General features: G+C 37.9%; 169 protein-coding genes (2 of these 169 only partly in view). 74 read left to right on the top strand and 95 right to left on the bottom strand.

The genetic code is table 11. The features are described 5' to 3' along the window. Positions 1–585, top strand: the 3' portion of a protein-coding gene (locus AN34_RS15260) for a prolyl oligopeptidase family serine peptidase (protein WP_029286825.1). The gene continues 195 nt to the left of window position 1, outside the view; the window shows 585 of its 780 coding nt (coding positions 196–780); its start codon lies beyond the left edge, outside the window; its stop codon occupies positions 583–585. A 52-nt stretch (positions 586–637) separates the two neighbouring features. Here the strand turns inward: AN34_RS15260 and AN34_RS15255 are convergent, their stop codons facing one another. Beyond that, positions 638–1,366, bottom strand: coding sequence for a YebC/PmpR family DNA-binding transcriptional regulator (locus tag AN34_RS15255; protein ID WP_029286824.1), 729 nt, complete (start codon positions 1,364–1,366; stop codon positions 638–640). Positions 1,367–1,525: 159 nt separating this feature from the next. Beyond that, entirely contained in the window at positions 1,526–2,473 is a 948-nt protein-coding gene (locus AN34_RS15250; RefSeq protein WP_029286823.1) for an NAD-dependent epimerase/dehydratase family protein, read from the bottom strand. Positions 2,474–2,968: 495 nt separating this feature from the next. Between AN34_RS15250 and AN34_RS15245 the strand changes: the two genes are divergently transcribed. The 10 genes from AN34_RS15245 to AN34_RS15200 all read left to right on the top strand — a co-directional run bounded on the left by AN34_RS15245 (position 2,969) and on the right by AN34_RS15200 (position 13,506). Then, complete coding sequence (locus AN34_RS15245; protein ID WP_029286822.1) at positions 2,969–3,553, top strand: gluconate 2-dehydrogenase subunit 3 family protein; 585 nt, start codon at positions 2,969–2,971, stop codon at positions 3,551–3,553. A 26-nt stretch (positions 3,554–3,579) separates the two neighbouring features. Continuing rightward, positions 3,580–5,280, top strand: a complete 1,701-nt coding sequence (locus tag AN34_RS15240) for a GMC oxidoreductase (protein ID WP_029286821.1) — start codon at positions 3,580–3,582, stop codon at positions 5,278–5,280. Between the two features lie 83 nt (positions 5,281–5,363). Beyond that, complete coding sequence (locus AN34_RS15235) at positions 5,364–6,521, top strand: Gfo/Idh/MocA family protein (protein ID WP_029286820.1); 1,158 nt, start codon at positions 5,364–5,366, stop codon at positions 6,519–6,521. A gap of 8 nt (positions 6,522–6,529) precedes the next feature. Next, entirely contained in the window at positions 6,530–7,588 is a 1,059-nt protein-coding gene (locus AN34_RS15230) for a sugar phosphate isomerase/epimerase (RefSeq protein ID WP_029286819.1), read from the top strand. Between the two features lie 85 nt (positions 7,589–7,673). Further along, a complete protein-coding gene (locus AN34_RS15225; protein ID WP_029286818.1) occupies positions 7,674–8,057 on the top strand; it encodes a c-type cytochrome in 384 nt (127 codons plus the stop codon). A 32-nt stretch (positions 8,058–8,089) separates the two neighbouring features. Next, the gene (locus AN34_RS15220) at positions 8,090–9,547 is read left to right on the top strand and encodes a Gfo/Idh/MocA family protein (RefSeq protein ID WP_029286817.1); all 1,458 of its coding nucleotides are present in this window, start codon (positions 8,090–8,092) and stop codon (positions 9,545–9,547) included. Positions 9,548–9,630: 83 nt separating this feature from the next. Further along, positions 9,631–10,311 carry a DUF1080 domain-containing protein gene (locus AN34_RS15215; RefSeq protein ID WP_029286816.1) on the top strand — a complete coding sequence of 227 codons (681 nt, stop codon included), beginning with the start codon at positions 9,631–9,633 and terminating at the stop codon, positions 10,309–10,311. Between the two features lie 182 nt (positions 10,312–10,493). Beyond that, complete coding sequence (locus AN34_RS15210) at positions 10,494–11,735, top strand: nucleoside permease (RefSeq protein ID WP_029286815.1); 1,242 nt, start codon at positions 10,494–10,496, stop codon at positions 11,733–11,735. A 4-nt stretch (positions 11,736–11,739) separates the two neighbouring features. After that, positions 11,740–12,624, top strand: coding sequence for a hydroxypyruvate isomerase family protein (locus AN34_RS15205; RefSeq protein ID WP_029286814.1), 885 nt, complete (start codon positions 11,740–11,742; stop codon positions 12,622–12,624). A 9-nt stretch (positions 12,625–12,633) separates the two neighbouring features. Beyond that, a complete protein-coding gene (locus AN34_RS15200; RefSeq protein WP_029286813.1) occupies positions 12,634–13,506 on the top strand; it encodes a sugar phosphate isomerase/epimerase in 873 nt (290 codons plus the stop codon). A gap of 103 nt (positions 13,507–13,609) precedes the next feature. On the opposite strand, the gene AN34_RS15195 is transcribed toward AN34_RS15200, so the two are convergent. After that, complete coding sequence (locus AN34_RS15195) at positions 13,610–14,629, bottom strand: lamin tail domain-containing protein (RefSeq protein WP_051666629.1); 1,020 nt, start codon at positions 14,627–14,629, stop codon at positions 13,610–13,612. Positions 14,630–14,679: 50 nt separating this feature from the next. Between AN34_RS15195 and AN34_RS15190 the strand changes: the two genes are divergently transcribed. The 7 genes from AN34_RS15190 (at position 14,680) to AN34_RS15160 (ending at position 21,842) form a co-directional block, all read left to right on the top strand. Then, the gene (locus AN34_RS15190) at positions 14,680–15,669 is read left to right on the top strand and encodes an aspartate-semialdehyde dehydrogenase (RefSeq protein WP_029286811.1); all 990 of its coding nucleotides are present in this window, start codon (positions 14,680–14,682) and stop codon (positions 15,667–15,669) included. Between the two features lie 291 nt (positions 15,670–15,960). Beyond that, complete coding sequence (locus AN34_RS15185) at positions 15,961–17,085, top strand: ATP-binding protein (protein WP_029286810.1); 1,125 nt, start codon at positions 15,961–15,963, stop codon at positions 17,083–17,085. A 20-nt stretch (positions 17,086–17,105) separates the two neighbouring features. Continuing rightward, on the top strand, positions 17,106–18,512 hold the full coding sequence (gene dacB, locus AN34_RS15180; RefSeq protein ID WP_029286809.1) for a D-alanyl-D-alanine carboxypeptidase/D-alanyl-D-alanine-endopeptidase: 1,407 nt from the start codon (positions 17,106–17,108) through the stop codon (positions 18,510–18,512). A gap of 22 nt (positions 18,513–18,534) precedes the next feature. Then, a complete protein-coding gene (locus AN34_RS15175) occupies positions 18,535–18,894 on the top strand; it encodes a hypothetical protein (protein ID WP_157263324.1) in 360 nt (119 codons plus the stop codon). A 138-nt stretch (positions 18,895–19,032) separates the two neighbouring features. After that, positions 19,033–19,839 carry an alpha/beta hydrolase gene (locus tag AN34_RS15170; RefSeq protein ID WP_051666627.1) on the top strand — a complete coding sequence of 269 codons (807 nt, stop codon included), beginning with the start codon at positions 19,033–19,035 and terminating at the stop codon, positions 19,837–19,839. Between the two features lie 202 nt (positions 19,840–20,041). Beyond that, positions 20,042–21,337, top strand: a complete 1,296-nt coding sequence (gene eno, locus AN34_RS15165) for a phosphopyruvate hydratase (RefSeq protein WP_029286806.1) — start codon at positions 20,042–20,044, stop codon at positions 21,335–21,337. A gap of 205 nt (positions 21,338–21,542) precedes the next feature. Next, the gene (locus tag AN34_RS15160; protein ID WP_029286805.1) at positions 21,543–21,842 is read left to right on the top strand and encodes a septum formation initiator family protein; all 300 of its coding nucleotides are present in this window, start codon (positions 21,543–21,545) and stop codon (positions 21,840–21,842) included. A 98-nt stretch (positions 21,843–21,940) separates the two neighbouring features. Here AN34_RS15160 and AN34_RS15155 read toward each other — a convergent pair whose 3' ends face one another. Both AN34_RS15155 and AN34_RS15150 read right to left on the bottom strand, forming a co-directional pair. Beyond that, complete coding sequence (locus AN34_RS15155; protein WP_029286803.1) at positions 21,941–22,561, bottom strand: trimeric intracellular cation channel family protein; 621 nt, start codon at positions 22,559–22,561, stop codon at positions 21,941–21,943. After that, positions 22,548–24,632 carry a hypothetical protein gene (locus tag AN34_RS15150; protein ID WP_029286802.1) on the bottom strand — a complete coding sequence of 695 codons (2,085 nt, stop codon included), beginning with the start codon at positions 24,630–24,632 and terminating at the stop codon, positions 22,548–22,550. The genes AN34_RS15155 and AN34_RS15150 overlap by 14 nt, the downstream gene beginning before the upstream one ends. Before the next feature lie 250 nt (positions 24,633–24,882). On the opposite strand from AN34_RS15150, the gene AN34_RS15145 reads away from it, so the two are divergent. Then, on the top strand, positions 24,883–25,575 hold the full coding sequence (locus tag AN34_RS15145; protein ID WP_231625562.1) for a murein L,D-transpeptidase family protein: 693 nt from the start codon (positions 24,883–24,885) through the stop codon (positions 25,573–25,575). Positions 25,576–25,638: 63 nt separating this feature from the next. Here the strand turns inward: AN34_RS15145 and fabG are convergent, their stop codons facing one another. From fabG to sucD, 9 genes are all read right to left on the bottom strand, one after another. Next, a complete protein-coding gene (fabG, locus tag AN34_RS15140) occupies positions 25,639–26,382 on the bottom strand; it encodes a 3-oxoacyl-[acyl-carrier-protein] reductase (RefSeq protein ID WP_029286799.1) in 744 nt (247 codons plus the stop codon). Positions 26,383–26,495: 113 nt separating this feature from the next. Beyond that, positions 26,496–27,572 (bottom strand): agmatine/peptidylarginine deiminase, encoded by a 1,077-nt coding sequence (locus tag AN34_RS15135; protein WP_051666657.1) that lies wholly within the window; start codon positions 27,570–27,572, stop codon positions 26,496–26,498. Between the two features lie 184 nt (positions 27,573–27,756). Continuing rightward, positions 27,757–28,632, bottom strand: coding sequence for a carbon-nitrogen hydrolase (locus AN34_RS15130; protein ID WP_029286796.1), 876 nt, complete (start codon positions 28,630–28,632; stop codon positions 27,757–27,759). 247 nt (positions 28,633–28,879) lie between these two features. Next, the gene (locus AN34_RS21450; protein ID WP_082468431.1) at positions 28,880–29,098 is read right to left on the bottom strand and encodes a cysteine-rich CWC family protein; all 219 of its coding nucleotides are present in this window, start codon (positions 29,096–29,098) and stop codon (positions 28,880–28,882) included. 308 nt (positions 29,099–29,406) lie between these two features. Continuing rightward, complete coding sequence (locus AN34_RS15125) at positions 29,407–31,791, bottom strand: ribonucleoside-diphosphate reductase subunit alpha (RefSeq protein ID WP_029286795.1); 2,385 nt, start codon at positions 31,789–31,791, stop codon at positions 29,407–29,409. A 192-nt stretch (positions 31,792–31,983) separates the two neighbouring features. Continuing rightward, on the bottom strand, positions 31,984–32,955 hold the full coding sequence (locus tag AN34_RS15120; protein WP_029286793.1) for a ribonucleoside-diphosphate reductase small subunit: 972 nt from the start codon (positions 32,953–32,955) through the stop codon (positions 31,984–31,986). 454 nt (positions 32,956–33,409) lie between these two features. Further along, positions 33,410–33,790 (bottom strand): septal ring lytic transglycosylase RlpA family protein, encoded by a 381-nt coding sequence (locus tag AN34_RS15115; RefSeq protein ID WP_029286792.1) that lies wholly within the window; start codon positions 33,788–33,790, stop codon positions 33,410–33,412. A gap of 144 nt (positions 33,791–33,934) precedes the next feature. After that, positions 33,935–34,438, bottom strand: coding sequence for a methionine-R-sulfoxide reductase (locus AN34_RS15110; protein WP_029286791.1), 504 nt, complete (start codon positions 34,436–34,438; stop codon positions 33,935–33,937). A gap of 613 nt (positions 34,439–35,051) precedes the next feature. Next, positions 35,052–35,924 carry a succinate--CoA ligase subunit alpha gene (gene sucD / locus AN34_RS15100; RefSeq protein WP_029286789.1) on the bottom strand — a complete coding sequence of 291 codons (873 nt, stop codon included), beginning with the start codon at positions 35,922–35,924 and terminating at the stop codon, positions 35,052–35,054. Between the two features lie 219 nt (positions 35,925–36,143). On the opposite strand from sucD, the gene AN34_RS15095 reads away from it, so the two are divergent. Next, positions 36,144–36,566, top strand: coding sequence for a cupin domain-containing protein (locus AN34_RS15095; RefSeq protein ID WP_029286787.1), 423 nt, complete (start codon positions 36,144–36,146; stop codon positions 36,564–36,566). A gap of 88 nt (positions 36,567–36,654) precedes the next feature. Here AN34_RS15095 and rlmF read toward each other — a convergent pair whose 3' ends face one another. From rlmF to truA, 6 genes are all read right to left on the bottom strand, one after another. Then, on the bottom strand, positions 36,655–37,620 hold the full coding sequence (gene rlmF / locus AN34_RS15090) for a 23S rRNA (adenine(1618)-N(6))-methyltransferase RlmF (protein WP_029286786.1): 966 nt from the start codon (positions 37,618–37,620) through the stop codon (positions 36,655–36,657). 109 nt (positions 37,621–37,729) lie between these two features. Beyond that, on the bottom strand, positions 37,730–38,146 hold the full coding sequence (locus tag AN34_RS21930) for a cyanophycinase (protein WP_231625566.1): 417 nt from the start codon (positions 38,144–38,146) through the stop codon (positions 37,730–37,732). A gap of 50 nt (positions 38,147–38,196) precedes the next feature. After that, the gene (locus AN34_RS21925) at positions 38,197–38,562 is read right to left on the bottom strand and encodes a hypothetical protein (protein WP_231625561.1); all 366 of its coding nucleotides are present in this window, start codon (positions 38,560–38,562) and stop codon (positions 38,197–38,199) included. Beyond that, a complete protein-coding gene (locus tag AN34_RS15080; protein WP_029286785.1) occupies positions 38,562–39,587 on the bottom strand; it encodes an isoaspartyl peptidase/L-asparaginase family protein in 1,026 nt (341 codons plus the stop codon). Before AN34_RS15080 ends, AN34_RS21925 begins: the two co-directional genes overlap by 1 nt. A gap of 52 nt (positions 39,588–39,639) precedes the next feature. Further along, positions 39,640–41,409 (bottom strand): ABC transporter ATP-binding protein, encoded by a 1,770-nt coding sequence (locus AN34_RS15075; protein WP_029286783.1) that lies wholly within the window; start codon positions 41,407–41,409, stop codon positions 39,640–39,642. A gap of 134 nt (positions 41,410–41,543) precedes the next feature. Further along, on the bottom strand, positions 41,544–42,302 hold the full coding sequence (truA, locus tag AN34_RS15070) for a tRNA pseudouridine(38-40) synthase TruA (RefSeq protein WP_029286782.1): 759 nt from the start codon (positions 42,300–42,302) through the stop codon (positions 41,544–41,546). Positions 42,303–42,465: 163 nt separating this feature from the next. Between truA and AN34_RS15065 the strand changes: the two genes are divergently transcribed. From AN34_RS15065 to AN34_RS15055, 3 genes are all read left to right on the top strand, one after another. Continuing rightward, positions 42,466–42,921: a DUF4293 domain-containing protein gene (locus AN34_RS15065; protein WP_029286780.1), complete on the top strand. Its 456-nt coding sequence runs from the start codon at positions 42,466–42,468 to the stop codon at positions 42,919–42,921. A 62-nt stretch (positions 42,922–42,983) separates the two neighbouring features. Beyond that, positions 42,984–43,835, top strand: coding sequence for an alpha/beta hydrolase-fold protein (locus AN34_RS15060; protein WP_082468425.1), 852 nt, complete (start codon positions 42,984–42,986; stop codon positions 43,833–43,835). Between the two features lie 221 nt (positions 43,836–44,056). Next, on the top strand, positions 44,057–45,982 hold the full coding sequence (locus tag AN34_RS15055) for a DEAD/DEAH box helicase (RefSeq protein ID WP_029286777.1): 1,926 nt from the start codon (positions 44,057–44,059) through the stop codon (positions 45,980–45,982). Between the two features lie 186 nt (positions 45,983–46,168). On the opposite strand, the gene AN34_RS15050 is transcribed toward AN34_RS15055, so the two are convergent. Beyond that, entirely contained in the window at positions 46,169–48,940 is a 2,772-nt protein-coding gene (locus tag AN34_RS15050) for a TonB-dependent receptor (protein WP_029286776.1), read from the bottom strand. 175 nt (positions 48,941–49,115) lie between these two features. On the opposite strand from AN34_RS15050, the gene bshC reads away from it, so the two are divergent. Beyond that, complete coding sequence (gene bshC, locus AN34_RS15045; RefSeq protein ID WP_369818095.1) at positions 49,116–50,738, top strand: bacillithiol biosynthesis cysteine-adding enzyme BshC; 1,623 nt, start codon at positions 49,116–49,118, stop codon at positions 50,736–50,738. A 115-nt stretch (positions 50,739–50,853) separates the two neighbouring features. Beyond that, a complete protein-coding gene (locus tag AN34_RS15040; protein ID WP_029286773.1) occupies positions 50,854–51,939 on the top strand; it encodes an Ldh family oxidoreductase in 1,086 nt (361 codons plus the stop codon). A gap of 165 nt (positions 51,940–52,104) precedes the next feature. On the opposite strand, the gene AN34_RS15035 is transcribed toward AN34_RS15040, so the two are convergent. From AN34_RS15035 to AN34_RS14985, 11 genes are all read right to left on the bottom strand, one after another. Next, entirely contained in the window at positions 52,105–54,795 is a 2,691-nt protein-coding gene (locus AN34_RS15035; RefSeq protein WP_029286771.1) for a glycoside hydrolase family 3 N-terminal domain-containing protein, read from the bottom strand. Positions 54,796–54,809: 14 nt separating this feature from the next. Beyond that, positions 54,810–56,234 (bottom strand): alpha-L-fucosidase, encoded by a 1,425-nt coding sequence (locus AN34_RS15030; protein ID WP_029286770.1) that lies wholly within the window; start codon positions 56,232–56,234, stop codon positions 54,810–54,812. A gap of 55 nt (positions 56,235–56,289) precedes the next feature. Then, positions 56,290–57,885, bottom strand: a complete 1,596-nt coding sequence (locus AN34_RS15025) for a SusD/RagB family nutrient-binding outer membrane lipoprotein (RefSeq protein WP_029286768.1) — start codon at positions 57,883–57,885, stop codon at positions 56,290–56,292. 18 nt (positions 57,886–57,903) lie between these two features. After that, positions 57,904–61,170: a SusC/RagA family TonB-linked outer membrane protein gene (locus tag AN34_RS15020; RefSeq protein WP_029286767.1), complete on the bottom strand. Its 3,267-nt coding sequence runs from the start codon at positions 61,168–61,170 to the stop codon at positions 57,904–57,906. A gap of 85 nt (positions 61,171–61,255) precedes the next feature. Next, entirely contained in the window at positions 61,256–62,446 is a 1,191-nt protein-coding gene (locus AN34_RS15015) for an ROK family protein (RefSeq protein WP_029286766.1), read from the bottom strand. 138 nt (positions 62,447–62,584) lie between these two features. Further along, positions 62,585–63,772 (bottom strand): signal peptidase I, encoded by a 1,188-nt coding sequence (lepB, locus tag AN34_RS15010; protein WP_029286765.1) that lies wholly within the window; start codon positions 63,770–63,772, stop codon positions 62,585–62,587. Between the two features lie 463 nt (positions 63,773–64,235). Continuing rightward, positions 64,236–65,429 carry a signal peptidase I gene (lepB, locus tag AN34_RS15005; protein ID WP_029286763.1) on the bottom strand — a complete coding sequence of 398 codons (1,194 nt, stop codon included), beginning with the start codon at positions 65,427–65,429 and terminating at the stop codon, positions 64,236–64,238. Between the two features lie 155 nt (positions 65,430–65,584). Beyond that, positions 65,585–66,319 carry a 4-hydroxy-tetrahydrodipicolinate reductase gene (gene dapB, locus AN34_RS15000; protein ID WP_029286762.1) on the bottom strand — a complete coding sequence of 245 codons (735 nt, stop codon included), beginning with the start codon at positions 66,317–66,319 and terminating at the stop codon, positions 65,585–65,587. 92 nt (positions 66,320–66,411) lie between these two features. Beyond that, positions 66,412–67,125, bottom strand: a complete 714-nt coding sequence (locus AN34_RS14995) for a DUF5683 domain-containing protein (protein ID WP_051666620.1) — start codon at positions 67,123–67,125, stop codon at positions 66,412–66,414. Further along, positions 67,125–68,033: a ParB/RepB/Spo0J family partition protein gene (locus AN34_RS14990; protein WP_029286759.1), complete on the bottom strand. Its 909-nt coding sequence runs from the start codon at positions 68,031–68,033 to the stop codon at positions 67,125–67,127. Before AN34_RS14990 ends, AN34_RS14995 begins: the two co-directional genes overlap by 1 nt. Before the next feature lie 7 nt (positions 68,034–68,040). Continuing rightward, positions 68,041–68,844, bottom strand: a complete 804-nt coding sequence (locus AN34_RS14985) for a ParA family protein (RefSeq protein WP_029286757.1) — start codon at positions 68,842–68,844, stop codon at positions 68,041–68,043. A gap of 182 nt (positions 68,845–69,026) precedes the next feature. Between AN34_RS14985 and AN34_RS14980 the strand changes: the two genes are divergently transcribed. Beyond that, a complete protein-coding gene (locus AN34_RS14980; RefSeq protein ID WP_029286756.1) occupies positions 69,027–69,548 on the top strand; it encodes an NADPH-dependent FMN reductase in 522 nt (173 codons plus the stop codon). 389 nt (positions 69,549–69,937) lie between these two features. On the opposite strand, the gene AN34_RS14970 is transcribed toward AN34_RS14980, so the two are convergent. Next, a complete protein-coding gene (locus AN34_RS14970; protein ID WP_029286753.1) occupies positions 69,938–71,011 on the bottom strand; it encodes a DUF2891 domain-containing protein in 1,074 nt (357 codons plus the stop codon). A gap of 83 nt (positions 71,012–71,094) precedes the next feature. Further along, positions 71,095–71,547: a hypothetical protein gene (locus AN34_RS14965; protein ID WP_029286752.1), complete on the bottom strand. Its 453-nt coding sequence runs from the start codon at positions 71,545–71,547 to the stop codon at positions 71,095–71,097. A 46-nt stretch (positions 71,548–71,593) separates the two neighbouring features. On the opposite strand from AN34_RS14965, the gene AN34_RS14960 reads away from it, so the two are divergent. Then, on the top strand, positions 71,594–73,228 hold the full coding sequence (locus AN34_RS14960; RefSeq protein WP_029286751.1) for an ABC transporter substrate-binding protein: 1,635 nt from the start codon (positions 71,594–71,596) through the stop codon (positions 73,226–73,228). 220 nt (positions 73,229–73,448) lie between these two features. Here AN34_RS14960 and AN34_RS14955 read toward each other — a convergent pair whose 3' ends face one another. The 26 genes from AN34_RS14955 to AN34_RS22145 all read right to left on the bottom strand — a co-directional run bounded on the left by AN34_RS14955 (position 73,449) and on the right by AN34_RS22145 (position 120,426). Further along, the gene (locus AN34_RS14955) at positions 73,449–74,882 is read right to left on the bottom strand and encodes a SusD/RagB family nutrient-binding outer membrane lipoprotein (RefSeq protein ID WP_029286749.1); all 1,434 of its coding nucleotides are present in this window, start codon (positions 74,880–74,882) and stop codon (positions 73,449–73,451) included. 11 nt (positions 74,883–74,893) lie between these two features. Continuing rightward, complete coding sequence (locus tag AN34_RS14950) at positions 74,894–78,028, bottom strand: SusC/RagA family TonB-linked outer membrane protein (protein WP_029286748.1); 3,135 nt, start codon at positions 78,026–78,028, stop codon at positions 74,894–74,896. Positions 78,029–78,294: 266 nt separating this feature from the next. Next, positions 78,295–80,751, bottom strand: coding sequence for an outer membrane beta-barrel family protein (locus AN34_RS14945; protein WP_029286746.1), 2,457 nt, complete (start codon positions 80,749–80,751; stop codon positions 78,295–78,297). A gap of 247 nt (positions 80,752–80,998) precedes the next feature. Continuing rightward, a complete protein-coding gene (locus tag AN34_RS14940; RefSeq protein ID WP_029286745.1) occupies positions 80,999–81,727 on the bottom strand; it encodes an acyl-CoA desaturase in 729 nt (242 codons plus the stop codon). A gap of 157 nt (positions 81,728–81,884) precedes the next feature. Continuing rightward, positions 81,885–82,382: a phosphoheptose isomerase gene (locus tag AN34_RS14935; RefSeq protein ID WP_029286743.1), complete on the bottom strand. Its 498-nt coding sequence runs from the start codon at positions 82,380–82,382 to the stop codon at positions 81,885–81,887. Positions 82,383–82,527: 145 nt separating this feature from the next. Further along, on the bottom strand, positions 82,528–84,873 hold the full coding sequence (locus AN34_RS14930) for a glycoside hydrolase family 127 protein (RefSeq protein ID WP_029286742.1): 2,346 nt from the start codon (positions 84,871–84,873) through the stop codon (positions 82,528–82,530). A gap of 148 nt (positions 84,874–85,021) precedes the next feature. Beyond that, positions 85,022–85,882, bottom strand: a complete 861-nt coding sequence (locus AN34_RS14925) for a family 16 glycosylhydrolase (protein ID WP_029286741.1) — start codon at positions 85,880–85,882, stop codon at positions 85,022–85,024. Beyond that, positions 85,872–89,018, bottom strand: coding sequence for a glycoside hydrolase family 2 TIM barrel-domain containing protein (locus AN34_RS14920; RefSeq protein WP_029286740.1), 3,147 nt, complete (start codon positions 89,016–89,018; stop codon positions 85,872–85,874). Before AN34_RS14920 ends, AN34_RS14925 begins: the two co-directional genes overlap by 11 nt. A 70-nt stretch (positions 89,019–89,088) precedes the next feature. Further along, entirely contained in the window at positions 89,089–91,080 is a 1,992-nt protein-coding gene (locus AN34_RS14915; RefSeq protein WP_051666616.1) for a RagB/SusD family nutrient uptake outer membrane protein, read from the bottom strand. Between the two features lie 10 nt (positions 91,081–91,090). Next, positions 91,091–94,294 (bottom strand): TonB-dependent receptor, encoded by a 3,204-nt coding sequence (locus AN34_RS14910; RefSeq protein WP_157263323.1) that lies wholly within the window; start codon positions 94,292–94,294, stop codon positions 91,091–91,093. 563 nt (positions 94,295–94,857) lie between these two features. After that, entirely contained in the window at positions 94,858–95,826 is a 969-nt protein-coding gene (locus AN34_RS14905) for a fibronectin type III domain-containing protein (protein ID WP_051666613.1), read from the bottom strand. 83 nt (positions 95,827–95,909) lie between these two features. Next, positions 95,910–97,133: a DUF4998 domain-containing protein gene (locus AN34_RS14900; RefSeq protein ID WP_029286734.1), complete on the bottom strand. Its 1,224-nt coding sequence runs from the start codon at positions 97,131–97,133 to the stop codon at positions 95,910–95,912. A gap of 73 nt (positions 97,134–97,206) precedes the next feature. Next, a complete protein-coding gene (locus AN34_RS14895) occupies positions 97,207–98,406 on the bottom strand; it encodes a DUF5000 domain-containing lipoprotein (RefSeq protein WP_029286733.1) in 1,200 nt (399 codons plus the stop codon). A gap of 27 nt (positions 98,407–98,433) precedes the next feature. After that, positions 98,434–100,413: a RagB/SusD family nutrient uptake outer membrane protein gene (locus AN34_RS14890; RefSeq protein ID WP_051666611.1), complete on the bottom strand. Its 1,980-nt coding sequence runs from the start codon at positions 100,411–100,413 to the stop codon at positions 98,434–98,436. Between the two features lie 25 nt (positions 100,414–100,438). Beyond that, positions 100,439–103,690: a TonB-dependent receptor gene (locus AN34_RS14885; protein ID WP_197285535.1), complete on the bottom strand. Its 3,252-nt coding sequence runs from the start codon at positions 103,688–103,690 to the stop codon at positions 100,439–100,441. 1,285 nt (positions 103,691–104,975) lie between these two features. After that, positions 104,976–106,094: a glycoside hydrolase family 43 protein gene (locus AN34_RS14880; RefSeq protein WP_029286729.1), complete on the bottom strand. Its 1,119-nt coding sequence runs from the start codon at positions 106,092–106,094 to the stop codon at positions 104,976–104,978. 60 nt (positions 106,095–106,154) lie between these two features. Beyond that, the gene (locus AN34_RS14875; protein ID WP_029286728.1) at positions 106,155–107,399 is read right to left on the bottom strand and encodes a DUF2264 domain-containing protein; all 1,245 of its coding nucleotides are present in this window, start codon (positions 107,397–107,399) and stop codon (positions 106,155–106,157) included. An 11-nt stretch (positions 107,400–107,410) separates the two neighbouring features. Continuing rightward, entirely contained in the window at positions 107,411–108,541 is a 1,131-nt protein-coding gene (locus tag AN34_RS14870; RefSeq protein ID WP_029286726.1) for a glycoside hydrolase family 88 protein, read from the bottom strand. Further along, positions 108,538–110,697, bottom strand: coding sequence for a family 43 glycosylhydrolase (locus AN34_RS14865; RefSeq protein ID WP_029286725.1), 2,160 nt, complete (start codon positions 110,695–110,697; stop codon positions 108,538–108,540). The genes AN34_RS14870 and AN34_RS14865 overlap by 4 nt, the downstream gene beginning before the upstream one ends. An 11-nt stretch (positions 110,698–110,708) precedes the next feature. After that, the gene (locus AN34_RS14860) at positions 110,709–112,061 is read right to left on the bottom strand and encodes a BNR repeat-containing protein (RefSeq protein ID WP_082468424.1); all 1,353 of its coding nucleotides are present in this window, start codon (positions 112,059–112,061) and stop codon (positions 110,709–110,711) included. A gap of 88 nt (positions 112,062–112,149) precedes the next feature. Further along, entirely contained in the window at positions 112,150–116,193 is a 4,044-nt protein-coding gene (locus tag AN34_RS14855; RefSeq protein ID WP_029286722.1) for a hybrid sensor histidine kinase/response regulator transcription factor, read from the bottom strand. A gap of 629 nt (positions 116,194–116,822) precedes the next feature. Next, a complete protein-coding gene (locus tag AN34_RS14850) occupies positions 116,823–117,938 on the bottom strand; it encodes an FAD-dependent monooxygenase (protein WP_029286720.1) in 1,116 nt (371 codons plus the stop codon). An 81-nt stretch (positions 117,939–118,019) separates the two neighbouring features. Continuing rightward, positions 118,020–118,895, bottom strand: coding sequence for a helix-turn-helix domain-containing protein (locus tag AN34_RS14845; RefSeq protein ID WP_029286719.1), 876 nt, complete (start codon positions 118,893–118,895; stop codon positions 118,020–118,022). 646 nt (positions 118,896–119,541) lie between these two features. Then, positions 119,542–119,808 carry a type II toxin-antitoxin system RelE/ParE family toxin gene (locus AN34_RS14840; RefSeq protein ID WP_029286718.1) on the bottom strand — a complete coding sequence of 89 codons (267 nt, stop codon included), beginning with the start codon at positions 119,806–119,808 and terminating at the stop codon, positions 119,542–119,544. Next, entirely contained in the window at positions 119,808–120,056 is a 249-nt protein-coding gene (locus tag AN34_RS14835) for a hypothetical protein (protein ID WP_029286717.1), read from the bottom strand. Before AN34_RS14835 ends, AN34_RS14840 begins: the two co-directional genes overlap by 1 nt. 160 nt (positions 120,057–120,216) lie before the next feature. Beyond that, a complete protein-coding gene (locus AN34_RS22145) occupies positions 120,217–120,426 on the bottom strand; it encodes a recombinase family protein (protein ID WP_051666609.1) in 210 nt (69 codons plus the stop codon). Positions 120,427–120,771: 345 nt separating this feature from the next. Between AN34_RS22145 and AN34_RS14825 the strand changes: the two genes are divergently transcribed. Both AN34_RS14825 and AN34_RS14820 read left to right on the top strand, forming a co-directional pair. Beyond that, a complete protein-coding gene (locus tag AN34_RS14825; RefSeq protein ID WP_029286716.1) occupies positions 120,772–121,761 on the top strand; it encodes a hypothetical protein in 990 nt (329 codons plus the stop codon). A 10-nt stretch (positions 121,762–121,771) separates the two neighbouring features. Further along, positions 121,772–122,002, top strand: a complete 231-nt coding sequence (locus AN34_RS14820; RefSeq protein WP_029286714.1) for a hypothetical protein — start codon at positions 121,772–121,774, stop codon at positions 122,000–122,002. 277 nt (positions 122,003–122,279) lie between these two features. On the opposite strand, the gene AN34_RS14815 is transcribed toward AN34_RS14820, so the two are convergent. Further along, positions 122,280–122,936: a hypothetical protein gene (locus AN34_RS14815; protein WP_029286713.1), complete on the bottom strand. Its 657-nt coding sequence runs from the start codon at positions 122,934–122,936 to the stop codon at positions 122,280–122,282. An 830-nt stretch (positions 122,937–123,766) separates the two neighbouring features. Here AN34_RS14815 and AN34_RS14810 point away from each other — a divergent pair. Together AN34_RS14810 and blaOXA are read left to right on the top strand one after the other, a co-directional pair. Then, positions 123,767–124,483 carry a DUF3667 domain-containing protein gene (locus AN34_RS14810; protein WP_029286711.1) on the top strand — a complete coding sequence of 239 codons (717 nt, stop codon included), beginning with the start codon at positions 123,767–123,769 and terminating at the stop codon, positions 124,481–124,483. 428 nt (positions 124,484–124,911) lie between these two features. Then, on the top strand, positions 124,912–125,721 hold the full coding sequence (gene blaOXA, locus AN34_RS14805) for a class D beta-lactamase (protein WP_029286710.1): 810 nt from the start codon (positions 124,912–124,914) through the stop codon (positions 125,719–125,721). Positions 125,722–126,411: 690 nt separating this feature from the next. Here blaOXA and AN34_RS14800 read toward each other — a convergent pair. The 3 genes from AN34_RS14800 to AN34_RS14790 form a co-directional block, all read right to left on the bottom strand. Continuing rightward, entirely contained in the window at positions 126,412–126,885 is a 474-nt protein-coding gene (locus AN34_RS14800) for a hypothetical protein (RefSeq protein WP_029286708.1), read from the bottom strand. A gap of 408 nt (positions 126,886–127,293) precedes the next feature. Further along, complete coding sequence (locus tag AN34_RS14795) at positions 127,294–127,608, bottom strand: hypothetical protein (protein ID WP_029286707.1); 315 nt, start codon at positions 127,606–127,608, stop codon at positions 127,294–127,296. 57 nt (positions 127,609–127,665) lie between these two features. Further along, positions 127,666–128,115 (bottom strand): GNAT family N-acetyltransferase, encoded by a 450-nt coding sequence (locus tag AN34_RS14790; RefSeq protein ID WP_029286706.1) that lies wholly within the window; start codon positions 128,113–128,115, stop codon positions 127,666–127,668. Between the two features lie 738 nt (positions 128,116–128,853). On the opposite strand from AN34_RS14790, the gene AN34_RS14785 reads away from it, so the two are divergent. Together AN34_RS14785 and AN34_RS14780 are read left to right on the top strand one after the other, a co-directional pair. Then, entirely contained in the window at positions 128,854–130,344 is a 1,491-nt protein-coding gene (locus tag AN34_RS14785) for a hypothetical protein (protein WP_029286705.1), read from the top strand. 19 nt (positions 130,345–130,363) lie between these two features. Beyond that, positions 130,364–130,741 carry a carboxypeptidase regulatory-like domain-containing protein gene (locus AN34_RS14780; protein ID WP_029286704.1) on the top strand — a complete coding sequence of 126 codons (378 nt, stop codon included), beginning with the start codon at positions 130,364–130,366 and terminating at the stop codon, positions 130,739–130,741. A gap of 681 nt (positions 130,742–131,422) precedes the next feature. Here AN34_RS14780 and AN34_RS22140 read toward each other — a convergent pair. From AN34_RS22140 to AN34_RS14765, 4 genes are all read right to left on the bottom strand, one after another. After that, the gene (locus tag AN34_RS22140; RefSeq protein ID WP_369818094.1) at positions 131,423–131,608 is read right to left on the bottom strand and encodes a DUF5675 family protein; all 186 of its coding nucleotides are present in this window, start codon (positions 131,606–131,608) and stop codon (positions 131,423–131,425) included. After that, the gene (locus AN34_RS14775; protein ID WP_029286703.1) at positions 131,608–132,360 is read right to left on the bottom strand and encodes a hypothetical protein; all 753 of its coding nucleotides are present in this window, start codon (positions 132,358–132,360) and stop codon (positions 131,608–131,610) included. The genes AN34_RS22140 and AN34_RS14775 overlap by 1 nt, the downstream gene beginning before the upstream one ends. Positions 132,361–133,086: 726 nt before the next feature. Continuing rightward, positions 133,087–133,686 (bottom strand): FMN-dependent NADH-azoreductase, encoded by a 600-nt coding sequence (locus AN34_RS14770; protein ID WP_029286702.1) that lies wholly within the window; start codon positions 133,684–133,686, stop codon positions 133,087–133,089. 148 nt (positions 133,687–133,834) lie between these two features. Beyond that, on the bottom strand, positions 133,835–134,365 hold the full coding sequence (locus AN34_RS14765) for an NAD(P)H-dependent oxidoreductase (protein WP_029286700.1): 531 nt from the start codon (positions 134,363–134,365) through the stop codon (positions 133,835–133,837). Between the two features lie 98 nt (positions 134,366–134,463). On the opposite strand from AN34_RS14765, the gene AN34_RS14760 reads away from it, so the two are divergent. The 5 genes from AN34_RS14760 (at position 134,464) to AN34_RS14740 (ending at position 139,105) form a co-directional block, all read left to right on the top strand. Continuing rightward, positions 134,464–134,820: a helix-turn-helix domain-containing protein gene (locus tag AN34_RS14760; protein WP_029286699.1), complete on the top strand. Its 357-nt coding sequence runs from the start codon at positions 134,464–134,466 to the stop codon at positions 134,818–134,820. 342 nt (positions 134,821–135,162) lie between these two features. Continuing rightward, entirely contained in the window at positions 135,163–136,296 is a 1,134-nt protein-coding gene (gene glf, locus AN34_RS14755) for a UDP-galactopyranose mutase (protein ID WP_197285534.1), read from the top strand. 90 nt (positions 136,297–136,386) lie between these two features. Continuing rightward, a complete protein-coding gene (locus AN34_RS14750; RefSeq protein WP_197285533.1) occupies positions 136,387–137,442 on the top strand; it encodes a glycosyltransferase in 1,056 nt (351 codons plus the stop codon). Further along, entirely contained in the window at positions 137,442–138,590 is a 1,149-nt protein-coding gene (locus AN34_RS14745; protein ID WP_029286696.1) for an amine oxidase, read from the top strand. The genes AN34_RS14750 and AN34_RS14745 overlap by 1 nt, the downstream gene beginning before the upstream one ends. 62 nt (positions 138,591–138,652) lie before the next feature. Beyond that, a complete protein-coding gene (locus AN34_RS14740) occupies positions 138,653–139,105 on the top strand; it encodes a GNAT family N-acetyltransferase (protein WP_082468421.1) in 453 nt (150 codons plus the stop codon). Between the two features lie 51 nt (positions 139,106–139,156). On the opposite strand, the gene AN34_RS14735 is transcribed toward AN34_RS14740, so the two are convergent. The 19 genes from AN34_RS14735 to AN34_RS14645 all read right to left on the bottom strand — a co-directional run bounded on the left by AN34_RS14735 (position 139,157) and on the right by AN34_RS14645 (position 180,363). Then, positions 139,157–140,278 (bottom strand): ATP-binding protein, encoded by a 1,122-nt coding sequence (locus AN34_RS14735; RefSeq protein WP_051666605.1) that lies wholly within the window; start codon positions 140,276–140,278, stop codon positions 139,157–139,159. Between the two features lie 360 nt (positions 140,279–140,638). Next, the gene (locus tag AN34_RS14730) at positions 140,639–142,675 is read right to left on the bottom strand and encodes an NPCBM/NEW2 domain-containing protein (protein WP_029286692.1); all 2,037 of its coding nucleotides are present in this window, start codon (positions 142,673–142,675) and stop codon (positions 140,639–140,641) included. A gap of 80 nt (positions 142,676–142,755) precedes the next feature. Then, positions 142,756–144,117 (bottom strand): glycoside hydrolase family 43 protein, encoded by a 1,362-nt coding sequence (locus tag AN34_RS14725; RefSeq protein ID WP_029286690.1) that lies wholly within the window; start codon positions 144,115–144,117, stop codon positions 142,756–142,758. A 148-nt stretch (positions 144,118–144,265) separates the two neighbouring features. Further along, entirely contained in the window at positions 144,266–146,200 is a 1,935-nt protein-coding gene (locus AN34_RS14720) for a RagB/SusD family nutrient uptake outer membrane protein (RefSeq protein WP_029286689.1), read from the bottom strand. 9 nt (positions 146,201–146,209) lie between these two features. Further along, a complete protein-coding gene (locus AN34_RS14715) occupies positions 146,210–149,305 on the bottom strand; it encodes a TonB-dependent receptor (RefSeq protein WP_029286687.1) in 3,096 nt (1,031 codons plus the stop codon). 502 nt (positions 149,306–149,807) lie between these two features. Then, positions 149,808–151,490 carry an endo-1,4-beta-xylanase gene (locus AN34_RS14710; RefSeq protein WP_029286686.1) on the bottom strand — a complete coding sequence of 561 codons (1,683 nt, stop codon included), beginning with the start codon at positions 151,488–151,490 and terminating at the stop codon, positions 149,808–149,810. Between the two features lie 21 nt (positions 151,491–151,511). Further along, entirely contained in the window at positions 151,512–152,480 is a 969-nt protein-coding gene (locus tag AN34_RS14705) for a DUF5627 domain-containing protein (RefSeq protein WP_029286685.1), read from the bottom strand. A gap of 39 nt (positions 152,481–152,519) precedes the next feature. Continuing rightward, positions 152,520–154,280 (bottom strand): RagB/SusD family nutrient uptake outer membrane protein, encoded by a 1,761-nt coding sequence (locus AN34_RS14700; RefSeq protein ID WP_029286683.1) that lies wholly within the window; start codon positions 154,278–154,280, stop codon positions 152,520–152,522. 20 nt (positions 154,281–154,300) lie between these two features. Continuing rightward, the gene (locus AN34_RS14695) at positions 154,301–157,177 is read right to left on the bottom strand and encodes a SusC/RagA family TonB-linked outer membrane protein (RefSeq protein WP_029286682.1); all 2,877 of its coding nucleotides are present in this window, start codon (positions 157,175–157,177) and stop codon (positions 154,301–154,303) included. 27 nt (positions 157,178–157,204) lie between these two features. Next, entirely contained in the window at positions 157,205–159,088 is a 1,884-nt protein-coding gene (locus AN34_RS14690) for a RagB/SusD family nutrient uptake outer membrane protein (RefSeq protein WP_029286681.1), read from the bottom strand. A 10-nt stretch (positions 159,089–159,098) separates the two neighbouring features. After that, a complete protein-coding gene (locus AN34_RS14685) occupies positions 159,099–162,269 on the bottom strand; it encodes a TonB-dependent receptor (protein ID WP_051666601.1) in 3,171 nt (1,056 codons plus the stop codon). A 1,179-nt stretch (positions 162,270–163,448) separates the two neighbouring features. Next, on the bottom strand, positions 163,449–165,230 hold the full coding sequence (locus AN34_RS14680) for a glycoside hydrolase family 43 protein (RefSeq protein WP_029286678.1): 1,782 nt from the start codon (positions 165,228–165,230) through the stop codon (positions 163,449–163,451). A 170-nt stretch (positions 165,231–165,400) separates the two neighbouring features. Continuing rightward, complete coding sequence (locus tag AN34_RS14675; protein ID WP_029286676.1) at positions 165,401–166,966, bottom strand: glycoside hydrolase 43 family protein; 1,566 nt, start codon at positions 166,964–166,966, stop codon at positions 165,401–165,403. A gap of 27 nt (positions 166,967–166,993) precedes the next feature. After that, positions 166,994–169,489: a glycoside hydrolase N-terminal domain-containing protein gene (locus tag AN34_RS14670; RefSeq protein ID WP_051666647.1), complete on the bottom strand. Its 2,496-nt coding sequence runs from the start codon at positions 169,487–169,489 to the stop codon at positions 166,994–166,996. Positions 169,490–169,509: 20 nt separating this feature from the next. Continuing rightward, on the bottom strand, positions 169,510–171,453 hold the full coding sequence (locus AN34_RS14665; RefSeq protein WP_051666599.1) for an alpha/beta hydrolase-fold protein: 1,944 nt from the start codon (positions 171,451–171,453) through the stop codon (positions 169,510–169,512). Between the two features lie 44 nt (positions 171,454–171,497). Then, the gene (locus tag AN34_RS14660; protein WP_029286672.1) at positions 171,498–172,466 is read right to left on the bottom strand and encodes a glycoside hydrolase family 43 protein; all 969 of its coding nucleotides are present in this window, start codon (positions 172,464–172,466) and stop codon (positions 171,498–171,500) included. Between the two features lie 31 nt (positions 172,467–172,497). Beyond that, a complete protein-coding gene (locus tag AN34_RS14655; RefSeq protein WP_082468420.1) occupies positions 172,498–173,388 on the bottom strand; it encodes a sialate O-acetylesterase in 891 nt (296 codons plus the stop codon). Between the two features lie 228 nt (positions 173,389–173,616). Beyond that, positions 173,617–175,557, bottom strand: coding sequence for a sialate O-acetylesterase (locus AN34_RS14650; protein ID WP_029286670.1), 1,941 nt, complete (start codon positions 175,555–175,557; stop codon positions 173,617–173,619). A gap of 633 nt (positions 175,558–176,190) precedes the next feature. Next, positions 176,191–180,363 (bottom strand): hybrid sensor histidine kinase/response regulator transcription factor, encoded by a 4,173-nt coding sequence (locus AN34_RS14645; protein ID WP_051666597.1) that lies wholly within the window; start codon positions 180,361–180,363, stop codon positions 176,191–176,193. A gap of 606 nt (positions 180,364–180,969) precedes the next feature. Here AN34_RS14645 and AN34_RS14640 point away from each other — a divergent pair. The 30 genes from AN34_RS14640 (at position 180,970) to AN34_RS14495 (ending at position 216,903) form a co-directional block, all read left to right on the top strand. Beyond that, positions 180,970–182,058: an endo-1,4-beta-xylanase gene (locus tag AN34_RS14640; protein ID WP_029286667.1), complete on the top strand. Its 1,089-nt coding sequence runs from the start codon at positions 180,970–180,972 to the stop codon at positions 182,056–182,058. Positions 182,059–182,139: 81 nt separating this feature from the next. Then, a complete protein-coding gene (locus AN34_RS14635; RefSeq protein WP_029286666.1) occupies positions 182,140–184,764 on the top strand; it encodes a glycoside hydrolase family 3 C-terminal domain-containing protein in 2,625 nt (874 codons plus the stop codon). Position 184,765: 1 nt separating this feature from the next. Further along, positions 184,766–186,808: an alpha-glucuronidase gene (locus tag AN34_RS14630; protein ID WP_029286665.1), complete on the top strand. Its 2,043-nt coding sequence runs from the start codon at positions 184,766–184,768 to the stop codon at positions 186,806–186,808. A 464-nt stretch (positions 186,809–187,272) separates the two neighbouring features. Further along, positions 187,273–189,675, top strand: a complete 2,403-nt coding sequence (locus AN34_RS14625; protein WP_029286663.1) for a polysaccharide biosynthesis tyrosine autokinase — start codon at positions 187,273–187,275, stop codon at positions 189,673–189,675. A gap of 524 nt (positions 189,676–190,199) precedes the next feature. Continuing rightward, positions 190,200–190,703, top strand: a complete 504-nt coding sequence (locus AN34_RS14620) for a UpxY family transcription antiterminator (RefSeq protein WP_029286661.1) — start codon at positions 190,200–190,202, stop codon at positions 190,701–190,703. A gap of 396 nt (positions 190,704–191,099) precedes the next feature. Continuing rightward, positions 191,100–192,890 carry an asparagine synthase (glutamine-hydrolyzing) gene (gene asnB, locus AN34_RS14615; protein WP_029286660.1) on the top strand — a complete coding sequence of 597 codons (1,791 nt, stop codon included), beginning with the start codon at positions 191,100–191,102 and terminating at the stop codon, positions 192,888–192,890. A gap of 143 nt (positions 192,891–193,033) precedes the next feature. Then, positions 193,034–194,041 carry a glycosyltransferase family 4 protein gene (locus tag AN34_RS14610; RefSeq protein WP_157263322.1) on the top strand — a complete coding sequence of 336 codons (1,008 nt, stop codon included), beginning with the start codon at positions 193,034–193,036 and terminating at the stop codon, positions 194,039–194,041. 79 nt (positions 194,042–194,120) lie between these two features. After that, positions 194,121–194,978 carry an ABC transporter permease gene (locus tag AN34_RS14605; protein ID WP_029286657.1) on the top strand — a complete coding sequence of 286 codons (858 nt, stop codon included), beginning with the start codon at positions 194,121–194,123 and terminating at the stop codon, positions 194,976–194,978. Between the two features lie 141 nt (positions 194,979–195,119). Beyond that, positions 195,120–195,488: a four helix bundle protein gene (locus AN34_RS14600; RefSeq protein WP_029286656.1), complete on the top strand. Its 369-nt coding sequence runs from the start codon at positions 195,120–195,122 to the stop codon at positions 195,486–195,488. Positions 195,489–195,587: 99 nt separating this feature from the next. Continuing rightward, positions 195,588–196,889, top strand: a complete 1,302-nt coding sequence (locus AN34_RS21920; RefSeq protein WP_029286655.1) for a polysaccharide ABC transporter ATP-binding protein — start codon at positions 195,588–195,590, stop codon at positions 196,887–196,889. Beyond that, positions 196,879–197,706: a bifunctional 2-polyprenyl-6-hydroxyphenol methylase/3-demethylubiquinol 3-O-methyltransferase UbiG gene (locus tag AN34_RS14590; RefSeq protein ID WP_051666593.1), complete on the top strand. Its 828-nt coding sequence runs from the start codon at positions 196,879–196,881 to the stop codon at positions 197,704–197,706. Before AN34_RS21920 ends, AN34_RS14590 begins: the two co-directional genes overlap by 11 nt. Next, a complete protein-coding gene (locus tag AN34_RS14585; RefSeq protein WP_051666591.1) occupies positions 197,703–198,518 on the top strand; it encodes a glycosyltransferase in 816 nt (271 codons plus the stop codon). Before AN34_RS14590 ends, AN34_RS14585 begins: the two co-directional genes overlap by 4 nt. 16 nt (positions 198,519–198,534) lie before the next feature. After that, positions 198,535–199,608 carry a glycoside hydrolase family 99-like domain-containing protein gene (locus tag AN34_RS14580; RefSeq protein WP_029286650.1) on the top strand — a complete coding sequence of 358 codons (1,074 nt, stop codon included), beginning with the start codon at positions 198,535–198,537 and terminating at the stop codon, positions 199,606–199,608. Continuing rightward, positions 199,605–200,567, top strand: a complete 963-nt coding sequence (locus tag AN34_RS14575) for a hypothetical protein (protein ID WP_051666589.1) — start codon at positions 199,605–199,607, stop codon at positions 200,565–200,567. Before AN34_RS14580 ends, AN34_RS14575 begins: the two co-directional genes overlap by 4 nt. Then, positions 200,564–201,694 carry a glycosyltransferase gene (locus AN34_RS14570; RefSeq protein WP_029286648.1) on the top strand — a complete coding sequence of 377 codons (1,131 nt, stop codon included), beginning with the start codon at positions 200,564–200,566 and terminating at the stop codon, positions 201,692–201,694. The genes AN34_RS14575 and AN34_RS14570 overlap by 4 nt, the downstream gene beginning before the upstream one ends. Before the next feature lie 67 nt (positions 201,695–201,761). Beyond that, entirely contained in the window at positions 201,762–202,640 is an 879-nt protein-coding gene (locus tag AN34_RS14565) for a glycosyl transferase (protein WP_157263321.1), read from the top strand. 97 nt (positions 202,641–202,737) lie between these two features. Continuing rightward, on the top strand, positions 202,738–203,679 hold the full coding sequence (locus AN34_RS14560) for a glycosyltransferase family A protein (RefSeq protein ID WP_029286645.1): 942 nt from the start codon (positions 202,738–202,740) through the stop codon (positions 203,677–203,679). A 47-nt stretch (positions 203,680–203,726) separates the two neighbouring features. After that, on the top strand, positions 203,727–204,458 hold the full coding sequence (locus AN34_RS14555; protein WP_197285532.1) for a hypothetical protein: 732 nt from the start codon (positions 203,727–203,729) through the stop codon (positions 204,456–204,458). A gap of 17 nt (positions 204,459–204,475) precedes the next feature. Next, the gene (locus AN34_RS14550) at positions 204,476–205,471 is read left to right on the top strand and encodes an acyltransferase (RefSeq protein WP_029286642.1); all 996 of its coding nucleotides are present in this window, start codon (positions 204,476–204,478) and stop codon (positions 205,469–205,471) included. Next, positions 205,449–206,501: a glycosyltransferase family 4 protein gene (locus AN34_RS14545; RefSeq protein WP_029286641.1), complete on the top strand. Its 1,053-nt coding sequence runs from the start codon at positions 205,449–205,451 to the stop codon at positions 206,499–206,501. The genes AN34_RS14550 and AN34_RS14545 overlap by 23 nt, the downstream gene beginning before the upstream one ends. Beyond that, on the top strand, positions 206,482–207,735 hold the full coding sequence (locus tag AN34_RS14540; RefSeq protein WP_029286640.1) for a glycosyltransferase family 4 protein: 1,254 nt from the start codon (positions 206,482–206,484) through the stop codon (positions 207,733–207,735). The genes AN34_RS14545 and AN34_RS14540 overlap by 20 nt, the downstream gene beginning before the upstream one ends. Further along, positions 207,735–208,940 (top strand): hypothetical protein, encoded by a 1,206-nt coding sequence (locus AN34_RS14535; RefSeq protein WP_029286639.1) that lies wholly within the window; start codon positions 207,735–207,737, stop codon positions 208,938–208,940. The genes AN34_RS14540 and AN34_RS14535 overlap by 1 nt, the downstream gene beginning before the upstream one ends. Before the next feature lie 54 nt (positions 208,941–208,994). Then, the gene (locus AN34_RS14530; RefSeq protein WP_029286637.1) at positions 208,995–209,720 is read left to right on the top strand and encodes a hypothetical protein; all 726 of its coding nucleotides are present in this window, start codon (positions 208,995–208,997) and stop codon (positions 209,718–209,720) included. Next, positions 209,721–211,013 (top strand): glycosyltransferase, encoded by a 1,293-nt coding sequence (locus tag AN34_RS14525; RefSeq protein WP_029286636.1) that lies wholly within the window; start codon positions 209,721–209,723, stop codon positions 211,011–211,013. 6 nt (positions 211,014–211,019) lie between these two features. Next, positions 211,020–212,186: a glycosyltransferase family 4 protein gene (locus tag AN34_RS14520; RefSeq protein WP_029286634.1), complete on the top strand. Its 1,167-nt coding sequence runs from the start codon at positions 211,020–211,022 to the stop codon at positions 212,184–212,186. Next, positions 212,179–213,585, top strand: a complete 1,407-nt coding sequence (locus AN34_RS14515) for an exosortase Y-associated Wzy-like protein (RefSeq protein WP_051666585.1) — start codon at positions 212,179–212,181, stop codon at positions 213,583–213,585. The genes AN34_RS14520 and AN34_RS14515 overlap by 8 nt, the downstream gene beginning before the upstream one ends. A gap of 4 nt (positions 213,586–213,589) precedes the next feature. Then, complete coding sequence (locus tag AN34_RS14510; protein WP_029286632.1) at positions 213,590–214,780, top strand: XrtY-associated glycosyltransferase XYAG1; 1,191 nt, start codon at positions 213,590–213,592, stop codon at positions 214,778–214,780. Then, on the top strand, positions 214,777–215,631 hold the full coding sequence (locus tag AN34_RS14505; protein WP_029286630.1) for a glycosyltransferase family 2 protein: 855 nt from the start codon (positions 214,777–214,779) through the stop codon (positions 215,629–215,631). The genes AN34_RS14510 and AN34_RS14505 overlap by 4 nt, the downstream gene beginning before the upstream one ends. Continuing rightward, on the top strand, positions 215,594–216,220 hold the full coding sequence (gene xrtY, locus AN34_RS14500; protein WP_036677302.1) for an exosortase Y: 627 nt from the start codon (positions 215,594–215,596) through the stop codon (positions 216,218–216,220). The genes AN34_RS14505 and xrtY overlap by 38 nt, the downstream gene beginning before the upstream one ends. Positions 216,221–216,351: 131 nt before the next feature. Continuing rightward, entirely contained in the window at positions 216,352–216,903 is a 552-nt protein-coding gene (locus tag AN34_RS14495) for a WcaF family extracellular polysaccharide biosynthesis acetyltransferase (RefSeq protein WP_029286628.1), read from the top strand. Positions 216,904–217,115: 212 nt separating this feature from the next. On the opposite strand, the gene AN34_RS21785 is transcribed toward AN34_RS14495, so the two are convergent. Then, positions 217,116–217,292, bottom strand: coding sequence for a hypothetical protein (locus tag AN34_RS21785; RefSeq protein ID WP_197285530.1), 177 nt, complete (start codon positions 217,290–217,292; stop codon positions 217,116–217,118). 44 nt (positions 217,293–217,336) lie between these two features. Here AN34_RS21785 and AN34_RS14490 point away from each other — a divergent pair, with 44 nt between their 5' ends. The 3 genes from AN34_RS14490 to AN34_RS14480 all read left to right on the top strand — a co-directional run bounded on the left by AN34_RS14490 (position 217,337) and on the right by AN34_RS14480 (position 219,882). Then, positions 217,337–218,302, top strand: coding sequence for an AraC family transcriptional regulator (locus tag AN34_RS14490; RefSeq protein WP_197285529.1), 966 nt, complete (start codon positions 217,337–217,339; stop codon positions 218,300–218,302). Positions 218,303–218,443: 141 nt separating this feature from the next. Beyond that, positions 218,444–219,064 (top strand): Crp/Fnr family transcriptional regulator, encoded by a 621-nt coding sequence (locus tag AN34_RS14485; RefSeq protein ID WP_051666583.1) that lies wholly within the window; start codon positions 218,444–218,446, stop codon positions 219,062–219,064. A gap of 308 nt (positions 219,065–219,372) precedes the next feature. Further along, on the top strand, positions 219,373–219,882 hold the full coding sequence (locus AN34_RS14480) for an RNA polymerase sigma factor (protein ID WP_029286624.1): 510 nt from the start codon (positions 219,373–219,375) through the stop codon (positions 219,880–219,882). A gap of 70 nt (positions 219,883–219,952) precedes the next feature. Here AN34_RS14480 and AN34_RS14475 read toward each other — a convergent pair whose 3' ends face one another. Then, positions 219,953–220,201 (bottom strand): hypothetical protein, encoded by a 249-nt coding sequence (locus AN34_RS14475; protein WP_029286622.1) that lies wholly within the window; start codon positions 220,199–220,201, stop codon positions 219,953–219,955. Positions 220,202–220,438: 237 nt separating this feature from the next. On the opposite strand from AN34_RS14475, the gene AN34_RS14470 reads away from it, so the two are divergent. Next, positions 220,439–221,233 carry a murein L,D-transpeptidase catalytic domain family protein gene (locus tag AN34_RS14470; RefSeq protein WP_029286621.1) on the top strand — a complete coding sequence of 265 codons (795 nt, stop codon included), beginning with the start codon at positions 220,439–220,441 and terminating at the stop codon, positions 221,231–221,233. Here the strand turns inward: AN34_RS14470 and AN34_RS14465 are convergent. Continuing rightward, positions 221,230–222,648, bottom strand: coding sequence for a L,D-transpeptidase family protein (locus AN34_RS14465; protein WP_231625560.1), 1,419 nt, complete (start codon positions 222,646–222,648; stop codon positions 221,230–221,232). The two genes, AN34_RS14470 and AN34_RS14465, sit on opposite strands and share 4 nt — an antisense overlap. Positions 222,649–223,299: 651 nt before the next feature. On the opposite strand from AN34_RS14465, the gene AN34_RS14460 reads away from it, so the two are divergent. After that, positions 223,300–223,485, top strand: coding sequence for a hypothetical protein (locus tag AN34_RS14460; RefSeq protein ID WP_029286619.1), 186 nt, complete (start codon positions 223,300–223,302; stop codon positions 223,483–223,485). Between the two features lie 119 nt (positions 223,486–223,604). Here AN34_RS14460 and AN34_RS14455 read toward each other — a convergent pair whose 3' ends face one another. From AN34_RS14455 to AN34_RS14445, 3 genes are all read right to left on the bottom strand, one after another. Continuing rightward, positions 223,605–223,895, bottom strand: coding sequence for a hypothetical protein (locus AN34_RS14455; RefSeq protein WP_029286618.1), 291 nt, complete (start codon positions 223,893–223,895; stop codon positions 223,605–223,607). A 120-nt stretch (positions 223,896–224,015) separates the two neighbouring features. After that, on the bottom strand, positions 224,016–226,208 hold the full coding sequence (locus AN34_RS14450) for a catalase (protein WP_029286617.1): 2,193 nt from the start codon (positions 226,206–226,208) through the stop codon (positions 224,016–224,018). 11 nt (positions 226,209–226,219) lie between these two features. Beyond that, complete coding sequence (locus tag AN34_RS14445) at positions 226,220–226,774, bottom strand: ferritin-like domain-containing protein (RefSeq protein ID WP_029286615.1); 555 nt, start codon at positions 226,772–226,774, stop codon at positions 226,220–226,222. Between the two features lie 323 nt (positions 226,775–227,097). Between AN34_RS14445 and AN34_RS14440 the strand changes: the two genes are divergently transcribed. Further along, positions 227,098–227,574 (top strand): ankyrin repeat domain-containing protein, encoded by a 477-nt coding sequence (locus tag AN34_RS14440; RefSeq protein WP_029286614.1) that lies wholly within the window; start codon positions 227,098–227,100, stop codon positions 227,572–227,574. Positions 227,575–228,441: 867 nt separating this feature from the next. Here AN34_RS14440 and AN34_RS14430 read toward each other — a convergent pair. Further along, positions 228,442–230,295, bottom strand: a complete 1,854-nt coding sequence (locus AN34_RS14430) for an alkaline phosphatase (protein WP_029286611.1) — start codon at positions 230,293–230,295, stop codon at positions 228,442–228,444. Continuing rightward, a protein-coding gene (locus AN34_RS14425; RefSeq protein ID WP_029286610.1) for a RagB/SusD family nutrient uptake outer membrane protein crosses the window boundary here: on the bottom strand, positions 230,289–230,686 show its 3' end. The gene runs 1,123 nt beyond the window's last position; only the last 398 of its 1,521 coding nucleotides appear in the window; its start codon lies off the right edge, out of view; its stop codon occupies positions 230,289–230,291. Before AN34_RS14425 ends, AN34_RS14430 begins: the two co-directional genes overlap by 7 nt.

The raw sequence follows: 230,686 nt of genomic DNA, 5'->3' as shown, positions 1-230,686 counted from the left end.
GGAAAGGATAATGAAAAACAGTTAACCCATGGTGCCACATTATTTCTTAAAGATGAGGTGAGACAAAATTTCCCAGCCATAGTCGTTTTTCCCCAATGTGCTGTAGAAAGTTATTGGGCAAATGTAAATATTACTACCAATACCAAAGGGAAGAGAAATTTTAGTTTTGTAGAAGGTGGTAAACCGACTAAAGCAATGCATGCCCTACAGGGAATGGTTAAAGACTTCCTTAAAAAACCATTCGTAGATAAGCAGCAGGTTTATGTAGGGGGCCTTTCAATGGGTGGAATGGGTACTTATGAATTGCTCAGGAGACAGCGTAAAACTTTTGCGGCCGCATTTGCGATCTGTGGTGGAGACAATACCAATAACATTAAAAAATACCAAACTGTTCCCCTATGGATTTTTCATGGCGGAAAGGATGATATTGTAGATCCGGCATTTTCTATGGCCATAGCCGAAAGGCTTAAAACCGTTGGAGATGAAGTTAAATTTACACTTTATCCTAATGATAACCATAACAGTTGGGATAGTGCATTCGCAGAGCCAGGTTTATTGCCCTGGTTATTTGGGCATAAGAGATAAATAAATAGACCTTACAGGTTTTAAAAACCTATAAGGCCTTAATAATTAATTATTAATCAGCCATATTATGGTAAACCGCCTGAACGTCATCATCCTCTTCTAACTTATCAATCAGTTTTAAGACATCAGCAGCTTGTTCTTCAGTAACTTCGTGATGCGATAAAGCAATTCGCTCCAATTTTGAACTTTTCAGCTCAATGCCTTTTTCTTCCAAAGCTTTTTGTAAAGGACCAAAGTTTTCAAAAGCACCCTGTGCAACTGCAACGTCATTTCCTTCCTCATCAGCTTCTACATAAAGTTCCTCTAAACCTGCATCAATCAATTCAAATTCTAGCTCTTCCAAATCTAAACCTTCAGCTGGTGTAAAACGAAAAACAGATTTTCGGTTAAACACAAAATCCAAAGATCCGGTTTTACCTAAAGATCCATCAGTTTTATTAAAATAACTGCGAACATTGGCTACGGTTCTGTTAGTATTGTCGGTAGCAGTTTCAATTAAAACCGCAACACCGTGAGGCGCATAACCTTCATATACAATTTCCTCATAGTTAGCCATAGACTTATCAGATGCACGCTTAATTGCTGCTTCCACCCTATCTTTTGGCATATTTACTGCCTTGGCATTTTGCATCGCTGTACGTAAGCGAGAGTTGGTTTCCGGATGAGGTCCAGATTCCTTAACGGCCATTACAATATCTTTTCCAATACGCGTAAACTGAACCGCCATTTTGGCCCAACGCTTAAATTTTCTTTCTTTTCTAAATTCGAATGCTCTTCCCATTTTATAGTATCAAGTATTTAGTCTCAAGTATCAAGACGATAAGATAAATCCTACTCCTTCAACCCTCAACCTAATTATTTATTTTTCGACTTATTCCTTACTTTAGTCTTTCAGCTTTGCTCTTTGGTCTTTCAGCTTTAGCCTTTCAGCTCTGCTTTCTTAGCTTTTCTTTAAATTATTTAACATATCTGTCGTCAATTTTGCTAGATCAAATTCTGGTTTCCATCCCCAATCGTTCGCTGCGAAATGATCATCAATTGAACGTGGCCAGCTGTTTGCAATTTGCTGGCGGGGATCATTATCTGCGTAAGTTAGGGTAAAATTAGGAATATGTTTTCTGATTTCAGTAGCTAAAACCTCTGGAGTAAAACTTACACCACTAAAATTATAGCTACTGCGTACCGAAATCTGATCAGCAGGAGCATCCATCAGTTCAATAGTGCCGCGGATGGCATCATCCATATACATCATCGGGAGTTCCGTTTCAGCACTTAAAAAGCTTTGATAACTGCCCTTTTTTAAAGCCTCATGAAAAATATGAATGGCATAATCTGTTGTACCACCACCTGGGGCGGCCTTCCAGCTAATTAATCCAGGATAGCGAATACTGCGTACATCTAAACCATATTTTTGATTGTAATACTCACACCAACGCTCACCCGCAAGCTTACTAATACCATAAACCGTGTTTGGATCCATCACGCAATATTGTGAAGTACTGTCTTTGGGAGAATTTGGTCCGAAAACGGCAATTGAGCTTGGCCAGTAAACTTTAGCTACATGATATTCCAGTGCCAAATCCAATACGTTCAAAAGACCATTCATGTTTAAATCCCAGGCTAATTTAGGATTCTGCTCTCCTGTTGCGGAAAGTAATGCAGCTAAAAGATAAACTTGCGTAGGCTTATACTTTTTAAAAATACCATTAATCATCTCCTTATCCAGCACATTTACGAACTCAAATGGAGCAGAGTTTTTAATATCATAATCAGGTCTGCGAATATCGCAGGCTACTACATGATCATCGCCATATATTTTACGTAACATGGTTACCAGCTCCGTACCAATTTGCCCGTTAGAGCCTAAAACAATAATTTTTTCCTGCATATTTTTTTTGAGAATGTGCAAAGGTAAAAAAATGAGACAAATGGGCTATAAATTATTTACAATCAAGACCATCATTGAAATAATTTTTATTTTTTTTAACATTAGAGATAAGATAAAAATAGCAGGAGCTATTTAACATGTAAAGATAATGGGAATAAAACTATAAGTTTAAACCGATGTCTCTTTGATGAAGTAACGAATGAAAATGCTATTGATGTATTAAAAATAGCCTCACACTAGCATAGGGGGCACTCACGAGTAAAAAACAGATTTACACCGAGTTAATGTAGTTTGTACACGAAGTAATCGACAATTAAAAACCAATAATAAACGTGCTTAAGACGGTAATTTAAATCTTATTTAGAACAATTCTACTTAGTAACAATCGCATTGATTATGCCTAATTTAAAGATTTGGCATTTGATTATTATGCCTTTTTTTTCTAATATTACTTATTCAACGCAAACATAACCAATATATAAATATAACAAAACAATGCATAGAAGAGAAGCACTCAAAAACGTTGCATTTTTACTGGGAGGAGCCATCTCAGCAAGCACAATGGGCGTTTTATTTGAAAGTTTTACGCTTCCTGAAAATGAAAAGAATTTTGTTTCTTTTTCTGTACAGGATCAAAAAATTTTCGCCGAATTTGCCGACATTATTGTTCCTACAACAAAATCATCCGCAGGCGCTAAAGCGGCTGGGTTAGGCAAATTCATTCCTATGATGATGCAAGACTGTTATCCAAAAGAAATGCAAACCTCATTTGCAAGAGGGTTTAAACAACTTCAGGATAAGTCAATGCAAGATTATAAGAAAAACTACGTCTCCTTAACCGTTCCGGAGCGAACCAAATTAATGGTGGATTTAAGGCTGATGTCTATTGCGCAAAAAGACACCAAATCAGAAGAAAATAAAGATCTGGTTTACTTTTTTGTTACTGCAAGAGACCTTACCTTATTGGGCTACTATTCTTCAGAAATTGGATGCACCAAAGCACGGGAATATGTTCTTGTTCCCGGCAGATTTGATGGCAACACCAAGCTAAAACCTGGACAAAAATCCTGGGCAACCTAATTTCTAAATCACAACTACAAAACATCATGAATTTAAATACAAATTTAAAAGCAGAAAATACTTACGATGCTATTGTTATAGGATCGGGGATTAGTGGCGGCTGGGCTGCAAAAGAACTTACTGAGAAGGGCTTACGCGTACTTATGCTCGAAAGAGGAATGAACATTGAGCACATTACAGGTTATGAAACTGCCATGAAAAACCCATGGGATTTTGAACATGCCGGTAAACTAACAGAAGAACAAAAACGTACACACCCTGTACAAAAAAGAGATTATCCGTATAGCGAAGCCAATGAAAAATGGTGGGTAAACGATTTGGAATGTCCATATACCGAAGATAAACGTTTCGACTGGTATCGTGGTTTTCATGTTGGAGGTAAGTCTTTAATGTGGGGCCGTCAAAGTTACCGCTTAAGTGATCATAACTTTGAAGACAATGCAAAAGACGGACACGGTAGTGATTGGCCGATTCGTTACAAAGAACTTTCTCCATGGTATGATTATGCAGAGCGTTTTGCAGGAATTAGTGGTTCGAAAGAAAACTGGTCGACCTGCCCAGATGGGGAATTTTTACCTCCAATGGATTTGAACATTGTTGAAAAATCTGTAAAAGCCCGGATTGAAGAGCACTACAAAAGAGAGCGAATCATGATGATTGGCCGTGTGGCTAATTTAACAGTTCCTCACAAAGGTCGTGGTAACTGTCAATACCGTAACTTATGTAGCCGTGGTTGTCCGTTCGGAGCATACTTCAGTACACAATCTTCTACCCTACCTGCGGCAATGGCAACTAAACGTTTAACGTTAAGGCCATATTCTATTGTAAACCATATTATTTACGATAAGGATACTAAAAAAGCAAAAGGTGTAATGGTAATTGATGCTGAAACCAATAAAACAATGGAGTTTTATGCCAAAATTATTTTTGTAAACGGCTCCACTTTAGGTTCTACATTTATTCTATTAAACTCTACATCTGATGCGCATCCAAATGGATTAGGTAATGGCAGTGGACAATTGGGTCATAACTTAATGGATCACCATTTCCGTTGCGGAGCATCCGGAGATGCTGAAGGTTTTGATGACCGATACACCTACGGACGTCGTGCAAACGGCATTTACGTACCTCGATACCAAAACGTTGGAAATGACAAACGTGATTACCTTCGTGGTTTTGGTTATCAGGGTGGTGCAAGCAGATCAAACTGGCAAAGCGATGTAGCCGAATTATCATTTGGTTCTGGCTTGAAAGAAAAAATGACCAAGCCAGGAAACTGGACCATGGGTCTTGGTGGTTTTGGAGAAATGTTACCTTACTACGAAAACAAGGTTTACATTGATAAAACCAAAAAAGATAAATGGGGCCAGCCAGTATTGGCAATTGATTGCGAGTACAAAGAAAATGAGAAAAAAATGCGGGTAGATATGATGAATGATGCTGCAGAAATGCTCGAAAAAGCAGGCATGAAAAACATCAGAACCTATGATGCTGGTTGTTATCCAGGTATGGCAATCCATGAAATGGGAACGGCAAGAATGGGTAATGATCCAAAAACTTCAGTTCTCAATAAATGGAATCAAATGCATGAAGTTAACAACGTGTTTGTAACAGACGGTGCCTGTATGCCTTCAATCGCGTGCCAAAATCCATCATTGACATTTATGGCTTTAACTGCTCGTGCAGCAGATTATGCCGTAAAAGAATTAAAGAAAAACAACATTTAATAAATAGGTAAAAGGGATGAGGTTTAAGGTATAGGGTTAGGAGTCCAAAGCCTTATACCTTATACCTTAAACCCTAAACCTGTATGAAAAGAAAATTAAAAATGGGTATGATAGGCGGTGGAAAAGACGCCTTCATTGGAGCAGTACATCGCCTTGCAGCTAACATGGATGGTTTAATAGAACTAACCGCAGGTGCACTAAGTGTGAATCCTGAAGTTGGTTATGAATCTGGAAAACTACTCTTCCTCCCTGACAACCGAATATATAAAAGTTACGAAGAAATGATTCAAAAGGAAAGTGAATTGCCTGCTGATGAAAAAATAGATTTCGTAACCATTGTTACCCCTAATTTTGCTCACTTTGCTCCCGCTATGCTGGCTTTGGAACATGGCTTTAATGTCGTGATCGAAAAACCAATGACACTTACCTTAGAAGAAGCTAAATTGTTAAAAGCAAAAGTAGAAGAAACAGGATTAACCCTTTGTTTAACGCACACCTATTCTGGTTATCCAATGGTTAAACAAGCCAGGCAAATGGTTAGTGAAGGCCTGCTGGGTGCCATCAGAAAAATTATTGTTGAATACCCACAAGGCTGGTTAAGTACCCTGTCTGAACGTGAGGGAAACGCACAGGCCGCCTGGCGTACGGATCCATCAAAAACCGGCAAAAGTGGTAGCATGGGAGATATTGGAACGCATGCAGCACACCTGGCAGAATATATTTCTGGTTTAAAAATATCTAAAATTTGTGCAGATCTGAATATAGTGGTTCCCGGAAGAGCTATTGATGATGATGGAAACGTACTTCTAAAATTTGATAATGGATCAAATGGTGTACTCATTGCATCTCAAATTGCTGCAGGAGAAGAAAATGCCTTAAAAATTAAGGTGTATGGTGAAAAGGGTGGATTAGAATGGCACCAGATGGAGCCAAATTCGCTTATTGCCAAATGGCCTGATGCACCAGCTCAAATCTACAGAACAGGTAATGGATATATGGGAAGCTTCGCTAAACACAATACCCGCACACCGGGAGGCCATCCAGAAGGATACCTGGAAGCATTTGCCAATATTTATAAAAACTTTGCATTAACGGTTAATGCAAAACTTAATCAGGAACAACCTTCACCAGAAATGTTAGATTTCCCTACAGCTGATGATGGTATTCGCGGAATGGCATTCATTGAAAACGTAGTGAATTCCAACCAATCAGACCAAAAATGGTGGGATTATAAAATTTAAATACTAGCATGACAACAATTAAAGGACCAGCCGTATTTTTAGCACAGTTTATTAGTGACGAAGCACCATTTAATTCGCTGGATAATATATGTAAATGGGCAGCAGGCTTAGGTTTTAAAGGAATCCAAATGCCTACTTTGGATAAGCGGTTTATCGATTTACAAAAGGCTGCAGAGAGCAAAACCTATGCAGACGAGTTAAAAGGCACTATTGCTTCTTATGGTTTAGAAATCACAGAATTATCTACCCACCTACAAGGGCAACTGGTTGCTGTTCACCCTGCTTACGATGATTTATTTGATGCCTTTGCACCAAAAGAACTTCATAAAAATCCAAAAGCCAGAACAGAGTGGGCTGTGCAACAAATGAAATATGCTGCAAAAGCATCTCAAAATTTAGGGTTAAACGCACATGCAACTTTTAGCGGTTCATTGCTTTGGCAATATTTTCATCCATGGCCGCAACGTCCGGCAGGTTTAGTAGAAGAAGGCTTTGCAGAACTTGGAAAGCGCTGGATGCCAATTCTAAATGAATTTGATCATTGCGGTGTGGATGTTTGCTATGAGATTCACCCAGGAGAAGATTTATTTGATGGACAAACTTATGAAATGTTCCTGGATGCTGTTAATCAACATAACAGGGCATGCTTATTGTATGATCCATCACACTTTGTGCTACAACAATTAGATTATATTCAATACATTGATATTTACCACGAAAGAATTAAAGCTTTCCACGTAAAAGATGCAGAGTTTAATCCAACTGGTAAACAAGGTACATTTGGTGGTTATCAAAGCTGGGCAAACAGAGCCGGCAGGTATCGCTCTCCCGGAGATGGCCAGGTAGATTTTAAAACTATATTTAGTAAGCTTGCACAATATGACTTTAAAGGTTGGGCAGTTATGGAATGGGAATGTTGTATTAAAAATCAGGAAGATGGTGCACGTGAAGGTGCAGAATTTATTAAAAATCATATTATTAAAGTAACTGATAAAGCATTTGATGATTTTGCTGCATCAGGTAGTGATAGCGCTTTCAACAAAAAAATATTAGGTTTACAAGACTAACAACACCGACATTAAAACCTGCATGGTTTTCAATATCAGATCATCAAAACCTGCAGGCTTGATATGTTATTAAACACACACACACATGAAAAAAACATTATTAGGTTTAGGCGCTATAGTAATATTTATGGCCTCTTTTACCAAAGCAGATTTAGCGAAAGAGAAAACAGTAGTTGCAACCGCTACGTTATCAAACCACGCGATGCAAATGAGCGCTGGCGAAAAGCTGATTAACAAATCAGACTGTATCGGTTGCCATAATAAAGTGAATAAAATTATCGGCCCTGCATATGTGGATATCGCTAAAAAATATCCTGCTACAGAAAAAAACATCAATTATTTAGCTGATAAGATTATTAAAGGTGGTACAGGTGTTTGGGGAACTATGCCAATGACAGCTCACTCTACCTTAAAACCTGCAGATGCTAAATTGATGGTTAAGTATATTTTATCATTGAAGAAGAAATAAAGAGTACTTCATTTAAACCTTAAACTATTCTAATGAAAACAGAGCAAGAAAATAAAAATACGAGTAACCGCCGTGATTTTATTAAAACGAGCGCCATCGCTGCCGCTGCATTTATGATCGTTCCCCGTCATGTTTTAGGTGGGCCAGGTTTTTTAGCACCTAGCGATCGTTTACTCATTGCGGGTATTGGCGCAGGCGGTAAAGGACAAAGTGATATTGCCATGTTTGCCAAAAGTGGTAAGGCTGATATTGCTTTTTTATGCGATGTGGATGATCGCCGTGCTGCAGCAAGTGTAAAAGCATTTCCAAAAGCGAAATATTACAAAGATTATCGCGAAATGCTTGATAAAGAGCATAAAAATTTTGATGCGGTATCCATTTCTACTCCCGATCACAATCATGCCATCCAAGCACTTGCAGCCATGCAATTGGGTAAGCATGTTTATGTACAGAAACCGCTTACACACGATATTCATGAAGCCCGTATCTTAACCGCTGCGGCAAAAAAATATAAGGTGGTTACGCAAATGGGTAATCAGGGTGCATCAAATGATGGTCCACGCCAAATGAAAGAATGGTATGAAGCAGGCTTAATTGGTGATGTACATACGGTTTATGCCTGGACTAACCGCCCGGTTTGGCCACAGGGAATTCCATGGCCAGATAAAAAAGCTGAGATTCCAAAAGAGCTCGACTGGAACTTATGGTTAGGTACTGCACCTGAAAAAGACTATGTAGATAAATTGGTGCCATTTAACTGGCGTGGCTGGTGGGATTATGGCACAGGTGCACTTGGTGATATGGGCTGCCACCTAATTGAAGCTCCTTTCAGTGTGCTAAATTTAAAATATGCTAAAGAAGTTGAAGCCAGTGTAGGATCAGTTTACGTGGATGAATTTAAGCGTGGATATTTCCCTGAGAGTTGTCCTCCATCAAGTCATGTTACCCTAAAATTCCCTAAAACAGAGAAAACAAAAGGCGATGTAACGCTACATTGGATGGATGGTGGTATTCAGCCCGAGCGTCCTGAGGAATTAGAAGCCAATGAAACCTTTGGTGATGGTGGTAATGGCACCTTATTTATTGGAACTAAAGGTAAGATGATGTCTGAAACCTATAGTGCAAATCCAAAATTATTACCGCTTAGCAGAAACAAAGATATTAAAGTAAAAGAAAAATATGCCCGTGTGAAAGGTGGTGCTGATGGCCATTATGCGCAGTGGGTTGAAGCAGCAATTGCCGGTTACGGTAAACAGGAAGTAAGTTCTCCTTTCGAAATTGCAGGTCCTTTAACTGAGGCTTTATTAATGGCTAATTTAGCCATCAGAAGTTTTGATATTCAAAAAACGGTAAATGGTAAAGTGACTTACCCAGGCAGGTACATGAAAATGCTTTGGGATAATGACAACATGAAAATCACCAATTTTGATGAGGCAAACCAGTTTGTAAAACGCGAATACCGCAAAGGCTGGAACGATTTAACTTTATAATAAAACACTTGTTATGGCCAGGAACAAAGCAATTAATTCACAAAAATTGCTTTGTTCTTTGCTATAACTGAAACCAAAATAAAATGAAAAAAATTATCCTTTCTGCCTGCATTATGTTGGCAGTTACACAAATATCCCAAGCACAAAAAGGTTTCAAACCCTTGTTTGATGGTAAAACAACTACCGGCTGGCATACTTACAATAAAACAGCCGTTGGCAGCGCCTGGCAAGTTCAGGAAGGTGCACTGCATCTTGATCCAAAAACTAAAGGTAAAGATGGTGGCGGTGACCTGGTTACCAATAAAGAATATAAAGACTTTCATTTAAAGTATGAGTGGAAAGTAGCACCAAAAGCAAATAGTGGTTTAATTTTCTACGTTCATGAAGAACCAAAATACCATGCAACCTACTCTACTGGCTTAGAAATGCAGGTATTGGATAATGATGGTCATCCTGATGGAAAAATCACCAAACACCGTGCTGGAGATTTATACGACTTAATTAAAAGTTCATCAGAACCTGTTAAACCAGTAGGTGATTGGAACAAAGCAGAAATTATTAGCAAAAAAGGAAATTTAACCTTAATTTTAAATGGTGTTGAGGTAGTGAAAACGACTTTATGGAATGAGAACTGGAAGAAGTTGGTTGCAGGAAGTAAATTTGCTACATGGGAAAACTGGGGGACTTACACTTCAGGGAAAATTGCCTTACAAGATCATGGAGACGAAGTTTGGTACAAAAACATCACTATTAAAGAATTATAACTGAGGTTTAAGGCGTAAGGTAAAGGCTTGAGGATTTCCTTTCTCGCTCTAACATTACACCTTAAACATATTAACCTTACTAAAATTAGGCTAAAGGCATAAGGTAAAAAATTGAGGGGTTTATATTCCTTTCTTGAACCTTACGCCTTAAACCTTATACCTAATAACCTTATATAAACCAAATGAACAGTACTACCCGCTTTAAACTCTCTGCCATGATGTTCCTCGAATTTTTTATTTGGGGATCCTGGTTTGTAACACTAGGCACATTTTTAGGGAATAACTTAAAAGCAACTGGTGGAGAAACAGGAGCAGTTTTCTCCACTCAATCATGGGGTGCAATTATTGCCCCTTTTATTGTTGGTTTAATTGCCGACAGATATTTTAACGCAGAAAAAATTCTTGGTGTTTTACATATCATTGGTGCTATATTGATGTATCAGATGTACAATGCTACTGATGTAAGTGTATTTTATCCTTATGTTTTAGGGTATATGATTTTATTCATGCCAACGTTAGCATTGGTAAATTCAGTTTCATTTAATCAAATGAAAGATCCTGAAAAGGAATTTGCAAACATTCGCGTTTTTGGAACCATCGGATGGATTTTAGCTGGTTTAGCCATTAGCTTTGTTTTCCATTGGGATTCACCTGAAGGTGTTACGCAAGGCTTGTTAAAAAATACTTTTCTTTTAGCTGGAATTGCTTCGGCAGTATTAGGCTTATTTAGCTTCACTTTGCCTAAAACACCTCCAAAAGTTTCTTCATCTGAAAAAATTAAAATTGGTGATTTAATTGGTCTTGACGCACTTAAATTATTGAAAGATAAGAATTTTGCCATTTTCTTTATTTCATCCATATTGATTTGTATTCCTTTAGCTTTTTATTATCAAAATGCACATCCGTTTTTAACAAACGTTGGCGTTGAAAATCCGACTGGAAAAATGGCCATCGGACAAATATCTGAAGCACTATTCTTACTTTTTATTCCGGTATTCTTTGCACGTTTTGGCTTTAAGAAAACCATACTGGTTGGTATGCTCGCCTGGGCAGTTCGCTATGCTTTATTTGCCTACGGAAATGGAGCAGAATTAAGCTGGATGTTAATTATCGGTATTGCTTTACACGGTGTTTGTTATGATTTCTTTTTTGTATCAGGACAAATTTATACCAACTCTAAAGCAGGAGAAAAATACAAAAGCTCTGCTCAAGGCTTAATTACGCTTGCCACTTATGGTGTAGGAATGTTAATTGGCTTTGAAGTTGCCGGAAAAATCACCGACACTTATAAAGCGGCCGATGGAGCAATCGATTGGAAAATGGTTTGGATCATTCCTGCAGGTATTGCTGCAGTTGTTTTTCTTCTTTTTGCAGTTCTCTTTAATGATAAAACAAAATCTGAAATAGAAGCTAAAGCCCATTAAGAAAATGTCATCAAATTTAAATAGAAGAAATGCGTTAAAAAACATCATTGCAGGTACTGCCGCAATTGGTGTTTCATCAAGTATTTCATCCTTTGCTATGGATCAGCCAAAACCATCTCAAAAACTTAAAGGTAATATTAACCACTCCGTTTGCCGTTGGTGTTTTAGTACACTAGATGTAGATACACTATGCGTAGAAGCAAAAAAAATTGGCATAAGAGGTATTGATTTGGTTGGCCCTAAGGATTGGCCAATTCTTAAAAAGCACGGTTTAGAATCAACCATGTGCAATGGTGCAGAAATTAACCTGGTTGATGGATTTAATGATAAAAAGTTTCATGAAACGTTAATTAAAAATTATTCTGCGATGATTCCATTAGTTGCTGCCGCAGGTTACAAAAATTTAATCTGCTTTAGTGGGAACCGTAGAGGCAAGGATGATGAAACAGGGTGGAATAACTGTGTGGAAGGATTAAAACAGTTGATGCCATTAGCAGAAAAACATGGTGTGGTACTGGTAATGGAATTATTGAACAGTAAAATCAACCATGCCGATTATCAGTGTGATAAAACTGCCTGGGGTGTTGAACTTTGTAAACGTTTAGGTTCAGAAAATTTTAAACTGCTTTATGATATTTATCATATGCAGATAGACGAAGGTGATGTGATTCATACCATTCGTGATCATCATAAATATATTGCTCATTATCACACCGCTGGTGTTCCAGGGCGAAATGAAATTGATGATACACAGGAACTTTATTACCCTGCAATTATGAAAGCCATTATAGAAACCGGCTTTAAAGGTTTCGTTGCACAAGAATTTATACCAAAAAACGCAGATAAAATAGCTTCACTAAAGAAAGCCGTTGAAATCTGCGACATTTAATTAATGATTATGTTATCAAGAAAAAGCTTTATCATCAACAGTTGCTTAGCTATAGCAACATTACTTTTGGCTCCGTCAGTTGCATGTGTAGCCCAGAAAAAAGCAGTTGGCATACAACTCTATTCATTAAGAGAAGACCTGCCAAAAGATTTAAAAGGAACAATTGAAAAGGTTGCAAAGGCTGGCTTTACAGAAGTTGAAACTTATGGTTTTTCTATTAAAGGTCAGTTTTGGGGCTTAACTCCAGTTGAATTTAAAAAATTACTTAGCTCAAATGGACTTAAGGCAGTGAGCGGCCATTATGGTTTGGGCACTTATTTAGCAGATGGTAACACTGATGAACTTAAAGCTGCTATTGCCGCTGCAAAAGTTTTAGGCAGTGAGTATGTTACTATTCCTTATTTAGATGCGAGCATCAGAAAAAATGCTGAAGATTATAAAAAACTTGCAGCAAAAATAAATATTGCTGGTAAAATGTGTAAAGATGCAGGTTTACGCCTGGCTTATCACAACCATGATTTTGAATTTCAAAAACAAGGAGAAACCACAGGCTATCAAATTCTTTTAAATGAAACGGATAAGAAATTAGTTGACTTTGAACTGGATTTATACTGGGCTGTACGTTCTGGAAATGATCCAATAAAACTTTTTAAGGCTAACCCTGGTCGTTTTACCATGTGGCATGTAAAAGATATGGATAAGACCAACCCTGCGTTAAATGCAGAAGTTGGTACAGGAAGTATTGATTGGAAAACAATCTTTGCTGATGCTAAATTATCAGGCATGAAGCATTTCTTTGTGGAACATGAAACCAATTATAAGCCTAATCCGATTGAATCTGTAGCAGCAAGTTGCGCTTACATCAAGAAAAATATTCTGTAATCAGAATACCATAAAAATCACGAAGTTTTGCCAGTTTTGGCCATTAAACTTCGTGATTTTTATTTAAATCTACTCAACACTAAATTAAAAGTGTGTTAACGGTTTAATTCAACTTCCCAGCCAAAACACAAGTATTTTTAAACCGTTTTGTATTTCCCTGTAGATCAAAAACATCAAATAAAATAATATAAATACCAACGTTTGCCATATTGCCACGGTCATCCAAACCATCCCAGGTTAAAATGCCTGATGTTCCAATGGTTTGATTCTTGACTAATTTCCTGATCAGCCTTCCTTTATCAGAATAAACACTAACAGTTGCTAAACTAGCGTTTTGAGTAATCTGGTAAGTCAATTTTAAAATGTCTTCAAAGTTATCACCATCTGGTGAAAAGGTTTTAGATAGCAGATGTACTTCGTTATTACCATCTATCAAACTTTGAGAGTTTCGATCAGTAGGGGTAGCAAATCCAGCAGTCGCAGCAGCAGATTTAAAATTACCAGGATCATTTGATGGTATATTAAAGGATACCCTCTCTAGCGAAATTCCATCCTCATCCTGAATTAATGGATGATGAATTTTTGCATTATAATCTAACCGATCCAATAGCTGGTTATTACTTAATAATATTACAGTTCCCTTATCATTATTATAAGCAGGCAAAGTTCGGATTTGAGCAAATTGATTTGGAAATCTGACTGTATAATTCAATTTGATATTGTTTTGGTTTGTCGTAATTACCCAATATGTACTAGCAGCCATTATCAGCTTTTTTGTTGATACACTTTTAATATTAGCGATTTTACCAGTCTTGCTTATATTGGCAATTTTTAATTCTTTTAAATCAATATCATGCCCTGAGTTATTGTAGATCTCAACAAAATCAACACCACCAGACCGGGGATTAAATAAAACCTCAGAAATTAAAACATCACCCTGTGATACAATAAAACTCGCAGCCGCAGGCCTTCCCCTATTTCGCAAAGCATTAGCTATGATATTTGTTTTGGGGATGTGTTCGGTTATATTTTTAGTCCCTTCATTTCTGACCGGATCAGGATTAAAAATAATCGCCGCAATTTTAATGGGTAACAATAGGGATATAAGCTTAATTTTTAGCATATTTGGACTTATATCAAATGTTTAATAAATATAATAATTAAAAATTTAAAATGAAAGTAGCAGTTGTAGGTGCAACCGGATTGGTTGGAACCGTAATGTTAAAAGTATTGGAGGAAAGAAATTTCCCTTTAACAGAGTTAATTCCCGTAGCATCAGAAAAGAGCGTTGGTAAGGAAATTACTTTTAAGGGTAAGAAGTTCCCAATCGTTAGCATGGATACTGCAATTGGCATGAGACCAGATATTGCCTTGTTTTCTGCTGGTGGAAATACATCCTTAGAGCATGCACCACGTTTCAAAGAAGCTGGAACAACTGTGATTGATAATTCATCAGCCTGGAGAATGGATCCGGCGATTAAATTAATTGTACCGGAAGTAAATGCACATGAACTTTCTATTGATAATAAAATTATTGCTAACCCAAACTGCTCTACCATTCAAATGGTTGTGGTTTTAAAACCTTTACACGATAAATATAAAATTAAACGTGTAGTGGTTTCTACTTACCAATCCGTTACCGGAACAGGTGTTAAAGCGGTTGAGCAATTAATGAATGAGCGTAAAGGTATTGATGGACCAAAAGCCTATCCATATGAAATTGACTTAAATGTTCTTCCACATATTGATGTTTTCATGGAAAATGGATATACCAAAGAAGAAATGAAAATGGTTAAAGAAACCAATAAGATCATGAGTGATGACAGTATTAAAGTTACTGCGACTACAGTTCGTATTCCGGTAATGGGTGGCCACTCTGAATCTGTAAATATCGAATTTGAAAATGACTTTGATTTAGCTGAAGTACGCAGTATTTTAGAAAAATCGCCAGGTATCATTGTTGTTGATGATGTTGCGAATTTAAAATATCCAATGCCTAAGGATGCTCATGAAAAAGATGAAGTTTTTGTTGGTCGTATTCGCAGAGATGAATCAGCACCTAAAGCTTTAAACCTTTGGATTGTTGCCGATAACTTACGTAAAGGTGCAGCAACTAATGCTGTTCAGATAGCAGAATACTTGATTCGGAAAGAATTAGTTTAATTTTTTATAAAGATAAAACTTAAGCCCGTGCCACAAACACGGGCTTTTTTATGCTTGCTCCATAATAAAATATTACTATCATCATAATCTATTCCATGTTATTTATGTGGTTGTATTTGATGAAATTTTAACAAGAGGTTTAGATATTTCTACGGAAGAATTAAAAATACTAATCACTAAATTATATATAATTTGGTGATTACAATATTCAAATTATAAATAATTTAGTGATTACGATATTCAAATTATATATAAATTAGTTATATTTGTTAGAGATGGAGTTATAAAGATATGATTGAAAGAGCATTAGAAAGTTACATTGAATCTAAATTTTTTAAGGGAAAGGCAATCATCATTACCGGCGCCAGGCAGGTAGGTAAAACAACTATGCTAAAAAAACTGGCTAAGAAAAAAGAACAATCTTTCGTTTTTCTTAATTGTGATGAATCTAATGTGCGTATAACACTGGAAGATATCAGTATTGAACGTTTAAAATCTATAATTGGAACGCATAAAATCCTGTTAATTGATGAAGCACAAAGGGTTACAAATATTGGTTTAACATTAAAGCTTATTGTAGATAACTTTCCTGAAGTACAACTTTTAGTTACGGGTTCTTCATCCTTAGATTTAGCAGCTGGTACAAAGGAAAGTTTAACAGGTAGAAAATTCGAGTACCATCTTTTTCCTTTTTCTGTTGCAGAACTTGTAAAACATACCAATATCCTTACTGAAGAACAATCATTAGAGAAAAGATTAATTTTTGGTAGCTACCCAGATGCAATAAACTATCCGGGTGAAGAAAAGGAACTTTTATTAAATCTAACAAACAGCTACCTATTTAAAGATATACTAGCGCTATCAGGCATCAGAAAACCAGTTCAATTGGAAAAGTTAGTACAGGCGCTGGCGCTGCAGATTGGAAACGAGATCTCATATAATGAACTTGGACAAATGATAGAAGCCGATAAGCTCACCGTTGAACGATATATAGATTTACTTGAACAATGTTTTGTGGTATTCAGACTGGGTGCCTATAGCAAAAACCTCAGAAATGAGGTAAAAAAGGGAAAAAAGATCTATTTCTACGACAATGGCATACGCAATGCCGTAATCCAGAATTTTAGTCCGCTGAGTTTACGTCAAGATACCGGGCAACTTTTCGAAAATTATATGGTATCTGAATTTATAAAAGCCAATAGTAATCAAATTAAACATGCCAAACATTTCTTCTGGAGAAGTTTCCAGCAGCAAGAAATAGATTTGATAAAGGAATTCGAAGGAAATTTAAAGGCATACGAAATTAAATGGAACGAAAACAAGAAAGTTAAATTCCCGACAACATTTACCAATGTTTATCAAAACGTACAAACCAAGGTTATTAATAAAAAAAATTATACCGATTTATTGGTTTAGCAGCTTTAAGCTATATTCATATGAAAAAGTCTTTAATCATCCTTTTTTACACCCTATTTTACATCAACTGCTTTGCTCAGAATAGAATCCAAAATCTGGAAAAAGCATTTAATGTTTTACTGGGCGACGAGCAGACCAAACATGCCATAACATCCGTTTGTGTTTTAGATGCACGTACCGGAAAAATACTGTTCGCCAGAAATGAACAGATAGGCCTGGCGACAGCATCAACTTTAAAAACCATTACTGCTGCAACTGCTTTCAGTATCTTAGGTAAAGATTTTCAGTTTCAAACTACATTAGCCTATTCTGGTGAAATTAGACCAGCAGGAACTTTAAAAGGCCATATCATCATTACGGGTAGTGGCGATCCTACACTTGGTTCATCACGATATCAAAATAGTGAGCATAGCGTTTTAACTAAATGGGTGGAGGCAATAAAATCTGCGGGAATTAAGAAAATTGAAGGCTCAATTATAGGTGATGATCAAATATTTGGCACACAAACTACACCCGAAGGTTGGGTATGGCAAGATATTGGCAATTATTATGGTGCCGGAACATCCGGATTAGCATGGAGAGAGAACCAGTTCGATATACAATTGCGTCCTGGATCAAGTACAGCGACAGCAGTGCAAATAACAAAAACAGTTCCGCCTACACCATATATTCAAATTGAAAATGAATTAAAAACTGGCTCAGCGGGTAGTGGAGATAGAAGTTATGCCTTCCTTCCACCCTATTCAAACATTGCTTATTTACGTGGTACCTGGGGTATGGGAATTGGAAAACCAGGTATTTCGGTAGCCCTGCCCGATCCGGCTTTTGATTGTGCTTACCGCTTACAGGACACTTTAAAAAGATTAGGCATTCAAATTACACAGGAAGCCACTACAGCCAGATTACTGAAACTGAATAAACAATCCGTTCCAACAGTTACGCAAAAGATCAGTACAGTTACTTCACCCACCTTGAGCGAAATGACCTATTGGTTTTTAAAGAAAAGTATTAATCTCTATGGGGAAACTTTACTAAAAACTATTGCTTTAAAATCTGGCAAACCTGCAACCACTAATAAAGGGGCAGAAACAGAAATTAATTTTTGGACCGCTAAAGGCATTGATCAATCGGCGTTGAATATTATTGATGGCAGCGGACTTTCTCCGGGAAATAGAATCACAACCGCTACTATGGCCAATATATTGTTCAAGATTCAAAATGAAAACTGGTTTCCAGATTTTTATAAAGCTTTGCCCGAATATAATGGAATGAGAATAAAAAGTGGCACTATAAATGATATTTCGGCATTTGCCGGATACCACACTGACGCTGCTGGAAATAAATATGTGATCGTAATCAATATTAATAATTACAGCGGAAGTGGAATCAATAAAAAATTATTCAAAGTACTGGATGAACTAAAATAAATTAACCTTAAAACTAAACGTTATGCTACACTTTGTCAAAAACATTCAAACCGTTGATGGACTAATTTCTAATTTATACAAAGACATTACTATACCTGAGATGACTAAAAAAATTACAGATATCTTTGAGATGCAAGGATACAAAGTCATTGATCAACAATTTGGAAATTTGATTTTAGAAAAGGGTAACCGCACTGCAAGACTTTTATTAGGTGCCTTCGTAAAGTATTATAAATTTAGTTTAACAATGACTCCAAATACTGAAAATGAACTTACCGTAAATGTATTTCAGCAATCAAGTGGTATTTCCGGAGGTTTAATTGGGATGAACCAAATCAAAACTGAGCTGAACAGACTGAATTTTGTATTCGCCAATATTTAATATCTATATTTCATTTTAATTTCAACCGTTCGATCAATAAACATTAATGTTTTGATACAACTGGTCAAAAACAATATAAAGTTTTTACAAAATAAATTCATCGTAAAACCTAATTCTGGTTAAAAATGTTGATCTGACATGGATGTAAGAATTGAAAACTGGATCGATCACCTTAAAGAAGAGAAACCGGATTACCAGTTTGGAGACCATGTGCATATGGTAGATTCTGCATTTTACATGCCTCAACTGAATAAGCATCGAAAGATTTGGATTTATCTGCCAAAAAGCTATAAAAACTCCACTAAGAAATATCCTGTTCTTTACATGCAAGATGGGCAACACTTATTTCATGCTACACCCGCACGAAATGACGAATGGGCAGTTGATACGATTGTAGATAATTTAATCCGGGAAGGTGCTCACGAAATGATTATTGTGGGCATCGATCATGGTGAAGCCGACCGATTGAAAGAATATAATCCTTATGATAGTAAATATGGTAAAGGTGAGGGAAAAGCATATATCCAGTTTCTGGTGGAAACACTTATGCCATTTATAAATCAGCAATACCAAACACTAACCGATGCTGGTAACACAGCAATCGCCGGAAGTTCATTAGGTGGGTTGATTTCTATGTATGCAATTGCAGAATACCCTGATATTTTTGGTTCAGCAGGGATATTTAGTCCCGCATTTTGGCTGGCACCAGAAATTTATAAAGATATTACTGATCGTTTAGCAGGTTTAAAAAGCAATAAGATCTTTTTAGTTGCCGGAGATAAAGAAGGAACAGAAATGGTAAACAATGTAGAAAAGATATACTCAATCTTAAATCCTGATGGATGCAATAAAAAAATTGTTTTTTATGAGTGTGAGGACGGAAAACATACAGAATGGTTTTGGCACCGGGAATTTCCATCATTCTATAATTTTATTACACCATAATTAGACTATTAATGAATGGTAGCTCATTACAAACCTTCTATATTAAATTAAAATTAACAGATCATTAGGCTTTATAATGATAGTAACATTACGCCCGAAAACGCTTTATTTATTTAAAAAATTATACTAACTTTGATGTTAGGCTTAGTAATTGTACTTTATACACTAAGCAGATTAAAAAGTAACAAAAAATCAAATAAAAATGAGCATAATCGTTAATGTCCATGCCAGACAAATCCTCGATTCAAGAGGCAATCCAACAGTAGAAGTAGAAGTAGTTACAGAAGCAGGCGCTTTTGGCCGTGCAGCTGTACCAAGCGGTGCATCTACCGGGCAATATGAGGCTGTTGAATTACGTGACGGAGATAAATCTACATACTTAGGTAAAGGTGTTTTGAAAGCTGTAGAAAATGTAAATACTAAAATTGCTGATGCATTAAGAGGTATTGATGTTTTCGAGCAAAACGCAATTGATAAATTAATGCTATCTCTTGATGGCACAGAAAACAAAGGTAACTTAGGTGCTAATGCTATTTTAGGTGTTTCTTTAGCAGTTGCTAAAGCTGCTGCAGATGAAATTGGCCAGCCTTTATACCGCTACATTGGTGGTGTTAATGCCAATACTTTACCTATCCCAATGATGAATATCATTAACGGTGGTTCTCACTCTGATGCGCCTATCGCTTTTCAAGAGTTTATGATCATGCCAGTTGGTGCGCCTTCTTTCTCTGAGGCTTTACGTTGGGGAACTGAAGTTTTCCATAGCTTGAAAAAAATTCTTCATGATAGAGGATTATCTACAGCTGTAGGTGATGAAGGTGGTTTTGCCCCTACTTTTGATGGTACTGAAGATGCAATTGAAACTGTTTTAAAAGCAATTGAAACTGCTGGTTACCAACCTGGTTCCCAGATCTGTTTAGCTTTAGATTGTGCTTCATCTGAGTTCTATAAAGATGGTAAATACGATTATACAAAATTTGAAGGTGCTACTGGTGTAATTCGTTCAAGCGAAGAACAAGCGCAATATTTAGCAGACCTTTCTGCAAAATATCCAATTATCTCTATCGAAGATGGTATGGACGAAAACGATTGGACTGGCTGGAAAAGCTTAACTGATAAAATTGGCGACCATGTTCAATTGGTTGGTGATGATTTATTTGTAACGAATGTTACGCGTTTACAACGTGGTATTGATGAAGATACCGCTAATTCTATTTTAGTAAAAGTTAACCAGATTGGTTCTTTAACTGAAACCATCAATGCTGTAACACTTGCTCAAAACAGTGGTTATACTTCGGTAATGAGTCACCGTTCAGGTGAAACCGAAGATGTAACGATTGCTGATTTAGCTGTTGCATTAAACTGTGGCCAGATTAAAACTGGTTCAGCATCACGTTCTGACAGAATTGCAAAATACAATCAATTGTTACGTATTGAAGAAGAATTAGGTGAAAACGCTCGTTTCATTGGTTCAAAATTCAAATACGCTAAGAAATAACCCTAAGGGGGAACTTCTTTTATCTCCTTTAGGAGAGATGCCTTAAGGCAGAGAGGAGTGTTAAGAAGTTGAAAAACTAATTTGCAAAACATCCGGAGATTTTAAATCTTCGGATGTTTTTTTATACATTTACGTGATTGCGAGACATGAAGCATTCTTACTAAGCAGACTGCTTCGTGCCTCGCAATGACGATTTTGAGAACCTATGAAACGTTTAATAGACCTTTTCCGCAATAAATATTTCCTTGCAACGGTTGCGTTTGCCATGTGGATGCTGTTTTTCGATAAAAATGATATGATGTCGCAATACGAATACCGCAGTCAAGCAAATAAATTGCAGGAGGAAAAAGAGTATTTCGAGAAGGAAACTGCGCAGGTTAAAAAAGATTTAAATGAGCTGAATACCAATTTGAATACCGCTGAAAAGTTTGCCCGTGAAAAGTATTTCATGAAAAAAGATAATGAGGATGTGTTTGTAATCATCCGCGAAGAGAAGAAGGATTAATATTCAGCTACAATAGATCTAATTTATTGTAAAAATGTAAACCGCCATAAGATATATAAGTAGTCAAGACATTGCCTAAACCCTAGTTATTTTATAACCTAATATTCAAATTTAGGTAAGGAAAGTTTAAACTTTACAGCAATAATGCGCATGACAAAAATAAAGGCTATCGCTAAAAATTTTGCTATCACAGTTCCAACATTTATTTCTAATAATAAGAAGTAAAACATCCCTCCCATTATACACGCTGTAGCATAAATTTCCCGTCTGAACACTAGTGGGATGGTATTAAGTAAGGTATCTCTGATAATCCCTCCAAAGCAGCCTGTAATTGTACCTAACGCAATACAAATCCCAGGGTTTAAACCAAAGGCGATCCCTTTAGCTAATCCCAAAATTGTAAATAATCCTAAACCTAAACTATCAAATAAAAACAGCGTGATTTTCATTTTTTGCACATGTGTTTTAAAAAACATGGTTGCCAATGCTGTAAATAAAATAATTAAACAGGTTTGCATGTCCCGCATCCAAGCCACAGGAGTATCTCCAATTAATAAGTCTCTTACTGTACCGCCTCCAATTGCTGTAACAAATGCAATAATTAGCACACCAAATGGATCAAGTTTGCGTTGCATTGCTGTAAAAGTACCCGATATCGCAAAAGCAATGGCACCCAATGCTTCAATAATCTCGTAGGTAGAAATGTTATAGCGCTCCATTTCTTTTTCTTAAGAACCACTCCATACTCAACATTGCCAAAATCAGGGCAAACAACCATTTCATATTAATCAGTTCATCATATTTACGATCTTCATAGCTAATAGTTTTGATGTTTTCATTTTTAAGAATTTCATCTGCTATCTTCAATAAATCTGCAGGCATAAAAAGTTTGCCGTTGCTTTGTTTAGAGATTGTATTAAGCAATTGGTGATTTGCTGTAGTTTGTTGATATTCTGCAATTACGGCGTTGATATAAAAACTTCCTGAGGCCACAAACCGTTTTCCGCCCATAGATGTACTGGATAAATAGGAATAGTTACCTGCTGGCATTGTTCCGGCATCCAGTTGATAGGCATTTTCTGTTTTTGAAAAAGTATAATTGAAGATTTTCCCAGCTTCATTTTTGACTTGCAAAGTTACTTCCGGATCGTTAACGGCCTGATAACTATCATTATAAAGGGTAGCATTAAATTGAATGGTTTCATTTTCATCATAAGCAGACTTGGATGTAAAGACTTTAAATCTTCGCTTATCATCTTTTACGGAGAGGTACTGAATAGTCTTAGAAATAAGGTCACTTAAGCCAGATGTATTGACCTCATTCTTAGCTTCCGAAAGTTTCCATCGCCATAAGCCCTCCCCCATCAAATAACCTGCCTTTAATCCATTATCATTAGTAAAGAACCATAATGGCTGCTGTGTATTGATTTGCCCTATACGCTGGTTCAAAACTGATGCAACATTAGCATTTACAGTCAATCGCCCAAAAAGCGAAAGCAACGGATCAAATGCTGCAAATATCTGCCTATCTGCCTCATTTAAATTAAAACTGGTAAAATCTTTTACTAAAGTAGGATAGATTTCCTGAACCTGGCCATTAGAAGAGCTCAAATTTACCTGATTCTGAATTTTGTTAAAAGAACTAATACCACTATTTGCCCCTAGAATATACCATATGGGTTTTTTAACCGATTTTAACTTTTCTAAGAAGTTTACCGAAATGTTTTGTGCATCTGGTAATTGATATAAAACGATCAAATCAAATTTTGATGGGTCGACGGTATTTAGATCATCGGCCAAACCCAGTTTAGCATCATAATGCTTATTTTGTGCTATTGCTTCTTTGATAACCCCCAAATCCGGATGTGGTGCAACAGCGGCGAGCAATACTTTTTGGCGGCCATCAATCACTTCTACATAAAAGGTTTGTGTATTATTTTTAGTCGTGATTTCATTTGATAAAACCCCTAATTGAATAGTATATTTTTGTACACCAATTTTGCCAGCATGAATTTTAACCGGAATCGTTTTCACAAAAGAATTTCCATTGATAGCAACATTTAGCTGTTGAATCTTTGACCCATTTTGGCTAACACTTAATATCGTATTTTCTCCTTCACTCTGAAATGCCTGTACCTGAACTTCAATGGTAAAATCGTCATCTAAATAAACAATATTGTTATAGTTTATATTTGAGATCAATACATCGCGTTTGGGAATGCTATCGCCTAGAGCAATAGTGTAAACGGGTGCATTAATTTGATTAATACGATATAAGGGATTTTCGCCGTGATTAAAAATTCCATCTGTAGCCAATACAATAGCGCCAACATTTCTGTTGGCATATTCATTCTTGATTTTCTGAAAGAAACTTGCTGCATCAGTGAGTTTGCCCTGATTTTTGAAATCCAGCCCCTCTTTTACGCTATCAGAAAAGTGGTAGGTTTTTACTTCATATTGATCAGAAAGTTTATCCTGCAAATTTTTCAAATGCTTTTCGTAGCTTTTTTGATCAAAACCAGCTGCTTTTATCTGACCAATTGAAAGGGAATTATCTTGCCCAATGATGATTATAGGTTTATCTAAAGTATAATTAAGGGTTTTAATGAGTGGTGCAAATAAAAGCCAGGCAATAGCGGTTACTCCTATAATCCTAAGTACAGCAAGGCAATAACGCATTTTTTTACTAAGGTTTTTATCTCCTTGATAAAGCAACCAGGCATATAGAACAGCCAGCGCCACACAACCTAGAAAATATAGAATAGAAGTACCGGCAAAAAAGCTGTTCATATTTTATAAAGATGCTAATTTTGTTATTAAACGCAAAGGAAGCGAAGAATTTACGAGAATAACGTAAAGATTATGATTTCAAATACAGCATTAACAAAGAATTGCAAAGCGTTCTCAGCACAATCTTCAGATATATAGATCAACAAATTTTGAGTCCTGCTTAGCGATCTTTACAGTTAAAGTATTAGCTTTAACCAAACTAAAGATCATGAAATTAATCTGTTTAACGCTTCTAATAACAGTCAGTATAATGACCAAAGCACAAAATAATTTCAAGGCAGCACAAATTAAATTCGAAAGGGTAGAAAAAGCCTATCAAGAAAAGTGGGGAAGTTTAAATCAGTCGCTAAATTTAGCTGGTTATAAGGATCATTTTTCTATGATCATCAATGCTTACAAGGCTGAAGGTAAACTGGAGATTTGGCTAAAGGGCAATACCGATCAGAAATATTCATTATTTAGAACTTATGATTTTTGTGCCCATTCTGGCATTCTAGGACCTAAAGTAATGGAAGGTGACAAACAAACACCAGAAGGATTTTATTATATCAATGTTTTTAATCCGATGAGTACTTATCATTTATCTCTTGGCATTAATTATCCAAATGCTGTCGACTTATTTAGAACAGGAAATAGTAGAAAGCCAGGTAATGACATTTACATTCATGGCAATTGCGTTACTGTTGGTTGCATCCCATTAACCGATGAGAAGATTAAAGAAGTTTATATTTTAGCCGTAGAAGCGAGCAATGCCGGACAGGAGAAAATTCCGGTTAACATTTATCCCTTCAAAATGACAAATGAAAATATGAAGAAATATTTCACGCAGTTTCCCGTACAAGTCAGTTTTTGGAAAACAATGCAACCTGGTTATTTAGCTTTTGAGAAGAATAAAAAACAAATAGAGGTTGAGGAATTTAATGGGCAATATCTTGTAAAATAAAAAACCTGCTCGTATTTTATATCTAGCAGGTTTTAAACTTTTGTCTTTAGCTTTCAGCTTATATTACAGCATTCCACCACAAACCGATAATGTTTGGCCCGTTACATAAGCGCTCATATCTGATGCCAGGAACACGCAAACATTAGCTATATCTTCCGTTTCACCAGCACGTTTTAATGGAATATCTTTTTCCCAACCTGCAACAACTGCTGGATCTAAAACCTCGGTCATTTCCGTACGAATGAAACCCGGAGCCACAACGTTAGCACGAATATTTCTCGAACCCAACTCTTTAGCAACAGATTTTGTGAAACCAATAATACCTGCTTTAGACGCCGCGTAATTGGCTTGACCTGCATTACCTGTAACACCAACAACTGAACTCATATTGATAAAAACACCTTTACGTGCTTTCATCATAACTTTAGATGCTGCTTTAGTTACATTGAAAATAGATTTTAAGTTGATGTTAATCACATCATCCCAATTTTCTTCACTCATCCGCATTAACAAACCATCTTTAGTAATCCCCGCATTGTTTACCACGATATCAATCGTTTCAAATTCTGCCACAACATCACTAATTAATTGTTCTGCCTGATCAAATTTTGATGCATCAGAGCGATAACCTTTAACCTTTGTTCCAAAACTTTGCAATTCTTGCTCTAATGCTTCGCCTTTTTCTACTGATGATAAGTATGTAAAAGCTACATTAGCACCTTGCTCTGCAAATTTTTCAGCTATTTTACGACCAATACCTTTAGATGCGCCTGTAATTAATGCCGTTTTTCCTTCTAGTAATTTCATAACCCCTAAATCCCCTAAAGTGGACTTTTATATAATGTATAAAAATTTAATTGTGGTAAAGTTAATATTAATTGTGAATTGTTTAACACAATAGGTGTTTCCCCTTCAGGGGGCTAGGGCGTTGGTTCTTGCTGACTTAAACAATGGAAACTTCCCAATCCCCAAATAATATCTATTGAGTTAATACCGATCACTTTTCGATCTGGAAAACATCCCTGAATAATATCTAAAGCTTTCTGATCATTTACATCATTAAAAACTGGTACAATCACAGCTGCATTAGCAATATAAAAGTTAGCATATGAAGCAGGTAAACGGGTATCATCATAGATAATCGGTGATGGCATCGGTAACTCCACAATATTAAGCGACCGACCGTCATGCAGTTTCATTATTTTTAATGCTTCCAAATTCTCCTGCAGCAAGACATAGTTTTCATCCAGCGGATTGCTTTCTACAACGGTCAAAACTGTATCTTCATTTACAAAGCGGGTGATATCATCAATGTGTCCATCAGTATCATCCCCTACAATTCCATCACCAAGCCATAAAACTTGCTCTTGTCCGTAATACTCCAGAAGGTATTTTTCTATTTCTTCTTTAGTTAGGTATGGATTTCTATTTTCGTTTAACAAACAAGCTGTTGTAGTTAAAATTGTTCCTGCACCGTTAAATTCTACCGAACCACCTTCCATTACGATATCAGGTGTAAACAATGGCAAATTAAAATGTTTGGCAATTTTAGTCGGAACTACATCATCCAAATCAAATGGCGGATATTTTCCACCCCATGCATTGTATCCCCAATCTACTACTGCCTTTTCATTTTCTTTAAGCAAAAATGCTGGCCCATGATCGCGGCACCATGCATCATTGGTTTCATTAAAATAAAATTCAATCTGACTTAAATCTGCATCAACTTTTATTAATTCAGCCGTTGCAAATGCTTTCATCTCTTCATCCCGAACATTAATACGCACTGTCTCCCCTTCAGCAACGGCTTTTATAAATTGACAATATGGTTTATAAATCGTTTCAATTTTGCCTGGCCAGCTTGCCTCTTTGTGCGGCCAGCTTAACCAGGTTGCTTCATGCTTTGCCCACTCAGCAGGGAATGAATAACCCTGTTGTTTTGGTGAATAATCAAATTGATTGATATTTAATTCTTTTCTTGGAGGAAAATTTGACATTTCGTTTGGTGTTATTCTCGCGTTGTTATTCTTCTTCATTGCGAGGCCACGAAACAATCTATTCTATTTATCGAATGAGATTGCTTTGTACCTCGCAAGGACGAGTGCCTTATTAATTTAGGGAATTAATTATCTCTGGGCATGAGACCTTTTTTTTTATAGGTTTCGTTTTTAACCTTTCAGATTAATCTCCATCAATATACCTTTTAGTAATCGGTTGATAAGAATCAATCCTCCTATCTCTTAGAAATGGCCAGTGTTTACGCATGAAATCACTTTGATCCAGGTCTAATTCTACCACTTCTGTTTCTTCCTGATCGTGAGATGCCAGATAAAGTAATTTTCCCTGAGCATTTGTAGCGAAACTGCCACCCCAGAACTTCATGGCACCATCTTGTTCAAAACCTACCCGATTAACACTCACTACTGGTACGCCATTGGCTACTGAGTGTGAACGCTGAATGGTTTGCCATGCATTATACTGGTCTTGATTGGTTTCTTCATCCTGATCAGTTGCCCAGCCAATGGCAGTAGGATAAAACATAATATCTGCACCCATTAAGGCCGTTATACGTGATGCTTCAGGATACCATTGATCCCAGCAAATCAGAATACCAATCTTTGCGAATTTTGTTTCAAAAACTTTGTAACCTAAATCACCCGGTGTAAAATAGAATTTTTCATAAAACGCCGGATCATCAGGAATATGCATTTTACGATATTTACCTAAATACGATCCATCAGCGTCTAAAACTGCAGTAGTGTTATGGTATAAACCTTCAGCACGTTTTTCAAATAAAGATGCGATAATAACCACGCCCAACTCTTTCGCTACCACTTGTAAAGCATCTGTTGATGGCCCAGGAATAGCTTCAGCTAAATCAAAATTATCATAATCTTCTACATCGCAGAAATACAATGAGGTAAAGAGTTCTTGCAAACATACAATCTGTGCACCTTTTGCGGCAGCCTCTCTTACTTTAGCAATTGCTTTATTTAAATTTTCTTGCTTATCCTGAGTACAACTCATCTGTACCAGGCCAACGTTTACTTTCTTCATCTTATGTAAATGAGTTAGTGAATGATAGAATAATAGAATGTCTAGCTTATGCCTCATTCACTCATTCAAAATTCATTCATTCAAATTTCCGTCAAAGTTAATATTTTGTTTAAAAGTAGAACGGCATATTTGCTTAAATGTTTTCTGGAAAAGAATAGGATAAGCCCGGAAGATTTTTAAATAATTTAGCACATTTAAACTGGCGAAGTTTCCCATCGCACAAGCCAGCTAAACTTGGTAAGTTAAATTATACGCCAATTTCTTCCCTATACTCTTGTTGTAATTCGAAAAGGCATTTAGCACACAAACAACCATCGTACAATTCTGAGATATATTGAACTTCGTTGATGCTCAATTGAACCACACTGCATTGGCATTTTGTGTACGAATTTGCCTTGCATTCAATAGCCGTTCCGCATCTTTCGCAGGGAATAATCTCGTGTTTGCTATGTTTAGTAGTGTTCATTGGTTTATTGGTCATTAGTTCATTGGTACTTGGCGCATTAAAAACTAATGTACCAATGGCTAATGAACTATTGAACTAAAAAGCAAAAGTAAGGACAAAAAAATAAGGTTTTGAGCATTTGCCCAAAACCTTACGATATGATTAGATTCTTCACCCGGAACTTGTTTCAGGGTCTCTTTAATGAGATGCTAAAATAAATTCAGCACGACGACCGCTTTAAGATTGCTTCAGCCCGCTCAAATCCAGCCTAGCAATGACGGCAAGACGGTAAGTTTTTCGCTTTAATCTTTCAGCTTTCGTCTCTTAGCTTAACCTGAACAGCTGATACAACCTTCTTCCATTGAACAAACTGGTCCGTCTACAATTTCTTCTGCAACCTGATCTGCTGACATTTGAGCAGGAATAACCGCTTCAATTGCTTTACCACCTTGATTTTCTACTGTAAACTGAACCGCCTGGTTAGCAGCTTGTGTACGTAGGTAATACATACCAGTTTTCAATCCTTTCTCCCATGCATAGAAGTGCATTGAAGTTAATTTTGAAGTATTTGGCGCATTTACAAACAAGTTTAGTGATTGTGATTGACAGATATATGCACCACGATCGGCAGCCATATCAATGATGTTACGCATCTTAATTTCCCAAACCGTTTTATACAATTCTTTAATGTAATCAGGGATAGATGCAATGCCTTGAATTGAACCGTTAGCCAATATGATTTGATTTTTCATATCGTTGTTCCATAAACCTAAAGCAACTAAGTCTTTCAATAAGTGTTTATTCACCACTACAAATTCTCCACTTAATACACGACGGGTATAGATATTTGAAGTATAGGGTTCGAAACATTCGTTGTTACCTAGAATTTGAGAGGTAGACGCAGTTGGCATTGGTGCAACCAATAAAGAGTTGTAAACACCATCTTTCACTACTTTACTACGTAAGGTTTCCCAATTCCAACGACCACTATCTGGTGTTACGTTCCATAAATCAAACTGAAACTGACCTTTTGATAAAGGAGATCCTGCAAAGGTTTGATATGGACCATTTTCTACAGCCAAATCATGAGAGGCTGTCATTGATGCGAAATAAATCGTTTCGAAAATATCTTTATTTAAACGTTTTGCTTCATCACTTTCGAAAGGTAAACGCAATAAGATAAATGCATCAGCTAAACCTTGTACACCCAAACCAACCGGACGGTGACGCATGTTAGAGTTTTCAGCTTCCTGAACAGGATAATAATTATGATCAATAATTTTATTCAGGTTTAAAGTAGCCTGATAAGTTACTTCATATAATTTATCATGGTCAAACTGGCCATTGATTACAAAACGGGGCAATGCTAAAGAAGCTAAGTTACAAACGGCAACTTCATCTTTTGATGTGTATTCGATAATCTCTGTACACAGATTAGAACTTTTAATGGTTCCTAAATTCTGCTGGTTAGATTTGCTGTTTGCAGCGTCTTTAAACAACATATATGGCGTACCGGTTTCAATTTGCGAATCTAAAATAGCAAACCAAAGTTCCTGTGCTTTAATGGTTCTTCTACCGCGGCCTTCAGCTTCGTACTTTGCATACAAAGTTTCGAATTCTTTACCAAAGCAATCAGCTAAACCTGGTGCTTCATGCGGGCAGAATAATGTCCAGTCTCCATTATCTTTAACACGTTGCATAAACAAATCGTTTATCCAAAGGGCATAAAATAAATCACGGGCACGCATTTCTTCTTTACCGTGGTTTTTACGCAGATCTAAAAATTCGAAAACATCAGCATGCCAAGGCTCCAGGTAAATAGCGAAGGCACCTTTACGTTTACCTCCACCCTGATCTACGTAACGGGCAGTATCATTAAATACACGTAGCATTGGAATAATACCATTACTTGTACCATTTGTACCACCGATATAAGATCCTGTTGCACGGATGTTATGAATACTTAGCCCAATACCACCGGCGCTTTGAGAAATTTTAGCAGTTTGTTTTAAAGTATCGTAAATTCCTTCAATGCTATCATCCTGCATAGTAAGCAAGAAACATGATGACATTTGAGGTTTTGGAGTAGCGGCATTAAATAATGTTGGCGTAGCATGTGTAAACCAACGCTCACTCATTAGGTTATACGTTTTAATGGCACTCTCAATATCCTCTTTGTGAATACCCACCGAAACACGCATAAATAAATGTTGCGGGCGTTCTACAATCTGACCGTTTACTTTTAAAAGGTATGATTTTTCTAAAGTTTTGAAACCAAAATAGTCAAAACCAAAATCACGATCGTAAATGATAGAACTATCTAAGATATCCTTGTTTTTTTCGATAATTTCAAAAACATCATCTGCAATTAATGGTGCTGCTTTCTGTGCTTTAGGGTCGAAATATTCGTACAACATTTTCATTGTACCCGAAAACGATTTGGTAGTGTTTTTATGCAAGTTAGAAACCGCAATACGCGATGCTAATAAGGCATAATCAGGGTGTTTCGTGGTTAAGGATGCAGCTGTTTCTGCAGCAAGGTTATCCAACTCTGATGTGGTAACACCATCATATAAACCTTCGATTACCTTTTTAGCAACATCAATTGGATCTACAAGATCTGAATTTAAACTGTAGCACAACTTTTGAATACGAGCTGTGATTTTGTCGAATTGCACGGGCTCTTTGCGGCCATCTCTTTTTAGTACGAACATAGGTGATGAGATTTTTTAAGCCCCTCCCAACCCTCACCAGAGGGAGGGTTTTTAAAGGCATGTTTTTAATTCTTTATCAAGTGGCGAGTATCAAGTATCAAGACTTAACCCTTCGCATTTATAGTTTGTGTATATTTTATATAGCATTAAGAGGACAAGCTTTCAGCTTTAATCTTTTTGCTTTAAGCTTTATTAAAAGTCTTCATCTAAAGAAAACGCTTGTTTATTATTATCGGCAGAAGTTAATACACCACTTTTTTGATAATCTCCAACACGTTTTTCGAAGAAGTTAGTTTTTCCCTGTAGTGAAATCATTTCCATGAAATCGAATGGGTTAGTTGCATTGTAAATCTTCTTGTAACCAAGTTCCTGCAACCATCTGTCGGCCACAAACTCAATGTACTGACTCATTAATTTAGCATTCATACCAATTAAAGCTACTGGTAATGCATCTGTAATGAATTCTTTTTCTATTTCTACAGCATCTTTAATAATGCCATGAACGGCTTCTTCACTCAACTTATTGCTTAGCATACTGTATAGTAAGCAGGCAAATTCACAGTGAGAACCTTCATCTCTTGAAATTAACTCATTACTGAAGGTTAAACCAGGCATTAAGCCACGTTTCTTTAACCAGAAAATAGAGCAGAAACTTCCGCTGAAGAAAATACCCTCAACCGCAGCAAATGCCACCAAACGTTCTGCAAAAGTTCCGTTTTCAATCCAGCGAAGTGCCCATTCAGCTTTTCTTTTTACCGCAGGCACGGTATCAATAGCATGAAACAAACGGTCTTTTTCTTCCGGATCTTTAATATAAGTGTCAATTAACAAAGCATAGGTTTCAGCATGAATGTTTTCCATCATGATCTGAAAGCCATAAAAACAACGGGCTTCAGGCAGTTGAACCTCGCTCATGAAGTTTACAGCTAAATTTTCATTTACAATACCATCACTAGCAGAAAAGAAGGCAAGGATATGGGAGATAAAATGTCGTTCTCCATCATTTAAATTATCCCAGTGTTTCTGGTCATCAGAAAGATCAATCTCTTCTGCTGTCCAAAAACTGGCTTCGGTTTTTTTATACATTTCCCAAATCGCCGGATATTTTATCGGCAAAAGCACAAACCTATCTTTGTTTTCTTGTAGTAATAATTCCTGTTCCATAACTGATACTTTATTTTACTTATTTCTAATCAGAGCCGACAAAGACATGCATCCACCAATTTTATATGATGATTGTGCTATCTTGATCAAAACGCTGTCGTGAAAGTGCTAACCCTCGCCTCTTGGCAAACAACCGCATTTTTAGCACTGTAAATTTAAATTGGCAATCAGAGAGAATGCTTATAAATCACTAAAAATTAAGCTTTTATATTTGTTTTCAAGTGCAAGAAGTTGAAGAACTTTGTTGAAACAAATATAGATACAGAGGGCTTGTTTTTTGAATCAAAGTTGTTAACACCATTGGCATTTAGGTGAATAAACGCATCAGCTAAATATCATTTTCAGGCGAAAAAAAAGCTAATTGTTTAGTTTCAAGGGGCTAGCAAACAAAAATAAGTGTTAATAACTTAAATTTAAGGCATATAACCTTTACAAAATAGAGCTAAAAGGAATATTATTCTAAGGTATAACTGAGGTTAACTTTGGCTATTCCCTGGCGGAATATGCCGATCTGCTTTGCAGCACTTTCAGATAAATCTATAGCTAGTTTTTTAGAAAACGGACCCCGGTCATTAACCTTCACCACAACTGATTTTCCGTTGTCAGGATTGGTCACTGTAATTAAGGTTCCCATTGGTAAAGTGCGGTGTGCGGCAGTTAATTTTTTTGCCCTGTATTTTACCCCGCTGGTGGTTCGGCGGCCTTCAAATTTTCTGTGGTAGTAAGTTGCCAGAACTGTTTTTTTGATACTATCAGGCTCATTTGATGAACCAGAATTTTGTGCTTTACCTTTTAAAAACAGGAAACAAAAACTTAATAACAGCAGATACTTCATAGGCTAAATTTTCTTTGTCGAGCGTGCAAATATAAGCATTTAGTTTATAATCAACAATTTGTGGAAAAACAGCCAAATTTTGAGCATCAAAAAAGGCGTATAACTTATCGCTATACGCCTAAACCTAACCCAACTATACCCACCTTATTTTTTATCCGGCACGAAGTTCATAGAGATTGAATTTACACAATGACGTGTGTCTTTATTGGTAAATCCTTCACCTAAAAATACGTGACCTAAATGCGCTCCGCAGTTGGCGCAAACTATTTCTGTACGTGATCCGTCAGCATCAGGAATACGCTTAACGGCACCTTTTATTTCATCATCAAATGCAGGCCATCCACAATGCGCATCAAATTTACTTTCTGATCTATATAACGCTGCATTACAACGTTTGCAAGTATAAGTACCCTTTTCGGTAGTATGTTCATATTTACCTGTACCAGGATATTCCGTTCCTTTATTAACAATTACTCTTTCTTCTTCGGGGGTTAATGGATTCCAGTTCATTTTCTTTTTCGGTATGATATTTTCTGATTGCTGTGTTCGCTTTTCTTCTTTCTTTTCCTGCTTTTGTGCACAGGCAGAAAGACTCGTTGTTAAAACAACAGCAGAGATCAAAAATAGTTTATTTAACATCGTGTTCATGTATCAATATACGCTATTGATTTTGATTTGGTTTGCTGGTTTAAAAGAATCATTTTCTATTTACAGAATAATGATAAATGTATTTTGGTTTGGAGTTAGTTGGCTGGGAGTTTTGAGTTTTGGATACATACACCTCTCCCTGACAAAGTTTAGGCAGTATGTTCTTTTTCTGCACATCCCTCTACTGGAGAGGGAAATAGAAGGTAGTGGTTTGAACCTAATGCAAATAAAAACATTATGTTATTATAAAGCGGTCTTTAAGGATAAAATCACCCCCATACTAAGGTTTATCAATAAGTAATCAGTTGGGTTATACTCAAAGCTGGCCCAATCACAAACTTTAATAGGGTGAGGCCTATATACATCATGCTTCCACCCACCACCCCCCCCCTCTCTATTTCATAATAGGGAAAGCACAAAGCAAGCCGGATCATAACCTTCGACAGGGTGGGGCCTATATACATCATGCTTCCACCCACCGAACCCCAAATCCCTCTCTTTCAGGAGAGGGACAGCACAAAGCTGGCCCCATCACAAACTTTAATAGGGTGAGGCAAAAAAAAAGCGCCTCGAACCTAATCGAAACGCTTTCCTATAATGAGATTCTTAAATCTTATTTTGCTAATTCTTCTGCCATTGCAGCACCGATTTCAGCAGGACTTTCTACCACACGGATACCACATTCAGCCATAATTTTCATTTTAGCTGCTGCAGTATCATCAGCACCACCAACAATTGCACCTGCGTGACCCATTCTACGTCCAGGAGGCGCAGTTTGACCAGCGATGAAACCTACAACTGGTTTAGTACCATGTTCTTTAATCCAACGGGCAGCTTCAGCTTCCATTCCACCACCAATCTCACCAATCATGATGATACCATGTGTTTCAGGATCGTTCATTAATAATTTAACTGCTTCTACTGTTGGTGTTCCGATAATTGGGTCACCACCAATACCAATCGCTGTAGTAATACCTAAACCAGCTTTAACCACTTGATCTACTGCTTCATAAGTTAAAGTTCCTGATTTAGAAACCACACCTACATTACCTTTCTTGAAGATAAAACCTGGCATAATACCAATTTTAGCTTCATCAGCAGTGATAATACCTGGGCAGTTAGGGCCAATCAAAGTTACATCACGGTCTGAAATATATTCTTTAACCTGAATCATATCCTTAGTTGGGATACCTTCAGTAATACAAACAATAACTTTAATACCACCTTCTGCAGCTTCCATAATGGCATCAGCGGCAAAAGCAGGTGGCACGAAAATGATAGATACATTTGCTCCTGTTTGATCAACAGCATCTTTAACCGTATTAAAAACAGGCTTTTCTAAATGTAATTGCCCACCTTTGCCAGGCGTTACACCACCAACTACGTTTGTACCATACGCCAGCATCTGCTCTGCATGGTAAGTTCCTTCGTTTCCGGTAAAACCCTGAACGATAACCTTAGAATCTTTATTTACTAAAACGCTCATGTATCTATTTTTTTTGTGCAAAGCTAATATTATTGACTGGAAAGTCAAGCCTAAAAATAGATTATTTAGCCCATTTTTTTCTGGAAAAGGTAAGTAATTCATTTATCGCAGGCACAGTTCTTCTTTACATCTTAATCTTTTTCAAAACTATGGGGTTTTAAAAACCTTATGGTTTTAATAAAATTTTAATTAACAAGTTTTAAAACAGATATTCATATAATGAAAAACGGAACATATCTCATGCTCATTTTATGGATCATACTGGCTTATGGTGCTAAGGCACAAACTAATGACACTGCCAGGTATATATTACAAAATGATACAAATGTTGCTAAAAAAGAACCTGGAACACATCAGGGAGGTGGTGAAACCATAGGCTTTAATTTTTTCAACGATGCTGGAAATCTTAAAACAACTTTTAAAAAAAGAATATTAAAGCCCGGTTCCTCCATAGGATACCATTTGCAAAAAGAAGATGAGATTTATTATGTCATCAGCGGAAATGGCAATATGCAGATGAATGGAAAAAGTTTCCCTGTAAAACCTGGTGATGCCATTTTAACCCGCCCCGGAAGTTCACATGGTATTGCTCCAAATAAAGATAATGATTTGGTGATTTTGATCATTTATGAAAGGAAATAAAAAGCCAGACTAAAAAAATTAATCCGGCTTTGTTTTATTTTGAAAAAATCGCTAATCCACTAAAGACTTACGACTCCGGACTTAAGACTTATTTCCATCCTTTTGCCCATTCAGCCTGCGCTTCACCATCTTGGAAAGTCCAGGCCACAAAACGACTTATTTTTTGTCCCTGGCTCATCTGAACGGTACGTACCTCAAAAGCATCTGCTTTTACCAAAGCACTATAAATACTTTTTAAGTTTGCACTTTTAGACACTAAAGAAGTAAACCACAATACCTGGTTTTTAATTTGTGCACTCTGAACAATCATTTGCTCTACAAATGCACGTTCACCACCTGGGCACCAAAGCTCAGCTTTGTTACCTCCAAAATTTAAAACATGTTTTACTTCTTTTTCTGTTCCACCCAAATTACGCCATTTCTGTCGTGTACCCTGTTCTGCTTCTTTTAAGGAAGAATGAAATGGTGGATTACAAACCACAGCATCGAAACGTTCTTTAGCACCCACAATGCCTCTGAAAATACCCATTTTTGATGATTGCTGACGGATTTCAATTTTACCCTGCAATTCCTTATTGGCCTCCACAATACGCTTGGCCGAATCTACAGACAGCGGATCAATCTCTGAACCAACAAAGTTCCAGCCATACTCCTGATGACCAACAATTGGATAAATACAATTGGCACCTACACCAATATCGAGCACGTTTAGCTTATTTCCTTTCGGAATTTTTCCTTTAGCGCTAGAACCTAAAAGATCTGCAACGTAATGGATATAATCTGCCCTGCCTGGAATAGGCGGACAAAGAAAATCCTGAGGAATATCCCATTGAGAGATATTGTAAAAATATTTCAGTAATGCCCTGTTTAATGCTTTTACCGCATTTTGGTCAGCAAAATCAATCGAATCATCGTTATGTTCATTTTTGAAAACGAAACGCTTTAATTCTTTTGAAGTAGAGATAAGTTGTTTGAAATTGTAACGCGAACGGTGTTTGTTGCGTGGATGTAACTCGCTTTTTTCTTTGCGGTTATTTTGTTCTTCTTGAGCCAATGTGATCTGGTTTAATTAAACAAGCTGTGTGCATGTTTCTGCTGCAAAGATAGCTTAATTACTTGGAGTTTTCTTTTACATAAAAGCCAACGCATTATTAAATCCTATGTTATGGCTTAATATCGATTAAGTCTCCCGCAGTGAAAATACCAAACGCTGCCTGATCAAATTTCAACAAACCTTTATCTGTATGATGAAGTGCTTTTAGATTTGCCAAACGAATCACCTGACTTTCTCCAGCTACAGTTGCCTGATGGCCATGAACAATAATTGCTGTACCTTCATCAATGCCAACACAAACCAAATCAGGATGTGCAGCCAGGGCAGAAATTAATCGGTTATATCGATTCCGTTTTAAGAAATGCTGATCAATAATGGTATTCTGTAACAAGCCCAGTCCTTCTGGAAATTCGATATTGTGATCCCAAAGTTTATTGAAAGTTTCTTTGTAAACTGTATCTAAAAGCTGTTTGCCAGTAATCATATATTTACTCATTACAGCCGCTCCGGCGCTTGTACCAGCAATAGTGGAACCATTTTTATAGGCTTTGTGTATGGCGGTATAAATGGGCGTATTTAAAACGACTTCATAAACCGGCTTTGATCGCCACCTAAAATATAGATCAGCTTCGCTCCTGCAAGTGAATCAATCCAACTTTTATCATTTACATCGTGCTTGTTAAAATTAAAGTTCCTGATCGGGTGCTGATCCAGCTTTTTCAGTTGCAGAGAAAGTGTTTTATAGCCAGAATCCGGGATTTCACTCGCCATAGGCAAAACGATAATATAATCCTTTGCTTTTAAATCAGAAGTATTCAACATTTGTTTCATCAAATCATCAGAACGATTTCCACCACCGATAATGAACAAATTACCTTTGTTTTGGGCATGTACAACTATGGAAAAACCAGCCATTGCCAGCAATAAAAACAGCTTTTTCATTATTTATAAATGCTCACTTCAATTTTACCATCAGCAGTAATGGCGCCTCTGTACATTCCTTCTGTATTAAACGGCATGGTAATATTCCCTTTTCTATCCATGGCAATCAAACCACCATCGCCGCCCATTTTCCCTACTTTATCTAAAGCAATTTTTGATGCTTCAACAACTGATAAACCTTTGTATTCCATTAAATCCGAAATGGTTTTTGCCACCACATTACGGATATAAAACTCACCCCAGCCTGTACAAGAGATACCTGCAGTTTCATTATTGCAATAGGTACCTGCACCAATAATAGGCGCATCGCCCACGCGACCATATTTCTTATTCGTCATCCCTCCTGTTGAAGTTCCGGCAGCCAGATTACCGGCCTGATCTAAAGCAACACAACCTACGGTACCAAATTTATAATCGTGGTTTTTAGTCCCCAATAGATCAGACTTTTTACTACCATGATCCAACACAGCCTTGGTAGAATCTTCTTTAATAGCTTGCTGCAAACCATCCCATCGTTCTTTCGTCCAAAAGTATTTTGGATCTACAATTTCAAGCCCTGCTTCTTTCGCAAACTGATCTGCACCAGCACCAACCATCATTACATGCTCCGATTTTTCCATTACTGCTCTTGCTGCTGAAATTGGGTTTTTGACAGTAGTAACGCCTGCAACGGCGCCTGCCATTAAAGTTTTTCCATCCATAATGGCAGCATCCAGTTCATTTTTACCATCATGCGTAAAAACAGCCCCTTTCCCGGCATTAAAATGTGGATCATCCTCCAGCACATGAATCGTTGCTTCCACAGCATCAAGACTTGTTTTACCGTTTTTTATTTGCGCATAACCAGCCTGCAAAGCTTTAGTTAAAACAGCAATATAATCGGCCTCTTTCTCAGGCGTCATGTTCTTTTTTAGAATAGTTCCGGCGCCGCCATGAATCACCATTACATATTTTTTCTGCTGTGCGGCAACATTTAAAGTAAATAATGAGATCAGGATAATGGCAAATAATTTAGATATTTTCATTTTTCAGATTTAAAAAGGTTAAATTAAGAAATTCTATCCAAACAAGGTCATATTAAACCTTGGCGATCCCTTTTGAAGAAAACTGCAGGTCATAAAGTTTTTTGTAGTAACCATCCAATTTCAATAGTTCCTGATGAGTACCTTTTTCTTTGATTTCGCCCTTGTCTAATACAATAATCTGATTGGCCTTTTGAATGGTAGATAAACGGTGAGCAATCACAATTGAAGTTCTGCCTTCCATTAAATTATCGATGGCTTTTTGAATCAACAATTCTGTTTCAGTATCCACTGATGAGGTGGCTTCATCCAGAACCAGAATGGCAGGATTATGCACCAAAGCACGAATAAATGAGATTAACTGTGCCTGTCCGGCAGAAAGTGTTGCTCCCCTTTCCATCACATTATATTGATAGCCACCTGGTAACCGCTCAATAAATTCATTTGCACCAATCTTTTTTGCAGCATCAACAACCTCTTCAATAGTGATATTAGAATTGTTAAGTGTAATGTTATTTAAAATCGTATCAGAAAATAAGAAAACATCTTGCAGCACCGTAGCAATGTGACTTCTCAGGTAATCTATATCAAAATCGTTTATATCTATCCCATCTACAGTAATCTTTCCCTTTGCTATTTCATAAAAGCGGTTTAGAATATTTATTGTTGATGATTTCCCTGCTCCTGTAGCCCCTACAAGCGCTACCGTTTCGCCGGCTTTCACTTCAAAAGTTAAATCTTTCAAAACATATTGATCTTCGTTGTAAGCGAGCCAAACGTTTTTAAATTCGATATTACCTGCTAATGCTTTAGGTTTCTGATGTCCGTCGTTTGGCGTAGTGTCTTTGGTATCCAACACCTTAAATACACGTTCTGCACCCACCATCCCCATTTGAAGGGTATTAAATTTATCGGCCAGTTGACGAATTGGGGTAAAAACCATCCCCAGATACATAATAAATTGGGTAATTGTTCCTGGGGTTACATCCAATGGCTTAGCCAAAATACTCTTTGCACCATACCAGATTAACAATCCTAAAGACATCGCCGAAATTAATTCCACTACTGGAAAAAAAATAGAATAATACCAGTTGGAGCGAATATTCGCGTCGCGATAGCGTTTATTAATGGCGTAAAACTTTTTATACTCCTGCCTTTCTCTGGCAAAATACTGTACGATGGAAACGCCAGTAATATGTTCCTGTAAGAAGGTATTTAGATTGGAAACTTCATTTCTAATTTCCTGAAATGCAATCTTGATGGCTTTTTGAAATTTCCTGGTCGCCATGATCAGAAGTGGTATAGGAAGAAGCACTACAATGCTTAATTCCCAATCTGTATATAGCATCACGCCCACAATCACAACCACCTGCAGTGAATCGCCAATCATAGAAATCAATCCTTCGGAGAATATATCGGCAATAGTTTCTAAATCGGATACTGTTCTGGTAATTAATTGTCCGATGGGTGTTTGATCGAAGAATTTAAGCCGAAGTTTGGTAATGTGATTAAAGACATTAATCCTTAAATCACGTATTACGGACTGACCAAGGGTATTCGTTAAAAGTGTATGATTATATTGAATTAGCGTTTGTAGAATCAGCATAAAAACCATCAACATGGTCATGTTTACCAGGCCAGCATATTTGCCCGCTAAAATGTAATGATCAAGTGTATATTTAATTAAAAAAGGCCGGACTGGTGAAATTACCGCTAATAAAATGGTTAATATTACCGACCAAATAAAAACAGCACGATAAGGCTTTACATATTGAAAAATACGTTTAAGCAATCCTGTGTTATATACTTCGCCTGTTACTGCCATCTTTTTAAATTTTGAATGAATGAGTGACCATTCGATAATTCAATCATTCTATACTTAAATAATTTTGAATGAGTGAGTTTTGCCATTCTATAATTCAATCACTCTATAATTCTTTAATTCAACCATTCTATACTTCAAACATTTTTTATATACGGATATTCTATTTTCACTAAATACAAACCGCAGGCAGGTACGGATTGCCCGGCGTTGCTACGATTTTTACTTTCAATAATTGCTTTAAAATCGGCTAGTTTAATTTCATTTTTCCCAATTCTTACCAGTGTGCCCATAATTGCCCTTACCATGTTCCGCAAAAAACGATCGGCTTGAATGGTAAACACCAAACCACCATCTATCTTAGCAAAAAACGCTTGAACAATTTTACAATTATTGGTGAATGTTTGGGTATTAGATTTACTAAAACAAGAAAAATCAGTATAATCAAACAATAACGCTGCAGCATCATTCATTGCCAATATATCCAATTGATCTTTAATTAACCATGACCTGTTTAGTTTAAAGGGGTCTTTTTCAAAATGAATAAAATATTGATAAGCACGGTAAGTGGCATCAAAACGGGCGTGTGCATCATGATGAACAGGAATAATCTGTTTTGCCGCGATTTGATAGGGTAAAAGTGCATTGATACCTGAAATTGAGTTTAACACTTTGTTTTCTTCCAGATTTTCAAGATCAAAATGTGCATAAAAATCTTTTGCGTGTACACCTGTATCCGTTCTTCCACAGCCTAAGGTTTCAACAGCTTGTCTAAAAACAGTTGAAAGTGCCTTATCCAATAGTTCCTGAACAGTGATTGCATTGGGTTGAATTTGCCAGCCATGGTATAAGCTGCCATCATATGCAATTTGTATAAAATACCTTTTCTTATTCAAAGTGCTGCAAAAATACGTTTTAGGTAGCAAAGGGCAAAGGGATTAGTGAAGAGCTTAGGGTGGTTAGGTGGTTGGTGAAACAATAAACAGATGTTTCATGTTTGAGATCTTTTTTATCCTACCAATAAAAAAGTTAAATTTGCCCAAAATAGTTTAAATTAACATGATACAAAGAATACAATCAATCTGGCTGTTTTTAGCAGCATTGGCTCTCATATTAATGCTCTTATTTCCTTTTGCAACCTCAAAATTAGGAAATACAGGTTTAGAACAATCAATTTATACCTTCGGTACAAAAGTGACTGCATTTGGCAAAACTAATATGAACTTGCCTTTATTAATCGCAAATATTGCGTTAGCCATAATCTGTTTCATTAACATTTTTAATTTTAGAAACCGTAGTTTTCAAAAACGTTTTACGATTGTTTCGATCTTATTAATTATTGGTTTTGCCTTTTGGTGTAGTGTTTATGCGAAACAATTACCTGGCGGCATAGAAGGTGCACATTTTGGAGCGGGAGCATATTTACCTGCCGTAGCCATTTTGTTTCTTGTTTTGGCCATTTTTGGTATTAATAAGGATGAACGTTTGATTCGCTCAGCTGAAAGGTTAAGATAATCCTAACCTCATCAGTAGCTACATTAAACATTCTGCTTGAAACCACTAAAATAATTTCCTGCATGCCGAATACAAGACCTATAACTTATATCCTGTCATTAGTTTTGTTTTGTGGAATGTTATCATGTAGCAAACGTGTTCATACTTTCGGAAAGACCATTGTATCCAAAAGCACTGATTCCGCTTATCTTAAGAAAAGAATAGCTGAAATAAAAGGGTTTAATGCCAGCTATTTTTCAAAGGGCACTTTTAAAGGTAATACCGACACATCAATTGTTTATCGCTTATTTAAACCTGAAGGCTCCAACATTAAGAAGAACCTTCCGCTAGTGGTTTATTTTCATGGCTCAAATGCCATTGGAAATGATAACAACAGTCAGCTGGGAATTTTGGCTAAATTATTCGCCATGAATGAAATACAGGCTAAGTACCCTGCTTTTATTTTAGCACCACAATTTCCTGCCAGATCATCAAATTATACGCTTGATCAAAATAGAAATGTCTTAACTTCAGTACCACAACCCTGTTTGCAAACCGCAATACAATTGATCGATAGTTTAAAAAACACGTTAAATATTGATCAAAAAAGAATCTATGTCATCGGGTTTTCAATGGGTGCTTCTTCTGTGATCAACGCTTTATCTTTAAAACCTGATTTATTTGCTGCAGGCATCAGCATTTCTGGCATACCACAATTTGATCGTATTAATGAACTGGCAAACATACCCATTTGGCTGATTCATGGAAATATGGATATGGAAAATCCTTTCGACAGTGATGCGCAATTTTTTAAAGAATTAAATGGCAACAAAACCAGATTTTGGGAGTTCGATAAGCTATCACATAATGATATATTTGCTCCAGCCATTTTAAATATGGAGCTCCCGATGTGGTTATTTAGTCATCACCGTTAATAGTTGAGTTAATTACCAATTATTAAATTCGCGAGAATAAACCTACAAGGTTTTTGAAACATTATAGGTTTGAAAAAATCAATCACTTGCCGTTTCGACTTTTACATCTTTCGTTTCTTCCTAATTTTCAAATATTTAGCTTAAAAAACTATTTACTTGATTATCTGTGAAATACGAAATATTAACCTTACCTTTGCGGCTCAATTAAAAATAAAAGACGAATGACAAACCCATTTCAATTATTGGGGATAAGTGATGACGTCGTTAATGCCGTAAAGGACCTTGGATTTGAAACTCCAACGCCTATTCAGGAGCAAAGTATTCCTGTACTGTTAGAAGGCACTAATGATTTTGTTGGTTTGGCCCAAACAGGAACAGGAAAAACAGCCGCATTTGGTTTGCCGCTGTTAGAACTAATCGATTTTAAAGTTAATAAACCACAGGCATTAATTTTATGCCCTACCCGTGAATTATGCTTGCAGATCGCTAACGACCTTAAAAACTTTTCTAAAAACGTTGCTAATGCCCACGTTGTTGCCGTTTACGGTGGCGCGAACATTATGCAACAACTACGCGAAATACGCCAAGGCGTTCAAATCGTAGTGGCCACGCCCGGCCGTATGTTGGATATTATTGGCCGTAAAGCCATTGATTTTTCTTCAGTTAAATATGTTGTGCTTGATGAAGCTGACGAAATGTTAAACATGGGTTTCCAAGATGACATTAACGACATTTTATCAACTACACCTGATGACAAAAAAACCTGGTTATTCTCGGCTACCATGCCGGCAGAAGTTCGCCGTATTGCTAAAAAATACATGAACGAGCCTGTTGAATTAACCATGGGCACCAAAAACACAGGTAACGTAAACATCGAACACGAATATTATATTGTTCGTGCCAGAGATAAATACGCAGCCTTAAAACGTATTGTAGATTTCAACCCTGAAATTTTTGCAGTAGTATTTTGTAAAACCAAACTGGATACACAAGACGTTGCAGAGCACTTAATTAAAGATGGCTACAATGCTGATGCTTTACACGGCGATTTATCGCAACAACAACGTGATAAAGTAATGCAACGTTTCCGTGAGCGTAACATGCAATTATTAATTGCTACAGATGTTGCTGCCCGTGGTATCGATGTAAATAATGTAACTCACGTAATTAACTATTCTTTACCTGATGAAATTGAAAGTTATACCCACCGTTCTGGCCGTACTGGTCGTGCTGGTAAAACTGGTATTTCAATCTGTATCATCAACTCTAAAGAAATTGGAAAAATCCGTCAGCTGGAACGCATTATTGGTAAACAATTTACTAAAGCTGAACTTCCTACAGGATTTGATGTTTGTGAAAAACAATTATTCTCTTTAGTACATAAAGTACATAACGTAGAGGTTAACGTAGAACAGATTGATCAGTACATTCCTCGTATCATGGATGAATTTGCTGAACTTTCTAAAGAAGAAGTGATCAAACGTTTTGCTTCATTAGAGTTTAATCGTTTCTTGGATTATTATGCTAAAGCACCAGATTTGAATGCTGCAGCTGGTGATGATCGTGGAGAAAGAGGTGAACGTGGCGGACGCGGACGTGGTAGCGAAGGCTATACCCGTTTATTCATTAACTTAGGTTCTGTAGATGAATTTACCCGTGGCGACATGTTATCATTTATCTGTAACAACGGAAAAATTGGTGGCAAAAGCGTTGGTAAAATTGATTTAAAAGGTGTTTTCTCTTTCTTTGAAGTAGAAGATGCTGTAGCTGATACCGTATTCGAAGGTTTTAAATCTGTTGAATTTAATGGTCGCCAGGTTCGTATTGAAAAAAGCGGAGATGGTGGTCGTGAAGGCGGTGGCGAAAGACGCGGTGGCGGTGAAAGACGTAGCGGTGGTTTCGGTGGCGAACGCAGAAGCGGCGGTGGCGGTGGTTACCGTGGTGGAAATGGCGGCGGTGAGCGCAGAAGTTCTGGCGGTAGTGGCAGACGCGAAGGCGGAAGTCGTGAAGGTGGAACAAGCGGTGGCGGTTTCAGAGATTTCTCTGGTCGTAGCCGTGATGAAAAAGGTGGAAACACTGGTGGTAGCGGACGCAGAGAAGGTGGAAATCGTGAAGGTGGAAGCGGCGAACGCAGAAAAAAATGGTAGATCACTAAACCAAATATTTTACAAGCCGTTCCGATTAAATCGGAACGGCTTTTTTATTGTGAGTTTTTGAAATGAATTCAGCAAGATGCATAGTAAAAAATCCTTCTTGATTTAGAATCTATTTAATTATCAGAATAGATGCTGAAATGAATTCAGCAGGACGCAGAATAAAAAAAATCAATTGACCTAGAAATTCAGGTTCAATCTGGTAAATACATATCTCCCTAAGAAACCAAATTGCGGTGCCTGATTGGGATACAAAATCCCTGATGTACCTTGGCTCCCTGGTAAAAGCTCTGCTGGGTAAACGTCGAAAATGTTGTTGGCGCCCACAGTTAATTTTAAAGTTTTGGTTAAGTTGTAACCTAAACCTAAATCCGTAATTACACGTCCGGGTAATTCTTGTCGGTTAGCAATCACGTTAGTAGGTTGCGATACTTTGCCAAAATAAACATTACGTAAAAACACGTTAAACTTATCCAGGGTATAATCAAAAGTTAAGTTACCTTTTAACCTGGGTACCACTTTAGTTAATAAAATTACACTTGCCTCATCCAGATATATACTTTCTTTACCTGCCAAAAGTGGAGATGTATTGATGCCACCTACCAATGAAGTTTTAGAAATTGTTCCCGCTAAATCAGTTCTTAAAGTTCCTTTACCTAAGCCAGTAGAATATGAAATTACAGCATCAATGCCTTTAGTTTCAGTATTTACGGCATTAGCAAAGAACCGGGCAGTACTGGCATTCGCCTGGCGTAAGAGGGTATAAATTTCTCTATCCTGAGCAGATGCATTAGCTGCATTACTTCCACTAAACTGGCCAGTGTAAATCACACGGTCATCAATTCTCACTAAATAACCATCAACCGTAATTTTAACTTTACCCAAATTAGAAGTAAAACCAGCACTGAAACTCTTAGAAGTTTCTTCTTTCAATTTCGGAATACCCAATAACTGTGCTACCCTGCTATCATTAGAGAAAGTACCTGATTCTACAAAATTACCGTCAATAAATACGGTTGATGTAGCATTGAAATAACGTTGTTGCAAAGAGGGTGCTCTAAAACCTGTACTTGCAGCACCACGCAAAACAAATTTGTCAGAAAACTTATAGCGGCCTGCCAACTTAAAGTTAAGTGTCGATCCGAAGTCTGAATAATTTTCAAACCGTAATGCTCCATCCAATAAAAGTTTATCTGTAAAATTAACCTCTACATCGCCGTATGCTGCAACTGATGACCGGCCTACATTAATGGCATTATCCGGACTAAAACCACCAAAGCCTTGCGCACCACCTACATAAGCGGCTCCGTTCGGTGCAAATCTGGTAGAAATATTACCTTTTAAATTAGGAATTAAAATAGGGTTTGCGGTTGTACCTACATTAATGGCATTACCATAATTTGCATAAGATGCCTCTTCACCCGCAATAATTTTATAATTTTCATAGCGGTGCTCTGCCCCAAAAGCCACGTTAATACCACTCAAGGTATTTTCAAAAAAACGGGAAAAATCCAGATTCGTGGTATTTTGAATAAAATCATAACCGCCATCATCAAAAGAAGTTGGTGATGAGGTAAGCATAGATGCATTTAAGGTATTGGCGGTGGTAAAGTTAATCTGGTTGCGCCCATAGGTATTACTAAAGTCAGTTTTCCATTCGCCTAATTTACCACGAATCCCTACAGATAATGACTGATCATTATTATCAGTAACAATTTGCGGCAAAAATCCATTTGGATAGATAGTTGCATTGGTTTGTGTTAACTGGCGAGGTGTTCTATAAAAAGCTGTTGATGTACCATTACGAAAGTTTAACCCTCCAAAAGCATAAATTTCAGCATGATCGGCCAACGGAATTACAGAATTTAAAAACAGTGCTCCCCCACGATTTTTGCTCTGACCAATATTCGGAACGAAATCACCTCTTGTAAGGCCTCTCCTGGCCAGTTCGGCATCAGTAATATCTACACCGGTTGGAGTTGGATATAAAGACGAATTATTATAATCTGTAAAAATTACGCCGCGATATGGTGTTGTTCTGGATGCATAATCACGATAATCAAAAGAACCCGATAAATTTAAAAAACCACCCTTATCATTCAACTTCACACCATAATTTACGTTGGCCTGCGCTGTTTCTCCATCTAATCCATCAGAATGTTTTCCGGCAAAGCCTCCGGCAGTAATGCTTGCAGAAAGTTTATTTACATCTTCTTTCAAAATAATATTAATCACCCCGGCAATCGCATCAGATCCATATTGAGCAGCAGCGCCGTCTCGCAACACTTCTATTCTGCTAATGGCAGCGGTTGGAATGGCGTTTAAATCTGTACCTACAGATCCTTTACCTAAACTTCCATTAATATTGATTAATGAGGTGGTGTGCCTTCTTTTACCATTAATTAACACCAATACCTGATCCGGACCCAAACCACGTAATGATGCCGGATCTATGTGATCTGTTCCATCGGTTAAACTCACAACATTAGAAGTAAACGAAGGCGCAACATAGTTTAAAATCTGTGCTAACGAAACCTGTGGTGAATTTTGTGCCACTTTTTGCACATCCACTAAATCTACCGGAACAGCGGTTTCCAGTTGAGAACGCGGCGCACTTCTTGAACCAATGACCACAATTCCATCAAGCTCATTCTTATTTTCAACCAATGTAAAGTTAAGCTGTTTCGTTTCGCCTGCAGCTACGGTAACCTGCTTTTGCTGTGTTTGATAACCGAGATAACTAGCTGATAAGGTAAATGTACCGCCGGCAGGTAATTGTATCTGATAAATTCCCTGGGCGTTGGTTCCTGCTTTTAAACCTTTTCCACTTACGGTTATGGTTGCTCCTATAATGGTTTGAAGAGAATCTCGCACGGTTCCGGTAATGATCTGCGCTTGTGAACTGAATGATAAACCGATAAAGATAATAATGAAGTAGAGTTTCTTATGCATACTTATAATTTTTAGTTGAGACAAAGGTATGAATTTACATACATAGTCTATTAATCTGATAGAGATTAACTTTTTAGTTACGAAATCAATAATCTCTCTTTGCTAGTGTAGAATGCAAGTATTAGTGTAATTGAGTTTAAATTATTTAACAATTGTAAAATAGTGGTTTGTCTTTATGAATATCCCTAAATTGCAGTACTTTCGCTTAATTATGCAGGCAAAATATATCTCCTATCAGGAAACCGGTTCATTTTCGAAACTGGTTTTGGATTATATCAATAACAAAGAAGCACTCAAAGCCTTTTATAGTTACCGCCCTGATATGGATGGTTTAGCCGAAGCCATTAAGAAGCGCAATTTTTTAGGTGATCGAAATATCCTGGTTGATGTTTTAAAATCGCAATATCAAAACTTAAAGACAAATCAATCGGTATCCAAAAATATTGAACTGCTGGCCAATGAAAATACTTTTACGGTAACCACTGGTCACCAGTTAAACTTGTTTACCGGCCCGCTTTATTTCATCTACAAAATTGTAACAGCCATCAACCTGGCCATCGAGCTAAAGATGGCACATCCTGAAAAAAACTTCGTTCCGGTTTATTGGATGGCGACAGAAGATCATGACTTTGAAGAAATTAACCATGTTAGCGTTGATGAAAAAAACATTAGCTGGATCCAGAATACCAATGGCGCTACAGGCAGATTGAGTACCAAAACTGTTGCTGCTGCTGTTACCGCTTACAAAGGATATCTTGGTATTTCGAAAAATGGCAAACACATTGCCAGATTAGTTGAAAAGGCTTATCTGGAACATGATAATCTGGCCGATGCTACACGTTATCTGGTAAACAAACTGTTTGAAAAATATGGGTTGGTCATTATTAATGCAGATGATGCTGCTCTGAAAAACCTATTTAAACCTATCATCACCGCTGATATTACAGCACAAAACAGCGCAAAAAATATTGACAGTAGTTCAAAAGCATTGGAAGATCTTGGCTATAAAACGCAGGTGAATGGTCGTGATATTAATTTTTTCTACCTAAAGGATGACTTACGTGAGCGTTTAATTTTTGAAAAAGGTACATATCTAGTTAAAAATACTAAAATCAGTTTTACTGAAGAAGCACTTAAAGCTGAAATTGATGCCCATCCGGAACGTTTTAGTCCGAATGTGGTGATGCGCCCGATGTATGAAGAAGTTATCCTGCCGAACATAGCCTACATTGGCGGGGGTGCTGAAGTGGCTTACTGGATGCAGTTAAAGGCTAATTTTGATTATTATAAAGTTGATTTCCCGGTACTATTACTGCGTAACTCAGCCTTATTAATTGATAAAAGAAGTGCAGAAAACTTATATAAATTAGGTTTTTCACTGGAAGATATCTTTCTGCCAGTTGAAGAATTAAAAAATGAGTGGGTTAAGAAAAATACCACCGCTCAATTAAGTTTAGCAGATGAAACCCGGGCCATTAACAGCATTTTTGATCAGATCAAACTGAATGCTTATAAAATTGATAAAACACTCTCCGTTTCTGCAGATACAGCAAAGCAGAAAAGCAACCATTTACTGGCCAACCTGGAAAAGAAATTATTCAGGGCTGAAAAGCGCAAGCATGAAATGGCTTTAATTCAAATTGAAAACGTTAAGAAAAGACTTTTTCCAAATGGAACCATGCAGGAAAGAACTTTAAACATTGCGTCCATGTATGTAAACTATGGCGAAGATTTTCTTTCAACCTGCATTGAGAATTTTGAACCATTGGGCGGAGATTTTACTTTGCTATTGCCTTAAAAAATTAAAGCGTAAAGCTAAAAGACGAAAGCCAAAGTACTCAATAAAACTATCTTGATACTTGCTACTTGATACTTAATACTTGCTACTTGCTACATAATACTTGCTACTAAAAATGAACTTCATCACCTTTACCGAAACCAAACTCCGAACTTTTACCTATAGCGTTTTTAAAAGAATGGGCTGTTCTGATGAACATGCTACTTTAGCTACAGATGTATTAATCCGTTCAGATTTACGTGGAATAGATTCGCATGGCGTGGCCAGATTAAGTGGCTATGTACGTTTATGGGAGAAAAATAGAATCAATGCTACACCTGATATCAAAATTGTTCATGAAACACCAACAACGGCTACCATTGATGGCGATGCAGGTTTAGGTTTGGTGGTGGCACCCTTTGCTATGCAAGTAGCGATAGAAAAGGCTGAAAAATATGGTAGTGGTTGGGTATCTGTAAAAAACTCCAATCACTTTGGTATTGCAGGTTATCATGCTTTAATGGCGGTTGAAAAAGATATGATCGGCATCAGCATGACAAATGCAAGTCCCTTGGTGGCGCCCACTTATTCAAACGAAAGGTTATTGGGCACTAACCCCATGTGTTATGCTTTCCCGGCAGGCCAATATCCTCCCGTTATTGTAGATATGGCCACCGCAGCAGCAGCGAATGGGAAACTCGAAATTGCCCAAAGAGCAAACAAAACTATTCCTGATGGCTGGGTGCAAGATAAAAACGGAGAAAATTCTACCAATCCAAATGAATTAAAAAGTGGTGGTTCGCTTTTACCTCTGGGTAGTGATAAAGATCATGGAAGCCATAAAGGTTACGGACTGAGTGCTACTGTTGATATTTTATCTGCTGTGCTTTCGGGTGCTAATTACGGTCCATGGGTACCCCCTTTTGTAGCTTTCTTAGAACCATCGGCAAATCCGGTTGGTGAGGGCCTCGGACATTTTCTAGGGGCAATGCGGGTAGATGGCTTTCGTCCGGCTGCTGATTTTAAAAATCATTTGGATAACTGGATCGAACGCTTCAAGAGTGCTGAAACCATTGATCCTGATAAAAAAGTAATTATTCCAGGTGAACCTGAGCATGAATTCGAATTAGAAAGAAAAGTTAGTGGTATTCCTTTAATTGACGTAGTGGTTAAAGATTTAAACGAGCTGGCAATTAAATTAGGAATTGAAGGGTTAGATTAATCCTCATTGAACTGCAAAGGACGCAAAGATAAAATGCAAAGAACACTAAATTGGGCGCATACTTAGGATAATCTACTTTGCGAAATCTATAAAGGATTGCTTCAGCAGAAGAAAATCTGCTGAAGCAATATCGATTCTCCTCTAGCTTAGCATACGTATTCATCATTAAGGCTTTACAGCAATATTCTCCTTCAAATAAAGCGCTTTGCTGGATGAACCAATCATGATCCGGTATTCGCCTGAAGCCACACGCCAAACATTTTCAGTGTTTAAAGTTTGAAGCACTTCTTGATCTACCTTAAAAGAAACTACTTTGCTTTCACCCACTTTTAAGTGCACTCTTTCAAAAGCCCTCAATGCCAAAACAGGCTGAGCTAAATCACTTAGCAATGGTCGCATATATAATTGCACCACTTCATCTCCATCATAATTACCAGTGTTTTTTAGTTCGAAACTTACCCGGGCAGTTTCATTTTTCGAAATATTTTTGCGATCAATTTTAAGGTTACTGTAACTGAATTGTGTATAACTTAGGCCGTATCCAAAGGGAAATATAGGCTCACCACTTAAATTATTGTAATCATCGCCACGGCCGGTAGGTTTATGGTTATACACCAAAGGCAGTTGTGCTTCATGAACCGGATACGTAATGGGTAGTTTTCCTGATGGATTGGACTTTCCGAAAAGTGTTTCGGCAACAGCAGTTCCACCAGCTTCTCCTGGATACCAGACATTCAGAATGGCAGATACATTGTGGTACCAGTTTTGCATATTAATGGCGCTGCCACCCGTTAGAACCACCACCATTGGCTTACCTATTTGAGCCAGTTCATGAATCAATTCTTCCTGGTTGCCGGGCAGATTAAGCATGGCCCGATCCAAAAATTCACCTTCTTTTATTCCTGCCACGATCACGATTACATCACTTGATTTAGCTGCTTTTACAGCTTTTTCAAGCTCATCAGATTTTTGAATACCATAATCCCAAACCAATTTCACCTTTCCATTCCCCTTGGCTTCAAAAAATTCGACTTTAATATCATAGGCCCTATTTTTCTCAAAGTGAAATGGAACCGTTTGCAGATGATATGATCGCTTATCCCATTGATCAATAACCAGCTTACCATCTAAAAACAATTTGAAACCGTCATTTCCTTCCAGGCCAATGTTAAGATCAGCATTTGTTGGTGAGGTAATTTTACCTTCCCAACGCACGGAATAATCATCTAATGGAAGTGCTGCATCCGGAGGGTATAAAGTCCAGCTGAAATCAATCACCTGATCTCTTTTAATTTTAGCAGGAGTTCCTGTAAGATTAATCCCCTTGAAATAAGAACCCGCCAGCTCCTTACCATCCATTGAAGAAAGGAACATGCTATCAACTACAACATGATCATTTAATGCTCTGCTACTCCCTTTCAGGTAACTGATTTGATCATTTGCACCTGCTATATCTTTTATACCTTGAAGAATGCTTACTTTCTTATTTCCAGAACCACTGTAACCACCTAGCCTGGCTTCAGTCGCATCTTCACCAAGCACCAGAATTTTCTTCCCATGAGTTAAAGGCAAAACCTGATGATCATTTTTTAACAATACAAATGATTTTAAAGCAGCCTCTTTAGCCAGTTGGCGGTGCGTATCATCTAATAATGACTGTTCAGCCTTCTTTTCATCTACATATGGATGTTCAAATAAACCCAATTCAAATTTCGCCTTTAATACCCGTGCAAGAGCATCATCAATTCTGGATTGGGGGATACTTCCGTTCAGAAATGCTGGCAAAAACAATTTATAGTGCTGATAATCCACCTGGAAGATCACATCCAACCCTGCATTGATGGCCTGGGCAGTGGCATCATGATAATTTTTTGCGGTGAAATGCAATACATTGGCACCACCTACAGCTCCGGCATCAGAAATCACAAAGCCTTTAAAGCCCCATTGGTTTTTCAGCTTTTGTGTCAATAACCATGGATTTGCAGTTGCTGGTACCCCATAAACACTGTTATAGGAAGTCATTAAGGAACGTATGCCTATATTCTTTACTGCATCTTTAAATGGCGGAAAATGGATTTCTTCAAGATAGTGTTTATCCCATTCTATTGGATAACTGTCCCTGCCGCCATCACCCACATTGGCAATAAAATGTTTGGGTGTAACAATGATATTGTTTGCCTCAATGGCATGCATAAATGCGTGCCCCATTACTGTAGTGAGATACGGATCTTCACCATAAGTTTCTTCCACCCTGCCCCATCTCACATCTGTAGCGATATTTATTACTGGCGCCAGCAAATCACGTAAGCCCCTAACCCTTGCTTCTACTGCAATGGCATTCCCTATACGTGCCATCAATGTAGTATCGAAAGTTGCAGCTAAACCAATGGATTGCGGAAAAGCTGTTGCACCTTGCCTAACCAAGCCATGTAAAGCTTCATCAAATGGGATAATCGGAATCCCCAAACGGGTTTCTTCTATGAAATATTTTTGAGTTTTGTTTATTTTACGGGCCAAAGAAAGGGCATCTTCAGTGGTATTATAGGTCAACATTTGCTGTGCATTTCCAGTACCCTGAGCAGCTGCGCTTACTTGCAAACCAAAAATACCGTGCTTAAATAATTCCTTGTTTTCTGCAGTTACATCTCCCGGAATCATAAACAATTGCCAAAATTTCTCTTCGGGGGTCATTCTGGCCATCAGATCTTTTACCCGATCGTCAATTTTAGCACGGGGATTTTTATAAATCATCTGCTTTGCACTTTTTAAAGCAGGTTTATGTTGTGCAAATGTGGTTTGGATGGTAAATGCCTGAACGCTTATCACCGCGCCACAAATGATTGTTTTTAATCTCATGGGATGATAATTGTTTACTGCGGAATAAATTCAAAAGCCAGTGCTGCACTTTTTTCAAGCTTCGGTAATGATAAAATGATTTCGCCACCTACATTTTGCCATTTCACTTTTTTACCTGTCGATAAAAGAAGAATATCAGAACCTTTTTTGGGTGTATTATTATGCCATTTTATTACACTTGGATCAGCCTCATCTGCTTTAACACAATAAATGGCAAAACGCTTTTTCGCATCCTTGCTTTGAGTAAACCAGGTTTGTCCGTCATGATAGTTTTTGGTGATTCGGGTATTGTAAATGGCCTGACCATTTTTGGAAGTCCATTTCCCGATTTCACTTAATTTTTGAGTGACTTCATTTGGTAATGTTCCATCGGGTTTCGGACCTATCCCCAGAAGCAGACTACCTCCTTTAGCTACAATTTCCACCAATTTATGTACCACTTCGGCAGCTGGTTTATATTGATCGCCCGGTACAAAACCCCAGGCACCACCCAAGGTCATACAACTTTCCCAAGGATGATCCAATTGTGTATCCGGAATTTTTTGTTCAGGTGTCTGATAGTTTTCATAAGGTCCATGAACCGTTCGGTCTACCATTAGCAAGCCTGGCTGTGCTTTTCTCGCCATAGTGGCTATTTTCGGCATATCAATATCCTGGCTCCATTTAGGAATTGGTGCACCCCAGGAAAGCACTTCCTCATTTACCGTTTCCAGCGGGCGAACCCAGCCACCATCCAGCCAAAGAATATCAATACCTCCATAGTTATTCATTAATTCACCGATCTGGTTATAAGTGAATTTTTTGAACATATTCCAGCGCCATGGGTATTTCTTGATATCGTAATTATTATTTCGATCTGACGTAGCATATTTTTGCCACCAGTAATATTGCGAGTGCCAGTCTGGTTTAGAAAAGTAGGCACCGATCATAAAGCCATCTTTTCTAAAGGCATCAAAAACATATTTCGCTACATCGGCTTTGGGGTTATTGGCAAAAGGACCTTTGGCAATACTAAAGTCACTTTGTTTGGTATCAAACATGGCGAAACCATCATGGTGCTTGGTGGTAAAAACCAGGTATTTCATCCCTGCCGCCTTGCCAGCCGCCGACCATTGTTCTGGATTAAATTTGGTAGGATTAAATTGCTTGCTGTAATCCCAGTAAGCCTTTTTGTAATCTTCATAAGAAATGGTGGTGTCTCTTTCAATCCAGTCTTCAGAGCAAATGGACCAGGATTCGATAATTCCCGGAATGGCGTACAAACCCCAGTGTATAATCATACCGAACTTTTTATCTTGCCAGTGATCCAGCTTTTCTTTTACCAATGGATCTTTAGGCCATTCATAAGTGGTAGATTCTTTTACAATATCATTGCGTTGGGCATAAAGAAGATTGGCACAAAACCCGAAAGCAAGAACTAAAAGTAATTTTTTATTCATGTGTAAATATAAAAATCCCAGCCATTTTAGTGACTGGGATTAGTGAATCATTTAACTAAGGCATCCAGAATATTTTGGTTTTCCGGGTATCTTTTGAAGCTACTGCCTGATAATTTTCACTATTAAGTGTTTTTTCCTTCGCAGGATAAATTAATCTTGTTGGAGGTGTATCAAATCCGGATAACTTTCCTGTTGTTGGAAATGTTAATACAGGGAAACCCGTCCGTCTATATTCAGACCATGCTTCCGTTGATTGTAATACACCATAGTGTAACCATTTTTGGGTGTAAATCTGAGTAAGTTTTGCAGCTGACGAACCTGTATAAGTAGCCGTTGATGAATTAACCCAGGTATCTATAACTGAAGTTGCAGGAGCAGCTACATTTTTGAAGCCACCACCTTGGTTTAAATTGTTTAAGTAATGATAGAAAGTTACCGATTGCCTTAATGCATTATCATACGCCGTTTTTGCATCTGTAGAACTTCCCCACCTTTCAAAAGCTTCAGCTTTGATAAAATTCACCTCAGACGCAGTAATGATGATTCCAGGTAATTTTTGGTTATACAAAAACGTTGCAGAATCCAATACAGAGTAATCCGCAAAGCTAGCTTCTTGTTGTGCAGCAGTAAAGGTGATAGGCATAGCTTTATATTCAGCATTTTGCACAAATGATGTTCCAGAACCACGTCCGAATTTATCGTAGATAACAGGGATGCGAGGATCATTGGCAGGTAACATCACGGTATTTAAAGCGTAATCTGTAGCATACCAGCTTCCCTCAAAAAATGCATCATGTAAATCACTCGTGCTATTGGTTAAAGGTTGTAACAAAATATCAGAAGTGCCTGGATTATAAGTTCCGATATTACCACCATCTACTAAAGGATAATTGCTTTGATTAGCTAACATGGCTAAAATTGCAGTTTTTGCAGTAGTTTCATCTGTTCTGGATATGCGCATTAATAACCTTAAGCGTAGAGAATTAGCATAACGGGCCCACATATTCATATTTCCTTTCAATAAAATATCAGATTTTGAAAATGCAGCAGTAGTAGTATTAGTATTAAAATAGGTTCCTAATGCATCTAAATCAGCAATAAAGGATGTATACAATGCTTTTTGTTCATCATATTTAGGATTGCCAATTACATCGGTTGATGTTAAGCTACCCGCAGTGGAATAAGGAATATCACCCCATAGATCAACCATTTTTGCTGCTTGTTCAATCAATACGACCTTAGCTGCTTGAAAAATAACTTTTTGATTGGCCTGATCGGTAGCAGACAGACTGTTGAACTTTCTTTCCATTGCCCTAAAAAGTGCTAAGGGACCACTACCATTACCGCCAGTGCTATAGAAATCATCCCAATATTGTTGAGAGTAACCCTCATTTTGCTGGTATATTGTATTTCCATTACCAATATAGCTAGTTTGTGCATATACTCCTGGCATTTGTGTTAAAAAGGTGCGTACATTCCAGTATTTTGCAGCAACTCTATCATTATTTAACATACCTGTAAACAAGCCTGCTACATTGGCATCAAGAACTTTCTCTTGATTATTAAATTTTTCATCAAGCTCCTTTTTGCAACCAACTACTGTGGTTATTGCAATTAAAAGACAGCTTGCTTTTATGATTAACTTTTTCATAATTCTTTTATTAGCTGATTAAAAGTTTGCATTTAATGAGAAACCAAAGTTTCTTGATGCAGCGGTAGAACCTACATCTACACCCTGCGACCACCATTTGTTACCTAGTGGTGCCTCAGGATCCAAATCTTTTAGTGTACGGTGGATGTAGAATAAATTACGGCCGATTAAAGCGAATCTCATATTACTAATTCCAATTTTTTTTGTTAAAGTTGATGGTATTTTGTAACCCAAAGTAATTTCTCTCATCTTGATGAAGTTATTTTTGAAGATTTCTGCTTCAGTTAATGAACCTTCACCCCAATTGTAAGTGGTAATATAATAATCAGCTGCAGAAAGAATCTTTGTATTAGGCTGCCCGGTAGTTTCGTTTACGCCTTGAAGTAAAACACCATCATTGTAGGTTTTGCCATTGGCAGTGTATGTTAAGCCGCCACTTGCCGCATCTCTAAATTCCATCGAATTTTCTAACATCCCTGCTCCACGCATGAATTTTAAGTTTGGTGCAATCATTTTGCCACCGAAACGGTAATCAATAGTGAAATCTAAGGAGAAGTTACCATAACTGAATGTGTTTGAAAAACCACCTACAGCTTTTGGCATAATATTTCCAACTTTGACGTAAACAGAATTATCCATTACGTAAAAGCCATCATCATTAATCACATAGTTACCATTTGCATCAGTCTTACGTGGGCGAATATAAATGTTTCCAAGATCTTCACCTGCTCTTGCTACAATTTTAGCTGTTGCCTGATCTGAATTATAGAAATTAATTTCTGAGTTAGCATCTATTAAAGAATTCACTCTGGATTTGTTCGTAGAGAAATTTAAGCGCGTATCCCATCTAAATTTACCAGTTAAAGGTGTTGCATTTAAAGCAATTTCCCAACCTTTATTTCCAATCTCTCCAACGTTCACAATTTGACTTTGCGCACCATTTGTAGATGACACATCTAGTGGTAAAATCTGGTTTTTGATTTTATTATCATAATAACTTACATCTAATCCTAATCTTCCTTTTAGAAAACGAGTTTCTAAACCGAATTCAGCTTCATGTTTCTTTTCGGGCATCAATCCTTTATTACCATATGCACGGGCAGAAACTATTGATGGAACAGAACCATTGATGGTTTGTAAAGAGTTTTGAGTATATGCAATATTGGCTTCATACATTGGAGGCGCATTACCTACCACACCATATGACGCTCTTAATTTACCATAATCCCAAAAAGAGGGTAACTTCACAACATCACTAAATACAAAACCACTATTTACGGAATAGTAAGAATATTGATTATTACCTGGAGGCAAAGTAGAAACATACTCTCTCCTGCCGGTTGCTTCTACAAAAAGGAAATCTTTATAGCTAAAATTTGCTATCCCTAAATAAGCATATTTTAATTGCTCTTTTCTTGTTTCTATAGTCTCTGCAACATTAAATGAATTTGATAAAGCGAAGAAATTTTCTGTTACCAATCCATCTCTTGTATTTGATTTTAAATCTTTATAGCTTTCTTTTCTACCTTGGTAACCACCGCTTAATGAAAGTCCGAAGTCCTCGCCAATTTTATTGGAGTAAGTTACTAATGCATCGCCATACAATATAGCATACTGACCTTGGTTTGTGGTATAAGCACCGGTACTGGTGTTGCCATTTAGCGCACTAGGAATTTCTGTGAACTGTCTGTTTTCCGCTTTTAAGCTGGTATAATCATTACCAATACGCCCCCTAAATTTTAAATTTTTGGCAAAATCATAATTTAAGGTAAAACTTGATAATAACCTGTTTTCATTTTCAGTATACTGATTTTTTAACTGTTGCCAGTAGAAATCCAATAAGTTTGTAGCTCTGATATTATAAACAAATGGTTCCGGACGTGCTACTTGATCAAAAGTAGAATATTTGTAGCCATTACTGGTTTGATATTTTTGTTTCATTAAATCCATATCCTCTGCTCGGCTAAAGAAACCACCGAATGAGCCCAAAACCTGCCCTAATTGATAAGGTCTGTTAATGGTCTTGGTATTTACATAACTCACAATTACATCAGCAGATAATTTTGGTGCTAATTTGATTGTTGAATTTAAGTTAAATGAATTTTTTGACCCTGTATTGCCTGGTTGCGTTCCTTTATAATCTAATCGTGATGCAGAAAAACGATAATTCAATGCATCAGTCTGGTTAGAAATGGCAACATTTGCATTAGATGTATATCCATCCTGATAAACATCTCTGTAATTATTTGGCTGAGGTGAATAAGAACGGATTGAACCATCCCACCATCTTACCTGCTGGCCTTCCATTTTTGGACCAAAATTAGCATAAGCCCTGAAATATGGCCTGTAACCACTTGGAGAAGTTGCATCCGCAATCCAACCTTCTTCTGTAGCACCATTAGCAACGTTTGTTTCTCTGTCATAACCTGGACCATAGGTATTTTGGAAATTAGGTAAAAAAGCAACCTGGTCTACCGATCCCTGGTAATTGAAATCAATTCCTAGTCCGCGGTTTTTAGATCCTTTTTTAGTCGTAATAACCACCACACCACTAGCCGCATCAGAACCATATAATGCTGATGCACTTGCGCCCTTTAAAACAGTTAAACTTTCAATATCTGCCGGATTGATATCTAAAATACCGTTACCCCGTACACGTTGATCATCCCAATAGTTGTTATTGTTTGCACCTGTAGCACCATTCTGTCCATCATTTCTAATCATTACACCATCCACTACATATAAAGGTTGCTGGTTATAATTAATGGAGTTGATACCACGAATCTGAACATTTACCGCACTGCTGGCACCACCAGGTGCAGTGGTAATTTTAACACCTGCGGCTTTACCATATAATGCTGATGCAAAATTGGTGTTACCGGCTTCTGTTAATTGTTTGGCAGTTACTGTACTTACGGCATATCCGAGAGATTTTTCTTGTCTCTTGATACCCAGCGCAGTCGTTACCACATTCACTTCATCCAATTGATTGGAACTTTCCTTAAGTGTTACGCTCAATGTGGTTTGACTGCCATAAACAATTTCTTGTTTAGCATATCCAATAGCAGTGAAAACCAGTGTTTCTTTAGCATTTACTGCAATAGAGAACTTTCCGTTCCCATCTGTCTGGGTAACTTTGGATGTGCCTTTGATGGAAATACTGACCCCAGGAAGAGGACCAGATGCATCTTTCACCGTTCCGGTGATGTTTGTTTGTGCGTAAGATGTTATTGTTAACAGGGATAACAACAATATACTTAGGCACATTAAGTACATTTTTTTCATAATTCTTTGTTGTTTAGGTTGTAGTTGATTTGATAAGTTATTTATTTACTCTATTTTTCTATTACTTCATGTGGCTAGTTTTATTTTATTCGAATTGACTATTTTCTACCATTAAACTTGCCGCAGCTAAAAGCTCAGCCTCATCAGTCAGGGTAGATAATTTTATGGTTGTAAGTTCTGCAATACGTGGCATGCAAAACTGATTAATGGCCTGCTGGATAGATGGCAGAAACATTTTGCCTACTTTCGCTCCTCTTCCGCTCAACACAATACACTCTGGGTTTAAAATATGCATTAAGGTGGATAAACCTTTTCCAATTTGAAATGCCGCTTTGGAAAGAATAGATATAGCCAATGGATCCTGAGCTTCAACAGCATCCAAAAAATGATCTCTGGCATGCTTGGTTTTATCCTTAAATAAAACTTTCATGCTCGATTCTGCGCCTTCTTCCAATGCCCGTTCAGCCTTTTCAGCCATAATGAGCAATGAAGTGTCTACCTCTAAACAACCTCTCTTACCGCAAGCACATAAATTATTGCTATCAGATAAAGGGATGTGACTGAATTCTCCTGCATAACCACGACTGCCGCGGTAAAGTTGTCCGTTCACAATCATGCCCAATCCTGTACCCCAGCCGATATTTACGACCATCACATCTTTTAAGTCTATCGCCTCACCGAAGTTAAGTTCTGCAAGGGCTATTAAACTGGAATCATTGTCTAATGAGATGGGTAAATTTATTTTATCAGAAAGATAATCTCTTAATGTTTCGCCACTTTGTATAAACAGAAATGATGAATTAATACCCTTTTCAGTATTAACAAAACCAGGCATGCCAATCCCGACACCTATAATATCATTGCGGTCAATTTTAGACTTTTTAATGCTTTCATTAATAAAATCAGCCAGTATATCTACATCTGTAAAAGAATCAGACATATTCAGATCGAGATGTTCTATGGGTAAAACAACCTGCCTGGATAAGTCGTAAATGGTTAGCCTGGTAATGAGCTGATCCATTGCAACTGCAACAATATATTTACGGTGATTAGGATTTAATAGGTAGATTGATGCTCGTCTGCCTCCTGTTGAAGGCGCAAGCCCCTGCTCAAGAATATAGCCTTCTGTAATTAAACCATTTACAATAGCAGTAACCAAAGGCAAACTTTTTTTAGTGAGTTTACTTAAGTCTGTTAAGGATAAAGCCCCTTTATAATAAAGATGTTTGATAATATCAGCACGAAGTCGCTGACCTTTCTCAATAATTACCGACATTTTTATTTGGTTTATCAACAAACTTAATAAATATTTTTAAAACATTAACCGACTTATTAATTTTTTTCAAAAGTATTTTTCCAAACAAAAAAAGGCCTGATGGAATTCAGGCCTTTTTTTGTTTGGTTTGACTTCGAGTTAATTTATTCCTTTAAGTAATCTGCTCCATCTAATTTTATGGAAGAATGAAGCATCACGATCGAAACTCATCCAGATAAACAATGCCTTTCCAACCACATGATCTTCCGGAACAAAGCCCCAATACCTTGAATCTGTAGAATTATGGCGATTATCTCCCATCATCCAGTAGTAGTTCATTTTAAAAGTATAAGTAGTAGCCGGCTGATCGTTGATGTACCATTTACCTTCTTTTTGTTCAACTTTATTTCCCTCGTAAGTTCTGATGGCCCTATAATAAAGTGGCATGGTATTACTATCAATTTTTACCGTCCAGCCTTTTGCAGGGATTTTGACTGGTCCAAAATTATCTACATTCCATTTTCTATTGGGGTCCAATGGAAAAAGATTGCCATCGTTAGTAGAGGGTGGTGATACAGATAATTCAACAGATTTTACAAAATCAAATTGTTTTAATTTCTGAATCATTTCTGATGTTGCATTAGCGATGTACGTTTCTCCATCAAGCTGTTGCATTTCATTCACCTTAAATCCTAAATTGCTAAATACTTCAAGATTAACATTAGCGGTGGTTAAATGAATTTTATAAGGCATTTGACCTGTGTTTTTTAAGGGCTCAGATTTACCATTGATGCTGACTATTCCATTTTGCATACGAACAACATCTCCGGGGATGCCAATACACCTTTTAATGATATTCTCTCTTTTATCTACCGGCCTGCTGGTAACGGTATATTGGCTGTTTACAGTTTTCCAATCAGACTGACGGATCAAATTATAATAACTGGGTTCCTGATTTTCAAGAGCAACCGTATCGCCTACAGGTAAGTTAAAAACCACCACATCATTCCGCTTGATTTCAGATAAACCCGGTAAACGATAATATTTCCATTGAATGCCATCCCAATATGCCTTGGTACCAGTTAAGGGCATGGTATGATGCGCAAAAGGAAATGCCACGGGTGTCATTGGGATTCGGGCACCATAATTCACCTTACTTACAAAAAGGTAGTCGCCAATCAAAAGCGATCTTTCCATCGATCCTGAAGGAATGGTATAAGCTTCAATAAAGAAAACACGAATAATGGTTGCTGCCACTACTGCAAAAACAATCGCATCTACCCATTCCCTGGTTTTGCTCTTCTTCTTTTTATGATCATTTTTCTTCTTCCAGATTTTCCAGTTCATCTTAATGATTGATATTGTGGGTTTTAGATGAAGAGAAAGGTTTTTTGTTACAGGAGGTATAGTGATGTAGCTATTTCCCCCTGCGTTGGCTTGCCTCGGCTACCGATGAAAAATCGGTGCAGGTCAGCCGCCGAATGGCTTTTACTTTTGGCTTGGACCAAAAGTAACAAAAGTCCAGGGCTTTGATCTGATGTCGGATAGCAGGGTAGTAATAACCTGATTTATCTTTTAATTCGACCATATTGTCATTCAGAGCGTAGCGAAGAATCCCTGCGATTTTTAACCACCAACTTCATTATTACCGAACCAAATCTAACACAAGTCACGTATAATACGTATTCCACGCCCTTTCCCTTCCGGAGAAAGGTGCCATTAGGCGAATAGTGTGGCCTTTTACCATTAGAACCAATAAAAAAAGCGCTTTGATTTACATCAAAACGCTTCTAAAATTTTATTCTATTTATTAGTGAATCCCGCTGAATAATCTGCTCCAGCGTATTTTATGCAGGAATGAACCTTCACCATCAAAGCTCATCCAGATAAATAAAGCCTTTCCTACTACGTGATCTTCTGGCACAAACCCCCAATAACGTGAATCTGCAGAATTATGGCGATTATCACCCATCATCCAGTAATAATTCATTTTAAAGGTATAAGTAGTGGCTACTTTATCATTAATGTACCAAACCCCACCTTTCTGTTCTACCTTATTGCCTTCATATGTTCTAATGGCACGGTAATAAAGTGGCATGGTATTGCTGTCAATCTTAACCGTCCATCCCTTTGCCGGTATTTTAATCGGACCAAAATTATCTCTGTTCCATTGTCTGTTTGGATCATGAGGAAATATACCGCCAGCTTCTTCACCAACAGGATCAGGATTCATCACAACTGATTTTACAAAATCTAAAGTTTTAAGTTTCTCTACAATCTCTGGTGATGCATTGACTACATAGGTATTTGCGGCTATCGCCGGACTACTTCCCAAATCAAGTTTGTACTCATCTAAGGCTGAGTAGTTAAAATCCATGGTTTTAAACTCAATACGGTATGGCATCATCCCTGTACTTTTGATAGGCTCAGGCTTACCATTTACACTCACTACACCGGCAGACATAGACACCACATCGCCTGCTATACCAATACATCTCTTAATGTAATTCTCACGCTTATCAACAGGTCTGTCTATAATGGTATAGGTATTTCTAACCTGCTCACGTCCACTCATCCTAACCAGATCATAATAACTGGCATCTTGTTTCTCCACAGCGACGGTATCGCCTTCTGGAAAGTTAAAAACCACTACATCATTTCTTTTAATATCTGATAAACCTGGCAAACGACGGTATTTCCATTGAACGCCATCCCAATAGGCCTTGGTAGATGTGGTTAGTGGCATGGTATGATGTGCAAATGGAAAAGCCACTGGCGTCATCGGGATACGAGCACCATAATTTACCTTACTTACAAAAAGAAAATCGCCGATTAATAAAGAGCGCTCCATTGATCCGGATGGAATGGTATAAGCCTCGATAAAGAAAACACGAATAATGGTGGCAGCCACTACTGCAAAAACAATGGCATCTACCCACTCGCGGGTTTTGGTTTTTTTCTTCTTTGTGGCATCATTTTTTTTCTGCCAGAATTTGTAGTTCATATTTTTATCTGTTGGTTAACGGTAAATCCGGTAACTATTATCTGCATTATTTATAATTATACTGTTTTTTATTGATCTGTTTATCACCTCGTCGGTTAATACTCAGATTGAAGATTACTCAGATCAATAACAATTCAGTATTTAAACATTTAGCTCTATTCAAATATATCGGTAATACTGAAAAATCCTTTCTTATCTTTTAACCATTCTGCAGCAACCACCGCACCCAAAGCAAAACCCGCTCTGCTATGTGCGGTATGTTTAATTTCAATCTCATCCACCTCACTGCTATAAATCACCGTATGTGTTCCTGGTATATTTTCAATCCGGTGAGATTCGATCAGTAATTGGTCTGCCTTTGGAAACAATTCAACATCAGTTCCTACCACTTCATTTAACCATTCCGATTTACGTTCTAAATGATCAACAATTCCTTCAGCGATGGTGATGGCTGTACCACTTGGCGCATCTAATTTTTGGGTATGGTGAATCTCTTCTACCTGCACTTCATAAGCCGGATAATTGTTCATCAGCTTTGCTAAGGCCTGATTAAGCTTAAAGAATAAATTTACACCTATACTAAAGTTAGAACCATACAACAGGGTATTGTTACTGCTATCGCAATCATTTTTTACATCCTGCAATTTTCCGTACCAACCAGTTGTACCCACCACTACCGGAACATTGGCATCAAAACATGCATCTATGTTACCTAACACCGAATCAGGCGTACTGAAATCGATGGCTACATCGGCACTTTTTAAATTTTGCCTCGTTAAATCTTCAAGATTATCAACTGATATTTTTAACACGATTTCATGACCACGTTCCTGCGCAAATTTTTCAATAATCTGCCCCATTTTGCCATAACCTAAAAGCGCTATTTTCATCTGTATTATTTTATTGTTAAAAGTGATGAAGCGATCATGATCTTAATTATTTTGTGGTATAATTCTGAAAGATCCTGATGGTTTCATATTCATTAAAATGTTAATGATAGTTTTAATGCTGGTGTCGCATTTAAACCATACATGGTATTTGTATTGATCACTGTTGGATGAACCTGAAAAGTCAGGTTATCATCAATATTAAAAAAGTGTAACCGGGCTGCTACGTAAGCATCCACTATATTGGCGGCATACAGTAAACCATAAGAGAAAATCACAATCTGGGAATTTCTTTTATAAAGACTTTTTCCATCTAATACACCTTGGTCGGAGTATTGGGTTAAGTCTAGCTTTTTGTTAGGATTAAGTTCACGGTATTGAGCCTCATCCAAAAAACGGTTGTAATTTTTTCTGCTTTCGATATATGATAAAGTAAGCGCAGTGAAACCACCATAAATGGCTACTATTTTACCCGAAGTATAGATTTTCTGAAGCGTCTGGCTTTTTCCTGCTCTGGTTCCATACCCATCATTAAGCAATTGCATATTGTATAACTGCCCCCATCCCGGAATAATCATCGATCTGAAAACAGCCTTGCGACCAGCAACCTTACCTGGATTAACATACTTTGCTTTTGCAGAATCCCGTCGGGACATCACTTTTGGCGAATCTACTTTTACAGGTTTACCTTTACGGCTTTTTAGCGTATCTGTTTGCTTTAACAAGCTATCTCTTACCTGGGCAGAAGCCAGGCTTATAAGAAAAAATGTAAAGAAAGAAACCAGAATTAAAAGCTTGTGAATGCGCATTACCAGTCTAATAATTCTAATATTCGATTTAAATCATCATCACTCATGAAAGGAATTTCAATTGCTCCTTTACCATTCTGACTTACTTTCAATTTTACCCGGGTGGCAAATTTAGAGGCTAAATCATCCTGCAATTTCTGATACTGCAAGGAAGCCCCTTTTGCTTTGGGTTTCTCTTCTACTTTTAAAGGCGCATGATGCAGGTTTCTAACCAATTCTTCTACCTTACGAACGGATAAACCTTTTTCTAAAATTTTCTGATGGATAAATAACTGTTTATCAACACCATCAACATTAATTAGTGCCCTTGCATGGCCCATTGAAATTTTTTGATCGCGGATAGAAGCTTGAATGGCTGGTGGAAGTTTCAGTAAGCGGAGGTAATTGGTTACCGTTGTTCGGTTTTTCCCTACACGCTCGCCCAGTTGTTCTTGTTTTAAACCTACCTCATCAATCATTCTTTGGAAACTCAAAGCCACCTCAATGGAGTTTAAATTCTCCCTTTGGATATTTTCGATCAATGCCATTTCCAGCATCTGCTGATCGTTAGCACTGCGGATATAAGCCGGGATTTGTGTTAAACCTGCTAGTTTAGAAGCCCTGAACCTACGCTCGCCAGATATTAACTGATACTTGTTTGCACCGAGTTTCCTTACGGTGATGGGTTGAATTAAGCCCTGAACCTTGATGGAATCTGCCAGTTCGTTTAAAGCAACCTGATCAAATTCTGTACGTGGCTGGTATGGGTTGGTTTCAACTTCAGTTAAACTAACATGACTGATGTTGCCGATTTGTTCAGTTTCGCTTACCGCATTTACCTGCTGCTTTGGTGGATGAGCAGATTCGCTATCATCTAAAAGCGCACTTAACCCTCTTCCTAAACCTGTTTTTCGCTGAAAAGATGTCATCTATAATTTATAAAGTTGCGGTATCTATATTTTCTTCTTCCTTTAACAGGCCATTTTTCTTCACTATCTCTCTGGCCAGGTTGAGGTAATTAATGGCTCCTTTGCAGTTTGCATCATGCATAATTACAGAAACACCATAACTTGGCGCCTCACTCAATCGTGTATTACGCTGAATAATAGTATCAAAAACCAATTCATGGAAGTGTGTTCTTACTTCTTCCACCACCTGATTTGATAAGCGTAAGCGCACATCATACATAGTAAGCAAAATACCTTCTATTTCCAGATCAGGATTTAAACGGTTTTGCACAATTTTTATAGTATTTAGTAATTTCCCTAAACCTTCAAGTGCAAAATACTCACATTGAACCGGAATAATTACTGAATCGGCCGCTGTTAAAGCATTAATGGTAATTAAGCCCAATGATGGAGAACAGTCAATAATAATAAAATCATACTGATCTTTAATCTTCTCTAAAACCGCCTTCATTTTGTATTCACGATTATTGAGGTTAATCATCTCAATTTCGGCACCTACCAGATCAATATGCGCTGGTAATAAATCCAGATTTGGCGTATCGGTTTTCTGAATTGCCTGAGCAGGATCAATGTCATTGATGATACATTCGTAGATACTGTCTTTAATATTCCGGGGATCGAAACCGATACCTGATGTTGAATTTGCCTGAGGATCAGCATCTACCAATAAAGTTTTGTATTCTAATACGGCTAAACTGGCAGCCAGGTTTATAGATGAAGTTGTTTTACCAACACCACCTTTTTGATTTGCTAATGCAATAATTTTGCTCATCTATCTATCCGAAATTTACTTAACGTTTATTTGGGCGCTGTTTATTTATGCCGATTAATTGGCAAAAAGTTCTATTTTTGCGTTAATTACGCCCTTTTTATCAATCAGCTAAGATACAAACTATATAGCAATTTTAGCAATCGGGACTTTCGGGTTTTGAACATCTTATTAACAATTCATCCATGATTACCATAATAGCAGCCACCAACAGACCCAATAGCAATACGTTAAAAATTGCCAATTATTATCAATCACAATTGAATTTAAGGGGGCAGGAAGCAAATATGCTTAACCTGGAGCATTTACCTGTAGACGTATTAAATACAGACATGTTTGGCAAACGCTCGATAGCTTTTCAAAAAATACAGGATTTGATTACACAAACAACTAAGTTTCTTTTTATCATTCCTGAATACAATGGCAGCTTCCCTGGCGTATTAAAAGTACTCATTGATGCTTGTGATTTCCCTGGTAGTTTTTATGACAAGAAGGCTTGCCTGGTTGGAATTTCTTCAGGCAAATATGGAAATATCAGGGGTGTGGATCACTTTACTGGTGTTTGCCATTACATCCACCTTAATGTGTTGCCACTTCGCATTCATATTCCAAATATTAAACAGGAATTAGATTCATCAGGAAACTTAATTCAGGAAGATACGATTAAGTTTACAAATGAACAGATTGATAAATTTCTTCGTTTTTAGGCCAGGATTAAAGAGATTTCCAGGATTTAAGGATCATGATAGATAGATAGATAGATAGATAGATAGATAGATAGATAGATAGATAGAAAATTCAATCATACGCGCCTGCGCTCGTTTCCAAACGAGCGCATAACAGTCTAACGATTCAATCGTTGATATCTATTAAAAAGAAAGATGTTAATATGCAACAACTATTTTTCGCGCCTGCGCTCATTTCCAAACGAGTACATAACAGTTTAACGATTCAATCGTTAATATCTACTAAAAAGAAAGATGTTAATATGCAACAACTATTTTTCGCGCCTGCGCTCGTTTCCAAACGAGCGCATAACAGTCTAACGATTCAATCGTTAATATCTACTAAAAAGAAAGATGTTAATATGCAACAACTATTTTTCTAATGCATAAACAGCAAAAGACGCCAACCAATGATCTCCACCATAATTACCAGCAAAAACAAGTGGTAGGGCATTGGCTAAAAACCGATCGGCTGTTGCTTCAAAATGCTTTTTTAGTTTATGGTTTTGTGGTAATTCTTTAGCGATTCCCTTCATACACCATGCCCTGGTAAATGATAAACCAACCAGATGAACACCCTGGTAATCATTTATATCGCTAATTATCGGCAAATCACTGATGCGTTTAATACTTTTCTCTTCATAGAATTTATTTAACCACTTTACAAATTCTTTATTTGGCAATACCCGCCTCATTAAGTCGGCTATTTCCAGGCTTGGTGAAAAGAAATCTGATCCATCCGGTTCGAGATATGCAGGTGTTGCGGTATTATCCAGATAAAAAGCTTTGGCCTTCTCATCAATTTGCTTTTCAAAATCAACATCTTTAAAAGTCTTGGCCCAATCTAAGGCGAAAACTAAACCAAATGCCGTATTGGGATGAACACCCGTCCGGTTTGGATAGGTTTGTTTAGGCAGATAAGACTTCCAGAGTTTCAATATTTGTTGCGTTAGCGGTTGCAAAGCTGCGTACCATTTCTTTGCATCAGGATTATCCCACGTATATAATTCCTGATCAAGCTTTAATAACCACGCCCATCCGTAAGTCCGTTCATAGGTATTGGCTACCTGGTATTTCGTAAAATATTCCGCCTCAGCCTTCATTTTTTCAGGAGTAAAGGTTTTGTTGAGCTGGGCAACAATTTCTGGTTTATTTTTTAAATCTGGAATGGTTTTCAGCAACCGAATCAGCATCCAGTGACCGTGAACAGAGCTATGCCAATCTAAACAACCATAAAATGCAGGGTGCAATTCACTAGGCAACAATCGGCCATCCACCGCGGTGTTGGCCACATGAGATGTTTTATTTGGAAATTCCTGACCAATGCATCCCAAAGGCATCTTTGAAAGTTGATCAGCCACATCTGCTGTTAATGTTGGAACAACTTGTGCACGAACTAACAAGGATGAAAAGAAAAGAATAACGATTAAGATAAGTTTTTTCATAACGAAATTGAATTTAATGCATTTAGATGATGTAGGCTTATTGGTTGTTTTTGGCCACAACCAGTCCGCTACTTCGGCCTTTGTTACGCGCCAAAACGAATCCACTTATCACCTTCATGACCAAAAATAAAAGAGCCAGGGTGTAACATTTCAGCCATATCTTCAATTAAAGACACTACGTTTTCAGCAGATTTTTCCCGATTAACATCATCATTAAGCAAGATAATCCGATTGTTTTTCACTGCCTGCCAATCTGAACTTAAAAGGGATGGCACTTCCCGCATTAAATCCGTCAGAGTCTTTTCAGGCTGATAGTAAATAATAAATACTGCACTCATGATATCGGCTTCTATCATTCCACCAGCGAAGGCAATTTCTTCTGTAAAATAATAGCCAGGGGTATTGCTTACATCAAGCACGGCCACCGGCACCTTTTCCATAAATTTAATTTTGTGCTCCACAATATCCAATCGTTCTTGTAAATCTTCCCGAATTGTGGCATCAAGGCCGATAAATAAATCGTTTAAAAAAGACATCTGCATTAAATTTATTAATTTGTGCAAAAATAACAATCCTTATTTCATGCGAGCCTCATTTAATTATATATTTTGGATTTTCATTAGCATTATTTTCACTTCATGTCATCAGGATGCCGAAAATGGCGACAAAAAAACATTTAATATTAATCTTGACCAAGGTTTAACATCAATTGATCCGGCTTTTGCCCGCAACCAGAATGCCATCTGGATGACCAATCAAATTTTTAATGGCCTGGTACAAATCGATTCTAATCTTCAAAGTGCACCATGCATCGCTAAAAGCTGGAAAATATCTGATGATGCCTTAACTTACACCTTTAATCTGCGTAACGATGTTTACTTTCATGATGATCCGACTTTTAAAAATGGCAAAGGCAGAAAAGTAATCGCCAGAGATTTCGCTTACAGTTTTTACCGGTTAATCGATCCTAAAGTAGCTTCTTCTGGTGGATGGATTTTTAGCGATAAGGTAAAAGATCAGCATAATTTTGTCGCCTTAAATGATTCTACCTTTCAAATTAAACTCGTAAAGCCCTTTCCTCCACTCATGAATTTGCTCACCACTCAATACTGTTCCGTGGTGCCAAAGGAAGTTGTTGAACATTATGGAAAAGATTTCAGAAGCCACCCGATTGGCACTGGCCCCTTTAAATTTAAGTACTGGAAAGAAGGTGAGATCCTGGTTTTATTAAAAAATGAGCATTATTTTGAGCATGATCAAAAAGGAACCAAGCTGCCCTACCTGGATGCGGTAAAGGCGACATTTATTACTGATAAGCAAAGTGGCTTTATGAGTTTCCTGAAAAAGGATTTAGACTTTTATTACAATGTGGATGGCAGCTACCGCGATGACATTCTAACCAAGAGTGGCAAAATGGTTTCTAAATATAAAGGCAAATTCACCTTAACCAAAAGCCCCTATCTATGCACGGAGTATGTAGGTATTTTAGTCGATACCAATTTGGCCATTGTAAAGAAATCGCCATTAAGAATAAAAAAGATCAGGCAGGCCATTAATTACGCTATCGACCGTGATAAATTAATCCGGTATTTAAGAAATGGAATTGGCATAGCGGCCACATCCGGATTTATCCCAAAAGGAATGCCTGGTTTTGATAGTTTAGCTGTTAGGGGTTATACTTACAACCCTGTTTTATCCGCCAGATTATTAAGAGAAGCTGGTTTTCCTGAAGGAAAGGGGTTGCCTGAAATTACATTAAACACCACAACCACCTACAAAGATTTAATTGAATTTATACAGGGCGAATTGACCAATATTGGAATGAAGGTTAAAATTGATGTGAGTCCGAGTGCAAGTTTAAGAGACCTGATGTCCAAAAACAATGTAAACTTTTTTCGAGGCTCCTGGCTGGCTGATTATGCTGATGGCGAGAATTTCCTCTCGATGTTTTATTCCAAAAACAAAGTACCCAACGGACCAAATTATTTTGCCTTTTACAATAAAGAATTTGACCAGCTGTTTGAACAAAGCTATTATGAAACCAATGCCGACAAACGTTTCGAACTTTACCGAAAAATGGATCAGCTGGTTATGGATTATTCGCCGGTAGTTCCCTTGTTTTATGATCAATCTGTAGTAATGCTTCAAAACAACATCAGCGGATATGCTTTTAATGCTTTAAGCTTAATGATTTTAAAAAACATAAAGAAGAATTAATTTTTCATAAGTTAGTAGATAGATCAAGAAACTTATTTATACCTATACACCTTCACCTACTGGTTGGTGGGAGACCATAAATATTCAGAAAATTTCATTTAGGATTTCTGCCAATGAGATACCAACCGAAAGATTTTACGCAAAGCCCTTAATGGTTGGTGTCTCACCAACCAGCTAAGATTTTATCTGCCGATGAGATCCAACCGATAAAATTAAAACCTTATTGATCCCACCACAATCTGGTTGTTCTCGGAACATCAACCGGCACATTCGCACTGTTTTTACTTCTTTCGCCCTGAGGATAATCCAGTCGACGTATGAAAGTTGGCAATGCAGCATTTACCGGCATGGTGAAATCCTTGTACTTATAATCAAAACGGCGGGCATCATTCCAGGCTTCCGGATTTAAATAAGTGGCTATGTATTTTTCTTTAAAAATTAAGTCTTTCGTTAATGCAGCTGCACCAACTGCCACCGTTGGTTGTGCCATATACGCTTCTTTATCTGTTGTTGAAACCTGGAATTTATCCATATTTGCCCGGATGGCTGCTAAATAGGCGGCATATGATCTGGCCCGATCAGTATTAAATGCAGCTTCAGCTTCAATAAATTTTAATTCTGCATAAGTCACGATAAAAATTGGCGACGTATTTCCACTCCATGGAGAATTGCGTGAGATGTAGTTTTCATCTTTTCGGGTATTGGCACCCGGAGCCCGGTTTCCTGCACCATTAATTGTCCCAATATATTTCCCATCTACCGTTAAATCTGTAATTTTTGGCAAACGCGGATCAAATACACCATAGGTTGTTCCATTTAAAGCGTCGATCAACTGCTCTGAAAGCCAGCCACCAAGTGATTGTTGTTCGTTATTCAAGGCTACTGTTGCCCACGGACTGCGTTCTCTAAAGGTCTGCATTCTGGCATCATCGTCATTACTGGCAAATGATTTACTTACAGCATCTAACACTGCTGAAGGATTATAAGTGCTGGACTTGCTCACCTTATTCAGCAAACGGGCCTTTAGTGCATAAGCCATTTTTAACCAGTTTGCCCTTTCAGTAGAAGCTGTTGTGCCATAAATTAAATCGCTGGCTGCAGCGAGTTTGATCGCAGAATTAGTTTTAGACAGTTCTGTAATGGCCTCATCTACCAGTGCTAAAGTTGACGTATAAACATCTTGCTGCTTATCATATTTTGGCACCAGGTTGTTAATGTTGAACGCTTCGGAGAAAGGTGCATCGCCCCAAAGATCATTGACCATTATCAGGTTATAAGCAATTAATACATCGGCTACACCTTTATATTCACTTGAATTTTGTGTTACGGCCAGTTTCTTCATTTCATTGGCATCAGCCATAGCATAATAAAGCAAATCCCAGGTTGCACTGAAATCAATAGCCTGATAGGTATCTCCGGCACCATTGGCCGCAGGGTTAGCCGTGTATTGCACGTATGGAAGAATAATACTGGCCACACTATAATTATTAAAACCGGCTTTATAGGTTGAAGTAGCCAGCAAAGCATTTAAACTTGGTGTGGCCACCTGGTTTGGATTATCAGATAGTTTATCAAAGTAGCTATCTTTACAGCCCTGCAAACTTAATGTTGCAACAATAGCTGATAACAAAGTATATTTTATAATCTTTTGCATCTTAATTCTTTTTAAAAACCAACATTAAGGGTAAACATGATTGTGCGTGCTGATGGATAGGTAAAACCTGCAGAGCCATCATTGTTACTGCCCGAGTCATAAGAACTCGATTCTGGATCTACGCCATAATATTTAGTCCACAACCATAAATTATTTCCTGTTACAGATAAGGATGCGTTTTTAATGGCTTTCGCTGGCAGCCATTGTTGAGGGAATCTGTAACTTAAACTAGCCGAACGTAAACGAACCCATGAAGCATCAGAAACAAAAGGTTCTGAAACGTTTCTATACAGAATACGATAGTAACCTTCACCGTAGTTTACATTATCTGGGCCCAAACCCTGCCCCATATAAACAGGCTTGGTATTGGGTTGTCCATTAGCCAGCACCCCATCAAAAACTTTGGTGGTTCTTCTATCTGCCGTATAATCCGGAAGGCCAAAAGCAGAATAGAAATCTTCCAGCCAGTTGTATTTTTCGAAACCTAAGCGGGCATCAAATAATACATTTAAGCTAAAATTCTTATAACTGAAGTTATTACCGAAACCAATAATATAATCTGGCTGTGAGTTACCTAAAAGTTTTTGCTTCCCTCCTGAAATACTTGGAAACCCATTGGCACCAATAAGCAAGGGCAGATTTTTATCTAAAATCGTCGGATCTTCTGCCTGCGTTCCATAGTACCTGTTAAAATAACTTCCATAAATATTACCATATGACTGGCCTTCAATCAATTTCATGGTTACGCCTGCATTGCCATAACCCCTTGCTGCACCATAAACAATTTCAGTAACGCCATTTGGCATAGAAAGCACCTTGTTGCGGTTTGCAGAAAGATTAAGGTTTACGCCCCAGTTAAAATCTTTTCCAACAATGGGCTTACCATTAATGACCATTTCTACCCCCCGATTTCTGATATCACCTGCATTGATTGATTTGGTGACGTAACCCACAGCAGAAGACACCTGTGTTTGGATAATCTGATCTGTACTCAATGAGTAATAATAGGTTAAATCAAAACCTAATCGATTTTTAAAGAAAGACATCTCTAAACCTGCTTCATAAGTATTGGTAAACTCTGGCAGTAAATCAGGATTCCCTAAATTAGAACCGATCGTTAAACCACCAGTTCCTGATGGTAAATTAAGGTATGGGGTATAACCAGTAAAGGTAGAATACTCCGCTGCATCCTTCCCAATGCGGGCATATGATAACCTTAGTTTGGCCTGACTAATGACTGTTGGCAATTTAAACTGATCAGAAAATACATAACTTAAACTGGCCGATGGATAAAAGAAAGATCTGTTCTCTTTTGGTAAGGTAGAGCTGATATCATTTCTCCCTGTAACGCTTAAGAAAAGGAAATTTTTATAATCAAAAGTGGCCTCTCCAAAATAGCCAACTAAACGTTTCTCTCTTGTGGCCTGGCTTGGCGTCAGCACGCTCGCATTCTCCAGGCTGAAGAAGTTGTAAATCCCTAAAATACTCCCTAATGTTCCGGTTTCTTTAATTCTTCTATCAAATAGTTCCTGCCCCAATCTTAAAGTTCCGGTAATATCTTCACCTAATTTTGTAGAGAGTGTAGCCACAAATGTGCTGTTCAATGTTCTAAACTTCGAATTATATTCTCCATAGTAACCCTGATCATTATCATACATGGCCTCTCCGGTATACATCGGCCCACGGGCGGTTCTTACCCGGTTTTCATTATAGGTATCCACTCCAAAACGATAAGAAAAGTTTAACCATTTGGTTGGATCATATGTTAAACTTGCTCCCGCAATGTAACGATTCACATCCCCTTTCAGTTTATTATTGGCCGTACCCCATATTGGGTTATTAGTGCCGAGGTATTTTTGTGAGCCATCTGCATTCTGGTAATCTGCCACATCATATCTTGGCGAAAAATAAGCCAAACCCTCGCCAAATCGATCGGCACTGTAGGTATAACCTCCAGAATTGGTAAAGTTCATATTCACAGAAGCCTTTAATTTCGGACTAATAATGAAGTCGGTATTCAGTCGCCCGGAGAGGTTTCTGTTATCAGTATTCGGCATCATACCTTTTTGGTATAATTGAGAAACAGAAGAGAAAAACTTGACTACATCACTTCCTCCGGTTAAAGAAATGGAGTTTTTAATTTGCTGACCAGTACCAAAAGCCTGATCGTAATTATTATAAAGCTTATCCGGGTGAGTTGGGTCAATCAGTTTAGCTTCTGCAATGGTTGGCCCCCAGGCAGGCCCGATGCCACCAGGTGGATTAGTGTACACGCCAAGCACACCCTGCGTATATTCCGTTTGCACTTTCGGACTAATTAACACTTCATCAAAACCATAACTGCTGTTAAGGTTAATTTGGATTCCATTTTGCTTACCTCTTTTTGTGGTGATAACTACCACTCCATTTGCGCCTCGCAAACCATAAAGTGCCGTTGCAGCCCCACCTTTTAAAATATTAATGGTCTCAATATCTTCCGGATTAATATCTGATGCCCTGTTGGTTACCCCTCTTGAACCATAAGCATTTCCACTGGGGTTTGCACCCTGGGTTGAAGTAGTGTTATCAATCTGAACACCATCAATCACATAAAGCGGATCGCCAGATCTGTTCGGATCTATGGAATTTACCCCTCTAATCCTAATGCTGGCGCCTTGCCCCGGGCCACCACCTGTGCTTGATATGGTGGCTCCAGCAACTTTACCCTGTAAAGCATTAATTAAGTTGGGCTGATGGTTAAAATTAAGATCCTTCTCACCTACAGTTTGTGCCGCATAACCTAATGATTTCGCCTGCCTGGTAATCCCTAATGCCGTTGAAACGGTCACTTCCTGAAGCTGTTGAGAATCAGAAGAAAGGGCTACAGTAATGGTAGTTCTCTCGCCTACAGTAATTTCCTGCATTTTATAACCCACTAAACTAATTTGTAGAATAGCAGCAGTAGAAGGAACCTGAATAGTGAAAGCACCGTTTCCATCAGTAGATGTTCCGGTGGTGGTACCTTTAAGTTTTATACTTGCTCCAGGCAATGGCCCACCGTCATCTGTAGCAGTAATTTTCCCTGTAATGGTTTTTACCTGGGCAAAGGAAGATAGCCCGGCAAGTAAAATACATAGAAAAAAAAGCGAGGTAAAGACTTTTTTCATATATCAAGAATTTAGGTTGTTGATTGTTAGCATATGCAAGATAGGCTTTTAGCATAAAAAAGATGCAGAAAATTTCAATGAATACGCAAAAAACCGCATCGCATAACAAATACAACATAAAAGGTAGCAAAAACAGGCAAGAAAAACTAAATCAGCACTAAAAAAAACTTCTTCTTGGTGTATTTTATACACTATAATCTTAACCGCAAAAAAAAGAGCTTTCAGATTTAACTGAAAGCTCTTAAAAAACCTATTTAAATGGGGTTTTACTGTTGCAACCCTCCACCCATTCCGCCACCTTGCTGCTGATCTTGTTTTATATCGTCGTTTTTAATTTTTTTCTTTTCGGTAAACTTCAACTTACCAAATGAATAGCTAAAGTTTACACCAAACGAGCGTAATGGATAATAAACGTTAGTACTTTGGAAAAGTGTACTTACTTTATTTCCTACAGTAGTAACCGAGTTATTTACTGTTTTAATGTGTAAATCACGGGTAAAAGGGTTTAAGGTATTAATACCGATAGAACCTTTTTTATTCCAGATCTCTTTTTTTAATGATGCACCATAAATTAACATGGCATCTGTTTTTCCTTGATAAGTTCTACGTGGTGAGTTAACCACACCAAACAATTCGAAGTTATAGCCTTTACCAAAACCATAAGCTGAGCGGCCAAAAATATTATAATTTAAGAACGTTCCTGTGCTTACTCCTGTTTGTGAATTGCTCACTTCATAAGTATTCACTCCAAGGTTAGTCATTAATGTCCATTTGGGTTTTGGGTTATAAGAAGCAAATAAGTTGGCTCCATAAGTTTGCGCTGTACCTACGTTAATATAGGTAGTTAAGGTTTTTTCAAATCCTCCCTCGCTAATTGGCATAATTGAGCTTTCAATCACACCTCCGGTACGGCGGTAAAATACGGAAGCATTAATTACTGATCCTTTAATAAAAGTAGAGTAGCCCAGTTCAAGGTTATCACTTAATTCAGGGTTTAATGTTGGCTCTCCCTGGCGGATATTAAACTGATCACTTTCATTACGGAATGGGTTTAAATAAGTTAAACTTGGTCTTTGTACCCTTCTGTTATAACTTAGTTTTAGCGTCGCATTTCCTTTTAAAGTACGGGAAAGAATAGCACTTGGAAATAAATTGAAGTAATCATTTTTTTGCGTACCACCTTGTATGGTATTAAAATCTATGCTGGTATATTCTGACCTTAACCCACCTTTGAAATTATATTTTTTACTTAGCTTAAAACTAATAACCCCATAGGCTGATGCCACATCCTGATTATATTCAAAATCTTGTGCTGAATTGTTAGAAAACTCACTGTTAATGTTCCTGAAAATACCTTTAGCACCCACTTCTAATATTGTCGATTTGCTGAATGGGTAAGTATAATCTGTTTGTGCAGTGTATTCTTTATTTTTACCAGTATTGCTATTATTTACCTGAGGAAATGAGCTGCCAATAATTTCGTTTTGGAAATCTGTAGTGTTTCTTCCTGATGACACCTGACCCGAAACCGTAAATTCTTCACCTTCCTTTTTAGTGGTATGTTTATAATCTACATTCCAGTCAAAGTTATTGAAACCCATATCCATGTCACTAATGTTTTTAAGTGGAACACCATTTAAAATATAATCAGCACTTCCTGGTCCGCCATTAGAGAAGTTATTGTATTTAATAGTGGAGCTCACATTATTGTAAGCATTAAAATCGTAATCCGCACCGAAGCTTCCGTTGTAACCTTGGCGGCTCCATTTAGAAACGCCATCCTGAAGGATAGTGGTTACACGAGATAAACCGGCAGAATCTGTGCGGGTATTATTCTCAAATAATATACGTGAGTCTTGAGCATAAGCTAAATTGGTCCCTAAACTTGTATTTACACTTAACCTACCTGTTTTTGCAGTTAAGTTAAAGGCACCATTATTTTGTCTGGTTCCTGCAGATGCATTTACACTTCCACTTACCCCTTGAGCATTTGATTTTTTGGTAATGATGTTAATAATCCCTCCTGAACCTTCTGCATCATACTTAGCAGACGGACTGGTAATTACTTCCACACTTTTAATCTGCTCTGCCGGAATCATTTTTAAAGCATCGGCCACACTACTGGCCATTGTTCCCGATGGTTTGCCGTTGATTAAAACCCTAACCGCACCACCGCGTAGCTGAACGTTACCATCCACATCTACTGAAAGCATCGGCACTTTACGCATCACATCCGTGGCATCACCGCCTGCATTGGTTCCGTCAGCCTCGGCATTGTAAACCATTCTATCAATTTTATTTTCGATTACGGCTTTGGTACCCTGCACCTGCACATCAGCCAAAGAATTTTCTGTAGATGAGATATAAATGGTTCCTAAATTCTGATCTGGCTTAGCCGGTGTAGTGGTTACGCTGATGGATTTGGTTTTGTAACCCATAAATCCAATCATTAGTTTATAAGTATCCGGAGCCACATTTTGCAGCGATAACTTTCCTTTCGGATCAGTTACACCACCATTTACCGATTTATTATCTTTAACATTAATTAAGGATACCGTTGCGTAATCTATAGGCTGCTTGGTTACAGAATCTAAAATAGTTGCCGTTACACGACCGAAAACTGTAGGCTTTTTTGCACCTCCACCGAAACCTCCAGCAGGAAATTGGGCTTTAACCGTTACAAATGTTCCCAGGATCAGGAGTGAGAGTAAAATTTTTTTCATTATAATTTGTTAGTCTTTGGTTTATTAGTCTGCGCAAATTGCATTTTGTTACAATGCTTTTGAATAGTTTTTACGCCACTACGTTAATTTAGTCGGCAAAGGTGCAACTTTTATCGGTAAAATACAGATAGACAAGAGAAAAGGTTAAACTTTCCTTATCCAAAACTTAAAATAACGAACAAAAAAATAAGGGCTGATGAATTTTATTTCATCAGCCCTTATCAAATATTATCTACTATTAAAAATATTAAACCTTCCTAATTTTAATAATCTTCATCCAATGCAATACCTTCATCACCGGATAAGTTGGATCAAACTCCCACCATTTAGAAGCAAAGTTTGGACTATTTGGTTTTTTATGGTGGTTATTCTGAAACAACTCGCCCATTAACAAGAAATCCCAAGGCAATGAATTTTTACTGTGATCTTCATTATCATGATTTGAATAACCGTATTTATGTCCACACCAGTTTACAATGGCACCGTGTAATGGTCCCATTAAAAAGTGTACGGGCAACAAAATAAACAACCACCAATGGTTGGCAAAAGCAATGTAGAATCCTATATAAAACAAGCCACATCCAATTCTCCATAACCATGAATTACCAATCCGATCTACCAAAGGCCATTCTGGATAATTCCCTTGAAAGGCTGGTTCTGGCTGAATCTTAAAATGAAGATAATTCATATACATATTTTTAGTCGCAATCATCATCCCAAATACATCTTTGAAGAAATGCGGAGAATGCGGATCTTTTTCTGTATCGCTATAAGCATGATGCATGCGGTGCAAAATGGCGTAAGCCCTCGGATTTAAAAATGATGAACCTTGAGAAATCAACAAAATAAGATAAAAAAATCGTTCCCAGAAGGGTTCCATTTTAAACATTTTATGTGATGAGTAACGGTGGAGGAAAAAAGTTTGGCTGAAAAGTGATAGAAACCAATGGCAAAGAAAAAAAATGAGGATAATCATGTATAATGTGTATGCTTAATAAACGGAATTTCTCGACTTTTAGTTTTCGATATCTTTCCGTACGCAAATATTCGTGGGTTTAATGAATATTTGAAATGTTTAAAAAAGGCAATAGGATCAATCCTTCATGCCTTTTTAATAATCTTTTTTTAAATTTTTATCTACCGAAATCGTCTTGAACTCTTACGATATCACTTTCATCTGATGGGTTTGAAGCATCTGTATGTTGCCATATTTCGGCTACTACGCCCCAATCATCTAACCCAATTAAGCGGTGACGCTCACCTTGTTGTAATTTGATCTGATCTTTAGGTGCATATTTTTTCACTTCACCCTCTTCATCTGTTGCACTGGTTTTGATGCCAACAGTACCGGTTACCACTTGCCATATTTCAGCTCTGCGGTGATGATATTGCCAGGACAGGCGTGTGTTTGGTGCTACGATTAAAATCTTCGGACTTAATTTACCGCCAATTTTTAAACTCTCCACATCTAATCCATCAAAATAAGTATCTGCAAATTGTTGAGCTTGTGCCTCATCAATTACAAAAAAACCACCCCATGGACGTGTTTCATCGCGGTTTACTACATTAAAACCTTCAATTTTTAATCTTTGCGCAACGCTATCGAATATTTCTTTTTTGTCGTTTTCCATAATTGGCGTAAAAATAATGCTTTGGAATTAAAAAAGTACTTTTGAGCTTTTATTTTTTTCCATTGGCAATTTTACTGTCGCCACCAATAAGCTTTTTACAAAATCGACCATTAAGACTTAGATAACTCAATCGCCAGGCAAATCCCTATTTCACCAGCCTCACTTCAAATATATTTGCAATTTCAGAACCAACATCGGCCTGCAATTTTAATTCAAGCTGCGGTTTTAACAAGGTTTCCGGAATCTCGAAATCTTGTGTGTAAAAAACATTTCCTTTACTTCCATCAAGCTTAACCTGCGCAATAATGACTTGGTTAACGAGAATTGAAAATGCTTTATTCTTTTCATTTCCATAAAGGGTAAGCCTGATTCTTCTGCCGTTCAAAGCTTTATTGTTTAGATTATAACTAAACCAACCCTTTCCATTTCTGAAATGGCGATCCTGAAAAATTCCATTATCTGTATTTTCACCTTTAAAACCATGATCTGATTCTGGCTGCTGCTCTCCCGTACGCACAACATCAACCGTTTCTTGTTCTAACTTAATTTTTTCAGTTTCAGCCAATTTAATGGCTTTAGCTTTTGCTTCCAGGTTTTCCGGATGGGTATAAGGGAAATAGACCACATAGCGCTTTTCTGCCAACTCGTAAAAAGGAACGAGTTTAAGGTTTTTATATCTGGGCTGATAAATTGCCTTTTCAGCACTGAAGGTAAGAGACTGATTTTTCACGGGTATGAGCTGCGCTGCCAGATCTTGTTTCTGACCAAATACCAATGGAGCCTCACTCACCGGGAATAATGCTCCTGAAGCAATATGCCCCATCCTGCTGCCATCTGCAGTTAAATTGGGTTGCGCTAAGGTATCCAGTTCCGCAGCCAAAACGATTGGCCCATGAAGAAAAGCTACCCAATCTGATCCATCAGGCATGAATTCGGTAGTGTTGTGCATGGGTAATAAAACCTTAATCACATCACCTGATGACCAAACCCGATCAATACTGACATAGCCATTACCCAATGCCTTTGCCATCGTCTTTTTACCATTCACCAGGATAGTCATTTGCCCTGCCGCAACCCATGATGGTTGACGTAAACGCATGGAAAAACGTTTTGTGCCTGATAATTTCAATTTTAACTGCGTAAATTCTTGCTTTGGAAAATTATTTTCCTGAGTGAGGGTTATGCCTTTTTCTGTCCAGTTTACAACGGATGGAATAAAGAGATTTACATAAAGATTCTGATCATCATGTGCATAAATCAATTCGCCGTACTTCCCATGATTTTCTAATCCCGACCCTACACAGCACCAAAAACTTTCCTGGGGATTTGAATATGTTCGGTAATGCCCCGGGCGCATGGGAGTAAAATAAACAAAACCGCCACTGGCTCTTTGCGAAGTTAAAATGTGATTGTATAGGGTCCTTTCATAATAATCTAAATATTTTATAGAAGGGGCATCAAGAAATAACTGTTTGGTGAGCTTAAGCATGTTATAAGAATTGCAGGTCTCAGGCCCTTCTCTGGACTCCAGCATAGAAGAAAAATCATTTGCGGGATGAAAGTGCTCTCTTACACTATTTCCTCCAATGGCAACCGTTCTATGATTCACCACCGTTTGCCAAAAGAAATCTGCTGCCTTACCCCAGCTCGTATCCTGATCTACCAATGCAATTTGTTCAAACCCGATGACCTTTGGAATTTGCGTATTGGCATGCATACCATTTAAAGCATCTTTTTGTAATAACAGGGGTTTCAAAACCGATTGATCAGAAAATTGCCGGGCCAGTTTTAAATATTTTTTATCACCTGTAATTTCATATACATCAGCAAATACTTCATTTAATCCTCCATGTTCACTTTTAAGCAATTCCTGAATTTGTTGATCAGATAAGCCAGCAACCAAATCAATACACCAATCGGTTAACTTAATCAGCATTTGTTTGGCTTTTTCATTACCTGCAATGGCATAAGCATCATGCAAACCGGCAAAAGTTTTGTGAATATTGTACAAAGGCACCCATCTGCCATTCAAGGAAAAACTGGCAGACTTGATGTTGCCGGATTTAATTTGCGCCCATATTTCTTTGCCTCCCGGAACACCTGATAAATAACCATTTCCATTTTTGAGTTGACATCTTTCCAGTTCATCAAGCATATAATCCAGCCTTTCTTTAACTTTTGCATCACCAGTTGAAGCATACATCAGTGAAAGTGCTGACACATAATGACCACCTATATGTCCATCCAATCCCGTATTTTCCCAATTGCCGTAAGATTCTGCTTTTGGAGTTAAACCTGCTTCCTTTAAATATGGCGCCAATAATCGATCGGGATTAAGCGAAAGCATATAGGTTTGATCTGTTTCTTCAGCCTTAAGAAACGGACTTGATAGCAGACGGACATCTTTTAATTTAAAGGCTTGCAATTTGGTTTGTGCAGTTGCACGTAAAGAAAAGATGGAGATCAATAGCAAAAATAGGATTCGACTCATAATGGTAATTTATGTTTCCTGATGGAAACCGTAAAAGCGTTAAGGTTAAAGACAAAATATTTGGTTCGATTTTGAAGATCGTTCAGAGCAAATATACAGATTACCAAAGAAATAGAATGATGATCACGGAAGGTAAAATTGATTGGTGTTATTTTTGATAAACCCGCACATAATCAACTTCAAACTGGTTTGGAAATTTAGTGTTTAGCGGGTCTCCCCCATTCATCCCACCGATTGCTAAATCCAGTAAAATATAATGTTTTTGCTTAAATGGATGTGTACCTTTCTGATGATCGTTATCCAAATCTGCTAACGGCGTTTTATTCAGCAATAGATCATCAACATATAAACTAATGGAGTGGCTATCCCAATCCATCCTCCAGATATGAAATTTTTCTGCCCATGCCTTTCCACCCAGTCCTGTAATGGATTTCGTTTGGCTAAACCACTTTGGTTTTCCATTCTTTCCAGAACTGGCAATGTTAGCCAGTAACTTTTGCTGATAATATTCCATAATATCAATCTCACCATTGGCTGGCCAATCACCCTCAATGCCTAAAGTCCAAAAGGCTGGCCATAAGCCTGCGCTGATGTCTATCTTACCCCGCATTTCAAAACGACCATATTGCCAACTTTGCAAGCCTTTAGTAATTAAACAGGCCGAAGTGTAGTTAATATCTGTTCTATTCTTGCGCCAATCTTTGCTATCCAAAATAAAATCTGGATTTGGTTTTTGTTCCTGCTTTGCCTTAATGATCAGCAATCCATTTTTACAGTAAGCATTTTCTGGTTGGTACCACTGAAGTTCATTATTGCGAACAAAGCCTTTTTCATAAGTCCAGTTTTTAGGATCTGGCAGACTATTCTCATTAAATTCATCCGCCCAAACCAAATGATAACCTTCATTCAAATACTTTGAACGTGAAAAATCCTGTGCCTTGTTAAGGGCACAGGATGAACTTGCTAAAGTCAATAACAAATAAAAGCTGTATTGAAGTCTATTTCGCATTTGATGTGTCGTTATTCAAAAGTTTAATGGTATAACTGTATGAATATTTTTGATCAGTTAAGCGATATGGTGCATGTGGATAAGCGCCCCAGCTATCATCTCCGCCAACACCTCGTTGCTTAAGATCAATATTCAGGAAAACGTTATGGCGAACCGGAAGATCAGTAGGATGCTGCTGTTTTTTAGTTAAACCAGGATCTAAATCTTCCGTTGAATGATTAATCGCTGTGAAGGAAAGTGGTTGAATGCCTTCAATCATGATTCCGCTTCCATCATCTGCTGTCAAACTCAACCAGCGTACATCTGTTTTATTTCCGCTTTCTTGCGGGCGGATATAACCTTTATAGTACTGATTTTCTACTTTATCCTCATAAAGCCCTATAAAAGATGCAAAATTACGGTCGCTATAATTTTCATATGGCCCTCTTCCATAATATGTTAAATTTTGATAAGCTTCCGGTAATTCCGTACGCATACCAAATCTTGGTAGTTCTGGCAAGTCTCTTCCAGTCCTATCCATCGTAGCAGTAACCTTTATTGATCCATCATTTTGAATTAAATAACCAACAGTATAAGGAACAGCAACACTATTTAGGATGTAATTAACTTGAATGAATAAGCCACTGTCTGTTTGTTTCGATACGTTTACCGTAAGCAATTTTTTATTTTCATGTGCAGAACGCCAGATGCCTAAACGCTGTGGCATATCATTTCCGAAATCATTATCGGTAGGTGCTCTCCAGAAATAGGGTTCAGGGAAACGGTTTAAGCCCCTGCTGTTGCCTTTGTTGTAGCTGATGAATCTACCAGTCTTCGTATTAAATTCTCCGTTTACATCACCTGCGGTAAAAGAAAGTTTATTGTCTTCCGTTTTTATAGTTAACCTGGTATTCGATTGGTTTGCTTTTTCAAAGTAATTTCCTCCATAATAAAATTGCTCATTGGCCACTTCAAAACCTGCAGGCAACATGGCACTGGCTTTTTTACGATAAGCGTAAACATTTAAAAAATATTCGGTACCGGCAACAGATTTAAATGTTGGAAGGTTTAATTTGAGATCCTTTTTGGTATGCGGATCAAGGCTAACTTCAAAAGTGCCTTCTTTAATGGCTTTACCATTGCTCAACAACACCCACTTAAAGTTATATTGATCCAGATTGGTAAAGTCAAAAAGGTTTTCAACTGTCAGGTTGCCTTTGGAAATAGCTGTGGAAGTAAATAAGATATTCTGATAAATTTTTCTGATTTCATAAGCGCCCGGATCTGGTGTCCGGTCTGCACTGATGATTCCATCGGCTACGCCATTTTCATCATTCTGCCAGTAAAAGCCACCTAAATCACCGCCGTAAGCCCAAAAAGTTTTTCCATTGGCATCCTTTGTTTTGATGCCTTGATCTACCCAATCCCAAATGAAGCCACCCTGCATATGTTTGCTGCCGCGAATAATATCAAAGTACTCTTTAAAGTTGCCGTTGCTGTTGCCCATCGCATGTGCATATTCACACATAATATAAGGTCTGGTTTTGGTAGCGTCGCTGGCGTACTTTTTCATTGCGCCAATGCTTGGATACATTGGGCAAACGATATCGGTATTCCAATCTTCGCCAGCCTGCTCAAACTGAACCGGGCGACTATTATCCCGTTGCTTAATCCATTTATAATTATCATGAAAAACCGGACCATTGCCGCATTCGTTGCCTAGTGACCAGATGATGATTGAAGCATGATTTTTATCACGTTCTACCATCCGAACGGTGCGGTCTACGTGTGCCGCAGCCCATTCCGGCAAGTATGCAGGGTGCTTCGATTTATCGAATGAACCCTGCAACTCTGCCCCCATGCCATGTGTTTCTATATTGGCCTCATCAACCAGGTATAACCCATACTGATCACATAATTTATACCAGAGCGGATCATTTGGATAGTGTGATAAACGAACAGCGTTGATGTTAAATTCCTTCATTAAGCGAATATCCTTCAGCATCAATTCTTTGGTAGTGGTATGTCCGGTTACATCATCATGCTCATGGCGGTTTACCCCATGAACGTAAGTGGCAACCCCATTAATTAACAGTTGTGCGTTTTTAATTTCCACTTTTCTGAAACCAACTTTGGTTCCTGTAACCGCAACTTGTTTACCTTTTGCATCTACCAACGTAATGATACAATCATATAAATTTGGTTGCTCAGCATTCCATTTTAAAGGATTTTTTATGGTACCGTTAAATTTAACAGTCTGGATAGCCTCTGCAGAACCGTTAAAAGTTTGCGTTTTATTGAAAACGATTTTACCATTTTGATCCTGAAGTGAAACATGTACAGAACCACCACCAATATTTTGCCCGGCAAACTTGCGGATATCCACATCAGCACTGAAAAATCCATCGGTATAATTTGGTGTTAAATCACCCTTTAAAAAGAAATCCCAAACGGTTTGTTTTGGCATGGAGTACAAATACACATTACGTTCAATGCCACTTAACCGCCAGAAATCTTGATCTTCTAAATAACTTCCATCAGACCAGCGAAAAACCTGAACGGCCAATACATTTGTTCCTGTTTTTAAGTAAGGCGTAAGATCAAATTCTGCCGGTGTTTTTGATGCTTTAGTCATCCCCACTTTTTTACCATTCAAGTAAATAAAGGCACAACCAGAAATAGAACCAAAATGAATTAAGGTTTCTCTTTCTGCCCAGCTCTCTGGTACGGTGAAGGTTTTCCTATAAGTTCCTACCGGATTGTTCTCACCAATAAAAGGCGGATTTTTAGGATGAGGATAAGTGATATTGGTATAAATTGGAATGCCGAAACCATTTAATTCCCAATTGGATGGAACAGTTAAATTGGCCCAACCACCATCATTGAAACTGGTTTGATAAAAATCTTGCGGACGATCGGCATGTTTATCTACATAGTTAAATTTCCATTGCCCATTTAAGGATTTATAATAGGGAGATTTTGTATAATCATCGTCGATTACATCATTCTTTTCATCAAATAACATAAAGGTAACATGGGCTTTTTCCTTCCCCTGATCTACCAGTTTTGGATTTTCCCAATCGTTGTTTTGAGCATCAACCTGGTGGGAAAACAGGATCGCAAGAAAAGTTACGGAAAGGATCGTTTTGAATTTCATAAGCTAAAAATAATGTTTTTTGGTTGCAGGTACACCTTCATCTGAGCATACCTGCAACCGAAAAGAAAGACTATAATGTTGGTGCTGAGCCTCCTGTTGTTAGCCAGCCTGGATTTTGGTAAATGGGTGAGCTACTAAAATCACCATTTGCAGATGTAATATTAAAGTGTTGTGTAGCAATTGGGCTTAAATAATGTGCCATTGTCCATTTAGCTCCCTTGTAAGAATCAGCATTTGAACGGATTTCCTGCGGGCGTAAATAAACACTTAATGCAGGATCTGAAACAACTGATGCTGAATTGCCAGCGCCAAAAACAATTTGAGATGCAGTAAACCAGCTTTTCATAGGTCCCCAAAGTTTAAAACCTTCAAAATGGTATGGCGTTGAGATCATCTGATCCATTGCTCTCCATCTTTTTAAATCCATATACCTTAAGCCTTCTGCCATTAACTCATTCCTTCTTTCGCGGCGAATGTTGTAAAGCGTTGGAGAAACCAGTGTGTTAGCAGAATATGCCCCCCAATCCTGGGTTTCTTTTGACATTTCAGTCGCTGCTATGGTTTGTTGAAAATCTGTATTTACTTTGGCCCTTGTTCTGAGTTGCTGCCAGTATTTAGTTGCATCAGCATCTATTGATCCATTCTTTTCATAACTGGCTTCAATATAATTCAGGTAAGCTTCGCTCGCTCTGAAAGTAATACTTCCGGTATAACCTTGTCCATTATTGGCTTGTGCGCCATCATAACTTAATCCCTTTCTAATGGTGTAGCCTGTAGTATATTTTTGATCGTAGCTTGATTCCCAAATTTTTGGTGTTGGCTCAACAAGTGTAGCATGTGTTCCCTGAGTAGCATTAATCAAAACATTTTTTTGCCCAGGCTCTTTTAAAAATAAATTTAACCTTCCATCTCTATTTTTTCGAACATCAGCAATATAATCATCGCCCACATAATTACTTCCATTAGCATAAATTGGTAATCCATTTGCCATTAAGAAACTTTCTACCATACTTCTGGATAAACCAACAGCATAGTTTCCAGATTGCGCATACACCGGAACATTATGGGTAACCAAGCCAGCACCATATTGTCTCCATAACAAAACCTCACTATAACCAGACATATTAACGGCACTAAACATACTGAAATAAGGATTCTCATTATTCGGAGATTCTATAATTCCGGTGTTCGCAACCAATGGCACGGCATCCGCCACACTCTTTGCGGCAGACATGGCTTCGCCTAAAAAGTACTGTATTTCGGCATCGATATTTCCTGTTGAAAATTGATAATTGGCATTGTAATCTTTTGATTTACCTGGCCAATTTGGTCCATTTGGAACAAATGCAGTACCTTTAAAATACTTAAGCCATGTTCCTTCATACAAGGCAACACGCGATTTTATCAATTGGGCACAAGCTTTAGAAATTCTGTTTTTTGTTCCGTCTGGTGATGTTTTTAATAACAATGCGGCAGAATCTAAATCAGAAATGATAAATCTGGCTACTTCATTACGTGGCTGTCTTTTACTCACTTGAGTTAAAATTTCCTTTTCATCAGGGTAAACTGTTTTGATGATCGGAAAATCACCCAGTGCCTGCAATTTTTTAAAATATTCAAAAGCCCTTAAAAAGTACATTTCGCCAATGTATTGTTTAATATTATCGGCATTACCAACAATTCCCCCCGCTTTCCACCTTGGGATGACATTACTTAAAAAATAATTTACCTGGTAGATATTACCAAAATTCCAATCTCCACCTGTAGCATCTACGCGCCACAAACCAGGAATGAATTTATTATCGAGTACGGGCACAATCATATTGTCGGTGTTACCATCGGTACCAAAAGTACCAAAAGACCAGTTGCCGTGAGAAGGTAAAATGTCAGGATACCTGGCAATAGCATAAGCAGCAAGCTGACCTTCCTCCTGTAAATACTTTTCGGGTGTGATATTTGACATTGGTTCTTTATCCAATGCTTTTTTACAAGCACCAGTTACCAAAGTGATGATGATTAATGTTGCCAGGCAACTATTTGTGATAAACTTCGAGAAATTCATGTCTATTTAATTAAAAAGTTAAACTTAAACCAACTGATAGCACTTTAGAAAGTGGATACACACTTCCATTTGCACCCCCATCAATGGTTTCCGGATCAAACATTTTGGCCAGTTTGGTCCAGGTAACGAGGTTTTCACCTGATGCAAAAATTCTAAATTTCTGCGCACCAAACTTTTTAGTAAGCTGCTGAGGGAAAGTATAACCTAACTGAACATTTTTCAATCTGATATAAGATGCATCCTGTAAATAACCTGTTTGTGTTTGTTGGTTTTTACTGGTTCCAAAAGTTGGTCTTGGATAATAGGAATCTAAGTTTAAACCCAGCGGACTGTTTGGATCATTTCTAAAATAATCAGCATGTTGAACTAAACCTGCTGACCACCATTTATCAGCTGTAGCTCCCCAGAAAAAATAACTGTTTTGAAAGTAATCTCTTTTTAATACCCCCTGGAAGAAGGCTCTGAAGTCAAATCCTTTATAATCTAAATTAATGTCTAAACCCACTCTGTAACGAGGGGTACTGTTACCAATCAGGTGTGCATCACCAGAATTACCTTGTGTCCAGCTTCCCCAATCCAGTTTACCGTCTTTGTTGTAATCCGCATACATAATATCACCTGCAGACCACTGCGATCCAAATGCAGACTGACCATTACTTAAGGTGGCTAAATGCGCATCCATCTCCGCCTGGGTTTTAGCGATTCCAATGGTAGTATAGCCCCAAATTTCACCTAATGTTTGCCCCTCTCTATAAGTATTTAAAGACATGGTGGCATTTGGGTAGCGGGTAACAGTGGTTTTATAATCAGACAGTAAGAATTTAACACCATAACCGAGATTATTTTTCAAACGATCATTCCAACCAATTTCGAACTCAAAACCCATCGATTTTAAATCCGTATTGTTAGTGCTTGGTACGGCTGTACCTAGGGTAACAGGCAATTCAGGAGCTGGCCCAACCATGTTTAACGTTTTGCGGTTATACCAATCAAAAGATCCGGTTAGGCGATTTTTCAAGAAACTAAAATCTAAACCTGCATTATAACTTTTTATCGTTTCCCAAGTTAAAGTAGAACTTACTATGCCTGGAGCACTTGCCGTATTTGGTCGGCCACCATTAATTAACCATGATCCGTTTGCTGTTCCTATAGGCATGGTAAGATAAGTTGGGTACCAGTCGTTCGTATTCTGATTTCCCAGGTTACCATATGATCCTCTTAACTTAAAGGTATTCACAAATGCAAACCTGTCTTTAAAGAATTCTTCTCTGGCAATATTCCATCCGGCAGAAACTGATGGAAACCAGCCCCAACGTTTATCAGATCGGAAACGTGATGATCCATCATAACGAAGGTTTGCTTCAAACAAGTAAATTCCATCGTAATCATAATTTAACCGACTAAAGAAACCTTGTGTAGCCCAGTTCTGATACTGACCAGAAACAACCGGAGCAAGTACTTTACCATCCGCATCTAAGCCTGAAGTGGTATTTAGGGTGGCAATATCTGAAACAATGATACCATTTCGCTGGGCACTCATACTCCGGTATCTGGTATCTTCATATTGAAAACCAGCCATAATTTTAAAGTTATGCTTTGCGAAATTTTTTGAATATTCAGAATAGATATTCGTATTAAAATAATTTTCTTTAAAACCATATTCATAAACGTTTGAGCTCCGTTTATATAAATATGGTACTCCATTCACATCGTGGTTATAGGTTTGTTGAGAATCCCAGTGACGAAATTGTGTTTGGGTACGATAATTCGCTTCTCCAAAGGTTTTCCATCCTTTAATTGGCTCCAAAACCAATTGAAATTGCTGATACATCCAGTCTTTTACCTGATTATCTTCTCCACCCTGAGCCATTTCCAATGCTGGTGATGGAGAGCTAAATAAATATCCGTTAGGATCATACAAAGGTAAAGTCGGCCAACCCTGGCGGCCTATGGCTTCATAAAAACCGTCAGTTAAGGCAGACGGACGGTGATAGGTTTCTCTTAAAAAACGATTGCTGTAATTAGCGGTTAAGAAATCTGAAATTTTTGTATTTACTTTAACCGTTGCACCATAACGGCCATAACCATCCTGGTTAAAGCGCATCATACCAGTTTGGTCTAATAAATTTCCTGATAAATAATAAGATGTCGCTTCAGTTCCACCGGTAAGGCTTAGATTATGTTCCTGAGAAAAACTATGGTCCATATACATCGCTTTATACCAGTCGATATTATCATTTCCATAAGCATAACCATCAGCCCAGAATTGCTTATTATTTGGACTAGGAATAGTAGAACTGGTAATTTTCCCATCCTGATAGTCTTTAATCCGTTGTAAAGCAGATGCATCAAAATGAGGGGCACTGCCACCATTTGTACTGGCATCATTAAAGTATAAGGCAAAGGTGTACGAATCCATCATTTCAGGTAATAAAACCGGACGGGTTTGGCGGAAACTATTGTTGTAATTAACCTGAACCTTACCTGCCTTACCTCTTTTAGTAGTCACTAAGATCACACCAAAGGCAGCTCTTGAACCATATATAGATGATGCTGATGCATCTTTTAATACCGATATACTTTCAACATCTTGTGGATTTAAGGCATTTAAAGACCCTTCCATTCCATCAATTAAAATCAATGGATTTGATGATGAATTACCAATGGTTCCGGTACCCCTGATATTAATACTTGGCGTACTTTCTAACGAACCATTATTTTGTGAAATATTTAATCCCGGTACTAAGCCCTGCAAAGCCTGAGATACATTCTGAACAGGACGGTTTTCTAAAGCTTTGGCATCTACTGTTCCCACGGCACCAGTCAGATTTACTTTTTTCTGCTTCCCAAAACCCACCACAACTAACTCTTCAAGTCCCTGCCCCTCATCATCAAGCAGTGTAATGTTTATCTTGGTTTGTTCACCTACACTCATGCTTTTAGGTGCATAACCAACAAAGGTATATTCTAGTGTAGAACCTTTGCTTACGTTGATTTTGTAATGACCATCTGCATCACTAATGGTCACATTGCTTGTACCTTTTTCTTTTATGGTTGCCCCAGGAATAGACACTCCCTTATTATCTGATACCCTCCCACTCACTGGCACCTTAGTGGTTTGTGCATTTGATGTTTCCACATAAATTCCGTTAAGAATTATGGTAACCAGAAACATAAAAATGCATTTTTGCATGTTTAGTAAACTTTTAGCCATCTTAAATTTGTTTGATTAGTTAGAATAAATTGTTTGTTGAAAAAATGCAGTCAAAAGGAAAAAAGTGTTCATCAAACTATTAACTGACATTCATCAAACTAGGATAGATTGATGGCCTTAATTATTTAGTTAGATCAGTTGTTGGTTGTGTGTTATCCTTATCCCTTATGACTTGGTTGTTTCAAAGAACTACTAAAAACGGGATATGAAGGAGGGGTATAATCGTAATATTTAGGGGTTAAAGTGTTATTTTTATTTAAAAAAGGCACATTTCACCCTGATTGCATAAAATTAATCGTCCAACTAACGTTTATTTAAAGAATGAAGTTGAGTTGAGCATGCAGTAAAATAGGAGTATATTATCCTTTTGGTATGTGAATACTGATATTATATTCTATTATAAGTTGCGAAAGATTAGCAACCTGAGATAGGGGAATCAAAATTTTTAAGAAGATAAATCATCTTTTAAAGGAAAGCTTAAAAGACGCATATGGTTATCAGAAATAATTACTCATGCACCTGCTGTTAACGGCTGCATGAGTAATTAAATTTAGAAGTAATGACTACGGGTTATACGCACCACTGAATTCGGTTAAACCATCTTTACGCATGGCTTCGAGAATTAAACAATTGTACACATAATCCCAGCTAGATGAAACTTCAGAATTTTGATTGAGACCATATGGCCACCAGTGTTGCGAATCGCCACTAAGCTTTGCGGTACTATCATTTAATATAATCCGCAATAGTGATGTTACGCTAGGTGCCTCAAGTTTACCGCTTACAATATGATTTGACCACCATGATGAAGTTCCTGTGCCTAATGAATGATCAGATTCATGGAGCATAGTCCGCAGGTTCTGATAGGAAGAATTGCTTCCAAATCTCATCCAACCCTCATTATTTGCATCTGCAGTTGGTACTCCACTATCATAATTTAAGTAGAGGTGTTTAGTTGCAGATGTGTAATTTTCAAGGTACCAAACCGCACTATCAATAGCCACCTGCAACCTGCCATAAGCTGCAAGTTCTTGCGCTGTTGGGTTTGCAGATTTATTAAAGGTATAAGTGATATTACCTTTTGCTATGGTTTTGAAAGTAACCTGAGTGCTGTAACTCACCCCATTCCCATTAATGGCATAAGCCCTGGCATAATAGGTGGTTTTTGGCGTAAGCCCCTTAAGCATTATTCTAAATTTTCCCAGACCCGCATTACCATGCTTTACTTTACTATTTGTGACCGAAGGATTCGGTGCTGTGCCCCAAACCATGCCTCTTTCAATTACGGCGTTACCACCATCAGTAAGCACCTCTATATCTGCTGCTACCACTGTTGAGCCCACAATATGCAAGGGAGGGAATTTAAATGTGACACTGTCAGCGCTTGATGCAGCGCTAATGGTAGCTGGCTTACCTGTCAACTCGGTTTTAGATGGGTGCGAAATTTCTGCATTTTCATTTTTTTTGCATGCGGTAAACATGGCAATAATCGCATAACTTAATACGAAATAATTTTTAAATTGTTTTTTCATTTTAGATAGTTTAAAGGTTAGAAAATATTAATTAAGTGTAAGAAACACGTATTCTTTCATAAGTATTTATGGTTTCTGAATCCTTATTGGTAAGACTGGCTAAATAGTTTTACACTGCCAACTTTAATGTATTGCCCTGTATTGGCTATAGAAACGGCAAAGCCTACAGAAACAGTTGTCTGCTTATTCAGCGTAAATTTCAATACACCATTAGAAATATTAGTATAGGCAATTGCCTTCGACACGATATCACTGATGTTTGGAAGTGTATTACCTTCAGCTACGGCCATGTATCTGGTACCACCAGTATTCTGATCGACGCCATAAAGCTGGAAAGCATAGCTCCCCGCAAGCAGAGTAATGGTTTGGTAAATTAAACCATTGGTAACAGGTGTATTGATCCCCCATCCAGATTCAAATGATAATACGCCTACACCACCTTTAAATTCGTAACCTCCGTACTGGTTATTAGCAATGTTTTTCGCAGCAGCATTAGTAATCCAATCCGCTAAGGTTCCCCATCTTGATCCATCATAGGCAGCCCTGGTAAACGGACCCGTATTTTTTAAATAAGTAGCCGTGATATCTTGTTCAATGTAACGTGGAACATATAAACTGGCAATGTCAGATTTAAAAGTATCAACGCTAACCGTATCCGGTAAAAACAGGGTGCGATAATTGATATTGCTGCTTAATTTGAAGTTTTTGATAACAGCGGTATCTGTGTTTATAGAAACACGCATGGTTTTAACCAAATTTGCATTATTGGTATAGGTTACATCAGTTGCAAATACACCTGTTAATCTGTCCATACCCTCAAAAATAATTCTGGTATCTCCATTCTGTAGTGTAAGGGCCGATGAAACTACACGGTTACTTAATGAAGATTGGTAGCGGCTCCCATAAACCCTACCTGTTTTATATACCGGAATCGACTTGTTACCTATATTATCTACGGTATAAATGGTGAAATTCTGAATACCTTCCTTCATGTTATTTATGGAAAAACTCAGACTATCTACAGCATTTTTTCTGGTTACAGGAATGATTACAGAATCGGCCATGTTATTCCAATACACTTTACACTGCGTAATTTTAGGATCGGATAAGAATAAACCTTTTAGTAGGACACGTGAATTGCCAGACATGATTTTAATAGAGTCTAGCTTACCCGTATAAGATATTTCTCCATTGGCTAAAAACTTTTTATAATCATCCATTTTAGAGCAAGATGAAATAAAACCGGTAACCATTAAAGAGAGCGCAAGCCATTGCAGCCCTTTAATCTTTTTTATAATATTTTTCATGTGATATAACTTTAAAATATCGTTGGCGACATTAATTTTTGATGTGACAAATACCCTTTTTATAAATTAACGATTATCTCGGATCGCCATAAACCTGAAGTTCGGCAACCGACATAAATGTTGATCCCTGAAAGTTTTTAATACTTTTAATTCTGATATACCTGAATTTTTGAGACTTAATATCGAAGCTGTAACTGATACCTGCGTTAGCATAATTATAATCTTCGCTGGTTTGTATGCCATAAGCACTACCTGAAGGTTTAACTGTAGTAAAGGTGCCCAGCTTAACCCAATTGTTAAAGCTACCATCGCTCGGTGGGTTATCCGATCCCCAAACTTCAAAATCTTTCAGGTTACCGCCGTAATAATATGCTCTTCCGGAATTTAAATATTCTGGATAGCCCCAGATTACAATCCTGCTTAAATTGACCAATTTCCCGATATCAAAAGTTACCCATTGTGGAGTAAGCACCCCAGGCTTTGTGAGTGATATATTTGGCCAGTTAATGATGTCTTTATCCCACATTTTATCTATGCCTGTACCCGAATATTCCTGCCCAACATCAGTTGGTAAATTTACAGCCCTGTAACCAGATTTCGGAATGGCCGTTTCGTATAATGGTTTTAAGGTAGTATAAAGGGTATCTGTATAATTCAGCCATCGATCTCTTATGGTAATGGCAAATTTTTGTGCAATGGTATCAAGGCCCCTAACAGATTGGTTAATATCTGCTGCAGAAGTATAAATATTTTTTGCTGTAGGCTGGTATTTTCCATTATCCTGCTTCATAATCTCAATAGATAAATCGGCTTTCAACAGGTTAGCGGCAGTAAACTTCAGTCCCCCAAAATCTGGAATTACTTTTAAGCTTCTATATACATCCCATATTGGATTTTCCAACGGCTTAACACTTACAGAAACCGCTGCAGAAGGAACCTCACTTCTATTTACCGCATAAAGTTTAACTTCATGGGTGTTGGTATCTCCAAAACCTTCAACGGTTAATGTACTGTTGTAGTAAGAAGATTTTACCTCCATTACACGGCCATTTGCTAAAGAATATACAGCCTTAACATACAGGAGATTTTTATCTGTCGGAAGTACATAACTTAATTTTGCAAATCCTGCCCCGTTTTCTACGACAACGTTTGAAACCGTTCCGGGTGGGTTTGTACTCGTTTCCAATGGCTCCAGCTTATCCTGTTTACAACCAGCAAATATTACCGTTAAACCAAACAGTAAGGTATATAGGGTTAATCTATTTTTTTTCATGTCTAAATTATTTTTGATTAATAATACTTACCAGCCCGGGTTTTGAACCAGGTTAGGATTAACAGTTAAATCATAAGTTCTCAACGGCCATAAATAATCACGTGGCGCAATAAAATTTTGGGCAAAAATGGTCCTCACGCGGTAGTATTCAGAAGTTGTAGGCTGAAAAACGCTCCATCCGGTTATAGATTGGTTGAATACTTCTGCTGCTTGTTTCCAGCGCCTGATATCCCAGTAGCGATTGCCTTCAAAAGCAAGTTCAATTAAGCGTTCCTGGTGGATAATTTCACGCATGCCAGCCTGGGTAGTGTATTTACCTGGATTGTTGGAATAGGTGGTCCATGAATCTTGAACGGTACCCAATCCGGCACGGGCTCTAATCAGGTTAATATAAGTATACACATCTGCATCTGGCGAAGCCGAAGTTTCGTTAAGTGCTTCTGCATACATTAAATAAAGATCTGCCAAACGAATTTCTGGCCAGGGATATTCTCTGAATGTTGCACCATTAGTACCATTAATCATATTCCAGTCTACTACCTTTTTTATGTAGTAACCTGTTTCATTATACCAGCCAAAATTACTGGCTCCAGCCAATTGCGTAGATTTACCTTCCAATACAAAAGTGCCTTCATCAGAATTGGTTGGACTATCATACTTATACCATACACCGCCGTCAAAACCTAAGTCAGCGTAAAACCTTGGCTCCCGATCATAGTTTAAACGGGCTGTCTGGTAACCTGGTTTAATGTAAAAACGTTCACTGTTAACAGCAGTTCTTACCGCATACCGGTTATTAAAGTTTAAAGTTTTATCTTCATTTATTGGCACTCCGTTTTTGGTATAGAACATTTCTGCAATTTTAATTGGCGCAGCAAGCTGTTCTCTGGCATCATTGGTAGTAACCGCTGTGACCAATCTTGCCATAGATGCCCGTTGTAAAAATGATGTCGTACTGTTTGGATTGGCCCACACGTGTTCTGTATTTAAACCAAATCTTTCCGTCAGTGCACCTTTAATGGTAAGCTGTCTTTTGGTCGTATCTGATAGTTTAAAAGTAGAGCCAGGAAATTCATAAAGTTTAAATCCGGCAGCACTACACGCATCAATAGCCGCCTTTGCCGCAGTAGCTGCCTTTTTCCACTTATTTGCATCATAAGCCGTATTCATCAGCGAGATACCCTGTTTATCTTTAAAATTTGAATAATCGGTATTCCCATTAAATAACGGGCTTGCTGCAGTAAGCAGTAACTTAGCTTTAACCGCTAATGCGATAGGTTTTGTTGCTCTTCCCAGCTGTGTACTTTTTTCTGCAATGGTAAGGGGTAAATCGGCCGCTGCCTCATCCAATAAGTTAGAGATATAGTTTACGCAATCATCAAAAGGCATTCGTTTCACCCTAACTGCCTCTTCTGGTGCACTGATATCCAGATTTTTATCTATTAATGGAATAGGGCCATACATCCTTAACAGGTAAAAATTATAGTAGGCCTTTAAAAATTTCACTTCGGCTATCCATCGTTTTCGCTCATCGAGCCTAAGATCTCTAACCTTAGTTTCATCTGATACATTCTCCAAAAAAAGATTACAATTTCTGATAGCTTTAAACAAGCCATAATTACTTCCCGAACCACCGCCTTGATTATTTCCATTCCAGGCATCAAGATATGGGTTGGCTGCACTTTGCCCGCCACGGGCACTTCGAAAACCATAGGAAATAAATTCTCTTTCATCAAGCGGGGTCCAAACTTCATCGCCAGACATGTATCCAACATTATACAATGGATTTCCGTTTTGAGGTAAAAATGAATAGCAAGTGTAGAGGTACCTCTCTGCTTCATTTCTTAATGCGAAAGCATTATCAATAGTTGCAACGTTATCTGGTATGACATCAAGATATTTTTTACAAGATGGCGCAACCAGCAAAACTGCCCCTAAAATAATTGGCAAAAGTGCTTTTCTTACGCCATTTACTATATTGTGAGTTAAGATATTTTTTAAGTTCATGTTTGTATTTTTTAAAATGACCACCTTAGAATGATACGCTTAAACCTAAATTATAGACCATCTGAATGGGATAGCCTAATCCGTTTCCACCCATTTCAGTATCCCATAATTTAAAGCTGCTAATCATGGCAAGGTTGGTGCTATTAACGTAGGCCCTGAAATTTTTGAGGCCTAATCTTGATAAGGTGCTATTGTTTAGCGTATAACCCAATTCAATACTTTTTAATCTTAAAAATGAGCCATTCCGCATCCACCAGGTAGATACCTGATTATTGTTATCGACAAAATTTGAGCTTAAACGTGGCCAGAAAGCGTAACTGTTCCGGTTTTCTTCAGACCAATAGCTACTGGCCACCTGACTTAACAAGCCATTTTGTGATCCACCATTTTGAACAAAAGGGGCAATGTTTTGAGGATTAATGAAAAATGAAGAACGGGCAGAGCCCTGAAAGAAAGCGGAAATATCAAACCCTTTGTAGCCAAAGGTGCCTCCAAAACCATAAATAATCTCAGGAGAAGTTGGCAGCCCGATCGGAACCTGATCTGCCTCACTAATTAAACCATCTCCATTAATATCACGGTATTTAATATCACCACCGCCATAAGTAACTCCAGGTGTGCCTGATAATTGTCGCGGAGAATTTTTCGCCTCTGCATCATCCACAAATAACCGTTCTGCTATATAGCCAAAGGTTTGTTTAATAGGCTGGCCAACGTGGTAACGGTAAGTTTCATTTGGACTATAATTGGTTTCATCATATACTACAAATTTATTGGCAGCATAGGTAAAGTTCCCCCTTAATTGAAGAAACATACTGTTGCCAAATGATTTGTTATAGTTCATGGCTACATCTACGCCCTTACTTTCTGCTTTATTGGTATTGGCCTGAATATTTGCCTGTAAGCCCATGGTACTTGGAATGTAGGCTCTGGATGATAAAATGCCTGAGCGTTTGGCCTGATAAACATCCACGTTAATATCCAGTGCATTCAAGACTCTTAAATCTAAACCCAAATTAATTTGCTTAGAAGTTTCCCAGGTAATCAATGGATTTGCATATCGGGAAATAGAGATACCGTTTTTATAATTACCAAGCCAATCGTCTCCAAATGCCGCCCCATAATTAGGATTGTTCATATTAACCTCCGACATATAGAAAAAACGATCTGCTGCTGCTCCAATCTGGTCATTACCAACCAAGCCGTAAGTGGCCCTTAATTTTAAGCTATTGACTACGTTGAGTAGGGGCTTAAAAAAGTTTTCATTAGATACCACATAACCTAAACCAAAGGACGGGAAGAATCCGAAGCGATTATTAGCTGCAAAACGTTCAGATCCGTTATAACCAAAGTTAAATTCTGCTAAATATTTATTGTCATAACCGTAGGTTGCCCTACCTGATACACCTTGGTTTCGTGATGGTAAAGAAAGTTGTAAACTACCCGGATTACCCGCTAAATAATTACGCATGGTGGTAATGAGCATTCCGCTTACAGCGTGTTTTTCCTTAAATATCCTGCTGTAGTTTAATGCTGCTTCCACGTAAAAGGTAGAATTTAAATCTTTCCTGCCTTCAGCATAATCTAAATATTCTCTTCCCGGTGTACCTATGGTTGGCGCAGTACCACTATTCATTAGATTAAGTGATAATGATCCATCAGGCTGCTCTTGTGCATTATAATAAAAGGGGTTATACTGGCGGGTGATATTAAAATAAGAATATCGCCTGGCATAGGTCATTAACCTTGCATTCAATCCAGGAGTGAGAAATTTTAGATCTTGCTTTAATTCCAGCTGGGTTTGCAGGGTAGAAGCATTCTGATCTTCATACCCTTTAACCATTTCTGCGTACGGGTTAGTGTAAAGTCCACCAGTTGGAGATAATGCATTACCAAATAGCGGATGGTTGGTAAATGGAGAATAGCTAGAAGGATATACTGCAGGGAACATTACCGGATTAGACCAGATGGCCTGATTAAATATTTTTTGCCCACCATTTATTCTATTTCCATTATCATCAAAACCACCAATAGGTCCGCTGTAGTCATCAAACTGGCCATATACCCTCACAATTCCTTCAAGCGTTGGTGTCAGATTGATGTTAATGTTTGAACGTACAGAATAATTTTTGAGTTTAATATTGTTATTGAAGTTATTCAGATTATCGACCTTTAACACACCATTATCAATATTGTAAGTACCGGCAATGTAGTAGATCACTTTAGACCCACCGCCTGATATATTCAGGTTATACCGGTTATTAATGGTATATTTTTTAATCAGCTGATCGATCCAGTTGTTATTGGGATATAATAATGGGTTTTCTCCGGCTGCAGTTGCATCAATTTTGGTTTGTACATAGGGTAATATGGCCAATGGATTACGTGTAAGCGCTGCTTCATTAGCCATTTTCATATAAGTTACATTATCTGCAAACTTAAAATTATTGGTATTGGCTGAGATAGAACTTTCTGCCCTGAAACTAAACTTGGTTAAACCAGCCTCTCCTGATTTGGTTAGGATTAATATAACACCATTTGCACCACGCGCACCATAAACTGCTGACGCCGTTGCGTCCTTTAAAACATTAAAAGATGAAATATCATCGGCCTGCAATCGGGCCATATCATTGCTGCTGGATTCAATTCCGTCAATTAAAATTAACGGATCTTGCTTACCCGCACCAAAAGTTCCCAAACCCCGAATAAAAAACTGAGCATTATCTGCTCCAGGCTCACCACTTCGCTGAGAAGAGATCATACCCGCTACTCTACCCGCTAACATGGTTGTTAGGTTACTGGTTGGCCCCTTAAGTTCTTTAGGATTAATAGAGGTGATGGAGCTGATTACACTGGTTTTCTTTTGTGTTCCAAAACCTACAATCGCCACATCCTCCAGTGAGTTGGCATCCGATTTCAAGACGATGTTAATGGTGTAAACACCATCGCTTCCACGTTCATAATCAGCCACTGTTTTGGTTACGGGTTTATAACCAATCAGTGAAAAAAGCAATTTCCCAGAGCGTGCAACTTTAATGTTATATCTCCCCATATCATCTGTAGATATCCCTCTATTCGTTCCGGAGACCTTAACATTCACACCGGGCAAACCGCCAACGGTATCTTTTACTACTCCCTTAACGCTAACTTCATTTTGAGCAAAAGCAGAGAAATAAAGCATTGTGAGCAACAGTATGCCCAATAGCCTTCGAAATACACTTCCACGGAAAAATAAGCAGCCCGAATCCTGGACCTTTCTTTTGTAGGTTTTTTTCATTGTTTGGTTTTGGTTAGTTATTAGTTGTTTGATTAGTTGCTTCTGAGCACGCCCATCTATCATCTGGCCTGGATGTAGATAGATCATTATATTTTACCGTAAAAGCAGTTACACAATTACGATGATGTAAAATATATTGTACTCAGAAATTTGCTTTTAATATTTGGTTATGATTAGTATTTAACAAATTAACCATTAAAATCATACCCGTAGTGAGGGGTATAACAGTAATATTTAGGGGTTGAATTGTTATTTTTCACCTATTAAAGGTGCTTTTTGTGATTTATTGATGTTTTAATCGTTACGATAACGTTTATTTATTTAGAAAAATGTTTGTATTTCAATAGCGATTTACCTAAAGGATTAATTGCTTTTTGACACCTATTGTTTTGGATTAAAAATCAATGCACCTTAAAATTAAAATAAGACTTTTTATATTTACGAATTTATTCTCTGACAATATGATTTAAAAAGCTTTTCGAGTATAGGAATTTATGAAGTTTAAAAGTTCAAATCGGGGCAAAACTTCGTCAGTCAATTGGCCAACTTACGAAGTTTTAAAAGCCAAAAGCAGGGAAGAACTTCGTCAGTTTAATAGAGATCATGGATGAAACCCAAGTTTAGATAAGAAAAGATTAGCTGTTAATTCAGACTGACGAAGTTCTCCCTACACACCCTCCCAACAAAACTTCATCAATCAATTAGCCAGCTTACGAAGTTTCAAAGGCCAAAAGCGGGGCAGAACTTCGTCAGTTTATTGGAGTTCTAGAATGAAACTCAAGTTTAAATAAGAAGAGTAAGGCGATTAAGTGTTCAGTTAATTTAGACTGACGAAGTTCCTCCTGCACACCCTCCCATCAAAACTTCGTCAATCAATTAGCCAACTTACGAAGTTTTAAAGGCCTAAAGGGTGGCAGAACTTCGTCAGTTTATTAGAGATCAGAAATGAAACTCAAGTTTAAACAAATAGAGCAAGATGATTAAGTGTTCAATTAATGTAGACTGGCGAAGTTCCTCCTGCACACCCTCCCATCAAAACTTCGTCAATCAATTAGCCAGCTTACGAAGTTTTAAAAGCCAAAAGCGGGGCAGAACTTCGTCAGTTTAATAGAGATCAAAAATGAAACTCAAGTTTAGATAAGTAAATTATTAAGTGTTTAGACTGACGAAGTTTGCCTGCGCACAATCCCATCAAAACTTCGTAAGTCAATTAGCCAACTTACGAAGTTTCAAAGGCCGGAAGCCTGGGAGAACTTCGTAAGTTTATTGGAAATATGTTAAGTTCTTATTTACTAAACGTACTCAAATTCCACTCATCCTGCCAGTTTATAGTGAGCTTATCGCCTTCAAATTTAATCGGCAACCATAGGTAACGACCGTCAATGGCGTTTTTAGGTTCCCATTTATCTGCCATAAAAATAAAATCTCCTTTCTTTCCGGGAGCAGGAAGAATGTGGGTGCTTTGCCCACCGTAAGTAATGTTTGCACCAGGCCCCTGACAAGGGTTCCCCATATAGGTCCATGGTCCCCAAATGGAACTGGCCTTAAACCATCTGGCCGGATTAGGAGCCCAACCTGTGCAACCAGACCCCACCATATAATAGATGCCATTTTTCTTGAATAAAGCTGGTGCCTCTGTTTGATGTCCTACATAAATTCTGATGAACTTACCAGTATGACTCAAATAATCCGGGCTTAATTCGGCTAAGTGTAAGGTAAAATTCTCTTCAGAAGAAAAAACGTGATAAGCCTTGCCATCATCATCAACAAAAACAGTCATATCTCTTGCCATCTGTCCGCCAGGTAAATCCCTGCAGAAAAAGCCATCGCTTTTATTAGCCGGATTTTCACAATTTACCTTTTCAGCTTCAGGTGTTCCAGCAGCATAAAATGGCATCTTACCCGCATTTGGACGATAACTTTTGATAAAAGTATACGGACCATTAGGTCTATCTGCTACAGCCACACCACTCCGGGCAGCTTCATAACTTTTACCTAGAAGCTCCAGGTGGAACCACATTACAAATTTCTTTGTTTTCTTATTGTAAACTACCTTTGGTCTCTCTAAAATACAGCCTCTTGCAATATCACTTTTTAGGTCATCAGAAACCGATAGCGCAATACCTTCATCTTTCCAGTTATATAAATCTTTCGAAGAATAGCAATGAACCCCAACCTGTGCGGTATTTCCCTTTTCACCTTCAATTTTATGTTCACCAAACCAATAATAGGTGCCTTTATGTTCAACAATACCACCACCATGCGCATTAATGTGTACGCCTTTATCATCCTTCCATATTTTGCCCGGCGTAAATGAAGTGTATTTTTGCTGAGCAGAAGCAAACTGATAGGTAAATAAAGAGAGGGTTAAAAAGCATAAGATAAAATTGATCTTCTTATTCATAACTAATTTGTTTGGTTTAATTAAAAGTGAATGAGTTAATAAACACTTACTTTTTGGTTTTTACTTTAAATTTTCGCTGTGGTCATTTTTAAAATTTTCACCACTCCAAATTTTCTGTGCACTCCATTTTGCTGGTAGATTTGCCCAAAATGGGTCACTGGCGGGCAAGCCTAGCGGTAGAAAAATATTTGAAGCAATATAAGGACTACCCTGGTTATTATAAAAATCGCCCAACTCCGGTTGCTCACCATATAAACCGATGGTTAACCAACCTTTTTTATAGGTGGTAGGGCTTTCTAATGTTTTTTTGATCACGGCAGTCAATGCACAGCGAACCTGTTCAGCAGATAACTGCTTTGGCAATGCTTTTCGAAAAGCCATATCCGCTAAATGATGAAATGCAGCACCACGATAAATGATCGAGCGACCAGTTGCAGGATATGTTCCATCTGCATTAATTAATCGTTCCTGAATGATGGCATATCTTTCATTACGTTTCTTAATCTTCTCGAACATATCTTTATAGGCATTGGTTTTTTTGCCAATAATTTCTGAAAGCGCCGCCAGGTAAGGATGAATTACGTAACTATTGTAATAGTCAAAAGCGAATGAGGTGCCATCAGTATACATCCCGTCACCAGTATACCATTGCTCCATTTGCTGGAGTGCATAATCTACACGCATGGGATCCCAGTCATAACCAAATTTGGCTAAAAAGGCCTCATTCATTGCAGAAAACAATAGCCAGTTAGAAAATACAGGCTTAAATTTTCGGGTAGTGACAATGGATTTCATCAATAAGGTTTGGTTTTTCTTGTCCAGGTTTTCCCATAACCAGGGCGCACGCACCACGGCCAGCGCCACATAGGAAGCATCAACCAATTGTTGCCCGCCAATATCAAAATTCATAAAATCTTTGGCATTAGAATCCAATGCATTCTTTAATCCGCTTAATGCCCATTCGCGATATTGCTTCCTTAAAGCGACCTCTTCCACAGCACCACCTTCCAATTGTAACCATGGCGCAATGCCACTTAACACCCGACCTAAAACTTCTACGTATTGTACTTTAATCCGGTGTTCTTTATTATCAACATGAACTGAGGTTACTTTTGGCATCGCAATCCGCAAGCTATCATTGGCTAAATTCTGTAACACCGGGCGAACCATTTTATCCATCTGCTGGATCCAGAATTGCCTGTCGTTAAGCATTGCACTTTTTTTACTTTTTACTTTCTGTGCAATTGCCGATCCGCCAAGGCACATCAGCATTAAAAAAGCAAGAGCAATATTTTTTACTTTCATTGAATTGAGCTTTATTTTTGATTTGATAAATAACGATACATTTCACAGCCTGCCAACAAAAAAGCACCTACACCAAAATTGGCTGTTGAATTTGCATCTACTACTTGTCCGGGAATGGCTTTTTCACCAATCGGTTGTACATATCCCACTTTTCCATCCTTTTGCAAGGCCGTTTCTGATAAATATTTCCATGCCTTTTTTGCTGCAGGAAGATATGTTTTCTCTTTTAAGTAGCCATTGTTAATGCCCCAAATCAAGCCATACGTAAAAAAAGCAGTTCCGCTGGTTTCTGCGCCAGGCGCATGTTCAGGATCTAGAATACTCCGTGTCCAATAGCCTTCTTTTTGCTGAGATTTTGCAATAGCCTTCGCCATGTTTTGGTATTTGCTAAGGTATTCTGCCCGGTGTGGGTCATTTTTAGGAAGATCTTTTAACACTTTAGCTAAACCTGCGAAAACCCATCCATCACCCCTCGCCCAGAAATCTTTTTTGCCATTGGTACTTTTATGTTTGGGATAAACATATTTGGCATCGCGGTAATAAAGCTTCGCTTCCTGATCATACATAATGCTATTGGCATACATAAAATATTCATAAAGCTTATCCGAATATTTTTGATCGCCCGTCAACTTGTAAAGTTTCGTCATTACCGGCATCACCATATACAAACCATCTGCCCACCACCAATAATCATGATTGGGTGTACTCATTTCATATTGCATCACGTCTTTTGCACGAGCCACTTTGTATTCAGCAGGTTGTATATGGTAAAGATCGATATAGGTTTGAAAGCAGATTTGCCAGTCGCCAAAAAGCACATGATCATCTGTTTCACCGTAGTTATATTTCCATTCAGATTTGTTGGCAGATTTCGCTCCCATCCATTGGTTGTGTTCCGCCCAATCCTCAGCATATTTGCGGTAAGCTTCATTCTTAGTGATTTGATAAAGCTCCATATTGCCGGTATGGTAGGCGGCATGATCCCAAAAAGCACGAACCTGTGGTTTGTTTTTAGCCTGCCAGTATTGATTGGCTAAATTAAGCTGATCCAGTACAGCTTCCTTTGTCTGAGCATGTACTTCTGTTAACCCATAAAACAAGATTAAAAGAAATGCCATTGAAAATAATTTTATTGTTCTCATTTACGAATCGGGTTTATGCCTTCCAATGTGGGCGTAACTTTATTAATATGACCATTTTCATCAAATTTCATTTGATCTATGCAAACTTCTCGGTTGTAGCCTGCGGCATCACCCATGGTTATCCCTTTTGGCCTGTTAAAACGGTGATAAACCATGTACCATTCATCTTTACCCGGAATTTGAATCACACTGTTATGCCCGGTACCATAAATCCCCTGATCAGGCCTTTTTGATAAAATTAAATTATTTGCGGGAATGGTAATTTTTCCGGTAGGTGAATCAGAAAAGCCATATCTCACCCCATAATCAGGACTTCTGGTATCATTCTCTGACCATAAAAAATAGTATTTCCCATTTCTATAAAAAACTTCTGTCCCCTCACGAAAGCTATCATCAGGTGTAATAATTTTAATGGAATTAGAATCAATGGAGATCATATCGTCATTTAATTCTGCAACAGCCATGTATCCATTACCCCAATACAAATAACTTTTTCCGGTTTTTGGATCGGTGAATACATCAGGGTCAATTTCTTGCCCGCCCTTTATACCCGCAGGTCTTTTGGCAATTAATGGTTTCCCGCTATCTTTAAATGGGCCGGCAGGATGATCAGCAACGGCTACCCCGACTTTCTGTGCAGCAGTGAAATAGTAAAAATATTGGTATGCACCGTTTATCTTTTTCTCAATTGCTGTTGGAGCCCATGCATTTTTCTTTGCCCATGAAACATCTTTATTTAAATCTACAATCACCCCTTCATCTTTCCAGTTTACTAGATCTGCAGATGAAAAAGTTTTAAAATAGGTGCCACTCCAGCCGGTAAAGCCATCACTGGTAGGATATAAATAAAATTTTGAAGTTTTGTTTGAATATAAAATTTCAGGGTCAGCGTAATAGCCATTTAATACAGGATTGCGATTAACTGCGACAGATACCGCATAAGTTTGCGCTGCCTGGCTTCCAATTTTAAGGCTATAATTTAAAGGTCCTTTAGAGAAATCAACCTTTCCTTCAGGCTTAATACTCACACCAGAAAATTTTGAAAATTGCGGATCGAATGCTTTCAGATTCGTACCATCATTAACAGGCAAATAAACTGTTTTGGCCACAGTATCCAGTACAATGTTATTCTGCTTGATGGATGGATTGCTTGCACCCTGCAATACTGATGAAGCGCTATACCACTTGCTCAACAAACGATTTTCTTCTTCTTTACTGATTGACATCACCGTTCCATGGCGGGGATGAAAATCCATTGTTACTTCTTCATCAATGATTTTGAAAGTGTTCAGGTCCTTAGATTTGGTAAACTGATAGCGTCCTTTCATGTAAACATCATACATTAAAATATAGTCTTCAGAACCATTTAGCTTAAAAACCCCGGCACCCTCAACCGCATCAGTGGTTTGTTGTAAATATCGGTCTCCCAACACATAGCCCTTAGTTAATTCATTTGATACTGCTTTTTTAATTCCGTTTCCATTACCCTCCGTTTTAAAAAACAGGTTGTATTTTCCTTTATCGTAAATAATATCTCCATCAATACAGGATCCATTTGTGGGACTAAAAAACAGTTGTTTTGGCGTTCCCTCCAGGTCACTAAAATCTGCATTGGCATAAGCATAATAAATTTTATCAGGATCATTGCCATGTTTCATAGACCAATACACCATGTATTTTTTAACAGCCGGATCATAAATGGTTTGTGGTGCCCACACCCGTTTCAAATTCTCCTGATTTGGATATTTTTTTTGAATATTAACAATACTGGATTTCCAGGTAATTAAGTCATTCGATTTCAATAACACCATTGCCCGGTTACTGTCCCAACCTTTTGCCGATACCATATCAGTTGCCACCATGTAAAAATGCTTTCCATCGGCACCACGTAAAATATGAGGATCGCGAACACCGCCTGTTGAACTAATTTTTTCTGATGAGATAACTGGCCGATTATTATTTAAGGCTTTATAATGATAGCCATCTTCACTAATGGCAAACCGAATAGATTCTTCTGCTTTATCGTTCCCAGTAAAATAGGCAAACAAGTAAGCACTGTTACCAATTTGCTTTTTACCTTGTGCCTGTACGCCAAAATTTAAAGTAAATATGGCGAAAAACACGAGTATACTTGCTTTTGTCTTATTTTTATTCATATCAATTTTACTTAATCATTTTTTTTAGGTTCCCAATTCAATACCTGAACGGCAGTAGGTTGCTGACTGGCTTTTCCTTCGCCGTCTATCTGTTTTACATCCTGCAAAAACAAACTTAACACTTTTCTATTTTTCCACAATTCGGTATCATAACTGGGCTCCCAATCGCCAACACTTTGGGCCGTTAAATCCGCTATTGTCCAGTTCTTTGTTTGCAGATCGTTATTCAAGGCAATTGAAGCTTTACTTCCCCTTTCTTTGTCTCTAAAGATCAGGCCCGCAGCATAACTTTTCCCTTTTTTCCACACGATAATCTGGGGCCTGGCGATGGGAATCTGCTTGGTTCCACCACCACTCAAACTGAATGCGGTTTTTCTAAAATTTAAGTGATGTACTTTCCAATCGTCATCAGTTTTATAAACCAGATGATATTGCGGAATGCTTTCACCCTCCTCACGCCAATAACTTGCTATAAACACTTTGCCATTGGCATCTGCAAACATAGAAGTCTGATTAATGAGCTCACTTTTTTGCGGAATTTTTAAGGCATATTCGGCATTACCCGCATGAATAGGCAATTGATAAGGTGCACCATCAGATTTTTGCCAGGTGACCCCGCCATCGGCAGATTTCGCATAACATAAATCGTGGTTGCTGGCCACATCAGGGTTTTCACGCCACACCCATGAAATATGGATTACGCCTTTTTTATCGATTGCAACCTGCCAATAGGCATTTCTATGCCCTTCGCCATCAATTAGATTATTCTGGATTCTGCTCCATTTTTTTGTTTTTATCGCATAGCGATTAATCACCAGATTGCCGTTACCAGATCCTCCATCCCGATAAAAGAATAATAAATCGCCATTAGCCAGTTTATAAAATTCGGGATAACTCACCTTGCCCTCCTGATCAGCCAACATCGGTTTTTTCTCAGTTAAAACCAGGCTGCCTGCACTTAGCGCATGCGCATAATTTAAGGCATTGTTATGCTGGCTCCATGCCACATGTAAAATTCCATCTCCATCTACCATAATACTGATGGATTTATGTGCATCGGCTGCATCACCTTTATAAGAGGTTCTTAAAGTTTCCCAGGTTGGAGAATTCAGTTTCCTTTTGGCAAGCACTAAAAATTGATCCGCATCATAATATGCTGCATATTGAATGTGACGAAAACTAACCAAAGCATTTTTCCTGAAAATTACCGTATTAACAGAATTGTTAGACCAGCCATTAGTTGCAATGGTACTGATATTACGCTGGGCTACACAAGCCAAACTCAGCATACAGCATACCGCAATAATCAGTGTGTTTTTAATCAGTAAATGCATTTGGAAATTAAACTGCTCGACTTTCATCATTTGGTTAAAGTTCAAAGTACCGATTATTTATGGATTTAAACAGGGGGTTAAATCACACTTTAGGGGGGGCATTTTGATATGTTGCCTGTTATCCTGTAGCATTGATGTTATAATATTTGTTAAAGCTTTTGCGGTGTTTTTTAATAAACTCGGATGGGGTAAGCTTAAAAAGTTTTTGAAATTGCTCCCTGAAATATTTTGTGTCGTTAATTCCAACTCTAAAAGCTGCTTCGTTAATATTTAGATTGGTATTAATTAATAATTCTGCTGCTTTACGTAACCTGATAAAACGAATAAAACTATTAATGGACTGGCCTGATGTTGCCTTTATTTTTTTATAAAGATTAGAATGACTCATCCCCAAATCAGCAGCGAGTATTTTCACATTAAAACTATTTTCCATCAGGTTGTCTTCAATAATGGTAATACACTTCTGCAGAAAGCCTTTATCCTCTTGTGAAACTTTATGGGTATCAGATTTCAGGGTAATTTCATTAAAGAAATACGATTGTAGATTGGTTCGGTTTTTAATAATTCCATTAATCTTCGCTGTAAAAAGTTCCTTATCAAAAGGCTTACTGATAAAATCATACGCCCCTACCTCAATTCCTTTTAGTTTAATTTCTGCGCTTGGATCAGCTGTAAGTAAAATCACCGGAATATGGCTCAATGCAGAATCTTCCTTTATCGCCTTACACAGCTCAATTCCATTTAGCCCATCCATATTAACATCAGAAATAACAATATCAGGCAGGTATTCTTTACAACACCTAAATCCTTCCAAACCATCAGCAGCGGTATAAATCCTAAAGTTTTCTTTAAAAATCTGCCTGATGTAATCAATGATCTCCGCATTATCATCAATAATTAATATGGTATGAAGATCAGAGATCAACAGCTCCAGGTTACCAATACTTTCGTCGTTACTTTTCTCTTCGTTATCTTCTTCTTGTGCAATAAGTTCATTTACGTAGGTGAGCTCACTTTGATAAGCCATTCCGGCTTCGTTTCTACCAGCATCACCTATTGGGAGTTCAATTGAAAAGACAGTACCTACCCCAGGAGAAATAAAACTTATTTTTCCCTGATGCAGTTCCACAAAATTCTTCGCCAGGTAGAGTCCGATACCGAAACCCATTTTAAGTGATTCATTAGACATCACTTTATAAAACTTATCAAAAAGCTTTTCACCCACATGTTCTGGTATTCCCGGACCACTATCACTCACCTCTATTTTTACACTACAATTTACCTGCTGAATGCCCAATTTAACATAACCACCCTTTGGCGTGAATTTTAGTGCATTAGATAATAAATTGAATAAAACGATCTCCATTTTATCTTTATCAGCATAGATATATAATTCTTCCTCTTCACACTCAAAGGTATATTGGATGTGATGCTGTTGAGCCAGATAATTAAAGCACAGGAAAATCTCCTTAGCAAAACTATACAGGTTAATCTTAACAATTTTCAGGGCATCATTTTCACTTTCCGTCTTCCTGAAAAGCAGGAGCTGATCAACCAGACTTAATAACCTTCTGGAATTGCGGTATACCACATTGAGGTTATTTTTCTCCGTGCCAGCTTCCTTCTGGTTTAAAATATCCTTAATGGGGTTTACAATTAAGGTAAGTGGCGTTCTGAGTTCATGCGAGATATTGGTAAAGAAATTAAGTTTTTTCTCATTTAAATCTTTCTCCCGTTCTATTTCAAGGTTTGCACTTTCTATTTCGTGTTTTAACCTGCGTTGGCGGTTGCGATAGATTTGAAAGAGGTAAAACAATGCCGAACCAATAAGTAAATAAATAATATAAGCCCACCAGGTACGGTACCAGGATGGCAAAATAACGATAGTAATCACCTTTTCGTTATTAGCCCAAACACCTTCTGTATCCGTACTTTTAATATGCAGCTTATAGGTTCCTGCATCTAAGCGGGAGTAATATGCAGTGCTTAATTTATTCACATAGTTCCAGTTCCGGTCCCAGCCCTCCAGGTAATAGGCATAAGAAATCTGATCCTGAAATGAAAATTCAATAGCGGCATAGTTAACAGAAATGACTGCCGACTGGTATGGAATGGAGATTTTTTCCAGGTTAACCACCGATGTATGCTGATAGGTAGAATCCTGATCAAGCGAAATATTATTCACTTTAAAATCTGTGAGGATTATTTTAGGTATTCGCTTATTCTTTTTGATGCTATCTGGCGAGAAAAGATTAAATCCTCCGATACCACCAAACAAAAAATCGCCATTTGATAATTTTAAAGCCGCGTTATAGTTAAATTGGTTGCTTTGTAAACCATCATTGGCAAAGTAATTTTTAAAGGTATTATGCTGCACATCAAACCTGGATAAGCCATTATAAGTGCTCGACCACAAGTTACCAGCTTTATCTTTTAAAATATTTAAAATAGAATTACTCGGCAAGCCATCACTTTCCAGGTAACGCTTAATATTTTTAGTTTCCGGATCAAAAAGCAGTAAGCCTCCTCCTTCAGTACCAATCCAGATCTGATGACCTGAAGCCTCCTGTATGGCACGAATAGCAGCATTTATCTTCACATATTCATGTTTTTTTCCTACCGGATCAATCTTGATGATCTGGCTATAATTTCCAGCCCATAAACGTCCTTTACTATCTTGAAAAAGGGTATGAATATCTTTAAGGCGATGGTCAAAAAGTTCAAATTTATCCAGTGCCTTATTATACCGGTAAAGTGCGCCTCCCTTTGTGGTACCCGCCCAAATATTTTTCTGTTGATCCTCGTACAGTTTCCAGAGATTATCTTCATCAACCCCTTTAACTGAATTATGACATCGATAATGAATAAAATTGCCCTTAGCCTGATCAAACCGATCAATACCACCACTAAAAGTTGCCACCCAGATATTGTTATCTGCATCATTTAAAATGCTGGTTACAAAATTGCTGCTTAAAGCACCCGTATGACCAGTTTTCGTGTAATTGGTAAAAGTATCTTTCTTCCTGTTCCAAACACTCAAACCTCCACCATCAGTACCAATCCAGATGTTATGGTACTTATCCTCACTAAAAGAAAGAATAAAATTATTGATCAGCGAATTAGCTTTTAGCGGATTACGCCTGATGGTTTTGAATTGGCCTTGCTCTGGATCGATGATGTTTATGCCGCCACGTAACGTTGCAATCCATTTTCTTGATTCCCGGTCTTCATAAATCTGTGCAACAGAATTACTGCTCAACAATCCCTTTTCTCTTCCTGCGGAGAGATAACTAACCGCCTCCTTTTTTAAATCATAAACAATAGTGCCACCACCATCAGTAGCCAGCCATAATTTATGCTGACGATCCAGCATCAGGCGCATTATATTTTCATTTCCTGGCAATTGTTTACATTTTTCGAGCTTTTTATTCAGCGTATGATAAACAAATAGTCCTCTTTCTGTTCCAATCCAAATATCTTCACCCAGGCCTTTAATGACACTGGTTACCGAACGGACATCTGTATTAATTAGCCTAATGGTATTGGTTTTCATATCCAGCTGGCATAAACCTGCATCTTTAATAAAAACCCAGAGATGCTGTTGCCCATCTGTACAAATGGCTTTTACGGTAAAATCCTTATTTCCTTTAAAAGCAATTCTTTCTGCCTTTTCACGGTTGTTCTTCAATACAAACAACCCCTTTTCATCTGTTGCCATGTATACCGCATTTTGAGCTACAGCAATGGCGTTGATGGCATAGCTAATATCTTTTTGCTTTTTATTTTCGAGATATAGTAACTGATGAAATTTAGAATCGGCATAATCATAGTAAGAAATGCCTTTTTGAGTGCCTACCCAGATCCGGTTCTTCCCATCGCCATTTAATACTGTGATGTGGTTATTAACTAAATTACTTTTATCTCCCCAACCACTCCTGAAAATTTTAAAATGGTAACCATCATAACGATTTAAACCATCATAAGTACCCATCCACATAAAACCAAAATGATCCAGATACAATGAATTGACTGAATTATTTGATAAACCATTTTCTACACCCAGATATTTAAGAGAACCAAAAGGTGTTTGAGCATTAGACAAACTAAAATTAAATGCCAAAAAGGTAACAAAAAGAAATAAAACCTTAAAGTGATTTAGCATTGTAAAAACTGATAATATTTGGTCTAAATGAATATTCTTTTTTTCGCATGGCAGTTTCTGAGCAAAGCTAGAAACTATCCGGAATAAAATTCCCGTTTAGCAAAACCATAAAATTGATTCAAGCCAATTACTTAATACCAGGGTAGACTACTCTTTGATAACCCGCTAACCCTGTTTCAGCTTATTAAATCGCTTTTTTAGTTCCGCTACCAATTACAAAACAAATGTATATCTAATTAGGCTAAAAAAACGATAAACGATCAGCATTAAAATATCAAATGATAGCCGGATTTTGATCAAATCTGATTTTAACAGTTACCAAACCTTATAGGTTTTAAAAAACCGATAAGGTTTAATTCCTGATGTCAATTAAATTCCATACCGAATTCACCCGTTTAAAAATAATAGAAATACACTTACAAAAAGATTAAGATCCACATTTACGCTATAGGATATTTGAAAAATTTATGATTTGCTGAAGTGGAGAAATTTAAACACTTCACCCTACTCCTCATATTAAACACAAATTGGAAAATGGAACTAGAACCTTTGTATGTCAGGTCCATGTTAGCAAGAATCCCTATTATCATTCGCCATTTTCTGTCGACAATTTTGTTTCGTAAATACTTCTAAAAACTAATACCTTCTGCATATTGTTTACTAACAGCTTCTTCAGTTCGTGGAAGTAAGACTTCTAAATTTCCGATTACACTTTCTTGTACTTCTTCTATAAACGGGCGTAAGTCTTTATTGTAAGCTGCAAAAGCCAATTCAAAATTACCATTGTTTTTTGCAAAAGCATCTACCAAAGCTGTTGCGCCAATGATGGCTAACGAGCCACCCATACCTGCTGCTGGCGAAGCACAATAACCTGCATCACCAACTAATGCTACTCTGCTTTTTGTCCACGACGGCATTTTTATCTGGCAAAACTTATCAAAGTACAAAGAATCTGAATTCAATAATTCTTCTTTTAATTCAGACACTCTCCAGCTCATACCCTGCATTTGGTCATAAATTATTTTCTTTATTTGCTCTTGGTTGCGGAAATCATAAGGTATTTCTTTTTCTGGCCGGAAGGTAAAAACAATGTCTGTTTTACCATTGTAAGCATTAAGCATAAAAGCTTTATTTGGTTCTGCATATAGTTGCAAGGTACTTTCCTCTATTAATAATTTGTTTACAATAGCAATGGAAAAATACTGTCCTAAAAAATGTGAATATTCTGCTTCGTTCCCAAACCAAAGTCTGCGTACTACTGAATGCATGCCATCACAACCAAATATATACTCGAATCGATTTTGTGAGCCGTCTTTGAAAGTGGCTTCTATACTATCTTCTGTTTCATTTAAAGCTGTAATGCTGTTGTTGAAAATAAAGGTCACATCATCTTTAACGGTTTCGTACATCATATTCAATAAGGTATCCCGTTCTATTTCAAACTCGTCGTCTGGCATTTCTTCACCAGGCTGTCTCAATAACATTTTGTGTCCCGTTAAATCTTCCGCATTTTTAAACTCCCATTTTTCCAATGTTAATCTGTTCGCTTTTATCTGTTCAAAAAGCCCCATTCGCTTTACAATATCAACGGTACTATCTTTTATATCTACTGGTGTTCCTCCTTTTTTAAGATAACTGCCCACTTCTACAATAGTTACTTTGTAGCCCATTTTGTTCATCCAGTACGCAGTGGTTAGGCCTGCAAAACTTGCACCTGATATAAGTACATTTTTATTTTGTTCCATTTTTTTACTCTTTTAAATTGACAATGCAAAGATATTGAGTAGAATAAAGGCAGGAGGTTACTAATCGTAGTAGGTATTGGACTAATCGTACTTTTTGCTACGAAAAGTCAAAGCTGTCACACCAACAACTTTAGTGAAAAGCCTTGAAAAATAAGGATAGTCTTCATAACCCAATTCAAAAGCAATTTCTTTTACAGATTTATCAGAATGATACAGTAAGCGCTTGGCTTCTAAAATAATTCGCTCTTGAATCTGTTGCGAAACGGATAAGCCTGTGGCGTTTTTTATGCTTTCATTCAAATAATGGGTTGAAACATTTAGTTGTCGGGCATACGCAGCTGGTCGTTTGAGTGTAAGGTAATTCCTCTCTAAAAGTTGATTGAAAGACTTAGCAATTACCTCAAATCTTGGAAGGCTGTTTAATGGTGTATTTTGATTTAAAAATGCTGAAGTCAGCAGAGCAACTAAGGTATTACAACCGTCCTTTAACAGTAAGTGATATAATTTATTGCTTTTTTGTTTTGAAAAGTTTAGGCAAAGCGAAAAAGTTTTAAAAATGTCTGTATGTATATTTTCCGTCAACAACAATGGCTTCGCAGGTGCAATTTCTTCCAAAAAATTACGGTAATCAGGATTTAATTTTTCATTGTTAATTGATAAAGCACAAACGGTCATATCCGTGAAGTCTAAAATGCGGTGCACTTGATTGGGATGCATATATACAACTGCAGGTGCTGTAATTTTATATTTTTGAAAATCTATTTCAATATCAACAGTCCCTTTTTCAATGAAATGAAAAGTATGTCCCTCGTCTCGATGCGAATTTCTTGCTATTTCGTACAGTTCTGCCGTTTCAAAGTCAGATTTTTCGAAGCTGATTCTTTCAATAGAAATGCCCTGGCTGAAATAGTCAGTCATTGAGTTAGTAGGTATATTTTTCCTGCTTTTTTCCGGCATTTAATTTTTGTTTTTTTGTCAGACTGTTTAAAGTAAATAGGTTGTTCGTTAAGGTTGGCGGGACTTATCTATAACAGAGATAAATGCTCAAATCCTTACTACTTTAACGGTATTAAATCCACAAACTTATCTATATTTTTACGAAATGCTAAATTTTTCTATTCACAAATGAACCTGTGTATTTCATTGAAAGTGCCCCTCTGTTCGGACCAAAATGGCCACCAATTTGATTACCGGATGATGCACATCTAAGTTTCTTTCCTTCTGAACAAATATACACTTCGGATCTAAATCTATTTTTCTCAGGACTTCTCGGTTAATCCATCCTACTGCCGGATTTATCTCAATTTATTCCCGAATGCTAGTTGGAAAAAAGCTGATCGAAAGATCAGAATGGCCAATTTAACCAGGAAAAGTTGGTTGCTTTGAAGCGAAATGAGGTGACAGCTTAAACGCGAAATGGGCGGCCATTTTTGCTAAAATGCCCAAAATATGAATAGTACGATCAAGATATGGTACGAATTTAACTTACAAATCTTTGCATAAGGTATCCCATTATCTAATTAAAGTTCATTAAGTTTTTTACTTTTTGTAAGCGCAATCTCGATAATTATCGTTTTTGAGACCTTATATTATTTAATTGCGATCAAGGAAATACCTTGTATATGTCGTTTCTTTTTACAAATCGGGCTAACTCAATAGTGTTTTCATCTTTATAAAATCCCAATCGATAATCCCCAACTCTCCAACGATAAGCTGTAGAGAAACCTTTCATTTTTTTAATATTTTCAAGCTCTTCTAAGCTTTCAGCATTTTCAATCTCTATAATCAATTCTTTGATTTTATCTTTTAATTTTTTATCGTTGAGTTTCTTAATATCATTTATAAAGCTTCGTAAAACAATAATTTCCATTAGTCCAAAACCTTCATTAATTCCTCATGACTTACTACATCATTTCTATCTGCTTGTTGCATAAGTAATAGTAAACCCAAATCCTCTTTATCTTCTTCAGACAATGTCTTCAAGCGTTCTTTTTCTTTATATTCTACGTAAAAAGAAACAGCCTTTTCCATAACTGATTTAACACTTACCTCTTCAAAAACAGACAATATTTTTAATTTAGTTAAAAGACTTTCGTCAATATCAATGTTCTTTTTCATTTCAATAATTTTATTAAAGTAAATATATAAAATATATTATACATACAATATATATAATATATGTTTCATCTTTGAAGATTTTTTATTGTTCTGCATTTTTTTATTTCGTCATTAGTATGAGTATCGAGTATTTTGGCATATCTATAAAATGTTGCCTTGTTTAATTGAAGTCCTTTATAAATTTCTTTCGGTGTTTTATCACCAAATCGATAATGTATTTTAAGCTTCTTCCTAAACGGTCCAATCTCCAAACCACTAATTCAACACCTTGTCGAAATTGTTCAATCATCTTACTAAGTTCTGGACGAACCATTTTTGCTCCGGAAATTGTTTCTTTAAAAATGATTTCACCCCTTTTAGAGCGCTTCAATTTGCAAATTGAAATTTTGTTATTTGGTAGAAACTCGGGCGTATCCGATTTTCATTATTGTATCATTAAAACCTTCAAGGATAAATATAATAAACTTTGTTTTGTGGTCTAAGTTTTTGGGAAAGTCAGGTTGTAAAATATGGTTTAGTCTAGACAGATTTAAGAATCTTATAATACCACCGTTTATTGATCATCAATTTTCACACATAAATGCATTTCAGTGCTGAGTTGCCTTCTATTCTATTTGAATAAGTTATGGTTTAAATCAAATTTTAAATATTACAGTTAAAACAAAATATTTCCGTTATTTTTTTTATTTTTCAGGAAATTAACAATCTTAAATTTATGTATAAATCTAAAAACGCGGCTAAGATCCTCAAAAGCTTTAATTTATTATGTTTAGTATTATTTGGTATTTTATTTTTTGTTGGGTGCAAAAAAACTCAGGTGTCATCAAACACTATCGATTGGGAAAAGAAAAAGTTAGAAATTGCTAATAAGGTAAAGCTTGACCTCAAGAACTTAAAAGCTATCTTACCTTCCACCATTTCAAGAATTTCAGAAAGTGAAATTTCATTAGATAACATCAAGATCAATGAATATTATGGCCTATCAAATTTTAAAAATGTATCAACGAAAGTCACAAAACCTAAAACTATAGACGATGTAATAGCCAGAATTAAAGCTAAAAAGATAAGTTCTACAACCCCTGTCGGTCCAGGTCCAGGGGTTACGCCAGAAATAGATCCTCTTCAGGGGCTACTTGGCGATGCATATAGAAGCCAATATTTATATGCTGTAGAACAATATGAGAGTCTTCCAACTTTTATAATGATGCTTAATGGGATTTCTACTGATTTATTAAATGCACCAAATGTAACTTCAGATGATAAGGTTTTAATTTATTCCGAAATTGAACTTTTAAAACAGTTTGCTACGGATATTGAAACAAATTTTGATTATTGGGTAGATTTATATGCTCCTTTAGAAGATGATGCACAGATGAGTAGTTCAATTACAAAAAATAACATTATTATGTCAACAAAAATTGGTGGTATAAATGGCAAAATAATGGGGCCGCCTTATAGAGGTAATATAAAAAGGCAAGGATGTAAAGTTAGCGCCAGAAATGTAATGATGGCAGGCATTTTGGGTGGATTGGTAAGTGGTTCTATTGCAGCAAAGGCTGGAGCAGTAGCCGGTACCGTTGTGGTTCCTGGAATTGGAACAGTAACCGGTGCTGTAAGTGGTTTTATGGCAGGCTTTGCATCGGGTTTTGTTACTTCAGCTGCCGTAGGTGTTGTTGGAGAATTGCTATTAACATGTGGAAGGTAAAATATTAAGAATGGAAAACTTAGAAAATAAAATTGCAAGAAGAAAATATATATGGCATCAAATAGATAGTTACTTGGTGACTTTTTTCTTTTCTCTGATTGTACAAATGCTTTTCTCACCTTATAAAACAAATGATATAAGTGATTTAAGGTTTTACTGGATGGTATTAAATGCTTTGATCCCGGTAATATTAATTCAAGGAAAATCCATCTACAATTTTGTAAAATTTTTAAGAAAGTAGATTTACATTAAAAGATAAGCACCATCAGTCTATTGATTATAACTGGTGGTGCTTCTTCATGTCCTGATGATACCACGCGAAAGATAAACTCAAGGGATAATCAATTAGTACTATCCATCTTACAAGGGCTGTGGGGTGTGAACGCTAGCTACGAAAGATATGAAATATTTATTTAAGACATGCTAAATACCGGTACAAGTTCCTGATGGCGGCCCATTTATATCCGTAAAGGTGTATTCACATAGAGACTTATTTACCGCGTAGCAGAGCAAGTCTGCTAGATTTTTCCGCCCTTCTTCAAACCCGCCAAGATTATACTTGAATAATTAGTGTCTCCTACTATAGGCAGGTCTATTGTACAAGTACTGAAGTCCTTACTCCACTTAACTATAGGTTGCCCGGTTTTGTTTAGCGTATTAATCGTAATAGCAACTTTATTCGCAATCGGTCTCCATCCTAACGCAACCCCGACACCTCTTTCCGGATTCAAGAATTCTCCAATGGTAGTTAAAGTTGTCATGCTGAGTTCGTAGCTATTATCTGTTAATTTAACACCATTTGCATTTAATGTGATATGTAATTTGCCCTTAATTTTGGCAATTTCTTTAGCACATGCAGCTTTTTGTTCAGCTGTGGTATTTACAGATGTTTTTTCTGCTGAATTTAATATATCAGTGCCATAAACTTTATCAAAATATTTGCCTAAATATGAACTTAAATAAGAAAAAGTTGAAATGTCAAAAGAGCGCTTATCAGACATAATCCTGGTAAACATTTCCGATGGACCATTAATAGTGACGCTTTCTTGTATCACCTTAGCCCTTGACCAATTATATTTTTGTTCAAGTGTTTCTACAATATCGGCAGTTGTTTGTGCCTTTGTATAAAAAGGGGTGGCTAAGCAAAAAATAGCGCAAAATAAAAATAGTCTCATTTCTTTAATTTTTTAATAGATGATGATTTAATAAATAGTGTGTAACCTGAAGAAATTTAGATTTTAATTAATAATACAAATTAATTTAATCCCAATTCCTGTTGTAAGTTCAATTATCGTTAATAAGCAATTATTGGTGTATTAAATTTCATTTAAACGCACTCATTTTTTGTTGAAGCTCAAATCAAAACTCGTAGTTAGGTAAATAACAGTTTTTTTAACCAATAGTTTTACAATAGCTTAGTGATAAATAGATAGTAGATTGAATCAGTTGAAGAATGATCGATAGCATTCGGCCACTTACGTTGCTTTATCCATAAGTTTGATCATTTTATGGTTTGGATTAGGTTTGTACAAAAGCTATTATCCTTATTGATAATATTATAATTCCTTCGTTTTTTAAGACTATGTTTATCCTTTGGAAGGAGGTATAGTACTTGTTATAACTCTATTTTGTAATTTCACCTTTTAAAGCAGTTCGACATCTAGGAAGAGTTACAATATTTATAATTTCAAATATATTAAACTAATGATTTCTCACCAATCACGTCATATTTTCGATTTTTTATACTTTTTTCCCTTTGTAAGTAGCTAGCGCATATAAACTGACAGCTGAAAGAAGATATCAAATAGGAGATGGGTACCTTCTTTTACAAAAACTACTTCACATTAGTAAATTAAAAAGGGCAATTATTGCTATAATGATTAATATCAGCACAGATTTCCCTTTAAATAACATAAAACAATTTTACCTACTCAGGTCAATTTTCTATATTTGAAAATAGGTTCCACAACCCTAATGCCTGTAAGATTATGCCTGAAAGAAAGATATGAACTGTACAAACTGTTCCACAGAAGTAAATCAAAATTACTGCCCTAAATGTGGGCAAGCGGCCTTGATAAAAAGAATAAATAGTCATTACATTATTCATGAAATTGAGCATATACTGCATTTTGAAAAAGGAATTCTGTATACCATCCGTGAATTAGCAATAAGACCGGGCATTAATATTAATCACTTTATAAAAGAGAACAGAAGTCGGCTTGTTAAGCCGATTGTTTTTATCATCATTACTTCGTTAATCTATAGTATTATAAATCACTTTTTCCATCTTGAAGATGGGTATGTAAATTTTGATATTACAAAAGAATCGACGTCAGCTATATTTCTAAAATGGATAAATGATCATTATGGCTATTCTAATATCATTATAGGCGTTTTTATTGCCTTCTGGTTGAAGTTATTTTTTAGAAAGTGCGACTATAATTTTTTTGAGATTATCATACTCTTATGCTTCGTAATGGGTATGGGTATGTTAATCTTTGCATTCTTCGCACTTATTGAGGGGATCAGCCACTTTAAGCTTATGTCTGTTGCCGGAGCCTTCGGAATAGTCTATATGACTTGGGCAATCGGTCAATTTTTCGATAAAAAAAAGCCAATGAGTTATTTCAAAGCATTTGTAGCTTATTGCCTGGGAATGATCGGTTTCACAATAACTGCAATCCTGATTGGAGTTACAATTGATGCCCTTATAAAACATTAGCCATGGAAAAGGAAAAAAGAAGGTCGGTATTTTCTTTGGTATAATAGCATATTTTAGGGTTAGCTCTCTTAAAGAAATTCAACTTTGAGACTTATACGTTCGAAAGCCCCGGACCTGCAATCCTTTATTCAATTGTATTTTTTGCCGCTATTGTCTTGATAGTACGAAATCTAGGAAAAAACTAGTAACACCAGATGTATTTAGTGAAGTATACTGATAGAAGATAATTCACCTTTTTTAGGATTTTCATTTGAATGTTCGTTTTGTGAGACGAAAAATTTATAATAAAAACCTCCTTGGTCTTATCAAAAATCGACAGTTAAATGATAAACGATTTCTGTATCATATCTGTCGATAACATTAAAGGTCAACTAATAATTTTTTACCTTAGATTTACTATTCATCTATGTCCCCTCACAATACTACATATGAAAAAAAAGCAGCTACCAATCTTAGTACTTTTATTAATTCTGATATCTACTAGTTCCTTTAATGATTTGCCAAAGGAAGTAGTCAGGAACGATTTTAAGAAGTTCTATGATAAATTTAATGTACAGGGTTCATTTGTAATTTATGATCAGAATAAAGATGCGTACACTTACTATAACAAGGAACAAACTTCTCAACCGTTTACTCCTGCATCGACCTTCAAGATTTGTAATACATTAATTTCACTTGATAGCAAAGTTATTGATGATGAAAATGTAGTTATCAAATGGGATGGTAAAGAACGCCAAAATTCCGCATGGAACCATGACACCAATATGCGAGATGCTTTTAAAAATTCAACTGTTTGGTTCTATCAGGAATTGGCGAGAAGAGTCGGAGAAAAACGAATGAAAGAATTGATTGAAAAGGCTCATTATGGAAACTATGACATAAGTGGCGGTCTTGATGCCTTCTGGTTAACAGGTGGTCTTAGAGTATCACCAAATCAACAAATCGAGTTTTTAAGAAAGTTGCAAAGCGGCAAACTCCCATTTTCTAAATCATCAATGGATATTTTAAAAGATATAATGATCGTTGATAATAAATCAAAGTACGTTATACGTGCAAAAACTGGCTCTGGCAAGCAAGATGGTAAGTATATTGGGTGGTATGTCGGTTATGTGACGACTAAAGACAATGTATTTTATTTTTCAAATTGCATCCAAACAACAGAAAAAAATTCAGACTTCAATAATGCTCGTACTGAAATTTCCAATTTCATTTTTGATGAAATAGGTATTTTGAAATAAGTGCATTCGTAACAATATTTATGAATCATTATTCCCTTGTTATTTAATTAGTTTCAGTGGTGTAACTTAAATTTTTTCTCCAATAACTCAAACCGCCCCTTAACGATTCTGCACAAACTTGACTTTTTCCCCTTATTCTCATAAACCTATTACATTAATTAAACGAAATATTCAGTTTTTGATAATGAGCAAATGATAAAATTTGAGGGTAATAAATATTTGACCTCAGCCAGATTTTTCTCTTTGCTGTAACTAAAGAAAAAAAATTCAGAAAGACTGGAGTAGGATGGATTCCTTCGTTTTTTGATACTACTTTTAAGTTATTCGTTTTTGAGATTTAAAGCTGATAATTCACGCCAAACGACCAATTATTAATAAACTTTATTTCTAAGTATAGTAGCATATGCTGTGCTATGTTCTTCATAATTTGATTAAATGGTTGTGTTACCTATTCCGCCATCTCTTTAATTCTCTCAAGACTTGAATTTGATATGAAATCAATAAACTTGCTGCCAAATTCTGATATTCTAATATAGGTTGTATTATCCACAGTAATAAATGCCATAAAGCCATTGGAAGCATTTTGTAATTGTCCTAAATAAAGTGAAAAATCTTTACTACCCAACTCTGGCCTATTGTCAGGTTTATTTGCAGGAAATACCAGTTTAGTGTTTATTGGACCATTAAATTTCAGTTTGCTAGAAAGTCGATTCCAAATGGATCTAACTTCGTAAATTCTTTAATAAAATATTGTTTTTCGTTAAATTCGAAATTTTTATTCCTTAATAAGGACTCAGTAATAATAGGCCAGAGCAATAATTTTTTATCAAATATTTCATCTGCTACAGTTGAGGTAACTTGACTGAAAAGAATTCTAACATTTTCGTCCTGATCAATTACTCTACGATCTTCATCAGATAGTTTCCAGGCATTCACCCACTTCAACAACCTTTGTTTCTGATGGTAATAGAGATTCATAGACCAAGCATCTGCACGATTTCCTAATATACCGCTGGCTACAGTTATACTTAGAAATTTTAGAGCATCCTGAACTTCAGGAAGTAATTGAGTAAATTCATTTGGAGCAATTGAATATTGTTTTTTGAGATTAATTAAAATGTTGTTTATACCATTCCGATCGTTAATTGAGATTCGATTAATCATTATTTGCAACAGTAAAATCAATTATGTCCCCCCATACTACCTTTCTATATCCCACGAGAGCAATAATAAATAATATCACTTCCTTTAGTTGAATAATATCGCCAATACTTGCTGACCTAGTGGTTTGATCTTCCTGCGAAGCAGTATAAAGTTCGCTATCGTTGACACTTCGTACTCTATTGGTGGAAGATAGTTTTCTCTTTTCAAAAGGTAATTATTTTCTAAAATGATAAGAGGGTTGTAATCGCTAATTAGTAAAAGCTTCATTTATTTTAGATTATTTTATCTATTTGCTATCAAATTTTGGTTGGCCAAACGTTGACCAGGTTTTGACTTGCTATCATGTTTTAACTGTAGCTGTTATTGAGACTTACTTCTTTTAAGTATAACGTAAAGATTATTTTTTTATCAGATTTTGACTTCATTTTGAATCCCCTCTATACAATAAGCTAATAATAGGCACAGTCCATTCCTCTTTATCCCGAATTTACTTTCAGCATCAACTACATTATTAAGATTCGCAAACAGATCATTAATCTCTCTTAAATCAGAATCGCTATATAAGCTTATATCTACATCTTGGCCATATTTATCTTTTAACCAAGGGAAGATTCTTTCTTCATTTATGGCTTTTCTTGTTTCATGGATATCAAGTACCTCTCTTCTATCAATTATGGAATTAAGGCTAAATCCGAGTAAAGTGTATTGTAATGTTATGTTCATATTTTTTAAATTATTCGTTTTATGAGGCGATTCAATTCAAAATTGTCACTCATTTAATTATACTTCTACCTGATAAATTCTCGATTCTTCCTCCCATGGATGATAACCCTTTCCAATGTACTTGAATCCGTATTTCTCATAATAACCGATGTGGTCCGTACATAAATTTAGATGCTTAAATCCGGCTTCTTTGGTGTCCGCTATTGCTTTTTCGATCAACATTGATCCGCAAGCATTTCCTCTATGGTTTTCCGCCACATATATTGCACAAATCCAAGGATATAAATCCATTCTGCTTATAAAGTCATTTGTTATTAACCCCGCGCAGCCAATTATTTCTTGATTCTTTTCCAATAAATACCATTGAGGCAAAAACTGGCTTGCGTTTATACAATTTGATATGCAATTTTCATAAATAATGGGCGAAATTTCAGACCAGCTTTGTTGTAGATATTTAATTGCGATGTCTTTATACTCTGGTTTATCTCTTACTGATATTATTCTCATCTTTTAACGGCTATTTTTATTGATTAAGTAGGAAAGAATATAATCACATTCGCAATTTCCAGCAAAATTAAAAATTTTCATACGCTCATACTTTCTCGAAACTTTCTTTTCTTGAGACCGCTGTACACTTTGCCGTGATTAGCGTAAATGGGAATTTACAGCTGAGAGAAAATTTGTATTCGAAAGATTTCTTCAGTTTTCAATGACTAAATCTTTTCTTATGAAATGCAAAATTTTTCTATCCACGAACTTCACGAATGAACCCAATAATGCCTTTAATTAAATAGAATAATATTACAAGGACAGCAAATCCTGTAATGAAAATTAAAATCTCAGGGGTTCCAATTCTTAAGAGAAACATAATTTAATGTTAATTTCAATAAATCTATAAAAAATATCACAAATCCTTTAAAATATTTTTAATGAACTTAACTCTTCGTTTTGTGAGACGAAATTTACGCTATAGATTTTTTGACCTATTACAAATCCACCGGTTCATGATACTGAGGTTATACAATAAATTTTCACACTAATAATCTTCAACTTCATATACTAATTAAGTATGTATATTTACATGAAAATATGTAATATAAATATACAATTTGTATCATCATACTAATTATTTATGTAAATATCTGACGCATCGATACTATCTTCTTTTAACTTAACCTTAAATCTATATATAAGAAAAAAACACTATTATTATCGGAATGGAGGCGTTACTTATTCCTAATGTCAATGTTAACACTTATCGTTATATCCTGTAAGAAAGATAAAGGGTTAGCACCAGTGAATGAAAATAATACCGTCCTATCTAAAAATTCGCCAGACTATTTGAAAAGGCTTAGTGCAATTAAAGAAAAGTATTATAGCTTTAAATTTGATCAAAAGCTAATAGCTAATGTTAATCAGAAATACTCATGGATACCAGATTGGGAACACCCTAGGTCACAAATTGTAAATGATACAGTTTCCTATGTGTTTTTCCCACTCGTAACATATGTAACAGAAAATAATAAACCAAAAAAGATAAGTGAGCTCAGATCTGCAAATTACTTAATGGTAAAAAATGAAAAGGAATTTTATAAAGCATTTTACTATCAGTCTATCTCTCCTGCCAGTAAAGAAACATCTGAGTTGGCTATCGATAACTTTACCGGTAATCTCCTTTTAACAAATTTCGAAAATGGAAAAAGTTATTTGTTAGATTACGTCGACGGAAAGGTCAGTCAAGGTTACCAAAAGAAAAAAATGCTTGCATTGAATAAACAATCTATCTCTAAACCAGGTAGTATTTCATATTGGGAAAGTATATGTCGAACAGAACTAAAATTCTGTAAATTCGCTTCCGATGGACCAACTAATTGTAATTCGGGTACAGTTCATATTATTTATAGCCCTGATTGTCATTGGCCACAAGGAAATTGTGGAGGTAATTATAGTTTAATTGATTCCAGCGAGGTTACTGTATGTGAAGATCAATGGTTTCCAGATCCACCTACAGACCCTGGAGACAACGGCGGAGGTACTGGTGGTGGTGGAGATTCAGGAACAACAACCGAGGAATTCAATCAGAGAATTAACTTGGATGAACTAAGTCCCTGTGCTTCCTCAGTATTAAGTTCACTTATGTACCAAAGCCAAGGATCGGTAGTGGCAATGATTCAAAAATTTTCTGGCGAGGTGCCAGGATATACTTGGAATTTAAAAAATGGAACCTTACCTGATTATGTAAATGGTTCTACAAACAAAACCACCGGGGGGGCCAGTACTATAATAGATATAGCTAAATATAAAAATGGTACTGATCTAGCATTAGCTAGGACTTTGCTTCATGAAGCAGTACATGCTTATCTTGTATCCTATTTTGCAAATAATCCAGCTCTTGCTCAACTAAGTTATCCAGATATGTTAGTAGAATGGGAAAAACAAAAACACCCAACTCTAAATGATGTGCAGCATATTGAAATGACGATTGAATTCAAAAACGATATAGCTGCTGGTTTGAGAGAATATGGTGATCTGCATAATTATAGTTTCTCCAGTCCTGAAGAGAAGAATCAATTCTATAGTGATATGGCCTGGGGAGGATTAGAACAAACGCCGGCATATAAGAGCCTTAGTGTTTCGGATCAAAATAGAATTCTGGATACTATAGTTGCTGAGCAGTATGGTACAGATAGAACTGGAACACCTCAGGCAGGTAAGGGGACTCCATCAGGTTGTTAAGCATTTAAATAAAATAATTATGAAAAAAGAATTTTTGTTTATAACAATAATATACATTGGTTTAGTTGGCTGTTCGATAAACCGTCAAGGCACCTATAGTCATTCTTTATTTAAAACCAAAAGCGATAAAGTATTTATTACTGGAACTGTGTATGACACAGAAAGGAATAATCGAACTTTACCAGGTGTGGCCATAAAATCTACTGATACTACATTTTTGACACGAACCGATCGGAGTGGTCAGTACAAATTAGAACTCAAACCAGGAAAATTTGTTTTACGTGCTTCTTACATTGGCTATTTGCTTTCATCAACCAAATCGCTTAACTTAGTAAAGGGTGATTCTTTAGTTGTAGATTTTGTATTAAAAGAATCTAATGAGAGAACTATAAACTAAATCATGCATAGTTCTGGTACATAAATAAAAATCTTAAGAAGCTGTCTCAAAAAAATGAGGCAGCTTTTTTTTGAGTATAAATCAATCCTGTGTGCTATTTCTTTGTTGCCGTCTAGAGATCTTTATATATCCACGGATTTAATCAATGTTTATATGTGAATGTTATGATGCTCTTGGTCTGGTAAAACATGTTTAGTAATTGCTAAAAAAACTTATGGCGATTAAAGCAGCAAATGGATTAAAGTTCCAGGATTAAAAATCAATATGGATTAGATTTCAAGAATATAACCCAAATGGAAATGGAAGACCTTATGAAGAGGATCTTACAGATGAGGGTTATCATGCAGATAGCATTAGTGATTTACCAATTCCTGAAGATTATATAGGGTTTAAAGTCGATAGGACCTTAAAGGGCAACGGTCCAAATACTACGTTCGAGAAAAAGGCCGTTATATTTAAAGTTCTAACAAGGCTTTTTGATTTTGAGGTATTTGATAATAAAGATGTTATCTTATGCAATATCGTAGTTCAGGAAGAAATCAATAGACATGTCATTGGGCAGCTGATAAAAGATTAGCGATTTACCCTGAATCTATCTTCTAAGTATAAAATGATCTACACTTATCGGAATTAATAGCATTTAATCGATAACGCAACCATTGTTATATATGTAATCTGGATTTAAATGTAATCCGTGTTTTGGATGGTTACGTTTAATAAGCAGATAGCGGCTTCAGGTATGCAACTAATACTTCGCTTATTATTCCGCCATGGCAATTCGATACGCTCACAAATTAACCCATGTTGATAATAGATTTTTCCATTTGTGCCACCTTTCAAATAAGTTCGGCATAAGAAAAGTTCCACTACACACCTTGTATTTGTGAAATGGTTAAACCATTATAAGCACCATTGCTTAATGAATAATAGGTTCCATTCACCTCCTGATAGAAACCAATACCAAATAAAAGAAATAATGGGCCCGTACTCGCTGGCTTAAGCTGGCAGTTTAGCAATACATATACCAAAACATCCGTAATGCCAATCATCGGACTTTCCTGAAGATTCAATTCAAACGTTTCAGCTTCAAAGAGGATAGACGCTGCTGCGGCACTAAACTTAAAATGAGTGGCACCCTGTGGTGAAGTAATAAGATCCCTTGCGCTAAAGTCCGGCAGCTCAATGGATAATTTTCCTGTAGCCCTGTCTATCTCCGTCTTATAAGTAGTACTTACAGTAGTGCTGATAGGCGCATTAATATTAAATTCAAAACCCGTTAAAAGTTCTGTTTCCGCATCAAGCACCATCCGCTGCCCACGCCCATTAACCGAGTCTGCTTTGATTACTTTAAACATCTCCTTCATTAACCTGTTACTTACCCGATTGTCAGCAAGCTGGCTGGTAAGAGTTTTAAAAGCAGTACGCATAAACTTTCCAGCTTTTGTCGCTCGGCTAAATTCAGCCATGTTTTCCCTTGTACGCTGAAAATTAGCGTCGCTGGCAATGCGGCTTCCACTTACACCACTTTTCTCCCTTGCCTGGTAACCGTTTTTTGTTTTGTAAAAGGACAAATCCCCGATTTGGCCATTTAATTTGATAATTCCTTCCTGACGTGCCATAATAATATGATTTAACATCTGGTTACAAAGGTGAAAAGAAATTAAACAGTAAAGTTGCAAAAGAAAGGTTATGCAGTTTATAATAGCATTTGTTAGGTTACGCGTGTATGATTAGTTTTTTGTATTTGAAATTATTTTTATTTTTCAGGATCTTACACCAAAATAAACCTAATTCTTTGCACCAGCCTGGGGAAGTCAGTTTTTCAGCGCTAAATGAATTACATACCAGCCTGGCGCTGTTGCGGTAACCTTAAACTAATCATAAGAAGAGTATGTATCTATCCAAAAGATGTTAGTCTATTAACAGGCAAAAGTGTTGCACAATCACAAAGAGTGCTAAGAAACTTCAAACTGCTATTGAACAAGCATAAAGATCAATTTATCACACTTCGAGAATATGCAGATAATTAAGGTATAGACCTGGAATTGATCAGAAAAATCTGTCTGACAATATCAATCACTTGGTTTGATTGTAACCGGTAATTAAAAAACAAATAACACCCAAAGTCCCCGGGTTTTGTTGTGTAGAATAAAACCTAAAAAAGAATCAATATTGATAAAACATCATCCGCTTCTATCCCCCGTCCCTATTGCCTTCCTATTGCACCCCTATTGCATGATAGTTGCATGTGAGTGGCATGTTGCACAATCTTAAATTTGATAACTGAGTTTCGATAAAACAAACCTATAAGGTTTTAAAAACCTTATAGGTTTGATGTGAATTATCTACAAAACAATACTATCAATTGCTTTATCCAATGCAGTTTCCTGTACACCAGGGATGGCGAAACCTTCTGCCCTAACAACGGTTACATCAGTAATGCCGATAAAACCCAAATAAGCTTTGATATAAGGAACAACAAAGTCATAACCAGCAGCCTCACCAGAGCTATAAATTCCGCCAGTGGAAACAGCGATATATGCTTTTTTTCCAGTAACTAAACCTTCCGGACCATTTGCACCATATTTAAAAGTAATCCCGGCACGAGCGATATGATCAAACCATGCTTTTAAAACAGAAGGAATACTAAAGTTGTACATCGGTGCACCGATCACCAACACATCTGCATCCATAATTTCCTGAATGGCCTGATTAGAGTGGCTGATAGCCGCTTTGTTTTCTTCAGTGTGGTGTTCTATCGGTGTAAAGAATGCATTTAAATGCGCTTCTTCCAGGTGTGGAAATGGAGCTTTAGTTAAATCCTTAACCGCAACAACTGCAGCAGGATCCTGTGCTCTTAACTGATCTATAATTGCATTTGCCAATTTAATACTATTGGATGCTTCGCCTCTTGGGCTTGAAATTACATGAAGAATCTTTGACATTTTATTCTAAGTTTAAGTAGCTAAAATCGCTATGTTTCGCCAGACTCATCTTGATGTGTGATAAGAAATTACTTTTTTTAAAAAAACTGATCAAAAATAAACGCCAGCGCATGACTGTAAAAAACACATGTTAAACCACCTCATAAAATTACAAAGCATTTAAAAAATCCAGATAAGGTTGTACGCTTTTTTCTATCCACTCTTCAGAAGTATTATAGTCTATTCCATAATAGGCAAAAGGAGGCAGGTAATTGGCCTTAACATATTCAAAAGAAAGTTCAAACGGACGCAGTAACTCAGCCAATGGATAGTGGTAAATCCCTGTAGGCTGATAGTCAACCTCATCTACCCCCAGGCTAATAGCGAGGGCTATTTTTTTACCGGAAACTTTATACCCACTTTCACTTCCATAAGCCCAGCCATGAATAAGCACCTCATCTAACCACTTTTTGAATAACCATGGGCAATTAAACCAGTAGTAAGGAAATTGAAATACAATTTGATCATACTGTTCTACCAGCTGCTGCTCATAAGCTACATCAATTACCCCATCAGGATAACGCTCATGCAATTGGTGGATCACATATTGATCAGGAAATTTCTTCAGTTCTTCTACCCATCTTTTATTAACTACAGCACCTTGAAGATCAGGATGAATCACAATAACCAGTGTTTTCATATTCATAAATTTTAAATTTTCTGTTGCAAACATATAGCAAGTAACCTAATTTAGGGTAGTTAGCGTCCCATTGTTATGTACTATAAAAAATGTAAGTAATGTCGAAGATCAAAGAAACATCAACCAATTTCGCCAACAAAAAAGCATTGGCAGCAGAATGTCCGGAAGCCTACACCACCAATATTATAGGCGGACAATGGGCTTTGGTGATTTGCTCCTGGTTAATGAGTGGAAAACTGAGATTTGGTGAATTAAAAAAACTGCTGCCAAATATCACAGAACGTATGCTTACCCTGCAACTTCGGAAACTGGAAGAAAATAAAATTTTAACCCGAAAAGTATATGCAGAAGTGCCACCTAAAGTAGAATATGAGCTTACACCCATTGGTTATGAATTAAACCCAATCATTCAGCAACTTGAAAAATGGGGCAAAAAACATCAGGAACTTGAATAAAACATCAACCAACTTACGAAGTTTCATAGGCCTAAAGCGGCGCAAACTTCGTCAGTTTTAATAAAAAAAACCTCAATTTTTCACCCAATTTTCCAATGATGATGACTTTTATAATTAATTTACCGTAGAAATACGGATAAATCACACATAACGGTAGTTTTGATTAGATTAGCTAAACCAGACACATAAATTAAAGGTTATCTAAACAGTCATACCTATCTCTAATATTAGCACCATGCTAATATGATAAACGATCTCTTTCAAACCAAGACGATTTTAAGGCGATGCTTAAATTTAATACTATGAGCTTAAATACCACAGCTTGGTCAATAGATAGACCATATGATTAAAGAATACGATTATTTAATTGTTGGGAGCGGATTATTTGGATCCGTTTTCGCCCACGAAGCAACCAAACTTGGCAAAAAGTGTTTGCTAATTGATAAAAGGAGCCATCCAGGTGGCAATGTATTCTGCGAGAATATAGAAGGCATAAACGTTCATCAATATGGCGCACATATTTTCCACACCAATGATAAGCAAATCTGGGATTATGTTAATTCTTTCGTAGAGTTTAACCGGTATACCAATAGTCCTATGGCTAATTATAAAGGTCAGCTTTATAATCTACCATTCAACATGAATACCTTTTACCAGTTATGGGGTGTAAAAACTCCCGATGAAGCTAAAGAAAAGATCCAGTCGCAGATTGATCAGGCACAAATTGGCGTACCTGCTAACCTGCAAGAACAAGCCCTTTCCCTGGTTGGAAAAGATATTTTTGAGAAACTGATTAAAGGCTATACCGAAAAACAGTGGGGCCGGCCAGCTACTGAGCTTCCTGCTTTTATTATCAAAAGATTGCCCATTCGTTTCACTTATGACAATAATTATTTCAACGATAAATATCAGGGCATCCCGATAGGTGGTTATAATAAATTAACAGATGCGCTATTGGAAGGTTCTGAAGTAAGGCTGGATACAGACTATTTTCAGGACAGGAAGCACTGGGATAATATTGCTGATCAGGTGGTGTTTACCGGTCATATCGATCAGTTTTATGATTATAGGTTTGGCAGATTAGAATACCGGAGCTTAAGGTTTGAGCACCAGTTAATGGATCAGGAAAATTATCAGGGAAATGCTGTAATTAATTATACGGAGCATGAAGTGCCTTATACCAGAATCATTGAACATAAACATTTTGAATTTGGCACCCAGCAAAAAACGGTGGTCACCAAAGAGTTTCCGGAAGATTGGACACCCGAAAAAGAAGCTTACTACCCCATTAACGATCAGCGAAATAATGAACTCTTCGCAAAATATAAATCCCTCGGACAGACTCAAGACAAGGTCATCTTCGGTGGTCGGCTAGCCACCTACCAATATTATGATATGCACCAGGTTATTGGTGCCGCATTAAAGGCCGTAAATGTTCATTTTAATCCCCCTATTCAACCTAAATCTACTATTTAAATGATCATTACAGAACAGCTATTGCCACAAAACCTTTTATGCTTTTCCCATTTAAGGTGGGATTTTGTTTTCCAGCGACCCCAACACCTCATGAGCCGTTTTTCAGATCAAATTAATGTATTTGTACTGGAAGAACCTGTATTTGATGCAGAAGAAATAAACCACCTGTCTTTTGATCAGCGGACCGACCAATTGGTTATTTTAGTACCTCACCTTAGGCCAGGAACAGATGTAGATGAACAAAAAACAGCCATGCGCAATCTGCTGAGTGATTTTTTTAGCGAACAAGATCTTGCCAACTGGATTTTTTGGTACTACACACCCATGGCACTACAGTTTTCTGATCAGTACACTCCCGCACTCACTGTGTTTGATTGTATGGATGAATTATCGGCATTCGACTTTGCACCACCAGCGCTTCTGGCCATGGAAAAAATGCTGCTAAAAACAGCAGATATAGTTTTTACCGGAGGTCATTCCCTTCACGAAGCTAAAAAAGAACACCACAATAACATTCATGTTTTCCCCAGCAGTATTGATAAGGCACACTTTGCATTAGCCCGTACAACGGCACTTGAACCTACGGATCAGGCAGCTATAAGAGGTATTAAACTCGGTTTTTTTGGTGTTATTGATGAACGTTTTGATGCGGAACTGATTCGCCAGCTGGCCTTAAAAAGACCCGAATGGCAAATTGTCTTATTGGGCCCCGTGGTTAAAGTTTCTATGGAACAGCTTCCTAAGGCCAATAACATCCATTACCTTGGCCAAAAAACATATCAGCAACTCCCTGCATATCTCTCCGGCTGGAATGTTGCCCTTATTCCATTTGCCATTAATCAATCTACCCGCTTTATCAGTCCGACTAAAACACCCGAATATCTTTCTGCTGGTAAGAGAGTGGTATCTACTCCCATCCGTGATGTGGTTAAGCCCTATGGAATTTCAGGAATGGTAAATATCGCCTCTGATCCTGATGAATTTATTTTAGCCATTGAACAAGCACTACTCGCAGCTGATCAGGATGAGTGGTTAGCACAGGTTGATACTTTTCTGGAAGATAAATCATGGGATAATACCTTTGAGGATATGAAGAAAAAAATGTTGTGGACCCTTTTTGAAACCGATAAACTATTGGCCAGCTAATGAAAGATATTTATCCTTTCCGGTCATTTTGGATGGCCGGTTATGAATGTTCTGATCAGCTCAACCATTATGGCAACCGCGTAGACCTATTAACCGAAACTGGGCACATTGTTCAGGTAAAGGAAGATTACCAGCGTTTGTTAGGCATGGATATCAATACCGTAAGGGAAGGTATCCGCTGGAGCCATATTGAAACCAAACCATACGAATATGATTTTTCTGCTGTAGCGCTAATGATTGATGCAGCAAGGGATACCGGTATCCAACAAATCTGGGATATCTGCCATTTTGGATATCCGGTAGATTTGAGCCCGCTACACCCCCATTTCCTGATGCGTTTTGTAGATGTTTGCTCGGCATTTGCCACTTTCTATAAAAATTATTGCCCAGGCCAACAGCTGATTGTTACCCCGATTAATGAAGTGGGTTTCATATCATGGCTGGGTGGCGATCATGCCAGCACTACCCCTTATGCCAGAGGAATGGGATGGGATGTAAAATATGCACTTGTTCGGGCCTATATTCAAGCCATTAAAGCCATTAAAGAAATTGATCCGGATGCCTGGATAATGACGACTGAACCCATTGTTAATATTGTACCATCACTGGATGCCACAATGGAAATGGTGATGCAGGCCAAACAGGATCATGATCTCCAATACCAGGTAACTGATATGCTCACCGGAAAAATCTGCCCTGAACTCGGTGGTGCACCAGAACTGATCGATTACCTGGGGTTTAACTTTTACTATAACAATCAGTGGGTGGCGAGTGATTTTTCTGGCTTACCCTGGGCAAATCTTGATCCTGATCCACGATGGAGAGGACTTTCTTCTTTATTTGAGGAAGCTTACCTGCGCTATGGTAAACCAATTGTATTAACTGAAACCAGCCATCCCGGTGAGCATCGCCCAAACTGGATAGAACTTATTGCTAAAGAGTGTGTAAAAACTTTAAAACTGGGGATCCCGTTAAAAGGCATTTGCCTCTACCCCATCATTGACAGGCCAGACTGGGATCATTTGCATTACTGGCACCACTCAGGCTTATGGGATGCCGATGCACTTAACCCACATGCAAGAAATTTATATCTGCCATATGCTGAGGCCATTGAAGATGCCATGACCTTAGTTAAACCATATTTATAAATAATGGGCCCGCCAGGCTCATAAAAAATGTTCAACTTTACGCGCTTAATTAAAAAAAAATCATGATGACCACTATGGTTAACCCAACATATCCCACTCAAATTAATCCGGATTTAACCAGTATAGACTGGACACATGTACTGCGTTTATTTCAAAAAATTAACTGGAAGCACCGCGTGGCAACAGAAATAGAAAGTGCCTTTAAATTAAGTACCCATACCCTATTTATATACCACGAAGAGGTAATTATCGCTTTTGGAAGAGTGGTTGGAGATGGCCGTTATTACGCCATGCTGGCTGATGTGGTAGTAGACCCTGATTACCAGGGACAAGGCTTGGGTAAGTACATAGTAACCACCCTAAATAATCAATTGGATAATTACCATTTTGTGAATTTAAGTGCGGCGCCTGGGGCAGATGATTTTTATAAAAGTATGGGGTGGAAAAAACAAACCACTGCATTTATATGGCCACAGGGACCAAAGCAATTGAGGCAACATTGTGAAAAAGATTAAGGTTGATTTATCCTTCAGGTAAAAAGCATTTAACAGAGCATCCTTAAATTTTTACGCCTTATTGGATGAACCCTCTGCACCATCGCTAATATTTGGGTTCTGGTTTTTCAGGTAAATCCTGAAAACCGTACCCTTATCCAGTTTACTTTCAACCTCGATTTTTCCACCAGATAAATTGACAATCTCTTTAACCAGGTGAAGCCCAACACCCGTTCCCTCCACATCGTTAGCAATGCGCTCGTATTTTTTAAATATCTTTTCCAGATTATCCTCTGCTATTCCCCTGCCGTTATCAGCAACACTTAGCACAAAGTAATCGCCCTCAATATAGGTTTTAATCAGTATTTCGGGTGCACGGCCGGCACGCTTGTATTTAATTGAATTGTTAATCAGGTTATAAAGCACACTTCTGAGCTTGCGGCGAACAAAAACAATTTCTGAATGCGCAACTTCCCATTTTATAATCGCATTAGACTCCAGTATCTGAGAAGCCAGTGTAAGTCGAACATCTTCCACAATCTGTTCAATATCCAATAGTTCTTCTATCGCCTTATAATGGTGCTCAGTTTTTCTGGCATCCGTCAGATCTACAATAATTCCCTTAATTTTTAAAAGCCCCGTCTCAATTTTCTCCAGTAAAACCGGGAATTTTTCCATTCCCTTTTCAGGCACCTTCTTCAGCATCTCAATCGTTAAACCTAAGCTGGTTAAGGGTGTTTTAATATCATGAGAAATGGTATCCAGTAACAACTCATGCTCCATAATTAATTTTTCCTGCTCCTTAAGGTCCCGGATTCTGGAAGTAATATCAATAAAAGTAATAATTACGCCATTGGTTTTATTTTCCTGCATCACAATGTATGGCAGAATATTCATCTGAAACCAGCGCATATCAACTGTTTGAATTTCTTTCTCTAAAAGTTCACCTGTATGAATTACCTGTTCAATATTATCTACAATGCTGGGAAAGCGAAAATTATCTTTCACTTCAGTAATGGATTTCCCGATGTCATTTTGATGAAGCTTAAATTGCTTCATGGCAGGCGGTGTAAATTTACGCAGCACTAAATTGGCATCAACAAAAAGCTGGGGAATGATGGTATTGCGAAAATAATTCTCTAACTCATCATTAAGCTCTATCAGTTCACTAATCTTTGAATTTTTATTTTGCATTAACCTGCTGCTTAAGTAAATATACCTTTCAGGAGTAATGTACCTAAAAATAAGCTGATAAAGTACAATGAGAAGGAATCAGACTTTGTAATGACCACTTAATTCTAAAAATGTCATCTGGTAAATTGCTTTAATTTAAAAAGGGGATCATATTCTTTTTATTCTAATAGAAACGAAAAGGTATTTATGGTTATGTTGCGTGTTAAAACTGAGTTTGATTAATTATCTTCATTTGAATACGCTATAAATGGGGTATTTTTGTTTTAACCACCCCACCCTTTGGGCACACTGGGTGTTAAAATCAATTAATAATTATCAAATCTCACCTTGAAAAAAAGCAATTCATTAATGCACACCTCACTATTTCTCAGCAAACCTATACAGCAATACACCATGTGCAGGTATACTCAACGGAAGTTTATCTTTTTCGATATTTATTGACACCAGATCCTTTTGACGCCATAAATCGCGAACCTTTAAATTTCCTTTCAGACCTAACTTTTTAAAATCGCTATAGTTCAATACCATTTTCTCCTGACCAAAATTGGTAAATCCAACCGCGTGGCTTCCATCTTCTAACTGTTTCACATAAATGCGGACATCGCCAATGGTTTGCACACAGGTAGCTTGTTTGCCAAGTGGATCCTGATTGATGGCAATCACTTCATCATTGGTAAGCAGATTCATGGTAAAATCATCTAATTTTTCCATATCGCAGCCAATCAATAAAGGAGCAGAGAAAAGGCACCACAAACTAAAGTGGAGGTATTGTTCATCTGGCCTGAGTTTACTTGGATGCGGATTGCCCCATCCCACAGTACCTACTACTAACATATCGGGATCATTCCAGTTGCCGGGTTTAGCCCATGCTGCTGCCTGATCTTGTTGCAGCGCAATATTTTTCACACTTGTCCAGGTATCTGTAATGTCATTGGTGGTGCGCCAGGATGTACCTCCAACAGCATTACCCCATTTCCAAACATCAGACATTCCGTACTGACAGAGACTAAAAACAATATCTCTGGGTTGTGTTTTAAGCGCATCGCCCATTAATTGAAAAGGTTTCATTGCGGTAGCCAGGTCATCTCCTCCTTTGTAGGATAATGCTCCAATTTTGTAAGGATCGTTACCAGGCATGCCATTGATGACATGACCATAACTACACCAGTCATACTTGAGGTAATCAAAACCCCATTTCCCATAAGTATCTGCATCTAGTTTTTCATGCCCATAACTTCCTGTGCAACTGCCACAAGTCCAGGGCCCCGGACTAGAATACAAACCAATTTTTAGGCCCATTGCATGAACGTTATCTGCTAGCCCCTTCATATCCTTGAAACGTGAATTGGGTACAATATTTCCTGCCTGATCACGAAGTTCACCCCTGATGGAAGGATCTTTAGCATCTTTATTATTTTGCCAAAAATCGTCGATATTGATATAAGTCCAGCCATGATTTACCAATCCGCTACTGATCATTGCATTGGCTGCACGCTTTACCTTATCAGCAGAAACCTGATCAGCAAAACAATTCCAGCTATTCCAGCCCATGGGCGGCGTAAGGGCAATTTGATCTCCACAAATAATGCGCATGTTTTTTTTAGCTTTTCCTTTGGCATTTACTGCATTTAAGATCACCGAAAATGTGCCCTTTTCCTTTAAGTACCCTATAATAATGCCTGTGTTTGAATCTAATTTTAATCCGGCTGGTAATCCGCTGGCAGAAAATTTCATTGGCCTTTCTCCCGTTGCCGCCACCATAAACTGAAATGGCGAACCTGGCCTTACGCCGAAAACACTGGCACTATTGATTTTGGGTAACAGAGAAGTTTTGGGTGTAAGAATATAAGGTGTGCCCGGAATCGGATTAATCGTAGCAAAGGTGCTTACACCCGTTGCTTTGAACTGTGCATCCGCCCAGTTTGCATGATCGTAATAATTTCCGTTACCACCATCCGCCACAACCAACTCAAGTTTTTGCACGCCTATAAGTGAGACCTCACATTGCCTGGCTTTATCGCCCAGGCGCATCACCCCGCTTGACCATATTTTTTTACCATCTGCTACCAGTATAAATTCGGCAGCGGGTTCATGCCCGGTTATTTCATCATCTATCCCTACCTGTGCTGAAAATGAGCTGGCCTTTCCATTCAGTAAAATCAGTAAGGAACTTTCTGCATGTGTTCCAAATCCACGATCGAAAGTTGTACCTGCAATAGTCATTACTTTACCATCAACCGTTTTATTTTTTTGCGGTGCGCCATACCCCTGAGTGGCCGATGTTAAATCCAGCAGATCAAGCCATATGGTCTGTTCACCAGTTGAAGTCTGTGCCCAGCAACTTCCAGCCGATATCAATATTAAAAAGGTAAAGAAAAATAATTTTATGCTGTTCATGATGTGCGTAAATTTTAGTGTAATAAAGTGCTTTATGATAAATTTTAGCGGCTTTCAAGCTTTCTTTAGGTATTTTCAACTTATTTCGTAAACATCCAGTAATCAAAAAAGGCAAGATCTGTTTCTACTTTGCCTTTGAAAACAAAATAGAGATCATGAATGCCAGTGATTTCGCTTGCAGTGTTTGAAACAACAGCCCAGCGGTTATTGCCTCCAGTTAAAGGGACTTTAATGGTGCTGAGCAAAGGTCCGTTCAAACCATCAGCATGTACTTCCATGCTTACATCAGAATTGTGTGTGGTACCAACCCTGGCTGTAAATTTTAAAGCACCCGCAGCCCCAAAGTCTACAGATTTAACTTTGGTATAGGCCAGATTCTTCTTCGCCGTCACAAAAACACCTACATTTTTATTTTCAGAAGCTTTTACGTTTTCAGACCAGGCAATGGTTTCAGCTTCAACTTTTTGATAAGGATTTAAACTTTGCAGGGGTTGAGCAATTCCATCAGTCATTTTCATTGGCGCTATACTGCCATCTTTCTTAAAGTTAATTTCTTGCACGGCAACAGAACGGTTAAAACCATTCCCGCCAGGCAAGGCACCCGAGTGGTAAAAGAGATAAGTTTTTCCCTTATAATCAACCACACCGGGATGATTGGTAAAACTTTTACCTTCTGGAGGCATTAAAGTACCATTATATTTCCAGGGGCCTGTAGGATTTTTACTAGTAGAATAGCCCAGGTGTTCAGGTATCGGCCCACCTGCCCAAAACAAATAATACAAACTGCTTCGCTGATATAACCATGGTCCTTCTTCATATAAGGTAGGACGGCGCTCGTTGGCTTCACGTTTACCGAAGGATGCCACCGTCATGGGAAGTTGAACGGCTTCACCCTTTAGCGAGATCATATCCTCATTCAGTTCTGCATAATAGCAATCGGGATTTCCCCAATAGAGATAAGCTTTTCCATCTTTATCGATGAATACGGTTGGATCGATATCACCATCACTAACACTAATTAAAGGTTTTCCTAAGGGATCATAAAATGGCCCGTATGGGTTGTCGGCAACTGCTACACCAATGGCTGAACGTTTTTTATCACGAGATTTTACCGGTGCATACAAATAAAATTTACCTTTTCTTTCTACCACCTGAATGGCCCAGGCATCACCAATTGCCCAACCAAAAGTTTCATATGAAGCTACTGCTCCGTGGTCGGTCCAGTTCACCATATCGTCTGTAGTGTATAATTTCCAGTTGTTCATCACAAACCAGGTAGAATTATCTTCATCATGGCTCGTGTATAAATAAAGTTTTCCGTTATAAACCAGAGGTGCAGGATCTGCCGTGTAATGGCTTTGCACGATAGGATTTTGAGCGATAACTTTGAGCGGTAAATAAAAAATCACGCACAGCATCAGCTTTATTAGAAATGGTTTCATTGAATTTCTTAAAATGATTTAATCTCAGGTTTCCTGTATCTGAAGATTGATATTTTTATGGTGGTGAATGGATTAAACCTGTTTTCCAAAAAATCTACATAAAAAAAGGCAGATTATTCCGTAGAACAATCTGCCTGATTTTTAAAGGTTAGTATCCTGGATTCTGATATGCTTTTTTATCAGCATCCGACATTTGCATTTTGTCAATCTGATCCTGAGGAATCGGGCGCAGATATAAAGCTGGTGTAATGGTTCTGGTTACCGTTACTGGTGTATGATCACCATAATTGGTACCTGCAATGCTAAAAGTAGTTGACAATTCAGCCCATTTCTGAGTTCTGATTAAATCAAATCTTCTGTACCCCTCACCATAATATTCACGTGAACGTTCTGCAAGTATGTAGTTAATATCAATGGTCGCTGGCGTCGCAGCAGTCATCGCTGCACTGTTATCTGCAACTTTGGCTACATTTCCATTATTATCCCAACGCCATTTTCCGGCGCGTGCACGGATTACATTAATCAATTCACGTGCACTTTTGCCCGCTTTTGCAGTAGCACCTTTTACAGCAGCCTCTGCAGCAACAAAATACAGTTCAGAGAATTTAGCAATTGGATAAGGACGTGTACTACCGGCATTTGGCTGTCCAAGCCCAGTTCCGTTATCGGTACGGTAAGGGCCAAGTTTCCAAAGCCCAGGATAAACAATTCTACTGATGCCACCAGGTGCAATCACATAATCAGATCTTCCTGGCAAAGTACCTGCACCAACGTTGCTGGCTCCGGCACCAGTTGGGTAAGCAATTGCACTATTGTCTGTATCTAAAAAGCTTAACACGGCATTGCCCGGAACAATTGATATGCCGTTGGCATTGGTTAATGAAGCAGGTGCAGATTCTGGCGGATTATAACCTTTTGGCCAGTTACCACGATAAACAGTGGTAAAAGTTCCGTCGTAACGAGAATCAAGTGTTTTATCGGCAAAGGTATTTTTAAGCACTTCAATGGTTGGGGCCATACGGTTCCATGGGCGACCAAGGTGTTGCTCTGCTTCCCGTTGAACTGAACTGATACCACCACTTCTAAGGTTGGTGTAATTCCAGGTCATCATCCAGCCAGAAAAGTTATCTGGTGCACCACCACTTCCATAAGTTAAGCTACCACCGTTAAACCGCTCACTGCTTTGCGTGTGATCAGCATAAAGCAACATTTCTTTATTGCGATCATTTGAACCTAAATTAACGTCATAATAAGTATCTACCAATCCATTAGATCCAGGGTTTTCGATACCAGTTGTAGCTATATCATAAGCCTGCTGAAAATACCAGGTTGCATCATGCCCGTCAGGATCAGTTCTGTTGGTTGTTGGGTAGGTTGGGATATTATTTGGGTTTTGTAACCACCATCCATAAGTTAAATATGCTTTAGATAAAAAGAGCCTTGCTGTAGTTTTGGTTACACCACCAATAACCCGTGGCGTAGCAGGCAAATCGGCAATGGCCTGTACCAGGTCTGGAAATACCGCCTTTGTATAAACTACTGGCACAGTGTTCCGAACCGAAGTTCTTACCGGGTTAATGTTAAATTTAAGATCACCTGCACCTAAATCAAGAGGTACACCTCCAAAGGTTTGTACGAGCATAAAATAATCGAACGCACGGAAAAATCTGGCCTCTGCAACCAATGCACTGGAGATGCCCGCAGCACTTGCATTTTCTATCACACCACTGGCGGTGTTGATATTTGGAAAAGCTTCGCTCCACAATACGCTGCTTGGATAACTTGTAGAAAGAATAGATCCTACGCCTGAACAATCCATATCCTTAAAGTTGCCATCAGCATCTTTACCCCAGGTGGCTTCATCCGTACCGGTAATTAATGAATTGTAGTAATAGGCCTGTCCGTAAATGTTACGCAAGTGACCATACATTGCGGTAAGTCCGCCATTTACACCAGTTACAGTTTTAAAATAATCAGGAGTAAAAATACTACGAGGTTCTTCCTCAAGAATTTTTTTACAGCCAGAGAACATGACCATCCCTAGCCAAACCCCTAAAGTTATATTGAAGTGTATACGTTTCATATTGGTAAATTAAAAAGTTAAGTTAAGGCCTGCAACATAATTACGCGTAGAAGGCGTATTGGTACCTACAGTTAAAAACCTTCTCTGGTATGTATTGGTTACCGCAGCATTTTCATCTCCGTATGAGTTAGTCTCCGGATCCATACCTGATTCTCTGTGATATGGAGAGAACATTACAAATGGATTTTGAACAGTTAAGTACATTCTAAGTCTCACTTTCGAATCCTTAATTAAGTCGCGGTTAAAATCATAACCCAAAGAAATGGTACGGATTTTTAAGAATGACGCATCGAAATAACCCAATGTACTGCCGTATTTTGGATTATCGCCACTGGCAATACCACCTGGTTTCGGATATTTTGCACCCGTATTATCTGGTGTCCAGTAATCTACTTTAACATTATTTCTTCTTCCTGATAATAAATTCAGGTAACCTGAAGAACCATACAAGGTACTGATCAGTATACCGCCATCTTTGAATAAACCAACCACATTCAGGTCAAAGCCTTTGTAGGCTACCCGGGTATTAAAACCTCCGGATAATTTTGGATCAACATTCATAATTTGTCTGTCAGCGGCACCAATAGCACGTGTAGGCTTCCCTGTGGCATCATAATCACCTGTATATTTAACCTTAATCATACCTACATTACCTCCTGGTTCCAAAACATTCAGGTTAGGATCTCCAGCCTGCCATAATCCTATTTTCTCGTAATCATAAATGGCATTGATGTTATAACCTACAAACCAGGCATTTCCTTCATCTCTGGTTTGTCCCGAAGCAAGTGAAACCAGTTTGTTACGGTTTGCAGAAAGGTTAAAACCTACATCCCATGACCAACCATCTTTATTATTGAAGATGTTACCGTTAACGCTTAGTTCCCAACCTTTATTCTGTGTTTGTCCGATGTTTGCCGTATAACTTCCCACACCTGAAGTTGGAGGCAAGGCAATACCCAATAAAATATCATTGGTGTTGGTTACATAATATTCAAATGTACCGTTGATTCTGTTTTTCAGTACAGAGAAATCTAAACCATAATTCCAGGTTTGTGAATATTCCCAGCCTAAATTAGGACTTGGAAGTTGTGAAACATAGTAGCCTATAGCATAGTTAGTATCGCCAAAATTATATGGCCTTGTACTTAATAAACCTAATGTTTGGTAAGGATTTACGGATTGGTTTGATGTTTGTCCGTAACCTACTCTGATCTTTAACCTGTCAATAGCGGTAATGCCTTTCATGAAAGGTTCATTCATCAGGTTCCAGCCTACTGAAACAGCAGGATAAGTATTCCATTTATGTCCTGGTGCCAAGCGTGATGAGGCATCAGATCTGAGGGTGGCACTGATTAAATAACGGTTATCATATGAATACATTACCCTTCCCATGTATGACATTAATCCGCTTAAGTAATAATTTCCATTGCCTATGGTTAATTCGCCATTGGCCTGACCAAGATTATAGAACTGGAAAGCATCTGAAGGAATATCACGTGCTGACATGGAAGAGGAATTAAATTTGTTCTGCTCAGCAGAATATAATGCCACTACATTAATATTGTGTTTTTCTGAAAAGGTACGGTCGTATGTTAATAAATTTTCAAGTGTCCAATGGTAAGTTTGTTGGTTGCCCACACCTGCTGTAGACACCGTGGTAGCGGTAGCACTTCCAACTCCTACGCCCGTATAATAACCATTATTACTCTGAATAAAATCAAGACCAAGGTTGGCTCTGTATTTTAATCCTTCCACCCATGGAATTTTAACCTCTCCATAAACGGAGTTGTACGTAGCAAAACCACGTGTTTCATTTAACCATTTATCACTCAAATCTTTAGTAGATTGATTGGTGTAAATCCAGGATTCATCTTGAGGCATTCTGATGGTTCTTTTTAAACTTCCATCCGCATTATAAGGGTTTGAAATTGGTGTATTACTCAGCACACCATAAACACCTACCTGGCTGCCCTCACTTAGGTTATAGTTATTGTTACTGGTGAAACCTATGCGGAAAAGCTTACCAATTTGCTGATCCAAGGAGGCTTTCATCGAATACCTGGTATATTGCTGTGTAGGAATTAAACTTTGATTCTTATAATAACCTCCACCAAAACTATAGCTACCTGTAGCAGACCCCCCTGATACACCTATATCATGACTGGTTACCACCGCTGATTTGTTATAGAATAAATCCTGCCAATCCGTATTGGTGTCGTTAGATTCATCTACCCCGTTAGTGGTAAATAAACCTGCCGCTTTACGGAGGGCAATAAATTCTTCCGAATTCATCATCGGATATTTTGCGAAAAGTGTTTGTAAACCCGTATATGAGTTATACGTTACCTGAGCAGGCGCACCCTGTTGGCCCCGGTTGGTGGTTAATAAGATTACACCATTTGCACCCCTCGATCCATAAATCGCGGTTGCTGATGCATCTTTAAGGATATCTATACTCTTAATATCATTTGGATTAATATCACCGATTGAACCTGGAAAAGGAATCCCATCCAATACCACCAACGGATCATTGCTGGCAGAAAGTGAACGCGCTCCACGAATGAGAATCTGCATGGTTGCACCAGGTTTGGTTGAAGTTTGTGAAATATTAACACCTGCTATACGTCCCTGAATGGCCTGGGCAATATTAGGTGCAGGAACTTCACGAACCTTTTCGCCAGATATATTGGCTACTGATCCGGTTACGGCTTCTTTACGTTGTGTACCATAACCCACTACCACCACCTGCTCCAGTTCTGCTGCACTTGGTAATAAAGTTACATTGATCTCTGTTTGGTTTCGTACCGGAATTTCCTTACTGGTAAAACCGATATAAGAGAACACCAATACCGAACTGGTAGAGGGTACTGAAATACTGAAGTTTCCGGTGTTGGATGCAGTTGTACTCGTGGATGTTCCCTTCACCAGAATACTTACTCCAGGTAAGGGTTTTCCCTGATCATCTAACACACGCCCCTTAATCTGGGTTTGCGCCTGTGCGGCCAGCGTGAAGATCATTAAAATTGCTGCAAGTGCAATTTTGGGGAGACTTATAGAAAATCTCCAATGAGGTCTTACAATAAATCGTAAAATTTCATTTCTCATAAAAACAGTTTATAATGGTTAAAAAAAACGAGTTTTAGCAGACGATCAGAAGTAAAAGGAAATTGATAGATCCTGTCAGTAAAGACATAAATCAACGCAAAACCTAATGACTGCTAAATGCTGTTAAGCCTGTATGAAGGTAAAGGTATTTAGATCAACCTTTCTACAATGATTCAATTGTACATTTTTATGGTAGAAATGTGCAAGAAAATTTCATTTTTTATCAAATACAGCCTTTCAGGCCATATTTTTAAAATAAACCAAAAAACAGAACATGAAAAATGCAATCGATTGTATTTTTAGTGTTTTATAAATTTTAATCAAAAAATCAACATTTGTATCCTATAAAACGAAATTATTTTAGGCTATTTAATCATACATTACCAACGATTCAAGATCATTTTTTTCCATGTTTATGGAAATGAGGGACAGGTTTGCTAACCTGTCCCTAAAAATCATTCTGGAAATTATCAGCACAATGACAATGATATTTGTATAGTGTTTACTTTCCTTTTAAAGCTTCTGCTACACCAGTATAAGCAGGCTTACGAATAAAACCTTCTGTCCAGAGGCCAATCGGTTCTCCGGCCCTCCAAAATGAACCGGAAGGACTATCTAAAGGGCTCCAGATGGTTATTCCATAGCGTTGAGCTGCCGGAATGATTTCAAAGTATTTTTCGATCACGTAACGGTACATATCTGCCTGGGCCAAGTATTCTGCACTGGTTACGGCTGCAGTTTTCTTGTTGGACACACCAAGATCAAGTTCAGAGACCTTAATGAGCTTACCTGTAGCCGCCAGCATTTTAAACATTTCAGTAATTTTTGCCTTATCAGTTTCGGTACCCATATGCATTTGTGTACCTATCCCATCTACCTTAGCGCCCTTGCTTTCTATATATTGAACGTAATCGATTAATCCTTTACACTTCACCAGGCTACTTTCCAATCCATAATCATTAATAAAGTGGATATCAGATGCATTACCGTACTGTCTGGCCAATTTAAAAGCTGTTACGGCATAATCTTTCCCCAAATAGTCAGCCCAATGAAATTCATCAGCAGCTATGGTCGTTTTGCCAACACCTGTTCTTAACTGGGTTGGATCCGGATAATCAGACATGGGCTCATTAACCACATCCCATGCCTTTACATAAGCTTTACTGGCACCCAGCATTCCAGACATCCACTTATCCAGCGCAGCTGTTAGAATGACCTTCTTCTCGTCTGCAGTTTTTTCGATGATCTTGTCGCCACCATTTGGGTTAACCCGGTTCAATGAAATCTTGTCCATATAAACTTTTCCGGCATATGCACCAAAGCTAAAAAGGAAGCGCGTCCGGTCTCCGGCTGTAATGGTTTTTTCCATCTGTACCAGTTTCCAGTCGGTGGTGAGGTTAAAAGATCCAAAATCATCTGCACCGTAACTTTTGGTTTCCTGTGCCGCTACAGACATAGAACCTGCAACGCTAGCCTTTACATAAAAGCTAAGCTTATAGGTTGACCCACTTTTTAATGGCGTGGTAAAATCATATGCCGTTTGTGCTTCCCATGAATTTACCTTTGTGGGGTTAGACATGGTAAGCGCATAACCAGAACCACCATATCCATCACCTTTGGCTGATACTTCTCTAACTGAGCCATTGCCCCAGCCAAACCAACCTGTAATGTTCCCTGATTCAAATTCAGGGTTAGCGATTAAGTTATCTTCCAGCGCCGGGCCGCTGGTTCCGCGAATAATTGTCGGCGCAATCAGTCCATTCAGGTAGGTGGCATTTTGGTTGGCATACCAGCAAAGCGTATGTCCGTAAACTTCCATCCCTGCAGCCTTAGCCGTTTCCAGTAGTTTTTTAACGTTATCCAGGTCCAGGCTCCCGTCATTTTTAACTACGGCACCATGTTTCATTTCATACCCGATCACAATCTGGTTAAAATTACTGTTTGCCAATCGGTACAATACGCCCTTACTGTTATAATCTGTAAGGGAAGTGGCTACCCCCAGTTTAAAATTTGGCGAATTTGACCAGTTAAAATAGGATTTGAGTTCTTTATAAGCATTAATTTGTTCCTGTGCCGCAATAGTAGCAGGCTTTTCAACCGAAAAATCCAATGCTTCATGCTTTTTACAGGAAGCCAATAAAACCGGAATACCGATGATAAAGGCCATTTTATAAATATTTTTCATTTTTTATTTTGGCTAAGCGTGTTACTTTTTTACCGGGTTGAAAGTCTCCATGGTTACACCACGGTTGCGCATCACAAGTGTATCTGTAGTGGTTACAGATATATTGGCGAGGTTAATGTTGTAGTTGAGATATAGGGCATCTCTATCGGTATTTCCCCAGCTGTTCTTCTCTCCTTTTTTCACAAATTTTCCACTTCCGCTTGCAGTAAAGCTGTTATCTGCAGCAGAAACGGTACAGTTTCCTGCATCATCAAATGTGAGGAGGAGTTTGCAGGTAATGTTGCGGTTATCCTTATCTTTAAATACGGCATCAAAAGTATTGGTCTTCAGCGAAGTCGTTACCACCTGATTTACCTGATCATTTTCTACAAATGGCATGTGCCTGGAAACGGTTTGATTCAGACTGGCATTTCCGTTTTTACCTAAAATGATATCCTTACCCCTACGCAGGTAAAAGCCATGCCAGGTATTAATATACTTAATGGCATAAAGGGTATAGTTTTTTGATTCCAGAATCTTATCTGCATTTTGTACGGAGGTCATCCGTAACGGAATCACATACGTGTTTTTCAGCGCCAGCGGATCAGCAAAGAAAGCATCGGTAAGCTGCACCTGAACGCCCCCTGCAATTTTGCCTTTAGCAATGGTAATCGAATTACCCTGCAGACTATAATAGTTTGCCGGCATTGCCATTACATCTCCAGAACCACCAAAGCTAAGTCCGCTGGCCAGTGAATTATCAATCGCCACACCTATGCTAACATCGTTCTTCACTTCATAAACACCGCCTGTGGTAGCCATAATTTCACACTTGTGGAGATTATCCATTGAAGTATCATATAAATCTTCACCAAGGGTAATGGTACGAACCGGACTCTGATAGGCAAAATATACGGACTGGCTACCATAATCCGGAAACTCCCATTCCTGGTTTTTACATGATCCCAGAAATGCGGAAATGGCCAGTAAAAATATCATTCTCTTTTTCATCTTTCTTCAGTTTTTAAACTTTATATGCATGATAGATGGCTACCATCCTGCATTTTGGATAAGGTTATTATATTTTAAAATTTCACTGTAAGGCACCGGGCCATAAACCATATGACTTTGGTAAGCCCTGTTTTCTACATTAATTATCGTAAAAGCTGTACCTGTAATGCTTACACCCTGGGCAACTTCATTCAGGTTGGCATTCCAGCGGCGAAGATCCCAGAACCTGAAACCTTCAAAACACAATTCCAGTCTCCGTTCATTTCTAATCAGTTCTCTCATTTTTCCCTTGTCTGATTTAATGGTTTCCAGGTAAGGATCGTTATTGGTGGTGCCCACACCTGCCCTTCTGCGGATGGCTTTGATCACATCATAAGCTGAATAGCTATGGGTGCCACCTGCTAAAGGCCCCCAAGCCTCATTTGCCGCTTCAGCATAAGCCAGGTAGATTTCGGTATACCGAATCCGTGGGTTATAATGCCTTTGGTTGGTGGTTGAAGAAGGATTTAGGTTAACATCCTGTCTTAAAAGCTTCCGCATGTAATAACCAGTTCGGGTAGAGGTTTCTACTTTATTCAAGGCATCATTGGTTGGGCCGTTTGCAGTGGTATTGATTGCAGTTCCAGCAGTTCCGGCGGTACCACCATTAACCAGGATATAAAGTTTTAATCTGGGATCACGATTATCATAAGGACTTGCCGCTGCAAAACCACTGTTCGCTTCCGTTATTGGATAACCATTTGCCATAGGAAAAGCATTAACCAGATTTTGAGTGGGATTTACCCTTCCACTTCCAAAAAGTGTTGGTGGAAAGTTATTTCTTTCCAGGTCGTTACTGCTACCTACATCACTTCGCCATAGGATTTCCGAAGGATTTACACCTGAAGCAAGTCCTTCAATACCTGAATCTTTATCATACCATTTAATGTCGTTAACGTTCAGATTCACCAGTCCGCCCTTAAGATCAATTACTGTAGCAGCATCATTTGCGGCCTTTTCCCATTTCGAAACTGCCGAAGGATTAAAAGCAGGGCTTGCGGCCAGTAAAGAAGCTTTTGCCCTGATGGCCTTTGCAATTCTTGCAGTAACACGACCTCTGAAATAATAACCAAAAACGCGGTTGTAATTATCTTTACCTACACCGGCATATTTAGCAGGCACCTGCGCTTCGCTGGCCACATCTTCAAAATCAGTTGGCAGCAATTGTTCGGCCAGGTCAAGGTCCTTGTAAATCTGCTCCATGCAGGCATCAAAGGTTGCCCTTGGCTGATTAAAATCTGCATCAAGCTTTTCAGGCTGAAGCACAATCGGGATACCTAAAAGCTGTCCGTTGCTTCCTTTTCCCGCATGTGCCTGCAACAGGTAATAATTAAACATGGCCCGGAGTGCATAGCCCTCTCCTTTCATCCGGTCATTAAACATTTTATTGATAGCCGGATCTACCGTCCATTTTACCTGATCAGTTATGGATAAGAATAAATTCAGGTATTGAATAGCAGCCCTGGCATTCGTCCATTGAGATAGCGGATTATTGATTGCTGTCCATTGCCCGGTGGCAATTTTCAGGTAAGCATTATTTTTATCATTGGTTACCGCATCATCAGTAGCGACATCATTAAATGACCAGCTATTGGTTGGAATGCGTGTATAGCCATTAAGCAGCAAACCTTGGGCATAGGTAGCATTGTTATAGGTACTTTCCAGATCAAGGTTATTCTCAATCTCCGGTTCCAACATATCCTTGCAGCCAGCAGAGAAGAGTAATGCGGCCATGCAAATAAGAAGTTGTAATTTTTTCATATCAATATAATTATCAATTGTTAAAACATTGCCTTTACACCGAGGTTGTAGAACCGCGTTTGAGGGGATGAACTGATGTTGAGTTCCAGAATTTCACGTTCAGGCGCTATGGTTAGGAGGTTCATTCCGCTTACATACATGCCCAACTCTCTTACAAATCCTTTCTGAAATAAGCTTGCCGGAAACTGGTAAGATAACTGCACTTTAGACAGATCGAAACGGCTGGTACTGTATAACCAGAAATCTGATGAACGGAAATTATTATCACTATTGGCCGTAGTTAGTCTTGGATATAATGCTGTAGACTGCGTTTGTGGTGTCCAACGGTCTCTCACTACAATGGAATATTTATCTTCTCCATCTACCCAGAAATAGCTGCTATTTCTCATGGCTTTGGCGCCATACCTGCCTGTACCCAATACAAAAAGCGTTAAGTTTTTCCATTTGGCCGTGAGGTTTACCCCAAAGGTAAGCGGTGCACCCAGCCATCCGCCTTTGCCCAGATATACTTCATCACGGGTATCAATAATGCCATCACCATTCTGATCTTTGTATTTCAAATCTCCAGGCTTTACTTCTCCAAAAGACTGTGCCGGAGAACTGGCGATATCTGCAGTACTGCTGAAGAAACCCAGATTTTCTAATCCCCAGATGGCATCAAGTGGTTTGCCTGCCCGGTTCAGGTAAGCAAACTCATAAGATTCTGCCCGTTTAGTAGCCTTTGTTTCGTAGTAGGTTCCGTTAAGACCTAAACTCCAGTCGATACCACCAATTTTCTTATTCATTTTAATGCCAAAATCTGCTCCCTGGCGTTGGTCATTATCGTAATTTGCAAAAGGAATATCAGAATACACCGGCCAGCCTGTGGTAAGATAGGATGGATAAAGGATACCCGGCTGTACCACATTACCTTTGGTTTGATCAAAGAACAGGGAAGCGGTAAAATTAATCAGGTTCTTATAAAGTGATCCTTCGATGCCAAGGTTGATTTCCCTTCTTTGTGGATACTTAAGGTCTGGATTATCCCCTCTTCTTTTATCGAAAGTATGTACCAAGCCACCATCGCGCCAGCTGTACCAGGCGGCATCGTTATAAGTATAGTAACCTTGATAAAGATTATAATTGTTGATATCGAGATCGGTATTCAAAATCCCGGCTGATGCAGTGATCTTTAAATTATCTACCACTGCCGAACCTTTTAAGAAAGCTTCTTCGCTCAGGCGCCAGCCCAGTGATAATGTTGGCGAAAATGCCCCACGATTTGCTAAGGGAAGTTTAGCCGAATATACATAGGCACTACTAAAATCTGCATAGTAACGGTGATCATAATTATAGCCTAACTGAAGGCCCAGGTTGGCATTATTGGTGGCGTGATAAACAGATGATTCACTGATGTTAAACCCATAACCCAATAAAGTACCGGTAACGTTATGTTTCTCTTTAAAGGTACGGTTATAATTAAACTGCCCTGAAAAAGAAATGGTTTGCCTGTAGGCACTTCCACTTACATTCTGTACACCAGACCGCGCATCGTTACCATATTTGGTAAGGCTTGAAATCTGATCAATGCCTGCATAATTATTCCAGGCGGCTTCATAAACAGAATAGGTATTGTTATAGGATTGATTAAAAGCGCTGGAATAATCTACAGCAAGCATGGTTTTGAAAGTAAGCCCCTGCATCAGTGAATTTAAATCGAAATTTATCCCGGTATTGAACTGAAACTGGCGGGAAACATTTTTGTTAAATCCCCCGGCATAAATGCCTGCGAAGGCGTTGCTTTGATCCAGCTGACTTCCGCCAAGCAAATAGCCTCCGTTAATGATATTGCTGCTGTTATTGGCTTGTGCTAAAGATGCTGCATCACCCGGCTCGATCATATTAATGGGAATAAGTGGTGCAAAACGATATGGGCGAACCGTTGCCGCACTTCCCCAGTAATCGGCATTTACGCCCTTGCCCGTGTAAAAACTGGCTGTCGCATCAACATTAAGCGAAATCATTTTATTCAGCTTCACATCAATATTTCCCCTTACATTAAAGCGGTTAGCACCATTGTTTTTTTCTGCCTCACCAAAGTTCAGCAATGAACCTACAGACCAATAGCCCAGGTTGGTATAATAGTGGGTTCTTGCGTTACCACCAGAAATCTCGGCTGTAAAATCATTGCGGCCATAGCTATTTTTCAGGTAATCTGATGAATAATAATCCACATTTGGGTAACGGTATGGATTACTGCCTGATGCGTAATTATAAATGGTTTGCTGGCTATACAACTCTGGTAAACCATCATTTCTGCGTGCTTCATTATAAAGCGTCATGTACTCTGCAGAACCCAGGTATTGCGGGTAGCTTTTAGGAACATTTAATCCAGTATTGGCACGCACGCTAACTTTCTGGGCAAAATCACCACCTCTTTTAGTGGTGATGTACAATACACCTTTGGCTGCACGGCTTCCATAAAGGGCAACGGCATTAACACCTTTAAGTACGGTAACCTGATCGATTTCTGTAGGCATAATGTTATTGGCATCTCTTGGGATACCATCTACCAAAACCAGGTATCCACTCATTCCCCATATGTTTCCGGTGAAGCCTGGCAACAGCGCATCAAGATTCTCTAAGCTAGAAGTAGAATAATTTTTCTCCATCAGTTGCGACAGGTTCAGTACGGATATACCACCCGGTAGGTCCCGCTGTGCTACCTTCCTGAAAGCTACCTGCACAGAATCTACACGGGGTTTTACAAAAACGGTGTCTTCTTGTTGGCGCTCCCCGCCTTTCGGAGCCAATGTTGTTCCTTTTTTGATCTGCCTGGCCGATTGTGCCCATCCCATTGCCGGGAGCAGGGATGCAATGAACAAGCATATCGCTGATATTATCTTTATCTGTTTCATTTAATTCAATTTAAAATAGTGAGCGCATTACCAGCCTGGATTTTGCTTAAAATCAGCATACATGTTTACATCGGCATTTTTTAAGGGCAGCCAATAGTGCTTTTGGCTAAACTTACGTTCAAGGATCACCACTTCTTTCAGGTTAACCACCCGGTTTGCAGTGGGATCTGTGGTACTGAAAGTTCCGCTCCTGTCAAATTCCAAAGAGGTTTTAAGGGTATAAGGCTTTTCAATAAGCAATAACCAGCGGCGAAGATCGTTAAAACGGTGACCTTCGAAAGATAGCTCTACCGCACGTTCCCGTCTCACTTCACCTAAAAATCCTTCAACAGAAGTGAGAAATTTAGGCGCAACAGCCGCAACCCCTGCCCTTGCCCGGATCACATTTATGGCATCAATAGCCGTTTTAGAAAATCCGGCGTCTTTTCCTGTTGGTGAATTATATCCCATCAGTGCAGCCTCTGCATACATCAGGTACACATCGGCCAGACGCATATACGGAATATAAATGTGCAGGCTGTTTCCGTAAGCATAACCATTATCATATTTATTGGCGGTAATGGGAATAAATTTGCGCAACACATATCCTGTACGGCTGCCAGTACTTACATCACGATAGCTCCCATTGGTATAAAGATTGGCATAGCGGTTCTTCTCTTCACTAGCACCCATGGCACCCTGAACAAACTTCACTCCATCGAACACGATATCATTGTAAAATCTCGGATCTCTTCCTTTCCATGGATATTCAGGGTTATAACCTGATTCACCATCAGCCTTGGTGGCATCAGGAATAGGTAGTCCGTTCGCCATACCATAATAATTTACATAATTGGCGGTTGGTGTAAATTTAAGGTCGCCCTCCGAAATAATTACCGGGGTGTATTGCTTGCTGGTTCCCCAGTTTGAAGCATTGGCACTGAAAAATGGGCCGCGGAAGATGGACTCTGTGCTACCTGGTAAATCCCAGTTCTGTCCGGTAGTATAAAAATTACGGTAATAATTTTTGAAATCTACCAGGGCATATTGTGTACTTCCACTTTCGGTAAGGGCTAAAAGCTCACCAAATGCAGCAGCGGCTTTTTTACAGAAATCGGCATTGTAGGTTTTACTTCCTGTTGATTCAAAATTCATCAACGGACTACCTGCCCAAAGGTAATTTTTACCCAGATAGCCCAGGGCCATGATTTTGTTGATCCGCAACTGGTTCTTGCCTAAAGTACGCTTACCTGCAGTGGTATTGTCCCAGTTAATAGGCAAAATATCTGCCGCAGCCCTAAAATCAGCAGCAGCCTTTTCTGCGCAAGCTTTATAGCTTAACCTGGGTAAGTTTAGTTTCGAATCTGTTGGTAAAACGATATCGATATAAGGAAGACCTCCGAAATACTCCATCAGCCTGTGGTGAAACCAGCCTCTAAAAAAGAGCAGCTGCCCTTTGATCAGGTTTCGTTCCTCATCAGTTGCATCAGTCATTTTATCCATGTTGGCGAGGCCTACATTAACCTTGCTGATGCCATACCAGGCTGCTTTCCACAAGTCTTTGTTGAAACGGTCGTTATTGGTACTGAAGTTAGAATGGTTCATCCAGCCTGAACCCCAGCCATCAAATTCAGACTGCCAGCCCCAGAAATTTCCATCGTCTATTTTATGAATAAAGTGAAAATTGCCAGCAGTGGAGGTGATTTCATCTTCTCCCCAGTTCCAGGAATTGGTCCAGTAATTGGTACTGAAGTTTACGATACAGTTGTAAAGTTCTTCAGTGTAACCCTGAAAATTAACAAAATTTTTGAAAGCCTCCTTTTCTGATATAACGGTTTCATCAGCTTTATCCAGGTATTTCTCACAAGAAGAAAGGGCTACTGTTGACCATATAATGGCGCAACATAATATGGTTCTTAGATATTGTTTCATAATCGTAGAATTAAAAGATAATGTTGGCGCCAATGTTAAACCTTTTCACTGTTGGATAGGCTCCCTGAGATGCCCACCCTGTTCCTGCAAAATTTGATTCACGGTCATCGGGCATTTTGGTCCACACATATAAATTATTGCCGTTAACATAGAGGCGAAGCGACTGCATCCCAATATGTTTAATAAAACTTCTGTCTTTTTGAAAGGTATAAGCAATCTCTGCATTTTTTAACCTGAGGTAAGAACCATCATAAAAATACCGGTTGCCGGAAGTATAGCCACTTGCTGTAGATAACCATCTTGGAAGCGGTACATCAGCACCAGGATTATCCTTCGTCCAGTAAGAACCCTCATCATATACCAGGTGATTCTGTCCGGCCAAACTGCTAAACACCACCTGGCGGGTAACGTTATTTACGCCATAGAGCTGAACAAACAAACTGAAACCCTTCCAATCTACACCAAACGTAGCGTTATAGGTATTTTGCGGACTGCTTGGGAAACCATAAGGAATATTATCTTTCGAATCAATGACTCCATCGCCATTGTAATCGATAATATAGTAATTGCCCGGTAGTTTTTGTCCGTCATTATTATCATGAATCGTACTTCCATATAATTCATCCCAGTTATTGTAGTTTCCTGCACTCACATAAGAATAATTCTGGCTGATTTGCTTGTTCGCCCTTTTCTGATATTCAGGCAATAACTCGGCATCATCAGCATCTATTACCTTATCTTTAGCATGAGTATAGTTTAGGTTTGACCAGATGCGCCAGTTTTGTCCTAATTTTTTACTAAAGGCCAGTTCAAGTTCATATCCTTTATTTTCTACAATACCCAGGTTGGCTACTGGTGCATTTACGCCGAAATATGATGGAATGGCCCTATTGCCACCAACAATAAGAATGTCCGTACGTCTCTCCCTGAAAACATCTACCTTTCCGGTAAACATGCCTTTAAGAAAACTGAAATCTGCACCAAAATTGGTTTTCTTCACTTTTTCCCAGTGTACATCAGGGTTACCAAGTGCAGAAATTTTATACCAGGTGTAAGGACTGAGTTCTGATCCTTCTCCGGTTACGCCAAGCTTCGCCTGATCGCCATAAGCCCATTGTGTAAGGTACAACCAGCGGCCGCTTACATTATCATCACCGATGGCACCATAGGAAGCCCTCAATTTTAACATGTCAATAAATTTGAGGCTTTTCATAAATTTCTCTTCACTGAGCATCCAGCCGATACCTCCTGATGAGAAGAAAGCAAAGCGGTTTTTAGCGCTAAACTTCTCTGATCCGTTATAGGCACCATTGTACTCAATCATATATTTATTGGCATAATTGTAGGTGGTACGGAAAACCCAGTCTTCCCTGTAATTGGGAATTTCACTTCCGGTGGCCAATTCATTACGGTTAAAAAGCCCCATTGCGGTAAAGTTGTGGTTGGTACCCAGCTTCAGGGCATAATTTAATTGCCCCTGATAAAATAATCTCCGCTGGGTAGACCAGTCCTGAACAACACCGCCATTGGTGGTCCAGTTAATTCCGTTCTGAAAATCGAAACGGTTGGTTCCGTCAAATGCCTGTTCGTAAGTGGTGAGGCCTGTTTTCGGATCGATCCATTTACTCTGCACGCCATTGTACAGATCACTTATTCCCCTGTTACCTTCTACAAAAGTATTGTCAAGAGCAATGGTTGCTTTAAAATTTAATCCCTTCACCAAAGATGCCAGATCCTGATCGAGGGTAAAATCGGTGGTAATTCTGCTCGTGGTGGTATAACCCACACCGCTGATGGCCAGGTTTCTGGCAGAGTTTAATCCACGCTGTACATTTGGTGCATAATAGCCCCAGGTACCATCCGAATATTGTGGCATAAATACGTCAGGTGCGGTTGAATAGGCTGAAATCCAGAAAGAATAATCACTATTGGAGTTACCCCACGGACTTTTCTTCACGCCGCGTGAACCAGAAAGGTTAACCTTAAACAAAGTTGATTTGCTGAGTTGAAAATCGAGGTTACTTCTTACATTTAATCTGCTGAAACCATAACCAGGCGTATATCCCCTGTCGTTTTCAAAAGTCCGGAATAAATCTCCTTCATAAAGATAATCTGCATTGGCGAAATATTTTACCTTGGATGTACCTCCTGATATGTTCAGGTTTAAATTGTGCGAAAGGGCATAATCTTTAAATAACACATCATCCCAATTTACATTTGGATACCGTTCTGATTCAGTTAAATTGGCTGGATAACGATATTTGTAAATGGTGGCCTGCGGAAGATAATCTGCCCAGCTCTCTGGCTTGAGTGACAGTTCATTTTCAATGGCCTGATTTTTTATGGTGAGTGCATCGTAAGAGTCATATTTACCCGGCAACCTTGATGGAGATTTCACCACATTGTTGATGGTTCCTCTGATGGAAGCCTGTCCTTCACGGCCACGTTTGGTGGTGATCAGGATCACGCCATTAGCACCCCTTACCCCAAATACAGCTGTTGCCGATGCATCTTTCAGGATGGATACGGTTTCTACCGATCCAATATCCACACTGCTCATCTGGCGTTCAATTCCATCTACTAATATTAGCGGACTGGTGTTGTTCCAGGTACTGCGACCACGGATTAAAATTTCAGGGTCTTCTTCACCGGGCATCCCGGTACTGGCCGTTGTTACCACACCAGGTACATTACCAGTTAATGCTGCACCAATGCTGGATACACCACCGGCACGTTCCAATACTTTACCGGTAGTTTGTGCAATGGCTGCAACTACACTGGCTTTTTTCTGTGTGCCATAGCCAATAACCACCACATCATTAAGCTGCGACTGATCATCTGTAAGTACAATCTTTAAATTGTCTTTACCGTTTAATGCAACCTCTTTGTTCAACATCCCCACATAACCGATTACCAGTATGGTTTTGTCGCCATTTGTGCCAATGGAAAAACGACCATCAACATCAGTTTGTGTACGGATATTGGTGCCTTTAATGGTTACTGTAGCACCAATTAAGGGATTCTGCTTATTGTCTACAACGGTTCCGGTTACTTTTGTTTGGGCAAATGTGATCTTGAACATCAACAGGAATAATAAAACAGTTAAACAGCAGCCCTTAAATATTTGCCTCTTTGGAACCAGGTTATTCCCTGCCCAATGCAATAGCGTAATTCTTTTCATTTTTGAAGATCATTTATGAAGAATGTTGGGTAAAATTGATGGCATCTGTTTCCACATGAAGTGTTGGAATTTTTCATTTCTTTTGAAATGTATTTAAAGGGATTGGTGCCTCCCATTTGGATTTTGGGTAATTCTCTTATCATCGTTTATTTGGTTAGGATATTATGAATGGAAAGGTTTAAAAAATGCTGATTCATCTATTCTGGATGATCAGGCCAACAAAAGTGATGACTCCCTACAGCAGATCATTTTGCAGATTTGTTATTTTATTGCTCATGAATGTTTAATTTGGTTAGTACTTTATTAACCTGACCTTAAGGCCAGATGTTGTTTAGTTCAGCTATTTTTGAAGGCTATAAAAGCAATATAGTCACGCCATCTTTGAAGATGAGGATACACAGTTTCCTAGCAGCTCAGTCTCACTGCTGCCAGAGTTAAGTAATTAATTTCATGATTATTTTTCCGGTTTTAAATGTTTAATAGCGATCAGTTATTGCGCTTAATAAGTTTTTAATGCTGGTGTTTGGCTATAGGCTTAAAATATAATTCAAGGCTATGAGGAGAAAATTTTCTACCCCTGGAATTAAATGGATCAAGGTTCCTGTTCATTCGTAGTTTGATTAGTTTTGCACCTGTTTAACAGGCGACATGGGTTATATTTGGTTGAGATAAATTTAGGATCGTGTCTTATTTATCAATAGCACAATTGTTTAAATTTATAGGATTCATGTTCAGAACTAGCATAGGCAGCTAAAAAACAGCCCCATAAGCATCCAGAAGCATTTTATCACAGAAAATTATTTTCACTTATTTTTCTTTACAAAGAATATTTCACAGACTTAGTGTATTTTAGTTAAAAAAATACAAAAGAACTATCTTAGAATTTACAATGGAAGTGTTTTAAAAGGAAAGCAAAACACCATAAAAGTAAAAATAGCCTGAATGACTAAAATGATGTATGATCTATTAGTCAGAAAACAGATAGAGCGATATGTGTAATTATTTTTCAGATCATCACATCATCATTACAAAAAGGCCCCTTCAGCCAAGGGAGCAATCTTAAAACGATATGGTGATTCGATAGCTAAACTTCATCGCCGAGCTTTATCAACAAAAAGCCCTGGTCAGTGTTTCCACAAACCAGGGCGCATGATTTAAAGTTCTTCTTTTAACGGCCGGTTATAATTTAACCTGGCTCGCCGAAGTTGAATAAAGTCCGATTAAGGCACCTGTGAATCCTTTTGCCACATTGGTTGAAAGAATATCACCCGAAACTGTACCACCGAGATTGGTAAATTTCTTATCTCCCAAAGCATAACTGAAAGTGTAATCATCTCCCTTTGCAGCTACCTTCAAATCGATAGGCCGGTTCACATCAATTTTCACTTTTGCCAATATGGTTGATACATTATCTTCTGTACGTTGCAATAAAAGATAATAGGCATCATCCTTTTTAGTTACACCGAAAACATAGTGATAACTTTCTTTTTGCAAACAAACAATTCCAGCCAGATCCTTTTCAGATCCTGGTTTATAATTCATGGTTACCGTAGCAGAAAAATTATTATGCTGCTGGCGTTGAAAAAGTGCAGAAATGGGTTCAACCGATTTAACATCTACCGCATAAGGTTTCACCAATAGCCCTTTAGTCGTTGCGGTAGCAAAACCTTCTCGTGGCCCTCTAAGTCCAATCCAACGGTAATCTAATTTCCCGGCTGTAAAACTATCTTTAAAAGTAAAGTTACCATTTGGGAAGAATCCTTGCTTTCCGGTATTATTTTTAACGCCTGCAGGCATTTTCAATTTTGCTTTCAGAGGTTCTAACCCTCCTTCGAAAATTGGAAATTCACCGCTCCAGTCTACAGGTAACATATATGTTTCGCGACCAGTGTTCACCCGATCTTTTTCATTAGGCCTGATACCTAAAAACACCCCGTAATACTGACCGCCCGGTCCTTCTACCAGATCCGCATGACCAGCCCAGTCTACTTTATCCACCCGTTTTGCAGGTAGATGACGCTGACTTAAGATCGGATTTTTAGGTGCAGGAACATAAGGCCCTTTAGCGTTATCGCTGATAAAAACCACTTCGCTATGTGCTCCTCCGGTTCCACCTTCGGCACACATCAGGTAATATTTATTGTTCTTTTTATAGATGTGCGGGGCTTCAATCCAGATAGGATGTTTGCTTAAATCTACACCCCCATTCACAATAATTTTATCCGTACCTGGAATAATTTGGTCGTTCACCAAATCATATTCCCAGATTTTGATGGCACGGTGTCCGGTATAAAGCTCTTTTTCAGGTGCATCATTATGCACGACATAAGCTTTGCCGTTATCATCAAAGAATAGAGAAGGGTCAATTCCGTCGAATTTAAGTTTATAAGGTTCACTCCAACCTTTGGCCGGATCTTTAGTTTTCACTACCATATTGCCCATTCCACCCGCAATCTGGGTAGTGATCATATAGAAAGTATCGTTCAGTTTATTGTATAAAATAGACGGAGCATAAATACCGGCACTCATGCCAGAACGCTCCACTTTAAGTTGTGAAGTGCGGTCTAACACATGTCCCAATTGTTTCCAGTTTACCAGGTCTTTAGAATGAAAAATAGGAACTCCTGGAAAAAATGCGAAAGAAGATACGACCAGGTAATAATCATCTCCTTTTTTGGTGATGCTGGGATCAGGATAGCAGCCCTGAAGGATTGGAGAGTAAAACTCATCTGCCTTTAAAGGGTATTTTTTATAAATATCATCATCACCCTGGTAAATATAATTGCTGAATAAGGGGGTAGCCGTTGGTGCTGGTTTAACACCAGGATCATCCTGTGTAAAAGCTGTAATTAAGAAAAATAAGGAGCAAGTGAGAGAAATGGCAAGCAATAGCTTTTTAGAAAAGCCTTGCGCTCGAAAATTTCTCTTGTGTAAAAATAAGTTCTGAATGGGATTGTTCATAAATCGGTTATATATTGGTTATTGATGGTGATGAATGGATTCAAAATAGTACATTCAACACCTTTATAAATCCCGAAGATAGGCCTATAACCTGCGCTGGCATTGAACTATTGATTAAAATGTTAGCATTATTGTTCAATCTTGCTGAGAATGATTTTCGTTTTTCCTCCTTATTTTTGAATAGCTGGTTTTTCCGACAAATGGAAATAATCGAAATCTGCAAAGCCACCTGTTTCCTTTGTTGCATAATTAAAAAGTGCAAATCGGTAACCCATAAAATGAGGAATGGTATAACTCATTTTTACGGGATCGCCAATGTTTTTCCAGTCCTTTCCATCCAGGCTATAAAAGAATGTAGCCAGGTCTTTTCTTTCCGCAAAATCGCAATCTACCCTCAAATATATTTTGTTTTGCAACAGCGGAATAGCTGTTGATGATTTGGCCTTTCCGCCAGAAGCATTGATAAAAATAATGGACTTCTTTCCATTTTCGAGCTTTACACCAATTTGTCCATAATTTTTCTGCAGGATCGCCATACCTGCAAAATCACCGTTTTTCATGTTGGCGAGATCCAGTGTGGTACAACCTGATGAAAATGGCCCGATGGTTCTTTGCGTAAGGGTATTCCGGGCAGATAAAAAGCTGGTATCAATACGGCCTGTTGTTAACCTTAAAAAACCCTTTCTCTGGCGAACCGACCAATACTTAGGATCAGGATTATGGTTCCATTGCCAAACCAGCGGCAAATCGCGGTCATTTTTCGAGCGCGTAAATTCATCAGCTGCAGCAATGGCCGGAATCATTCCTTTACTCACTGGCAAATCCAGCATTTCAGGTACTTTACCATCAATCCCCAGCACTGGCCAGTCCTTTTCCCATTTCAGCGGCACCAAATAAGGAATCCGGCCAACGGCGCCATTGTCGCGAAATAAATAAGCAAACCAATTTCCATCCGGGGTATCAATCAGGCCGCCTTGTGCCACACCTTTATCTTGCAGTGCTACTCTTCCCTCATATGGCCCAGTTAAATGATCTGAACGATGAATGACTACCGTACGCATTCCACCCCTTGGCCAGGTAATGTTAAAGAGGTAATATTTGCCTTTCACTTTAAATAATTGCGATCCTTCGGCAGGCAAACCACCTGTATTGCCAGAGGGTAATCCGGCATCTTCAATCAACACCTGTTCGGGCACATCGGGATTGATGCCGCTCAGATCGGCCTTCAGCTCAACCAATTTAATTTTACCACTGCCATACACCATGTAGGCCTTTCCATTGTCGAAAAATAAAGAATGATCGTGCAAACTGGGTTTGAAATCGATCCGCTTCCAATCTCCTTTTTCGATGTCTTTGGTCCTAAAGATGGTTGTTTTTCCGGTAGTTTGGGCAAAGGTGCTTACATAAAAAGTACCCTCATGGTAACGCAGGCTGCTCGCCCAGGAACCTTTACCATACGCATTTTGACCATTAACCAGATTGAGCGCATCCACATTGGCCAGCGTATCGTAGGCATAACCTACCATTTTCCAGTTTACCAGGTCTTTTGATTTCATGATAGGCAAACCCGGACTCATGTGCATCGTGGTACTGCTCATATAATACGTATCGCCTACACGAACCATAGAAAGATCGGGCACATCTGCATAAATGATTGGATTTTGTGCATTTTGCTGGGCAAATGCCTGATTATTTATTAAAGCGATAAAAAGCAGGCAGACGATAATATTTTTCATTTTCTATATTCGGTATTTAAGTGGAGATCATTTTAATATCAATGTATATGATTTTCCCGCAACCGTCGGAATATCATATAAAAATGTTTTCTGCAAAATCGGATCATCAGTTATTGCATTTTCAGAAAGCAGGGCATCTGGTGTTTTGGCAACCGTATAAAATGTATTCGGGTTGATGCCTTTTGCAGGTTTCAGAATAAAGCCTTTGCCTTTCAGTTGATCAGCTACTCGGATGCGCAGGTTGCCACCGATGGTAGATCTGATCACCACTTTATTCAATTTGCCATCTCCCCATACCATTTCCTGCACTTCAAAACCTCCCCTTGCCCGAAGGCCTTTTACCCTTCCTTTCTTTTTCCATACATCAGGAAGTGCGGGGAGCAGATGCAAGGCTTCATCTGCACTTTGCATCAGCATTTCGGTAATGCCAGAGGTACAGCCAAAATTTCCATCAATCTGAAATGGTGGATGTGCATCAAAAAGATTGTTGTAGGTGCCGCCACCGCCCGGATTAACACCCAATGGTGTCAGCTGGTTCTGAATGAGTTGATAGGCGTGGTTCCCATCCTGCATCCTGGCCCACCAGTTGATTTTCCAGCCCATGCTCCATCCGGTAGATACATCGCCTCGCTGCAACAGCGTATTCCTGGCTGCCGAAAAAAGTAAGGGCGTGCGGTATGGTGAAATTTGATTGGAAGGAAACAATCCATACAGATGCGAAATATGGCGATGTTTATCATCTGGACTATCAATATCATCCAGCCACTCTTGCAACTGCCCATATTTACCGATGTGCATCGGCGGCAATTGCGCCCGCATTTTAAATAGGCTATCACTGAAAGTCTGATCTACATTCAGAATTTTTGCAGCTTGAATAACGGATGAGAAAACATCAAATACGATTTGATTATCCATGGTTGTTCCGGCATCAATAGAAGAGCCGCCATGTGCTTTTGGCGCATTTTCGGGAGAGGTTCCCGGATTAACCACCAGCCATTTATATTTGGGATGAATTACCAGGAAATCTTTATAAAAGAGGGCTGCACCCTTCAAAATGGGATAAACGGTTCTAAGATAATTTTTATCTCCATTGTAGAGGTAATGTTGCCATAAATGCTGACTTGTCCACCCTCCACCTGCATTCCAGATGCCCCAGAAAGCACCATCAACCGGGCCTGTACTTCTCCAGATATCGGTATTGTGATGGGCCACCCATCCCCTTGCACCATACATGTTTTTTGCGGTAATTGCACCTGTTGCTGAAAGTTCTTTGACCATTTTGAGAAAGGGCTCGTGCAATTCTGCCAGATTAGTAGGTTCTGCAGGCCAGTAATTCATCTGCGCATTGATGTTGATGGTGTATTTACTGTCCCAAGCCGGATAAAGCTTATCATTCCAGATGCCTTGTAGATTTGCCGGCTGCCCGCCAGGTTGCGAAGAACTGATCAATAAATAACGCCCAAATTGATAATAAAGCGTTACAAAAGCAGGGTCATCCGAATTCCTGAAATTGGCCAACCGCTGATCGGTGGGCAATGCAACAGCTTTGGTTGTTCCCAAATCTAGTTGCACGCGGTTAAAATATTTCTGATATGTAGCAACATGCGTACTGAACAGGTTTTCATAAGATTTAGCGGTTGCTTTTTCCAACTCATCAGCAGCACGGGCAGCGGCATCGCCAATAACATCTAGATAGTTGTTAAAATTGGTAGAGATGGAAATATAAATGGTTACTGCGTTGGCACCATTAACAGTAATGCTGCTATCTGAAGTACTGATGTTGCCACCCTCATTTTTAAACCGACTCATGACCTGGTATTTCACCATGCCTTTAATCCCTTCATGGTCACTGGAAATACCATCAAGAATCAGGTCTTTGGCCGATGAGTGAATGGAAAACTTTTTATGCGGTGTACTATAATTTGCTGTAAAGGAAATCTGCCCGGGTTGATCTCCTGTCAGGCGCATCACGATGACACGATTGCCAAAGGCTGCAAAGGCTGTCCGTGTGTAAGTTACACCATCCACCATATAACTGGTTTTGGCGATGGCCTTTTCCAGATCCAATTCCCGATGATAGTTTTTGTATTCCTTTTGACCAGGAAAACTAATTTCAAGATTACCTGCCGGCTGGAAGATTTGGCCAGAAGATTTTTTGCCAAACATCACTTTATTGGCAAGGTTTTCTGCTGTTTTGTGCTTTCCATCAAAAATTAACTGTCTGATTTCTGGCAACGCATCAAGGGTTTCCGGTACATCATTCTGATACGGGCCTCCACTCCAAAGGGTATGTTCATTGAGTTTGATCGTTTCCTTTTCTACGTTACCATAAACCATTGCACCAAGCATGCCATTGCCAAGCGGAAGGGCATTTTCCCAAACCTTTCCTGCTGGCTGATCATACCACAGCTTTAAATGAGATGTTTTAGTCTTTTGGGCCCGTGAAGCCGAAGTGAGCATCATGCATAAAATCACAGTCAAAACCAGTACAGTATTGGTTTTGACTGTGGATTTAATCATCATACGTAATAAATGGAACCCCATTACTTAAACAATAATGCGGAAAACTGGTACAAATTATTTCGCCACACTGGCCAGGTGTGGCCGCCCTGATACTCTTGGTAAGTATATTTAATATCCAGCTTTTTAAGCTTATCCATCATGATCTGGCAGTTATTATAGGCAATATCTTCTTTGCCGCCCATGGCAATCCAGAATTGTTTCAGGTTGGTGTTGATCTTTTCACGGTTGTTTTTCATAAAATCGTATTGTACGTCGGCTACCTCATTCTGTCTGCCTACGATCCAACCCGAACTGAACACCCCCAGATAGGCGAAATTGTCTGTATTTCTAACGCCGGTATAAAGCGTATGCATTCCGCCCATTGATAAACCTGCCAAAGCCCGGTTTGCCGCATCGGTTTTAGTACGATACGTTTTTTCTACCAGCGGGATGATCACTTCCTTAAGTTCAGATTCAAATGTTTTTAATCCGCTTTCCGCAAAGGCCGATCCGCCTACATTGGCATCAGGCATAACAATGAGCATGGGTTTGGCTTTCTGTGCAGCAATGAGATTGTCTAGAATTAGATCGGTCTTTCCCTGGTTTGCCCATCCCGTTTCGTCCTCACCTCCTCCGTGGAGAATATAAAGTACCGGATATTTTTCATTGATATTGGTATCATAGCCTGGTGGCGTGTACACATAAAACTGTCGCCATGAATTGGTGATCCTGGAAAAATACTTTTTAATGCGGATATCACCATGGGGTACATCTTTCAAGGCATAATAAGCACCGCCTGCAAAAGGAATTTCAATGCCGCTGGCCATCCTGCCCATTCCATAATACGTTTTACTTGCCGGATCAGCTACGGGAATACCGTCAATAATCAGTGAATAATAATGAAAGCCTTCACCAATTGAATCAGTAGTAGCTGTCCATTTGCCCTGATTATCTTTTACCATATCATATTTTTTTCCTAAATCGACTTGTACCTTTTGGGCATCTGGTGCAGCAACACTGAACATCACACGGTGGTCATCTAAAATCTGCGGATATTTGTTTGACCCGATATTGGTCGAAGCGGGCGCACCTGCTACGGGATATTTAGAAAAAGTGGTCGTATCTACAGGTTTGAAAATCAACTGTGAAAACATATATAAACCATCTTTCCAAACTTTGAAATCATGTACACCTGGCTCGATAAAATAAATATGCGGTACATCATTTTTTTGCAGGTAATCATGTGTGCGCTTGCTGAAACTGATCAGGTTATCACTTGCCCCACAGGAAATAAACAATAACTTCAGCATTTCTTTTGCTTTTTTCGGATTAGGCATCAGTTCCTGTGGTGATTTGGTATTTGGTGCAGAAGAAAATCCACCTACCCAGGCAAATTTATTCAGATTGCCCAAACCAAAGTTTAAAGACTGGCCTCCGCCCATTGACAAACCTGCAATTGCCCTGTGCTCGCGGTCTTTGTAGACGCTCAATTTCTTCTCCACATACGGGATGAGATCATTCAGCAAATCTTTTTCAAAGTTGGCAAAAGCTTCCACCTTGTCTTTCGCCATAATGTTTCCTGTTGCCCGGTCATCTTTCATGGCCCGTCCGTTTGGCATTACCACGATCATCGGTTCAATTTTGCCTTCAGCGTAAAGGTTATCAAGGATCACCTGTGGTTTCCCACCTCTGAACCATTCCTTTTCATCGCCTCCGATGCCATGTAGCAGGTATAAAACAGGGTATTTTTTATTTCTCACATAACCCGGCGGGGTATAGACTAGCGCCCTGCGATTGTTTCCAACTGTTTTGGAAGCATAAGTAAGGGTATCAATTTTCCCATGTGGGATATTGGGTTTTTCTACATCAAACTCTGGAGGGCCAGGTGTTATAATGCCTTGTGAAAACACCGGAAAGGTAAATAGCGCTGAAACGCTAATTAGCAAGGCGATATGCAGTTGAGAAGGTCTGATTCTTTTAATCATATTTGGTTGTGTTAATTTAAGGGTATAGGTACCGTTGCTTCATTTTAGCGTTTACCCACTGCGGCAACACCTTCAGTGGTTTGTACAATTTTCTGAATCGTACCATCCGGATTATAGTGAATATAGTCGATACAAATTGATCTTCTGTAGCTTCCACCTGTTGGCAATGTGCCGTTATGGTAGAAAAAATACGATTTTCCTTTGAAATCTACAATTCCTGGATGGGTAGTGAAACTATTGGGCACATTTTCCTGGATAATACCTTTGTATACCCAGGGTCCCTGCGGACTTTTCGCCATACAATATTCAATCATTTCAGGCTTTGTACCTGCTCCTGCATAAACCAGGTAATAATTACCCTTTCTTTTATAAACCCAGGGTCCTTCAATATAGTTTTTAATATCCAACACCGTAATCGGACCATCCAGTTCCGTCATGTTTTTTTTGAGTTTAACACTTTTGCAACTGCCATTTCCCCAGAAAAGATAAGCCTGTCCGTCATCGTCAATAAATACAGTTGGATCAATATCATCCCATCCATGTTTCTTATCTGTTGTCATTTCATTGGTGATCAATGCCTTTCCAATGGCATCTTTAAATGGCCCTGTTGGACTATCCGATACCGCCACGCCAATGGCCATTCCGCCACCACTTTCTGCATTTTTCTGGTGCCCTGTGGAAACATACCAATAAAATTTACCATCGCGGTAAATGCATTGGGCAGCATAAGCATCTCCGCCTGCCCATGAAAATGTTTTGGGCGAAAGCAAGGTGCCATGATCTTTCCAGTCGACCATATTATCCGAGGAAAATACATGCCAGTCGGGCATTTTATAGTTGGTATCTTTTACGGTAGCCGTATCATGGCCTATATAAAGATAAACTGTATTTTTATAAACGATTGGTGCGGGATCGGCAGTGAAAATGTTTTTAATAATGGGATTCTGCGCCTTTAAATTACTTTGTACGGAGCAGATCACCGCAATCAGCAGCACGAGGCAAGAAGGTTTCATATGATTGGTATTTGGTTAGTTTAATATTCAGCTACAGAGCTTTAGTCTTTCTTTTTAACAGCGAAAGCATTTGTGCTGCGTATCGTTTACCCAGCTCCCGGTAGCCTGCTGCATTAAAATGGAGTTTATCAGCCGCTACCGTACAACCTTTTGAGGAAATGACATGTGCGCCTGGAATGGTTTGAGGCAGCTTAGCGATAATGTTGTTCATGCTTGCGCAAACACCACCCTGATCTGCATTCACCACCTCGCCGGCAAGTAAAGGCACATCATTGGCTTTTAGATTGAGGTCTTTCAGCAAGTTATCATATACACCTTTTACCTTATTTACCCATAAACTATCGCCAGTGTTGGATTCCCCCTGGTGGAGCAAGATTCCTTTAATAACACCTTTTTTCTGGGCCTCTTTTGCAAGACTTAACAAACGGCCATAAGGATTGCCATCATATTGCTGAAGCATGCCTTTCATCCATTCTGGTGCCGTAGCGGTATAAGAGGGGTAATTGTCTTTATCAAATAGTTCGATTTTGCATCCGCCAACCGCAACTATGATTACTGCAACGCGTACTTTTTTAGGAAGTTCAGCAACCAGTGTACGACCGAAATAATCCACAGGCGTTAAGCCGGTATTACAACGGGTCAACGGCGGAACCGCGGTATACCATTGATTCATTTCACGCTTTAAATCCGGACAATTCACTGCCTGCAACACCTGGAAACGTGGATCAACCTGAACAGTATCCTGTGGTTCAAAACGGGCATTCCCTTCCATGTTCGATTGGCCAAGACACAGGTAAATGTGAAAATTCGGGTCTTGTGCAAAGGAGGCAAATGGTACTGTTAAAAAAAACAGTGCAGCTACACTGATCGTTTTTAAATGAACAGGAGATAAAATTTTGGTTAGTAGTTTTTTGTAATTCATCCTCATAAATTTGTATTCAAGTGGGCATACCTTTTATTGAACCTTCATAATTAATGATGATGCAATCAGGAACACCGCAGTATAAAACTAGGAGTTATGCGTATGCTGAACGGGAAGTTTTGATGATTATTATAGAAAATATGTTTACCGGCTATTGCAGGAGGTAACGCTTTAGATACAATAACAGGGCCTGGCACCAATAAAGAAAAGGCAACGAATAATTTTAGGTTAACGGTCCGTGCGAAATGGCGAAGCCGGAAGATTTTCCGGGTTATATAAATTTGGGTTAACAGGATTATCTGCCCATGCATAACGTACATACATCGGCTTTTCAATTTGTGGTGAATGAACAATGACCTGATCGCCTTTAATTTCCGCATCTGCCCATACAAATTTTCGATCTGCCCCGGCAATCTCAAACTGTGAAAGGGCTTCCCCATCGATTGTTTTTAATCCTGAACCGATATGATCAAAATTCACAATGATCTGATTTCCATCGACCGCTGAGGACTTATAAATCGGGCCTGAATAAACGAGATTTTTTTCTCCGTAACTCCATCTTTTGGCAATCAGCGCCAGGCGTTCCCCAACATCCTTCTTATTATCTGGATGGATGTCGTTCCATTCGCCCAGATCAATGGTAACCGCCATCCCAGTATGGGGTATTTTAAGGGTTTCCAGTGCAGCTTCCCTTAACAAAGCCCAGGCACTTTCACCAGGCTGGTAGCGCATATCGCCATAATTGGGTAACTGCACATAATAAAAAGGAAGATCAGGCATTTCAAATTTTTGTCTCCAATACTGAATAAGCGCAGGCAATAACTTTTTATAGGCGAGCGGATTTCCTACATTACTTTCCCCTTGATACCACAATATGCCTTTTATGCCATACTGAACAATGGGCGCAATCATCGCGTTATAAAGTGCAGTAGGTTGCGCCTGTTCCTGAATCCGGAAGGGACCTTTTCTAAATACCGGACGATAGGCTTCTCCTACCTTATACTGCCATTCACCCTTTAAGTCAATAGGTTGTTGATTGGCTTCCAGTGAGTATGGTTTATCAGGTACAAAACCACCCTTTCCATTTGAATTTTCTACCCGAACCACCAGGATATTTTTACCCGGTTTTAATACTCCAGCTGGAACAGTATATCTTCTTTGCGGATATTGATAGCCGGTTGAACCTACAACTGTTCCGTTGATGTAAAAGCGATCAGCATCTACAATTCTTCCCATCTGGATAAAAGCAGGAACACCCGCCATGGCTTCAGGCACTTCTATTTCCCTTCTGAACCAAACCACACCATCAAGATCACGCATTCCTTGATCTTCCCAAAAACCTGGAATATCAAATTTACGCCATCCTTTAGGCTGGTATTGTGGTTCGAACCATTTCACCGGTTCGAGCAAACCTTTGTCAGCACTTGCTGCTGGCGGGACTTGATTCGCATCCGCAAGCCTGTTTATTTTGTTAACGGCTGCCGTATCTTTATTGCGCTCGATGATCTTACGCAGCTCTTCCATTTCCTTCAGTCCGTCTTCGCCGGTCCAAGCTTCTATTGTGGTTCCACCCACACTTGAATTGATGATGCCAATGGGTATTCTTTGTTCTTCATATATTTTACGGGCGAAGAAATAAGCCACAGCAGAGAAATCATTGATACCCTCTTGGGTAGCTGGTTTCCAATTGCTTTTGGGTAAGTCTTTGGATGGTCCGTTTAAATTGGTGGCGGTGGGCACCCAGAATTGCCTGATTTGCGGGTAATTTGCAGCAGCAATGTCTTTGGCGTAAGTAATATTATGTATCCTCAACTGGTGTACCATATTGGATTGCCCGGCGCAGAGCCATACATCGCCAAAAAGAATATCTTTAAGCACCACTTTATTTTTACCAGAAAATTCCATGGTATAAGGCCCGCCAGCTTTTACTGCCGGAAGTTTGATGAGCCACTTTTCATCTGGCCCGGTTTTGGCACTCCATTTTTTTCCATTGAATCGCAGCACAACCTGTTCCCCTGGCGAAGCCCAACCCCATATTGTCAAAGGCAAATTCCTTTGCAGGATCATGCTGTCGCAAATGATATGCGGTAATCTGATCTGGGCATTTCCCACCAGAGCGAAACAAAAAACAAGGTATAGCGATAATAAAATGTGCTTGATCAGGCTCATGGGGTATCTGGTTAATCGCACAAATCTAATTCAAATAAAAAAGCCATTGAAGCAGATTTGAATAAAAAGGTGTGATAAATGTTTAAGTTAATCCTTATCCGCCTGTCGGCACCGTTCCGTTGAAAATGAAGGGGCTAAAAAAAATCCTTCCTCAAAATTAAGCCTGCGCTCGTTTCCAAACGAGTGCATAATAGTTCTATGATTTTATCACAAGGTACTAACTAAATAATAAGATATGCATATTACTTACAACCTTTTAAAACGCTTACCTATTTCCACGCTCGTTAGAAACGAGCGTGAGCGGGACTTTGTAAATTTTATCAATAAAACCTTTTTAAAAAGATTTCTCCGTTTCGCTACGCTCCAGTCGAAAGGACGACCGTTGACGAAAATACGATGATCGTCGTTCCGACCGCAGTGGAGGAATCCTTGGACCTTGCTTTTTACAAATTAAATATGGAGTAGACATCTATTTACAAAGATCTCTCCGTTTCACACTGCCTGAAAGGGGCAGGTGCTTCAGTCGGAATGACGACCGCTCTATACAGTTTTGTTATCCGTGCCTGCGCTCGTTTCCCAACGAGCGCATTATAGTTCTGCGATTTTATCGCAAGGCATTGATTTAGATAACCCTTATTTATCCTTTATCATATGATCCTCTAACTTCCTTTTCAAATTCATGTATTCAGAAGGTTGCATATTGTATTTGGCCTTGAAAGATTTCGCGAAGTAATTTGGGGTGGCAAAACCCACCATATAAGCAATCTGAGATACGTTCAGATCGCTTTTCTCCAACAATACGGTTGCTTTATCCAGTTTCACCGACCGAATATATTCTACTGGTGAAAGCCCTGTTAATTCTAAAATCTTATGGTAAAGCGAACCCCTGCTCATCCCTACGTGTTTACTCAAATCTTCTACTGATAGCTTTGGGTTATTCAGGTTTTCCTCAATATACAGCGCAACCTTATTTAGTAAACGGTTACTATGTGATTCGATCAGTACCTCAGGTGCCTGAACCTTAATCTGCTTAGTGTAAGTATCACGCAATCTCTTGTTTAAGGCCAATAGGTTTTTAATCTTCGCATGCAGGATTTCGAAATTGAATGGCTTGGTGAGGTAATCATTTGCACCGGTTTCCAATCCTTTAATCTGTTCTTCTTCACCTGTTAAAGCCGTTAATAAAATGACTGGAATATGATTGGTACGTTTGTCTGATTTCAATTTTTTGCACAATTCAATACCATTCATATATGGCATATTGATGTCGCTCACAATGATTTGCGGATGATTAGCCAATGCTTTTTGCCAACCTTCCTGACCATTACAAGCCTCATGCACTTTGAAAGATGATTTCAATCCATCCTTCAGGTAAAACCTAAAATCCTCATTATCTTCTACCAACAGAATAGAAGGAATTTCCGATCCAGGATTTTGAATACTCGCATCTTCGGGCTTTTCTTCCATAACCTCCACCGCAGCAGCAGGATCAGAAAAATCTATTGTCAACTCTTCTGAAAATTCAGTTTCAGCGAAAGGCAGTTCAATGATGAAGGTACTACCCGTTCCAGGCTCGCTTTGTACTGTAATGTCGCCGCCATGCAGTTTTACAAATTCTTTGGCAATGGATAAACCAATCCCGCTCCCCTGATTTAAGATCGGTGCAATGCCATCCGCCTGAAAGAAACGTTCAAAGATTTTTTGCTGATCGGATTCAGTGATGCCAATACCAGTATCTGCAACTTTAATGATCAGGGCCGATTGCCCGTTAACAGGTGAAGATTCCTTCTTTTCCAGTTCTACGGAGATGGTTCCACCAAGCGAAGTAAACTTAAAGGCATTCGACAACAGGTTAAACAGTACGCGTTCTATCTTATCCTGATCAAAAGCGGCATTAAAATACCGCAGCTGACTCTTAAAAATAAGCTGAATTTGCTTCCGCTCACTCAGGTCGTTAAATGATTCCAGCACATCCTTAATAAAGGCTACAATATCGGTCTCTGAACGGTCTAACCTCAATTCATGATCTTCAATTTTTCTAAAATCAAGAATCTGGTTCACCAGGTTAAGTAAACGTTTGGTATTGCGTTTAATCATCCCCAGTGGAGCTGCTATTTTACTGTCTTTTTCCTCTGTAATCAGTTTATCTACCGGCCCCATAATGAGGGAGAGCGGTGTGCGGAACTCATGGCTTAGGTTAGTAAGGAACTTAATTTTCAATTTATCCAGTTCCCTTAACCGCTCTGCCTCCTGCCTCTCCTGCACCCTACGCTGATCGGCTTTCATTTTCTCCTGTACTAAAGCAAATTCTCTTTTTAATTTTAAAATGCCACGATGGCGGATGAAAAGCAATGTTCCAGCAACCAGAACAACATAAAAAATATAGGCATAAATAGTTCGCCAGAAAGGCGGCCTCACATGGATCCGAATAGAAGTTTCGGCAGTATTCCACAGTCCATCATTATTGCTTGCTCTTACATGAAAAACATAGTCGCCCGGATCAAGATTGGTATAAGAAACTGATTTTGTCGAGCCAGCATTAATCCACTCATTATCAAAACCCTCTAAACGATAGGAATAGCGGTTTTGCTCGGGTGCGGTATAATTTACACTTACATAACTCAACGTAAAGCTTTGTTTGTAATCCAGATAAATATCTTTCGCAACCGATATATCTTCCTGAATGGGTCCGTCTTCTACAGGAAGAACGGAAGCATTGGATATTTTTAGATCGGTAAAAAGGACGGGAGGCAGATTTTTATTCTTTTTAAAATACTGAGGATTGAAATAATTAAAACCATCGGCACCACCGAAGTAGATTTCACCATTTGTGGTACTTAGACCTGCTCCCACTACAAAATTATTGTTCTGAACGCCGTTGTAAACGGTATAGTTAGTAAATGCATGTGTTCTCCGATCAAAGCTACTGATGCCTTTATTTGTACTCACCCAAATCTGCCCCTTTTTATCTTCTTCTATGGCGTAAACTGTAGAATTATTTAAGCCTTCTTTTTCACCATAAGTCGTAAATTGTTTGGTGGTTCGATTATATAGGCTTAATCCTCCGCTAAAAGTTCCCACCCATAAATCACCAGCATGGTCTTTTAATATGGATAAGGTCAGATCATTTGGTAATTTATTTTCAGCTTTATTCAATACGCTGAATTTCTTTTCGGCTTGATTAAAAACGGCTATTCCAGATCCATATGAACCAATCCAGATGTCACCCGTAACATCTTCCTCTATGCAACGGATGAAATTATTTCCCGGATAATCTACTTCGTTGAGACCTCTTGGATTTTTACAATATTTAATGATGGCTTTATTGTCTGCATCCAATACATTTACACCACCACCATTTGTACCTACCCAGATTTTACCTGTACGATCTTCTTTAATACAAAAAATATCGTTTGAATTTAGCGCATCGGCACGGGCACTCTGCTTGTATTGCTGCAAGTTTTGGTTAGTCAGATTCATTACCACCAAACCGTTGGAATAAGTACCCAGGTATAGTTTCTTCTGTCGGGTAAGTTCCATCGCCATAATGGAAATGTTATTTAAGGCACTTCCATCGGCAAGGCCAGCATTAAAACGTTGCACCAGTTCTGTTTTTCGGTTAAACAAATTTAACCCTCCGCCATCTGTACCTACAAATATGCCATCTTTATACGCTGCGAATGAAGTGACTACGGATCCATTTAAACCATTCTGATCGAGAATATTGCTTTGCTTAAGGTGAAAAAGATTTAGGTTGGTATCGTATTTACAGATACCACCATGGTAAGGCCCAAGCCAGTAAATCCCAGCATTATCTACATATATGCAACTGATGGATTTGCCAGTCAGGCTATAATTATCTCTCGAGTCAGGTTTGTATCTAGACATCTGACCGCTTTTAATATCCAGAATACTCAACCCGTCTTCAGTTCCAATCCAGAGTTGATTATTCTGATCAACGGCCAAGCTTCTAATGCCATCATTCATCAACGCATTAAAATCACCCCTTTTACTTTTTAATGATTTAAATCCTTTTCCTTCTGGAAGCAACATGCTCAGGCCGTTTTTGGTTCCAAACCATATGTTTCCGGATTTGTCTTCCACAATTGATGATACCGAATTATCACACAGGCTGGTAGGATCTGCAGCTTGATGCTGAAATAATTTAAAAGAATTGGTTGCCCTTTGGTATAAATAAATGCCATTGCTGGAACCTACCCAGATTCTACGTTTACTATCTTCAATCAGGCAGTTAAAGGTGAGTGCAGGAAAAGACCCTTTGGGATTAAACTGGCGCAGGTGATTTTTAATTTTACCGCTTTTGGGATCGAGCTCATCCAAGCCATTAAAGGTTGCAATCCATACCTTGCCAGTATAATCATTGCAAATAGACCGGATAATATCACTACTGAGGGTGTTCGCCTGATTGGCAGGATAAGTAATAAATGTATTTTTCTTGCGGTTATACAGGCTAAGCGAACCACCCGAAGTCCCGATCCAAAGATTGCCTGATTGATCTTCATGTAAGGTTCTGATATCATTCGACTGGATACCGGTAGAGTCATCTGATTTATGCCGGTACACCGTAAAGTTGCTTCCATCAAACTTATTTAATCCATCTTCAGTAGCAAACCACATTAAGCCATAATGGTCTTTAAGAATAGCATTCACTGTATTAGAAGAAAGTCCGTCTCTGATTTGAAGGGAAGTGAAATTTATTTTTTGCCCCTGAGCCAGTCCCGGTCTGGCTGAAAAGATGAAAAAGAGAATACAGAAAACAGTATTTAAAACAACGCGGTTCAGCATGGTGATTAGTTCAATATTTTTACTCTGGTTACTAAGAATACAAAATCCAGTTAAATTCTTTTGCTATACAGCTATCCATTGCAAATAAGTGTTGCGGTTAAACAGCCTATTGTGAGATGATTTGGTTAAAGCCACCAATTTATATAAAATTTAATGGTACAGCGAAACAAATATTTATTTAGTAAAACGAGCACTCATTTAGGTCGGGTTCAACGAAAAAAATGCGTTGGTTTATAAAATGGTGCTTTGTTTGTGTTCAACAGCTAGGTTACCAGCTCGATGTTGGTATACCGCTGCAATTTTATGTAGTACATCATATTTGGTTATTAATTTCACTGATGTGTATTTGATCAATCAATTAGCATCAACGATGGGCTAAAGTAGGGTAAATGAAATTAATGAAGTGTGATTATTGTCAAAAGTACTATAACAGATGTTCAATTTTTATGCTTAAATAGTTTAAAAAGGCGTTAATAAGGTTTTCAACTACGTTAGCACTTGTTTATAAACTGACGATCTTCAAACATTTGTTTCCTATTTTTATCCATAAGAGCACTATAAAAGATCTTAATGTGGCGAATTTGCAAATCCTAAAAAAAAACAGATATGACAAAAAGGAATGTGATCATGATTGGCATTACATTATTGCTAACCATTTGCATAACGATTACCGCTTTCAAACCCTTGACTATAAAATCAAAAGGCTTAAAAGACTACTATCAGAAATATTTCCCCATTGGTGTTGCCATTACACCATATGATCTAACTGGAGCAAACAAGGAATTGATTATTCACCAATTCAACAGCATTACAGCAGAAAATGCCATGAAAATGGGGCCTATTCATCCGGTTGAAAATGAGTATAATTGGAAAATAGGCGATTCAATAGCTGCCTTCGCCAGGAATAATCATTTAAAAATGAGAGGGCATTGCCTGGTATGGCATAGCCAAACGCCCCGATGGTTCTTTAAAGATGAGCAAGGCAATACGGTAACGAAGGAAGTATTGCTCGGAAGATTAAAAGACCACATTCAAACCGTAGTCAATCATTACAAAAAAGATATTTATGCCTGGGATGTGGTAAATGAAGTAATTGCAGATGATTCTACTTATTTCCGAAATTCGCAATTGTATAAAATTGCCGGAGAAGATTTTGTGGAAATGGCCTTTCGCTATGCCCATGAAGCCGATCCCAAAGCCCGTTTATTTTACAATGATTACAATACCGAACAGCCTAAAAAGCGAGATAAGATTTATAAAATGCTCAAAGCCTTATTGGCCAAAGGTGTACCCATTCATGGAATTGGTTTACAGGGACATTGGTCGGTAAGCAATCCCAGCCGTTCGGAACTGGAAAAATCAATCTCTTTATTTGCTGGTTTAGGTTTAGACGTACAAATTACCGAGTTGGATGTTTCTGTTTATGCAGGAAACCAGGGTGGTCAGCTCATTCAGAATGCAGCGCAAAAGGCAAAGGCAGAATTTACACCCGAAATGGAATCTCGCCAGATGGAACAATATAAAATGATCTTCGAGGTATTGAGAAAATACAAGAAAAACATCACAGGTGTTACCTTCTGGAACCTGTCTGACCGATACACCTGGCTAGACGGCCGCGGCAAAAAAAATTATCCGCTCTTATTTGATACCGAACTCAAACCTAAAAAAGCATTCTACGAAGTCACTAAGTTTTAAAACTTAGATCTTAATTTACAATTAACTACTTGCTAAAACGATTAATTCGCCATGATCATTGGTGATTGCTTACCAAAACTTATGAGAAAAACCCAACCTTTAAAAATCTTAATCACCATTTTACTTTTGACTTGCTTCAGTTCAGTGAAGTCACAGCAGTACCCTTTTCAAGATTATAAGCTACCATTTGAACGGAGAGTTGACGACCTGGTTTCACGCCTGACACTGGAAGAAAAAGTCTTTCAGATGCTCAACTCCGCCCCTGCCATTCCAAGATTAAAAATTCCCGCTTATGATTGGTGGAACGAAACCCTCCACGGTGTGGCGCGAACGCCTTTTAAAGTGACCGTGTTTCCACAAGCCATTGCCATGGCCGCTACCTTTGATTCGGATGCGTTGTTTAAAATGGCTGATTATTCTGCGCTGGAAGGACGTGCCATTTACAACAAAGCGGTGGAATTGGGCAGAACGAATGAACGTTACCTCGGTTTAACCTACTGGACACCCAACATCAATATTTTTCGTGATCCCCGCTGGGGAAGAGGTCAGGAAACCTATGGAGAAGATCCTTATTTAACCGCAACATTAGGCGATGCTTTTGTTCGGGGCCTGCAAGGCGATGATCCAAAATACCTAAAAGCCGCTGCCTGTGCCAAACACTACGCAGTACACAGTGGCCCTGAACCTTTGCGACATGTATTTAATGCTGATGTAAGTCAATTCGATCTTTGGGATACTTATCTTCCTGCATTTGAAAAACTGGTTACCCAATCGAAAGTAGCAGGTGTAATGTGTGCCTATAATGCCTTTCAGGGGCAACCTTGCTGTGCAAGCGATTTACTGATGACGGATATCCTGCGCAGGCAATGGAAATTTACAGGTTATGTCACTTCAGATTGTTGGGCGATAGATGATTTCTATAAAAATCACAAAACACATAAAGATGCCGCTGCAGCATCTGCTGATGCCGTTTTTCATGGCACCGATATCGATTGCGGCACCGAAGCCTACAAAGCTTTGCTTACCGCTGTTAAAAATGGCATCATTACCGAAAAAGATATCGATGTTTCCATCAAGCGGTTGTTTATGATCCGTTTCAGGTTGGGCATGTTTGATCCGGTAGCGATGGTTAAATATGCCAATACCCCCATCACCGTATTGGAAAGCGATGATCACAAAGCCCATTCCTTAAAAATGGCCCGCGAATCTATGGTATTGCTTCGAAACGAGGCCAATATCCTTCCATTAAAGAAAGGCTTAAAAAAAATAGTGGTGCTTGGTCCGAATGCAGATAATGCCATTGCGGTGTTGGGAAACTATAACGGTACGCCCTCTAAAATTACCACCGTTCTGGAAGGGATAAAAAACAAGGTTGGGCAAAACACGCAAGTGGTTTATGAGCAAGCCGTATCTTTCACCAACGATACGCTTTTAAATTACCTGAACATGGATCAACAACTTGCCATTGACGGAAAACCAGGGTTTAAAGCTGAGTATTTTAAAGGTCAAAACCTGGAAGGCACACCTGTGTTCAGCCAGATGGAAAACAGCCTTAAACACGAGTGGCAGGAAGGCCAGCAAATGGAAGGAGGCCTCACTGCCAATCACTTTTCTGCCCGCTATGCTACCAATTATAAATCTGCAAAAACCGGCAGCATGACTTTCGAACTGGAAGGAGATGATGGTTACCGGCTGTTTATCAATGGAAAAAAAGTGTTGGATGCCTGGACCAGAAACCGTTGGGGAGCGCAAACCTATAAACTGGAAACCGTTAAAGACAGTACGTACAAAATAGTAGTGGAATACTGGCAGGGCGAAGGGTCGGCTAAAATCCGTTTTTCAGGAGGTGCGTTTATGCGCACCGATTTTAATGCCTTGGTTAAACGGCACCAGGATGCCGATGCCTTTATTTTTGTAGGTGGCATCTCCCCTCAGCTGGAAGGTGAAGAAATGAAAGTGGATTTGCCTGGTTTTAGCGGCGGCGACAGAACCTCCATCTTGCTTCCGCAGGCACAAACGGAGTTAATGAAAGCCTTAAAAAACAGTGGCAAACCAATTGTTTTTGTCATGATGACGGGAAGTGCGATTGCGATCCCCTGGGAGGCAGAAAATATCCCGGCTATTGTTAATGCCTGGTATGGCGGTCAATCGGCTGGCACTGCTGTGGCCGATCTGCTTTTTGGTGATTATAATCCATCCGGCAGGCTCCCGGTTACTTTCTACAAGAGTGATCAGGATCTGGCCAGCTTCAATAATTACAGCATGGAAAACCGTACCTACCGCTATTTCAAAGGGAAACCACTTTTCGGTTTTGGCTATGGTTTAAGTTACACTACTTTTCGCTATGAAGGCATGACCACACCCGTTAACATCAAAGCGGGTAAAGGCACCAAACTTTCCGTAAAAATTACCAATACCGGAAAAATGCAGGGCGATGAAGTGGTGCAGCTTTATGTAACGCATCGCGATCCAAACATTAAAACCGCCAGAAAGGCACTAAAAGGTTTCCAGCGGATTAGCCTGGCACCAGGTAAAAGTCAGCTGATTAGTTTTAACTTGCAACCTGGCGATCTGACTTATACTGATCAGAACGGAAAGAAGAAACCACTTACCGGAAAAATTAGTCTTTCTGTAGGCGGCAGTCAGCCCGATGAAACCTTAAAAACCAGCGGAAATATTTTAAGCCAAACGCTCAACATCAACTAATATGAAAAAGACCACATTCCTGCTACTGGCTATGCTCACCTGTACCTATTTTGCAAAGGCAGAAGACGGCCATGAGCTTTGGCTGCGTCATCAATCTACCACAAATGTTCATGTACAAAGCAACAGAAAATCTGCGGTTTTGGCCATTGCTCTGGATGAACTTAAAAAGGGCTGGTTAGGTAAAGACAATGCCGGTCTGAAATTTGAATTTAGCCAGGATGCTTCCATCAAAGGTGATGGCTTTCGACTGGAACGCTCCACCATCAAGGCCAAAACCGATCTCGGCATCCTATACGGGACTTATGAACTGCTTAGAAGGCAATACCTGGGCAAAGCCGATGAAAACTTCAGTTCCAACCCCTCCTATTCACGTAGAATCTTAAACCATTGGGATAACCTCGATGGATCAGTAGAGCGTGGCTATGCCGGGCAATCCATCTTCTGGCGAAACGACCAGGATTTAACCATCAGTCAAGCCGATGAAGCACTTTATCATTTATATGGCAGAGCCAACGCCTCCATCGGCATAAATGGCACCGTACTGAACAATGTAAATGCTTCAGCAAAAATACTAACTGCCCCCTACCTCAAAAAGGTGCAGGCCATTGCCGGGATTTTACGGCCCTATGGTTTAAAAGTTTATTTGTCTGTTAATTTCTCCTCTCCGGTTACCATCGGAAAACTGAAAACCGCCGATCCGCTTGATCCATCGGTCAAGAAATGGTGGGCAGCTAAAGCAAAAGAAATTTACCAGCTCATCCCTGATTTTGGTGGATTTCTGGTGAAGGCCAATAGTGAAGGGCAGCCTGGTCCGCAAGATTTTGGCCGCACGCATGTAGATGGTGCCAACATGATGGCTGATGCGGTATCGCCTTTCAACGGAATCGTAATGTGGCGGGCCTTTGTTTATCAAACCAGTGAACAAGACCGTACTAAACAAGCTTATAATGAGTTTCTACGTTACGATGGTCAATTTAAAAAAAACGTGATCCTCCAGGTAAAAAACGGACCATTGGATTTTCAGCCCCGCGAACCTTTCAGCGCTTTATTTGGTGCCATGAATCAAACTCCGGTGATGCCAGAATTTCAGATTACACAGGAATACCTGGGCCAATCGAAGCAACTGGCCTTCCTCTCTACCCTTTGGGAAGAATGTTTGAACAGTGATACTTACAAAAAAGGAAAAGGTAGTACCGTAGCCGCCTGTACTGATGGTACACTCAGTAAAAATCCTTTAACAGCCATTGCCGGCGTAGCCAATATTGGATCAGACCAAAACTGGACAGGCCATCTCTTTGCACAATCCAACTGGTATGCCTTTGGCAGACTGGCCTGGAACAATCAGCTTAAAAGTGAAGACATTGCTGATGAATGGATCAGACAAACATTTTTGGATGCCCGGGAGAAAGCTAAAGATCAGGCATTTGTGAAACCCGTTAAGGAGATGATGCTCGAAAGTCGAGAAGCAATCGTGAATTACATGATGCCGCTCGGCCTTCACCATATTTTCGCTGAAGGACATCATTATGGCCCTGCTCCCTGGTTTGCCAATACTAAAATCCGGGCCGATTGGACTTCTGTCTATTACCACAAGGCAGATAGCATAGGCCTCGGTTTTAACCGAAGCCATACCGGAAGCAATTCTGTAGAACAATACCATGAACCACTCCGATCCAAATTTGATAACCTAAGCACCTGCCCGGAAGAATACCTGCTGTGGTTTCATCATGTACCCTGGACTTACAAGCTCAAAAATGGTAAAGACCTCTGGACTGAACTTTGTTACCGTTATGATACCGGTGTACAACAGGTGCGTAATTTTCAAAAAACCTGGGATAAAATACACGGACTCATAGATGAAGAACGTTTCACTGCAGTACAATCTAAATTACGCACGCAAAACCGCGATGCACAAATCTGGAAGGATGCTTGTCTGTTGTATTTCCAAACCTTCAGCAAAAGGGAAATTCCTTTTGATATCGAGCGCCCTGTTCATGACCTAGATGCCTTAAAAACCCTAACCAGGAGTAAAAGCTATGAGTAGTTTTTTTAAGATTTCGTATTGCCATCATAATTAACAATTCTCTTCAAAACCCATCATCCGGTAGCTATCGGATGCGAAGCAGATTTTTACATTCTCTTCATTGCGAGGCGGCCTTTCAGCCAGTGAAGCAATCTGTTTAAACGAATCAGATTGCTTCACTCCATTACACAGCCCCACCCTTCAGTTCGCAAGGACGGATATTCGTATTGCCGTCCTTTGCGAGACGGCCTTTCAGCCAACGAAGCAATCTCCTTTATAGATTTTTCACAGTAGATTGCTTCACTCCAGCACTAAATCCAACCCTTCTTTTTCGCAAGAACGGATTTTTGTATTGTTGTCAGGCGGATCGGGGGGGGGTATTTCCTATTTAAAGCATAAACATTTCCAATAAAATCATTTCTTTTAAAAATAGACTTATCTTTATCCTTTAATTGATTGTTCCCAAACTTCAAAAACAAAAAACATTGACAGAATTAGCGCATGAGCAAAGGGCTGTTAGCCAGAGTATTGATTTTTATAAAATATTCAGGGTATTCTTAAGTCGTTGGTACTGGATAGCCGGAGCAGTAGTCATAGCGCTTTCAGGTGCCTGGCTTTATCTTTGGTATACACCTCCGATTTACCAGACTGGTGCATCACTGAAGTTAGAAGACAGTAATCCTAGCTTAGGAACTGGTAGCGGCCAGATGGCTGCGCAAAGCTACAATTACACCGATAAAATTCAGGCAGAAAGTTTTACCATCCGCAGCAATGAAGTTATTGCAAATGCCGTAAAAACACTGGATTATAAAATCAGCTATTACCTTAAAGGCCGTGTACGCACTACAGAACTTTATCCCAATGTGCCTTTTGTTATTGAAATCATCAAGCAAGACAGTGTTAATTTCAGCCGTTCCCTTTATACTGTTACAGGCAAAGATAACGAGCATTTTGAGTTGTATACAGCTGAGGATGAAAAAAATAAATCTACCTACCAGTATAAGCAGATCATAAATATCGGTAATATGTCTTTTCGGATTATGAATAAAATTCCGGCAAATGGCACCTATCAGTTTAAATTTAACAGTCAGGAAGATTTTATCGGCAGGGCGATGGGCGGTTTAAATATTGGCGAAGCAGCACGTTTCACCAATGTAATGGGCCTGAATCAAACTGATGGAAATGCTGTTTTTGCTGCCGATATGCTTAATGCCATCATGAAGGAATATGTGAAGTATGATGTGATTCAAAGAAGGCGATCAGCCAGACAAACCGTTGATTTTATTAACAGCCAACTTGGATTTATCGATACAGCGGCAGGGAAATCAGGCAATATCCTCGCCAATTATAAAAGCCAGAACAGTATGGTAGATATGAGTTCCTCAACTTCCATGACCGTAGGAAAACTCACCGATTTTGAAAAACAAAAAACTGAACTTAATTTAAAACAACTCGGAATTAAACAACTTCAAGAGCAGGTAAACAGCAATAAATCGAAGGTAGAAATTGGCATGGATATCGAAGGGGAAATCAATTCGGGCATGGGCACCATGGTTACACAACTAAATAATCTACTTGCCAGCCGGGAAGCAAAACTCAGCCAGTTTAACAGCGATTCACAACCCATTAAACAAATTGAGCAACAAATATCCAACGTTAAGGCCAGTATTAGAAATGCGGTGGCCAGTATGCTCCGCAAGAATGAACAAACCATTCGTTACATCGACAGCCAGATTGCTGGTGTGACACAGAGCATGAGTTCAATTCCTAAAAAAGAGCAAAACTTTGTAAAATTGCAAACCAACTTTGAGGTAAACAATAAAGTTCGTTCCTATCTGTCAGAGAAAAAACTGGAAGCAGAAATGAATGCCGCCGCTATTGTACCTGGTGCATCCATTGTAAACCCGGCCTACCCCTCCTATTATGCTATTTCGCCAAACAGCAGTAAAGCCTACAGCATGGCATTAATGATCGGATTAGCTTCCGGATTTGGTTTGATTTTATTAGTCCGATTCCTTAACCCCTACATTTATGATAAGGAAACCGTTGAAGGTTTAACCCACACCCCTATTATCGGTGTTATCCGTAAATTTCCTGATTATATTGATCAAGACAGCAGACAGGCTTTGTCACTATCAAAACCAAAGTCGGTATTTGCAGAATCTGTCCGCTCTGTGCGAACAAACCTCAGTTTTTTAGCCAGCCATAAAGAAAGTAAAGTAATTTGCATTACTTCAGAAGTATCCGGAGAAGGAAAATCATTTGTAACCATTAACCTGGCCAGTACACTGGCGCTGATCGAAAAGCGGGTGATTCTGGTTGCCGCCGATTTAAGAAAATCTAAATTACATAAAGCCTTTGGCAGTGAAAACAAAAAAGGACTTAGTTCTTTACTATCCGGACAGGCCACTTTGGATCAGGTGAGGATTCATGATGATGTGCACCATATTGATTTTATTCCATCAGGCCCGGTGCCACCTAACCCTTCAGAACTGCTACATACCGCAGCAATGAAAGACCTTTTGGCCAAGCTTGAACAAGAGTATGATTATGTTTTAGTAGATACCGCACCAGTGGGACTCGTATCGGATGCCATTCCGCTGATCAGAACTGCTGATATCAACCTATTTGTTATCCGTTCAGGTATTTCACAGCAAAGAGCCGCAAACATTCCCGAACGTTTATCAAGAGAATACGGTTTAAGCAATCTGGCCATTATCCTGAATGCATTTGGTGATGATGCACTTCATGCCAACTATTATACTACAGATTATTCTCGCGGAGGTGGCAATAGTACTTATTACTATTCTGATTACAGTGGTTATTCAGGATCAGGTTACTATGATGATGAAAACCGCAAGTGGTGGATGTTCTGGAGAAAGAAATAAACTTTAGACTTTAGAGCAAACAAACCCTGATTACAAACTGGAATTGCAACTCCAAGAAAGTTCAAAAATTCCTCCACTGCGGTCCGACGGGCTTTTCTAAGCATTTAAACTACCCGCCTTTTAATACCGAGATCGTCCTCTCGACTGTAGCGCCTGCTTTTTTCAGGCAGCAGCGAAACGGAGAGATCTTTGAAACAGGCTTTATTGATCTAATTTACGATTTCAATGATTCCTCCACTGCGGTCGGAAGGACGAAATTTCTATAGCCAGGAATCTATTTTCTTTTGCCCTTTCCTTTCCAGGGGAAAGGTGCCGATAGGCGGCCATTGACTTATCGCAACAAAAAACCGTAAAAAATATACCAGAATACCGTTAATTGAGTATTTTTGCAAGCATCCCCGCTGCTAACTATATTATATAAGATGACTTGCTTTAAAAGCTATGCCCTTTATTTTATTAAAAAGATCAATAGGAAAATTGACATAACATCCCCTGAATCAACTCCTTAAAGATTAATTAATAATATGATCGACAATAGTTATCGTTGGTATCCTGTTTACACACGTTCTCGGGCTGAAAAGAAAGCATATGATGAGTTAATTAGAAAAGGAATAACAGCTTATCTACCGCTTCATAAAACCCTCAAACAATGGAGCGACCGTAAAAAATTTATAGAAGAGCCCCTCTTAAAATCATATCTTTTTGTGTATATTTCCAGCAAAGAACATGCAGAAGTACTCATGACAAATGGCATTGCAAGATTTCTTTATTTTTCAGGTCAAATAGCATCAATGCCTGAACAACAAATTGAACATTTAAAAAGGCTATTGGCTACTGAGCATGAGTTAGAAGTTTTTGACTATGATATCAAACCAGGTCAAAGGGTTTTGGTAAAGGCTGGCCCCTTTAAGGATATGGTGGCAGAACTGATCTCCTTAAAAAACAAACAGCGTATCATTTTACGTTTGGCTTATATTGGCTACTCCATTGATATTAATACTTCCATTGCCTTTGTAGAACCGATATAGAAGAATGTAGCATTTTAAATGAACAGCTTCAACTCAAAAATCATATACCTACTTAAATACTTTTTTCCTATCCCTTAGTTTACATATAGATTTAGCATATTTGAGGGAATAGGAAATAGAATTCATCAGTAACATTTTCAAAACTATATCAGCAAAAGAGTTCAAGCATTAATTGTTAACATCCTTAATGCTTAGTTTTGTAAATTGAACCGCCTGGAATTTAAACTCCAGGTATAATATTTAAAACCACACATCAGTTCATTTTTAAAAAATAAAATGTGACTGAAGGGGCGAAGCTGTGCCAGACCAGCATTCAAATGACTTCTACGAAAAATCATTTATCTTCAAAATACAGGCTGACCACCTCAAAATGGGTTACATTTAAACAAGTAACAGGTGTGTAGAATTGCCGGAATTATAGATAGAAAAGCAAATTCAGTGCAAATTCTGAACGATGTAAAGTACATGTGTAATGCCATGAAGCATGGAGGCCCTGATGATGAAGGTTTTTATGCTGACGATACCATCGGTTTACAATTTGGCCATCGCAGACTGGCATTAATCGACCTCACCGCTGGTGGACATCAGCCAATGTTAGCAGTGGAAGAAAAATTAGCCATTACCTTTAACGGTGAAATTTATAATTTTCAAGAATTAAAAAAGGAATTATCAGCAACGGGCTACCCCTTTCGCACACAAAGCGATACCGAGGTGATTTTAGCAGCCTACCACACCTGGGGTGTAAGCAGTTTCCGCAAATTTAATGGAATGTTTGCTTTTGCGCTTCACGATCAATCTCAACAGCTTACTTACCTCGTTCGTGATCAGGCTGGCATTAAACCCTTGTACTATTCCGTTCAAAATAAACAGTTAATATTTTCATCAGAGGTGAAGGCTTTTAAAAAAACCAGTTATACCTTCGTAAAAAACAAAAACTGGAAAACGTACTTCCTGGCTTTTGGCCATATCCCCCAACCTTTTACCACATTGCAGGATGTATTTTCATTAAAACCCGGGCATTACCTGAAATGGGATCATGAATATCAGGCCCATGAAATCATTTCATTTAAACCGTTGCCACTTTCAGCTCCAATTACATCGCCCTTGCAAGCTGCTGAAAACTTAGGTAAAAGCCTGGAAAATGCCGTTCAACGCCATTTAATTGCTGATGCGCCCATTGGCGTTTTTTTAAGCGGTGGGATAGATTCCAGCATTATCACTCTACTGGCCAATCAACACACGGGCAAAAACCTTAAAAGTTTATCGATAAACTTTGCAGATCCAACTTTTTCTGAAGAGCAATATCAAAAACTGGTTACCGAGAAAACAGGCGGTATACACCAAACTTATCTGGTAAATGAACAGGATTTTAATGCGGGTTTTGAAGAAATCATGACAGCCATGGATCAACCTACCAATGATGGGATCAATTCATGGTTTGTAAATAAATATGCAAAGGAAAATAACTTAAAAGCCGTTTTATCTGGAATTGGCGCCGATGAATTACTTGGTGGATACCCATCATTCAGCCGAATGGGTTTAATCAGAACACTTCAAAAGTTACCTGCTTTTATCTTAAGGTTTTGTGAACGATTGCCTTCAGAAAAACTGAAAAGAATTTACTACCTCAGCTATAAAAATCCAATCGGCGAATATCTTTTCCTCAGGGGGTTCTTTATCCCGGAAACCATTGCCAAAATATTAAAGATCAGTAAAAAAGAAATTGATCAGTTATTCGAAGCTTTTCCGATAGGTGATGAAATAAATATATTACAAGGTGCAGAAAGAGCATCCTGGTTGGAAACTTCTATTTATATGCAAAACCAATTGCTTAAAGATACCGACTTTATGAGCATGAGTCATGGTATAGAAGTTCGTGTGCCTTTTCTTGATCAGCATTTCTTAGCAACCATCAATGGCATCGCTAGCACTCAACGCTTTCCGGCACAGAAGAAAGGCTTATTGATCCAGGCCTTTAAAAAAATACTCCCGGAAGCGATATGGAACAGGCCTAAAATGGGTTTTAGTTTCCCCCTTCAACAATGGTTTTTAAAAGGCGGACAAATCTCTCAGGAGCAATTTTATAAGAATAATGAGTTTGCAGTAAAATTAATTGAAAAATTTAAATCAGGTAAGCTGCATTGGTCCAAAGCTTTTGCGCTTTACCAGGTTTGTAAAGAAGATTAAGGTTTTGGTTGGGAAATGGAAAATAGAGAAAAAGAGATAGCAAATTGAAACATGAAAAGGTGTTGTTCTTAAGTTTACACAGCTTCAGCCTAACGGGCGGCATAGAAAAAGTATGTAGATGTATCAGCAAAATCTTAAGTGATTTGAATCATACTTCAAAAAGTAAGCATCAGTTGATGAGTCTTTATGATGATCAGCCAGATTTTAATTATGTAGATACCGAAAGTTTTAGAGGCTTTAAGGGAAACCGTATAGCCTTTCTATTAAATACCGCCAAAACAGGCTGGATGGCCAACACCATCATACTGAGTCATATCAACCTTTTGCTGTTTGCTTGGATTTTAAAAAAGATTCAACCTGGAAAGCGAATCGTGTTGCTGGCTCACGGTATCGAAATTTGGGGAAAACTCCCTAAATGGAAAACAGATTTTTTACGTAGACATACCGAAGTATGGGCAGTAAGCCATTTCACTGCACAACAAATAGAAAAATCACATCAGCTGCAACCCTCTCGAATTAAAGTACTTCACAACGGCCTTGATCCTTTTTTCCGGATACCAGCCCATTTTGAAAAGCCAGATCACCTCCTTAGCCAGTATCAGCTTTCCACATCAAATAAAATACTTTTTACTTTAACCCGTCTTTCCTCACAAGAGCAATATAAAGGGTACCAACAGGTGATTTTGGCACTTAAAGATTTGCCCGAGGAAGTTGTTTATATTTTGGCAGGTAAAGCTGATGAAAAAGAAATGGCAAGTGTATTAAACCTGATTGAGCAACACGACTTAACCCATCGGGTTATTTTAACAGGTTTTTTGGCAGAGGCTGAAGTTCAGGAATATTTTCTTTTGGCTGATTTGTTTGTGATGCCCAGCAAAGGCGAAGGCTTCGGCATTGCCTTTATTGAAGCAGCAGCCTGCGGCCTGGTTTCCATTGCAGGCAATACAGATGGCAGTCGGGATGCACTGCTCAATGGAAAACTAGGAGACCTTGTTGATCCACAAAGTGTGAAAGAAATTAGCACAACTATAGCCAAACATTTGGCCTATCCTAAGTCTGCAGTTAATACGAAACAGTTACAGCAGCAATGTTTAGCTGCTTTTAGCTTTGAGCAATACAAAACAAACTTTCTCCATCTCTTATTCAACTAGATGAATTATAATAGCCAGTTTTTCAAAGCTTTACCTTACACTTCCCCAAAAAAGGGAGCCGTTCAATTCTCTATCATTTATGGAGCATAAAGAAGAATACAGCTGGACAATTGAAGCAAAAGCTTCACTTTTCGATCTGAAATTTAGTGAAATCTGGGCCTATCGCGATTTACTATGGCTCCTGGTTCGCCGTGATTTTGTTTCTTTTTACAAACAGACTATTTTAGGTCCATTGTGGTTTTTTATTCAACCCTTGTTCACCACCATCATCTTTACTTTTATTTTTGGGAATCTGGCAGGGATTTCTACCGATGGTTTGCCTAAACCCTTATTTTACATGGCGGGAATTACCGCCTGGAATTACTTTGCAGATTGTCTGACTAAAACATCTACCGTATTTAAAGATAATGCAGGCATCTTCGGAAAAGTATACTTTCCCAGACTCATTATGCCTTTAAGCATTGTGGTGAGCAATCTTGTTCGTTTCGGTGTGCAGATGTTGCTCTTCATTTTAATGATGGTTTATTACTATTTTACAGGCGCACCCTTTCACATCACCTGGGCCATTTCACTCTTCCCTGTTATTGTAATACTGATGGCGCTATTGGGATTGGGTGCCGGAATGATCATTTCTGCCATGACCACAAAATACCGTGATTTGGCCTTCCTGGTTACTTTTGGTGTTCAGCTTTTAATGTACGCCACCACAGTGATTTACCCACTATCTGAAGCTTTAAAAAAATATCCTGCTTATGCCTGGATCATTCAATATAACCCCATGACGCCCATTATAGAAACCTTCAGGTATGGCTTTCTGGGTGAAGGAACTTTTAGCTGGGGTAGTTTAAGCTATGCTATCGCCATCACCACTACCCTCCTCTTCTTCGGGATGATCATTTTCAATAAGGTGGAACGGAACTTTGTGGATACGGTATAGGAGGGGAAGTTGGAGAGATGGATAGTTGGTTAGTTAGGAAGTTGGTTATAGGGTTAGAGAAGAGGTTAGAAGGTTAGATGAATAAAATTGTATATTTAGATAATCATCCTTTATTTATTAATTAGCTATTAAATAAAGATTATGCACGTTTATTCATTCGAGAAACTGGAAGTATGGCAATTGTCAATGTCATTTAGAAAAGACATTTATCGTTTAACCACTAAATTTCCAAAAGATGAAACTTTCGGATTAATCAGTCAGATTAAAAGGTCAGTAAGTAGCATTGGAGCTTGTTTGGCTGAAGGATCAGGAAAGATTACTTCAAAAGATAAAGCTCACTATACCAATATGGCCTACTCCACAACGCTAGAAACTTTAAATCATTTGATTGCAGCTGTAGATTTGAACTATATTAACCAGGAAGATTATCTTTCTTGTAGAAATCAAATAGAAACGATTACCATTAAGCTAACTAATTTACGAAATTCACAACTCAACAGTAAGAATTAATAATACTATTTTAATACAACTAGCCAACACCTAATACACTAACCTAATAACCCACAATAACCTAATAACCTACAATAACCCACTAAACTACCCTACCTCTTGTCAAACAACGTTGCTATTAAAGTAGAAAACCTCTCCAAAGCCTATCAACTGGGTCAAATCGGTACCGGAACCATTAGCCGTGATCTGGAGCGCTGGTATGCAAGGATGCGTGGAAAAGAAGATCCTTTTCTGCAGATTGGAGAAAGCAATAACCAGCATACTAAAAGTGAAAGTGATGTAGTATGGAGCTTAAAAGACATAAATTTCGAGATTGAACAGGGCGATGCTGTCGGCATTATCGGGCGCAATGGTGCAGGTAAAAGTACACTGCTCAAAATTTTAAGTAAAGTTACCGCCCCTACTACCGGCAGGATTTCGGGCAAAGGCCGGATTGCAAGTTTGCTGGAAGTAGGAACCGGTTTCCACCCAGAATTAAGCGGCCGTGAAAATATCTTCCTGAATGGTGCCATCCTGGGTATGCGTAAAAGGGAAATTCAGCGTAAACTGGATGAAATTGTAGATTTCGCTGGAATTGAACGTTACCTAGACACGCCCGTAAAACGCTATTCATCTGGTATGTATGTACGGTTGGCTTTTGCCGTTGCCGCACACCTCGAATCTGAAATCCTGATTGTGGATGAAGTATTAGCCGTGGGCGATGCAGAATTTCAGAAAAAGTGTTTGGGCAAAATGGGTGAAGTAAGCAAAGGTGAAGGACGGACGGTGTTGTTTGTGAGCCATAATATGAAAAGCATAGTAGGATTTTGTAATAATTGTATGCTATTAAATAATGGCAAAATTGAGATGATCAATAAAACTGAAAGTGTTTTAAGAAAATATGAAGAAACAAACTTTAAAATCAATCATTACCAAGAATGGCATAGCAATAGCGGACCTGGAGATCATATTGTGAAATTATTGTCTATTAAAGCAATAGATGAAAATAAGAATAAAAATAGAGAATTTGATGTTACAGATAAAATTGGTATTGAGATCCAATATGAGGTTTTAGAATCAAATCACATTTTGTGGCACGGTCTAAACTTTTATGATGAATTTGAAAATAACCTCTTTGATTCACACAATGTAAATTCTAAGTGGTACAATGAAATTCATCCGATCGGCACATTTACAACCACTGCTTGGATACCTGGAAATTTCCTTAACGAGGGTAAGATCATTATAGGTGTCGCAATTTTCAATCATAAGAGGCATGAAATCCATCTTCATACAAAAAACATAATTGCAATTAATATAATTGATAAATTAAGAACAGATATTATATCTGCAAGAGGCTTGACAACAGGTAAGTTTGCTGGTTTATTAAGGCCTCTTTTAAATTGGACCTATGAAAAATAATAAATTCTGGACAGGTGAGCGATTAGAAACACATATTTATTCTGAAAATATGTCGGAACATTTGCATCGATATGCTTTTGCAATGCAATTTATTGAAAATAAAGTCATCTTAGATATTGCATGTGGAGAAGGGTATGGGAGTAATCTGATGGCTAAAAAAGCTAAAAAAGTATATGGAGTAGACATAGATTATAAGACAATTGAAAAAGCATATATTAAATACAACTATCAAAATTTAGAATTTCAAGTTGGCGCTACAGATAGTATTCCAATACCTAGCAATTCTATTGACATAGTTATAAGTTTTGAAACTATAGAGCACCATGATAAACATGAACAGATGCTTTCCGAGATAAAAAGAGTATTAAAAACTAACGGGATTTTGATAATATCATCCCCAGATAAAAAATATTACTCGGAAGAAACAGGCCATAATAACGAATTTCATATAAAGGAATTATATAAAGATGAATTTAAATTATTAGTAAATAGTTTTTTTAAGTATACAACATTTTATAACCAAAAATATATAAGCGGTTCTATTTTATTACCTGAAGTTAATGGTAACGGCTTTAATTTTTATTCAGGATATTATGACAATCTAAATGTTGATATAAGTATTAATCCAATTTATAATTTAGCAATAGCTTCAGATCAGGTTTTTGCTGAACCAAAACCAAGTTTTTTCTATAATGAAAATGTTTTAGAATCGACACGTAGGGAAGTTTCAGAAAGTCTCAAAAATACATATACATGGAAAGCTGGCGAGTTCATAATACGACCTTTTAGGTTCTTTAAAAATTTATTCAGAAAATGAAATTATCAGTACTTATCTGTACTTGTAATGGAGAGAAATATATTGAAAAGCAACTTCTTAGTATAATAAATCAAAGTTTACCAGTAAATGAAATTAAAATATATGATGATAAGTCTGAAGACAAAACATATCATATTTTAGAAAGATTTGCAAACAATTATCCACATCTTATTACCATTTATCAAAACGAAAAGAGACTGGGTACAAAAAAAAATTTTGAAGCTGCTATAAAATTATGTAATTCTGATTTTTATTTCCTGTCAGATCAAGATGATTTGTGGGAAAATGTAAAGGTTGAAATGTGTATAAATGCCTTTAATAAAAATCCAGATATGATGATGCTCTTTACTAATGGCCTATTAATAGATAGTAATGATAATCCACTTGATGGTAAATTATGGGATAAGTGGGGATTTAATAAAAAAATGAAAATGAAATGGAAAAACAACTTTTTCGCATTTGATGATTTAATTAATAATAATAATAAGGTTACAGGGGCAACAATTGTATTTAGAGATACATTAAAAAAAGAAATTTTTCCTTTTATTTTACCAATAGATTATTGGCATGATGCATGGTTGGCACTTCATGCATCAGGAAATAATGCTCTTTTTTTCTTGGATTCGTGTTTAATAAAATACAGGATACATCCTGATCAGCAAATAGGCATTACTTTAACTGATAGAATTAAATACGACGAAAATGATCATTTCTCAAAGAGTTTTTTTTTAACTCATATTAAAAAAAAGTATAAATTTCATTACTTGTTTTTCAAAGTGGTAACACTTGTTAGCAAGATTATACACAGATAGCCTAATAATAATCATAATGCCAATTAAACCCATTGCCATTCATCTACCACAATTCCATCCTTTTGAAGAAAATGACAAATGGTGGGGTAAAGGTTTTACAGAGTGGACAAACGTAACGAAAGCTAAACCCCAATTTAAGGGGCATCATCAACCACATTTACCTGCTGATCTTGGGTTTTATGATTTAAGATTAGAAGAAGCAAGATTAGCACAAATAGCCTTAGCTAAAGAATTTGGAATATATGGTTTCTGTTATTATCATTATTGGTTTAATGGGAAACGTTTAATGCATGAGCCTTTGGATAGGATGTTGAAAAATGAAAAGGAAGATTTTCCTTTTATGTTTTGTTGGGCTAATGAAAATTGGACAAAAAGATGGGATGGGCAGGAAAATGAAATATTAATTAAACAAGATTATAGCGATAAAGACCACACCGAACACATTAAATTTTTATGCAAGAAGGTTTTTAAAGACGAAAGATATATTAAAATTGCAGGCTCTCCAGTATTTGTTATTTATAAAGCCTCAATTATTCCAAATGTTAGAAACTTTATTACTAATGCGAACATAATTGCCCAAGAATATAATTTTCCTTCTATCTATTTTCTGTGTATGGATAACTTCATCACAAAAGATGCTTTAACATTGGGTTTTCACGGCAGCATACACTTTCAGCCAGACCACAGGTATCTAAAAAAGGTTCCTGAAAATATTTTTGGTAGAGTTTTAAACAGATTAAAAATTAGAAAGTCCTTTTTAATGAATAATCACTATCAACTTTATGAAGACTATGTTTCAAGAGTTTTGAAATATAACCACACTGTTTCTGGAAATGTATTTCCCGGAATTACTCCAGGATGGGATAATAGTCCGAGGGTTAAAAAAGGGGCTTTAATACTAGATAAAGCTAACCCAGAAATATTTAGAACTTGGCTAAGACATATTATAAATACACAAACCAAAAAAGATAGTGATGAAAATTTTATATTTATTAATGCGTGGAATGAGTGGGCAGAAGGAAACCATTTAGAACCTTGTAGAAAGTGGGGTACTGAATTTTTGAAAGTCATAAAAGAAGAAACAAAATGATAGCCTTCACCATATGCTCTAATAATTATCTAGACAAAGCTTGTGTACTATTAAAATCTATTAAATCAAAAGAAAACACCCCTGTTTATTTATTTTTGGCAGATTGTAAGTCTGACAATATTGATTACAGTTTATTAGGCTTTGATGAAGTAGTTATTCCTGAACAATTAGAGATAGAAAATTTACAATGGCAATTAGAAAACTATAATATTATTGAATTTAACACTGCATTGAAGGGACCAGCATTTAAATATTTATTTTCAAAGACAAAAGAAGACATTATATATTATTTTGACCCAGATATAAAAATTTATCAACCATTAGAATTGTTTAATAGATATTGGAATAATAAGTCTATACTTCTTACCCCACATATTTTATCTCCAATACCATTTGATGGACTTTTTCCAGGGGAAAATTTGTTTCTAAACCATGGCGTTTATAATCTAGGTTTTTTAGGTTTGAAACGCTCGGAAGTAACTGAAGACTTCTTAAACTGGTGGAATCAAAGATTAGCGCATAAATGTATTATTGACCTCAAGGAAGGATATTTTACAGATCAAATATGGCTCACTTTAGTTCCGCTCTTATTTAAAGATGTTTGTGTGATAGAACACCCTGGTTTTAATGCTGCATATTGGAATTTACATGATCGCTCTATTGAATTTAAAAATGGTACTGCACTAGTAAATAAAACAAAAGATCTTTACTTCTACCACTTCAGCAGTTTCGATGTCAAGTTAAAGCAGTTAATACCTACGGATAATGCAAGATATAACTTTAATACTCGCAGCGAAATGATCGATTTATATGCTGATTATTTAAATGATTTATTGCAGTTTAATATGACTAATTATAAGTCATTTAATTATTACAACGGGATTTATTCAAAACTTAAAAAACACAATCATTCAATTTTAGCCCGAATAAAAAAGAAGATTACTTCAATAATAGTATGAATTTTTTGTTTATTTCTGAACACCTACCTATCGACACCTATGCAAGTGAAGTTGTATTCTACAGACATTTTAAATTACTAGTAGAAAATGGACATAATGTTCACATTTTAACAGACCAAAATTCTTTTACTAATAGAAAAAAAGATTTATTAGATCAATTTCATTTACATATTTTACCCAATAGAATATGGTATTATTTACCTTTTAAACCTTACGGTATCTTAAAAAAGATTCGTTTTTATGGATACTATAACTCTTACACGAGAAAAATAATAGCTGAACAAAAAATTGACAAACTTATCGGTTTTATACACGGAAATTTCCTGACAACATTTTCAGCTTATGTCCAAAAAAAATCTCGGCTTCCCTTAATCAGTTTTTTTCATGACGATACAAACGAACTTAATTTCGGAACAGGTGCCAAGTCCATTAACAATAATACAATTGAAGTTTTAAATGCAAGTTCCAAAGTTTTAATTGCATCTGAGGTCTTTAAAGATAACTGGCAGAAATTTTCTCATAAATTTTTATTACTCTATCCAATTCCAGCTCATAATAAGAAGGCTAGAATACAAACACTTAATCTTACAAATCATAAAATAGGTTACTCCGGTACTGTTTATAATGAAATCTTACCCGCTTTAGATAAATTTTCTAACTATTTGGCAAGACTAAACTCCGATTTAACAATTATTGGAAATAATGAAAAAACTTTCCAGCTGGCAAATAAGTACAATGATTTAACCTGTTTGCCATTATTTAATACAGCTGAAGAGGCAAATGAATATTTAATATCGAATTGTAACATTTGCTTAATTGCGTATCCAGAGCAAACTATTGAAATGCCTTGGATAAAAACCTGCTTTCCTAGCAAATTCATCCAGTATTGTATGCTTGATATGCCAACAATTATTATTGCTCCACATGATTCTGCAATAGGAAAATGGTGTATAGTAAACAAATGGATACTTTATTCCAATGTTTACGATTTTGAAATAATTAAGAACTTATTAGATCAGGTCTCCACAAACAGCGATATTATAAAACAAGTAAGATACTTAAAAGAAGAAGTCTTTGATCCTCAGATTACTCATAAAAGACTCGAAGAAATCTTATTATCTGAGTAAATCTCAGTTTTAGCATAGTATGATTCAAAACATCATTAATTACTTATACCGCCACCCTATATCAAAATTGAAGACAATTCAACGTTTCGGTGGAATAGTAAGTTATAGAAAAATGTTGGCAGGGAAGAAAGAAATGATCAAAGCCAGCCTTTACCTTCCTCATGTTATTTCAACATCTGGAGGGTATAAAATTTATTTTTTAACTGGCCAGAATTATCTTTACCAGACTTTATTTTGTGCACTTTCTTTGACTAAAATTTCAAAAAACCCTTTTCAGTTTATATTAATAGATGATGGAAGCTTTGATCAGGAATTAACTGATCAGGCAAATAAACAAATGCCTGGTGTAAAAATTATAACCAAAGAAGAAGTAGATATCAACCTGGAATCGAAGTTACCTATTAAAGATTTTCCTTATTTGCACTACAAGCGGAAAGTGTATCCACACCTTAAAAAACTAACTGATATTCATACCATTGTTGATAACCCCTACAAATTGGTTTTAGATTCTGATATGCTATTCTGGAACGACCCTATAGAAATAATCAGTTGGCTAAAAGATCCGGTTGGCAGCTTATATATGATTGATTGCGAAGAATCTTATGGATTTACTAGGCAACTAATGGAGTCGCTTTGCCAGGTAGAAATACCAGAACTGGTTAATGTTGGTGCTATCGGTATGAATTCGAATGCAATCAACTGGATGGCCTTAGAACATTGGGCTAAAACGTTAGAAGAAACTGAAGGTGCGTCTTACTTCTTAGAGCAGGCTTTATCTGCGATGATTATTGCCAAACAGAAAAGATCGATTCTGAATCCTGAAAGTTATCTTGTGAATCCAGAACATGGGAAAGAACAACTAAAAATATTGGGGCATTATGTTGACTTATCAAAGAGAGAATATTTCACGGAAGCATGGAAACATTTAGATTTTCATCATACATAGGCTAATACTATAACATAGCTTTTTGTCTAATGCATTTAAGCGTATTTTCACTAACCACTGACTTTGTTAAACAAAAATTCAATTATTTCTATACAATTTGGAACTAGTTTCTTTTTGCATTCCTGCTTATAATGCTGAACCTTTCATCAGATTCACGATTGAATCCATATTAAATCAAGCTTATTCGAATTTTGAAATTATTATTGTTGATGATCATTCTACCGATCAAACTATTAACATTATTAAACAAATTCAAGATCAAAGAATTTGTTTAATACATGCCGATCACCAAGGCGCTGCTGCTGCAAGAAATCAGGCATTATCGTTAGCAATAGGAAAATACATTATCTTCTTTGATGCTGATGATTGGATTCCAACCAATTTTTTAGAAACCCAACTTAGTAAGTTAAATTCAGAAACTGATGTTGTGGTTTGTAAATGGGGGAGATTTATTAATAATGATGTCATTGAGATAGAAATCAATCAACAACAAATACAGAAAGATCTAGATTTTAGAGAATGGATTTTAAACTATTGGGATAATAATAATTCTATGACATGCCCTGGTAGAATATTAATCCCCAGAAACTTAATAAACCATTCTATTAAGTGGGATGAATCACTATCACTAAATGATGATTTCCAATTTTTTTCACAAATCTTCAGCCAATGCAACTTCATCAGGTATAATGACTTGAGTACTTTTCATTACAGATCAGGAATTAATGGATTATCTTCTCGAAAGGGAAAATTAGCTTACATCTCTCTCTATAGAAGTCTAACATTCGGTATTGATTTAGCACTAACTAAATATCCTGATGATATTTCAGTCAATAAAGCTTGTGCAAATTTGTTAATGAGTTTTATTTATGAAACATATCCACACCATTCAGTACTAATAACAGAAGCAAAAATCAAAATTAAACAGCTTGGAGGTGCCAATTTTCCATTTCCAGCTGGCGGTAAAACTAAGATACTTATTATTTTTTTTGGATGGAAATTAGTAAAATTTAGTAAAAATTTGATCGGTTTAAAATGACATCAGAATCTAATAAGATTCCAATTTTGATTCCAACATTTCACAAGATGGAATCTTTACTTACATCTTCAATAGAATTATTATCCTATACTTGGCCCAATCATGGAAATATTTATATTATTAGTGATGATAAACTACAAAGCAAAAAAATTAATGCCTTCGCAAAAGAGATTTACAGATTTCCTGCTCACTATTCATGGATAAAGATACTTCATGAAGGAATTCTATCATTTAAAAAAAATAACCCAGAAATTGATTACGTTTATTTGATATTAGATGATCTTTTACCGCTAACAAAAATTGATGAGCAAAAAATAAAAAAAATCGAAATGGCTTTTCTGATGGAAAAATGGAAATATTTATATTTCCCCCATTATGATAATGAATATGATTACAATTTAAAAATTAATTCAGAACTCTTTAGGAAAACAGAAAGAGACTATAAATATTTTACTCAAATAGGTGCAGGGTTAATTAATGTGTCTTATTTAATAAAACTTTGCCAATTGGCTAGCGAAGCGAAAATTAATTCACCATGGCAATTTGAATTTTTGAAACCTCAATCTGAGCATATTATTGCAAAATACAGATGGCCAAGTGTTAGAGATGGCTATTCCAAAAGTAGATTTATAAATCCACAAGCGATTGAAATACTTAATTATCAAGAAGCTATTTTTTTTAGAAAAAGACTGCAGTGTACATTAGTTAAACAAATTCCAAAAAGAAGTCTTGCTTTCCTAATTCAGAAGATTAAGAATTTTAAGCATAAATATCTATAAGATAACTTTATCTACAATTGAAAGTCAATAATAAAGATTTAAATGAAGTTCATTTAATGCGTGCTTTTGCTGCGGTTTCTGTTACTATTTTTCATTTATCTCTTGGTAATCAGGCTTTATTAGTTAATAAATCGGTGTTTACGACAATAACTAGTTTTGGATATTTAGGTGTAGAAATTTTTTTCATATTGTCAGGATATGTCATATGTTATTCATTGCCTCCTAATTATAATTATTTTAATATTAAATCATTTTTAGCTAAGCGAGTTGTAAGAATTTATCCAGCATATCTGATTTCGATATTGCTGGTAGTTATACTTAATTCAATCTCTCATTACATTACTGATATTGAAAATCATTTGAGTATTATTGATCTATTTGCAAATATTTTCTTCCTTACTAATCTAGGATTAGGTAATTATTTGAATGTAGTTTATTGGACTCTGGGGTTAGAAATACAATTTTATTTATTAATTGCAATAAGCTTCATGTATATAAAAAACACCTACAAAGTTGTTTTTTATCTTATAATATTATTGATCTTAAGTTCATTACCAAAAATTAACAATATGGATATTATTTTTCCGAATTTATCCGTATTTGCAATTGGTATAATAACTTTTTTTTATAAAAAAAAGCAACTTATAAGCTTAAAAGTCTTTTTTCTACTCAGCACCATCACCTTACTTCATATATATATTTTCTTAGGGACAGCTGTGTTGCTTGCAAGTTCTATTTGTTTTTTAATACTGCTTTTCTGGACTAAAATAAATGCAGTTATAAAATTTTTCTCTAATATTTCTTTTTCGCTTTATTTAACACATGTTACAATTGGAGGCAAAATAATCAATTTAGGTTTAAGATTCTTTCACACGGAATTAAGTCGATACTTTTTGTTTTTGATCGCATTTACATTGTCAATATTATTTGCACATTTTTTCTACCTGATTTTTGAAAAGCCAGCGATCAGCTTTTCAAAAAAAATTAAATATGCCCAAAACCACGCCGCTTAAAATAGCCTTAATAGCCGATCCGGAACTGCCCGTTCCACCCCTTCTGTATGGCGGTATTGAGCGGATTATTGCGATGTTAATAGAAGGCTATGTCAACTTAGGCCATGAGGTAAGTTTGTTTGCACATGCCGATTCCAAGACATCAGCGAAACTTTTTGCCTATAGGGGGGAAACCTGTACGCGTTTTTCAGACATTTTGAAGAACTCATTTTTAATCAATAGGGAACTATTCAGTAATAGATATGATGTGATCCACAGTTTTGGAAGGCTGATTTATCTTTTACCACAATTGCCTTTTCGTACACTTAAAATAATGAGTTATCAAAGAGAGCCTACCATTAGCCAGGTAAAAAAGGCAAAAAAATTGTCGCGACATAATTCGTTAGCTTTTACAGGTTGTAGCGCTTACATTAGTAATCAAATATCACCCTATTCCCCTGCCTATACCGTTTTTAATGGTGTAAATTTAGCAGTTTATCATTTTAACGATGAGATTTCAGCAGATGCACCATTGGTTTTTTTAGGTAGAATAGAACCTATTAAAGGAACTCATATTGCAATCCAATTGGCACTGGCTACTGAAAAAAAGCTAGTTATCGCAGGAAATGTTCCTGATGAGTACAGCGATTATTTCGAACTAAAGATCAAACCCCATTTATCTGAAAAAATTACCTACATCGGACCTGTGAATGATGAACAAAAAAATAATCTTTTAGGCGCTGCGCTGGCGTTTCTCATGCCCATAGAATGGAATGAACCTTTTGGTATAGTAATGGCAGAAGCCATGGCTTGTGGTACACCAGTAATTGGTTTTAATAAAGGCTCAGTACCTGAAGTGATCATTAACGGTGTAAATGGATTTAAATGTGATACATTAGAAGAAATGATCATGGCTGTTAAATCTGTAGAAACAATTGATCGAAAAACAGTTCGTAATGATGCTGAGCAAAGATTTTCCGCTCAGGTAATTATTAGCCAATACTTGAGTCTTTATTCCAAACTTATCAATAATGAAGATTTCAATAGCTAACCCGTCAGTAGCACCGCATGTTAAACAGAATGTCACGGCCTACTTTGAGAATGGGCATTTAACTACTTTTTACACTACTTTCTTTTCACATCCAGTAAACAAACTCTCTATCTTGTTATCGAAGATTCCAGGGTTGAAGAAAGAGATAAAAAAGAGATCATTCAATAACATACCAATAGCGTACTTTGAAAGTAAACCGCTACCCGAAATAGTAAGAAGTATATCTGCCAGAAAACTGAATACAAAAATAACAGATGCCATCTGGCACTATGCAGAATTATCATTTGATCGGTGGGTGGCTAGAAAAATAGATGTAAAAAAAATAGATATCATTCATACTTATGAACATTGTGCGCTAGCTACTTTAAAAAAGGCTAAAGAACATGGAATTTATACAATTTATGAACAACTTAGCCAGCACCATACTTTTTTTACCAGCATTGCACATCAGCAGTTTTCGAGTTATCCAGATCTTAAAAATGAGGATACCAGTATATTGGTCAACGGTAAAGCAATGCAAAGAAATAAAAGAAGAGATGAAGAACTTAGACTTGCTGATACAATTCTCTGTAATTCTTCTTTCACTAAAAAGACACTGATACTCGCTGGAATTAAAGAAGAAAAAATAACCGTCATACCACTGGCCTTTCCCATACCGATAGACAGAATTAGAAATAGAAATAATAACGAACCGATAAAGTTCTTGTACGCTGGAAATCAATCATTGAGGAAAGGTAGTCACATATTATATGAAGCCTGGAAAATCTGCGACTTCAAAGCAGTTGAAGCTGAATTATGGTTGGTTGGGAAAATGCAGCTTCCGGAACAATTGAGAATGAATTTACCAGGGAAAGTAGTAATAAAAAATACCATTCCACATGATGAACTTCTGGCACTATATAGTGAAGCAGATATTTTTGTTCTACCAACACTGGCAGATGGATTTGGCATGGTCATTACGGAATCTATGTCGCAGGGTACTCCAGTAATCACCACAGAAAATAGCGCAGGACCTGATATCATTGAGCATGATAAAAATGGCTGGATCATACCTGCCGGTGATTTGAATGCCTTGATTGGCCAAATGAAAGCAATTGTAAACGACGGTGTTGAGTTAGATAAAATAAGTGCTGCAGCATTATTGAGCGCTCATCGTTGGCAATGGCCTGATTACCGCTACCTGCTCAATCAAAAAGTAAATGCGTTATATAAAGTGAACCGCAAAAAGTTATAATGCAATCTAAAAAAGTCTGTCTAATTACTCCCGGGCATATTTCTTCTAATCCAAGATTAATAAAAGAGGCAACTTCATTAAGCAATGCCGGATACCAGGTTCATATTGTTTTTACTCAGTATATGGAATACTTGATAGCAGAAGACAGGAAGATTTTAGATGCACACCCTAATTGGACATACGATCAATTATTATGGACACCAATAAATAAAACGTTAAAGCTTAAAACAGCCATAATCCAAAGGTTTGCCAAATGGATTAATCCTATAATCAAAACCACAAATCTTCTGATCAACCGAAACTATGTCTGGCAACTCAAAGTAGCAATAAAAGCTAACGCAGATCTGTACATTGCTCATAACTTAGGTGCTTTACCTGTCGCTGTAAACGCAGCAAAAAAGAATCAAATGAAATGCGGCTTCGATGCAGAAGATTTCCACAGACATGAGGTTACTGATAATCAAAATGATGCTGATGTCAGATTAAAAAAATCTATTGAAGACGAATATTTAAATAAAGCAGATTATATCACCACAGCAAGTCCCCTAATTAGTGAGGCCTATAAACAACTATACCAAGGTTTATATCCTATCGTAATTAATAATGTGTTTGAGATCAAATATCAGCCTGAATTTAATAATAATATAAACTCAAAACTACGACTGTTTTGGTTCTCACAAACGATAGGCAAAAATCGAGGTTTGGAGGATGTGATCAAAGCTCTAAATCAGATAAATAATCCCTTAGTTGAGTTACATTTATTAGGTAATCTAGCAACTGAAGATGCAAATTACTTTGATAAGTTTGCTAATTTTGAAATTAAATACTATGAACCCATATCTGCAGACCAGATATTTAAATTAGCAGCTAAATTTGATTTAGGACTAGCGCTGGAACTAAATACACCAATAAATAGAGATATCTGTTTAACTAATAAAATCTTCACTTACCTTATCGCTGGTCTTGCAATCATTGCTTCCAATACTAAAGCACAGCACCAATTTTTAGAAGAAAATAAACATATCGGTGAGCTATATCCAATAGGAAATGTGAATGCATTGGCACATGTTATATCCCGATTATTTAACGACAGAGCGTTGTTAAATAATTATCGAAAAAATGCATATTTTCTAGCTAAATCAAAATATAACTGGGAGATGGAACAGCAAAAAATTTTGACAAATATTAATTTGGTTATTAATTGAAAAGAACGATATCTTCTTCACATAAATTTTAATATCTGATAAAACTAAAGATAAATGAAAGTCTCCAATACGATAGTTGTAATGGTATCTATAGGCGATAGAACTAGCCTAACTAACTTCACATTCCCAAGGCTTGCTGAATGGGCTACTAAATTCAATTATAGCAGTATTTTATTAAAAACAGGTTATAACCCATTAGATCGAGCTCCACATTTCAATAAATTACAAGTTCACAAAATACTTCCAAACTTCGATAAATATATCATTATTGATGATGATCTTCTGATGAGTACAAATGCACCTGAAATGGAACAAGTTCCTGACGGCTTTATTGGTTTATGTAAAGATGCTGAGCAAAGGCACACCGAGGCCAATCATGTTTTATGGACAGCAAACACTGGTTTTATTGTTGTAGACAAGAGTGGTCTTCATTTATTGGATAAAGCATATGAAAAAGGTGAATATCCTTACAGATGCGAAGATGGCAGCGGAAAAGGGATATGGGGACCTCACGATCAAGGAATACTCAATGATATTGTTTTCAGAGAGGAAAGAATATATGAATTAAGTTACAAATGGAATTATCAACCAATATTAGACTATTTTATTAATGATCAAGGTTGGTATAAATGGATGAGTAGCAAAACCTATAGATTAAGTTATTATGCAAGCTTATTGTCTCCTTTTTCAAATAAAAACAAGACTAAAATTTCCAATGCTTATGGCCTCCATTTAATTAGAGGGACGTACCCTAAATTCTTTTCAAGAATCTTTAAATAATTGAAAAAACTCCTTATTATCTCCCCTTATTTTGCTCCAGTTAATGCAGCAGATATGCAAAGAATTAGGATGAGCGTGCCTTATTTTGCTGAATTTGGGTGGGAACCCACTGTGGTGATGGTAGCCCAGAAATATACGGATCTTCAAACTGATGTGCTTTTAAGTGCGAATATACCCTCAAATGTAAAAATCCATCAGGTAAAGGCATTATCAAAAAAGTTGACGAGCAAATTTGGCTTAGGAAGCATTGCATTGCGCTCGCTATGGTTATACAAGAAAAAAGTTAATCAAATCCTTAAGGCAGAAAAATTCGACCTCATCTATTTTAGCACTACACAATTCCCTGTATTAATTCTCGGTGCCTATTGGAAGAAAAAATTTAGTATTCCATACGTTGTGGATATGCAAGACCCTTGGTATTCTATGTATTATGAAGATAAGCCAAAAGCAGAAAGGCCTGCAAAATATTGGTTTTCATCTCGTTTAGACAAAAATCTGGAACCTATCGCAATGAACCATGTTGATGGTTTAATTAGTGTTTCACAGGCTTATCTGGATACATTGAATAAACGTTATCCACGATTAAAATCATTGCCCCAACAAGTGATTACCTTTGGTGCTTGCCAAAAAGACTTCGAGCTGGTTCAAAAAAAACAGTATAAGTTTGAGTTGCCATTTCGTAAAACAGATGGTCTAACGCATTTGGTTTATGTAGGCAGAGGTGGTAACGATATGAAAGAAGCCTTAACTTTATTATTCAAAGGCTTTAAAAAAGGTTTGGCAGATCAATACGAGCATTTCAGCAAGCTTAGGTTTCATTTTATTGGCACAAGTTATGCTCCTTTCGGTACCGGCATTCAAACGATCATGCCCATAGCCGATGCCATGGGTATTTCGGCATATGTGGAAGAACAAACAGACCGCATCCCCTATTTTCAAGGTATTTTCACTCTTTTAAATGCAGATGGTTTGGTTGTGATTGGGTCGAATGATCAACAATATACCGCATCAAAATTATATCCTTATATTTTAGCAGAAAAACCTTTATTGGCATTTTTCCATCCAGAAAGCAGTGCTGCCAATATCATTAAAGAATGTGAAGCTGGAGTGGTGTTTTCGTTAAGCGATGAAGATTTAACAATTGATAAAATTAGCCATGAATTATATTTGATTCTTTCAGGAAAGAAAAATTCAGCCACTGATTGGTCTGCATTTGAACTGTATACAGCTAAAAATCTGACCACAAAGCAGTGTGATTTGTTTAATAGGGTGATTGCTAATCAAAAAACATAATATTAATTGAAGTCGCTAGCCATCATCGTCACCCACCCTATCCAATATTACGTACCCGTTTATCAGCAACTGGCAAAAGCATGCCGATTAAGAGTATTTTATACATGGGGAGAGAAAGGCGCAGCATCAAAATACGATCCAGATTTTAACAAGCATATTCAATGGGATATTCCATTATTGGAAGGCTATCCTTTCGAATTTCAGGAAAATACCGCAAAAGATCCAGGATCACACCATTATAAAGGCATCGTTAACCCAAAATTGATTGAAAACATTAAAGCCTTTCAGCCTGATGCGATTTTAATTTACGGCTGGGCTTATCAAAGCCATTTGGCTGCAATGCGGTATTTTAAAGGTAAAATCCCAATCTGGTTCAGAGGAGATTCCAACCTTTTAGATGAAACCAGCAGGGTACGCAAAATACTAAGGAAATTATTCTTAATTTGGGTATATCAGCACATTGATTTGGCATTTTATGTGGCCAGTGCCAACAAGGCTTATTATAAAGCCTTCGGTTTGAATGAAACAAAACTTGTTTTTGCACCCCATGCCGTAGATAATGAAAGATTTTCAACTGCACCAAAACAAGCCTCAGAAAACATCAGAGAACATCTCAACATAAAAAATGATGAAGTATTAATTCTCTTTGCGGGCAAATTGGAATCTAAAAAAAATCCGTTGCTCCTACTGAAAGCATTTGCTGAAATTACATTAGCAAACACGCACCTATTATTTGTTGGAAATGGAGAACTGGAAGTGCAATTAAAAGCAAGTGCGCAGTTGCATCATAAAAAAGATAAATTGCAGAAGGTTCATTTCATGGATTTTCAGAATCAAAGCCAAATGCCCGCAGTTTACCAGGCTTGCGATTTATTCTGTTTACCTTCGCAAGGACCAGGAGAAACCTGGGGTTTAGCCATTAATGAAGCCATGGCTGCCGGGAAAGCCATTTTGGCTTCAGATAAAGTAGGCAGTGCAACAGACCTTATCTTAAAAAATAAAAATGGAGATACATTCACTTCCGGAGATTTAACTGACCTAAAAAATAAACTCCAGTTTTTATGTAAACATCGGGAAAGTTTACTTGCTATGGGACTGGTAAGTAAAGAAATTATTGAGAACTGGACATTTGAACAACAGGTTAACGTATTGATTAAAACATTAAATGACTAAGCACATCTACTACATTCTGTTATATATACCCTACCTGCTTAGTGTAGCCCTGCGTTCATCACCACATAGCTCCTATCTCATTGCATGGTTTGGATCATTCTTTATCTTTTGGGTGTGTTTTAAGGGAATTATTAAAAAACTTCCAAATGACTTACCCCTATTTGAACAACTATTAAGACCAGTATTTTTTTTGCATGTAATATTTGCTGGTTATATGGCATGTACCTCCATATTTTATTATGTTAATGCACTCGGCTATGAATATTTCAGCTATGTTGGGAATAATGATTTTTTATCGGATGATGTTTATAAATCGGTTGCCCTCTGCCAGCGTTATTATGTACTGGGGCATGCCGCACTGATTCATGGTATTCTTGCAGGAATGAATTACCCACAAGAAAAGAAATACCGTATTTACGCACCATCTATGAGTAATTTGTTATTGGGTATCTCCGTAATATGCTTACCCTTAGGCTATTTATTCTCTAAAATGGGCGGCTTAAACCAATTTAGTATTCAATTAAATGGATTAAGTTTTGTAGCCGGTAGTATTGCACTTGCCTTTGCGATTCGGGAAAATAAAAGAGTTAACCTTCTCGCATCAACCGGACTATTTATATTAAACATGATGTCGGCCCTAAGTTCTGGTTTTAAAGAACCTATAATTGTTTGCGTATTGCTCCTGGGCGTTTTTCTCCTACCTGTTTATGGCAAAAAGGTACTGCCTGTGCTGATTCCAGTCTTGATCTTATTATTTTTTGTATTGCCTACCTTTATAGGAAACTTTAGGGAACTCTCATCTGAAGGGGCTGATGCCACCGTGGCCAGAAATAAAAGTATTGATAGAATCTTAAATAATGATAACCTAACGGATGATTTGCAGGAAGATAACTGGGTCTTTTTAACTGGTAGGTTGTCTGAGATCAATATGTTTATTAAATATACACAGTCTACCCCTTATTATATCCCCTATTACAAAACAAACCTGATCAAAAACGCACTACAAACCATTATTCCAAGAGCATTCTGGCCTGGAAAACCTGATGTGGAACAGTTGGTAATGGATAGGGTGTATGCTGCACGGGTAGTAGACAGAGAAAGTATTGTTTCTGCCAAGCCAGCTTTCATTGTAGATTGTTATCTTTCTTACGGAGGTATTGGCATCTGGATTGGCCTGTTTTTATATGGATATGTAGCCCAGCATATTTCTGCACTTGCAGAACGAATGTTTGGTGGCTATTTTATGGGAACGGCGGTGATGTTTGCGGGGCTATTTCAAATTCTGTGGCGGGGAAACAGTTTTGAGTTTCTCGCTAATGCTGTTTTCTGGAGTTTAATCACCATGATGATTTTTCAAATGGTTTTCAAAGCTAAAGCAATCCTTTATAAAACCAATTAGCCTGTTGAAAATTATTCACATCACAGCTTCCTACAAACCCGCCTATATTTATGGAGGACCGATCCAAAGTGTAGGAAAACTCTGTGAAGCCACCATTTCGGATACACATCAACAGCATATCGATCTGGAAGTTTTCACCACAACCGCTAATGGTAAAAATGAACTTCCTGTAGAAACAAAGAAACCGCTAATGATTGATGGAGTTAGGGTAACCTATTTTGAAAGATGGACAAAAGACCACAGTCATTTTTCTCCCGACTTATTGTTAGGCCTACAAAAAGCACTTAAACAGGCTCAGCAAAAAAACGAACAAATCATTATTCATATTCACGCCTGGTGGAATCTGGTTTCAGTATTAAGTTGCCTTATTGCTAAGTGGTACAATATTCCTGTAGTGCTTTCACCTAGAGGAATGCTCACCAATTACAGTCAAAATAACCGACATGCCAGTATCAAAAGTCTTTTTCATCGCCTGATTGGAAAACACCTTTTAGAATATTGCCATATCCACGCCACCAGTACACAGGAAAAAGAAAATATCCAATCCATTATTCAACCTAAAACGATAACGATTATTCACAATCTGGTAAATATTCCAAGTGATCTATCCAATTCGGATGAATCAAATATGAATAAGGAAAATTTGGGGTTGATTGACAAGTTTAAAATTATCTTTCTATCACGGATTGAAGAAAAAAAGGGCCTGCCTCTACTTTTCAATGCTTTGGCTAAGATTCAAATGCCATTTACGTTAACCATTGCCGGTACAGGATTAGACGAATACATCGCAAGTTTAAAAAAGCAAGCAATTATCTTAAAAATCGATGACCAAATTCAATGGGTTGGCCAAGTTTCCAATAATGAAAAATTTAAATTGTTAGCGCAACACGATTTACTAGTATTGACATCCTATAATGAGAATTTTGCGAATGTAATAATCGAAAGCCTGAGTGTTGGTACTTCGGTTTTAATATCAGATCAGGTTGGCTTATCTTCATATGTTAAAACAAAACAATTGGGATGGATTACTACCTTAAATCCCAACGATATACTTAAAACCATATCTGAGGCTATTTTAGATGCTGAAAAATTAAATCTGATTCGCAAACAAGCACCTATTATGATCGCCAATGATTTTAAAGACGCTGTTCTGGTTCAACAATATTTATACCTTTATAAAGACACGGCAAATTGAAAAGTCCAATCACGGTCATTATTCTAACCTTTAACGAAGAAAACAATATTGTTGACTGCTTAGAAAGTGTAAAAGACTTTGCAGCACAAATCTTCATCGTAGATTCTGGTTCAACAGATCAAACGTTGCAAATCCTAACCAGATATCCTGTACAAATTTTTCAGCACCCTTTCGAAAATTATAGTCTGCAGCGCAACTGGTCATTAAAAAACCTCCCTATACAAACAGAATGGGTTTTGAACCTGGATGCAGATCAGCGGTTAACAGACGAATTTAAAGCTGAAGTTCACCATCATCTGAGTAATGGAAAATTAGAAAATATAAATGGATTTTTAGCCAGTAGAAAAACCATGTTCATGGGCAAATGGATTAAATACGGCGGCCACTACCCTACTTATCATGCCATGGCATTCAGGTTAGGAAAAGGACAATGTGAACAAAAACTATATGATCAGCATTATTTGGTAGAAGGCAACACGATTAAACTTAAAGGTGACGTAATTGACTTAATTACCGAATCTCTGAGCACTTTTACATTAAGACATGACAAATGGTCAACACTGGAATCTATCCAGCAATTCAACAGCGCAAATTCTTCTACTGAAACCATTATAGGAAAATTAAAAGGGGATGCAATGCAAAGAAGAAGGTATTTTAAAAACCTGTATGAAAAGCTCCCACTTTTTGTAAGACCTGTTCTTTACTTTCTGGTTCGTTATTTCTTCCGTTTTGGTTTTTTGGATGGAAAACGAGGATTGATCTTCCATTTTTTACAGTGCTTTTGGTTTCGATTCTTGATTGATGCCAAAATTTATGAACTTCGTAAAACAAACAAACAAATCATTCAGTAACATGAACGACACTACCGCTAAAGAAGCCAAAAAACAAGCAGACAGGAAAGCCATCAAGTTCATTGTGATATTATTTATCCTGTATATTCTGTTTAGTCAGGGAAACTTGTTCATGTTTAGTGTAATGACCCCTACCGGGCGATTTTACAATCCCTACATAGCCGAACACTTTGATTATATTCAAGGTTTAAAAACAGCACTGATTAAACCTGCTGTATGGATCATCAAATTATTTGGTTTCTACGCCATTCACAATGAAATGGACGTTTTAGTCATTAACGGGCCCTACTTAAGAATTAATTACTCTTGCCTGGGTTTAGGTGTGATGAGTTTTTTAACAGCTTTTGTACTCGCTTTCCCTGCACCATGGAAATCAACCTTTAAGATGCTATTTATTGGGCTAATTACCATTTATGTTTTAAACATCCTGAGAATAGCGGGCTTGGGATTACTATTTGGTTACTTCCAGAGCCAGCGTAACTATTTTGAATACCATCATGAAATCTTCAATGTGATTGTCTATATCATTATATTTATCATGCTTTATATCTGGATCAGGAAGAATACGAAGAAGGAGTTAGAGGGTTAGTAGTTTAGATGGGTTAGGTATGATACTAATAATTAGTTGTTTACATTTAGCTTTTGTCTTTTCACTTTAGGCTTTTTGCTTTAATCTTTTCGCTTTAGGCTTTAACCTTTAAAAAATTTAAATAAAAAGTTTTGTTAAAAACAGAGTTACATAAAAATTTCAACACCGGTAATTTTCAAATCGGGGCTTCAGGTTTGAAGCAATTGCTTTGGTATTTTACTGATGTTTTTTTCTTTAAAAGCAAGATCATCCCCATCAGCAGTGTGCTCGTTTTTTTACTCCAGGCATTCGGTGCTAAAATTGGTAAGGATGTTCGTATTAAGCCAGGCATACATATTAAATATCCCTGGAAACTGGAAGTTGGCGATTATTCCTGGCTGGCAGATTGTTATATTGAAAACCTGGATTGGGTAAAAATTGGTCAGCATTGTTGTATATCTCAGCAAGCCATGCTAATGACGGGCAACCATAACTATAAAAAAACAAGCTTTGATTTAATAACCTCACCTATCATTTTAAAGGATGGCGCATGGATCGGTGCAAGGGCCGCAGTATGTCCGGGAATAACATTTAATACCCACGCGGTACTTAGCATGGGTAGTGTAGCCATAGGTGATCTTGAGGCATACAGCATTTACCAGGGAAATCCCGCAGTAAAAATCAGGGCAAGGATACTTCACTAAAATCGTTTAACACACTTAAAAAAAAGTCGCATAATAGTGACTTTTTTTGTTTAAAAAATAAGCTCAATGAATGAAATTTTAGCTAAGAGGTGTTTAGCTAAAATAATTGAAGTATATCATACAAGTTAACTACAAACCCTTAACTTAGATTAAAAATATGCAGCTGTTAAACTTCCTCGTTGGCACTACGTGTTTTTTTCTTCTTTTATTTTCTATGCATTTGCTTTTCGCAAAGAAAGGAAACAAAAGACAAAACATGTTGTTGGCAGCTTTATTTTTTGCACGGTTTGGGCAAGTTTTAACCTCACTCCTGATGATGTCAGGTCATCAAGATACGTTGCCTCTGCTTTTTCAAATCTTTCTACCGCTTTATTTTGCTGCACCAGCATGCTTTTATCTGTATATTACTGGTTTTATACACAACAGGAGAACTTTGGGCAGAATAGAACTGTTACATTTCCTACCGTCAGCACTTGCTATTATCCACGTTATACCATGGCCATATATCACACCATTGGATTGGAATACCATTGCCAGTCAATTTAATGAAAACGGATATCTTTCATTACAAGCTAAAAATGGGTTGTTTCCACCCTATTTTCAGTATGCTGGAAGGCCACTTCTTATTATAAGCTACCTTACCCTTAGCTGGTACATGGTTATCCGGTCTAAAATTAATGATCAGGTTAATATAAATGATCCTGGCAAAAACTGGATTTTGTTTCTTCTTCGCTTAGCTACGTTTTTCCAGTTAACAGGTCTAATTCCCATTGTATTAAGGAGTATGAACATTCCCATTTACAATTCATTTTTTATTATTTTAAACTGTGCTACGCTTTTGGTTATGCTCCTGTATGCGCTTCATCATCCACATTTTTTTTATGGTTACCTATTGGTTTCCACTGATTGGAATCAAAAAGATATACCCAATAAGCATCCTGTTCCGATGCCCCTATCAACTGATAACCAATTACCGCTCAAGATTATTCCACCAGAGGTTACAGTGCTTACCCAGAAGAAAATGAATTTACCCATTCAACAAATCTCACTTTATGCAGTATTGATTAAAAATGTAATGGAGATACAGCAACTTTATCTTCAGCCAGATCTACAGATTATAGATGTAGCTAATTTGGTTAACATACCAGTTCATCATTGCTCACATGTAATCAATAATCATATTGGGAAAAATTTTAGAGACTGGATTAATAGTTATCGTATAGCGCATTTTTTAAAGGAGTACCCCCTTCAGCGTGAGAAAAAAACCATTGAAGCCCTGGCAAAGGAATCTGGCTTTAAAAGTCAGGCTACGTTTTATAATGCATTTAAAAAAGAGAAAGGTGTGATGCCCACTAATTATTTTTTAAAAGGCCAGATTGATCCATCTCCCTTAGACTAATTCATATAACGATTGAATCGTTGGAGAGATATAGGCCTCCAAATATCGCATCAGGTTGCATATAAACTAACTTTGATGCTGATATTGCACTTCTCAAAATTTATTTTTTGAAAGCAATAAGGATATTATTAGATGTAGGATATGAAAACAAATGCTGTAGATTATTTATTTTTGCAACCGCTCTTCAAGTGTTTGGAGCAAATTCATCCACTTTCTCAATCTTTTATAACACACCATGAAAGGAATTGTGATCTAATTAACATTAAAAAAAACAAATTCATCCTCTCTCCATTAGATAACAATGACGCCATTTACTTTTTAGTTAAGGGGCTTGCAAGGGGTTTTATCAGAGAAGGAAAAAATGAAATTAGTACCCGGTTTGTTTTCGAAAACCAGTTTATTGAAGTCATGCATCAGCCAGGAAATAAATCAAAATATTCCATAGAATATTTACAGGCTCTGGAAGATAGTCAGCTCATTCGAATACCTTATAAACTGATAGAATTCATTAATACCACTTACCCCGAATACCAGATTATCAATAGGAAACTACTGGAAATAAACTATCAAATTGCATTAGAAAGATCACTCCTCGCCAGAATACCGTCTGCATTAGGTAGATATCTAAAATTTGAGGCAGGCCATCCTGGTTTGAACAGAATTCCGCAGCGCTATCTCGCCAGTTACCTGGTGATGCGCCTGGAAACTTTAAGCAGAATAAGAAATAAAGTTTTAGATATTAAGATTATGGAAATGACATAGCAGGATATCACTTTATAAGTGCTTTACAAGCACACCAAAAGGATAAAGGAATACAATAATAGGGTGATCATAAATTTTCTTAGCCAATATAATTACCTGTACCTAAACACTTAACGATTAATAACCTCTCCTTCTTTACTATAACCCATAGTACAATTACGATTGTGCCCGACTAAATACTTGGTGATCTCCAGTATATCTACCCGTTTTTATCTCATTAAGGTATTTCTGCCTTCTATTTAAAAACCTCCTAAAAGCTTTCGTGTTGTTTTCGCAATCACCCTCATTAAATCTTAACTAGTTTACCTATGACAGAGAATGAATTTTCCATCAGCGTGAAAACACATGCCAAGTCGCTAATCTCGCATGCGTTAAAATTCACTAAGGACCTTGACGATGCAAATGATCTCGTTCAGGATACACTTGTTAAAGCTACCCGTTTTGCTTACAGGTGTGATTATCAAACCAATACCAAAGTCTGGCTTTTCGTAATTATGCGGAATACATTCATTAACAATTACCATAAAAATGTTAGGCACCGAAGTCGGGTAGTTAGAGAAGATGAAGTTTCAGCAGGTCAAATGACTTATAGCGCCACTGCTAACGGTGCTGAGACCAGTTTTGCCATGGATGATATTAAGAAAGCTTTGAATAGTCTTCCTCAAATTTATTCTGTACCCTTTATCCGTTATTTTGAAGGTTACAAATATCAGGAAATTGCTGACGAACTAAATTTGCCATTGGGTACCGTAAAAACTTATATTCATCATGCCAGGTTAAGATTAAAGAAGCTACTTAAGCAATACAATAACAATTAAAAAGGCACCCTTAAACTCCAATCGGGCATACTGAATTGATAATTCAGCATGCCCGATTTTGTTTATAGTATTAAATAACAATATCAGGAATTGCAGGAGTTTCACCGGTTGCTGAACCTGTATTTATTTTTGGCGTATTCTCATTGTAGGAAGCCTCCAGGTGATTCAGGTATATTTTTAAATTTTGGATCTTCCCCCTCACCACTTCCTGCTTCTCGGCAGTATGTTCTGGAGCGCCATCCATAGCATTCAACACATCCACAGAATAATCCATAAAATCTTTTAGATTCTCTGATAAAAGTTCTTTCTTTTCGATCATTTTTAAATTGCTTTTTTTAGAATAACAGGAAGAATAGAAAAAGGTTCATTGTAAAATGGATATGGATTAAATTCAGCAAAATTGCAAACTCAATACCTGCTTATTAACGTTCCAATACCCGAAATATTCATGAATTTATTTGGTTTTGATGTAACATTTTTGTATATTTATATTCACCATAAAACAAAAGCCTATAAACAAAGACCTACTTAAATCATTATTACAATCGTATCGCCTATGAGAAATTATGTTTTAGGAATCTCCGGTCTTTTATTAATCGCTACCTGTTCAGTTTTCACTTCATGGAAAAATAGTGACACCAAAATGGGTACGCAAAAGAATTTGGAAGAAGTTCCTCTAGAAACTGCTTATATTCATCATGCAAAATCACTTTATCAATCTGCACATTTAAAAGATTCTGGTCTTGCCTTTCCTGTATTTGAAAAAGCACTTACTGGCTTCTATAATTTGAAAAAAGCTGGTTTGCTCTCTGACCATGCGCTGCTAACCATTGCTGATTTTGATCAACCCAGCACGCATAAGCGGCTATATGTACTAAATGTCGATCAAAAGGATGTGGTATTGAACACTTGGGTAGCCCACGGACAACGGAGTGGTGAAGACCAGGCCGTAACATTTTCCAATCAAAATGATTCATTTACAAGCAGTATTGGATTTTATGTTACTGGTGAGGAATACCACGGTACACATGGCCGCTCTTTAAAACTAGATGGCATGGATCCTGGCTTTAATGACAATGCCAGACTTCGTTCCATCGTCATTCATGGTGCTCCATATGTAAGTGAAGGTACCATTGCCGCTTTAGGTCGATTAGGTAGAAGCCAGGGTTGCCCTGCAGTTTCTCCTGAACTGGCTGATGCATTGATTTCTTCGCTCGGCGAAGGTAGCGTACTATTCATTAACAGATCTGCAGAAAAATATTCTTCTTCTTACTTAAATGAAGATAGTGCTTACCTTGCCATTATGCCTGAAATCAAAAACAATAGCCTCTATGGCAATAATATGGATTAGCTTCTGAAAAGATGTGTATATAATACGGCATCCAATCCATAAATATCCTTTGCAAATTTCAGTTCGCCTGCTGTATTTCGCCAACAGGTAAAATAGCTGAGGTAGACTGGAATTTGCTTAGGAAGTGAAATATTCTCAGCTTTAGGATCCTCACTCATCATTCCCGTACTAATGCGGTCAAACTTTTTTCCGGCACCAAAAAGTGCTTTAGCCAGTTCTTGTGGTTGTTCTACCCTTACGCAGCCATGGCTTACTGCTCTAACAGGTTGATTAAAAGCAGCTTTAGCCGGTGTATCATGTAAATAAACGCTACTTTGGTTATTAAATAGAAATTTGATTTTACCAAGTGAATTATCATCGCCCGGACGTTGTTTAAAAGTGTACGTTTTTCCAACATCAGCTGCAGACCAGTCAATGGTTTCCGGGTCTTCTACCAGTTTTCCCTTATAAAACACATCAATATTTTTATTACCTAAATAATAACGATCTTTTGCGGCATATTTAACAATTTCATTGGTCGCAATACTTTCAGGAATATTCCAAACCGGATTGACCTGAACACTATGAATCAAACTTTTAAGCTGTGGCGTTTCCCTGTTAAATGGTCGGTCCTTCTCTAGTTCATTCTCATCATATTCAGTTAATGAAGGAGCCATATTTTGGTTCCGTCCTTCACCTACGCATACTTTCATGGCTAAAGAAACCTGGCCCTTTTCAATCACCTGTAACTGAAATTCAGGAATATTTACCCAAACATACTTATCCTCAACAGGGCTGTTTTGCCAGCGCAAACGTTCTAAATTTACAGCAATCAACCGTTTGCTTTCTTCAGCAGAGCGACCGGGTGCAAGTGTATGCTGCTTTAAGGCCTGTTGTAGCATTTTATAATCTGCCCTTTGTGGCTGAATGCTATCTAAAAAAGTATTCAGGTTTTTAGTTTGGTAAGGCTTTCTAAAACTTATTGAATCTGGCCTTTTAGTTTTAGTATAATATTGCGCATAAATTTTACGTGGACTAACCAACCCAAATTCCATGGCCTGACTATAAGTGGTAATGGAATAACTTGCTGCTAATTCAAGATCGATAAGTGTTTGATAAGCCGCATCCAGGTCTTTTACCTCTGATTTCTGATAAATTTTATCGAGAGTGGATTTAAATTTTGAGATTTTAAACGTTTCTGGAGATAAACCATGATCTTCAACCTGAGCAATAACATTTGCAGCTTTTAAAAGCCCGCTATCCGGAAAATATTTCTCTGTTAATATAGGTTCATATTGATGCTCAGCATATATGGCATCTGTAAATTTAGGATTTTGAAGTGTTTTTGAGCGGCTTTCAATTGCCAACTTTAATTTTTGTCCAAATTCTTCCATATCAATCTGATTGAAGATTTTGTTTCCGGTCTCCTTAGCCAAATACGCACCAACTTGAGATTTATTTTTTTTACAGCTGGTGATAATAGTTAAGCTGAATAATATCGATAAGACACAAAATATCGGCTTTTTAAAATTCAATGAATACATGTGGATATAATTCAAATTGTGTAGTATTTGTTTTACGAAGTTTATATTTAATTGATAATGAATTGATTGAATTTAATTTTACTTACAAAGTTTAAAGGTTAACTATTAATGATACATTTAGACTGACGAAGTTCTTCCCCCTCACCATCCTACAGAAACTTCGTAAGTCGAGTTATCAACTTGCGAAGTTTAAAAGGCCAGTAGCGTGGTAAAACTTCGCCAGTTTTAAATAAAGTAATGCTAATAACGGATTTTTATATTTTGTCATTGCGAGTTGGCTTTTTTGCATACGAAGCAATCTATTTTAACGAATCAAATTGCTTCACCCCATTACTAAGCCCTACCCTTCAGTTCTAAACGACGGATTTTCAAATTCCAAACGCTGCATTCAGACTGACGAAGTTCCCCTGCTCATCATTCCACCGAAACTTCGTAAGTCGAATGATTTAATTGCAAATTTTTAATATTCATTAAATCTTCATTTAGGATGTAGACATTTATGGAACAATTAACAAGGTTTAATAATTTATAAACTATAAGAAAATGAAAGCAATTAAAGTTTTAATGATCGCCCTAGTAGCAGCTTTTACTGTAAACACAGTTAGCGCACAAACTAAAACACCTGCAAAAGCAAAAGCTGATACAACACAGGTTAAAAAAGTAAAAAAAGCACATGGTAAGCACGCAGCAAAAAAAGCTGAAGCTAAAAAAGCCGAAGTAAAAAACTAGTACACAGCACAAATGAAACCAACAGCATGTCCACCTTGAATTAAGTTTCAAGGTGGACATGCTGTTATATGGCTATTTGCTTTAGCTGCTTAAAAATAAATTACTAAAAGAATCTTCTGTTAGTTTAAAGGTAATTCACCTAAGCCCTCCAGAAACCAACCAGATTGATATTCAAAAGTCACTTCATCTTCACCTGATTTACTGATTACTTTTGAAGTAAAATCATGCGCAATCTCTTTCTTGCTTTCTAAAACCTTTTTGGCCAAAACTGCAAATTCATTTAAGTCAAATCCATCTTCAATTACGAAATAAGGTTCTCCGGCTTCCGTCCAGCGAGTTTCAAAAAGCCCATCTTCAAATTTTTTCTGCTGTACCTCAGTCAAGCGAGGAACATGTTTTTGATTATCCATATGCTGTTAATTAAAATTATCTAACTTAATAAATGATTTATATAGTCTTCTGCGAAACGCACCAGACAAAAAAAGACCGGCTTCTCACCGGTCTTCGTATAACAATACCTGGCTTACAATTTAAGCCGGAATTTTTCTTGGTACTTCCCGTTCCCAGAATCTGTGCATCGCAATCATTTGCGCAAACAAATCTGTTAAAGTAGAAAGATCATCTGATACGATAATACCTTCTCTAAGTACGGTTTCAGCAGAATATTCTGCCGGAAGTTTTTTATGAAAATAACCAGCCTCCAATACTTGAATGGCAGCATCATCTGCAGCAATCGCCTTGCAATGCTTAAATGCCTCATTAAGGAAATGCACAGCATTGGCTTCAGCCTCTAAACTAGCAACACTATTCGTTCCTCCAGGAACATAAACGGCATCATAAAGTACAGAAGCAGCGGTAAGGAAGCTTTCATCTACCTGAATGTGTTGATCTTCTGCTGAAATGATCTCACCTAATTTAGGTGCAATAATATGAACTACTGCGCCCTTAGCAACCAGTGCATCTTTCACGGTACTTAATGATTTTCCATCTACCCCATCCGCAGCCAGAATAGCAATTTTTCTGGTTACAATAGAATCTTTAATGGTATTGGCCATGCTTAAAGCTTCTGATTTAGCCAATGAACCTTCTTTCTTTTCTGATGCATAATCTGCCGGATCAGCATCAGCAGGAACACTTCCATTAAGTTCTGCTAATGGAATTTCAGGCACATGTAAACCAAGTGAATAAGCAACCGCGGCAGCAAGACCTTTATCTATATGTGCTAAAACACCCAACATCCGCTCACGGATAGGTACCATTTTCACTTTTCCCAATTCAAAACAAAGGGCATCAATTAAGTGATTTTTTTCAGGATCAGACTGGCTATCAAAAAACAATTTTGCCTGAGAAAAATGATCAAAGAAGCTTTTACTTCTAGCCCTGATCTTTCTCGCATCTATTCGTTCATTGTAACTGGTAAAACCTCCATTTGCTGCAGCGGTTTGCTGTGGATCATTTGCCGCAATGGCATTTGGTCCGTAACTGGTTTTTCCACGATTAATGGTCTGGCGCATATGGCCGTCACGCTGGTTATTGTGTACAGATATAACAGGACGGTTAATTGGAATTTCATGGAAATTTGGTCCACCTAACCTAATTAACTGCGTATCGGTATAAGAGAAAAGCCTGCCTTGCAACAACGGATCATTGGTAAAATCAATTCCAGGCACTACATGACCAATATGATAGGCCACCTGCTCTGTTTCCGCAAAAAAGTTGTCTGGATTACGATTCAGCGTCATTTTACCAATTCTTTGCACAGGAACCAATTCCTCCGGTATCAATTTGGTAGAATCCAAAAGGTCAAATTCAAATTTAAATTCATCTTCTTCCGGTATAATCTGAACACCCAATTCCCATTCCGGGAAAGCGCCAGCCTCAATGGCATCCCAAAGATCTCTTCTATGAAAATCAGGATCCTTTCCAGAAATATTCTGGGCTTCATCCCATGCTACTGAATGCACCCCTAAAAGAGGTTTCCAATGAAATTTAACAAAACTCGCTACGCCAGAGGCATTCACGAATCTGAAAGTATGTACGCCAAAACCTTCCATCATGCGGTAACTTCTTGGTAAGGCACGGTCACTCATGGCCCACATAATCATGTGTGCAGATTCAGGAAGTAGTGAAATAAAATCCCAAAAAGTATCATGTGCAGATGCAGCCTGAGGCATTTCATTATCTGGTTCAGGTTTCACGGCATGGATCAAATCAGGAAATTTAATGGCATCCTGAATGAAAAAGACTGGCATATTGTTTCCTACCAGATCGAAATTTCCTTCCTGAGTATAAAACTTAACTGCAAATCCCCTCACATCTCTGGCCAGATCGGTTGATCCCCTTGATCCTGCTACCGTAGAAAACCTTACAAATACAGGTGTTTCTGCTCCCGGATCACAAAGAAATGCTGCCCGTGTTACTTCAGACATATCTTCATACACTTTAAAAACACCATGGGCGGCCGATCCTCTCGCATGAACCACACGTTCTGGAATACGCTCATGATCAAAATGCGTAATTTTCTCCCGAAGGATAAAATCTTCCAGCAAGGTTGCCCCTCTGTCGCCAGCTTTTAATGAATTCTGATCGTCGCTAATTTTCACACCATGATTGGTGGTCATTTGCTGCCCGGTACTATCGGCAACAAATTCTTCCAGTTTGGTGGTTTTATCATTTTCAACCTGCGTAGGTTTAATGGTATTGTCTTCTGATTTTTTCGCCATAATATTTTCTCTTAAGCTTCCTCAGCTGCTTTGTAATTGATTTCGTTTCCAGCGATATCCGATAGTTTCGTATCTGCATTTTTCTCTTCAGACAGCGTCTCTTCCAAAATATCGCCCACTTCTGTTAAGCCCAAAGTGGTAGCCAGTTGAATTAAACCACTATAAGATGCAATTTCATAGTGTTCTACTTTTTGAGAAGCCAGAATAATGCCTACATCACGCGTTGCTGTTCCTGGTTCCGTTTCTTCTACAATGCCTTCACCCTCTTTGGTGATACCTTCCATGGCGTCACATTTCTTTGCAATTGCTTTTTCTCCAAGCAATTCAAAAATCTGCTCTAATCTGGATACATGCGTTTTTGTTTCTTCCAGGTGAGATTCAAGTGCAGAAACAAGTTCGGATGCCGTAGCTGCAGAAATCATTTTAGGCAATGCCTTAACCAGATGATTTTCTGCCCAATATAGATCGCGGATGCCATCAGTAAAAAGTTCCTGAAGTGCTGAAGAAGAATCTTTAGTGGTTTTAGTACTTAACTTTGGTTCAGTACCGCTTTCCTGTTTTTTCATATTGATGTTTTGTTTATGTTGATGTTTGTGGCTAAACTGCAGTACAAGGATGGGGAAAGTTACCTGATGATATCAAAATATTTTATTTTATCATCAGGTTGGTTCTTTTATCCAAGGTTCTTTTCTGCAGTGTTATACCTTAAGAGAACCCCTGCCGACACAAAATAGTTTTAAGAGTTTTACGGTGATAAATACTTTTCTTTCACTGAAATGCCGATGCTTAAAACACTAGATTGTAAAGGCCGAAAAAGAACACTTATCAACATCACTAAATAAACTGTTCATTTAAGAAAACTTTGATGAGATTCTATGGTTTTGATTGCATGGAAAATATCGATCAATTGATGATACCCGCCGCAAGAAAAGGCGAAATGGAAGTTTTACAGGAATTGATTCGCAGGAATGCCAATTTAAATGCACGCGATGAAAAAGGATATACGCCACTGATTATTGCTTGTTATAACAACCAGTTAGCAGCCGCTAAATTGTTACTTGATGCCGGAGCTGATATTAATGCTGCCGATGATGGGGGTAATACGGCACTTATGGGGGTAAGCTTTAAAGGGTATATTGAAATTGCTAAACTCCTGGTAGAACGTGGCGCAAATCTCGATCTACAGCATGGTAATGGTGGAACAGCACTGATGTTTGCCAGCATGTTTGGAAGGAATGATGTGTTGCAATTATTGCTTGCTAACGGTGCAAATACAGAAATGAAGGATGCCCGTGGACAGACTGCTGCAGATTTGGCCGCCATGCAAAGAAATGAAGATGGGCTAAAATTGTTAAATGTATCCTAATGAACTCTTGAATTTAATTCAGGATTTATATCAAGGTTAATTTTTAAAGGTGCTGAATCAAGTTCAGGATAATGGGTTCTCCGATGACTTCGTATATATTTTAGAACCACCCCGCCTTGCAGGCACCCCTCCGAAGGACTATCGTGTGGACACAATTAATTTATAAAGATCTTTTGCCCGCTCTTTGCCGCGGGGGCATGGTACTTTGGAGCGCCAAAGTACCCAAAGCGCTTTGTCAATCCAGCAAGGGGCCTGCCACACAACCCCACACACATCAAAAAAACAGCGGCACTTCGTTTTGTATTCATATTCTTTTAAGCTTCGAACCTGCATTAATGAACACAAAACCACTGCGTTTAAGGTTTGGTAGTGCCATTTCTACTATTGTACACCTGTTTTTTTGATTTCTCCGGCCCTTGGGATTGACGGCGTTCTTCGGTAAGGCCTATGCTTAATTAAAGTTGGTCAGCAAAATGCATAAATAATTTTGCCTAGAAGATGTGTCAACACGATAGTCCGAAGGAGGGGAATTTCGATCACCAAAAAAACCGGGCAAAACCAAGTCTGACCATTGACTATAATAAAACCAGAAAATTGCGAGCCGGCAACTATTAATGGATTTCAGTGTCTTTATTGGCATTAATGAGCTCGCAGAAGTGCTCGGTTTTGCTTCTTTGGTTGCCCAAAGAAGAGAGCCTGTCCGGCCAGGACAAGAAAATATCATTAAATAAAATACTAAGATTGCTTCGTCGGCAGTAAAAGCTTTCTTAATGACGGAGATATTAGAGAAAAAGCTAAAGAATTAACCAATCGCCTTGTAAACTCCCCTCCTTAAAAAAGGAGGGGAGTAGATGGTACGCTTAAATATTATTTTACGCCAAATGCATGTAAAATTCGCCTACAAATCTCAGTGTTCGGATAAACACCAGTGAAGTTTTGTGATCCTGGTCCGTAGGCAAAAACCGGAACCATGATGTTGGTATGATCATCAGTACTGAAATTCCCGCGAACGGTTCCTTTTTTATATGAGGCGTCTAATAATGAAAGTCCGCCAGTTTCATGATCTGCCGTCACGATAACCAGTGTTTCCCCATCCTGATCAGCAAAACGCATGGCTTCACCCACCATCCGGTCAAAATCATGCAATTCGGTAACCGCGTATGGTAAATCATTTGCATGTCCGCCATGATCAATTTGTGCCCCCTCAGCCATGATAAAGAAGCCCTTTTTATTTTTGGATAGTAATTCCATACTTTTTGTAAGTGACTTTTTAAGCATCTCGCCTCTACCCTTTAAAATACTTCTTGTAACAGAATCTTCCAATAGTACCAGTTGTTTACCTGATGTTGCAGCAGTAAATTCATTCAGGTTATTTTGCAACTGGTAACCTTTGGCCTTTAGTTTCTGCATTAAATTGGCATCCTTATTTTCAACAAAGCTTTTACGCCTCGAACCGATCAACACCTCTACAGCACTGTTTTGAAAGTCTGCAGCAATTTCTTGCGACATGGTTCTTTCTATTTGATGCGCATAAAATGCCGCCGGAGTGGCATCAGTGATATCGCCACTGGTGATGATAGCTGTTTTTATACCAATTGGTGCTAAAATCTCTGGAATAGATGGTAAAGGTTTCCCATTTACATCCATACTGATATAGCGATTATTGGTTTTCTGTCCGGTTGCCATTGCCGTAGCACCCGCTGCAGAATCTGTAAAATCAGAGTTGGAAGCTTCTGTACGGGAAAGACCAATATGTTGGATATTAATCATATTGAGTTGTCCGAAATTGGCACTTAAACCTGCCTGAATTTGAGCCAATCCCATTCCATCTCCAATTAAAAGAATCACATTTTTAACCTTTTTAGGCAACCCATCATTTTTATATATGGGTTGATACGGCTGATACTTTTTGGTATTGGTGTACTCCAACTTATCTCTGTTTTTGTAAAACTCGCCTAAAGCGTTCGGCCGATCTGTTCCAATCCAATCCGCTCCCATTTGCTCCAATTCTTTCCAGCTATTCGGACTATCTTTTGTTGCCCAAAAACGAAATGGCTTACCCATCTGATGGGCTTCAGCAATCACCTTTTTCATTTTTTCTAAATCAGGTGGTGTTGGTGTACCCTTTCCATTCCATACTGAAAAATGCGAAAGATCATCACTGATCATCCCGATATGCTTCAATTGTTCATCAGTATATTTTCTCCCCGGACGGCCGTCGAAAAATATCATTTGCGGATATTGGCCAAACTGATCAGCTGGTGGCACATCACCACTCATTACAATTTTAATGGCAGATGGGTTTTTAGACTGATCAAAAACAGATTCATAGCCTTTCAGCTGTTTGATCAGGGTGGCAAGCACATGCTTGTAATCTTCCTTGATGTCTATCACCAGCTGAAGTTTTTGCGTGGCACTGGCATAAGGTTGATTTCCGTTTTCCCTGAACAAGGCTACCAGCGGATCAAGGTAAATCTTTTTTAAGGTTTTGCCTGGTTTAATCTCTTTGCTTTCATGCGCTACATAAAGTTCACCATCCCGATAGAAAACATCAGCTTCTATGGAGCCCATACCTACGTAGTAAGCTTCCAGCAAGGGAATTTGCTGTTTATAATCATTGTGACTATGACCATTATTGGCGGTCAGTTTCTGTTGTGCAGAAACTGACTGAATGCCAAATATGATGAACAATAAACAAATTAATTGAGTTCTTTTTACCATCCTGCATTTTGTTTAATCACGCCAGAACTGTTATCAATTTCTCTTTGCGGAACGGCCCAAACATCATGAACCTGTGGGTTAAACGTTCTGGCAGGCCAGATAACCGAACCATCATAGTCATGCAATGGCTTAGCGTAAGTAGCTTGTGCATCTCCCCAGCGCACCAAATCGCGGTGGCGATCGGCCCATTCGCCCGCCAATTCATTCCGGCGTTCTCTTTTCAAATCGGTAATCGTCATTCCGGTTTTTGGTGAGAGCCCTGCCCTTACCCTAATTTTATTTAGTTCGGTATCGCCAGCTCCAGCGCCATTTAAATTAATCGCTGCTTCAGCTTTAATTAAAAGGACTTCAGCAAAACGCATTAAAGGCACGTTTAAATCTGTTGTTCCGT

The organism is Pedobacter sp. R20-19 (assembly GCF_000708265.2).
In the GTDB taxonomy this organism is placed as follows: Bacteria; Bacteroidota; Bacteroidia; order Sphingobacteriales; family Sphingobacteriaceae; genus Pedobacter.
The sequence above is the reverse complement of the archived record's forward strand: the minus strand, read 5'-3'. Positions and strand labels throughout refer to the sequence as shown.

What these genes read in the sequence shown, in the direction of transcription:
- AN34_RS15255 (WP_029286824.1), bottom strand. Translation starts at nt 1,366, where the DNA reads ATGGGAAGAGCATTCGAATTTAGAAAAGAAAGAAAATTTAAGCGTTGG.
- AN34_RS15250 (WP_029286823.1), bottom strand. Translation starts at nt 2,473, where the DNA reads ATGCAGGAAAAAATTATTGTTTTAGGCTCTAACGGGCAAATTGGTACG.
- AN34_RS15245 (WP_029286822.1), top strand. Translation starts at nt 2,969, where the DNA reads ATGCATAGAAGAGAAGCACTCAAAAACGTTGCATTTTTACTGGGAGGA.
- AN34_RS15240 (WP_029286821.1), top strand. Translation starts at nt 3,580, where the DNA reads ATGAATTTAAATACAAATTTAAAAGCAGAAAATACTTACGATGCTATT.
- AN34_RS15235 (WP_029286820.1), top strand. Translation starts at nt 5,364, where the DNA reads ATGAAAAGAAAATTAAAAATGGGTATGATAGGCGGTGGAAAAGACGCC.
- AN34_RS15230 (WP_029286819.1), top strand. Translation starts at nt 6,530, where the DNA reads ATGACAACAATTAAAGGACCAGCCGTATTTTTAGCACAGTTTATTAGT.
- AN34_RS15225 (WP_029286818.1), top strand. Translation starts at nt 7,674, where the DNA reads ATGAAAAAAACATTATTAGGTTTAGGCGCTATAGTAATATTTATGGCC.
- AN34_RS15220 (WP_029286817.1), top strand. Translation starts at nt 8,090, where the DNA reads ATGAAAACAGAGCAAGAAAATAAAAATACGAGTAACCGCCGTGATTTT.
- AN34_RS15215 (WP_029286816.1), top strand. Translation starts at nt 9,631, where the DNA reads ATGAAAAAAATTATCCTTTCTGCCTGCATTATGTTGGCAGTTACACAA.
- AN34_RS15210 (WP_029286815.1), top strand. Translation starts at nt 10,494, where the DNA reads ATGAACAGTACTACCCGCTTTAAACTCTCTGCCATGATGTTCCTCGAA.
- AN34_RS15205 (WP_029286814.1), top strand. Translation starts at nt 11,740, where the DNA reads ATGTCATCAAATTTAAATAGAAGAAATGCGTTAAAAAACATCATTGCA.
- AN34_RS15200 (WP_029286813.1), top strand. Translation starts at nt 12,634, where the DNA reads ATGTTATCAAGAAAAAGCTTTATCATCAACAGTTGCTTAGCTATAGCA.
- AN34_RS15195 (WP_051666629.1), bottom strand. Translation starts at nt 14,629, where the DNA reads ATGCTAAAAATTAAGCTTATATCCCTATTGTTACCCATTAAAATTGCG.
- AN34_RS15190 (WP_029286811.1), top strand. Translation starts at nt 14,680, where the DNA reads ATGAAAGTAGCAGTTGTAGGTGCAACCGGATTGGTTGGAACCGTAATG.
- AN34_RS15185 (WP_029286810.1), top strand. Translation starts at nt 15,961, where the DNA reads ATGATTGAAAGAGCATTAGAAAGTTACATTGAATCTAAATTTTTTAAG.
- dacB (WP_029286809.1), top strand. Translation starts at nt 17,106, where the DNA reads ATGAAAAAGTCTTTAATCATCCTTTTTTACACCCTATTTTACATCAAC.
- AN34_RS15175 (WP_157263324.1), top strand. Translation starts at nt 18,535, where the DNA reads ATGCTACACTTTGTCAAAAACATTCAAACCGTTGATGGACTAATTTCT.
- AN34_RS15170 (WP_051666627.1), top strand. Translation starts at nt 19,033, where the DNA reads ATGGATGTAAGAATTGAAAACTGGATCGATCACCTTAAAGAAGAGAAA.
- eno (WP_029286806.1), top strand. Translation starts at nt 20,042, where the DNA reads ATGAGCATAATCGTTAATGTCCATGCCAGACAAATCCTCGATTCAAGA.
- AN34_RS15160 (WP_029286805.1), top strand. Translation starts at nt 21,543, where the DNA reads ATGAAACGTTTAATAGACCTTTTCCGCAATAAATATTTCCTTGCAACG.
- AN34_RS15155 (WP_029286803.1), bottom strand. Translation starts at nt 22,561, where the DNA reads ATGGAGCGCTATAACATTTCTACCTACGAGATTATTGAAGCATTGGGT.
- AN34_RS15150 (WP_029286802.1), bottom strand. Translation starts at nt 24,632, where the DNA reads ATGAACAGCTTTTTTGCCGGTACTTCTATTCTATATTTTCTAGGTTGT.
- AN34_RS15145 (WP_231625562.1), top strand. Translation starts at nt 24,883, where the DNA reads ATGACCAAAGCACAAAATAATTTCAAGGCAGCACAAATTAAATTCGAA.
- fabG (WP_029286799.1), bottom strand. Translation starts at nt 26,382, where the DNA reads ATGAAATTACTAGAAGGAAAAACGGCATTAATTACAGGCGCATCTAAA.
- AN34_RS15135 (WP_051666657.1), bottom strand. Translation starts at nt 27,572, where the DNA reads ATGTCAAATTTTCCTCCAAGAAAAGAATTAAATATCAATCAATTTGAT.
- AN34_RS15130 (WP_029286796.1), bottom strand. Translation starts at nt 28,632, where the DNA reads ATGAAGAAAGTAAACGTTGGCCTGGTACAGATGAGTTGTACTCAGGAT.
- AN34_RS21450 (WP_082468431.1), bottom strand. Translation starts at nt 29,098, where the DNA reads ATGAACACTACTAAACATAGCAAACACGAGATTATTCCCTGCGAAAGA.
- AN34_RS15125 (WP_029286795.1), bottom strand. Translation starts at nt 31,791, where the DNA reads ATGTTCGTACTAAAAAGAGATGGCCGCAAAGAGCCCGTGCAATTCGAC.
- AN34_RS15120 (WP_029286793.1), bottom strand. Translation starts at nt 32,955, where the DNA reads ATGGAACAGGAATTATTACTACAAGAAAACAAAGATAGGTTTGTGCTT.
- AN34_RS15115 (WP_029286792.1), bottom strand. Translation starts at nt 33,790, where the DNA reads ATGAAGTATCTGCTGTTATTAAGTTTTTGTTTCCTGTTTTTAAAAGGT.
- AN34_RS15110 (WP_029286791.1), bottom strand. Translation starts at nt 34,438, where the DNA reads ATGAACACGATGTTAAATAAACTATTTTTGATCTCTGCTGTTGTTTTA.
- sucD (WP_029286789.1), bottom strand. Translation starts at nt 35,924, where the DNA reads ATGAGCGTTTTAGTAAATAAAGATTCTAAGGTTATCGTTCAGGGTTTT.
- AN34_RS15095 (WP_029286787.1), top strand. Translation starts at nt 36,144, where the DNA reads ATGAAAAACGGAACATATCTCATGCTCATTTTATGGATCATACTGGCT.
- AN34_RS21925 (WP_231625561.1), bottom strand. Translation starts at nt 38,562, where the DNA reads ATGAAAAAGCTGTTTTTATTGCTGGCAATGGCTGGTTTTTCCATAGTT.
- AN34_RS15080 (WP_029286785.1), bottom strand. Translation starts at nt 39,587, where the DNA reads ATGAAAATATCTAAATTATTTGCCATTATCCTGATCTCATTATTTACT.
- AN34_RS15075 (WP_029286783.1), bottom strand. Translation starts at nt 41,409, where the DNA reads ATGGCAGTAACAGGCGAAGTATATAACACAGGATTGCTTAAACGTATT.
- AN34_RS15065 (WP_029286780.1), top strand. Translation starts at nt 42,466, where the DNA reads ATGATACAAAGAATACAATCAATCTGGCTGTTTTTAGCAGCATTGGCT.
- AN34_RS15060 (WP_082468425.1), top strand. Translation starts at nt 42,984, where the DNA reads ATGCCGAATACAAGACCTATAACTTATATCCTGTCATTAGTTTTGTTT.
- AN34_RS15055 (WP_029286777.1), top strand. Translation starts at nt 44,057, where the DNA reads ATGACAAACCCATTTCAATTATTGGGGATAAGTGATGACGTCGTTAAT.
- AN34_RS15050 (WP_029286776.1), bottom strand. Translation starts at nt 48,940, where the DNA reads ATGCATAAGAAACTCTACTTCATTATTATCTTTATCGGTTTATCATTC.
- bshC (WP_369818095.1), top strand. Translation starts at nt 49,116, where the DNA reads ATGAATATCCCTAAATTGCAGTACTTTCGCTTAATTATGCAGGCAAAA.
- AN34_RS15040 (WP_029286773.1), top strand. Translation starts at nt 50,854, where the DNA reads ATGAACTTCATCACCTTTACCGAAACCAAACTCCGAACTTTTACCTAT.
- AN34_RS15035 (WP_029286771.1), bottom strand. Translation starts at nt 54,795, where the DNA reads ATGAGATTAAAAACAATCATTTGTGGCGCGGTGATAAGCGTTCAGGCA.
- AN34_RS15030 (WP_029286770.1), bottom strand. Translation starts at nt 56,234, where the DNA reads ATGAATAAAAAATTACTTTTAGTTCTTGCTTTCGGGTTTTGTGCCAAT.
- AN34_RS15025 (WP_029286768.1), bottom strand. Translation starts at nt 57,885, where the DNA reads ATGAAAAAGTTAATCATAAAAGCAAGCTGTCTTTTAATTGCAATAACC.
- AN34_RS15020 (WP_029286767.1), bottom strand. Translation starts at nt 61,170, where the DNA reads ATGAAAAAAATGTACTTAATGTGCCTAAGTATATTGTTGTTATCCCTG.
- AN34_RS15015 (WP_029286766.1), bottom strand. Translation starts at nt 62,446, where the DNA reads ATGTCGGTAATTATTGAGAAAGGTCAGCGACTTCGTGCTGATATTATC.
- lepB (WP_029286765.1), bottom strand. Translation starts at nt 63,772, where the DNA reads ATGAACTGGAAAATCTGGAAGAAGAAAAATGATCATAAAAAGAAGAAG.
- lepB (WP_029286763.1), bottom strand. Translation starts at nt 65,429, where the DNA reads ATGAACTACAAATTCTGGCAGAAAAAAAATGATGCCACAAAGAAGAAA.
- dapB (WP_029286762.1), bottom strand. Translation starts at nt 66,319, where the DNA reads ATGAAAATAGCGCTTTTAGGTTATGGCAAAATGGGGCAGATTATTGAA.
- AN34_RS14995 (WP_051666620.1), bottom strand. Translation starts at nt 67,125, where the DNA reads ATGCGCATTCACAAGCTTTTAATTCTGGTTTCTTTCTTTACATTTTTT.
- AN34_RS14990 (WP_029286759.1), bottom strand. Translation starts at nt 68,033, where the DNA reads ATGACATCTTTTCAGCGAAAAACAGGTTTAGGAAGAGGGTTAAGTGCG.
- AN34_RS14985 (WP_029286757.1), bottom strand. Translation starts at nt 68,844, where the DNA reads ATGAGCAAAATTATTGCATTAGCAAATCAAAAAGGTGGTGTTGGTAAA.
- AN34_RS14980 (WP_029286756.1), top strand. Translation starts at nt 69,027, where the DNA reads ATGATTACCATAATAGCAGCCACCAACAGACCCAATAGCAATACGTTA.
- AN34_RS14970 (WP_029286753.1), bottom strand. Translation starts at nt 71,011, where the DNA reads ATGAAAAAACTTATCTTAATCGTTATTCTTTTCTTTTCATCCTTGTTA.
- AN34_RS14965 (WP_029286752.1), bottom strand. Translation starts at nt 71,547, where the DNA reads ATGTCTTTTTTAAACGATTTATTTATCGGCCTTGATGCCACAATTCGG.
- AN34_RS14960 (WP_029286751.1), top strand. Translation starts at nt 71,594, where the DNA reads ATGCGAGCCTCATTTAATTATATATTTTGGATTTTCATTAGCATTATT.
- AN34_RS14955 (WP_029286749.1), bottom strand. Translation starts at nt 74,882, where the DNA reads ATGCAAAAGATTATAAAATATACTTTGTTATCAGCTATTGTTGCAACA.
- AN34_RS14950 (WP_029286748.1), bottom strand. Translation starts at nt 78,028, where the DNA reads ATGAAAAAAGTCTTTACCTCGCTTTTTTTTCTATGTATTTTACTTGCC.
- AN34_RS14945 (WP_029286746.1), bottom strand. Translation starts at nt 80,751, where the DNA reads ATGAAAAAAATTTTACTCTCACTCCTGATCCTGGGAACATTTGTAACG.
- AN34_RS14940 (WP_029286745.1), bottom strand. Translation starts at nt 81,727, where the DNA reads ATGATTATCCTCATTTTTTTTCTTTGCCATTGGTTTCTATCACTTTTC.
- AN34_RS14935 (WP_029286743.1), bottom strand. Translation starts at nt 82,382, where the DNA reads ATGGAAAACGACAAAAAAGAAATATTCGATAGCGTTGCGCAAAGATTA.
- AN34_RS14930 (WP_029286742.1), bottom strand. Translation starts at nt 84,873, where the DNA reads ATGAGTCGAATCCTATTTTTGCTATTGATCTCCATCTTTTCTTTACGT.
- AN34_RS14925 (WP_029286741.1), bottom strand. Translation starts at nt 85,882, where the DNA reads ATGCGAAATAGACTTCAATACAGCTTTTATTTGTTATTGACTTTAGCA.
- AN34_RS14920 (WP_029286740.1), bottom strand. Translation starts at nt 89,018, where the DNA reads ATGAAATTCAAAACGATCCTTTCCGTAACTTTTCTTGCGATCCTGTTT.
- AN34_RS14915 (WP_051666616.1), bottom strand. Translation starts at nt 91,080, where the DNA reads ATGAATTTCTCGAAGTTTATCACAAATAGTTGCCTGGCAACATTAATC.
- AN34_RS14910 (WP_157263323.1), bottom strand. Translation starts at nt 94,294, where the DNA reads ATGGCTAAAAGTTTACTAAACATGCAAAAATGCATTTTTATGTTTCTG.
- AN34_RS14905 (WP_051666613.1), bottom strand. Translation starts at nt 95,826, where the DNA reads ATGAAAAAACAATTTAAAAATTATTTCGTATTAAGTTATGCGATTATT.
- AN34_RS14900 (WP_029286734.1), bottom strand. Translation starts at nt 97,133, where the DNA reads ATGAAAAATATTATAAAAAAGATTAAAGGGCTGCAATGGCTTGCGCTC.
- AN34_RS14895 (WP_029286733.1), bottom strand. Translation starts at nt 98,406, where the DNA reads ATGAAAAAAAATAGATTAACCCTATATACCTTACTGTTTGGTTTAACG.
- AN34_RS14890 (WP_051666611.1), bottom strand. Translation starts at nt 100,413, where the DNA reads ATGAACTTAAAAAATATCTTAACTCACAATATAGTAAATGGCGTAAGA.
- AN34_RS14885 (WP_197285535.1), bottom strand. Translation starts at nt 103,690, where the DNA reads ATGAAAAAAACCTACAAAAGAAAGGTCCAGGATTCGGGCTGCTTATTT.
- AN34_RS14880 (WP_029286729.1), bottom strand. Translation starts at nt 106,094, where the DNA reads ATGAATAAGAAGATCAATTTTATCTTATGCTTTTTAACCCTCTCTTTA.
- AN34_RS14875 (WP_029286728.1), bottom strand. Translation starts at nt 107,399, where the DNA reads ATGAAAGTAAAAAATATTGCTCTTGCTTTTTTAATGCTGATGTGCCTT.
- AN34_RS14870 (WP_029286726.1), bottom strand. Translation starts at nt 108,541, where the DNA reads ATGAGAACAATAAAATTATTTTCAATGGCATTTCTTTTAATCTTGTTT.
- AN34_RS14865 (WP_029286725.1), bottom strand. Translation starts at nt 110,697, where the DNA reads ATGAATAAAAATAAGACAAAAGCAAGTATACTCGTGTTTTTCGCCATA.
- AN34_RS14860 (WP_082468424.1), bottom strand. Translation starts at nt 112,061, where the DNA reads ATGATGAAAGTCGAGCAGTTTAATTTCCAAATGCATTTACTGATTAAA.
- AN34_RS14855 (WP_029286722.1), bottom strand. Translation starts at nt 116,193, where the DNA reads ATGCTAAATCACTTTAAGGTTTTATTTCTTTTTGTTACCTTTTTGGCA.
- AN34_RS14850 (WP_029286720.1), bottom strand. Translation starts at nt 117,938, where the DNA reads ATGGAACAAAATAAAAATGTACTTATATCAGGTGCAAGTTTTGCAGGC.
- AN34_RS14845 (WP_029286719.1), bottom strand. Translation starts at nt 118,895, where the DNA reads ATGCCGGAAAAAAGCAGGAAAAATATACCTACTAACTCAATGACTGAC.
- AN34_RS14840 (WP_029286718.1), bottom strand. Translation starts at nt 119,808, where the DNA reads ATGGAAATTATTGTTTTACGAAGCTTTATAAATGATATTAAGAAACTC.
- AN34_RS14835 (WP_029286717.1), bottom strand. Translation starts at nt 120,056, where the DNA reads ATGAAAAAGAACATTGATATTGACGAAAGTCTTTTAACTAAATTAAAA.
- AN34_RS14825 (WP_029286716.1), top strand. Translation starts at nt 120,772, where the DNA reads ATGTATAAATCTAAAAACGCGGCTAAGATCCTCAAAAGCTTTAATTTA.
- AN34_RS14820 (WP_029286714.1), top strand. Translation starts at nt 121,772, where the DNA reads ATGGAAAACTTAGAAAATAAAATTGCAAGAAGAAAATATATATGGCAT.
- AN34_RS14815 (WP_029286713.1), bottom strand. Translation starts at nt 122,936, where the DNA reads ATGAGACTATTTTTATTTTGCGCTATTTTTTGCTTAGCCACCCCTTTT.
- AN34_RS14810 (WP_029286711.1), top strand. Translation starts at nt 123,767, where the DNA reads ATGAACTGTACAAACTGTTCCACAGAAGTAAATCAAAATTACTGCCCT.
- blaOXA (WP_029286710.1), top strand. Translation starts at nt 124,912, where the DNA reads ATGAAAAAAAAGCAGCTACCAATCTTAGTACTTTTATTAATTCTGATA.
- AN34_RS14800 (WP_029286708.1), bottom strand. Translation starts at nt 126,885, where the DNA reads ATGATTAATCGAATCTCAATTAACGATCGGAATGGTATAAACAACATT.
- AN34_RS14795 (WP_029286707.1), bottom strand. Translation starts at nt 127,608, where the DNA reads ATGAACATAACATTACAATACACTTTACTCGGATTTAGCCTTAATTCC.
- AN34_RS14790 (WP_029286706.1), bottom strand. Translation starts at nt 128,115, where the DNA reads ATGAGAATAATATCAGTAAGAGATAAACCAGAGTATAAAGACATCGCA.
- AN34_RS14785 (WP_029286705.1), top strand. Translation starts at nt 128,854, where the DNA reads ATGTTAACACTTATCGTTATATCCTGTAAGAAAGATAAAGGGTTAGCA.
- AN34_RS14780 (WP_029286704.1), top strand. Translation starts at nt 130,364, where the DNA reads ATGAAAAAAGAATTTTTGTTTATAACAATAATATACATTGGTTTAGTT.
- AN34_RS14775 (WP_029286703.1), bottom strand. Translation starts at nt 132,360, where the DNA reads ATGGCACGTCAGGAAGGAATTATCAAATTAAATGGCCAAATCGGGGAT.
- AN34_RS14770 (WP_029286702.1), bottom strand. Translation starts at nt 133,686, where the DNA reads ATGTCAAAGATTCTTCATGTAATTTCAAGCCCAAGAGGCGAAGCATCC.
- AN34_RS14765 (WP_029286700.1), bottom strand. Translation starts at nt 134,365, where the DNA reads ATGAAAACACTGGTTATTGTGATTCATCCTGATCTTCAAGGTGCTGTA.
- AN34_RS14760 (WP_029286699.1), top strand. Translation starts at nt 134,464, where the DNA reads ATGTCGAAGATCAAAGAAACATCAACCAATTTCGCCAACAAAAAAGCA.
- glf (WP_197285534.1), top strand. Translation starts at nt 135,163, where the DNA reads ATGATTAAAGAATACGATTATTTAATTGTTGGGAGCGGATTATTTGGA.
- AN34_RS14750 (WP_197285533.1), top strand. Translation starts at nt 136,387, where the DNA reads ATGAGCCGTTTTTCAGATCAAATTAATGTATTTGTACTGGAAGAACCT.
- AN34_RS14745 (WP_029286696.1), top strand. Translation starts at nt 137,442, where the DNA reads ATGAAAGATATTTATCCTTTCCGGTCATTTTGGATGGCCGGTTATGAA.
- AN34_RS14740 (WP_082468421.1), top strand. Translation starts at nt 138,653, where the DNA reads ATGATGACCACTATGGTTAACCCAACATATCCCACTCAAATTAATCCG.
- AN34_RS14735 (WP_051666605.1), bottom strand. Translation starts at nt 140,278, where the DNA reads ATGCAAAATAAAAATTCAAAGATTAGTGAACTGATAGAGCTTAATGAT.
- AN34_RS14730 (WP_029286692.1), bottom strand. Translation starts at nt 142,675, where the DNA reads ATGAACAGCATAAAATTATTTTTCTTTACCTTTTTAATATTGATATCG.
- AN34_RS14725 (WP_029286690.1), bottom strand. Translation starts at nt 144,117, where the DNA reads ATGAAACCATTTCTAATAAAGCTGATGCTGTGCGTGATTTTTTATTTA.
- AN34_RS14720 (WP_029286689.1), bottom strand. Translation starts at nt 146,200, where the DNA reads ATGAAACGTATACACTTCAATATAACTTTAGGGGTTTGGCTAGGGATG.
- AN34_RS14715 (WP_029286687.1), bottom strand. Translation starts at nt 149,305, where the DNA reads ATGAGAAATGAAATTTTACGATTTATTGTAAGACCTCATTGGAGATTT.
- AN34_RS14710 (WP_029286686.1), bottom strand. Translation starts at nt 151,490, where the DNA reads ATGAAAAATATTTATAAAATGGCCTTTATCATCGGTATTCCGGTTTTA.
- AN34_RS14705 (WP_029286685.1), bottom strand. Translation starts at nt 152,480, where the DNA reads ATGAAAAAGAGAATGATATTTTTACTGGCCATTTCCGCATTTCTGGGA.
- AN34_RS14700 (WP_029286683.1), bottom strand. Translation starts at nt 154,280, where the DNA reads ATGAAAAAATTACAACTTCTTATTTGCATGGCCGCATTACTCTTCTCT.
- AN34_RS14695 (WP_029286682.1), bottom strand. Translation starts at nt 157,177, where the DNA reads ATGAAACAGATAAAGATAATATCAGCGATATGCTTGTTCATTGCATCC.
- AN34_RS14690 (WP_029286681.1), bottom strand. Translation starts at nt 159,088, where the DNA reads ATGAAACAATATCTAAGAACCATATTATGTTGCGCCATTATATGGTCA.
- AN34_RS14685 (WP_051666601.1), bottom strand. Translation starts at nt 162,269, where the DNA reads ATGAAAAGAATTACGCTATTGCATTGGGCAGGGAATAACCTGGTTCCA.
- AN34_RS14680 (WP_029286678.1), bottom strand. Translation starts at nt 165,230, where the DNA reads ATGAACAATCCCATTCAGAACTTATTTTTACACAAGAGAAATTTTCGA.
- AN34_RS14675 (WP_029286676.1), bottom strand. Translation starts at nt 166,966, where the DNA reads ATGAAAAATATTATCGTCTGCCTGCTTTTTATCGCTTTAATAAATAAT.
- AN34_RS14670 (WP_051666647.1), bottom strand. Translation starts at nt 169,489, where the DNA reads ATGATGATTAAATCCACAGTCAAAACCAATACTGTACTGGTTTTGACT.
- AN34_RS14665 (WP_051666599.1), bottom strand. Translation starts at nt 171,453, where the DNA reads ATGATTAAAAGAATCAGACCTTCTCAACTGCATATCGCCTTGCTAATT.
- AN34_RS14660 (WP_029286672.1), bottom strand. Translation starts at nt 172,466, where the DNA reads ATGAAACCTTCTTGCCTCGTGCTGCTGATTGCGGTGATCTGCTCCGTA.
- AN34_RS14655 (WP_082468420.1), bottom strand. Translation starts at nt 173,388, where the DNA reads ATGAATTACAAAAAACTACTAACCAAAATTTTATCTCCTGTTCATTTA.
- AN34_RS14650 (WP_029286670.1), bottom strand. Translation starts at nt 175,557, where the DNA reads ATGAGCCTGATCAAGCACATTTTATTATCGCTATACCTTGTTTTTTGT.
- AN34_RS14645 (WP_051666597.1), bottom strand. Translation starts at nt 180,363, where the DNA reads ATGCTGAACCGCGTTGTTTTAAATACTGTTTTCTGTATTCTCTTTTTC.
- AN34_RS14640 (WP_029286667.1), top strand. Translation starts at nt 180,970, where the DNA reads ATGACAAAAAGGAATGTGATCATGATTGGCATTACATTATTGCTAACC.
- AN34_RS14635 (WP_029286666.1), top strand. Translation starts at nt 182,140, where the DNA reads ATGAGAAAAACCCAACCTTTAAAAATCTTAATCACCATTTTACTTTTG.
- AN34_RS14630 (WP_029286665.1), top strand. Translation starts at nt 184,766, where the DNA reads ATGAAAAAGACCACATTCCTGCTACTGGCTATGCTCACCTGTACCTAT.
- AN34_RS14620 (WP_029286661.1), top strand. Translation starts at nt 190,200, where the DNA reads ATGATCGACAATAGTTATCGTTGGTATCCTGTTTACACACGTTCTCGG.
- AN34_RS14605 (WP_029286657.1), top strand. Translation starts at nt 194,121, where the DNA reads ATGGAGCATAAAGAAGAATACAGCTGGACAATTGAAGCAAAAGCTTCA.
- AN34_RS14600 (WP_029286656.1), top strand. Translation starts at nt 195,120, where the DNA reads ATGCACGTTTATTCATTCGAGAAACTGGAAGTATGGCAATTGTCAATG.
- AN34_RS14590 (WP_051666593.1), top strand. Translation starts at nt 196,879, where the DNA reads ATGAAAAATAATAAATTCTGGACAGGTGAGCGATTAGAAACACATATT.
- AN34_RS14585 (WP_051666591.1), top strand. Translation starts at nt 197,703, where the DNA reads ATGAAATTATCAGTACTTATCTGTACTTGTAATGGAGAGAAATATATT.
- AN34_RS14580 (WP_029286650.1), top strand. Translation starts at nt 198,535, where the DNA reads ATGCCAATTAAACCCATTGCCATTCATCTACCACAATTCCATCCTTTT.
- AN34_RS14575 (WP_051666589.1), top strand. Translation starts at nt 199,605, where the DNA reads ATGATAGCCTTCACCATATGCTCTAATAATTATCTAGACAAAGCTTGT.
- AN34_RS14570 (WP_029286648.1), top strand. Translation starts at nt 200,564, where the DNA reads ATGAATTTTTTGTTTATTTCTGAACACCTACCTATCGACACCTATGCA.
- AN34_RS14555 (WP_197285532.1), top strand. Translation starts at nt 203,727, where the DNA reads ATGGAATCTTTACTTACATCTTCAATAGAATTATTATCCTATACTTGG.
- AN34_RS14545 (WP_029286641.1), top strand. Translation starts at nt 205,449, where the DNA reads ATGCCCAAAACCACGCCGCTTAAAATAGCCTTAATAGCCGATCCGGAA.
- AN34_RS14540 (WP_029286640.1), top strand. Translation starts at nt 206,482, where the DNA reads ATGAAGATTTCAATAGCTAACCCGTCAGTAGCACCGCATGTTAAACAG.
- AN34_RS14535 (WP_029286639.1), top strand. Translation starts at nt 207,735, where the DNA reads ATGCAATCTAAAAAAGTCTGTCTAATTACTCCCGGGCATATTTCTTCT.
- AN34_RS14530 (WP_029286637.1), top strand. Translation starts at nt 208,995, where the DNA reads ATGAAAGTCTCCAATACGATAGTTGTAATGGTATCTATAGGCGATAGA.
- AN34_RS14515 (WP_051666585.1), top strand. Translation starts at nt 212,179, where the DNA reads ATGACTAAGCACATCTACTACATTCTGTTATATATACCCTACCTGCTT.
- xrtY (WP_036677302.1), top strand. Translation starts at nt 215,594, where the DNA reads ATGAACTTCGTAAAACAAACAAACAAATCATTCAGTAACATGAACGAC.
- AN34_RS21785 (WP_197285530.1), bottom strand. Translation starts at nt 217,292, where the DNA reads ATGCTGGTGCAGCAAAATAAAGCGGTAGAAAGATTTGAAAAAGCAGAG.
- AN34_RS14485 (WP_051666583.1), top strand. Translation starts at nt 218,444, where the DNA reads ATGAAAACAAATGCTGTAGATTATTTATTTTTGCAACCGCTCTTCAAG.
- AN34_RS14480 (WP_029286624.1), top strand. Translation starts at nt 219,373, where the DNA reads ATGACAGAGAATGAATTTTCCATCAGCGTGAAAACACATGCCAAGTCG.
- AN34_RS14475 (WP_029286622.1), bottom strand. Translation starts at nt 220,201, where the DNA reads ATGATCGAAAAGAAAGAACTTTTATCAGAGAATCTAAAAGATTTTATG.
- AN34_RS14470 (WP_029286621.1), top strand. Translation starts at nt 220,439, where the DNA reads ATGAGAAATTATGTTTTAGGAATCTCCGGTCTTTTATTAATCGCTACC.
- AN34_RS14460 (WP_029286619.1), top strand. Translation starts at nt 223,300, where the DNA reads ATGAAAGCAATTAAAGTTTTAATGATCGCCCTAGTAGCAGCTTTTACT.
- AN34_RS14455 (WP_029286618.1), bottom strand. Translation starts at nt 223,895, where the DNA reads ATGGATAATCAAAAACATGTTCCTCGCTTGACTGAGGTACAGCAGAAA.
- AN34_RS14450 (WP_029286617.1), bottom strand. Translation starts at nt 226,208, where the DNA reads ATGGCGAAAAAATCAGAAGACAATACCATTAAACCTACGCAGGTTGAA.
- AN34_RS14445 (WP_029286615.1), bottom strand. Translation starts at nt 226,774, where the DNA reads ATGAAAAAACAGGAAAGCGGTACTGAACCAAAGTTAAGTACTAAAACC.
- AN34_RS14440 (WP_029286614.1), top strand. Translation starts at nt 227,098, where the DNA reads ATGGAAAATATCGATCAATTGATGATACCCGCCGCAAGAAAAGGCGAA.
- AN34_RS14430 (WP_029286611.1), bottom strand. Translation starts at nt 230,295, where the DNA reads ATGGTAAAAAGAACTCAATTAATTTGTTTATTGTTCATCATATTTGGC.